The sequence below is a fragment of the Burkholderia sp. Bp9140 genome, from assembly GCF_003853425.1.
GTDB lineage: Bacteria > Pseudomonadota > Gammaproteobacteria > Burkholderiales > Burkholderiaceae > Burkholderia.
Genome location: NZ_QTPQ01000008.1, coordinates 1 through 197,024 on the forward strand (window position 1 = coordinate 1; position 197,024 = coordinate 197,024).

165 protein-coding genes and 3 pseudogenes are annotated in these 197,024 nt (G+C 67.0%); 104 read left to right on the forward strand and 64 right to left on the reverse strand.

Annotation, left to right across the window (positions count from 1 at the left end):
* A partial coding sequence (locus DIE21_RS08710; RefSeq protein ID WP_185642744.1) for a YadA-like family protein occupies positions 1–2,454 on the forward strand: 2,454 nt, incomplete at its 5' end.
* Positions 2,455–2,578: 124 nt separating this feature from the next.
* Positions 2,579–3,241, forward strand: a complete 663-nt coding sequence (locus DIE21_RS08715) for an OmpA family protein (RefSeq protein WP_124497317.1) — start codon at positions 2,579–2,581, stop codon at positions 3,239–3,241.
* A gap of 217 nt (positions 3,242–3,458) precedes the next feature.
* Here DIE21_RS08715 and DIE21_RS08720 read toward each other — a convergent pair whose 3' ends face one another.
* Positions 3,459–3,647, reverse strand: a complete 189-nt coding sequence (locus tag DIE21_RS08720) for a hypothetical protein (protein WP_124497318.1) — start codon at positions 3,645–3,647, stop codon at positions 3,459–3,461.
* A gap of 232 nt (positions 3,648–3,879) precedes the next feature.
* Between DIE21_RS08720 and DIE21_RS08725 the strand changes: the two genes are divergently transcribed.
* From DIE21_RS08725 to DIE21_RS08780, 12 genes are all read left to right on the forward strand, one after another.
* Positions 3,880–4,095, forward strand: coding sequence for a DUF3820 family protein (locus DIE21_RS08725; RefSeq protein WP_124497459.1), 216 nt, complete (start codon positions 3,880–3,882; stop codon positions 4,093–4,095).
* Between the two features lie 232 nt (positions 4,096–4,327).
* On the forward strand, positions 4,328–4,837 hold the full coding sequence (locus DIE21_RS08730; protein ID WP_124497319.1) for a DUF1269 domain-containing protein: 510 nt from the start codon (positions 4,328–4,330) through the stop codon (positions 4,835–4,837).
* Between the two features lie 291 nt (positions 4,838–5,128).
* On the forward strand, positions 5,129–5,644 hold the full coding sequence (locus tag DIE21_RS08735; protein ID WP_124497460.1) for a hypothetical protein: 516 nt from the start codon (positions 5,129–5,131) through the stop codon (positions 5,642–5,644).
* Positions 5,645–5,992: 348 nt separating this feature from the next.
* Positions 5,993–7,141, forward strand: a complete 1,149-nt coding sequence (locus DIE21_RS08740) for a c-type cytochrome (protein WP_124497320.1) — start codon at positions 5,993–5,995, stop codon at positions 7,139–7,141.
* A 13-nt stretch (positions 7,142–7,154) separates the two neighbouring features.
* Positions 7,155–8,915, forward strand: coding sequence for a cytochrome c oxidase subunit I (ctaD, locus tag DIE21_RS08745; RefSeq protein WP_124497321.1), 1,761 nt, complete (start codon positions 7,155–7,157; stop codon positions 8,913–8,915).
* A complete protein-coding gene (locus DIE21_RS08750) occupies positions 8,912–9,523 on the forward strand; it encodes a cytochrome c oxidase subunit 3 (protein ID WP_124497322.1) in 612 nt (203 codons plus the stop codon). The genes ctaD and DIE21_RS08750 overlap by 4 nt, the downstream gene beginning before the upstream one ends.
* Positions 9,520–10,239, forward strand: coding sequence for a heme-copper oxidase subunit III family protein (locus tag DIE21_RS08755; protein ID WP_124497323.1), 720 nt, complete (start codon positions 9,520–9,522; stop codon positions 10,237–10,239). Before DIE21_RS08750 ends, DIE21_RS08755 begins: the two co-directional genes overlap by 4 nt.
* An 8-nt stretch (positions 10,240–10,247) precedes the next feature.
* Positions 10,248–10,589 (forward strand): cytochrome C oxidase subunit IV family protein, encoded by a 342-nt coding sequence (locus DIE21_RS08760; RefSeq protein WP_060324245.1) that lies wholly within the window; start codon positions 10,248–10,250, stop codon positions 10,587–10,589.
* A 158-nt stretch (positions 10,590–10,747) separates the two neighbouring features.
* On the forward strand, positions 10,748–11,062 hold the full coding sequence (locus DIE21_RS08765; RefSeq protein ID WP_124497324.1) for a high-potential iron-sulfur protein: 315 nt from the start codon (positions 10,748–10,750) through the stop codon (positions 11,060–11,062).
* Positions 11,063–11,307: 245 nt separating this feature from the next.
* Positions 11,308–12,222: a LysR substrate-binding domain-containing protein gene (locus tag DIE21_RS08770; RefSeq protein WP_124497325.1), complete on the forward strand. Its 915-nt coding sequence runs from the start codon at positions 11,308–11,310 to the stop codon at positions 12,220–12,222.
* 183 nt (positions 12,223–12,405) lie between these two features.
* The gene (locus DIE21_RS08775; protein ID WP_124497326.1) at positions 12,406–13,680 is read left to right on the forward strand and encodes a dicarboxylate/amino acid:cation symporter; all 1,275 of its coding nucleotides are present in this window, start codon (positions 12,406–12,408) and stop codon (positions 13,678–13,680) included.
* Positions 13,677–15,137 (forward strand): amino acid racemase, encoded by a 1,461-nt coding sequence (locus tag DIE21_RS08780; protein ID WP_409364623.1) that lies wholly within the window; start codon positions 13,677–13,679, stop codon positions 15,135–15,137. Before DIE21_RS08775 ends, DIE21_RS08780 begins: the two co-directional genes overlap by 4 nt.
* An 84-nt stretch (positions 15,138–15,221) precedes the next feature.
* Here the strand turns inward: DIE21_RS08780 and DIE21_RS08785 are convergent, their stop codons facing one another.
* The 3 genes from DIE21_RS08785 to DIE21_RS08795 all read right to left on the reverse strand — a co-directional run bounded on the left by DIE21_RS08785 (position 15,222) and on the right by DIE21_RS08795 (position 17,571).
* Positions 15,222–16,118 (reverse strand): D-alanyl-D-alanine carboxypeptidase family protein, encoded by an 897-nt coding sequence (locus DIE21_RS08785; protein ID WP_260426654.1) that lies wholly within the window; start codon positions 16,116–16,118, stop codon positions 15,222–15,224.
* A gap of 290 nt (positions 16,119–16,408) precedes the next feature.
* Positions 16,409–17,152 carry an SDR family NAD(P)-dependent oxidoreductase gene (locus DIE21_RS08790; RefSeq protein WP_124497327.1) on the reverse strand — a complete coding sequence of 248 codons (744 nt, stop codon included), beginning with the start codon at positions 17,150–17,152 and terminating at the stop codon, positions 16,409–16,411.
* Between the two features lie 11 nt (positions 17,153–17,163).
* Positions 17,164–17,571, reverse strand: coding sequence for a DoxX family protein (locus DIE21_RS08795; RefSeq protein WP_124497328.1), 408 nt, complete (start codon positions 17,569–17,571; stop codon positions 17,164–17,166).
* Positions 17,572–17,676: 105 nt separating this feature from the next.
* Here DIE21_RS08795 and DIE21_RS08800 point away from each other — a divergent pair, with 105 nt between their 5' ends.
* Together DIE21_RS08800 and uvrA are read left to right on the forward strand one after the other, a co-directional pair.
* Positions 17,677–18,063, forward strand: a complete 387-nt coding sequence (locus DIE21_RS08800; RefSeq protein WP_409364624.1) for a winged helix-turn-helix transcriptional regulator — start codon at positions 17,677–17,679, stop codon at positions 18,061–18,063.
* Positions 18,064–18,246: 183 nt separating this feature from the next.
* Complete coding sequence (uvrA, locus tag DIE21_RS08805) at positions 18,247–24,141, forward strand: excinuclease ABC subunit UvrA (protein WP_124497330.1); 5,895 nt, start codon at positions 18,247–18,249, stop codon at positions 24,139–24,141.
* 89 nt (positions 24,142–24,230) lie between these two features.
* Here uvrA and DIE21_RS08810 read toward each other — a convergent pair whose 3' ends face one another.
* The 3 genes from DIE21_RS08810 to DIE21_RS08825 form a co-directional block, all read right to left on the reverse strand.
* Entirely contained in the window at positions 24,231–25,172 is a 942-nt protein-coding gene (locus DIE21_RS08810; RefSeq protein ID WP_124497331.1) for an amino acid ABC transporter substrate-binding protein, read from the reverse strand.
* A gap of 13 nt (positions 25,173–25,185) precedes the next feature.
* Entirely contained in the window at positions 25,186–26,493 is a 1,308-nt protein-coding gene (locus DIE21_RS08815; RefSeq protein ID WP_124497332.1) for a dicarboxylate/amino acid:cation symporter, read from the reverse strand.
* Positions 26,494–26,828: 335 nt separating this feature from the next.
* Entirely contained in the window at positions 26,829–27,746 is a 918-nt protein-coding gene (locus DIE21_RS08825; RefSeq protein ID WP_124497334.1) for a LysR family transcriptional regulator, read from the reverse strand.
* A gap of 174 nt (positions 27,747–27,920) precedes the next feature.
* Between DIE21_RS08825 and gltP the strand changes: the two genes are divergently transcribed.
* The 7 genes from gltP (at position 27,921) to rpsU (DIE21_RS08860) (ending at position 34,460) form a co-directional block, all read left to right on the forward strand.
* A complete protein-coding gene (gene gltP / locus DIE21_RS08830) occupies positions 27,921–29,249 on the forward strand; it encodes a glutamate/aspartate:proton symporter GltP (protein ID WP_124497335.1) in 1,329 nt (442 codons plus the stop codon).
* Between the two features lie 53 nt (positions 29,250–29,302).
* Positions 29,303–30,580 carry an aminotransferase class V-fold PLP-dependent enzyme gene (locus DIE21_RS08835; RefSeq protein ID WP_124497336.1) on the forward strand — a complete coding sequence of 426 codons (1,278 nt, stop codon included), beginning with the start codon at positions 29,303–29,305 and terminating at the stop codon, positions 30,578–30,580.
* Between the two features lie 558 nt (positions 30,581–31,138).
* A complete protein-coding gene (locus DIE21_RS08840) occupies positions 31,139–31,612 on the forward strand; it encodes a cupin domain-containing protein (RefSeq protein ID WP_221622366.1) in 474 nt (157 codons plus the stop codon).
* A gap of 281 nt (positions 31,613–31,893) precedes the next feature.
* Positions 31,894–32,406, forward strand: a complete 513-nt coding sequence (locus tag DIE21_RS08845) for a lipocalin-like domain-containing protein (RefSeq protein WP_124497337.1) — start codon at positions 31,894–31,896, stop codon at positions 32,404–32,406.
* Positions 32,407–33,108: 702 nt separating this feature from the next.
* The gene (locus DIE21_RS08850) at positions 33,109–33,312 is read left to right on the forward strand and encodes a cold-shock protein (RefSeq protein WP_124497338.1); all 204 of its coding nucleotides are present in this window, start codon (positions 33,109–33,111) and stop codon (positions 33,310–33,312) included.
* A 278-nt stretch (positions 33,313–33,590) separates the two neighbouring features.
* The gene (locus DIE21_RS08855; RefSeq protein ID WP_124497339.1) at positions 33,591–33,815 is read left to right on the forward strand and encodes a hypothetical protein; all 225 of its coding nucleotides are present in this window, start codon (positions 33,591–33,593) and stop codon (positions 33,813–33,815) included.
* Between the two features lie 432 nt (positions 33,816–34,247).
* On the forward strand, positions 34,248–34,460 hold the full coding sequence (gene rpsU / locus DIE21_RS08860) for a 30S ribosomal protein S21 (protein ID WP_091997207.1): 213 nt from the start codon (positions 34,248–34,250) through the stop codon (positions 34,458–34,460).
* 102 nt (positions 34,461–34,562) lie between these two features.
* On the opposite strand, the gene DIE21_RS08865 is transcribed toward rpsU (DIE21_RS08860), so the two are convergent.
* From DIE21_RS08865 to DIE21_RS08880, 4 genes and pseudogenes are all read right to left on the reverse strand, one after another.
* Positions 34,563–34,847: a hypothetical protein gene (locus DIE21_RS08865; RefSeq protein WP_124497340.1), complete on the reverse strand. Its 285-nt coding sequence runs from the start codon at positions 34,845–34,847 to the stop codon at positions 34,563–34,565.
* 278 nt (positions 34,848–35,125) lie between these two features.
* Positions 35,126–35,336 (reverse strand): annotated as a pseudogene (rpsU, locus tag DIE21_RS08870) (30S ribosomal protein S21).
* Between the two features lie 88 nt (positions 35,337–35,424).
* Positions 35,425–35,706 (reverse strand): hypothetical protein, encoded by a 282-nt coding sequence (locus DIE21_RS37690; RefSeq protein WP_124497341.1) that lies wholly within the window; start codon positions 35,704–35,706, stop codon positions 35,425–35,427.
* Between the two features lie 316 nt (positions 35,707–36,022).
* Complete coding sequence (locus DIE21_RS08880; protein ID WP_124497342.1) at positions 36,023–36,928, reverse strand: LysR family transcriptional regulator; 906 nt, start codon at positions 36,926–36,928, stop codon at positions 36,023–36,025.
* A 120-nt stretch (positions 36,929–37,048) separates the two neighbouring features.
* On the opposite strand from DIE21_RS08880, the gene DIE21_RS08885 reads away from it, so the two are divergent.
* Positions 37,049–37,639 carry a flavodoxin family protein gene (locus tag DIE21_RS08885; RefSeq protein WP_124497343.1) on the forward strand — a complete coding sequence of 197 codons (591 nt, stop codon included), beginning with the start codon at positions 37,049–37,051 and terminating at the stop codon, positions 37,637–37,639.
* Positions 37,640–37,715: 76 nt separating this feature from the next.
* Positions 37,716–38,771 (forward strand): aldo/keto reductase, encoded by a 1,056-nt coding sequence (locus DIE21_RS08890; protein ID WP_124497344.1) that lies wholly within the window; start codon positions 37,716–37,718, stop codon positions 38,769–38,771.
* Positions 38,772–38,801: 30 nt separating this feature from the next.
* Here DIE21_RS08890 and DIE21_RS08895 read toward each other — a convergent pair whose 3' ends face one another.
* From DIE21_RS08895 to dapA, 8 genes are all read right to left on the reverse strand, one after another.
* Complete coding sequence (locus DIE21_RS08895) at positions 38,802–39,512, reverse strand: SDR family NAD(P)-dependent oxidoreductase (protein WP_185642745.1); 711 nt, start codon at positions 39,510–39,512, stop codon at positions 38,802–38,804.
* 11 nt (positions 39,513–39,523) lie between these two features.
* Positions 39,524–40,330, reverse strand: a complete 807-nt coding sequence (locus DIE21_RS08900) for a DeoR/GlpR family DNA-binding transcription regulator (protein WP_124497345.1) — start codon at positions 40,328–40,330, stop codon at positions 39,524–39,526.
* Positions 40,331–40,434: 104 nt separating this feature from the next.
* The gene (locus DIE21_RS08905) at positions 40,435–41,622 is read right to left on the reverse strand and encodes an exo-alpha-sialidase (protein ID WP_124497346.1); all 1,188 of its coding nucleotides are present in this window, start codon (positions 41,620–41,622) and stop codon (positions 40,435–40,437) included.
* 22 nt (positions 41,623–41,644) lie between these two features.
* Positions 41,645–43,063, reverse strand: a complete 1,419-nt coding sequence (locus tag DIE21_RS08910) for a sodium:solute symporter family protein (protein WP_124497347.1) — start codon at positions 43,061–43,063, stop codon at positions 41,645–41,647.
* A gap of 110 nt (positions 43,064–43,173) precedes the next feature.
* Complete coding sequence (pdxA, locus tag DIE21_RS08915) at positions 43,174–44,199, reverse strand: 4-hydroxythreonine-4-phosphate dehydrogenase PdxA (protein ID WP_124497348.1); 1,026 nt, start codon at positions 44,197–44,199, stop codon at positions 43,174–43,176.
* Positions 44,200–44,210: 11 nt separating this feature from the next.
* The gene (locus DIE21_RS08920) at positions 44,211–45,488 is read right to left on the reverse strand and encodes a four-carbon acid sugar kinase family protein (protein ID WP_124497349.1); all 1,278 of its coding nucleotides are present in this window, start codon (positions 45,486–45,488) and stop codon (positions 44,211–44,213) included.
* A complete protein-coding gene (locus DIE21_RS08925; protein ID WP_124497350.1) occupies positions 45,485–46,651 on the reverse strand; it encodes an iron-containing alcohol dehydrogenase in 1,167 nt (388 codons plus the stop codon). Before DIE21_RS08925 ends, DIE21_RS08920 begins: the two co-directional genes overlap by 4 nt.
* Before the next feature lie 14 nt (positions 46,652–46,665).
* Entirely contained in the window at positions 46,666–47,562 is an 897-nt protein-coding gene (gene dapA / locus DIE21_RS08930) for a 4-hydroxy-tetrahydrodipicolinate synthase (RefSeq protein ID WP_124497351.1), read from the reverse strand.
* Between the two features lie 425 nt (positions 47,563–47,987).
* On the opposite strand from dapA, the gene DIE21_RS08935 reads away from it, so the two are divergent.
* Complete coding sequence (locus DIE21_RS08935) at positions 47,988–49,433, forward strand: DEAD/DEAH box helicase (protein ID WP_185640600.1); 1,446 nt, start codon at positions 47,988–47,990, stop codon at positions 49,431–49,433.
* Between the two features lie 346 nt (positions 49,434–49,779).
* Here DIE21_RS08935 and DIE21_RS08940 read toward each other — a convergent pair whose 3' ends face one another.
* The 6 genes from DIE21_RS08940 to DIE21_RS08970 form a co-directional block, all read right to left on the reverse strand.
* Positions 49,780–50,382, reverse strand: coding sequence for a hypothetical protein (locus DIE21_RS08940; protein ID WP_124497353.1), 603 nt, complete (start codon positions 50,380–50,382; stop codon positions 49,780–49,782).
* 1,043 nt (positions 50,383–51,425) lie between these two features.
* Complete coding sequence (locus DIE21_RS08950) at positions 51,426–52,049, reverse strand: hypothetical protein (protein ID WP_124497354.1); 624 nt, start codon at positions 52,047–52,049, stop codon at positions 51,426–51,428.
* The gene (locus DIE21_RS08955; RefSeq protein ID WP_185640599.1) at positions 52,046–52,723 is read right to left on the reverse strand and encodes an SCO family protein; all 678 of its coding nucleotides are present in this window, start codon (positions 52,721–52,723) and stop codon (positions 52,046–52,048) included. The genes DIE21_RS08950 and DIE21_RS08955 overlap by 4 nt, the downstream gene beginning before the upstream one ends.
* 14 nt (positions 52,724–52,737) lie before the next feature.
* Positions 52,738–53,343: a cytochrome c gene (locus DIE21_RS08960; RefSeq protein WP_124497355.1), complete on the reverse strand. Its 606-nt coding sequence runs from the start codon at positions 53,341–53,343 to the stop codon at positions 52,738–52,740.
* A 52-nt stretch (positions 53,344–53,395) separates the two neighbouring features.
* Positions 53,396–54,004, reverse strand: coding sequence for a cbb3-type cytochrome c oxidase subunit II (locus DIE21_RS08965; RefSeq protein ID WP_124497356.1), 609 nt, complete (start codon positions 54,002–54,004; stop codon positions 53,396–53,398).
* Positions 54,001–55,653 carry a cbb3-type cytochrome c oxidase subunit I gene (locus DIE21_RS08970; RefSeq protein WP_124497357.1) on the reverse strand — a complete coding sequence of 551 codons (1,653 nt, stop codon included), beginning with the start codon at positions 55,651–55,653 and terminating at the stop codon, positions 54,001–54,003. Before DIE21_RS08970 ends, DIE21_RS08965 begins: the two co-directional genes overlap by 4 nt.
* Before the next feature lie 180 nt (positions 55,654–55,833).
* Between DIE21_RS08970 and DIE21_RS38250 the strand changes: the two genes are divergently transcribed.
* Both DIE21_RS38250 and DIE21_RS38125 read left to right on the forward strand, forming a co-directional pair.
* On the forward strand, positions 55,834–55,971 hold the full coding sequence (locus tag DIE21_RS38250) for a hypothetical protein (protein WP_124497358.1): 138 nt from the start codon (positions 55,834–55,836) through the stop codon (positions 55,969–55,971).
* A gap of 91 nt (positions 55,972–56,062) precedes the next feature.
* Positions 56,063–56,479, forward strand: a complete 417-nt coding sequence (locus DIE21_RS38125) for a hypothetical protein (RefSeq protein ID WP_124497359.1) — start codon at positions 56,063–56,065, stop codon at positions 56,477–56,479.
* On the opposite strand, the gene DIE21_RS08985 is transcribed toward DIE21_RS38125, so the two are convergent.
* Together DIE21_RS08985 and DIE21_RS08990 are read right to left on the reverse strand one after the other, a co-directional pair.
* Positions 56,440–56,892, reverse strand: a complete 453-nt coding sequence (locus DIE21_RS08985; protein WP_124497360.1) for a potassium channel family protein — start codon at positions 56,890–56,892, stop codon at positions 56,440–56,442. The two genes, DIE21_RS38125 and DIE21_RS08985, sit on opposite strands and share 40 nt — an antisense overlap.
* A 47-nt stretch (positions 56,893–56,939) precedes the next feature.
* A pseudogene (locus DIE21_RS08990) lies at positions 56,940–57,560 on the reverse strand (DUF2252 family protein).
* Positions 57,561–58,103: 543 nt separating this feature from the next.
* Here DIE21_RS08990 and DIE21_RS09000 point away from each other — a divergent pair.
* The 13 genes from DIE21_RS09000 to DIE21_RS37140 all read left to right on the forward strand — a co-directional run bounded on the left by DIE21_RS09000 (position 58,104) and on the right by DIE21_RS37140 (position 75,618).
* The gene (locus DIE21_RS09000; protein WP_124497361.1) at positions 58,104–59,066 is read left to right on the forward strand and encodes a sigma-54-dependent Fis family transcriptional regulator; all 963 of its coding nucleotides are present in this window, start codon (positions 58,104–58,106) and stop codon (positions 59,064–59,066) included.
* 162 nt (positions 59,067–59,228) lie between these two features.
* A complete protein-coding gene (locus DIE21_RS09005) occupies positions 59,229–59,627 on the forward strand; it encodes a DUF3467 domain-containing protein (protein WP_124497362.1) in 399 nt (132 codons plus the stop codon).
* A 9-nt stretch (positions 59,628–59,636) separates the two neighbouring features.
* Complete coding sequence (locus tag DIE21_RS09010; protein WP_260432360.1) at positions 59,637–63,434, forward strand: N-acetylmuramoyl-L-alanine amidase; 3,798 nt, start codon at positions 59,637–59,639, stop codon at positions 63,432–63,434.
* 151 nt (positions 63,435–63,585) lie between these two features.
* On the forward strand, positions 63,586–64,590 hold the full coding sequence (locus DIE21_RS09015) for a hypothetical protein (RefSeq protein WP_124497363.1): 1,005 nt from the start codon (positions 63,586–63,588) through the stop codon (positions 64,588–64,590).
* Entirely contained in the window at positions 64,587–64,850 is a 264-nt protein-coding gene (locus DIE21_RS09020) for a hypothetical protein (RefSeq protein ID WP_124497364.1), read from the forward strand. The genes DIE21_RS09015 and DIE21_RS09020 overlap by 4 nt, the downstream gene beginning before the upstream one ends.
* Positions 64,847–65,668 carry a hypothetical protein gene (locus DIE21_RS09025; RefSeq protein WP_124497365.1) on the forward strand — a complete coding sequence of 274 codons (822 nt, stop codon included), beginning with the start codon at positions 64,847–64,849 and terminating at the stop codon, positions 65,666–65,668. The genes DIE21_RS09020 and DIE21_RS09025 overlap by 4 nt, the downstream gene beginning before the upstream one ends.
* A complete protein-coding gene (locus tag DIE21_RS09030; protein ID WP_124497366.1) occupies positions 65,665–67,137 on the forward strand; it encodes a S8 family serine peptidase in 1,473 nt (490 codons plus the stop codon). Before DIE21_RS09025 ends, DIE21_RS09030 begins: the two co-directional genes overlap by 4 nt.
* A gap of 58 nt (positions 67,138–67,195) precedes the next feature.
* On the forward strand, positions 67,196–68,989 hold the full coding sequence (locus DIE21_RS09035; RefSeq protein ID WP_124497367.1) for a hypothetical protein: 1,794 nt from the start codon (positions 67,196–67,198) through the stop codon (positions 68,987–68,989).
* A gap of 50 nt (positions 68,990–69,039) precedes the next feature.
* Positions 69,040–70,092: a hypothetical protein gene (locus DIE21_RS09040; RefSeq protein ID WP_124497368.1), complete on the forward strand. Its 1,053-nt coding sequence runs from the start codon at positions 69,040–69,042 to the stop codon at positions 70,090–70,092.
* Between the two features lie 33 nt (positions 70,093–70,125).
* The gene (locus tag DIE21_RS09045; protein ID WP_260432362.1) at positions 70,126–71,505 is read left to right on the forward strand and encodes a hypothetical protein; all 1,380 of its coding nucleotides are present in this window, start codon (positions 70,126–70,128) and stop codon (positions 71,503–71,505) included.
* 3 nt (positions 71,506–71,508) lie between these two features.
* Entirely contained in the window at positions 71,509–72,810 is a 1,302-nt protein-coding gene (locus DIE21_RS09050) for a hypothetical protein (protein ID WP_124497369.1), read from the forward strand.
* Positions 72,811–72,813: 3 nt separating this feature from the next.
* On the forward strand, positions 72,814–73,809 hold the full coding sequence (locus DIE21_RS09055) for a hypothetical protein (RefSeq protein WP_124497370.1): 996 nt from the start codon (positions 72,814–72,816) through the stop codon (positions 73,807–73,809).
* Between the two features lie 138 nt (positions 73,810–73,947).
* Positions 73,948–75,618 (forward strand): hypothetical protein, encoded by a 1,671-nt coding sequence (locus DIE21_RS37140; RefSeq protein WP_185642746.1) that lies wholly within the window; start codon positions 73,948–73,950, stop codon positions 75,616–75,618.
* Positions 75,619–75,759: 141 nt separating this feature from the next.
* Here the strand turns inward: DIE21_RS37140 and DIE21_RS09065 are convergent, their stop codons facing one another.
* On the reverse strand, positions 75,760–76,596 hold the full coding sequence (locus DIE21_RS09065; RefSeq protein ID WP_124497371.1) for an alpha/beta hydrolase: 837 nt from the start codon (positions 76,594–76,596) through the stop codon (positions 75,760–75,762).
* 91 nt (positions 76,597–76,687) lie between these two features.
* Here DIE21_RS09065 and DIE21_RS09070 point away from each other — a divergent pair, with 91 nt between their 5' ends.
* On the forward strand, positions 76,688–77,713 hold the full coding sequence (locus DIE21_RS09070) for an AraC family transcriptional regulator (protein ID WP_124497372.1): 1,026 nt from the start codon (positions 76,688–76,690) through the stop codon (positions 77,711–77,713).
* A gap of 78 nt (positions 77,714–77,791) precedes the next feature.
* Here DIE21_RS09070 and DIE21_RS09075 read toward each other — a convergent pair whose 3' ends face one another.
* Both DIE21_RS09075 and DIE21_RS09080 read right to left on the reverse strand, forming a co-directional pair.
* A complete protein-coding gene (locus DIE21_RS09075) occupies positions 77,792–78,526 on the reverse strand; it encodes an ABC transporter substrate-binding protein (protein ID WP_124497373.1) in 735 nt (244 codons plus the stop codon).
* Positions 78,527–78,786: 260 nt separating this feature from the next.
* Positions 78,787–79,080 (reverse strand): antibiotic biosynthesis monooxygenase, encoded by a 294-nt coding sequence (locus DIE21_RS09080; protein WP_006753336.1) that lies wholly within the window; start codon positions 79,078–79,080, stop codon positions 78,787–78,789.
* A 225-nt stretch (positions 79,081–79,305) separates the two neighbouring features.
* Here DIE21_RS09080 and DIE21_RS09085 point away from each other — a divergent pair, with 225 nt between their 5' ends.
* Positions 79,306–80,715, forward strand: coding sequence for an HD domain-containing phosphohydrolase (locus tag DIE21_RS09085; RefSeq protein WP_124497374.1), 1,410 nt, complete (start codon positions 79,306–79,308; stop codon positions 80,713–80,715).
* 79 nt (positions 80,716–80,794) lie between these two features.
* On the forward strand, positions 80,795–82,567 hold the full coding sequence (locus tag DIE21_RS09090) for a histidine kinase (protein ID WP_124497375.1): 1,773 nt from the start codon (positions 80,795–80,797) through the stop codon (positions 82,565–82,567).
* Positions 82,568–82,584: 17 nt separating this feature from the next.
* Here DIE21_RS09090 and DIE21_RS09095 read toward each other — a convergent pair whose 3' ends face one another.
* Positions 82,585–83,664, reverse strand: coding sequence for a PHB depolymerase family esterase (locus DIE21_RS09095; RefSeq protein WP_124497376.1), 1,080 nt, complete (start codon positions 83,662–83,664; stop codon positions 82,585–82,587).
* 312 nt (positions 83,665–83,976) lie between these two features.
* On the opposite strand from DIE21_RS09095, the gene DIE21_RS09100 reads away from it, so the two are divergent.
* The gene (locus DIE21_RS09100; RefSeq protein WP_124497377.1) at positions 83,977–84,405 is read left to right on the forward strand and encodes an antitoxin Xre/MbcA/ParS toxin-binding domain-containing protein; all 429 of its coding nucleotides are present in this window, start codon (positions 83,977–83,979) and stop codon (positions 84,403–84,405) included.
* Entirely contained in the window at positions 84,402–84,875 is a 474-nt protein-coding gene (locus tag DIE21_RS09105) for an RES family NAD+ phosphorylase (RefSeq protein WP_124497378.1), read from the forward strand. Before DIE21_RS09100 ends, DIE21_RS09105 begins: the two co-directional genes overlap by 4 nt.
* Before the next feature lie 4 nt (positions 84,876–84,879).
* On the opposite strand, the gene DIE21_RS09110 is transcribed toward DIE21_RS09105, so the two are convergent.
* Entirely contained in the window at positions 84,880–85,797 is a 918-nt protein-coding gene (locus tag DIE21_RS09110) for a LysR family transcriptional regulator (RefSeq protein WP_124497379.1), read from the reverse strand.
* A 15-nt stretch (positions 85,798–85,812) separates the two neighbouring features.
* Between DIE21_RS09110 and DIE21_RS09115 the strand changes: the two genes are divergently transcribed.
* From DIE21_RS09115 to DIE21_RS09130, 4 genes are all read left to right on the forward strand, one after another.
* Positions 85,813–86,013, forward strand: coding sequence for a hypothetical protein (locus DIE21_RS09115; protein ID WP_124497380.1), 201 nt, complete (start codon positions 85,813–85,815; stop codon positions 86,011–86,013).
* 96 nt (positions 86,014–86,109) lie between these two features.
* Entirely contained in the window at positions 86,110–87,051 is a 942-nt protein-coding gene (locus tag DIE21_RS09120; protein WP_124497381.1) for a hydroxymethylglutaryl-CoA lyase, read from the forward strand.
* Between the two features lie 7 nt (positions 87,052–87,058).
* The gene (locus tag DIE21_RS09125) at positions 87,059–88,210 is read left to right on the forward strand and encodes a CaiB/BaiF CoA-transferase family protein (protein WP_124497382.1); all 1,152 of its coding nucleotides are present in this window, start codon (positions 87,059–87,061) and stop codon (positions 88,208–88,210) included.
* A gap of 160 nt (positions 88,211–88,370) precedes the next feature.
* Positions 88,371–89,810 carry an MFS transporter gene (locus tag DIE21_RS09130; RefSeq protein WP_124497383.1) on the forward strand — a complete coding sequence of 480 codons (1,440 nt, stop codon included), beginning with the start codon at positions 88,371–88,373 and terminating at the stop codon, positions 89,808–89,810.
* Between the two features lie 104 nt (positions 89,811–89,914).
* Here DIE21_RS09130 and DIE21_RS09135 read toward each other — a convergent pair whose 3' ends face one another.
* Complete coding sequence (locus DIE21_RS09135; protein ID WP_124497384.1) at positions 89,915–90,496, reverse strand: TetR/AcrR family transcriptional regulator; 582 nt, start codon at positions 90,494–90,496, stop codon at positions 89,915–89,917.
* Between the two features lie 234 nt (positions 90,497–90,730).
* Between DIE21_RS09135 and DIE21_RS09140 the strand changes: the two genes are divergently transcribed.
* Both DIE21_RS09140 and DIE21_RS09145 read left to right on the forward strand, forming a co-directional pair.
* A complete protein-coding gene (locus DIE21_RS09140; RefSeq protein WP_124497385.1) occupies positions 90,731–91,393 on the forward strand; it encodes a DUF3313 domain-containing protein in 663 nt (220 codons plus the stop codon).
* A gap of 89 nt (positions 91,394–91,482) precedes the next feature.
* Positions 91,483–91,701 carry a hypothetical protein gene (locus DIE21_RS09145; RefSeq protein ID WP_124497386.1) on the forward strand — a complete coding sequence of 73 codons (219 nt, stop codon included), beginning with the start codon at positions 91,483–91,485 and terminating at the stop codon, positions 91,699–91,701.
* A 202-nt stretch (positions 91,702–91,903) separates the two neighbouring features.
* On the opposite strand, the gene DIE21_RS09150 is transcribed toward DIE21_RS09145, so the two are convergent.
* Positions 91,904–92,611, reverse strand: coding sequence for a DUF2059 domain-containing protein (locus tag DIE21_RS09150; RefSeq protein WP_124497387.1), 708 nt, complete (start codon positions 92,609–92,611; stop codon positions 91,904–91,906).
* 231 nt (positions 92,612–92,842) lie between these two features.
* Here DIE21_RS09150 and DIE21_RS38130 point away from each other — a divergent pair, with 231 nt between their 5' ends.
* Entirely contained in the window at positions 92,843–93,013 is a 171-nt protein-coding gene (locus tag DIE21_RS38130) for a DUF6726 family protein (RefSeq protein ID WP_311767439.1), read from the forward strand.
* A 70-nt stretch (positions 93,014–93,083) separates the two neighbouring features.
* Here DIE21_RS38130 and DIE21_RS09155 read toward each other — a convergent pair whose 3' ends face one another.
* From DIE21_RS09155 to DIE21_RS09170, 4 genes are read right to left on the reverse strand one after another with little or no spacing between them, the layout of a single operon-like run.
* Positions 93,084–93,467, reverse strand: a complete 384-nt coding sequence (locus DIE21_RS09155; protein WP_124497388.1) for a GtrA family protein — start codon at positions 93,465–93,467, stop codon at positions 93,084–93,086.
* Between the two features lie 15 nt (positions 93,468–93,482).
* Positions 93,483–94,541, reverse strand: a complete 1,059-nt coding sequence (locus DIE21_RS09160; protein ID WP_124497389.1) for a glycosyltransferase family 2 protein — start codon at positions 94,539–94,541, stop codon at positions 93,483–93,485.
* A gap of 24 nt (positions 94,542–94,565) precedes the next feature.
* Complete coding sequence (locus DIE21_RS09165; protein WP_124497390.1) at positions 94,566–95,945, reverse strand: glycosyltransferase family 87 protein; 1,380 nt, start codon at positions 95,943–95,945, stop codon at positions 94,566–94,568.
* Positions 95,942–97,180, reverse strand: a complete 1,239-nt coding sequence (locus DIE21_RS09170; protein ID WP_124497468.1) for a glycosyltransferase family 87 protein — start codon at positions 97,178–97,180, stop codon at positions 95,942–95,944. Before DIE21_RS09170 ends, DIE21_RS09165 begins: the two co-directional genes overlap by 4 nt.
* A 711-nt stretch (positions 97,181–97,891) precedes the next feature.
* On the opposite strand from DIE21_RS09170, the gene DIE21_RS09175 reads away from it, so the two are divergent.
* The 18 genes from DIE21_RS09175 to DIE21_RS09260 all read left to right on the forward strand — a co-directional run bounded on the left by DIE21_RS09175 (position 97,892) and on the right by DIE21_RS09260 (position 115,987).
* Positions 97,892–98,119, forward strand: coding sequence for a hypothetical protein (locus tag DIE21_RS09175; protein ID WP_124497391.1), 228 nt, complete (start codon positions 97,892–97,894; stop codon positions 98,117–98,119).
* A gap of 98 nt (positions 98,120–98,217) precedes the next feature.
* Entirely contained in the window at positions 98,218–98,400 is a 183-nt protein-coding gene (locus DIE21_RS09180) for a Flp family type IVb pilin (RefSeq protein ID WP_124497392.1), read from the forward strand.
* Between the two features lie 172 nt (positions 98,401–98,572).
* Positions 98,573–98,779: a Flp family type IVb pilin gene (locus DIE21_RS09185; protein WP_124497393.1), complete on the forward strand. Its 207-nt coding sequence runs from the start codon at positions 98,573–98,575 to the stop codon at positions 98,777–98,779.
* A 31-nt stretch (positions 98,780–98,810) separates the two neighbouring features.
* The gene (locus tag DIE21_RS09190) at positions 98,811–99,350 is read left to right on the forward strand and encodes a prepilin peptidase (protein WP_124497394.1); all 540 of its coding nucleotides are present in this window, start codon (positions 98,811–98,813) and stop codon (positions 99,348–99,350) included.
* Positions 99,351–99,382: 32 nt separating this feature from the next.
* Positions 99,383–100,783 (forward strand): ATP-binding protein, encoded by a 1,401-nt coding sequence (locus DIE21_RS09195; protein ID WP_124497395.1) that lies wholly within the window; start codon positions 99,383–99,385, stop codon positions 100,781–100,783.
* A 35-nt stretch (positions 100,784–100,818) separates the two neighbouring features.
* Positions 100,819–101,661 carry a Flp pilus assembly protein CpaB gene (gene cpaB / locus DIE21_RS09200; protein WP_124497396.1) on the forward strand — a complete coding sequence of 281 codons (843 nt, stop codon included), beginning with the start codon at positions 100,819–100,821 and terminating at the stop codon, positions 101,659–101,661.
* 114 nt (positions 101,662–101,775) lie between these two features.
* Positions 101,776–103,761 carry a type II and III secretion system protein family protein gene (locus DIE21_RS09205; RefSeq protein ID WP_124497397.1) on the forward strand — a complete coding sequence of 662 codons (1,986 nt, stop codon included), beginning with the start codon at positions 101,776–101,778 and terminating at the stop codon, positions 103,759–103,761.
* Between the two features lie 20 nt (positions 103,762–103,781).
* Positions 103,782–104,081, forward strand: coding sequence for a hypothetical protein (locus tag DIE21_RS09210; RefSeq protein WP_124497398.1), 300 nt, complete (start codon positions 103,782–103,784; stop codon positions 104,079–104,081).
* A gap of 25 nt (positions 104,082–104,106) precedes the next feature.
* Positions 104,107–105,378 carry a pilus assembly protein TadG-related protein gene (locus DIE21_RS09215; RefSeq protein ID WP_124497399.1) on the forward strand — a complete coding sequence of 424 codons (1,272 nt, stop codon included), beginning with the start codon at positions 104,107–104,109 and terminating at the stop codon, positions 105,376–105,378.
* 13 nt (positions 105,379–105,391) lie between these two features.
* Positions 105,392–105,925, forward strand: a complete 534-nt coding sequence (locus DIE21_RS09220; RefSeq protein ID WP_124497400.1) for a TadE/TadG family type IV pilus assembly protein — start codon at positions 105,392–105,394, stop codon at positions 105,923–105,925.
* Complete coding sequence (locus tag DIE21_RS09225) at positions 105,922–106,365, forward strand: TadE/TadG family type IV pilus assembly protein (RefSeq protein ID WP_124497401.1); 444 nt, start codon at positions 105,922–105,924, stop codon at positions 106,363–106,365. The genes DIE21_RS09220 and DIE21_RS09225 overlap by 4 nt, the downstream gene beginning before the upstream one ends.
* A 21-nt stretch (positions 106,366–106,386) precedes the next feature.
* Complete coding sequence (locus DIE21_RS09230) at positions 106,387–107,595, forward strand: AAA family ATPase (RefSeq protein ID WP_124497402.1); 1,209 nt, start codon at positions 106,387–106,389, stop codon at positions 107,593–107,595.
* A 19-nt stretch (positions 107,596–107,614) separates the two neighbouring features.
* Positions 107,615–108,982, forward strand: coding sequence for a CpaF family protein (locus DIE21_RS09235; RefSeq protein WP_124497403.1), 1,368 nt, complete (start codon positions 107,615–107,617; stop codon positions 108,980–108,982).
* A 34-nt stretch (positions 108,983–109,016) separates the two neighbouring features.
* Positions 109,017–109,994, forward strand: a complete 978-nt coding sequence (locus tag DIE21_RS09240) for a type II secretion system F family protein (RefSeq protein WP_124497404.1) — start codon at positions 109,017–109,019, stop codon at positions 109,992–109,994.
* A gap of 38 nt (positions 109,995–110,032) precedes the next feature.
* The gene (locus tag DIE21_RS09245; RefSeq protein ID WP_124497405.1) at positions 110,033–111,007 is read left to right on the forward strand and encodes a type II secretion system F family protein; all 975 of its coding nucleotides are present in this window, start codon (positions 110,033–110,035) and stop codon (positions 111,005–111,007) included.
* Between the two features lie 755 nt (positions 111,008–111,762).
* Positions 111,763–114,492 (forward strand): xanthine dehydrogenase family protein molybdopterin-binding subunit, encoded by a 2,730-nt coding sequence (locus DIE21_RS09250; RefSeq protein ID WP_124497406.1) that lies wholly within the window; start codon positions 111,763–111,765, stop codon positions 114,490–114,492.
* Complete coding sequence (locus DIE21_RS09255; protein ID WP_124497407.1) at positions 114,489–115,007, forward strand: (2Fe-2S)-binding protein; 519 nt, start codon at positions 114,489–114,491, stop codon at positions 115,005–115,007. Before DIE21_RS09250 ends, DIE21_RS09255 begins: the two co-directional genes overlap by 4 nt.
* Positions 115,004–115,987, forward strand: coding sequence for a hypothetical protein (locus DIE21_RS09260; RefSeq protein ID WP_124497408.1), 984 nt, complete (start codon positions 115,004–115,006; stop codon positions 115,985–115,987). Before DIE21_RS09255 ends, DIE21_RS09260 begins: the two co-directional genes overlap by 4 nt.
* 222 nt (positions 115,988–116,209) lie before the next feature.
* Here the strand turns inward: DIE21_RS09260 and DIE21_RS09265 are convergent, their stop codons facing one another.
* The 5 genes from DIE21_RS09265 to DIE21_RS09285 all read right to left on the reverse strand — a co-directional run bounded on the left by DIE21_RS09265 (position 116,210) and on the right by DIE21_RS09285 (position 121,125).
* Positions 116,210–117,169: a transporter gene (locus DIE21_RS09265; protein WP_124497409.1), complete on the reverse strand. Its 960-nt coding sequence runs from the start codon at positions 117,167–117,169 to the stop codon at positions 116,210–116,212.
* Between the two features lie 33 nt (positions 117,170–117,202).
* The gene (locus DIE21_RS09270; protein ID WP_124497410.1) at positions 117,203–117,730 is read right to left on the reverse strand and encodes a flavin reductase family protein; all 528 of its coding nucleotides are present in this window, start codon (positions 117,728–117,730) and stop codon (positions 117,203–117,205) included.
* Between the two features lie 5 nt (positions 117,731–117,735).
* Complete coding sequence (locus DIE21_RS09275; RefSeq protein ID WP_124497411.1) at positions 117,736–118,974, reverse strand: styrene monooxygenase/indole monooxygenase family protein; 1,239 nt, start codon at positions 118,972–118,974, stop codon at positions 117,736–117,738.
* Positions 118,975–119,036: 62 nt separating this feature from the next.
* Positions 119,037–119,825: an SDR family oxidoreductase gene (locus tag DIE21_RS09280; RefSeq protein ID WP_124497412.1), complete on the reverse strand. Its 789-nt coding sequence runs from the start codon at positions 119,823–119,825 to the stop codon at positions 119,037–119,039.
* A 70-nt stretch (positions 119,826–119,895) separates the two neighbouring features.
* The gene (locus DIE21_RS09285) at positions 119,896–121,125 is read right to left on the reverse strand and encodes a dienelactone hydrolase family protein (RefSeq protein ID WP_124497413.1); all 1,230 of its coding nucleotides are present in this window, start codon (positions 121,123–121,125) and stop codon (positions 119,896–119,898) included.
* Between the two features lie 353 nt (positions 121,126–121,478).
* Between DIE21_RS09285 and DIE21_RS09290 the strand changes: the two genes are divergently transcribed.
* Positions 121,479–122,504 carry an AraC family transcriptional regulator gene (locus DIE21_RS09290; RefSeq protein WP_124497414.1) on the forward strand — a complete coding sequence of 342 codons (1,026 nt, stop codon included), beginning with the start codon at positions 121,479–121,481 and terminating at the stop codon, positions 122,502–122,504.
* A gap of 173 nt (positions 122,505–122,677) precedes the next feature.
* A complete protein-coding gene (locus DIE21_RS09295; protein ID WP_124497415.1) occupies positions 122,678–123,871 on the forward strand; it encodes an NnrS family protein in 1,194 nt (397 codons plus the stop codon).
* A gap of 223 nt (positions 123,872–124,094) precedes the next feature.
* On the opposite strand, the gene DIE21_RS09300 is transcribed toward DIE21_RS09295, so the two are convergent.
* The 3 genes from DIE21_RS09300 to DIE21_RS09310 form a co-directional block, all read right to left on the reverse strand.
* Complete coding sequence (locus DIE21_RS09300) at positions 124,095–125,204, reverse strand: S-(hydroxymethyl)glutathione dehydrogenase/class III alcohol dehydrogenase (protein ID WP_124497416.1); 1,110 nt, start codon at positions 125,202–125,204, stop codon at positions 124,095–124,097.
* A gap of 56 nt (positions 125,205–125,260) precedes the next feature.
* Positions 125,261–125,536 (reverse strand): formaldehyde-responsive transcriptional repressor FrmR, encoded by a 276-nt coding sequence (gene frmR, locus DIE21_RS09305; protein ID WP_124497469.1) that lies wholly within the window; start codon positions 125,534–125,536, stop codon positions 125,261–125,263.
* Positions 125,537–125,714: 178 nt separating this feature from the next.
* The gene (locus DIE21_RS09310; protein ID WP_124497417.1) at positions 125,715–126,677 is read right to left on the reverse strand and encodes a LysR substrate-binding domain-containing protein; all 963 of its coding nucleotides are present in this window, start codon (positions 126,675–126,677) and stop codon (positions 125,715–125,717) included.
* Positions 126,678–126,823: 146 nt separating this feature from the next.
* On the opposite strand from DIE21_RS09310, the gene DIE21_RS09315 reads away from it, so the two are divergent.
* Genes DIE21_RS09315 through DIE21_RS09325 form a run of 3 tightly spaced genes read left to right on the forward strand, consistent with a single transcriptional unit; the run spans position 126,824 to position 130,081 of the window.
* On the forward strand, positions 126,824–127,993 hold the full coding sequence (locus DIE21_RS09315; RefSeq protein WP_124497418.1) for a M20 aminoacylase family protein: 1,170 nt from the start codon (positions 126,824–126,826) through the stop codon (positions 127,991–127,993).
* A gap of 53 nt (positions 127,994–128,046) precedes the next feature.
* Positions 128,047–128,841, forward strand: coding sequence for an ABC transporter substrate-binding protein (locus DIE21_RS09320; RefSeq protein WP_124497419.1), 795 nt, complete (start codon positions 128,047–128,049; stop codon positions 128,839–128,841).
* Between the two features lie 55 nt (positions 128,842–128,896).
* On the forward strand, positions 128,897–130,081 hold the full coding sequence (locus tag DIE21_RS09325; protein WP_124497420.1) for a porin: 1,185 nt from the start codon (positions 128,897–128,899) through the stop codon (positions 130,079–130,081).
* A gap of 39 nt (positions 130,082–130,120) precedes the next feature.
* Here DIE21_RS09325 and DIE21_RS09330 read toward each other — a convergent pair whose 3' ends face one another.
* Complete coding sequence (locus DIE21_RS09330; protein ID WP_124497421.1) at positions 130,121–131,134, reverse strand: LacI family DNA-binding transcriptional regulator; 1,014 nt, start codon at positions 131,132–131,134, stop codon at positions 130,121–130,123.
* Between the two features lie 235 nt (positions 131,135–131,369).
* On the opposite strand from DIE21_RS09330, the gene DIE21_RS09335 reads away from it, so the two are divergent.
* From DIE21_RS09335 to DIE21_RS09360, 6 genes are all read left to right on the forward strand, one after another.
* Positions 131,370–132,524 (forward strand): ABC transporter ATP-binding protein, encoded by a 1,155-nt coding sequence (locus DIE21_RS09335; RefSeq protein WP_124497422.1) that lies wholly within the window; start codon positions 131,370–131,372, stop codon positions 132,522–132,524.
* Positions 132,525–132,562: 38 nt separating this feature from the next.
* Positions 132,563–133,801, forward strand: coding sequence for an ABC transporter substrate-binding protein (locus tag DIE21_RS09340; RefSeq protein WP_124497423.1), 1,239 nt, complete (start codon positions 132,563–132,565; stop codon positions 133,799–133,801).
* A 96-nt stretch (positions 133,802–133,897) separates the two neighbouring features.
* A complete protein-coding gene (locus DIE21_RS09345) occupies positions 133,898–134,815 on the forward strand; it encodes a carbohydrate ABC transporter permease (RefSeq protein WP_124497424.1) in 918 nt (305 codons plus the stop codon).
* A gap of 11 nt (positions 134,816–134,826) precedes the next feature.
* Positions 134,827–135,678: a carbohydrate ABC transporter permease gene (locus DIE21_RS09350; RefSeq protein ID WP_124497425.1), complete on the forward strand. Its 852-nt coding sequence runs from the start codon at positions 134,827–134,829 to the stop codon at positions 135,676–135,678.
* A gap of 36 nt (positions 135,679–135,714) precedes the next feature.
* On the forward strand, positions 135,715–137,685 hold the full coding sequence (locus DIE21_RS09355; RefSeq protein WP_124497426.1) for a beta-galactosidase: 1,971 nt from the start codon (positions 135,715–135,717) through the stop codon (positions 137,683–137,685).
* 4 nt (positions 137,686–137,689) lie between these two features.
* Complete coding sequence (locus tag DIE21_RS09360) at positions 137,690–138,985, forward strand: sugar efflux transporter (protein WP_124497427.1); 1,296 nt, start codon at positions 137,690–137,692, stop codon at positions 138,983–138,985.
* A 52-nt stretch (positions 138,986–139,037) separates the two neighbouring features.
* Here the strand turns inward: DIE21_RS09360 and DIE21_RS09365 are convergent, their stop codons facing one another.
* The 3 genes from DIE21_RS09365 to DIE21_RS09375 all read right to left on the reverse strand — a co-directional run bounded on the left by DIE21_RS09365 (position 139,038) and on the right by DIE21_RS09375 (position 142,837).
* Positions 139,038–140,198 carry an arabinogalactan endo-1,4-beta-galactosidase gene (locus DIE21_RS09365; protein ID WP_124497428.1) on the reverse strand — a complete coding sequence of 387 codons (1,161 nt, stop codon included), beginning with the start codon at positions 140,196–140,198 and terminating at the stop codon, positions 139,038–139,040.
* A gap of 329 nt (positions 140,199–140,527) precedes the next feature.
* Positions 140,528–141,616, reverse strand: coding sequence for an aldose epimerase family protein (locus DIE21_RS09370; RefSeq protein WP_124497429.1), 1,089 nt, complete (start codon positions 141,614–141,616; stop codon positions 140,528–140,530).
* A 27-nt stretch (positions 141,617–141,643) separates the two neighbouring features.
* Positions 141,644–142,837 (reverse strand): DNA-binding transcriptional regulator, encoded by a 1,194-nt coding sequence (locus DIE21_RS09375; protein ID WP_124497430.1) that lies wholly within the window; start codon positions 142,835–142,837, stop codon positions 141,644–141,646.
* A 269-nt stretch (positions 142,838–143,106) separates the two neighbouring features.
* On the opposite strand from DIE21_RS09375, the gene xylA reads away from it, so the two are divergent.
* The 5 genes from xylA (at position 143,107) to DIE21_RS09400 (ending at position 149,877) form a co-directional block, all read left to right on the forward strand.
* Positions 143,107–144,429 (forward strand): xylose isomerase, encoded by a 1,323-nt coding sequence (xylA, locus tag DIE21_RS09380; protein ID WP_124497431.1) that lies wholly within the window; start codon positions 143,107–143,109, stop codon positions 144,427–144,429.
* 4 nt (positions 144,430–144,433) lie between these two features.
* Positions 144,434–145,912 (forward strand): xylulokinase, encoded by a 1,479-nt coding sequence (xylB, locus tag DIE21_RS09385; RefSeq protein ID WP_124497432.1) that lies wholly within the window; start codon positions 144,434–144,436, stop codon positions 145,910–145,912.
* Positions 145,913–146,022: 110 nt separating this feature from the next.
* A complete protein-coding gene (gene xylF / locus DIE21_RS09390; protein WP_124497433.1) occupies positions 146,023–147,051 on the forward strand; it encodes a D-xylose ABC transporter substrate-binding protein in 1,029 nt (342 codons plus the stop codon).
* A 70-nt stretch (positions 147,052–147,121) separates the two neighbouring features.
* Complete coding sequence (gene xylG, locus DIE21_RS09395; RefSeq protein ID WP_124497434.1) at positions 147,122–148,681, forward strand: D-xylose ABC transporter ATP-binding protein; 1,560 nt, start codon at positions 147,122–147,124, stop codon at positions 148,679–148,681.
* Complete coding sequence (locus DIE21_RS09400) at positions 148,678–149,877, forward strand: sugar ABC transporter permease (protein WP_124497435.1); 1,200 nt, start codon at positions 148,678–148,680, stop codon at positions 149,875–149,877. Before xylG ends, DIE21_RS09400 begins: the two co-directional genes overlap by 4 nt.
* A 55-nt stretch (positions 149,878–149,932) precedes the next feature.
* Here DIE21_RS09400 and DIE21_RS09405 read toward each other — a convergent pair whose 3' ends face one another.
* Positions 149,933–150,835 carry a LysR family transcriptional regulator gene (locus tag DIE21_RS09405; protein WP_124497436.1) on the reverse strand — a complete coding sequence of 301 codons (903 nt, stop codon included), beginning with the start codon at positions 150,833–150,835 and terminating at the stop codon, positions 149,933–149,935.
* A 100-nt stretch (positions 150,836–150,935) separates the two neighbouring features.
* Between DIE21_RS09405 and DIE21_RS09410 the strand changes: the two genes are divergently transcribed.
* The gene (locus DIE21_RS09410) at positions 150,936–151,811 is read left to right on the forward strand and encodes an aldo/keto reductase family oxidoreductase (RefSeq protein WP_124497437.1); all 876 of its coding nucleotides are present in this window, start codon (positions 150,936–150,938) and stop codon (positions 151,809–151,811) included.
* Positions 151,808–152,055: pseudogene (locus tag DIE21_RS37705) on the forward strand (LysR substrate-binding domain-containing protein); the annotation flags it as partial. The gene DIE21_RS09410 and the pseudogene DIE21_RS37705, both read left to right, overlap by 4 nt.
* 52 nt (positions 152,056–152,107) lie before the next feature.
* Here DIE21_RS37705 and DIE21_RS37145 read toward each other — a convergent pair.
* The 8 genes from DIE21_RS37145 to DIE21_RS09450 all read right to left on the reverse strand — a co-directional run bounded on the left by DIE21_RS37145 (position 152,108) and on the right by DIE21_RS09450 (position 161,956).
* Positions 152,108–152,278, reverse strand: a complete 171-nt coding sequence (locus DIE21_RS37145; RefSeq protein WP_185640597.1) for a hypothetical protein — start codon at positions 152,276–152,278, stop codon at positions 152,108–152,110.
* A 335-nt stretch (positions 152,279–152,613) separates the two neighbouring features.
* A complete protein-coding gene (locus DIE21_RS09420; RefSeq protein ID WP_124497438.1) occupies positions 152,614–154,572 on the reverse strand; it encodes a phosphatase PAP2 family protein in 1,959 nt (652 codons plus the stop codon).
* 139 nt (positions 154,573–154,711) lie between these two features.
* Positions 154,712–156,232, reverse strand: a complete 1,521-nt coding sequence (locus tag DIE21_RS09425) for a diguanylate cyclase (RefSeq protein ID WP_124497439.1) — start codon at positions 156,230–156,232, stop codon at positions 154,712–154,714.
* Positions 156,233–156,436: 204 nt separating this feature from the next.
* On the reverse strand, positions 156,437–157,909 hold the full coding sequence (locus tag DIE21_RS09430) for an NAD-dependent succinate-semialdehyde dehydrogenase (RefSeq protein WP_124497440.1): 1,473 nt from the start codon (positions 157,907–157,909) through the stop codon (positions 156,437–156,439).
* Positions 157,910–158,017: 108 nt separating this feature from the next.
* Positions 158,018–158,509 (reverse strand): Lrp/AsnC family transcriptional regulator, encoded by a 492-nt coding sequence (locus DIE21_RS09435; RefSeq protein ID WP_006749694.1) that lies wholly within the window; start codon positions 158,507–158,509, stop codon positions 158,018–158,020.
* A gap of 85 nt (positions 158,510–158,594) precedes the next feature.
* A complete protein-coding gene (locus DIE21_RS09440; RefSeq protein WP_124497441.1) occupies positions 158,595–159,995 on the reverse strand; it encodes an aspartate aminotransferase family protein in 1,401 nt (466 codons plus the stop codon).
* 161 nt (positions 159,996–160,156) lie between these two features.
* On the reverse strand, positions 160,157–161,083 hold the full coding sequence (locus DIE21_RS09445; RefSeq protein WP_124497442.1) for a glyoxylate/hydroxypyruvate reductase A: 927 nt from the start codon (positions 161,081–161,083) through the stop codon (positions 160,157–160,159).
* A 12-nt stretch (positions 161,084–161,095) separates the two neighbouring features.
* Complete coding sequence (locus DIE21_RS09450; RefSeq protein WP_124497443.1) at positions 161,096–161,956, reverse strand: GNAT family N-acetyltransferase; 861 nt, start codon at positions 161,954–161,956, stop codon at positions 161,096–161,098.
* Between the two features lie 479 nt (positions 161,957–162,435).
* Here DIE21_RS09450 and DIE21_RS09455 point away from each other — a divergent pair, with 479 nt between their 5' ends.
* Positions 162,436–163,104, forward strand: a complete 669-nt coding sequence (locus tag DIE21_RS09455; protein WP_124497444.1) for a haloacid dehalogenase type II — start codon at positions 162,436–162,438, stop codon at positions 163,102–163,104.
* A gap of 199 nt (positions 163,105–163,303) precedes the next feature.
* Positions 163,304–164,842, forward strand: a complete 1,539-nt coding sequence (locus DIE21_RS09460; RefSeq protein WP_124497445.1) for a methyl-accepting chemotaxis protein — start codon at positions 163,304–163,306, stop codon at positions 164,840–164,842.
* 118 nt (positions 164,843–164,960) lie between these two features.
* Here DIE21_RS09460 and DIE21_RS09465 read toward each other — a convergent pair whose 3' ends face one another.
* Complete coding sequence (locus tag DIE21_RS09465; protein WP_185642747.1) at positions 164,961–165,173, reverse strand: hypothetical protein; 213 nt, start codon at positions 165,171–165,173, stop codon at positions 164,961–164,963.
* A gap of 322 nt (positions 165,174–165,495) precedes the next feature.
* Here DIE21_RS09465 and DIE21_RS09475 point away from each other — a divergent pair, with 322 nt between their 5' ends.
* The 10 genes from DIE21_RS09475 to DIE21_RS09520 all read left to right on the forward strand — a co-directional run bounded on the left by DIE21_RS09475 (position 165,496) and on the right by DIE21_RS09520 (position 178,146).
* Complete coding sequence (locus DIE21_RS09475) at positions 165,496–167,079, forward strand: ABC transporter substrate-binding protein (protein ID WP_124497447.1); 1,584 nt, start codon at positions 165,496–165,498, stop codon at positions 167,077–167,079.
* A gap of 79 nt (positions 167,080–167,158) precedes the next feature.
* Positions 167,159–168,112 carry an ABC transporter permease gene (locus tag DIE21_RS09480; protein ID WP_124497448.1) on the forward strand — a complete coding sequence of 318 codons (954 nt, stop codon included), beginning with the start codon at positions 167,159–167,161 and terminating at the stop codon, positions 168,110–168,112.
* A gap of 30 nt (positions 168,113–168,142) precedes the next feature.
* A complete protein-coding gene (locus DIE21_RS09485; protein ID WP_124497449.1) occupies positions 168,143–169,102 on the forward strand; it encodes an ABC transporter permease in 960 nt (319 codons plus the stop codon).
* Positions 169,102–170,976, forward strand: a complete 1,875-nt coding sequence (locus DIE21_RS09490) for an ABC transporter ATP-binding protein (protein WP_124497450.1) — start codon at positions 169,102–169,104, stop codon at positions 170,974–170,976. Before DIE21_RS09485 ends, DIE21_RS09490 begins: the two co-directional genes overlap by 1 nt.
* Before the next feature lie 198 nt (positions 170,977–171,174).
* Complete coding sequence (locus DIE21_RS09495; RefSeq protein WP_124497451.1) at positions 171,175–172,452, forward strand: FAD-binding oxidoreductase; 1,278 nt, start codon at positions 171,175–171,177, stop codon at positions 172,450–172,452.
* A gap of 149 nt (positions 172,453–172,601) precedes the next feature.
* Positions 172,602–173,057 (forward strand): helix-turn-helix domain-containing protein, encoded by a 456-nt coding sequence (locus DIE21_RS09500; RefSeq protein ID WP_124497470.1) that lies wholly within the window; start codon positions 172,602–172,604, stop codon positions 173,055–173,057.
* Positions 173,058–173,176: 119 nt separating this feature from the next.
* Positions 173,177–173,911 (forward strand): cupin domain-containing protein, encoded by a 735-nt coding sequence (locus DIE21_RS09505; RefSeq protein ID WP_124497452.1) that lies wholly within the window; start codon positions 173,177–173,179, stop codon positions 173,909–173,911.
* A 2-nt stretch (positions 173,912–173,913) separates the two neighbouring features.
* The gene (locus DIE21_RS09510) at positions 173,914–175,239 is read left to right on the forward strand and encodes an FAD-binding oxidoreductase (RefSeq protein ID WP_124497453.1); all 1,326 of its coding nucleotides are present in this window, start codon (positions 173,914–173,916) and stop codon (positions 175,237–175,239) included.
* Between the two features lie 184 nt (positions 175,240–175,423).
* Entirely contained in the window at positions 175,424–176,893 is a 1,470-nt protein-coding gene (locus tag DIE21_RS09515; RefSeq protein WP_124497454.1) for an aldehyde dehydrogenase family protein, read from the forward strand.
* 65 nt (positions 176,894–176,958) lie between these two features.
* The gene (locus DIE21_RS09520) at positions 176,959–178,146 is read left to right on the forward strand and encodes a M20 aminoacylase family protein (RefSeq protein ID WP_124497471.1); all 1,188 of its coding nucleotides are present in this window, start codon (positions 176,959–176,961) and stop codon (positions 178,144–178,146) included.
* 48 nt (positions 178,147–178,194) lie between these two features.
* Here DIE21_RS09520 and DIE21_RS09525 read toward each other — a convergent pair whose 3' ends face one another.
* Positions 178,195–180,414: a LamG-like jellyroll fold domain-containing protein gene (locus DIE21_RS09525; RefSeq protein WP_124497455.1), complete on the reverse strand. Its 2,220-nt coding sequence runs from the start codon at positions 180,412–180,414 to the stop codon at positions 178,195–178,197.
* A 422-nt stretch (positions 180,415–180,836) separates the two neighbouring features.
* Between DIE21_RS09525 and DIE21_RS09530 the strand changes: the two genes are divergently transcribed.
* Both DIE21_RS09530 and DIE21_RS09535 read left to right on the forward strand, forming a co-directional pair.
* Positions 180,837–182,444, forward strand: coding sequence for a glycoside hydrolase family 28 protein (locus DIE21_RS09530; RefSeq protein ID WP_260432368.1), 1,608 nt, complete (start codon positions 180,837–180,839; stop codon positions 182,442–182,444).
* A 242-nt stretch (positions 182,445–182,686) separates the two neighbouring features.
* A complete protein-coding gene (locus DIE21_RS09535; RefSeq protein ID WP_124497456.1) occupies positions 182,687–184,891 on the forward strand; it encodes a TonB-dependent siderophore receptor in 2,205 nt (734 codons plus the stop codon).
* A gap of 24 nt (positions 184,892–184,915) precedes the next feature.
* Here DIE21_RS09535 and DIE21_RS09540 read toward each other — a convergent pair whose 3' ends face one another.
* The gene (locus tag DIE21_RS09540) at positions 184,916–185,731 is read right to left on the reverse strand and encodes a response regulator (protein WP_124497473.1); all 816 of its coding nucleotides are present in this window, start codon (positions 185,729–185,731) and stop codon (positions 184,916–184,918) included.
* A gap of 1,018 nt (positions 185,732–186,749) precedes the next feature.
* Here DIE21_RS09540 and DIE21_RS09545 point away from each other — a divergent pair.
* Positions 186,750–190,364 carry a YadA family autotransporter adhesin gene (locus DIE21_RS09545; protein WP_124497457.1) on the forward strand — a complete coding sequence of 1,205 codons (3,615 nt, stop codon included), beginning with the start codon at positions 186,750–186,752 and terminating at the stop codon, positions 190,362–190,364.
* A 120-nt stretch (positions 190,365–190,484) separates the two neighbouring features.
* On the opposite strand, the gene DIE21_RS09550 is transcribed toward DIE21_RS09545, so the two are convergent.
* Together DIE21_RS09550 and DIE21_RS09555 are read right to left on the reverse strand one after the other, a co-directional pair.
* Positions 190,485–191,870, reverse strand: coding sequence for a TolC family outer membrane protein (locus tag DIE21_RS09550; RefSeq protein ID WP_124497458.1), 1,386 nt, complete (start codon positions 191,868–191,870; stop codon positions 190,485–190,487).
* A 7-nt stretch (positions 191,871–191,877) separates the two neighbouring features.
* On the reverse strand, positions 191,878–197,013 hold the full coding sequence (locus DIE21_RS09555; RefSeq protein WP_260432371.1) for an Ig-like domain-containing protein: 5,136 nt from the start codon (positions 197,011–197,013) through the stop codon (positions 191,878–191,880).
* Positions 197,014–197,024 lie beyond the last annotated feature (11 nt).

Sequence of the window (197,024 nt, forward strand, 5' to 3'; positions counted from 1 at the left end):
GTGACTTCGTTGTCGACGTCCACGTCGACGGGTTTGTCGTCGGCGAATAGTGCGATCACGTCGCTGTCGACCTCGACATCGACCGGGATCAACTCGCTGTCGACGGGCTTGAGCTCGACGAACAGCACGGTGACTTCGTTGTCGACGTCCACGTCGACGGGTTTGTCGTCGGCGAATAGTGCGATCACGTCGCTGTCGACCTCGACGTCGACCGGGATCAACTCGCTGTCGACTGGCCTGAGCTCGACGAACAGCACGGTCACGTCGCTGTCGACCTCGACGTCGACGGGGATCAACTCGCTGTCGACCGGCTTGAGCTCGACGAACAGCACGGTCACGTCGCTGTCGACTTCGACATCGACCGGCATCAGCTCGCTGTCGACCGGCCTGAGCTCGACGAACAGCACGGTCATGTCGCTGTCGACTTCGACGTCGACGGGGATCAGCTCACTGTCGACCGGCCTGAGCTCGACGAACAGCACGGTCACGTCGCTGTCGACTTCCGCGTCGACGGGAATCAGCTCGCTGTCGACCGGTCTGAGCTCGACGAACAGCACGGTCACGTCGCTGTCGACGTCGACTTCCACGGTGGTGGGCTCGCTGTCCACCGGCCTGAGCGCGACGAACAGCAACCTGACATCGCTGTCGACCGCCACGTCGACGGGCATCAGTTCGCTGTCGACGGGCCTGAGCTCGATCGTGAACAACAACACCAATCTCGGCAACAGCACGGCCGGCGCGATCGGCGGCGGCTCGACCTACGACCCGACGACCGGCACAATTTCGGCGCCGTCGTACGTGACGTACAACAGCGACGGCTCGACCACGATCAACAACAACGTCGGCTCGGCGATCGACAACATCAACGCGCACGGCATCAAGTATTTCCACGCGAACTCGACCGCGCCGGACAGCCAGGCGATCGGCGTCGACAGCGTGGCGATCGGGCCGAACGCGATCTCGCGCGTGGACGGCAGCATCGCGCTCGGTTCGGGCGCGGTGGCCGATCGCGCGACGGCGCCGTCGTCCGGCATCCTCCGCAACGGCACCGCGTCGATCCCGTTCAACACGACGGACCAGACGCTGCTCGGCGCGGTGTCGGTCGGCGACGCGACGAACAGGACGTATCGCCAGATCACCAACGTCGCGGACGGCACCGGCCAGCAGGATGCGGTGACGGTACGGCAGCTGGCAGGTGCATTGCAGTCGTTCGCGGTCACGGGCCAGAAGTACTTCCACGCGAATTCGACGGCGGCGGACTCGCTCGCCGTCGGCGCGGAATCGGTCGCGGTGGGGCCGACGACGGTCGTCAACGGCGACAACGGCGTGGGCATCGGCAACGGCGCGATCGTCGACCAGACCGCGCCCGGCGGCATCGCGATCGGGCAGGCGGCGAGCTCGGCGCAGGCCGACGCGATCGCGCTCGGCAGCGGCGCGACGGCAACCGGTGCGCAGTCCGTCGCGCAAGGCGCGAATGCGGTGGCGGTCAGCGTGGGCAGTGTCGCGCTGGGTTCCGGTGCGCACAGCAACGCGACCGATGCGCTCGCGCTCGGTGCCGGTGCATCGGCGACGTTCGCGAACAGCGTCGCACTGGGCGCGGGCTCGCTGACCACGGTCGGCGCGCTGACGAACTACGTCGCGTACGGCCTGAGCAGCCCGCAGTCGTCGGCCGGCGAAGTGAACGTCGGCAACCGGCAGATCACCGGCCTCGCCGCCGGCAAGAACGGCACGGACGCGGTGAACGTGTCGCAGCTCGACTCGGTCGCGAACCAGCTGACGACGCTGATCGACCAGCGTACGACCAACCTCGGCGGTTCTTACACGTCGAATCCGTCCGGCGGCAACGTGCCGCCGGGGCCGAGCGGTTCGAACTCGTCGGCGGGCGGATCGGGCGCGGTGGCATCCGGCTCGAACAGCACGGCGGTCGGCAACGCGTCGACGGCGTCCGGCAGCGGCTCGACCGCGATCGGCGTCGGGGCGACCTCGTCGGGCAGCAATTCGGCGGCGGTCGGCGCGGGCAGCAACGACGGCGGCCGCTCGAACGTCGTCGCGGTCGGCTCGGCGGATTCGGCGCGGCAGGTCGTCAACGTCGCCGCGGGCACGCAGGGCACGGATGCGGTGAACGTGAACCAGCTGAATGCGGTATCGAACCAGTTCACGCAATCGCTGAACACGGTCAACAACCAGCTCACGCAGATGCAGCAGCAGATCCAGCAGACCGATTCGATGGCACGCGAGGGGATCGCCGCAACCGCCGCGATGGCGTCGATCCCGCACATGGATCGCGACTCGAACTTCGCGATGGGTGTCGGCACGGCGACGTTCCAGGGTCAGAAGGCCATGGCGGTCGGCATGCAGGCGCGCATCACGGAGAACCTGAAGGCGACGCTGAACGGCGGCTTCGCCGGCAGCCAGCGCGTCGTCGGCGCGGGCATGCTGTATCAGTGGAAGTGATCGCGCGCAGCGGTTCGTTCCGGCACGCCGTGCCGGAGCGGACCGCGTCGACCGCAACGCACGCGCCTGCGGCTGCGCCATCGCGCCGCACGTGCGGCGCCCATCGCATTTTCGGAGTAATCAAGTGAAAAACATTCCTATTGCACTGCTGGCGTCCGTCGTTTCCCTCGCTGCCTGTTCCAGCGCGTCGGGGCCGACGTACAACGCATACGAGCTGCAGCCCCGCGACGGCATCCGGACCTTTCGCGTCGACTGCCACGGCATCCTCTCGAGCGCGAAGACCTGCATGAAGGTCGCGACGCGCATGTGCGGCAACGAGGCCGTGCGCGTGGTCGATTCCACGACGCCGTACCGCGACGGCGCCGATCCGCACTCGATGGTGTTCCAGTGTGGTGCGGCACCCGCGCCGGCTGCCGCGGCTGCCGCGGCCGCGCCCGCCCCGGTCGAGAAGGTGAGCCTGACCGGCGATGCCTACTTCGCGACCGACTCCGCCGTGCTGACGTCCGCGGCCACCGCCGCGCTCGATACGCTGCTGAACCAGCAAGGCGACAAGCATTTCGCGCGCGTGGACGTGGACGGCTATACCGACGCGACCGGCTCGGATGCGCACAACCAGGCGCTGTCGAAGCGCCGCGCCGATGCTGTCGCGGGGTATCTGCGCGAACACGGGCTGAAGGCGGAGGCGTTTGCCGCGACGGGGCATGGAGAAGCCAATCCGGCGGCATCGAACGATACCGCCGAGGGGCGGGCGCGCAATCGCCGGGTGGAAATTTCGCTGCGGAAGTGACAAGCAGCGACCGGGTTGCCGCAGGCGTGGCCGTCGAAACCGACCGGACGGCTCGCTTGCGGTAGCGGTGCCGTCCGGGGACGCAGGCCATCGACGCAGGCAACGCGTCACGCGGGGCGGGTGCGGTGTCGCCGTCGCCGTCATCGTCGCACGGACGACGATGCCGCACGGCGACTTGCGTCCGACACGCGGGCCATCATCCGCACCGGGCAGCGGATCAGTGCCTGATCACGCAGACGGCCACGATTTCGTATCCGGGGTCGGCATGCGTGTTTGCCGCTTTTTCCGCTTCCTCATACGAACCGAAGGACGTGGCATCTTCAATTGCCGGTGCCATACCGATGTCGCCGTCCTCGGCGGTGCAGAGGAACTGCTCACCGGTCTTCACGACGTAGATCGACATCATGATTCCCTCCATGGTTTGCAGGGGGAAATTCCAGTCTAGCAGGCAAGAAGGGGAGCGGCGGTTTTGCCGGGTCGTTTCCGTGAGGTCCCGCCGGAAGCATTCGCGTGTCGATTTTCCGTCTGTCATTCCGACCGGCGCGTCGGTATTCGTCAGACTCGATCCGACAGCCGATACGACTCCCCAGGGGGGCCGTGGCGCGCGTGCGGAGCGCAAATCCGTGCACAATACCGGCATGCGCGCCCCAGATCTTGAATGCCTTGTCACCGTCACCATGCCCTTCGGAAAATACAAGGGTCGACTCATTGCCGACCTGCCCGGGCCTTACCTCAACTGGCTGGCTCGCGAAGGGTTCCCGCGCGGCGAAATCGGCCGACAGCTCGCGCTGATGCACGAGATCGACCATAACGGCCTGAGGAGCCTGCTGGAGCCGCTGCGCAACCGCGGATAGCGCGAACCAGCCGCCATTGACGGCGGCGGCCGCTCTTCGAGCGCACATGTCACGCGGGTTGAACGATCGCACCGCACCGGGGCGGGAACCCGACGTTCGACGAAATCCACGCACATTGCGGCGCCAACGCTCGCAACGCTCGTATACGCGCGGGTATCGCACGGCCGATGCTGACATAGAATAGAAAAGGCTCTGTTCCGGATGAGCCGACCGCAAAAAGAGGGGTGCCAACATGAGACGCCTTTATTTTCTCGTACCCGATACGCAGATGGCGAAGGCGATCGTCGATGACTTGCTGCGCGCGCGCATCATCTGGCGCCATATACACGTTCTCGCCGATCACAGCGTCACACTTGATCAGTTACCCGAAGCGTCTCTGCTGCAAAGCAGCGATGTCGTGCACGCGCTCGAGCGCGGCGTCGCACTCGGCGGCGCGACGGGCGCGCTCATCGGTCTCGTCGCGCTGGTCTTCCCCCCTGCGGAGCTCGTGATTGCGGGCGGCGCCGTCGTCGCATTGACGATGGCGGGAGCGGGCTTCGGGGCGTGGACGGCCGCGATGATCGGCATCGCCGAGCCGAATGGGCGACTCGCGCGCTTTCGTGACGCCATCCGGGAAGGCCAGATCCTGATCATGGCCGACGTGCCGGCACTGCGAGAGCAGGAAATCGAGCAGATGGTCGCCCAGCATTTTCCCAAGGCGGACCTTGAGGGTGGCGAGCCCACGACGCCGATCTTCCCCTGACACGCGAAAACCCGCTTGCATGAATACCTGCGCACATCGACGCAATTCGCCGAACGCGGCCCTTTTGCCTCACCCGGTGAGCGAGGAGGGAAACGCCGCGCGCCAACGGCTTGCCTGTGCCGATGTCGGATTGCACGCAAAACGCGCCGTGGCGCAATGCGGCGCACCGGCTCGTGTCTTGCGCCGGCCCCGTGTCCGGCCATTCCGAATCGCACACGGGGCGTACATTTCGACGCGAAGGGCGTGTTCTGAACTTGAGTGCTGAAGCTGAACCGTCAGCAAGGAGGTCATATGGAGCTGCACATGCAATCCCACCATTGGGAACGGCGCACGCCGGACTGGATCTCCGCTGCCGTGGCCGGTCTTGCGGGCGGTGCGCTGGTGATCGTGCTGGAATTCTTCTGGTCGACGCTGGTGCTCGGTGAAAGCCCGTGGCGACCGACGCACAAGATCGCGGCGATGGTGATGGGCCGAGGCGCGCTCAGCCAGATGTCGCAATTCAGCCTCGAAATCGTGGCGATGGCGCTGCTGCTGCACTACGTGCTCGGCGCGATCATGGGGATGATGCTCGCCGCGATCATGGCGCCTTTCCGCTTCGATTCGAGCGTGGGCATGGAGGCCGTGATCGGGCTGGCGTTCGGCATCGTCGCGTATGTGTGGAACTTCCATGTGATGACGGCCGTGTTCCCATGGTTCATCTCGGAGCGCGGTTCCGGCCCCTTGCTGGCAAACCTGCTGTTCGGCGTGGTTGCCGCCGTCGCCTACGGCAGGCTGGAGCGATGGCGCAGGCTGAGCAGGGGGGACTGACGCGTCGCCTTTTTTCCCGCCGCGCCGGCCCTGAATACCCGGCGGCCCCGGGCGACGGCCGCCTCGGCAACCCATGCCGGGGGCGGCCGTTTTGCATGGCATCGCCGCATGCGTCGCCGCCATGCGCGCGGGTACACGGCGCACGCTTCCCCGTGGCGCTGCCTTGCACGTTGCAGGGGAGCGGACTACCTTTGCTTTAGAGCCGTCGTGTGCAATGCGTCGCGAAGCGGTCCCGGCCGCGGTGCCGGCGCAGGCGATACGAACGATACGCAATGCGGCGATGCGGCACGACGACGCCAGCAGCGTCGGGTCGGCGGCTCGAGCGCGTGACACGCAGCGAGGCGGCCTATGGCCCTTGCGATTGCTCTGGTCCTGATCATCGTATTGGCGGTGGGGTTTCACTTTGCCAGTCCATGGTGGATCACGCCGATCGCGTCGAACTGGGTGCGCATGGACGACATGCTGACGATCACGCTCGTCATCACCGGCGCCTTCTTCATCGGGATCAACCTGTTCCTCGTGATCGCACTGGTGCGCTACCGCCACCGCAGCGGTCATCGCGCCGCCTACGAGCCGCACAATAGGCGGCTGGAATGGTGGCTGATCGGCCTGACCTCGGTCGGCGTGGCTGCATTGCTGGCACCGGGGCTGTTCGTCTACGCGGACTACATACGGCCGCCGCCCAAGGTGCTGCAGATGGAAGTGCTCGGCCAGCAATGGCAATGGCGCTTCCGCTTTGCCGGGCCGGGCGGCAAGCTGGGTACGACGGACGTGCGCTACATCAGCAACGACAACCCGTTCGGCCTGAATCCCGCCGACCCCAACGGCCGCGACAACCACCTGATCGACGCGTCGGAGGTGCACTTGCCGCTCAACCGGCCGGTCCAGGTCCTGACACGTTCGCGCGACGTGCTGCACGACTTCTACGTCCCGCCGTTTCGTGCGCGCATGAACATGGTGCCCGGCATGGTGACCACCTTCTGGTTCACGCCGACCAAGGCAGGGCGTTACGACATCCTGTGCGCGCAGCTCTGCGGTATCGGGCACGCCAGCATGCGCGGCGTGGTGGTGGTGGAAGACGAGGCGTCGTTCTCGCGCTGGCTCGCGCGGCAGCCGACGTTCGCGCAGCGCCAGCAGGCCGGCGTGCAGGCCGCACCCGCCGCCGCGGGCGGCAGCGGCCAGGCGCTTGCCGAGCTGGGCAGGACGCTCGCGGCGGCCAAGGGCTGCCTCGCCTGCCATACCGTGGACGGCACGCCGCGCGTGGGCCCCACCTGGAAGGGCCTGTACGGCAAGACCGAAACGATGGCCGACGGCAGCACCGCGAAGGTGGACGACGCCTACCTGCGCGCGTTCATCAGCAACCCGACGGCCCGCGTCGTGAAGGGCTTCTCGCCGATCATGCCGCACTTCGACCTGAGCGATCAGGAACTGACCGCGCTGGTGGCCTATATCAAGGCGCAAGGCGGGCCGGACGCCGGCAGCGCGGCCCAGCGCTAGCGGAGCAGATGCCATGACGTACGCGCACCCCGACCACGCCCCGCGCAGCTTCTGGACCCGCTATGTCTGGAGCCAGGACCACAAGGTCATCGCCGTGCAGTATGCGCTGACGGCCATCGCCATCGGCCTGGTCGGCATGGTGCTGTCGGACCTGATGCGGCTGCAGCTCGGCTTCCCGGGCAAGTTCGCCTTCATCGACGCCAACCACTACTACCAGTTCGTCACCATGCACGGGATGATCATGGTGATCTACCTGCTGACGGCGCTGTTCCTGGGCGGCTTCGGCAACTACCTGATCCCGCTGATGCTGGGCGCGCGCGACATGGTGTTCCCGTTTCTCAACATGCTGAGCTACTGGGTCTACCTGCTGGCCGTGCTGGTGCTGACGGCGAGCTTCTTCGTGCCGGGCGGGCCGACCGGCGCGGGCTGGACGCTGTATCCGCCGCAGGCCATCCTGCCGGGCACGCCGGGCGTGCAATGGGGCATCGTGCTGATGCTGGTGTCGCTGGCGATCTTCATCGTCGCGGCGACGATGGGCGGCCTGAACTACGTGACCACCACGCTGCAGGCGCGCACGCGCGGCATGACGCTCATGCGCATGCCGCTCACGGTGTGGGGTATCTTCATCGCGACCATCATGGCGCTGCTGGCGTTTCCGGCGCTGTTCGTGTCGGCGGTGATGATGCTGCTCGACAGGACGCTCGGCACCAGCTTCTTCGTGCCGGCCGTGGTGTCGATGGGGCAGACGCTCAAGCACGTCGGCGGCAGCCCGCTGCTGTTCCAGCACCTGTTCTGGTTCTTCGGGCATCCCGAGGTCTACATCGTCGCGCTGCCGGCCTTCGGCATCGCGTCGGACCTCATCAGCACGCACGCGCGCAAGAGCATCTTCGGCTACAGGATGATGGTGTGGGCGATCGTCATCATCGGCGCGTTGAGCTTCGTGGTCTGGGCCCACCACATGTTCGTCGCCGGCATGAATCCGTACTTCGGCTTCTTCTTCGCCACCACCACGCTCATCATCGCCGTGCCGACCGCGCTCAAGGTCTACAACTGGGTGCTGACGCTGTGGCGCGGCGATATCCACCTGACCGTGCCGATGCTGTTCGCGATCGGCTTCGTCAGCACCTTCGTGCTGGGCGGGCTGACCGGGCTCTACCTCGGCAACGTGAGCGTGGACATTCCGCTGTCGAACACGTACTTCGTGGTCGCGCACTTCCATATGGTGATGGCCGTGTCGCCGATCCTGGTGGTGTTCGGCGGCCTTTACCACTGGTATCCGAAGGTGACGGGCCGCATGCTCGACGACACGCTCGGGCGCGCGCATTTCTGGATCACCTTCGTCGGCACCTATGCGATCTACTTCCCGATGCACTATCTCGGCGTCCTGGGCATGCCGCGACGGTATTACGCGTACGAGGGCTACAGCTTCATTCCGCATTCGGCGCAGACGCTCAACGCGTTCATCACCGTCGTTGCGCTGATCGTCGCGGCGGCGCAGCTGCTGTTCCTGTTCAACCTGGCGTGGAGCCTCGCGCGCGGCAAGCGTGCCGACGGCAACCCGTGGCGGGCCACCACGCTGGAATGGCAGACGCCGCAAACGCCGCCGGCGCACGGCAACTGGGGCGCCGCGCTGCCGGTGGTCTACCGCTGGGCCTACGAATACAGTCCGCCGGGGCAGGAGGAAGACTTCGTCCCGCAAAACCAGCCGCCCGCAACGGCGCCCGAGCCCGCGCCGACGCAGCCGACCCTTCACCCCGGCGAGGCACGCGAATGACCACGCTGCCGCGCCCCCTCGTTCCCGACGCGCGACCCGTCTCGCCGAATGCGGGCCGCACGGGCCTGATCGTCTTCATGGCGGTGGCCACGACCTTGTTTTCACTGCTGCTGCTCGCCTATGGCATGCGCATGCGCGAGCCCGACTGGCAGCCGATCCCGCATCCGGTGCTGCTCTGGTGGAACACCGGTGCGCTGGTGCTGGCAAGCATGGCCATGCAGCGTGCCCGGCGGATCGGCTTGCACCGCGCGGCGTGGCTGATATCCGGCGGGGTGCTGGCGGCGCTGTTCGTGATCGGGCAACTGACCGCCTGGCGCATGCTGTCCGCGGCCGGGCAGACCATCACCGTCAATCCTTCCAACAGCTTCCTGTACCTGCTCACCGGCCTGCACGGGTTGCACGTGCTGGGCGGGCTGGTGGCCTGGGGCATCACGATCGCGCGTCTGCGGCGCGCTGACCCGTTCCGGGCCCAGCGTGCCATTGCGCTGTGCGCGATCTATTGGCATTTTCTGCTGGCTGTCTGGCTCGCGCTGCTGGCTGCGATGTGGTGGATCACCCCCGCGATCATCGCCGCCCTGTGCGGGCCGCTGTATGGAGCCGCGCCATGACTTCGCCCACGCTCCCCTCCGAACCCGCCGGCGAATCGGCCGACATCGCGCCGACCGGCGCCGGCCCCGACGGCTGGCGCGGCATCGTCACCGACTGGTCGGCCGACCGCGAAGCGTTCAAGGTGCCGTGGGGCAAGGCGATGATGTGGATCTTCCTGCTGTCGGACACCTTCGTCTTCAGCAGCTTCCTGATCGGCTACATGTCGGTGCGCATGTCGACCACGGCGCCGTGGCCCGACACGTCCAAGGTGTTCGGGCTGACCGTGGGCGGCGTGGAAGTGCCGCTGCTGCTGATTGCCATCATGACGTTCATCCTGATCAGCAGCAGCGGCACCATGGCGATGGCCGTCAACTTCGGCTACCGGCGCAACGCAAGGCCCGCCGCGGCGCTGTTGCTGGCGACCGCGCTGCTGGGTGCGACCTTCGTGTCGCTGCAGGCCTTCGAATGGAGCAACCTGATCTTCCGAGAAGGCATCCGTCCGTGGGGCAACCCGATGGGCGCGGCACAGTTTGGCGCGTGCTTTTTCATGATCACCGGGTTTCACGGCTTTCACGTGACCTGCGGCGTGATCTACCTGCTGCTGATCGCACGCAAGATCCTGCAGCCGGGGTTCGCCGACCACGGCAACTTCCAGATCGTCGAGATTGCCGGCTTGTACTGGCACTTCGTCGACCTGGTGTGGGTGTTCATCTTCGCGCTGTTCTATTTGTGGTGAGGCAGGCCATGGACCACACCGATCCCGCCGATCGACCCGACGCCGCGCACGGCCAGCAGCATCCGATCGGCATCTACCTGAAGATCTGGGGCCTGCTGTTCGTCCTGAGCACGTTGTCGTACCTGGTGGACTATTTCCACGTGCAGGGCCTGCTGCGCTGGGTGCTGATCGTCGTGCTCATGATCGCCAAGGCCGGGCTGATCGTGTCGATTTTCATGCACATGATGTGGGAGCGGCTGGCGCTGGTGTACGCGATCCTGGTGCCGCCTCTGTGCCTGCTGGTGCTGATGGTGCTGATGGCCGCCGAAGCGCATCACACGTTCGGCATGCGGGCGCTCTTCTTCCACTGATCCCGTCGCCGGCCGTGCGTCGGCCGACGGGCGTTGCGCATCACGATGGGCACGATACGTGCGCCATCGACGGACGCCGTTTCGGGACGGACGGCGTCACGTCATCGGGGACGACGCTTCCCGGACATCCGTTCACGCAAACCTGAAGGGAGGACCCCATGAGATTTTCACGCCGACGCTTTATTGCAGCCACTACCGTTTTCGCCTCCGCGCTGGCCGTTGGACGTCGCGCGGCCGCGGCGGATGCCGGTGCCGTGCAGGAATCCGATGCAAACGCCCAGGCCCTCGGCTACAAGACGGACGCCAGCCGGGTCGACCATGCGAAGTTCCCGAAATTTCAGGCGGGCGAGGCCTGCGCGAATTGCCAGTTCTTCCAGGGCAAGACCGGCGCCGCGATGGCGCCGTGCACCATTTTCGGCGGCAAGCAGGTCAATGCAAAAGGCTGGTGCAGCGCCTATGCGAAAAAGGCGTAGCGAGCAGGGACGACGTGGCGGCCGTGTTGCCGAAACGTCGTTGTCAACGGGGTTGCCGGCGGCGAATATCGTCCCGTCGACGACGATACCGCACGACGACATTCGGATCGGTGCATGGGCACCGTGGCGAATGCCGACGCGATGCGCCGGATCGAGCACATACAATGTGAGCGTCCGCCGGCCCGTGCGTCACCTTGATCTGGGTGACGCACAGGCCGATCCACCCGCGACCCGCCAAGGCCAACATGGAAATCAAATGGATCGAGGATTTCCTCGCGCTCGCTCAATATCAAAGCTTTTCCCGTGCGGCCGAATTTCGCAACGTCACGCAGTCGGGCTTCAGCCGTCGCATCCAGTCGCTCGAGCAGTGGATCGGCGCCGAACTGATCGACCGCAGCAGTTTTCCGCCGGTGCTGACGCCGGCGGGCCGCCTGTTTCGCGAGACGGCCGAGGACGTGCTCAGCCGCCTGTTCGACACGCGCGCCATCATCCGCACCGAGCAGCGGATCGCCGGCAAGAGCCTGCAGATCGCCGCGGGCCACACGATCGCGCTCAGCTTCCTGCCGGCCTGGCTCAAGGCGCTCGCGCCGCATTTCGGCGAAGTGCGGGCGCGCGTCATTCCAACCAACGTCCATGACTCGATCCTGATGCTCGTGAACGGCAACTGCGAGCTCATGTTCGCCTATCACCATCCGGAGCTGCCGCTCCATCTCGACCCGGCGAAGTACGAGCACCTGACCGTGGGCCTCGACACGTTGATGCCGGCGTGCCGGCCGAACCGGCGCTCGGCGCCCGCGTTTCGCCTGCCCGGCACGAGGCAGAATCCGCTGCCGCTGATCTCCTATACGGAAACCAGCTACTTCGGGCGATGTCTCGCGCTGCTGCTCGGTCGTGCGTCGGACACGCCGGCGTTGCAACTGCACTACGAGTCCGACATGGCCGAAGTGCTGAAAAAGCTCGTGATGGAAGGCGAGGGCATTGCGTGGCTGCCCCGCAGCGCGATCGCCGCCGAACTGGCGGCCGGCGAACTCGTACCGGCCGGGCCGGCGGCGTGGAACCTGGAAGTCGAACTGCGCGTGTATCGCGACGTGTCGAATCGCAGCGAATTCCTCGACACGCTCTGGCAGCATCTGCGCGCGGAGCCTGCCCGGCTCGGGTAAGTCAGGGTTTTCCCGCCTTATGCGAGGCTCGCATACCGCCATGTTGCACCGGCATCACGGTTTTTTCGACCGTCCCTACCATTCGTTCCAACGGCACATGTGACGCGTGACCGGCGTCGCGGGGCCTTCTTCGCAGCGCTCGCCGCGTTCCGGCGGCCGGGTGCCACCCAAGGACGAATGGACATGAAAAATCGCCTTACCCTGAGCATTGCAATCGGCATGACCCTCGGTGTCGTCGCCGGTTATGCGTGCCACACGAACATAGCGAACCCGGCCGCGCTCAAAGCGGTCGCCGGCTACTTCTCGATCGTCACCGACATCTTCCTGCGCCTGATCAAGATGATCATTGCGCCGCTGGTGTTCGTGACGCTCGTGTCCGGCCTGGCCGGCATGGACAGCGGCGAAGACGTCGGCCGCATCGGTGTGCGTTCGATCGGATGGTTCATCTGTGCGTCGCTGATTTCGTTGAGCCTGGGCCTCGTGATGGCCAATGCGCTGCAGCCGGGCGCCGGGCTGAACCTCACGGAAGCCGCCGGCGAGGTCAACACCGGACTCAATACCGCCGCGCTGAACGCACGGGACGTGATCACGCATGCGTTCCCGACCAGCCTGCTCGACGCGATGGCGCGCAACGACATCCTGCAGATCCTGGTGTTCTCGGTCTTTCTCGGCATCGCGCTGAGTGCGCTGAAGCACGACAAGCGGGTCGGCGTCGTGATCCAGTCGATCGACGGCATGGTGCCGGTGATGCTGCGTCTGACGAACTACGTGATGCGCGCGGCGCCGCTCGGCGTATTCGGTGCGATCGCTTCGTCGGTCACGCTGCGCGGGCTCGACGTGATCTACACGTATGGAAAGCTGGTCGGCTCGTTCTATCTCGGGCTGCTGGTCCTGTGGGCGATGCTGATCGGCGCCGGCTACGTGTTTCTCGGGCGGCGAGTCGTCAGCCTGCTGAAGGCCGTGCGCGAACCCGCGCTGATCGCTTTCTCGACCGCGAGCAGCGAGGCGGCCTATCCGCGCCTGACCGAGCAGCTCGAGCAGTTCGGCGTCGACAAGAAAGTGGCGGGCTTCACGCTGCCGCTGGGATACGCGTTCAACCTCGATGGTTCGATGATGTATCAGGCGTTTGCCGCGATCTTCATCGCGCAGGCGTTCGGCGTGCACATGCCGCTGTCGCAGCAGGTCTTCATGCTGCTGGTGCTGATGTTGAGCAGCAAGGGCATGGCGAGCGTGCCGCGCGGCTCGGTGGTCGTGGTCGCGGCGGTCGCGCCGATGTTCCATCTGCCGGCGGCCGGCGTCGCGATGGTCCTGGCGATCGACCAGATCCTCGACATGGGCCGCACGATGACGAACGTGATCGGCAACAGCGTGGCGACGGCGGTGATCGCGAAGTGGGAGAGCCGGCGTGCGGCGAAGCAGGAAGGCGCCGTATTCGACCAGCCGGAGCTGAATGCATGATGCGCACGGATAGCGTGAATGCCCGGCGGAAGTTCGGCGTGATCGGCGGTCTCGGGCCGCTGGGCAGCGCCGACGTGTTCTTCAAGATGGTGAAGGCCACGCCTGCTTCGTCCGACGAGGAGCACGTCGAGATGATTTTCGAGCAATATCCGTTCAAGGGCTCGGGGGCGGGCAGTGCGGCGACCATCGAACGCAAGCTGTACGTGTTCGACATGATCCGGGCGTTCGAGCAGCGTGGCGTGACGACGGTCGTGCTGCCGTGCTTCCTGAGTCATACGTTCATCGACGAGCTGAAGGCGAATACGCGTCTGCCGATCGTGGATATCGTCGAAGCCGTTCGCAGCCACGTGCGGCGCAAGCATCCCGGCGCGACGCGCATCGGCGTGCTGGCTTCGGACTACGTGCGGGACAAGCGGCTCTTCGATGCGTATTTCGCGCCGCCGCAATTCGAAGTCGTCTATCCGCGGTCGCACGAAGGTATCGATCCCGTGACCGAAGCCGTCTACGGAGCCGACGGCATCAAGCGCGGCAATCTTCGCGGCCGGCCGGTCGAGCTGTTGCGCCGCGCATGCGAGGACCTCGCCGATCAGGGCGTGCAGGTCATCGTCCCCGGGCTGACCGAGATCGCGCTGGTCGCGGACGAAATCGGCCCGCAGCGCGTGCCGCTCGTGGATTCGAACCTGGCGTATGCGCAGTACGCGCTGACCGGGCAGCCGGGTTCGCGCGCGGCGACGTTCAAGATCGGCGTGGTCGGCGGCGTGGGCCCGGCCGCGACGGTCGATTTCCTGGACAAGATCGTGCGCAACACGCCGGCGTCGCGCGATCAGGACCATATCAAGCTGCTGGTCGAACAGAATCCGCAGATTCCCGATCGCACCGAGAACCTGGTGGGCACCGGCGCGGATCCGACGATCTCCCTGTACGCGACCTGCAAGAAGCTCGAGGACGGCGATGCCGACGTCATCGCGATTCCGTGCAACACGGCGCATGCGTTCGTCGAGCGGATTCAGCCTTACCTCGGCATTCCGATCGTCAACATGCTGACCGTGACCGCCGCTCATCTGCGCGACACCCGTCCGGCGCTGCGGGAGGTCGGCGTGCTGGCGACGTCGGGCACGATCGAAAGCGGCGTTTACAAGAGGGCGCTCGAGTCGCAAGGACTTCGGCAAGTGGTGCCGGCACCGGCGTTGCAGGCGCGCGTGATGGAAGCGATCTACGGGGAGCGGGGCGTGAAGGCCGGCTTCACGGCCGGGCAGTGCGAGGACGATATCGGCGCTGCCATCGAGGCGCTGATTGCCGAGGGGGTGAGCGTGATCGTGCTCGGATGCACGGAACTGCCGATCCTGCTGCCTGGCGGCGAATATGTCGCGCGGAACGGGGGGCGGGCGACGCTCGTCGATCCGACCGATGTGCTCGCCCGCACGTGCATTGCGTATGCGACGGCGGGTGGCGGTTGAGTCGGTATCTGTTTGGGGCGGGCGTCGATGACCAGGTTGACGCCCGTCGGGTTCGAGGCGCGGTTCAGGCGCCTCGGCATGGCATCAGGTTCTGCCTGCGTCGCCGGCGCCCGGCGCGGCCGGGCGCGTGACGAAATGGCGTCCCGACGAGGGCGCCGCTGCGTCATCCCTGTACGAGGAAAATGCGTAGTTCAGCAACCGGGCCGCCCCCGATATTCTTGCTGCGGCAGTGGGCGCGCCCAGGACCACCGCGAACACGCGTCGCTTGATCGCGGGGGCTTCCTGCGGTCGGCTCGCGGTCGCGACGATGCAATAGCCGGCGGCCGCGGTGTGTCCCGTCTTCAGGCCGTCCACGGACGGATCCATGCCAAGCAGCCAGTTCTTGTTGCGCTTCTCGAATTTTCCGTAGGAAAAGTGCTGTCTGGACGAGTACCCGTAGTATTCCGGGAAGTCCCGCGTGAGACGGAGTGCCAGCGTGGCCAGATCGCGAGCGGTCGAATGGTTGCCTGGCGTCGTGATGCCCGACGGCGTGGTGAAACGCGTGTGCTGCATGCCGATCTGACGCGCCGTGTCGTTCATCAATTGCTCGAAGCCGGACAGCGAGCCGCCGACCCGCTCGGCCAGCACCAGCGCCGCATCGTTCGCCGACGCGACGATCAGGCCCTGGACCAGGCTCCTGATCGTGACGCGCTGTCCGGGGACGAGATACATCCGGGCTTCGTCACTGCCGACTTCCGCCACATCGGACGTGCGGACCGTAACCTTTTCGTCCCAGCCCAGGGTTCCGTCGCGCAGCGCACGAAGAGCGATGTACGCGGTCATGAGCTTGGTGAGCGACGCGGGTTGACGCACCGCGTCCGCGTTGTGCTCGGCCAGAATCTGTTCGGACGCGCCGTCGACGACGAGCCATGACACGGCTTGAATGTTCGGCGGTGCGGGCACGGGCGCGGCTTCGGCCACTGCTGTCAAACAGGTGGTCATGACAGTCAGCAAGAGGGGTAAGCGGCGGAGTGGATGAAATCGTCGTGTCGTATGCCGAGTAACCTGCATGGGAATGTGAGTCGTGACGGGTAGGGCTGATCGGGTGTCGAGCGGATGTGTCGACGGGGAAGCGTCTGGCGTGACGTATCGCGACAGGATTCGCGGACGCCGATCATAAGCGACGACGCGGCGCACGCGATGCCGTGTCGGCATCGCATGATGCGTGTGCGGCATACGACCTCGAACGCGCGGGCCGTACACCGTGGCGACACGCGCCCGCCGAGCGTCGCTTAGCGTGCGCTGTCGATGATCGAGCCGCCGTCCGGCGTGAGGCTGTAACCCGTCAGGAACCGGGCGTCCTTGCTGGCGAGGAACAGGACGACCGGTGCGATGTCGTCGTCGGGTGTACCGAAACGACCCAGCGGGTTGGTCGGTGGCGGCACGTTGGCGTTTTCGTCCCACGTCTGCGCCAACGGCAACACGTTATTGACCGTGATCCGGTCGGCGGCCCATTCGCGCGCGGCGGTTCTCGTCAGCGCACGCACCGCTTCCTTCGCCATGTTGTACGGACCGTACCCCGCGAGACCCATGACGCCGGCCATCGAGCCGAAGTTGATCACGCGGCCTTCGCCGCTCGCTTTCAGGTGCGGATAGGCCGCCTGCATCATCCTCAGGTACGCGATGGGCCCGAGATCGAAGTTGCGTTGCAGTTTGTCCACCGACAATTCGGCGATCGACGAGAACGGCGCGGACGGATCGAATGCATTGTTCACGAGTATGTCGATGCCGCCGCACGTCGTGGCGACCTTGTCGACGGCCGCGTTGATCTGGTCGGCGCTGCCGAGATCGCAAGGGACGCCGAGTGCACGGCCGCCGGCGGCCTCGATGTCGGCGACGACCGCATCGACGTTGGCCGGCGTGAGCGACACGACCGCTACCGTTGCGCCTTCGGCGGCGAACCGTTTCGCGGTGGCGCGTCCGATTCCCCGGCCGGCGCCCGTTACGATGGCAATTTTTCCGCTGAGTCGGGCCATGATGTTCTCCTTTAGCTGACGGTCGCGTGACGCATCGTCGCGACGACGCCGTACGGCGACGGGATGTCGCGCGCTGCGTTCTGCGTGGTGAATGAAACGACGAGACAGACGAGGGCGACCGCTGCAGGCAGTGCGCCTTGTGGCTTGCGAACACCGATGTGCGCCAGTCCGGAAAGCAGCAGGTGATAGAAGATGCCCGCGTACGCGAGATCGCTGAGCGGTACGCCGACACGGGTCAGGATGGCCGCTACGGCGCCGATCTTCGCGACGGTCAGGAGCGGCACGAGATACGCGGGATAGCCGAATCCGACGAGGATTTTGCAGACCCGCTCCCGCTTGACGATGTAGAGCGTCGCGGACGCGAGATAGAGCAGCGACAGCAAGGCGGTGCTGACCCAGTATGCGAAATTTTCGGCCATTTGTTGCGGGTTCCTGAGTTTCGTCGCTATCGACTTGGTGCAAGAATGTCGTCTAAGATGAACGCCCGCAAGTAGGATGATTTTCTGTCTGCTGGTATGGAAAAGATGACTAAAGACGCCGACGAAGTGAACATGCACGACGAAATGCGGCGCGCGTTCGCGCTGCTTTCCGGCAAGTGGAAGCTGGAGATCATGTGGCTGCTCAACCAGCGCGTCTATCGGTTCGGAGAACTACGAAAAGCGATTCCCGGCATCACGCAGCACATGCTGACGGCGCAGTTGCGCGAGCTGGAAGCGGACGGCTTGATTACCCGCACGGTGTTCGCGGAAGTGCCGCCGCGCGTCGAATACGCGATCACCGCGAAGGCGCGTGGCCTCGGGCCGACGATGGAGGCGTTGACGGCGTGGTGGAACGAATACGGGCGAACCGTGCCGGCCAGGCCGCCGGGGCGTGGACGCAGGGCAAGTCCCGCCAAGGCGAAGCCGGAGTGATCTGGCGCGTATTCCCGCATTCGCGCCCGTTCATGGAAAACTGTATGAATATACAGTATAGTATCCGTCGAACTCGAGCGGCGCGGGCATGACCCGTGCGGCACGTGCGCCGCGCCTGCGGGCAACCGCCGCAGCGTTCCGGCACCGTGAATTCCGGCTAACTCATTCAGACGGGCAGGCAAATTGTCATCCAGCAATCTGATCCGCATTCGCGGAGCGCGTCAGCACAACCTCAAGAACCTCGATCTCGACCTGCGCACCGGCGAAATGACGGTCGTCACCGGCCCGTCGGGCTCCGGCAAGTCGAGCCTCGTGTTCGACACGCTGTACGCGGAAGGCCAGCGGCGCTATGTCGAGACGTTCAGCGCGTATGCGCGGCAGTTCCTCGACCGGATGGACCGCCCGCAGGTCGAGCGCGTCGACGGCGTGCCGCCCGCGATCGCGATCGACCAGACCAACCCGGTCCGCAGTTCGCGCTCGACCGTCGGCACGATGACCGAGCTCAACGATCACCTGAAGCTGCTGTACGCGCGCGCGGCCGAGCTGTTCGACCGCCAGACCGCGCGGCAGGTGCGGCATGACACGCCCGAGACGATCTACGCGGAACTCGTCGAGCGCACGCGCGCCGACGATCCGCGCGTCGTCGTCACGTTCCCGGTCGAGCTGCCGGAAAGCGCGTCCGAGGACGAAGTCGCGCAGTGGCTGTCCGCGAGCGGCTACACGCGCGTGCAGGCGCAGCGCGAAGTCGCGTCGCCCACGGGGCCGCGCAAGCTGCTCGACGTGGTGGCCGACCGCTTCCGCGTCCAGCAGGCCGACAAGGTGCGCGTGGTCGAGGCGATCGAGGCGTCGCTGAAGCGCGGCGGCGGGCGCGTGAACGTGTACGTGCTTGCACCGGAGGCAGAAAACGCGCTCGCCGAGCCGCAGGTCTGGCGTTTCTCCACCGGCCTGCACGATCCCGACAGCGACCTGCGCTACGCGGAGCCGCAGGCGGCGCTGTTCTCGTTCAACTCGGCCTACGGCGCATGCGAAACCTGCCGCGGCTTCGGCCGCGTGATCGGCGTCGATCTCGGCCTCGTGATCCCCGACGCGCGCAAGACGCTGCGCGGCGGCGCGATCAAGCCGATGCAGACGCCCGCATGGAAGGAATGCCAGGACGACCTGATGCGCTACGCGGCGAAGGCCGGCATCCCGCGCGACACGCCGTGGTCGGACCTGACGGACGCCGAGCGCGACTGGGTGATCAACGGCTCGCCGGACTGGAACGGCAAGTGGCAGAGCCAGTGGTACGGCGTCAAACGCTTCTTCGGCTACCTCGAATCGAAAGCGTACAAGATGCATATCCGCGTGCTGCTGTCGAAGTACCGCAGCTACACGCCGTGCGACGTCTGCGGCGGCGCGCGCCTGAAGACGGAATCGCTGCAGTGGCGGCTCGGCTCGAAGGCGAACGCCGACGCGGTGCTCGCGCCCGCCGAGCGTTTCATGCCGCGCGGCGTCGACTGGACGCGCACGCAGCTCGAGGCGCTGCCGGGCCTGACGGTGCACGACCTGATGCTGCTGCCGATCGAGCGCATCCGCCGCTTCTTCGACGCAGTCAGCCTGCCGAGCGCGCTGCTCGACGATGCGCTGAAGCTGCTGCTCGCCGAGGTGCGCACGCGCCTGAAATACCTGTGCGACGTGGGGCTCGGCTACCTGACGCTCGACCGGCAGAGCCGCACGCTGTCGGGCGGCGAAGTTCAGCGGATCAACCTGACCACGGCGCTCGGCACGTCGCTCACGAAAACGCTGTTCGTGCTCGACGAGCCCAGCATCGGGCTGCATCCGCGCGACCTCACGCGGATCGTCGAGGCGATGCAGCGGCTGCGCGACGCGGGCAATACGCTGGTGGTCGTCGAGCACGATCCGTCGGTGATGCTCGCGGCCGACCGGCTGATCGACATGGGCCCGGGCCCCGGCGAGCGCGGCGGCACGATCGTCTACGACGGCACGCCGGGCGACATCCGCTCCGCGCCTACGCTGACGGGCGAGTATCTCGGCGGCCGCAAGCACGTCGCGCATGCGTCGAACTGGGCGCGCCGTCCGGTCGACGCGAACACGCCGCGCATCGTGCTCGAAGGCGCGACCGAGCACAACCTGCGCGACGTGACGGTCGAGATTCCGCTGCAGCGGCTCGTGTGCGTGACGGGCGTGTCGGGTTCCGGCAAGTCGACGCTGCTGCAGGACGTGCTCCATCCGGCGATGGCGCGTCACCACGGCAAGGCGACCGAGTCGCCGGGCGCGTTCCGCAACCTCGCGGGCGCCGACCAGGTCGGCGACGTCGTGTTCGTCGACCAGTCGCCGATCGGCAAGACCACGCGTTCGAACCCGGCCAGCTATGTCGGCGCGTTCGACGAGATCCGCAAGCTGTTCGCGAAGGCGCCGCTCGCGCTGCAACGCGGTTACGGCGCCGGCACGTTCAGCTTCAACTCGGGCGACGGCCGTTGCCCGACCTGCGGCGGCTCGGGCTTCGAGCACATCGAGATGCAGTTCCTGAGCGACGTCTACCTGCGTTGCCCGGACTGCGACGGCAGCCGCTACCGCGCCGAGATTCTCGAAGTGCGCATCGAGCGCGACGGCCGCGCGCTGAACATCGCCGACGTGCTCGACCTGACCGTCAGCGAAGCGGCCGCGTTCTTTGCCGCCGACGCCGAGGTGCTGCGCGTGCTGCAGCCGATCGTCGACGTCGGCCTCGAATACGTGAAGCTCGGCCAGCCGGTGCCGACGTTGTCCGGCGGCGAAGCGCAGCGGCTGAAGCTGGCCGGCTTCCTCGCCGAATCGGCGGCGGCCGCCGGCGGGCGCCGGGTCGCCAGCGAAGAGGCGCGCATCGCGCGCGCGAAGCTGTTCATGTTCGACGAGCCGACCACCGGGCTGCACTTCGACGACATCGCGAAGCTGATGCAGGCGTTCGGCAAGCTGCTCGCGGCCGGCCATTCGCTGATCGTGATCGAGCACAACCTCGACGTGATCCGCGCGGCGGACTGGCTGATCGATCTCGGCCCCGAGGGCGGCGACGGCGGCGGCCTCGTGCTGTGCGCGGGCACGCCCGACGACGTGAAGGCCTGCGCGCAATCGCATACCGGCGTCGCGCTGCTGCAGTACGACCGTGCGATGGATGGCGAAACGGCGCTCGCCGACGAAGGCGTGCCGCTGCAGGCCGTGCTGAACGCCGCACGCGAGCGGCGCGCGATCGAGGGCGAGGACGTCGTGCGGATCGTCAATGCACGCGAGCACAACCTGAAGGCGCTCGACGTCGACATTCCGCACGGCAAGTTCAACGTGATCACCGGCGTGTCGGGTTCCGGCAAGTCGACGCTCGCGTTCGACATCCTGTTCCACGAAGGCCAGCGCCGCTACCTCGAATCGCTGAACGCGTATGCGCGCTCGATCGTGCAGCCGGCCGGGCGGCCGGAAGTCGACGCGGTGTACGGCATTCCGCCGACGGTGGCGATCGAGCAGCGCCTGTCGCGCGGCGGCCGCAAGAGCACGGTCGCGACCACCTCCGAGGTCTGGCACTTCCTGCGGCTGCTGTATGTGAAGCTCGGCCTGCAGCATTGCATCCACGACGGCACGCCGGTCACGTCGCAAACCGTCGAGTCGATCGCCGCACAACTGCTGCGCGACCATCGCGGCGAGCACGTCGGGCTGCTCGCGCCGCTCGTGGTCAACCGCAAGGGCGTGTATACCGACCTCGCGAAGTGGGCGAAGGCGCGCGGCAGCACGCATCTGCGCGTCGACGGCGAGTTCGTCACGGTCGATCCGTGGCCGAAGCTCGATCGCTTCCGCGAGCACACGATCGAGCTGCCGGTGGCTGACATCGTCGTGTCACCGGACAACGAGGCCGAGTTGCGGCGGCGGCTCGACGAGACGCTCGAGCTCGGCAAGGGCGTGATGCATCTGCTCGCGCCGCTCGACGGGCTGCACCACGCGATGCAGAACGATCATTCGACCGCACGCGTCGGCGAGGTCAAGGTGCTGTCGGTCAAGCGTGCGTGCCCGGTGTGCGGCACGAGCTATCCGGAACTCGATCCGCGGATGTTCTCGTACAACAGCAAGCACGGCTGGTGCACGACCTGCGTCGGCACCGGCGTCACGCTCACGCGCGAACAGCGCGCGGCGTACGACGACACGGTGCTCGCCGGGGACGATCGCGGCCGCGAGCAGACGCTGCCGTCGGACGAGCAGGAGCCGGAAGGCGTCGGCAACGAGCCGTGCCCGGATTGCGGCGGCACGCGCCTGAACCCGTCCGCGCGTGCGGTCACGTTCGATGCGCATCCGATCGTCGAGGTCGCGCAGTGGACGGTGTCCGATACGCGCCGCTGGATCGATGCGCTGGAACTGACCGGCCGCGACGCGCAGATCGCGCGCGACATCGTCAGCGAGATCGGCAGCCGCCTCGCGTTTCTCGAGGAGGTCGGGCTCGGCTACCTGAGCCTCGATCGCGCGGCGCCGAGCCTGTCGGGCGGCGAAGCGCAACGCATCCGGCTCGCCGCGCAGCTCGGCAGCAACCTGCAGGGCGTGTGCTACGTGCTCGACGAGCCGACGATCGGCCTGCATCCGCGCGACAACCAGATCCTGCTGGACGCGCTGCGCAAGCTCGGCGACAAGGGCAACACGCTCGTCGTCGTCGAGCATGACGAGGACACGATTCGCCGCGCCGATCACATCATCGACGTCGGCCCGGGCGCCGGCAAGCGCGGCGGCACGCTGGTCGCCGAGGGCGCGGTCGCCGATCTGGCCGCGCAGCCGGATTCGGTGACGGGGCGCCTGCTCGCGCAACCGATGACGCACCCGCTGCAACCGCGCCGCGCGGTGAGCCTGCCGGGCAGGAAGGGCGCACCGGCGGTGCCGGAAGCCTGGCTGACCGTGCATGGCGCCAGGCTGCACAACCTGCGCGACGTCACTGTCGGCATTCCGCTTGCGCGGCTCGTCGCGGTGACGGGGGTGAGCGGCTCCGGCAAGTCGACGCTCGCGCGCGACGTGCTGATGACAAACCTGCTCGACGCGGTCGGCCGCTCGGTGCTGTCGTCGCCGGCCACGCGGCGCGCGCGCAAGGCCGCGCAGCAGGACGCGCCGGCCGCCAACCGCCGCTCGAGCGTGCTCGCGCGCAGCGCACCGCGGCCGTCGCTGAACGTCACGCATGCGTGGCAGGGCTGCGAGTTGCTGAGCGGCTGGGAGCGGATCGACCGCGTGCTCGAAGTCGACCAGACGCCGATCGGCAAGACGCCGCGTTCGTGTCCGGCCACCTACATCGGCGTGTGGGACACGATCCGCAAGCTGTTCGCCGATACGCTGGAAGCGCGTGCGCGCGGCTACACGGCGTCGCGCTTCTCGTTCAACACCGGCGACGGGCGCTGCCCCGCGTGCGAAGGGCAAGGCGTGCGCACGATCGGGATGAGCTTCCTGCCCGACGTGAAGGTGCCGTGCGATGTGTGCCACGGGCAGCGCTTCAATCCGGAGACGCTCGCGGTCACGTGGCGCGGCCGGAACATCGGCGACGTGCTGACGATGGAGATCGACGAAGCGGTCGAGTTCTTCGCGCCGATTACGAACATCGCGCATCCGCTGCAGCTGATGAAGGACGTCGGCCTCGGCTACCTGACGCTCGGCCAGCCGTCGCCGACGCTGTCCGGCGGCGAGGCGCAGCGGATCAAGCTCGTCACCGAGCTCACGAAGGTGCGCGACGACATCACGCGGCGCGGCCAGAAGGCGCCGCACACGCTGTACGTGCTCGACGAGCCGACGGTCGGCCTGCACATGGCCGACGTCGCGAAGCTGATCCGCGTGCTGCACCGGCTGGTCGATGGAGGCCATAGCGTCGTCGTGATCGAGCACGATCTCGACGTGATCGCCGAAGCCGACTGGATCATCGATCTCGGCCCGGAAGGCGGCGTGGGCGGTGGCACGATCGTCGCGGCGGCGCCGCCGGAAGGGCTTGTGCAGGTGAGGGCGAGCCATACCGGGCACGCGCTGAAGCCCGTGCTGGCGCGCACGGCCGCGGCGGGCGATGAAGCGGTGAGCCAGGGAGAAGCGCGGGTCGGTTGAACGCGGTGCTTCCGGTGAGCGGCCCCGGTGCCTGGTCAGGCACCGGGGCCGCTTTGACATTCGTCCGTGCGATCAGCCAGCCACCGCACTCATTCGCCCTTGACGCCGATCGTCTCGATGATGGTCTCCAGTTGCGGGCTCATCGGCAGGTTCAGACTCTTGCCCGACGGCAGCGGACGCAGGAACCAGCGCTTGTACTGACGCGTGATCTCGCCGTCGACGGCCAGCTCCTCGAACGTGCTCTTCACGACCTGCGCGAGCTGCGGATCGTCCTTGCGGAACATGATGCCGTACGGGTCGTATGACAGGAAATCGCCAACCACGTCGTACTGCCCGCCCTTGCCCGCATTCTCCGCAATCAGGCCGTACAGCAGCACGTCGTCCGTCGCGAACGCATCGGCGCGGCCGTTCGCGACGAGCGCGAAGCCCTGTGCGTGGTCCGGCACCACCTGCAGCTGGATCCCGAGCCTGAACCGCTGGTCCAGGTCGCGCAGCGCCTTCTCGTTGGTCGTGCCGGCCGTCACCGCGACCTTCCTGCCCGCGAGATCGCGGAACGAGCGGATCGGCGAGCCTCGCTTCACCATCACCTTCGTGCCGGCCACGAAGATGATCGGCGAGAACGCCACGCGCTTCTGGCGCTCCAGGTTGCTCGTCGTGGAGCCGCATTCCAGATCGACCGCGCCGCTGACCACCGCGTCGATGCGGTTGTCGGACGTGACCGGCACCCAGCGGATCGTCAGGCTCTTGTTGACCGCATCCTCGATCGACGACACGAGCGCCTTGCAGAGCTCGATCGAATAACCGATCGGCTGGTTGCGCGCATTCAGGTACGAGAACGGTATCGATGCGTCGCGATAGCCGAGCGCGATCGTGCCGCTGCCGCGCACCTTCGCGAGCGTGCCGGTCAGCTGGGCCGGCGCGAACGGCTCGACGCGCGGCGGCGGTGATGGCGCATCTTCCGCGCGCGCGCTTGCGCCCGCGGCAAGCAGGCCCGCGAGTGCGAGCGTACGCCAGAATCGCTGCATCTTCATCGCAAGCCCCCCGTCAGACATCCGCCGGATGTGCGATCGTCCCTTCCTGCTCCGCGTCGATGCGTGCCAGGTTGGCCTCGGCTTCCGCCTCCGACATGAGCTGGCCTTCCCACTTCGCGACCACCGCGCTGGCGATCGAGTTGCCGACCGCATTGGTGGCCGAACGGCCCATGTCGAGGAACGTGTCGACGCCGAGGATCAGCAGCAGCCCGGCCTCCGGAAGCCCGAACTGGTGCAGCGTGGCGGCGATCACGACGAGCGATGCGCGCGGCACGCCCGCCATCCCCTTCGACGTCAGCATCAGGACCAGCAGCATCGTGACCTGCGTGCCGAGCGACAGGTGGATGTTGTACGCCTGCGCGATGAACAGCGACGCGAACGTGCAGTACATCATCGAGCCGTCGAGGTTGAACGAATAGCCCATCGGCATCACGAAGCTCGAGATTTTGCGGCGCACGCCGAACCGGTCGAGCGCGTCGAGGATCTTCGGGTACGCGGCTTCGGAACTCGCCGTCGCGAACGACAGCATGAACGCTTCCTTGATCAGCACCAGCAGCTTGAACACGCGACGGCCGAGGAACACCAGCCCGGCACATACGAGCAACGTCCAGAGCAGGAACAGGCTGACGTAGAAGTCGCCCATGAACACCGCGAACTTCAGCAGCACCGACAGCCCGTTGACCGCGACGGTCGCGGCCATCGCGGCCAGCACTGCGAGCGGCGCGAGCTTCATCACGTAGCCGGTGATCTTGAGCATCACGTGCGACAGCTGGTCGATCGCGGCCACGAGGATCTTGCCGCGCTCGCCGAGCGCGGCGAGCGCCACGCCGAAGAACATCGAGAACACGACGATCTGCAGGATCTCGTTGTTGCTCATGGCCTCCGCGAACGACTTCGGCACCATGTGGCTGACGAAATCCTTGAGCGTGAACTTGGAGGTCGCGAGGTTCGCCGATGCGCCGATGTCCGGCAGCGGCAAGCCGAGGTTGTCGCCGGGCCGCAGCAGGTTCGCCATCAGCAGCCCGAGCAGCAGCGAGATCAGCGATGCGGTGACGAACCAGCCGAACGCCTTCACGAACACGCGCCCGACCGATGCGGCGTCGCCCATGTGCGCGATCCCGACGACCAGCGTCGAAAATACGAGCGGCCCGATCACCATCTTGATCAACCGCAGGAACACATCGGAGACGAGCGAGATGTATCCGGCGATTTCGGTGGTGGCCTTTTTGTCAGGAAAGCTCGTGAAGATCATGTAGCCGATCACGATGCCTGCCAGCATCGCGATCAGGATCCAGACGGCTGCAGCATTCTTTTTCTGCATCGTGAGCCTCCCATGCACCGGTTCTGCAACCGGGAATGGAAGGACAATACAGGACGCGAACGGCGATGAACAGTGCAACCGGGGGCGGGGTTTGCGCTAGCGCCGCGTCGCGACCGATTGCCCGGCAGCGATTGCGCCGGTGGCGCCTCGTGCCTGGGGCCGGTACAACCCGATCCCCGATTGGTGCGGGGCAGCAGATTGCCGGTTCAGCGGCGCCTTGATTGCGGTGACCGGGTGCAGGGACCTCGCTGCTCGTCGATCTCCTGCGCGAATGTGCCCCGACGATGCTGCGTTGCCGTTCCACCGTGCGGCACCTCCGGTTGCGGGATGTCGCACTAGTCGTGCGCATCGGGGTCCAGCAGGCTCTTGCTGAAATCGCACGCCTGCACCGCCAGCCGGACGATTTCCGCCGTCAGCGAATGGGCGCGCTCGGCGCGATGCAGCGCGACGTAGCGAACCGGCGGCAGCGCCGGCCGCGTGCGCACGATCTCCAGCGCTTCACATGAGACCAGATGCGCGACGCACGCCTTCGGCAGATAGCTGACGCCCAGCCCCGACAGCGTCAGGCCGATCTGCGCGATCAGGCTGTTGCTCGACAGCACGCGCTGCATCGCGACGCCGTGTTCCTGCAGGAAGCGCGTGTACAGGTGCCCGGTGCCCGACAGGTTGCCTTGCAGGATGAGCGGAAACCGGGCGATGTCCGTCAGCGAAAGGGTTGCCGTGCGCTTCGGCATGAGCCCCGCCGCGCACATCCACGCATTGTCGACTTCGCCGACCACCGTCGCCGCGAACGATTCCGTCGCATGAATCTGCGGGACGACGATCAGGTCGATCGTGTCGGCCGCGAGACGCTCGCGTAGCGTCGCGGTCAGGTCCACCTCGGCCTCCACGTGCACCCGCGGATACGCGGCCTGGATCGCCGCGACCAGGCGCGGCAGCCAGGTCAGCGCGGTCAGTTCGGTCACGCCGATCCGGACATGCCGCACCAGCGCTTCCTTCGAACTGATCCGCTCGACGACGCGGTCGCGCTGCGCGAGCAATTCCTTTGCGTGGTCGAACAGTTCGGCGCCCTTGTCGGTGAGTCGCGCGCTGCGATGGGCGCGATCGAACACGGTCAGGTCGAACGCGCGTTCGAGCTCCTGGATTCGCTTCGACACCGCCGATTGCGTCGTGTTGAGACGTGTCGCCGCCGCGTCGAAGGATCCGAGCTGCACGATCCAGTACAGCGCTTCCATCTGCTTGAACGTGAGCATGGCCTCGCACTCGATAGATGAGGAAAAGCGATATTTTCGCATGTCAAAAAATCGCTTTTTTTACCTATTTCGGCTGTTTAAGGTTCTGCCATCGCGTCGCTGAACGAGTGCGTTCACCAGAAAACGCGCCGCATCGCCGCCCGCGCTCAATCGACCCCCTTATTTGGAGACAGCATGGACACCGTCATCGAATCCCCACCCGTCCCCGACGCGGCGCGCAAGCCGCGTATCGGCCTCGCCTGGCAGATCGTCATCGGTCTCGTCATCGGCATCGCCACCGGGTTCGTGTTGACCCGGTTCCCGCAATTGCGCGACACGGCCGTGTCCGGATTGCTGCAGCCGGCCGGCGACATCTTCATCAAGCTGGTGCGGATGATCGTCGTGCCGATCGTGTTCACGAGCATGGTGATCGGCATCGCCGGCGTGGGCGACGGCAAGTCGCTCGGCCGCATCGGCATCAAGACACTGTTGTATTTCGAGGTGATCACGACGATCGCGATCGTCCTCGGGCTCGTGATCGGCAACGTGCTGCAGCCGGGCGTCGGCACCGACATGTCGCAACTCGGGCACACCGACATTTCCCGCTACCAGCAAGCGACGCAACAGGTGCAGCAGGCGCACCACGGGCTGATGGCGCTGGTGCTCGGCATCATCCCGGACAACATCGTCGCGTCGATGGCGAAGGGCGACCTGCTGCCGGTGATCTTCTTCTCGCTGCTGTTCGGGCTCGGGCTGCAATCGGTGCCGGAAGAACACCGCAAGCCGGTGATCGCGATGCTCAAGGGCGTCGCCGATGCGATGTTCAAGGTGACGAACATGGTGATGCGCTACGCGCCGATCGGTGTGTGTGCGCTGATCGCGGTGACGGTCGCGAGCTTCGGCTTCGGGTCGCTGCTGCCGCTGCTGAAGCTGGTCGCCGTGACCTACTTCGCGATCCTGCTGTTCGCGATCGCCGTGTTGGGCCTCACCGCGCGGCTGTTCGGGTTCCGCATCCTGACGCTGCTGCGCGTGATCAAGGACGAGCTGATCATCGCGTTCTCGACCTGCAGCTCGGCGACCGTGCTGCCGCAATTGATGAAAAAGATGGAGGACTACGGCGTGCCGAAGAGCATCACGACGTTCGTGGTGCCGACCGGCTACACGTTCAACCTCGACGGCGCGTCGATCTATCTCGGCATCGGCACGCTGTTCGTCGCGCAGCTCTACGGCGTGCACCTCGACTGGCAGCAGCAGGTCCTGCTGACGCTGACCATGGTCGTCACGTCGAAGGGGGCCGCGGGTGTGCCGGGCTTCATGTTCGTGATCATGCTCGCGACGCTCGCGAGTGCGGGGCTGCCGCTCGAAGGGCTGGCATTCATCGCCGGCGTGGACCGGATCATGGACATGGGCCGCACCGCGCTGAACGTCGTCGGCAACGCACTCGCGCCGCTCGTCATCGCGAAATGGGAAGGCCGGTACGACGCCGAGAAGGGCCGTGCGTATCTGGAATCGCTGCGCGGGTGAACGCCGCCATGCCTGCATCGCACAACATACCGAAGCAAACAGGAGCATCGAAGATGAGCAGTACCCGTGGAGCACTTTTTCCCGACGCATTGATGCAGCAGGTCAACGCGCGCTTTCATCACGTCGATCGTGACCTCGATGGTCGCGAGCGGCTGTTCTTCGACAACGCGGGGGGCTCGTTCCGGCTGAAGGACGCGGTCGACGCGTATGCGCGGATCGATGCGCTGCCCGATTGCCCGGAGCGCATCCATGCGCGCGCGCTCGATCTCCAGGCGATCCAGTCGCGCGGCGAGGACGACGTTCGTACGATCCTGAACGCGCAGGGCGGCACCGTATACGCGTCGCTGACGGCGTCGGGCGCGATGTTCGACATGGTGCGCGCGATCATGGAGAACGTGCCGGGTACCAATGCGGTGACGACAGTGCTCGAGCATCCGTCGTCCTACGACGCGATGACGTACTACGCGGAACGGACGGGCAAGACGCTGCGTATCGCGCCGAGCAATCCGGAGACCGGCGGGGTGGACGTCGATGCGATCGTATCGCTGGTCGACGCCGATACCGCGCTGCTCAGCGTGATGTATGCATCGAACATCTCCGGCGCGAAATTCGACATCGAGACGATCGTCGCGCGTGCGCGGGAGAAGAAACCCGGGCTGTTCATCGTCGTCGACGCGGTCCAGCATGCGCCGCACGGTGTCATCGACCTGGAGCGCACGCCGGTCGACGCGATCAACTTCGCGCCGTACAAGTTCTTCGGGTGCCGCGGCTCGGGCATCTCGTGGCTGTCGCCGCGCGCGGCCGCGTTGCCGCATCACCGGCTCGCTGCGAAGGAGACCGGCGTATGGGAGCTGGGCAGCCCCGCGCCCGCGCAGTTTGCGGTCGTGACGTCGATCGTCGATTACGTCACGTGGATCGGGCGGTATTTCCTTGACTCGGATGATCGGCGCACGCTGTTCGTCGAGGGCATGCAGCGGATCGAACTGCATGAACGCGCACTGCTGGCCGCGTTGCTCGATGGATGCGGCGGCCGTCGCGGGCTGCGGTCGATCGAGGGTGTTGAAGTCTACTGGGATCACGACGACCTGACGAAGCGCGACCTGATCGTCGGGATCGGCTTCGCGAACCTCGAACCGACGCAAGCGGTGCGGGAATACGAGAAGCATGGCGTGATCGTCTATGAACGCGTCGCGTCGAGCCTGTATTCAGGCAGGATGCTGAAGTCGTTCGGGCTCGGCGGCGCGGTGCGGATATCGCCGCTCCATTGTCATGCGCCGGACGATATCGCGCGATTCCTGGCGATTACCGAAGCGCTGGTGGGGAACCGGTGATTGACGGGGCGGGCGGGATCTGCCGGATTCTCGACGTGATGCGCGGTTCAGAATGGCGGCGTGGTGACGGTCTGCGGCAAGATGGTTGATCAGGCGGGGTTGTTGCGCTGCGCGGATTGACGAGTTGGCTGCGGTGGTTCGCCAGGCGCCGAACGGGACGGCCGGCGAGTGATGCGCAATCATGTGTTCGCGCGATACGGTCCGCACTCATCCGAGGAATAGGGTGTCGCGGTCAGCGGCGGACTGGATGACGCGAACGTCTGACGTGCAGCTTCGACGAAGAAGCCGGCCCGGGGATCAATGGCGCTGGCTTCTTTTTCAGTTTGCGAATTTGCGAGGGACGTGATGCCATTTGTCCGCCGCCAGTTTCGGACATTCGCGTATGGAGCGCCAGGGTTCCGGGTTTCCCTCATTTGCACCTCTTTCTGCTTCTTCTATGTTTGAATTTGCTTCGCTGCGAACGGCATCATGCTGATGAGCAACGGCGTCGATACGAGAAGTGGCGAAGCCTGAGATGGCGGTCTACCTGGCCGCTCCAGTCGTCCCAAGGAGAGCACTGTGAAGAACAATCACTTCTCCATTCCCGCCTTGTTGGTCGCGGCCTGCCTGGCCGTCCCCATTGCAGGCTGGGCGCAATCGACAAGCCACATCATTATTGCCACCCCGGATGAGCTCAAATGGTCGGATTTCCCCCTGTTGCCCGGCGCCCAGATTGCGGTCATCGAAGGAAAAATGGATAAAAAGGGGCCCATCATAGCGCGCATTAAACTCCCGGCCGACGCCAAGGTGGCGCCCCACTGGCACCCGGGGATCGAGCGGGTAACCGTGTTATCCGGGACTTTCAACTACGGCATGGGCGACAAGCTCGAGCCGGAAAAGACAAGGTCATTGGGCCCGGGCAGCGTTATCGTGATGCAGCCCAAAATGCACCACTTCGCCTGGACCAAGGAAGAAACCGTCGTCCAGCTCAACGTGGAGGGGCCGTGGGGTATCACCTACGTCAATCCTGCTGACGATCCCAGGAAAAAATGAGCCTTTCAGTCCCGACGTCTGAACGTCTGGGCGCAAGCGCGCGAAGGACCGCTTCGGGTCGACTAGAGCCCACCGTATCTGGCAGCTACGGCCCAACCATGACCGTAGCCAATTGCACCAAATAGCGGCCTTTGACCAGTAGTCCTTATCGCGGTGGCTGCGATCGCCACGCGGGCGCGCTTGTGCGCGGGGCATTCGTCCCGGCGGCGATTACCTCCTGTCTTTACTTGGCTGCATCCTATATTTGTCGTTACGGGTTGCTTTGCGCGAGGAGGCGTTCCGTGAATCACATCCACATCGTCCGCGCCGTTTCGCGACTGGTGCTTCTGGGACTCACGCTTCAATCCGGCGTCGCGTTGAGCCAGCAGTCACTGGACCAGCAACTGGCCGGCGCATGGACGTATGTCTCCGTCGATACCGTCCGTCCGGATGGCAGCCGCACCCCCATGTACGGGCCCAATCCCCACGGTCTGGTGATCTTTGATGGCCATGGCCACTACGCGCTGGTGAATTCGCGCGGCGACTTGCCCAAATACGAATCCAACGATCGAATGAAGGGCAGTGCGGAGGAATACCGCGCCGTGGTGCAAGGTTCGATCGCCCACTTCGGCACTTACGTCGTCAACGAAGCAGATAAAACCATCACCTTTCGCATCGATACGAGCACGTTCCCGAACTGGAACGGGGTCGAGCAGCGCAGGCCGTTCGTCCTCTCGGGCGATGAGCTCAGGTGGACGACGCCTGCAGCCTCCGGGGGCGGCTCGGGAGAGGTCGTGCTGAGGCGAGCCAAATGACTTCGAGCGCGGGCCGGGTAGTCGCCGTCGTGCCCCCGGGGATGACCGAGCCCAAAGTGAACCGCCCCGTCTTGGCGTGCTGCATCGATACCGGCAAGCAAAGCAATCGATCGGAAAGATGGGTACCACGTTGAGGCTAATCCAGCGTTCGGCCGGGTGCCGGCCGACTGTTAATTCGGACGTCTGGTTTTCGTAGGGTCAGTGACGGTAGTGGGTCGGCTACGGCCGGCCGTGTCTGGCAGCTACCGGCCATGAAGCGCCCTTCACTTGGAACGCAGCCCAGTCATTCCGGCGTCGGCTGTGCCTTGGAAACGGCCAGTCAGTCCGCTGATCTGGTACAAATTTAGCGGGTGCGGTGCGCAGCTCCGTCTGTTCGATCTCGTCGTAGTAGGTGCGGTGCCGCCCTAAGCTTGTGCCTGCCCGCCGCCTCTGTCTAACCTGCACGCCATGCCAGGCAAGGGTGCGCAGCCAGGCAGGCCGCATCGCTTCGTCTGCAGAACGGGCCGCCTAGTAAAACAGTTACAAGATAAGTATTGACGCTGGCACCACCCGGCGGGTACCGTCGGCGTCCGAAGTTCAAGAAGTTCGATTGCTGTTCATCAATTGCTCGCTCCTCAGCGGTATTCGTTGTCCTCTCCCTCCTTGAAGCTTCACACACTCTTTAACAGAGTAAATCTTCGTATTTTTCCTCAAGGATTCTTCATGGATACCGGCACCGTTAAGTGGTTCAACGACAGCAAAGGCTTTGGCTTCATTACCCCGGACAAGGGCGGTGACGACCTGTTCGCTCACTTCTCCGAAATCAGGGGCGACGGCTTCAAGACGCTGACTGAAAATCAGAAGGTGAGCTTCGAAACGAAGCAAGGCCCGAAGGGACTGCAAGCTGCTAACATCAAGCCGCTGTAAAGTTGAAGGGCCCGGCCTCCCGCGACGGATGCCGGGTTGCAGCGACACCCTCGCGGAGCTTTGTCTCCCTCAGTTGGCGCGATCGCTCCTGGTTGGCATCTGTTTATTGAGCAGCTTGCCAAGCGCCATACGCCTCGTTGCACCTCATTCTCCCCTCAGGTTTCAACGCCATTTTTCGCTTTTCGACTGCGCCAGAATTCGGCTCGAATGGCTTTGAATCTGCGCACCCGTGTACTTTTCGCACGGCACGCGCGCACTCAAATATCATTAAAATTAAAATGCAAGACAAACAAATTCAACAATACAACGGCTATGCCGTCCAACCTTCGGCGCATTGTTTGCCCGACGGTAGCTTTTCATCCAACCTGCTGCTCGAATGCATCGATAGCGCGCGAGCGGAAGGCCGCTACTGGTTCTATTCGCTCGATTACTTCAAGAGTGAAGATCAGGCGTTGCAGCACTCGACCCACTGGGCACGCAACTGGGTCGACACGCGCGGCTAAAGACGACGCCACGGCTCGAAACACCCAACGCATCTGAGGCACCACGGTAGGTGCAACAAGGCGCGCCCGAACATCACGCGGGATCCCGAACTGCGCATCGTCGGCACGCATGGCTGACAACCCCCTTCCTTCTGGCTCCGCCGATAGTGGCGGGGCAGATGGCGGCCTTCGGTTACAATACGGGGCTAGTTCGCTTCGCACAGCACCGAAAAGACGCGTGTTGGTTAGTCGCGTATCTTCCTTTGATTGGTAGTCCTGTGAAGCCAGCGGTAACAGTGCTCGCTGGACTGCACGCCCCGACTCGCATCGGACCGGTATTGCGCGAGCCGCTGTGCCTGACCAATCCCCTCGCGTACCTATCTGTGCCACGACGCTGCGTGCACATCTACATCACCACTGGCCATTGCTGCCGGATGTCAACAAAGGAAAAAATTGACTACCGTAATTCTGAAACCCGACGAGCCCGTGGAAGTTGCATTACGCCGTTTCCGTCGCGCTATCGAGCGCACCGGCTTAATTCCAGAGCTTCGTGCCCGGACAGCCTATGAAAAACCTACGGCAGAACGCAAACGCAAAAAGGCTGCTGCAGTGGCACGCCTGCGCAAGCAGATCAAACGGTCGTTGCCGCCGAAAAAGCGGTACTGACCGGGAACTGCCGGGCAGCCATGCTGAAGCGGCCGTCTAGTGTCCAGCCGGGCATCTCGCGTAACCTCCCATGGGGAACCGGCAAACAGGGCCCTTACGACGTCACAGAGTAGTTAACAATCTCAGTTGGTGCTCGGTCTCATTTCCTTGAACCAGGGTGTAGAAACACGGGCACTGACGTTCGGTCATTGAGAAGCCTTCGATGTCGGCGAAGCTGTCCCAAAGCACGTCCTCGATGGACGTCAGCTTGCCGCGCGCCTTGGCGAACGCGCACAATTGGCGACTTGCTTCGCGGCGAAGCAACCGGCGATCGGCATTCAAGACGTAGGGCGCGCAACCAGTTCGAATAACCAGATAATGAGGAACGGAATGTCGGTCGATTCTCATTGACTGCTCCGGCTTCGTCCGGCCTTCATCGTATGAGCGGCTTGTTTTGACCGCTTCCGACTGCCGTTCGATCTGATTGGGCCTCCGCCCGAAACGAATCGTCGCGTTGGCGGGGGCGGCGCCGATATCGGGCCGTGCTTGCTGTATCCCCTACTGGGCGTATCGACGCAGCGACGATCCGTGTCTTCCGTGCGTTACGTCATTGCCGACGTGGCCCCGGACCGCAGCCACTTCGCGCTGGCGGCACCTAGCTGCATCGACCGGCAAATCGAACTGCCTCAATACATCTTCTTTGGCAGTTTTGACCGCCGAATGCGCTGGCGCTGCCGCGCAACGGCAGTTGCCTTCTTACGCTTGCGTTCGGCCGTCGGTTTTTCATAAGCCATCCGCGATCGCAGTTCCTTCCGCAAACCGGTATTTTCAATGGCCGCTGCGGAAGTGGCGCAGCGCGACTTCGAGCGGTTCATTTAGCTTGGGAGTTGGAGTCAAATCAAACCTTGAGCTCGCCTCGAACGACGTAGTCGGCCTCACATACGAACGTGTGGAGGATGTTCGTCGCTGTTGGTGCGTGAGCTAGTTACAAGTCGGCAACGGATGCGCCATTCACTTTTCCGTCGATGATATCTCTGCCTCGCTGATAGGCGCTCCTTCTGGCTACTCCGAAGTCGGAGACGGCGTTCTCCAACTGGAGCCGAAACACACGGCTACCGTGTGGCCCGGCCCCGGCTCGACAAATGCGTACCGCAACGTCATAGCCTTCCGCATACCTGGAATGCGCATCAAAACGGGGGAACGGGCGTGAAAATACCAACGGATAAAGTTCGAACCCCTTGTAGATGCTCGGTTGTAGAGTCGACATAACAATTTTCTCAGACAAGGGGATCCCTGACTATACACGCCTTTTGTCGCGCGAAAAGACCGACGGATCGACGACGCCAGGACCCTTGTGCTCAGTCATTTGAACGGCTGATTGTCCCTAGAAGCTGCCCTTGACTGGGCCGCTGAGCGAGTGGCAAAGATGGGTTGAATCCGCAGTCGAAAGCGGCTGCTTCGGCTGGACGCTATAGGCCATTTTTTCCCGCCCGTTTACATTCCAGCGCCGATGTCCTCGCGACAACCATGCTCCGCGCAAGCCAACCACGTCCCCTCCGCCTCCCCCAACCCCCACACCCCCCTCAATCGAAATACGGCGCCAACACCCCCTCGATCCAGTCCATGAACGCCCGCACGCGCGGCGACAGATTGCGCCGATGGGCCACGACGAGCGACGCGGCGAGCGGCTCGGGACGCAGATCCGGCAGCACCTCCACCAGCGCACCGCTTTCGATGTGATTCGCGACCCCTGAATAGCCGGCCTGGATCAACCCGATGCCGGCAAGCCCTGCCGCGTGATACGTCTGCACGCTGTTGACCTGCATCGCGCTCGGCAATGCAAGCGTCGCGTAGCCGTTGCCGTTCGGATATTCCCATCCGGGATGCCGGGCACCGAGTGTCAGCGTGTAGTGGACCATCCGGTGTCCCTGGTCGAGCAGATCGTCGAGCGTGTGCGGGACGCCATACCGCGCCAGATAGCCGGGGCTCGCCGCATTGATCATCCGCAGCCGGCCCAACGGCCGGGCGACCAGCGTCTCGTCCACGATCGGACCCAGACGGATCACGCAATCGAATCCTTCCTGGACGAGATCGACACGCCGATCGGTGCTCGAAAGCTCGAGCTCCAGCTCGGGATGCACCGCCATCAGTTGCGGTAATGCGGGAACCACGACGCTGCGTGCCAGCTCGGTCGGCATGTCGACGCGCAACCTTCCCCGCAGGCGTGTGCCGTTGCCGGAGAACATCGATTGCAATTCCTGTACTTCGGCCAGCAGGTCCCGGGCGCGCGCATAGAAGGCGCGTCCGTCCTCGGTCAGCTGCACGCTTCTCGTGGTCCGATGCAACAGCGCAACGCCCACGTCGCGCTCGAGCCTGCGGATCACCATCGACACACGTCCTTTCTGGATGCCCAGGCTTTCGGCGGCCCGCGTGAAGCTCGTCATCTCGGCGACACGGGCAAAGATCAAAAGCGCGTCAAGGTTTTGCATTGTTCACCCTGGGAGTAACAGAACGTTCAATCGGTCGTCATTTATAACGCAGTTGCGACTCAGTAGAGTGCTTTCCGATGTCGTCATCCCCGACGGCAACCTGAACGAAAGGGCGCAACCATGACGCAACACACCACGCCGGTTAAGGCGGTCGTCGTCTACCACTCCGGCTATGGGCATACCGAACGCATGGCGAGGGCCGCCGCCGAGGGCGCCGGCGCCGTACTCGTCGCCATCGACGCCGACGGAAATATTGCAGAGGACGCGTGGGCTGCGCTTGCCGGCGCCGATGCCATCCTGTTCGGCTCGCCGACCTACATGGGCGGCCCCAGCTGGCAGTTCAAGAAGTTCGCCGACGCATCGTCGAAGGCCTGGTTCGACGGCGCGTGGCGCAACAAGATCTTCGGCGGCTTTACCAACAGCGCAAGCATCAACGGCGACAAGCTCAATACGCTCGAATACTTCGTGCTGCTCGCCGGGCAGCATGGCGGCATCTGGGCGAGCATGGACATCAAGCCGGCCAACCTGAAGGCCTCGATGCGCGACGACCTGAATCGCATGGGTGCCTATCTCGCGCCGATGGCGCAGACGCCGGCCGACGCGTCGCCCGGCGAGATGTCGGCGGGGGACCTCGAGACGGCACGCCGCTATGGCGCACGCGTCGCAACGATCGCCGGACAGTTTCGGGCAGGGCAAGCTCGAATCAGCTGAAATCCGGGTATGCGGGGCGCGCCGGACCGGACGCCGCCGCATTCCTTCCAGCCAATTAATCCAGAAGGAAACGGGCATGAAATACAAGCAACTGGGCCGCACCGGCCTGTATGTCTCCGAGCTGTGTCTCGGCACGATGACGCTGGGCGGCAATGCCGATGCCGGCATGTGGGCGGCGATCGGCGCGGTCGGCCAGGACGACGCGACCCGGCTGATCTCCCGCGCACTGGCCGAGGGAATCAACTTCATCGATACCGCCGACATTTACTCGTTCGGTCAGTCGGAACGCCTCGTCGGACAAGCACTGCGGGATCTCGGCGTGCCGCGCGGCGAGATCGTGCTGGCGACGAAGACGGCCGGCGTGATGGGCCCGAAACCCAACGATCAGGGCGCGTCGCGCGGCCACATCATGGATTCCGTGCAGCGAAGCCTGGAACGACTGCAGGTCGACCATATCGACCTTTACCAGATCCATGCGAACGATTCCGTCACGCCGATCGAAGAGACGCTGCGCGCGCTCGACGATCTGACGCGCCAGGGGCTGGTTCGCCATGTCGGTGTCTCGAACTGGCGCGCCGGAAAGATCGGCAAGGCGCTCGGACTCAGCGAAGCGCTTCGTGCGACGCGCTTCGAGACGCTCCAGGCCTACTACTCGATCGCCGGACGTGACGTGGAGCGCGAACTGGTGCCGCTCGCGATCGAGGAGCGGATGGGGCTGCTCGTCTGGTCGCCGCTCGCCGGCGGATTGCTTTCGGGGAAGTTTGGTCCCGGGGCGCCGACCGAAGAAGGGTCGCGGCGCAGCCATTTCGATTTCCCGCCGGTCGATCTCGAGCGGGCCTGGCCGTGCGTCGCAGCGATGCGCGCGATCGCCGATGAGCGAGGTGTCTCGGTCGCCCGGATCGCGCTCGCATGGCTACTCGCCAAGCCGCATGTCACGAGCGTCATCATCGGTGCCAAACGGGTCGAGCAACTCGACGACAATCTCGGCGCGGTCGATGTCGTCCTGACCGACGACGAGCTTGCGCATCTCGACGCCGTGAGTGCCTTGCCGCCCTGTTATCCCGGCTGGATGATCGATCGTCAGGCGGCGGGCAGGCTCCCCCGGCCGTTCACGCGCACCGCATCGCAATAGGACCGGCAACGCCGGATCCATCCCTGCGCGTCAAAGCGATGCACCGCCGCACATGACGATCTGCTGCCCCGTGATCGCGCTCGCGTCCGGGCTCAGCAGGAAGCCGGTCAGCGCGGCGACTTCCTCGGGCGTGATGAATCGTCCGATCGGCGGAAGGCGGGGAGGCGTTGCCGCGCGCGCCGGATCACGCAGGAACGGCGTGTCCGTCGCGCCGGGCGCGACGACATTGACGGTGATGCCCTTCGGCGCGAGTTCCGCAGCCCAGGACCGCGCCAGGCCCACCAGCGCGGATTTGGTCGCCGCATACTGGCTGCGCGTGGCCGCGCCGCTGGCGGTGCGGCTGCCCAGCAGCACGATGCGTCCGCCGGCGGGCATCCGCGGCACCAGACGATCGGCGAGAAAGGTGGCGGACTCGACGTGCAGGCGCCACATTGCCGTTCCGTCCTCGTGTGACAGCTGACCGAGCGGCGCGGTACGCATGAAACCGGCCGCATGCACCAGCGCGTCCGCCGCACCCAGTTCGTCGCATACGGGCCCGAGGACCGCGAAGTCGGTGACGTCGACCGGCACGATGTTCAGCGCATCGCGGGTCGTTTCAATGTGGGAGCGGCACAGTCCCGTGACGCGCCAGCCGTCGGACAGCAGACGGTCGACGATGGCCCGTCCGATTCCCGACGATGCGCCCGTGACGACTGCATGGCGCGAACCCGAACCCGAACCCGTCTGCTCCAATCGACCCACGATTGCTCCTGCTACGGTTGAACCTGCGTTGACCCGGCGGATGCAGGCGTCGCCTTCGTGCTGACCGCATGAACCGTGATCCGCGCCTGCGAATGGAACGGGTCGAGCTGCTCGGGCAGGGCTGCGTCATCCGTCACGAGCGTCCAGTCGCGCTCGAGCGGCGTCCAGTGCTGCTGGCTCGCGCGCCCGAGCTTGTCCGCGGTCACGAGCACGTAGACCTCGGCGGCCTGCCGCATCACGCACTCCTTCAGATACGATTGCTCGCTGCTCGCCTCGCACAACCCCAGTTCGGCGACCACGCCGTCGGCGCCGAGGAACGCCTTGTCGACGCTCAGGCGGCTCAGCGCGATCTGCGCGAGCGGCCCCATCGTGCTCATGCTGGACGAGCGGACGTCGCCGCCGATCACCGTCACCGGAACACCTGACGACGCGAGCGGGCTCACGACCAGCAGGTTGTTGGTGACGACGTGAACGGCTGTCCGGCCGGCAAGCAGGCGCGCCAGCGCCGCGGTCGTGGTGCCGCCGTCGAGGAACACGGTGTCGCCGTCCTCGACGAACGCGCTCGCCGCGTGCGCGATCGCTTCCTTCTGCTCCTGCGAACTGACGCGCCGCTCCTCGAGCGAGAGCTCCGGCTCATGGCCGCCGACCGCGGCGGCGCCGCCGTACGTGCGCAGAATGCGACGGTCGCTCGCGAGCGCACGCAGATCCCGGCGAACGGTCGCTTCCGACATTCCGAAGTGCTCGCACAACGTCGCAACGTCCGTCATGCCACCGAGCACGGCCTGCAGCATCGCCTCCCGGCGCCTGGTCACTTTCATGTGCGTGAATTCCTGGTCTGATCGCATTGGCGCGCAAGTCCGCGCATCCCGACCGACAAGTTTATCGAATTGCCGCAGTGACGGGCCAGTTGCACCGGCGGGCGTCATCGACCGCGAACCCACGCTTCGTCGACGCGCACGTACTTGATCTTCTGGCGGAACCAGGTGAAGGCGATGTGCAATGCTCCGTCGCGCGACTGCACGATGGACGGATACGAATACTCGCGGTTGCGCTGGTCCGCGGAGTTGTTGGTCATGCAGTACCCGTCGCCGATTTCCAGGTTGCGGCGGCGCCGCCAGGTCCTGCCGCCGTCTTCCGAGATGGCCAGCGACATCGGCGCGCGCGGCGCGCCCCAGAAGGCGGTGCCGCGCGCGGACGCCTTCTGGTCGCGCAGCTCGCCGCTGTCCTCCGAGTCTTCGATGTCGTCGTACAGGGACGCGCGCCGCTCGTTGCCGTGCGACGCATCGCTCTCGTTGAACACGAGTGCGAGGTGACCGTTGTGCAACACCGTGAACTGAACCGACGAGTTGTTGTTCGGCACCCCGGTCGGCTCGGGCCGGCTCCACGCGCGGCCATCCGTCGAGCGGCTCGCGTAGACGAAGTCCGCCCAGCGGCTGCGGTAAAGCGCCAGCAGCGAGCCGTCGTGCAGCACGTGAACGTTCATGTGCACGCACCCGACGCTGTCCGGTACGTCATGCAGCGCCCACGACGCGCCCTGGTCGTCGGAGACCATGACCGCGCTGACGTCGTCGTTGCCGACCCAGCGCTCGCCGGGCTCCGTGCGGCACAGGAAGACGGGGCAAATCCACGTGCCGTCGTCGAGGGCGATGATCGGCTGGCGGACGAACGTCCCCGGGCGATCGAACAGGGTTTCGACGGGGCCCCAGGTGAGCCCGCCGTCCGTCGACACGCGGCGGCGAACGATCGCGGTGTTCTGATGGCCGGACAGTTGCGCGGTGTAGATCAGCCACAGGCGGCCGTCCGGTGCGGTGAACAGCACCGGGTTCTGTTCCGAGCGGGTCGGGTCGTCCGACAGCTTCCGGGGCGGCGACCACGCGTTCGTCCCGGCCGCGAGACGCGACAGGTAGATGGAGACGTCGGGAATGCCTTCCTGGGTACCGCCGAACCAGACGCACAGCAGGTCGCCGTTGTCGAGGCAGTGCAGGTTGGCCGCGTGGTTCTGCACGCAGGCGGTCGGCAGAAACGCTTCTTGCCGTTCCGCGTCGGCATACGCCGTGCGAACGCAGTGGTCCGACGCGGTGCTCGGCGCTTCAACGAGATTCGTGCTCATGAAATGTTCTCGAGTGGCGAGGTTAGTGCGATTCGCGATGCGTGAGCGGCTTGTCGCGAAGGTTCGAGCCCTCGCCATGAAACAACAGCTTGCCGATGATCAGCACGATCGCGGGCGTCACGAGTGCGACGTACATGTTGTCGATGCCGAACGGGTTGCCGAGCAGGTACCAGGCCGTCGTGGCGACCGTCGCGACGATGAGCGCCGAGACGGCGCCGCGCTTGCCGCTGAAGAACGGCAGGTAGATGCCGATCAGCGCGACGACCGATACGGACAGGCGCAGCGCGCGGCTGAAGAACGACAGCGCGAGGATCTGCGGGACGAACAGCACGAAGATCAGCGGGAGGAAGCCGACGACCAGCGAGATCCAGCGCGTCATTCTCAGTTCGACGTCGGGCGTCGGCTTGAAGCGGGGCACATAGAAGTCCTTGACGATCAGCGAAGCGATCGCCAGCGCGACGGTGCAGACGCTCACGAAGATGGAGGCCACGAGCGACGTCGTGACGATGCCGGCCAGGATCGGGTTCATGTGCTGCAGGAACACCGGCAGCGCGTACAGGCTCTTGATGTCCGGATACAGGTACTTGGCCGCGACGCCGATGAAGCCGAGCGCGATCGCGATCGGCACGCACAGGAGCGCGGCGATCAGCGACGACGCGCGCGCACCCTCGGGGCTGCGGGTTGCCGAGATGGCCTGGATGATGAACTGCGTCGAGAAAATGGCGCCGGCCGTGCCGATGATCCATGCGCCGATCGTGCCGCCCGACAGCGACCCTGTCCACGTGAAATAGTGCGCGGGCATGTTCTGCGCCATCGGCTTGATGCCGCCCGACAGCTTCCACGCGACGCCGACCAGGATGGCGATGCCGAGCAGCTTCACGGCGCTGTGGACGATCGTCAGGTACGCGACGCTCTTGAGGCCGCCCCACACGAAGTAGATGGTGCTGACGATGGCGGTGATGACGGCGGCCGTCGGCAGGTTGATGCGCATGACCGTCGAGATCGCCGCCGCACCGCTCACGTAGTTGCCGACGTTCACCACGAACAGCGCGTAGATCATGATCGCCGAGACGGCGAGTTTCGCACCGTGGCCGTAGCGCTGGGCGATGAACCCGGAGATGGTGAATTCACCGGACGCATACAGGCGCTTGGCCATGAACAGCCCGAAGAAGAGGAAGCCGATGGCTGCCGCCAGGACCGACCACGAAGCGGCAATGCCGGCCGAGAAGGCTTCCTGCGAAGTCCCGACCGTCGATTTGGCGCCGATGAATTCCGACATCAGCAGGATGGCGACCACCAGCGCGGGCATCGAGCGCCCGGCCACCATGAACTGTTCGGAATTGCGGCTGCGCAGGCGAATGCTGATCAGGCTCGTAATCACAATGTAGGTGACAACCATGCCGATGATGGTGGCTGTTTCCCAATAACTGAAGGTGGCCATCGTTTGTCTCCACGTTACCTTCGGTTGATATGCGTTCGGGTGCGTCGGGCGATCCGGCATGTTCCTGCCGGTCTCGCCCCTTGGTCGATGCGTGTCGTTACATGTGCGGCTCAGGCGGCGCTCGCCACGGGTGACGGCTCGTTGCGCCGCGTCGCGAGGTCCACGGCCTGGCGGAAGGCCTCCAGCATGCTGCGTTCGTCGGCGATGCCCTTGCCGGCGATGTCGAAGGCGGTGCCGTGGTCGACCGACGTGCGGATGACCGGCAGGCCGACCGTCACGTTCACGCCGGCTTCGAGGCCCATCACCTTCACCGGCCCGTGTCCCTGGTCGTGATACATCGCGACGACCACGTCGAAATCGCCGCGGCCCGCACGGAAGAACAGCGTGTCCGCCGGCAGCGGGCCTTCCACGTCCCAGCCGCGCGCTTGAAGGACCTGGACCGCCGGAACGATCTTCTCCTCCTCTTCGCCGTAGCCGAACAGGCCGTTCTCGCCGGCATGGGGATTGATGCCGCATACGCCGATGCGCGGATTCGCGATGCCGGCGCGAACCAGCGTGTCATGTGCGCGCTCGATCGTGCGCTGCACGAGGCCCGGCTCGATCTTGCGAATCGCGTCGAGCAGGCCGATGTGCGTCGTCACGTGGATCACGCGAAGGTTGGGCGCGACCAGCATCATCGACACCTCGTCGATGCCCGTCAGATGCGCGAGCATTTCCGTGTGTCCGGGGAATATATGGCCGCCGGCATGCAACGCTTCCTTGTTGAGCGGGGCGGTGCAGATCGCATCGAGCTCGCCTTTCGACGTCAGCTCCACGGTGCGCGCGATGTATTGATACGCGGCGTCGCCGGCGATCGCGGAGAGCCTTCCATAAGGCAGGTCGGCCGGAATGAGCGCCATGTCGATGCAATCGACGACCCCCAGGCGGAACGCGCCGTCGGACGGCCTGCCGACGGTGCGAACGTCAAGCTCGATGCCCGCCCGGCGACCGGCGTCCCGCAGGCGCGCGGCGTCGCCGATGACGACGGGGCGGCACTGCTCGTACACGGACGCATGGGCAAGGCTCTTCATGATGATTTCCGGGCCGACGCCGGCCGCGTCGCCCATGGTGATGCCGATGATGGGGCGGTTGTCCATGGCAGTTTCCTTCACAGATTGGTTTGAGCGGTATCGGCCGTCTTGCCTTCATTCGCAAGCCGGCGCCACGCGTGATGGATCGATGCGGGCTGGCCGAAGCCGCCCGCCTTGGTCACGACGGGAAGTGTCCTGCCGTGCAGCCGGCATTCGAGCAGCGGCATGCCGTCCTCGATTTCGTCGACGACCCGCAAGGCGCTCGCGCCAGCCGCGGTGAGCAGTGCGCGCGCCGTTTCGCCGCCCGTCGCGATGATCGCGCCTGCGTAGCGCACGGCGGGCGCTAGCAAGGCTGCAAGACGGTTGCAGAACAGCAGGCCGTCCTGCACGTCGCCGCGCTGCGTCTGGCTCAACGAGACCACCACGTGCCGGCCGCGACGCAGGGCGTCGCATACGACCGTCGTCACGTTGCTGCGCGGGTCGTCCAGCGCGGAGACGGCGACCTCGAGCGCAACGAGGCTGGCGCCGGCGTGGGCCTTGAGGCAGTCCAGCTGCGCATGCGAGATGCTCGACATGCTGCCGACGACCGTGAGCACGGGCCCGTGCGGATCCTCGCTGCCGGCCGCCGGGCGGGTCGTGCTTCGGGTTGGCGCCAGCGTTTCGATGACGGCGGGGGCCAGGCCGGCCGAGCCCACCCAGAACACGTTGTCGAGCCTCGCCGATGCGCGGGCGATGCGTTGCAGGTCTGCATCGGACTCCGCGTCGCACACGACGGCTTGCACGCCATCGGCTTGCAGTTGCCGCATGCGTGCCGCGAGCGCGTCCGGTTCGCCGCGCACCGCGCCGATTGCCGCGTGTGCGACTCGCAGATCCTCGGCCGAAAGCAGCGCAACCAGATCGGCCTTGCCCGGGATGTTCTCGTTGCGCCAGTATTCGCTTGCTTCGACGGGCACGCCGCGAACCCATTGGCGTCCATCCCGCGTGGTGCGTCCGGATGCCGGGTAAGCGGGGCAGACGATCGCCATGCCAAGGTGCGACGTCAGCGCGGCGACCTCCGCCGCGACATTGCCTCGCAGCGTGGAATCCACCTTCTTGTAGAGGCGCGTGCCGGCATGCGACAGCGACTCGACGGCGGCGATGTTGCGTCGGGCGGCCACGTCCCTCGGCGCGCGGCGCGAGTCCACGTCGACCGACAGGATGCCGACGCCGCTCGTCGGCGCCGGTGCGTGCTCCGGGTCGAGCAGGACCATCGCCGTCAGTCCGTGCCGTAGCCCGGCCACCGCGCAATCGGCCGCGCCCGACAGGTCGTCGGCGACGATCAGGAGCCGTGCTGCGTGCTGTGCGAGCGGGCTCATGGCAGCAGGCGGCGGTAGATGGACTTCATGTCGTCGAGCGTCAGCGCCTTCGGATTGTTGCCGAGCAGGCGCTTGACCTTCGATGCCGCGAGCGCGAGCGCGTCGAGATGCGCTTCGGACACGCCGAACTTGCGCAGGTCCTGCGGAATGTCGACGGCAGCCGTCCATTCCACCATCTTGTCGATCAGCTTGCGTGCCGCGACCGCGTCCGGGTCCGTGTTCGACGCCAGGTCGAGTGCGCGCGCAACGTTCGACAGCCGGCCTTCGATCGCATCGAGATTGAAGGCCATCACGTGCGGCAGGAGCATCGCGTTTGCGACGCCGTGCGTGACGTTGAACATCCCGCCGAGCGGGTAGGCCAGTGCATGCACGGCGGCCGTGCCGGCGGCGGTGAGCGCGAGGCCGCCGTACATCGACCCGAGCATCATCGCTTCGCGTGCTTTCAGCGACTGGCCGTTTTCGTACGCGTCGACGATGTTCGCGCCGATCAGGCGCATCGACTCCATCGCATACATGTCGCTGATCGGATTCGCCTTCGTCGAGATGTACGATTCGAGCGCGTGCACGAACGCGTCCATGCCGGTCGCGGCCGTGATCGGCTGCGGCAGGCCGAGCGTCAGTTCGGCATCCAGAATGACGATCTGCGGCAGCAGGTGACGGCTGACGATCCCCACCTTCAACGATTCGTCCGGCAGCGTCACGATCGCGTTGGGGGTGACCTCGGAGCCGGTGCCGGCGGTCGTCGGCACCAGAATCATCGGCACGCCGGGGTGTTTGATGAGGTCGATGCCGAGCCAGTTGCGCAGCGGTTCGTCGTTGGTCAGCCGGACCGCGAACAGCTTCGCCGCATCGAGCACGCTGCCGCCGCCGATGGAAAGAATCGCTTGCGGTGCGAAAGGCTCGATCTGCTCCTTGTACACCGTCTCGACGTTGCCGATGGTCGGCTCCGGCTCGACGCCGCGAATGATGCGCACCTCGACGTCCTTCACCTTGAGCGATTCGATCACGCGATCGGCGACCCCCAGCGCTTCCATCGCGGGTTGCGTGATCAGCGCGATGCGCTCGACCGGCGTATCGAGCAGCGACAGCTTGTCAGGCAGCGTGTCGAGGCTGCCGGCGCCGTGGACGATGTGCTTGACTGTCTGGAAGTGATAAGTCGTCATGCTGTTGACCTGTTTCAGTGGCCGCGCGCGGCATCGTGGTAAAGGGAGAGCGCTTGCGCCAGGCGCTCGCGCGCGCTGTCGTCGAGCGGCTGGGCGGGAGACCGCGCGGGGCCTGCAGGCATCCCGAGCATCTGCGCGGCGGTTTTCAGCACGACGGGCATCGTGCCCAGCGCGAACGCATCGCGCAGCGCACGCAGCGATTCCTGGGCTGCGCGTGCGCCGGCGATATCGCCGGCCTGGAACTTGTTCCAGATGGACATGACGACATGCGGGACGGCATTGGTCGTCGCGGCGACCGCGCCGTCGCCGCCCGCGATCAGCGTCCAGAGAATCATCGAGTCGGTGCCGGTGAAGACCGCGAAGTCGTCGCGCCGCAGGTTGATCAGTTGCAGCAAGCGATCGAAGTCGCCGCCGCTGTCCTTGATGCCGCGGATGTTCGGAATCTCGGCAAGCCGGCGCACGGTATCGACCGTCAGCGTGATGCCTGCCTTCGCGGGAATCGTATAGAGCATGACCGGAAGCGGCGTGGCCTCGGCGATCTTCCTGTAGTGGGTGTAGAGCTCGGGCTGCGTCGCGCCGTTGAAGTACGGCGTGATCACCGAAACGGCATCCACGCCGACCTCGGTCATTTTCCGGTTCAGGTCGATCACGTCACGCGTCGCATAGGCGCCGGTGCCCGCGATGACGGGCACGCGCGAGCGGGCCTGGCTGACGGCGATGCGCGCGATGCGCAGCTTCTCTTCCTCGCTCAGGGCGATGAATTCGCCATTGGTGCCCAGCACGAAGAGCCCATGCACGCCCGACTCGATGAGCCGTTCGACCAGTGCGCGCAGGCCGTCTTCATCGACGTTCTCGTCGGCCGTCATCGGCGTGATCAGCGCGGGAACGATCCCCTTGAACGAAATTGACATGCGTGCTCCATCGCGGGCGGGACGGCGGGCGCATGCGCCGTCTCCATGGGTTAGGCAGAAATCAGCGGGGCTGGGCGCTTGCCGGCACCAGCCAGCGCAACTCGGATGACGGAACGCATCGTCCAGCGCTTCCTTCAGTGGACTTGCTTGTTTCGATCAAAATCGTTGCGCGATGCGTGCATTCTAGCTGATCACGTGACCGAATCAGTCAATGAAAACCCTAATATGATCGAATCGATCATTTTGGCGGCGCCAGAAGAGGGAAATGCGCGAATTGTTCGGCTTGGGCCGGTTGGGCCGCGGCGGGTATCGCCGGCCCGGGCTCGTCAACGACATCCGCGCGCATGCGGGGAGGCTGCGCCGATCCGCGCGATGCGATCAGCGCGGCAACCGCTAGAATTGCGGTTTTAGCCCGGAACACGTCCATGTCTTTTGCCTCGCTAGGCCTGATCGACCCCTTGCTGCGTAATGTGCAGGACCTCAATTACCAGACACCTACGCCGGTGCAGGCCAAGGCGATTCCCGCAGTGCTCGGCGGCAAGGACGTCATGGCCGCGGCACAGACCGGCACGGGCAAAACGGCGGGGTTTGCGCTGCCGTTGCTGCAGCGGCTCGTGCAACACGGCCCGGCGGTGTCCAGCAACCGCGCGCGCGTGCTGGTGCTGGTGCCGACGCGCGAACTGGCTGAGCAGCTGCTGCAAAGCTTTGTCGCTTATGGCAAAGGCCTCGACTTGCGATTTCTGGCCGCCTACGGCGGGGTGAGCATCAACCCGCAGATGATGAAGTTGCGCAAGGGCGTGGATGTGCTGGTGGCCACGCCGGGCCGTCTGCTGGATCTCAATCGCCAGAACGCCGTGCAGTTCGATCAAGTCCAGACGCTGGTGCTGGATGAGGCAGACCGCATGCTCGATCTGGGCTTTGCGCGCGAGCTCGATGCCGTCTTTGCTGCGCTGCCTGTTCAGCGCCAGACGCTGTTGTTCTCCGCCACGTTTACCGACGATATCCGCGCGATGGCGGCGAACATTCTGCGCAGCCCGGTCAATATCAGCGTCAGCCCGCCCAATGCCACGGCCAGCAGGATCAAGCAGTGGGTGGTGCCGGTGGACAAGCGGAACAAGCCGGACCTCTTCATGCACCTGGTGGCCGAGAACAACTGGGAGCACGCGCTGGTGTTCGTCAAGACCCGCAATGGCGTGGATTACCTGGCGGCGATGCTGGATGAAGCGGGCTATGCGGTCGACACCATCCACGGCGACAAGCCGCAACCGGCGCGGTTGCGTGCGCTCGAGCGCTTCAAGACGCGTGAAGTACAGATGCTGGTTGCGACCGATGTGGCGGCGCGCGGGCTGGATATCGACGATCTGCCACTGGTGATCAACGTCGATCTGCCGATCGTCGCGCAGGACTATGTGCACCGGATTGGCCGTACCGGGCGCGCGGGCGCCAGCGGTGTGGCGGTGTCGCTGGTATGTGCCGATGAAGCACCGCAGCTGGCCGCGATCGAGGCGCTGATCGGGAAAACGTTGCGCCGTGAGGAAGAGCCGGGTTTTGAAGCGGAACACCGCGTGCCGGAAACCAGCGCGACGGGGCAGATCATCAAGAAGCCGAAGAAGCCGAAGAAGCCGAAGGTGCCGCAAGGTGGGGCGGGGGCTATGCCGGTGGCCGGGAAAAAGCCGCGGCCGCAAGGTGGCGAAGGCAAACGCAAGCCTGAGGGGCAGCATGCCGGGGCTGCGGGTAAAGGCGCAAGCGTGTTGAACGGTAGCCCGTTCAGCGTGCAAAAGCCGCGCGGCAAACCCGCCGGCAAGGCAGTTGCGGGGGCACGCAAGCCGACTGGCAAACCTGCCGGTGGTCGCGGCAAGCGTCAAGCCTGATTGGCGGGGACGGCTGACGCCAGCCAAGGAGCAGGCTTTCGGCCGTTGGCAGGCCGACGATACATGTTGCATCGTCGGCCATGTACGGACGTTCGGGGAGGCGATTCGTTGAGGCGGCTGCAGATCGCTTTCCGGACATCCGGAGTATCACGACCGTGAATGTCCGCTGTCATCGCCAGTGAATGCGTGTTGTCGACGCGTCGCGGTTCTTCAGGCGTACCCGCTGCGCCGAGGGCTCGCCTGGGCCCGAAAATTCGCGATCCCGCGCCAGCGAGCCGAAGCGCGGATTGTGCGACAACGGGATACACACTGCCGCGAGCAGTGCGCATCCCTCGGGTGCCGACGATCAATAGGCCACGACTTCTTCGGTATTCGGCTGTTCAAGGGGCTTCCTGGATTTCGCCAGTGCCGTGATAAACAACATGGTGGCGATTCCGCCAGCAATCAGGGCAGGGTAAGCGGCCAGGATCTGGAACAACGAATACTTCCAGCTCAACGGGCGCCCGACGCCCAGCATGGCCGCATAGAACCACGAGACTGCGGAAATCACGCCCGCGAAAATGGCAAGCATACGCCGTTCAAAGGAAAGCTCCAGCAGGGACCCCACTTTCTGCAATGCCGGGAGGACCATGGAGTGCAATGCGATACCGTTGAAGGTCAGCAAGGCGACGATGCCAATCTTGGCCTGCAGCTTGGGATTGTGGAGATACGTGAGACCCTGGGTCCGCATATCGAATGCAATGATCGCAATGCCGGTGACCCAAAGCACCGTCAGCGCCAACGTGACGGTGTGCTGCAGACTGGGCAGGTTGACCTGCGAAAGATCGGCGGGCGCGTCAGAATTCAAAAGCCGCTTGACCATCGCGATGTCGCTGGTCAGCACGAGACCAATCGCGACACAGCAGGCGATGAGGTGAATAAAGACGATACCCATTCGTACGAATTCCATTTTCTGTCCTCTTCAATGTTAATTGATACCGTCGAAAACCCGGTTGAATCTCCTCAGTGCATTAGGAGTGCGACGTAAATATAAAAGATCGACAATGACTCCCGCCGTCACGCCAACTTCAGTCCGGCATGACGGGAACAACTCGGCGTGCCAATGACGGCGCGTCGGGGCCTGTCGGGCTGCATGTGGTCGAATCGGTACTCATTGCGAGTTCGACCGCTGGATCAAGTCCGCACGGCGTGCGGGCTTGCAGGGTCGGATGGCGAACCACCCAGGTATCCGGTATGTCTGATATGTCGCATGAAACATCGCCCAACTGCCGGATGTCGCCGGACGACCCGCAAAATTTACGGCATGTGGTCGCAACGAATCAACCCGACTTGTTACCAAATGCAAAGAGGGTTACGAGCGGGAAATGGGCGAGACGAAGGGTTCGACCCGGGCGCGGTTCCTGCAAATCAGGAGTGCGGCGTAATGTCGCTATTTCGACCGGGGCACCGATCGACGAGCCGCTTCCTTTTACATTTCCTTGAGAATCGCTGAAGGGGTCGCAGGCAACAATGCACGTTGCGAAATTTTCATATGCGGAATAGAGGCATTTCGGCAGATCATAATCTCGCTGACGAAGCGGCTCGTGGCATCGAAGACCGGCACTCGTCATTTAAACGTAAGGGTGGACACGCGGATGACGCTTGTTGGCCGATTCCGGTTGGCCGGGAGGGGCGCTTGATCGCCGGGTTGACGAGCGATTTCGCGAAAGGCCGACACCCTGCGCCGATATCATGAGTTGCGCCCAAGTATGCAAGCACCACAACCTGTATCGAGTGGTGGAACACTTTGCCAGTCAGGAACGGCATCAAGGTCAAGCATCGCCGGCGATCAGCCCGAGTGCCGCGACCGGCTTTTCAGTTCGTCATGCAGATTATCTAAGCCGGTGCAGGCCAACGCGATTCGCGCCGTGCTCGGCGGCAAGGACGTCATGGCTGCGGCACCGGACACGGACAGGCACGGGTAAAACGGCGGGTTTTGCGTTGCCGTTACTGTCAATCCGGGGCACTAAAACCATATCCCGGGAGCCGGTGCAGATGCAGGATGAGCACAAAGGTTATCGCTATGGCACAGCCGACCAGGCCAATGCCTGCCAGCCTTTGATCATCCAGGAGAAAGCTGGCGCACAGCCGGGTCTCGGCGTCGTAAAACAGCATGCCTACGGTTGCGAGCATCCAGACCAGATTGCCGGCAAAGAACACGAGTACCGCCGCCGGTGCCCGTTTCAGTCCCTGCTGAAGCGCCGCGCCAGCAACCAGCAGCGAGCCATATTTCGCTGCATTGACGTCCGCATGCAGCCGTGCCAAGTCCAGCGCAAGCGGCACCATCCAGAACATGAGGCAAAGCGAGGTAGACAACAGCGGCACAAGTCCCAAGCGCATCAGCGCATCCATGGCGTGGCTGCCCGCATGGCGGCGTGAGACCAGGGCAGTTGCGGCAAAACCCGAGGCCATTAGGAGCGGAAATTGGGTCAGCATCTGGAGCGTCATGCCTGACTCGATCGCATTACGCACTGGCGCCGCAAGCAAGACAAAAGGCAGGCACAAGAGGCCCCACGCGATCCCCGAACCAAACGGATGGAACGCGTAAGGACTCTTGACGGTGGATACGGGTTTCATCGCCCCGCCTTTTGCGCTGCGCGTTGCGCCACCTGCAACGCCTGGCCAAATTCGGCGTAGTTACACAGACCAAGCACCACGCCGCGTTGGTCGATCACATGGATCTCCCCGTTGTGCACGAAGCCGCCCATCCCGTCAGGAATGGCTATCACATTGAGCGCACGCAGCAACGCGGATTGTCCGGTGGTCGTCAGCGGCGCGGTGACGCGCCAAATGCGGCCATCGGCGCGCTGCCGTGCCTCATAGGCAGCGAGACTCGGAGAATCGTCGCGCCCGGCATCGATGGAGATGGAAAGAAGCCTGACCCGCCGATCCAGGCCCTGCGCTTCGATAGCGCGCTGAAGCTGGAGGAACTCCGGACCGAGCGCGTTGCAGACCGAGTTGCAGCGTGTATAGATGAAATCCACGAGATAGACTACGCCAGACGTCGACGCCACACCCCATGGTATGAATGGATTGCCACGCGCATCGCGCAGGCTCACTGCCGGGGCCATCAGTTGTTCCGTCGCCGCCATCGCGCCGCGACGCGCGTCCAGCGTCCATACCTGCATGCCCCGCGTCAGCCACGAGAGCAGGACAACAAACGCCACGCACAATACCAGGCAGCCAAAGGCCGCCGCGCGCAGGCTCGGCGGCTGGCAGCGTGCCGGAGATTCCATGGCTGTCGATTCCATCGGTCATTTCGTCACTACTTGAGCGCGTTCAACTCCTTGTCGCCATCGAAGGGGCTCGCCTTGTCCTTGGTGGCGGCACGTACCTGGCCGACCAGTTCCGCCGTCAGCGGTGGCGCGCTGTTGCCCCACTGGCTTCGCGCATAGCTGAGCACGGCGGCAATTTCGGCATCGCTGAGCTGGGCCGCGAACGGCGGCATGGCGCCATTGAACGTGTTGCTCTTGACCGTCAGCTGGCCGGTGATGCCATGCAGCACGATCGCCGCCACGGTCTCCGGCTTTCCCTGGACCCACTCCGAGCCCGCCAGCGGCGGAAACACGCCGGGCAGCCCGAGCCCGGTCCCCTGGTGGCAGGCCGCGCAGTTCGCCGAGAACACGGCCGCGCCATCCACTGCGCCGCCGCTCGCGGCTTTCTTGCCGCCCAATGCGCCGACGGTGCGCCCGTCGCCCAGTTCGGCCGGAATGTTGATCGGCGCCCGCGCAATGTAGTAGAAGCCCCAGACGATCAGCAAGGCCACGAGTACCAGAACGGCTCGCGGAATCGGGGTATGGCTTTCATGGGGGTCCGCTAGCTCCCGCTGCTCCTGCCGGGAGGGCTGAATCGGTGGGGGTGTCTCTGGCATGGCGTGGGTTCCCGGCAGTCGGCAGCGCTGGCAGCGCGCTATTGGCAATGCACTACTGGGCCGGCTTGCCCGCGGCGTCGCCGGCCGTGGGAAGCGCGGAGTAGGTGTGATCGAGCGCCTTCAGGTACGCAACCAGGTCGAGCGCTTCAGGCGTTGCCACCACCACCTTGCCCGGCGGCGCGGCGCCGGGCGGCAACGTCAGCGCCTTTTCCCCGGGGTCGACGGCGTCCTTGACGTCGAACAGGAACGGATAGCTCGGCATGATGCTCTGCGGCACATAGGCGCGCGGCTGGTACAGGTGGCCGAGGTGCCAGTCCGCACTGGGCTGGCGGGCGCCGATGTTGAAAAGGTCCGGCCCGGTGCGCATGGTGCCCAGCAGGTGCGGATGATCGTAGTAGTAATCGGCCGCAACCGATGCCCGGCCCCATCCGCGTTTGCCATCGGGGGCGAAGGATGGGTCCCGCGGCTGTTGCGAATGGCAGTAGATGCAGCCGTTGCTGATGTAGACCTGCCGGCCCCGGAGTTCGGCCGACGTATAGGGCTTCAGCCCCGCGGCGGGCTTCACGTCCCGCAACTGCATGTAAGGCATCACCACCAGCGCGCTGGTGGCCAGGGCCAGCATGACCATGCCGGCGCCAATCAGCAAGGTGATATTGCTCATGAATCGGCTCCCGCCTTTTCCAGTCGGGCAAGCGCGAACATCGCGGGCTTGTCGCGATTGGGGCCCAGCCCAAGGATGACGCAGATGAAGTTGGCAATGAAGAACAGATGCCCCAACACCATCAACCCACCGCCCAGCGAGCGCGCCCGAAGGTAAGGCACCGTCAGCGTGACCGAATCGATAAATGGCTTCGACGCGTCGAGCATGGCCAGACCCTGCAGCATTCCCGCAATGGTCAGGCTGATGAAATAGATTGCGATGCCCAGCGCTACACACCAGAAATGCGCCGCGATCAGACCAGGGTAAGGCCACTCGCGCTGCGTGACGCGCGGCACGATGAAATAGATCGAACCGAAGAAGACGAAGCTCACGAACGCGTAGAGCCCAAGGTGAGCATGCGCCACCGTGTAGTGCGTGAAATGGGTGATCGCGTTGACGCTGCGCAGGGCCTCGAACGAACCCTGGAGCGAACTCAGCGTGTACATCATCCCGCCCAGCGTCACGAAACGCAGCGTCGGCGAATGCAGCAGCGCGCGGAAGTGGCCGCGCATGGTTTGGTGGAGGTTCACCGAGAACGCAATGACGGGGATGATCATCATCACGCTCTGCACGATCGACAGCGTGACCATCCAGCCTGGCACCGGCCCGCCGATCAGATGATGGCCGCCCACCTGCCCGTACAGGAATGCAAGCGTCCAGAAGCCGAGCAGCGACAGTCCGTATGACTGGATCGGCCGGCCGATGATCTTCGGCAGGAAGTAATAGATCGACGCCAGCGCGAGCGGCGTGTAGAACAGGCCGAGCACACTGTGCCCGAACCACCAGTTCGTGGTGGCCTGCTCGACTCCGAAATGCACATAGGGGATCTTGGCAACGAGATACAGCACCGGGAACCAGAACAGCGCGCATCCCATGTACCAGACGGACACGTACAGATGGGTGACCCGGCTTGCCAGCAACGTCAGTACCAGCGGCAACCCGATCAACGCTCCACCGACAGCGAAAACGATGCCGATCTGCCAGGGAATCTCGAGCCATTCCATGCCGTCGGTGATCCCCACCGCAATGCTTCCGAGGCCGGCGACCACGCCGGCGTTCCACATCATGGCGCCCAGGATCGCGTAGTTGCCGCCCACCAGGCGCGTCTTCAGCACCCGGGGCAGCACGAACAGCGCAATGCCGAGGCCGGCCATTGGCGCCCAGCCATAGGCCACGGCGTTCAGATGCACGGTGCGGATGCGTCCGAACGACAGCCAAGCCTGCGAGGCCAATGCATCGGGCATATGCAGCTTGAGCGAAGCGGTCAGCCCGCCCAGGGACGCCACCAGCAGCCACACCATCGCGCTGCACAGGAAGAAGAACACCACGAGGGAAGTGGAGCGGTCCGCCTCGGCCCGTGCCACCATTTCCGAATCGGGTATGGCGGATGGCGCCGGCATTTCCGTGGGCGTCGTGACCGCCTGCAATGCCGCTCGCTGCTGGCCGGTGGCCGACGGCTCCTCGGTGCGGCCGATTTCCCCGGAGGCGAATATTACTTCGGCCGACTTCTGCGAACCGTCCAGCCATCCATAGCGAAGGCTGACGATAAACGTGATCAGACCTATCGTGGACACAACGAAGGCCGACAACAGAATCGAGACTGTGCTCATGGAACGCTCCCGAGATTCAATCGTCTTCTGATCGATACAGCCGAACCGTTGCAGACAGAGACCGCAAGCGACTCTGAATCTACCCAATCTAGTTTCAAACACCGAGAAATGCATAGGGCAATTTTCGGGGGCGTAACGTCGATTCGATAACGCGAATCATTCTCGCAATATCCCGACTGGATGTTCGGCATCATCGCCGGTGTCGTGCTTGCCATCGTCTGTCATCTGATACTGCAACGCGTCGCGGCCGGCTACTGGCTGGGCGCGCCGGCCCTTGCGTACCTCGCGCTGGTCGCCATCTTCTCCGTCGTTACCTGACTGCTGATCTGACCACCCTTGGCTGACCATCATGACGACCGCGGGCAACGAAAAGAGCAAGACCTGACTTGCCATCGCGCTAGTCCTTGTCATGCCGGTGCTGCCGGCGCTGGTGATCTGGATGATCGACCGCACGCCGCGCACCGACGATGCCCACGTCCATGCCGATGCGATCGACGTCGTCCAGGAGGTGAACGGTCGCATCGTCAGGATTGCGGTGCGCGACGTCGCCATGACCGGCACGCGTCCGGAGGCGCTCGACAACGAGGCAAGGCTGCAGCAAAGCAAGGTGCAGGCGGTAGCCTCCCCCCGGGACAATGCCGAGGCCCGCTACCAGCGGGGGCTTGCCAGCCGCTATCTGGCCATTGAAGCGCGACAGCCCCTGATCGGCGAACAGATCGCACTACTGAACGTCAATGGCCGGAAGATCAGCGAGGCTATCGCACTGACCAAGGCGCTCGGCGGCGGCTACCGCGCCGGGCCGCCGGTTGCGCCGGGGCCGCGCTGAGCGATACGTGGCGGTCCGCCTGCCTGACGTGGCCGGATGCCTGCGCGGTGCGCCGCCGCCTGAACGCCATAGACCGCTGCCGCCGTCACGAGTCCGGTGATCAGGACACCATGAAACCCGAGCAACACCGCAACGAAGCGGCCCAGATCGGTGGTAGGTATCACGTCGCCGTACCCGATCGTCAACGCGGTGATCGCGCAAAAATAGGCCACCTGGCCCGGGGTGGCCGGTGTTCGCGTGGCGGTATCAACGGCCCCGCCGACGTAGTACATGACGATCGACAACACGATGTATGCGGTCAGCAGAATGAACAGCAGCCCGCGCAGATGTGAAAGCACGCTTGCGAATTCGCCAATCGCATGGCGTGGCTGGATGCGTGCGTAGGTAGTGGAGTCTTCGCCGGAATTGTCCATATGGCCCTCCTCGGAAGATTCTTTTTTTGAGTTTTGGTCAGGAGAGCCTAGACTCTCTTTCCGTAAGGTGCGTGGGTAAATCGCCTTCCCGTGACGCAGGAAAGCATCTTCTCCGATCTCAAGGTCGTTGACCTGGCTTCGTCAAGGCGGTGCAGATGTCTGAACTTGAAGCCGACCCGCATTTTGCGGACGGCAAGCTGCGCATCAAAAGTTCTGAAGGAGACCGCGGCTTTCATGTCGCGCAATTGACGGACATAGAAATTGTTGCCGGCGCAGCGAACTCTGGACCAGCCGAGGAAAATGTTGCTCGCCGACTGTAGCAGGTGCTGTCAGCTGACCACCCGCTCGCCGTGGTCGGGAAATGTGTTCGCCGGCAGGTAGTCCTCCAGAACGAACGCGCGCGCCTCCTTGACCTGCAAAAAGAGCGGGGTCTTCCCATCGGCCATGAAGAGCGCCTCATAACAGCGCGTGCTGACCGACCCAACGCCGATCACGCGCACCGCCATGTCGAGCATCTCGTAACGGACAAGCAGCGCGCGCTGCGCACCGGGCAGCGTCAGGCGATACTCATCCGGTTGCGCAGGTGCCGGCGTCGAATGATGCTCAAAATGGCCACGTCGACCACTCCGAACTTCCGCCCGTTGTGACCGCTTTCCCCTTCGCGTCATTCGTTACCGGCGCGGCTTCCTCCAGCGCCTGCCGCCTCGTTTCGACCCGCGGCAGCCCGGTTGCGACACACGGCACGGCGAGCGTCGCGCTGACCCTCGCGACCACGCCTGACAACCCAGGCGTGGTGATCGTATAGCGCTTCGATGGTCGGATGAGCAGCCGCGCGTCGATCAGCGCAAAAAGTCTCGGTCAAACAGCGCCCGATGCATGCAACGCGCGAGCCTGTTCATCGGCATACCCGAGCTCGCGTGGCCCCCGAGTCGATCGGCTCACCCGCGCGCCAGCGCGCCGGCATGACGTGCGCAAACGTTGGCTGTCGGCAGGTTGTATGAACCGCGATATTGACACTACACTGATTATCGGCCGGTGCCGTGACACGCAGCTGTCCATTCAACACGCATCACAGTACTAATTAAACGCGTGCCAACAATCGCCATCGAGGATGGTTGTCTTGTTCCTCAATATCCAGCGGGGGGGAAGTGGCGATGAAATTCGGGGCTGCGCATCATCCGTCAACGGTTTGCTAGCCGAACGGCGCGCGCATGAGCACGACCGGCGGCATTTACGCGACCTCACTCGGGCTGCACGGCTCGAGCCCGGCGATGACCGACCTGCGCCGCTATCTGGCGAAGGTCGCGCAGACCGATACGACGGTGCTCGTGACCGGCGAGACCGGCACCGGCAAGGAGCGCGTCGCCACCGCCGTCCATCACCTCAGCACCCGGACCGACAAGCCGTTCATCGCGGTGAACTGCGCCGCGGTGCCCGACAGCCTGTTCGAATCCGAGATGTTCGGCCATGAGCGCGGCGCCTTCACCAGCGCCCAGCACGCGTTTCCCGGCCGCTTCGTCGAGGCCGACGGCGGCACGCTGTTCCTCGACGAAGTCAGCGAGATGCCGCCCGCCGTCCAGGCCAAGCTGCTGCGCCTGCTCGAAGACCGCACGGTGATGCCGGTCGGCTCGCTGCGCCGGCGGCCGGTCGATGTCCGGATCGTGGCGGCCAGCAACGAAAGCCTGGAGGAGCTTGTCGCCGAACGCCGTTTCCGCGCCGACCTGTTCTATCGCCTGAACGTCGCGCGCATCGAGATTCCGCCGCTGCGGGAACGGCCGGAGGATATCGCGTCGATCGTCGATCACTTCGTCGCCGAACACAACCAGCGGCGGGCGATGCGGGTGGGGCGGCCCGATCCGGCGCTGCTCGAATGCATGCGGCACTACCGGTGGCCGGGCAACGTGCGCGAGCTGCGCAACCTGGTCGAGGCGTTGTTCATCGACGCGCCGGAAGGGCGCCCGTTCGGGCTGGGCGACCTGCCGCCGGCGTTTCGCCGCCTGTTCCTGCAGGACTTTTCCGCCGGCGAACAGGAGCGCGAACGGCTGGTCTCGGTACTGCGCGAAACCAACTGGAACAAGATGGAAGCGGCGCGCCAGATGAACTGGTCGCGCATGACGCTGTACCGCAAGCTGGCCAAGTACAACCTGGATGCCGGCAACACTGCATCGGTGTAACAGCCCCGGCTGTCACATGGTACAGCCCGGCAGCGTTCGCGCATTCCGCCCCGGCCGGGAAATTCCACGGCAAATCATGCGCTTGCGTCGGCACGCGCAGGTTGGCCCGCTCCTTGCGAAGACGAACGGACAGACCGCCCGTCGCCATGCAAGGAGGCCGTCGTGCACGTCATCGAGCCACTTCAGGACGCCCCGCCGGACCCGGCCCAGCCGGCCGGCCAGCCACGGCCGCTGCTCGCCAGTTACGCGAACTATTTCGAGGTCGGGCATAACGCGTTCGAATTCCTGATCGATGCCGGGCAGGTCGAGCCGCAGTCCGGCAACGTCCAGTTGATGAGCCGCGTCGCGATCAGCCCGGTGCACGCCAAGCTGCTGGCGCAACTGCTGGCGCGCGCGATCGCCCAGTTCGAGGCGACACACCACGCAATCCCCGACATCGGCGACCCGGAACCGGATCTGGCGATTCTTCCCCCGCAGGAATTCGAACGGCGCGCGATCGATGCGCGCAGCAAGCCGATGCTCGGCGGCCGTCGCGACGAGCCCGATCAAAACCAGAGCTGAGGACACGACATGGCAGCGCAACTCCATCCCAACCGCATGGTCCTGACCGACCGTTTCCCGATGCTGGGCTTCACGATTCGCGTCGGCCACGCGCCGTGCGTCGCGGAACTGGTGATCGCCACCGATCCCGCGCTGTTCATGCGCAAGGAAGGGCGCACGTCGTCGACGTTCTATACCAGTCGCGAGGACGGCCTGCTGGCGATCCCGCGCGGCGAAGCGGTGTTCATGGTGCCGCCGGCGGTGCTGGCGCGCTTCGCGGGCCAGGGCCGGCTGTGGTTTGGTCTCGCCACCGCCGCGTCGCCCGATGCCGATGCGTGGACGGTCGACGTCCTGCCGAACGCCGACAGCCCGTACGTGTCGCTGTCGGGGCTCAGCGACCGGGGATTGCGCAGGGTTCGCGTGTTCCCGACGCGAGGCACCGCCGCCGTCAGGAGCCCGCTGTTGAACTGGGCGGGCGACGGCACCCGGCCGGGCGCCACCGCAGTGCCGGCGCCCGCCGCGCCAGGCGCCGGCACCGGCACGCCGCAGCCGGCCGTCGAGCCCGCCGCGCCGCGCCACGACGTCCATTACGACGACGGCTTCGGTCCGCTTCCGCCGCTCAATGCCGCAACGCCGGTCGCAGCACCGCCGGTCGCGGCGACGCCGCCCGCGCTGGCACCGGTGCCGGCCGCGCGCCCGGGGCCCGCCGTCGCACCGGCGCCCGTCTCGCAGGGGATGGGCGACGATGCCGAGTTCCGCATCGCCGGCGAGCGCCGCGGCTTTACCTGGCCGCGGCCGCGCAAGCTGTCGACCGTCGAGCGGGCCGCGCTGCGCGCGATGCTGGGCGCGAATCCGGCCACCGCGTCGCTGCTGCTGCTGCTGCCGGTCGCGATGCGCAACGGCCTGTCGGTGTCGATCGGCGCGGGTGCGGGGGCCGGGCTGGAAACCGGAGGCGCGGGCGCGGTCGGCCTCATCTTCGACGCCAATGGCGACGACATCGGCGTCTTCGTGTCGGGCGAACTCGACTTCGGCTACATCGTGTCGGCAAGCCTCACCGGCCAGATCAGCCTGCTGCGCGGCCATATCGACGATTTCTCGGGCGCCGGCACGACGGCAGGCGTGATGATCGGCGAAAGCCCGGCCGGCGGCATCTCGGCGCTGTTCAACGCCCGCGGCGAATTCGTCGGCGTCACGCTGTCGGCCGGCGTGAGCGTCGGCAGCCCGGTGAGCCTCTTCGTCGGCGTCTCGCGCGCCGCGTCGGGCACGATCGCCACCGCGTCGGCGCTCGCGTGGTCGCGCGGCCTGAGCGACGACCCGGAGGCGTACGGCATCGATACGCCGCCGTACAGCGACGACGATACGGCCGCCGAACCGCCCGCGACCGCCAGCGCGCTGGCGCTGGGGGCGCGCGAGAACAGTCTCGTCACGCGCACCGCGGCCAGCCCGAATTTCGACGAGGGGCGCGGCAGCAAGTCGATCGACCGCATCATCATCCACATCGCCGACGTGCCCACCGTCCAGCAGGTGGTGAATACCTTCACCAATGCCACGTCCAAGGTGAGTTCGCATTACCTGGTCGGGCAGGCGGGCGAAGTCGTCCAGTTCGTTTCCGAGGCCGACACGGCGTGGCATTGCAAGGGCTCGAACCAGCGCAGCATCGGCATCGAACATATCGCGGTGAAGCGTGGCGGCGCCGACTACCCGCGTCGCAACGGCACCGTCCAGCATTTCGACGCGCTGGCGCCGACCCAGCTCCAGTACGAAACCTCGGCGGCGCTGGTCGCGTCGCTGTGCGACAAGTATCAGCTGCCGATCAATCGCACGACGATCATGGGCCATCGCGAGGCCGATACCTCGACCGGCCATACCGCGTGCCCCGACGGCAACTGGGACTGGGACTACTACATGCGGCTCGTCACCAGCCGCACCTGCCAGCCGCAGGCGGCCGGCCAGGCGCTGGGGTTCGCCGCGCGCGGCTTCGGCGACGACATTCCGCTCGATCCCGGCGTCGGCGGCCTGTCGATCGGCACCGACGCACTGGAGATCGGCGACATCATTCTCAGCACCACCGGCAATCCCGGCTCCGGCGTCATTCGCGCCGGCTCCGGCGCCGAGGTCAGCCACGCGATGCTCTACGTCGGCCAGGGCGGGCAGGTGATCGAGGCCATTCCCGGCGGGGTCCAGCTGCGCCCGCTCGCGGATGCGCTGGCCGACGCGCGCCTCGCGGTCGCGTTTCGGGTGCCGGGCCTGACCGATACGCAGCAGCGGCAGGTCGCCGATGCCGCCGCGCGCTACCTCGATCGCGGCTTCAACTATGTCGGGCTGGTCCGCTGCGGCAGCTACCTGATCGACCGCCGCGCGTGCGACCTGCTGTCGGGCGACGCGGCGGAGCGCTGCCGCCGGTTCGTCGGCCGCATCGAGCTCGGCGAGGGCGCGGACACCGACAACTTCTTCTGCTCGCAACTGGTCGTCCAGTCGTTCCAGGATGCGGGCAGGCCGATCGTCAGCGTGCCGCCGCACTGGGTGCCGCCGGGCGATCTCGCCAGCCTGTCGACCGGCACGATGGCCGCGGGAACGCTCGCGTATGTCGGCCATCTGAAGGCGCCGATCCCGAGCCGCGGCTTCTTCGGCATGAGCCAGGCGCTGTCGGTCGCCCCGGGCGCCGCGCGCGCGCTGGGCGCCGACGACTGGACGGTGAACTGGGACGAGGTGCAGATGACCCCGCAGCCGACCGACATGGGCTGCTGGGCGACGGCCGCGTCGATGGTGCTCGGCTGGCGCGACAACCAGAGCGTCGATCCGGCGCTGCTGGCGCGCTGCATCAGCCTCGAGCGCCAGATGCGGGACGGCCTGGCGCCGGCCGAGGTGGCGGGGTTCGCCGGTGCGTCGACCCTCACGGTCGAACCCAATGCGTGCTTCGCGCCCGAAGGCTTCCGGCGGCTGCTGGAGGCGAACGGGCCGGTCTGGGTCGCCGAAGTCGTGCGCGCGCCGGTCAACTTCTTCCACGCGGTGGTGGTGACGGGCATGTATCGCAGCGGCGACGCGTATTTCGTGCGGATCACCGATCCGCTGGACCGCGTGGTCGGCACGCCGGGCCATCCCGGCGCGCGTACGCTGCCGCCGACCCACGCGACCGGCAGCCGCTACATCATGACCTACGAGGATTTCGTGTCGGAATACGAGGCGGCGGCCGGCATCGGCGTGATCCAGCTCATGCATTCGGGCGGCACGTTCGGTCACCTGATCAATCGCGGCAGCGCGGCGGGCGCAGGCTACGCGCTCGGCGCCGAGCCGCCGGCCGCGGGCGACGCATTCGGCTTCGGCGTGAGCCTGACCCGGCGCACCGAGCGCCGCGACGGGCGCAGCTACGATCTCGCGCAGCTGGCCGGGCTGGTCCAGCCCGCCAATGCGCTGGCGGGCGGCGCAGGGCAGCCGCGCATGCCCGGTCAGCACATCACGCTCGACGACTGGCCGTACATCGAAGGGCCGAGCGGCCGCACGTCGGCGCCGGTGTCGATCGACTGGGCGTGGCAGGGCGGCGCGGTCGGCGACGTGACGATCGTCCCCGGCCAGGGGCAGATGCTCGACGGCTGGACCGCGTTCGTCCGTGCGGATATCGGCCGTGGTGCCGGCACGCCCGAACGGGCGAGCATCACGCTGCGCATCACCACCACGTTCCGGCATGCCGGCGAGGAGGATCAGCTCGGCGTGACGGAGGTGACGCTGAACGGCGACGGCCGCTTCCAGACCGTGCACGGCGCCGACGGCGCGCCGCCGCTGCCGGCAAGCGCCACGCAGCCCGCGGCGCGCGAACCGCAACCTGCCTGATCCCCGAGGGACACGCGCGATGGCTCGCCACATTCCCCCTCCGCCACCCCGCGGCGCGATCGCGCCCGCGGTGGCACTGGCTCGCGACGCGTTCGGCCGCGAGATCGTCGACGGCGCCGGATCGGGCGACCCGGCCAGGCAGGACGGCGCGTTGCCGCAAGCGGCGCCGGCCGGCGGCCCGGGTGGATCGGCGCCTCCCAAGGAGAAGGCGACGGACGCCATCGGCCGGCGGGCGGCGGCGCTGGCCGACGCGATCGACTTTCCGACCTTCGTCGCGAGCCTCGTGCATGGCACGTACGACGCGATCGTCGACAGCTCGATCAAGCAGGTGGAGAGTTTCGCCGACCTGGTCGGCGCGGTGGCCAAGCCGCTGGACCAGTTCACGCAGGAGAACGTGACCGACGGGCAGGCGCGCGCGTGGCTGGTCGAGCAGTATCCGCACGACGTGACGCTGGTGCAGGACGGCGGCGAATACCGCCTCGCGCCGGTGGTGCGGCCCGGCGACGACGACGCGGCACCCGCGCCCGCGTGGCTCGCCGATTTCGGTGCCGCCGACGGCGCGTTCGACGCCCAGACGCTCGAATCGGTGGTGCTGCCCCGCGCCCGCGAGCGCGTCGCGCAGCATCGGTTGTCGACGCTGTCGACGATGGTGCTGCTGGGCATGCAGCGGGTCGTGGTCAAGGACGGCACGATCGCCGCCAGCCTCAATTTCCAGGCCAAGGCGCGCGACCGGGCCGCCGTGCAGTATGCGACGTCGAACGATCCGTCGTCGGGACAGACGACCTGGGGCGGACGGGGCACGTCGGGCGACGTGGTCACCACGGTCTCCACCGTCGCGGTCAATGCGCAGACCGACACCGATCTCAAGGCGACGTTGACCGGGAAGGTGAGCATCAATTTCGCGTCGGAGACGCTGCCGCTCGACCGTTTCGTCGACGAGGCGTCGCGCAATCTGCTGGAGCGGCACAGCCGGCCGGCGGCGCGGATCGCGCCACCGGCGGCGGCTGCCCAGCCTGTGGCGCCGGTGGCGGCGTCCGCGCCCACGCCCACGCCAGCCGCGACGCCTGCGCCTGCCACCGTGCCGGCGGCGCCTGCTGCACCGGCCGCGCCCGCCGCTTCGGCGGCGCCCGCATCCTCCCGAGGAGAACCGGCATGATTGCGCCGCGGCCGCTGGGCGAGACGCTGGGCGCGTTCGCCGACATTGCCGAACAGCTGACCGCGGGTGCGGCGCAGGGGCTGCGGGTGCGCTCGGTGGTCATGGAACTGCCGCTCGACCTGCGCATCGCGCGCGGCGCCGGCGGCATCGAACTGGTCGGCGACCTGCCGCAGTTCCTGACGCGCACGGCCTTCGATCCGGAGCCGGCGCGGCTCGCGATCGTCCTCGAAGCCGTGCCGATCGATGGAGCGGGGCAATGAACAGCAACGCCAGCCTGCGTCTCGAGGATTTCATTCAGGCCGTGCAGAGCCAGCTCGACAACGCGCAGGCGGCGATGGCGATCAAGGCGCGCAACCTCAACCTGCCGCTGACCTTCGCGATCAAGGACGTCAACCTCGATCTGCGCGCCCATGTCGAGTTCGTCGAAAGCGAGGTCTGGATTCGTCCGGCCGGCCCGGGCGACACCGACAGCAGCACCTTCCATCTGGTCTTCACGACCATCACGCGGCCGGCGATCGAGGAGAACGCGATCGCGCTGTCCGAGGACAGCAAGGACCAGCCGCTCGACGCGCTGGGCGACGAACTCTCGCCCGAGGACCGCAAGCGGCTGGAATGGGCCGGCGTGCGCACCGTCAGGCAATTTCAGCAGGCCGAGCAGCGCGACATGGTGCATGCGATCGGCCGCGTCACCAATCTGTCCGTGGACCGGCTGCGCCGGGCGCTCGACCGGGCGTCCGCGCCGAGCGTCGAGCGGGTCGAGCCCGTGGCGCCCGCCGCCGATGCGCAGCCCGATGCGGGGCCGCTGCTGCGCGTGATCGGGCGCAACCTCGTCAATGGCGCGCACGCGCCGCTGGTGCGGATCGGCAATCGCCCGGTCGCCGTGCTGCAATCGGCGGACGGCGAGCTGCTGCTCGCGCCCGGCCGCGACCAGTGGGCCGGCGAACTCGCCGTCTCGCCGACGAGCCGGCATGCGGCCGCGATGGCGTTCGACCTGAGCGCATTCGCGCCGCCGGCGGCATCCGCCGCCAGGCCGATGACCCTGGCCGCCATTCCCGGCCAGGAGGAGGCGCGACCATGACGATCTGCGCACTCGGCACGCCCTGGGCATCGCCCGGCGAGCGGCAGTTCAGCCTGCCGACCAGCCTGCTCGTGAAGCTGGCGCTCGGCGAAGCGCCCGAGGACGTGCCGTCGATCCGCGACGTGACGCGCGGCGCGCTGGCCGCCGCGCAACGCATCGACGGCGGTCCGGTCGACCGCATCGTGGTTGCGTTCGCCGGCCGCTTTCTCGCGGTGCGCCCGTTCAGCGCGGTGGCCGGGCGCTGGGTGCCCGGGCACGCGCACCGCGGATACGACGCGATCGAGCAAGCGACGGGCATGGCCCGCACGCTGCTGCTGCGCGTGCCGGCCGGCACGGCGATCGGCGAGCTGTGCGACGCGCTCGCCCAGCTCGCGACCGTGGAAAGCGTGACGCCCAACTACGTCGCGATGGTCCCGATGGACGCGCCGGGCCGGCTGGCGCCCGTGCCGCCGGCCGCGCGGTTCGCGCAGGATGCGCGCGCGCTGGTGCGCATGGCCGACGCGCATGCGATCGAGCGCGGCGACAGCGGTGTCACGGTCGGTCTCATCGACAGCGGCATCGCCCGCCGGCATCCCGAATTCGCCCATGCGTTCCGCACGGGCGCCGACACCGTGCGGCTGGAGCCCGGCGACTTGTCGCCCGGCGTGCAACTGCTGAGCGGGCATGGCCATCGCGGCGATTTTCCCGAGGACCGCTTCGTCGGTCACGGCATGGGCTGCGCGGGCATCATCGCCGCCGAGGGCGTGGCGATGCCGCGCGGACTCGGCGGCGACTGCCGCATCCTGCCGATGCGCGCGCTGGCGGCCGCCCGCTTGCCGGGCAAGGCGCATGCGGTCGGACTCGGCGCGATCGCCGACCTCGATCGCGCGCTCAAGCTCGCGGTCGATCTCGGCGCCAAGATCATCAACATGAGCTTCGGCACCGACGATGCGACGATCGCCGCCAACCGCCCGAAACCGCATGCCGACACGATCGCGTATGCCGCCGCGCGCGGCTGCATCCTGGTTGCCGCGAGCGGCAACAACGGCAGCGTGACCCGCTACTGGCCCGCTGCCTACCCGCAGGTGATCGCGGTCGGCGCCGTGGGCGACGACGAGCGGCCGACCGCGTTCTCGACGCGCGGCCCGCATGTCGCGCTTTGCGCACCGGGCGAACGGGTGCTGACGAGCGCGATCGAGGCCTATCAACTGGCGACCGGCACCAGCTTCGCCGCGCCGTTCGTCGCGGGCGCCGCGGCGCTGCTCGTCGCGTACGCGCAGCGCCGCGCCTATCCGCTCGACGGCGCGACGGTGCGCGATCTGCTCGTCGCCACCGCGCGTCCGTTTGCGCCCGGCGCGGCCGACGGCTGCGGCGCCGGCATGCTCGACGCGGCGGCGGCGCTGCGCGCGCTGGCCGGCCGCATCGATGCCTACGACGCGGCGGGCGACGACGGTTGCACGGGCAAGGAAGGCAGTGCCGACGACGGCTGACTTGCGCGCCGGATCCCGTTCATTCCTCCGAACCGACCGGATTTCAAGGAGAAGTTAAATGTTTCAAGTCAATCATCAAGTCCGCTTCCTCGACCTCGTCGACCTCGAGACCCGGGCACGCGACGGGCTGGTCGATATCGTCAACCGGCTCGAGTCGCTGAAGCGGCCGCCGGTCGCCGCCGAGCGGGAGCAGCTCGCGTTGTGCAAGGCCATCCTCGCAGTCGTCTACGACAAGAAGCCGTCCGACGGCGTCGCGGAGGTTTGCGATCCGCTGTTCGTCGCCACCCGCGAACTGCTCGCCAGCAAGTCGCTGATCGACCCGCCGTTGCTCTCCGAGCTGAACGGCCAGCTGGTGTTCGACGCGGACGACGCGGGCGGCGCCAATGGCGCGAACGGCGCGGACACCGAGGCCGTGTCGATCACGCTCGTCGCGCTGGTGCTGGGCATCCTCGCGGTCGACGGGGCCACGCCGCCCCCCGTGAAGGTCGTGGACGGCAGGACCGTGCCGGACGACGGCAGCGGGCTGATGAACGCCTTTACCCGCCAGTTCTTCGCGGCGGTGGGCGAAGCCAATTCGTACGGGGCGCTCGCGCAGCGGGTGCTGGCGCTGCTGTGCATCGAGGGCGATCCCGACGGCCGCGGCGGCGAGAAGCCGGGCGTGGTCACCATCGAATTCGCGCGCGTGATGCGCGGCCTGCAGGCCCGCAAGATCCAGGCCGACGAGCCGCAGTTGCGCCGCCGCATCAACGAGGAGCTCAACACCGTCCAGAACATCGGCGGCGAGGACGCGATCGCCGATCTCGGCATCGACCTGCCGAACCTCGAGGATCTGGAGGATGCGAACATCGTGGCCGACAACGTGCGCGTGATGGGCCCGATGATCGTCGCCGCGATGTTCGACGAGCTCAAGGTGTTCCAGGTCGTCGACCGCATCGTCGAGCAGTTCCAGCACGGCACGCTGCCGATCGGCCCCGGCAATGCCGGCAAGCTGCTCTATCGCTACTGGCGCGAGACGCCGAACCGCATCTCCGAGCAGGAGCGCAAGAACTTCGCGGCCATCACGCTCGGCGTGCCGGGCGGCGATCCGAATACCGCGGGCAACCGCGAGTTCAACGATCTGTGGATCCGCTTCGTGTCGTCCGTCTCGTCGTTCGTGCGCCAGACCGAAGTCGACTCGCTGCTGCGCGCGAGCGTGCCGAACCCGATCAACCACCAGCAGGTGCGCAAGGCCGCCCGCGATCTCGCCGGCAACCTGTCGTTGCACGGCTACGGGATGGCGCATTACGCCGCGCGCGAGATCCAGTCGCAGGTCAAGTTCATGATCGATCTGCTGCAGGATCCCGAGATCCGCGGCTGCTACGGCGCCAAGGACATGTGGCAGGTGATCGACCAGGTCGCGACCTACGATCTGGGCGGCGCGCGCACCAGCTCGCGCTATCGCACGCTGGCGACCTGCGGCACGATCATCACCGCGTGGCTGGCCAACAACGTCGATCGCGTCAACAAGGCGACCGGCCCGCTGCTCAGCATCGACCAGATCGCCAATCCGGACGTCTCGTCGAACCACAAGTCGACGGTCGACCCCACCGACTACGACCTGGTCAACGCGTGCGAGCTGTGGCTGGCCGATACCGCGACCACTGATACGCAGATCGAGCAGTTCTCGCAGCCGCGCGAGGCGCCGCAGATGACGTCGAAGCCGGTGCCGATCCCGGCGATGGCGCGCGAGATGCTGGACGGCGTCGGCGATATCGGCGCCGGCATCGGCCTCGGCGCGGGCGTGCCGGTGAAGGCGGGCTACGGCGTCGGCACGCACAACGGCGCGAGCTACTACTCGAACCGCCCGCACTGAACCGGCGTTGCGTGCGCTGCGCCATTCCCGAACCCTGCCGGAGCCGAGCCATGCCCCTGACCTCATCCCGCGAGCCGGTCGTCGCCCGGGTCGAACGCCGCCTGAAAAGCGCCGCGAGAAGCCTCGGCACCGCCGATCCCTTCGCGCCGTCGCGCGACCTGTTCCTGCGCACGTTCGGCGACGGCACCGACGATCTGCGGTTTCGCGACAACGCGCTGATGCCGATGGCGGTGCCGTTCGAACCCAGCTTCTCGGAAAGCCAGCCGGGCAAGCTGCGCTTCACGATCGAGCCGTTGCCGCCGGAGGCGTCCGCGATCGACCGGCGCGACGAGTCGACGCGCGAAATGCGCAAGCTGATCCGCGACTTCATCGGCCGCGACGCGCTGCACTGGTTCGACCAGGCGAGCGAGCCGTTCCGGGGCTTCGCGCGGCCGGGCGGCCACCTCGACTACGGCGCGTTCTTCGGCTCCAGCTACGACCGCGACGGGCTCTACGCGTCGAAGGTCTATTACGAGCTGCCCGGCGACGCCGGCACGATCGAGAACCTGCCGCGCGACCTGGCCGGCATCGTCCAGGCCGCGCTGCGGATGGTGCCCGGGCTCAAGCCGTTGTTCACCACGATGGCCGCCCAGCGCGATCTCGGCGGCCAGCGGCTCACGTTCGCGTGCACCCAGGCGCTGCGGCTCGCCGATCTGCAGCCGGTGATGGATGCGCTCGGCATCGGCCATCGCCTGCCCGGCATCATGCAGCTCCTGGGGCTGGTGCTCGGCGGGCGGTTCGACCTGCCGCCGCACGGTGCGCTGCTCGCGTTCGGGCTCGGGCCGGACGGGCCGGATGTCGAGCTCTACGTGCTGCTGTCGGCGATCCCCGACGTGCCGCCGGCGTTCCTCAGCCTGCTGACGATGGGGCTCGCCGAGCGTCCGCGCGGGCTGCAGGCGCTCGAGCGATGGATGGGCGCGTTCACGCCGGAGGACGCGCATTGGCCGGGCCGCTTCTCGATCATCAGCCTGCGCACGGACGCGGCCTGCCCGGCGCGGGTGAGTCTTTACCTGCGTCCCATCGAGTTCGAACTGCCTGCGGACGTGCCCGCCCAGGCCAACTGAACCGCTTCGTCACGCGTTTCCCGCGAGGTCGCCATGTTCCCGCAAGCTGCCCGTTCCACGCCGATCGCGCCGCCGCCGCGCGCCGCCGCGGCCGCTCCGCGTCCTACGCCGCCGGTGCCGGCCGACGAAGTGCGCCACGGCGTCGCGCGGATGCTGACCCGGTCGCAGGCCTTCAACGCGATGCCCGACGCCGATCGCCGCGACATCGCCCGCAATACCGCGTTGATCGCCGATTACCTGGCGCGGCCCGAGGGGTTCGCCGGCCACGAGATTCCGGGCGGCCTCGGCACCGCGCCGGCGCGCGCGCTGGACGACACCGATCATGCGGCGCACGAGGCGGATTTCAACACGCACAACCAGGCCGTCGACAGCATCGGCAAGTCCAAGTTCACCGCGGCGGCCGCGCACGAGGGCGCCGCGGTCGCGGGCGAGCTGCTGAACCAGGTCAAGTTTCCGACCTTCGTGGCCAGCCTGATCAGCGGCGTGTTCCAGTCGATCACGCACAGCTCGATCGAGCAGATGAAGGCGTATCAGGAAATGATCGCGCAGGTCGCGAAATCGCTCGGCCAGTTCGCCGACGAACATGTGACGGAGAACCAGGCGCGCGATCACATGGTCGGCCAGTTTCCCGACCTGTTCGAGATCGGCATGGACGACAGCGGCGATGCGCCGAGCCCGCGCGTGCAGGTGCGCGACGGAGTCGATCCGGACGAAGCGTCGAAGACCGTGCGCGCGCGCCTGCAGATGGGCGACGGCGACACCTTCGACCTGTCGGACGAGGCCTCCGAACTGGCCATCGTCAACCGCTTCAAGATGCAGCTCGCCAAGCAGCGCCAGCAGATGCTGGCCTCGATCGTGCTGATGGGCATCAACCGCATCGTCGTCACCGACGGCAAGATCTCCGCGAAGATCATCTACGACGTGCGCGCGCAGGACACGCTGTCCAAGCAGCGCAGCGCCACCGCGGTCGACCTCGCCCGCGACAAGGACGGCAACGTGCAGACGACCTACGCCGGCAAGGGCACCTACGATCGCGGCGGCAAGTACGACTCCAGCAACGACAAGGACAACGGCCGCCAGTACAGCGCCGACTACTACGCGAAGGGCGACTACGAGTACGAGAACAAGCCGATCATCACCGCGTCGACCGCCGCGTCCGAAACCAGCAACGCGGCGATGCAGACCAAGATCCAGCTGTCCGGCGCGGTCGACGTCAATTTCAAGAGCGACTACCTGCCGCTCGACAAGATGGCGACCCCGCAGATGATCGCCACCATCACCGGCAACGCGACGCCCGCCGATCCCAACGTGCTGCCCAGTCCGAAAACGCCGCCGGCCGCCGCCGCACCCGCCGCGGCCCCGGCTTCGGCCTCGGCTCCGGCCGCCGCGCCGGCGCCGGCCAAGGGAAACTGAGCCATGCGCCTGCCCGCTCCCCCCGACGCGCTTCACCCGGTGCGGCCACCCACGAGCGCCGCCGCGTTCGACGCGACGCGGCCCGAGGTGCGCCGCCTGCTGACCGCGATTCCGTCGTTCCTCGACCTGCCCGACGACGAGCGCCGCCGCATCGCCGCCGATACGGTGCGGGTGCTCGCCTACCTGGCCGATCCCAACGGCGTGCATGCCGAGATCGCCGAGCGCGAGGCGAACGGCGAACTGCCGCCCACCGGGCTCGCGCGCCCGATCGCGCAGCCGCGTCCGGCGCCGGCCGCCGCGGCGCTGGCCGACGATCCCGTCACCGCGACCAAGCGGCAGCTTTCGCAGGATCCCGGCTTCGCCGGCAAGGACTTCCAGGCCGGCGCGGTGAAGCAGGGCGTCGAACAGTTCGGCCAGATGGTGCAGAAGGTCGATTTCCCGAAATTCGTAGGAGGCCTGATCAAGAACGTGTTCCAGGCGATCGTCGAAAGCTCGATCGAGCAGATGCGCGCGTATGGCGAGCTGATCGCCAATGTCGCCAAGACCACCGCCCAGTTCATGAGCGACAACATCAGCGAGGGGGCCGGCCGCGACTATCTCGCCGATTCGTTCCCGGACGTGCTGTCGGTGCAGGCGCAGGACGGCGCCGACGCGTTCGACGCGGACAGCGCCGGCGCGGCCGCCGCCGCGGCCCCGACGCGGCTGGTGGCGCAGGGCGACAACGCGCAGCAGCGGCTTGCCGAGATCAGCCGGAACTACAACCTCGATCCGCCCGTGACCGACCTGTCCGACGACAAGTCCGAGCTGCGCCTCGTCACCGCGGCGCGCCTGCAGATGGCGAAGCAGCGCCAGCAGCTGCTGTCGTCGATGGTCATGCTCGGCATCAATCGCATCGTCGTCACCGACGGCTCGATCAACGCCAAGGTGGTGTTCGACATGCGCGCCAGCGACACCGCGAAACGCACCTACACCGCGTCGATGCATGACCGCGAGAGCCAGAAGTACAAGGAATCGCTCAACGCGCATTACGGCAGCTGGTACACGCCGTATTCGGCCGACGCCTCGTTCGAGGGGCAGCAGGAACACGTGGCCACCGTCGGGTCGGCACTCGACGACACCAGCGAGTCCAAGGCGGAGGTGAAAGCGAAGCTGTCGGGCGAGGTCCGCGTCAACTTCAAGAGCGACTACCTGCCGCTCGACAAGATGGCGACGCCCGAGATGATGTCGGTGATCCAGGGCAACTCGACGCCGTACAACCCCAACAAGCCGGCGCCCGCCGCGGGCTTGCCTGCCGGGCAGCACTGAATCATGGCGCGCGCGCTCATCGCCCCGCCGGCGGATGCCGGGCTCGCGGCCGCGATCCGGTCGGGGGAGCGGCTCGTCGAGCGCGCGACCGCGCACGGCCTGGCCTTCGCGCTCGACGAGCTCGGCGACATCGCGATCCCCGACGCCGTTGCCGCGCGCATCGACAAGGCGCAGCTGCGGGCGCTCGCGTCGCTCTATCTGGCGGCCGATCTCGAGCCCGCGGGCGTGATCCCCGCGGTCGAGGCGCTCGCCGGCCTGTCGGCGAGCGGCGCCGTCGGCGTCGATCTTGGCGGCGCGCAGCCGCTGGTCGCCAACTGGTGGCGCCACCGCGCCGAGAAGCTGGCGGCCGGCGAGCGCGCGGCGTTCTATTCGCGGTTGTTCGGCACCGCGTACGGCCCGGCGGCGGCGGATGCCGAGCGCAACGTCCAATTCGAGGAATGCATGCTCGTGCTGTGCGAGGCGCTCTACAAGCTCGACGAGACGCCCGGCGCCGACCCGCGCGGGGCGCTCGGGCAGCAGGCGCGGGTCCGCAACGGCGCGCGCGCGCTCGCGCAGAACCTCGGCGCCGCGTGTACCGGCGTGACCGCGTTCATGGCCGGCGAGATCGTCGGCATGCTCAGGGACGCGTTCGCGATCCTCGGCCATGCCGACCTGCGTCAAGGCTTCGCCGCGCGCGACATCTGGGGCGTGGTCGCCGCCATCGGCCGGCTCTCGCGGCAGCCGCCGCGCCAGCCGGCCGCCTATGTCCGGCGCGGCAAAGCCGGGATGACCGTGATCGCGTGGCTGGCGGACGTCGCGGATGCGCTGGGCGGCGCGTCGCCGCTGATCACCACCGACAACCCGGTGATCGCCTCCGCCGCCGACTGGATCGAGGCAACGCTCAGCCTCGGCGAGAAACCCGACGACCCGGCAGCTTCCGTTGCGGATGCCGGCCGCACCGGGCCGCCGGCTTCGCGGCCGGCAGCGCCGGAGAGCGCCTGGGCGGCACTGGGGCACTGAAATGAAACCGTGTCGCTCAGGCCGTCGCGATACGGGCGGCACAACCCGGGTGGCGACGGCGGATGCGCCGTCGCCACCCCGGCAGCGCGTCACGTGTCACGCCTCGCGGGAAGCGCGTCGCGCGGCGGAGCCGCTGACATGATGGCAACCGCGCACCTTGCGCGTTCGCCGGTGCCGCGGCCCGACGTTCGTCACCGTGTCCGCGAACTGCTGTCCGCGCAGCAGGGCTTCGGCGCGCTAGATCCGGCCACGCGCCGCGATCTCGCGTCCGGACTGGTGCGGATCGGCTCGCTCGCGCTCGACCACGACGAACGCGCGGCGCGTCCCGGCACGGCGCTGGCGGTCGCGCAGAACGCGGGCTCGGAGTATTCGGGCACCGCCATCGACCGGATGGCCGGCACCACCCGGGCGGTGCTCGACGCGGTGTCGTTCCCGCGCTTCGTGACCGAGCTGATCACGGGTGTCTTCAAGGCCATGAACGATTCGAATCAGCAGCAACTGACCGCGTTCGTCGACCTGATCCGCAATGTCGCGCAGACCACCGAAGGCTTCGCGGACAGCAACGTCGGCATCGCCGGTGCGCGGCAGTGGCTGGCCGAGCATTTCCCGACCGCCTACCAGGTCACCGGCGACGACGAGGCCGCGGACGACGCAGACGAACTGGCGGGCCTGCCGCCGGACGAGCGCCGCCAGCGCCAGCAGGAACTGCAGGCCGAGCGCGATGCCGCGACCCGGCTGGCATTGCGCCCGGGCGCGACCCCGCCGGCCGAAGCGGCGCTGCGCAGTGCGCTGGGGGTGGGGCCGGGCGAGGCGGTGCCGGCCTCCGATCCCGAGCGGCTGGTGCCGCTCGCGCAACAGGTGCTGGCCCGCAACCGCCAGCAGCTGCTCGCGACGATGGTGCAGATGGGTTTGCAGCGCATCGTCATCGAGAGCGGGCGCCTCAACGCCGCGATGAATTTCCATATCGACGCGAGCAGCGCCGCCGCCAACGACCGTGGCTCGCAATTCGACACGCGCAACACGGTGGGGGTGAGCGGGGGCGCCCGCTTCGGGCCCTGGGGCGCGGAAGCGAATGTGCAGAGCACGATCGGCTACGTGTCGACCGACCGGACCCAGACGACCGAGAGTTCGCACGCCGACGTCAACCTGAGCAGCGGCGTCGAACTGGTATTTCGTACGGACTACGTACCGTTGAACCGGCTCGCGGGCGTGGGCGACATCGAACGCATCCGCGTCAACACGATCAATCCGGATGCCGAAGCGGCGCGCCTGTCCGCCGATCGCGCCGCCCAGCGCGGCGCCGAACAGGCCGACATGACCGCTCGCCGGAGCTCGCTGGACGGCGCGCTGCGCGCGCCGCCGGCCGTTGGTCCCGCGGCTTCGGGTTCCGCTGCGCCGGGCTCGGCAGGGGGCGCACACGCCGCCAGCCAACCCGCGTCGTCGTCGCCGAATCCGGCATCTACACCCGGAGCCGCACCCGCACACGCACCCGGAGCTGGAACTGGAACTGGAGCTGGAACTGGAACTGGAACTGGAACTGGAACTGGAACTGGAACTGGAACTGGAACTGGAGCTGGAGCTGGAGCTGGAGCCGGAGCCGGAGCCGGAGCTGGAGCTGGAGCTGGAGCCGGAGCTGGAGCCGGAGCTGGAGCCGGAGCCGGAGCCGCACCTGGAGCCGGAGCCTCGCCCGCGTCGCAGCCGCCGTCCGGGCCGGGCGCCGCGGCGTCCCCGTCGCCCGCGCATTCCGCGACGGCCGCACCTCGACCGCCAGCCGGCGCAACGACAGCGGGACACCGCGCGGCGTCATGAACGCGTGCGTGCCCCGGCGGCCGGTTTGCGGGCCGGGACATCGCAACCGCGCAGTGCACGGCGGCTTCGCGCATCCATCCGGGGCTGGCGTCGGAGCAGAGCCTGTACGACTCGACTGCGCGACGCGCGCCCCCGCGCCGCTCAACCGTGACCGAGATCGCCCGCCACCGGCGCCCGCGCCCAGTCGAGCGCGAAGTCGGCGACCGCCTCCCAGCCTGGCTCGCCGCAGGTGTAATGACTGCGGCCGGGGAACAGCCTGTATGCCGAAATCGCCCGCGAGCGCTTCGCGTTCTTCTCGTAGTTCTCGCGCTGGACGGCCGGCGGCAGGATATGGTCGTTGCCGCCGGCGATGAAGAGCAGCGGTGCGCGATTGTCGTTCGCGAAGTTGTAGGTGGTCGCGGCATTCGGCGTGACGTTCGCGAATCCGCCCTGAAACAGGATGCGCCCCGACACCGGGACCGCGTAGCGGTCATAGACCGGCTTCGATTCCGCGAGGCTCAGGTTGTTGGTGAACGCGTAGTGGAATTCCGTTTCGGTGATGGGCACGGCGCGGTGCAGGTTGGCCGGATTGCGCAGGACCGGGAAGGTCGCCTTGATCTCGCTGAACGGCAGTGCCCACACGCCCTTCACCGCTGCCCCGTCGATCGATACGCCGGCCGTGCCGAAGCCCGCGTCGAGCAGGAGCTGCACGAACGCGCCGCCGAACGAATGCCCCATGATGATCGGCTTCGTGTCGAGTGCCGCGATCGTCGCGGCCAGGTGCTCGAAGATCTCGCGCGCGCCGAGGTTCACGAGCGGCGACGGATCGCGGCGCAGTGCCGCGACGCCGGCCGTGCCCGGCTCGATGCCCGGATAGCCCGGCGTGATGACCCGCATGCCGCGCTGCGCGTAGCGGGCGACCCAATGCTCCCACGACAGCGGCGTCATCCACAGGCCGTGAATCAATACAACCGTGTCGGTACGCGTTTCCGGATTCATATGCCTGCTCCTGTGGTCGCTGGATGACGCCCGTCACGCCCGCGAGTGCCGGGCGCCCCGTCGAATCTCTTTGACATCGGCACCGCCCGGCGTGAATGATGTGTCCATGATAAAGACCATTCGAATACGCGACATGGCTGAAAAACCGGAATTCTTTGCTGAAACGCCGACCCGGCTGGACGATGACGCAGATCCGTTCGCGTTCAGGCGCGACGCCTTTTCCGACGTGCTGGAACTGATCCGCATCCGTGGCAATACCGTGTTCACGTGCGCGGCGTCGGCGCCTTTCGGGTTGCGCTTTCCCGCCGGGAAGTACCGTCTGCACATCATCCGGAGCGGCAGCGTGACGATCGAGGTGGAGGGGCTCGACGAGCGCTATCACGCATCGCAAGGCGACCTGGTCATGCTGATGCATGGCCACGGCCATGTCATCGCTGACCGGCCGGGCCGTTCCGCCCGTCTCGTCACGGATCTCGCGCCACAGTATTACGACCGTGAACGCCTGACGATAGGGAGCGGCGACACCACGTGGCTGTGCGGCGATTTCGGCTTCGACGGCGTGCTGTCGCAGCGCCTGCTGTCCGTGCTGCCGCCGGTGCTGGTGCTGAAGGGTTTGCGGGAACGGCCGTTCGAGTGGCTGGAACTGAGCTGCCATTTCATACTCGACGAGGCATTGAGCCCGCGCGCGGGCGCCGCCGCGATGATTTCGCGCTTGCTGGACGTCATCTTCGTCCAGTTGCTGCGCACCTGGGCGACGGAGGGGGCGACGGGTCACGGCTGGTTGTCCGGTGCGATCGACAGCCGGATCAATCCGGCGATGTCCGCCATTCACGCGGATCCCGGCCGCGCCTGGACCGTCAACGACCTTGCCGAGCTGTCGAACCTGTCCCGCTCGGCGTTCGCGGATCGATTCCAGCGTGTCGTGGGGCAGGCGCCGTTGAGCTATCTGACGACCTGGCGTCTGGATCGGGCGGCCGAGCTGTTGCGCTACAGCCGCGCACCGGTAGCGGATATCGCGAACCGCGTCGGCTATACGTCCGAAGCGGCGTTCAGCCGCGCGTTTCGCGGACGCTACGAGATGTCGCCGATGCAGTGGCGGCGCGCCAATAGCGAGTAGGCCCGCGCGATGCTTGCGGTGTGCGGCGCCGAGGTCGAGCGAGACACCGGCGCCGTTGTTGCGTCAGCCGATGTCCGATCACGCCAGCGGCGCAACCGACGCGCCCGTGATGCCATGGCGCCGCAGCGCATCCGCGACGAAGCCCGACGCCTTCATCTCTTCGACGAACTGGCCGAGCAACGCGGCGGCCGCTTCGCCGCGGCTCTTCGGCACGCCCATCGCCTGGCGGATCACCATGAAGCGCTCGTCGAGCAGGCGCAGGCCCGGCGTCTTCGCCGCATCGGCTTCGAGCTGCTGCTTCACGCCGGCCGCGACTTCGAGCTGCTGTTCGACGAAGGTCGGCACGACGGCCGGCGACGTCGGCGCGCGCACGATCTGCGCGGCCTTCAGTTCGCGCGTGAGGAACAGGTCGTACGCGCTGCCCTTGCCGACCGCCACGCGGTTGTGCGGCTGGTCGACGTCCGCATTGCCGCGGATCGGCGAATCGTCGCGCACGAGATAGAAGCCTTCGATCAGCACGTACGGTTCGGTGAACGCGACCGTTTCGCCGCGCAGCGGATCGACCGCGAAGAAGCCGAAATCGGCGCGCTCTTCGGTGAGCGCCTGCACCGACTTGCCGGCCGCATCGAACACGACGAGTTCCAGCTCGGCCGACAGCCGCTCGGCGAACGCGCGCGCGAGGTCGATCGATACGCCGAACGGCTCGCCGGTGGCCGGGTCGCGGTTCGCGAGGATCGGGTTGCCGAGATTGATCGACGCGCGCAGCTTGCCGGTCGGGGTGAACGCGGAGAGGATGGAAGGGTCGATGGTCATGGCGGACTCTTGATGATCGGATGCGCCGGCATGGCGGGCGCTCAGGGGGTCAGGATGGCGCTGATGCGCGACAGCGCGTCGAGCGTGTGCAGCAGGCGCCGATTTTGCACGGGCACCGTGCAGCGCGTCGGCTCGGAGCGTCACCCGGCTTCAGGTCGAGCGTGCAGAGGGGCGACCGGAGCGGCGCTCGCAAAGCCGGCTTTCCACGGAGCGCAGGTGGCACGGTCGGGCGTCTGCCCGACCGGCCTTGACTGCGGCGATTACTTGACCGCGACTTCCGTATGCACGACTTGCGGCGGGCTCTTGAAGAACGGGCCCGCCAGCTGCCGCCACGCCTGGAAGTCGTCCGATTGCCGGAAATGGACCATGTGATCGTCCACGGTGTCCCACTTGACGACGAGCAGGTAGCCGCCGCTGCGCTCGATCACGCGGTGCAGCTCGGCGCCGCCGCAGCCGCGCGCGCGGGCGAACAGCGGGAGTGCCTGGCGAACCGCCGCTTCGAATGGCTCGGCCTGCGACGGATCGATTTCGAGCGATGCCATTTCCAGAATCATGAAGGCTCCATACGGGTTGGTTGATGCGATCGGGATCGCGCCGCGACGGCGTGTGCCGTGGCGGCGCATGCGGCAACGATACCGGAAGTCGGCGCGGCGGTGCGCGTGAGCAGCGCCCATGATGCCGGCGGATACGTCGTCCTTGTCAGCGTTTTTCCCAATATGGAATGCGCGCCACATGCCGATGTCACAGAGGTGGTGAAGACAAACAATCCGAGGCCAGTCATGACGATATCCGCGATGAACGGAACGAACATTGCACCACCCGAAACGATCGTCGACGCCGCATCCGACCACGCCGCAGCGACCCCGTCGATCCTGCTGGTCGACGATGAACCGAGCGTACTTTCCGCGCTCAAGCGCGTGTTGCGGCCCGCGCGCTACGCGATCCTGACAGCCGAAAGCGGGGAAGCGGCACTCGAGATCCTGGCGTCGACCGAAGTCGACCTGATCGTGTCCGACATGCGCATGCCGAACATGAGCGGCGCGGCGTTTCTCGCACGCGCCCGCTCGCTGTACCCGGACACGATGCGTATCCTGCTGACCGGCTATTCCGACATCGCATCGATCGTGGAGGCCGTCAACGAAGGCGGTGTGTATCGCTATCTGAACAAGCCTTGGGACGACCACGACCTGCTGATGACCATCGAGCAGGCGCTCGAGCAGCGGCGCTTGCGCGGTGAAGCCGCGCGGCTCGCCGCATTGACCGAAGCGCAGAACGAAGCGCTGCGCCGTTTCAACACGGAACTGGAAACACAGGTGCGTGCGCGCACCGAGGAACTCGCGCAGACCGTGATGTTCCTCGAAGCGGCACAGCACGACCTGAAGAGCAGCTTCACCGCGATGGTCCAGGTGTGCGCGAGCATGATCGAGCTGCGCTGCGGGAGTGCGAGCGGTCATGCGATGCGCGTCGGCGAGATCGCACGGCGTCTCGCGCTGTCGGCCGGGATGAGCAGCCTGCACGCGCAGGATGTCTATTTCGCCGGTCTGCTGCATGGCATCGGCAAGCTGTCGCTGCCCGACGAACTGTTGCACAAGCCGCTCGTCAAGATGACGACGGACGAACACAGCCTGTTCCAGCAGCACCCGCTGCGTGCGCAGATGGTGCTCACGCCGGTCGCGCAATTGCACAAGGTCGCATCGATCGTGCTGCACCAGTACGAGCGCTTCAACGGGCGCGGCACCCCGGAGGGGCTGACCGGTGACGCGATCCCGCTCGGCTCGCGGATCGTCGCGATCGCGCGCGACTTCGAAGGGCTGCGCAACGGCGAGATCGGTTCGCCGCATTCTGTCGAGCAGGCGATCGACGTGCTGCACTCGCAGGCCGGCGTGCGCTACGATCCGCAGCTCGTCGCGCGCTTCATCGAGCTGATGCGGGATCCGGCGAGCCTCGGCATCGCGGCGTCCGTCGCGGAGATCCAGTCCGCGCAGCTGCGCGAGGGCATGCGGCTCGCCGACGACCTGCGCACGCATCGCGGGGTGCTGCTGATGACGAAGGGCAGCGTGATGTCGGCGCACCAGATCGAGCTGGTGCGCCGCTTCGAGGCACGCGAGGGGACACCGTTCGACATCCTGGTGCTGACCGGTGCCGCCGCGTCGACGCAGGCGCCGGACGCTGCCGCGCCACCGGCCTGACGCCGCGTACCGCACGGCCGCGGCGTGCGATCGACCGTACGCCGCGGCAACGCGTTCATCTCGACCGGGGCGCTCGATCATGCATGGCACCTACAACCTGCTGCTTGTCCTGCTGTCGCTCGTCATCGCGACGCTGGCCTCCTATACGGCGCTCGACCTGGCCGCGTTCATTTCGCTGCTCGACGACCCGAAGCTCAAGCGTGCGTGGCTGGGCGGCGGCGCGGCCGCGATGGGCACCGGAATCTGGTCGATGCATTTCGTCGGGATGCTGGCGCTGTCGCTGCCGATCCCGCTCGGCTATGCGCTTGCGGATACCGGCGCGTCGCTGGCGATTGCCGTGCTCGTGTCGTATTTCGCGCTGAATGTCGTCACGCGCGCCCGGTTGAGCCGCCGTCGCCTGCTTGTGGGCGGTGTGCTGATGGGCGCCGGGATCGTCGGGATGCATTACACGGGCATGGCCGCGATGCGCATGGCGCCCGGCATTCGCTACGATCCCGTGCTGTTCGCGGCATCGATCGCCGTCGCGGTGATCGCATCGACGGCCGCGCTCTGGATGGCCCAGGCGCTGCGCGCGCGACAGGCGCGCCATGCGACCAGGCAACGCATCGGCGCGGCGCTGATCATGGGTATCGCCATCACGGGCATGCACTACACGGCGATGGCGGCCGCGCACTTCGCGCCGGATGCGCGCTGCGGCGCCGCGAACGGCATCGATGCGCCGTGGCTCGCGACGACGATCGCGCTGTTCACGACGGCGACGCTGATCGTCACGCTGCTGGTCTGCCGTTTCGATGCACGCACAACCTTTCTGCGCGGCATGACGGACACGCTCGAGCGACTGGTGCGATTGCGGACCGCGGAACTCGAAACGGCATTGCGGCGCTATGAGCAGACGACGGCGATGCTGCAGCGCACACGCGAGAACATGGCGACCGAGATCGACGAGCGCCGGGCGGCGCAGATCCGGCTCGAGCAGGAGAAGGACGAACAGCGGCGCCTGCTGCGGGCGCTCGAGGACACCCACGTGCAGCTGTTGCAATCGGAAAAGCTCGCCTCGATCGGCCAGCTCGCGGCGGGCGTCGCGCACGAGATCAACAACCCGGTCGGCTTCATCAGCGCGAACCTCAACACGTTGAAGACGTGGGTGCGCAGCCTGCTCGACGTGATCGCCGCGCACGAGGCCGCGCTGCCGCAGCTGGACCCGGCGGCGCGCGACGCGCTGACTGCGATGGGGCGCACCGCCGATCTGGACTACGTGCGCGACGAGATCGTGACGCTGATCGACGAATCGATCGATGGCGCGGTGCGGGTGCGGCGCATCGTGCAGGATCTGCGCGATTTCTCGCGGCCGGGCAGCGGCGAGTGGAGCGTGGTCGACATCCACTCGGGTCTCGAAAGCACGCTCAACGTCGTCCATAACGAACTCAAGTACAAGGCCGACATCGTGCGCGCGTACGGCGACGTGCCGCACGTCGAATGTATCCCGTCGCAGTTGAACCAGGTATTCATGAACCTGCTCGTCAACGCCGCGCACGCGATTCCCGAGCGCGGCGTGATCACGATCCGCACCTCGAGCGACGGCGAACAGGTGTCGATCGCGATCAGCGACACCGGCACCGGCATGACGCCCGACATCGTGCGGCGAATCTTCGATCCGTTCTTCACGACGAAGCCGGTCGGGCAGGGAACCGGGCTCGGCTTGTCGGTGTCGCACGGCATCATCGAACGGCATCGCGGCGCAATCGACGTGACGAGTGCGCCGGGGCGCGGCACGACCTTCCGCATTCGAGTGCCGATCCGGCGTGCAGGCGGGAGAGTGGGCGAGGTGGCGTCGGTCGAGCAACGTGCGTGAGTGCGACGCGGGACGCGTCACCGCACTCGCTTGCGCCGCCGCCTTCGAAAGAAATGCCAGAACATCGCCGTTGCGTCCGGCCCGGTCGCGGCGTGGAACGCTTCACGCGGATCGCCGCCGCTCCATGCGTGCGCCAGGCGGCGAACGATGCAGACCCGGACGATCAGCCGGCCGCCGCGCAGATAATCCGTGTAATCCGTATCGTCATGCGTGTAGGCATGCTGCTCGCCGACGCGCAGTTCACCCTGTTCGTTCACGAGCCGATTGAGCCGCGCGAACGCGACGCCGAGCTGTCGCGCGTTTTGCTCGGCGACGACCGTATCGAGCCCGCCATGCACGACGAGCGCGGGCATGCCCGGATACGCATGAACGTCGACGCATGCATCGACGACGCGGATCGGGTCGTCGTGCAGGCCGCGGCGCATCACGCTCATCGCGGCCATGGTCGACAGCGGCGGCGCGATGGCCGGACCGGAATGCAGGCCGACGGCCGTGAACAGGTCGGGATACCCGAGCGCCAGCCGCGCGGCCAGCCCCGCACCGGCCGACATGCCGGCCAGATAGATCCGGTCGCGATCGAACCCGCGTTCCCGCACGATCGCGTCGACCAGCGACGCGATTGCGGGGGCCTCCGACTGAGACGCATCGCCATGCCAGTTCCAGCAGCGATGCGCGTGGGCGGTGTTCGCCTGTTCGGGAAACAGCACGGCAAACCCGGCACGCTCCGCGACGCGGCACATGCGCGTGCCCGCGGCGAACGACTCGGCCGTCTGCTTGCAACCGTGCAGCATGACGACGACGGGCATGTCCCGGGTCGTCGCCGGTGCGGCGGGCAGGTACAGCGCGTAGGCAAGATGATTGACGAGGCGGCCGGGGGCCGGGCGCGCGGCATGAAACGAGCGAAACCATGTGCCGGGCACGTGGCGCGGCGTTGCACGCGCGGCGGGCGCCGGCGCCGTGCGACGCGGGGTCCGGGTGCTGGCGGGGCGCTTGGCCGACGCCGGCGGTTGGGTTGCTTTCCTGTTCGGCCGCGGGCTCGCCGCGGCGGAAAGCAGATCGAAAGGCCGTAGCCAGAGGCTGGTTTTTTTCCTGGGCATGGACGAATCTCGTGCCGGCGGTTCGCGCGACAGCATGCGGCGCAGCCGGTCGTCGGATGGGAGTCGAATGCGGGCAGAGCACGATGCGTGCTGCGGCAAGCGTCCGCGTCGAAGCGCGCCGGCATGACCGGCACGGAGGCGGCCGGCCGCACAACACCGTGGCACGCGACATCTTTACAGCCGTCGTCGCGATTCGGACAGGCCACGCGCCATGCTAGCAGGCACCGCTCGCCTCAAGTGCGATGGTTTCGTGACGTTCGGTATCATTTGGTCTATGATGTGGTATCAGTTGATACTCAATCGGGAGTCGCCATGTCGCTCGTCACCCCTGAAGCCGTGGCTGCGGTCATGGAGCTTCGGCCGGTCCCGCATACGCTCGCGGAGCTTGAGGCGCGCGTGCGCGACGGCCTTCCGAAGTCAGCGTTGCGCGCGGGGGTCGAGCACGCGACGCAGGGCGCCGACGCGCGGCGGGCACTGCTCGCGCGCATCATTCCCGAGGCGACCTACAAACGCCGCCGCGACCGTCTGACACAAGATGAATCCGAAAAGACCGAGCGCCTGGCACGGATCGTCGCGACGACCACCTACGTCTGGAGCGATGAAGAGGATGCGCGGGCGTTTCTGGCGATGCCTCACCCCGAGCTCGAGGGGCGTCCGCCGCTGGATGTCGCACTGACCGAACTCGGCGCGCGCCGCGTCGAAGAACTGCTCTGGAAACTGTTCTATGGGCTGCCGGCATGAAGTTGTTTCGCATCGCCGACACGCGACACACGATCTGGAGCGGCACCGGCGCAATGCCGGTCGGTGGTCGTTTCAACAGCCCGGGCCGGCCGGTCATCCATGCGGCGCTGACCTTCGCGGGCGCAATGCTCGAAGTGCTCGTGCATGCCCGCATCGGCAAGGTACCCAAAACACACGGATGGGTCGAAGCGACCGTTCCCGACGACCTTCCGGTCGAACGCCACTCGGCAGACACGCTGCCGGCAGGGTGGGACACGGCGGCACTGCATCCGGCACGGCAGTTCGGCGACGCCTGGCTCACGGAGTCGCGCACCGCGATACTCGTCGTTCCGTCGGTCGTCGCGCGCGCGGAATTCAATGTACTGGTCAATCCGGCGCATCCGGACGCCGCGCGCATTGTCGTGGCGGACCCGAAACCGGTAGTGTGGGACGAGCGACTCTTTGGAATGCCGCCTGCCGGGCGGTCGTGATCCGTTACTGACCGGTGTGATCCCGTGCCGCGCGGTTCGCGAGATGTTCGACCATCCGCTGTGCGGCGGGCTGCAGCGTGTCGAAGCGCTGGAAACATACGATGAAGCGACGCTTCGCCCATGCATCGGTGAGCGGGATCATCCGCACGCCGAGCGACTGCCGGTAGGCCGCCGCGACTTCGACGGGAATGACGCTGATCCCCAGGCCGGCGGCCACGACGCGAAACGCCGCGTCGAAACTCGACACGATCACGCGATACGACACGGTCCGGCCCCGGTCGGCGGCTGCGCGCTTGAGCATCGTATGAACGGCCGTGGCCGGCGGCAATCCGACGTGCTCGAATTCAAGCGTGTCGTCGAAGCCGACCGACTGACGGCCGGCGAGCGGATGCTCGGGATGCACGGCGAGCGCCAGCTGGTCGTGGCGATAGGACCGCTCCTGCAGCCCTTGCAAGTCGACGTTGTCCCAGCACACGCCGACCGCGGAAGCCCCTTCGCGCACCTGCCGGACAAGATCGCGCGACAGCCGCTCCTCGACGTCGACCTTGATGTTCCGGTTGGCGGGATCGCGCATGAACGACGCGATGTCGTCCAGCAACACTTCCGCGATCGCCGATGCCGACGCGCAGACGCTCACGCGACCCTGCAGCCCGTCGCCGATCGCGGTGACGTCGGCCGCGATCCGGTCCATCGTAAACAGCATGCTGCGCGCATGCTCGAGCAGCGCGATGCCCGCCGGCGTGGGCGCGACGCCGCGCCGTGACCGCGTCAGCGCCGGCACGCCGAGATCGCTTTCGAGCTGCGCAATGCGCTTGCTGATCGCGGAAGGCTCGATGTGCGCTTCTTTCGCGGCACGCGCGATATTGCCGTGATCGCACACGGCCACGAACAGCCGCAGTGTCTTGAGGTCGATGTCGCGCATCAGTGCAGTCTCCGCATGTCGAAACGTTCCGGACCGGAAGTTTTCGGCTCGATTCCGTCGATTTCCGGGTTCTCCGGGAATGTCCGAAATTACCACGCCAACGTCATCGCGTCGGTTCGCGCGTGTGGCTTTCGAAATGCCTTCATGACGATGGCCAATGCCGTCACGGCAGGGCGGCCGTCCGATTTATGGAATTCCGTTTCGGAACGCTTTTGATTCCAAACCGATGCTTTACGTTTTTTCGGGAATCTCTAAAGTAGGGCTATCGCCGGCACGCAATGACCGGCCACAGATTGCGGAGACAGCAACGCCATGCCTTCATTTCCCACACACGTCGTGATTCGCGAGGTCGGATTGCGCGACGGCCTGCAAAGCATCCAGACCATTGTGCCGACCGAGCGCAAGATCGAATGGATCGCCGGCGCATACGCAGCCGGCCAGCGCGAGATCGAAGTCGGCTCCTTCGTGCCGGCGCGACTCCTGCCGCAACTGGCGGACACCGCGGAACTCGTCGCGTACGCCAAGACGCTGCCGGGCCTCGCCGTATCCGTTCTGGTGCCGAACCTGAAAGGCGCACAGCGCGCCATCGACACCGGGGCCGACCTGCTGCTCGTGCCGTTGTCCGCGAGTCGCGAACACTGCCTCGCGAACCTGCGCAAGACACCCGACGAAGTCGTCGCCGAGGTTGCGCGCATCCGCGCCGAGCGCGATGCCGCCGGGTCGAGGACGCTGATCGAAGGCGGCATCGGCACGGCATTCGGCTGCACGATCCAGGGGCGCGTCGAACCGGACGAGGTCCTGCGCTGCATGCAGGCGTTGCTCGATGCGGGCGCGGATCGCGTCAGCCTCGCCGATACGGTCGGCTATGCGGGGCCGGCGGCCGTGCGCGAGTTGTTCGAGCGTGCGCGTCGCATCGCCGGCGATCGCTTCTTTTGCGGACATTTTCACGACACGCGCGGCCTCGCGCTCGCCAACGTTCATGCCGCGCTCGAAACCGGCGTCGCACGTTTCGACGCGACGCTCGCCGGCATCGGCGGATGTCCGCACGCGCCGGGCGCAAGCGGCAATGCGTCGAGCGAAGACCTGGCGTTCATGCTCGCCGAGATGGGCATCGATACGGGCATCGACCTGACGGCGCTGCTGGCGCTGCGTGCGAAAGTCGCGCGCTGGCTCGACGGCGAATCGCTGCACGGCGCGCTGTGGCGGGCCGGCCTGCCGAATACATATCGCGCGTCGACCGCGCTCAATGCCTGAGGACAGCATGGAAACCAACGCAAGACTCCCGCTCGACGGCGTGCGCGTGATCGAGTTCACGCACATGGTCATGGGGCCGACGTGCGGGATGATCCTCGCGGATCTCGGCGCGGAGGTCATCAAGATCGAACCGCCCGGCGGCGACAAGACCCGCACGCTGCCGGGCCTCGGCATCGGCTTCTTCCGGACCTTCAACCGCAACAAGAAGAGCGTCGTCCTGGACATCGGCACGCCGGAAGGCAAGGACGCCGCGATCGAACTGATCGGCACCTGCGACGTGATGCTCGAGAATTTCCGACCGGGCCTGATGACGAAGCTGGGCCTGGACTACGACACGCTGTCGAAGGTGTTCCCGCGGCTCGTCTATGTGTCGCACAAGGGCTTCCTGCCCGGACCGTACGACAAGCGTCTCGCGCTCGACGAAGTCGTGCAGATGATGGGCGGGTTGTCGTACATGACGGGGCCGGTGGGCCGGCCGTTGCGCGCGGGAACGTCGGTCAACGACATCATGGGCGGCATGTTCGGTGCGATCGGGGTGCTCGCGGCGCTGCGCGAACGGGATGTCACCGGACGCGGCCAGGAAGTGCAAAGCGCGCTCTTCGAGAACTGCGTGTTCCTCTGCGCACAGCACATGCAGCAGTATGCAATGACGCACGAAGCGCCGCCGCCGATGCCCGCGCGCGTGTCCGCATGGAGCGTCTATGACGTGTTCACGCTTGCCGACGACGAGCAGCTGTTCATCGGCGCCGTCAGCGACAAGCAGTTCGTCACGCTGTGCGACGTGCTCGGCCGGCCGGATCTGCCCGCCGAGCCGCGGTTTGCCAGCAACGCGCTGCGGGTGGCGGTCCGGCCGGCGTTGCTCGACGTCCTCGGCGACATCCTGAAGGACCACCGTGTCGACGAACTGACGCCGAAGCTCGAAGCCGCGGGCATTCCGTACGCACCGATCGTGCGGCCGGAGCAATTGCTCGACGATCCGCATCTCAAGGCCAGCGGCGGCCTCGTGCCGATGGAGGCCGACGACGGCACGACGACCGACGTCGTGCTGCTGCCGCTGACCATGGGCGGCCGCCGGCCGGGCGTCCGCCAGGCGCTGGCCCGCGTCGGCGAGCACACGCACGAGATTCTTTCGCGGCTGACCGGCCGCGCGGCCGCATGACCCTCGAGCGCATCGGCAGCGATCCGATCCGCCGAGGTGTTGCAGCACAAACCCGTTGAGAACCGCGCGCCGTGCATGACGTGCGCGGCTCGAAACACCGGCAGACGGACCACGATCCAACAACAAGGCCGTCGACATTCGCCGTATCCAGGAGACATTCATGCAACCCACAGTCACCGCGGATTCCCGTCCGCACGATTCGCCCTTCATCGATGTCGACGTCATGCCGGGCGCGGCGATCGCCGCGCGCATGGATCGTCTGCCGATCACCCGCCATCTATGGATGCTGGTGCTGCTGATTTCGCTGGGCGGCTTTTTCGAAGTCTACGACCTGATCTTCACCGGCTATATCGCGCCGGGCATGGCGAAGAGCGGGGTGCTGCAAACGACCACGCACGCGTTTTTCGGCTTCACCGGGATCGCCGGCTTCATCGCCGCGACGTTTGCCGGCCTGTTCGTCGGGACGTTCGGGCTCGGCTGGATGCCCGATCGCTACGGCCGGCGCGCGGTGTTCACGGTGTCGCTGCTCTGGTATTCGATCGGTTCGGTGATCATGGCATTCCAGACGACCGCCGAAGGCATGATCCTGTGGCGCTTCATCACGGGGATCGGCGTCGGGGTCGAGATCATCACGATCGACAGCTACGTGACGGAACTCGTCCCGCAGCAGATGCGCGGCCGCGCGATGGCGTTCAACCAGAGCGTGATGTTCGCGGCCGCGCCGGTCGCCGCGATCCTGTCGTACTGGCTCGTGCCGACCACGGTGTTCGGGTTCGACGGATGGCGCGTCGTGGTGCTCGCGGGCGCGCTCGGTGCGCTGCTGGTGTGGTTCATCCGGCGCGGTGTGCCGGAGAGTCCGCGGTGGCTCGCGATGCATGGGCGGGTCGACAGGAGCGACGCGATCGTGCGCAACATCGAGGCGATCGTCGAACGTCAGTCGGGGCAGCGGCTGCCGCCGCCGGCGCCGGTCGTCGAACAGCCGCGCCATCGACGCGCATCGCTCGCGGAGCTGTGGCAGCCGCCGTATCGATCGCGCCTCGTGATGCTGATCGTCTTCAACTTCTGCCAGGCGATCGGCTATTACGGTTTTGCGAACTGGGTGCCGACGCTGTTGATCAGCCAGGGCATCACGGTCACGAAAAGCCTGCTCTATTCGTTCATCATCGCGTTCGCGTTGCCGGTCGGGCCGCTGCTCGCGATGGCCGTCGCCGACCGGATCCAGCGCAAATACCTGATCGTCGGCGGCGCGCTGGTCGTGATCGTGTGCGGGACGGCGTTCGCGCAGGTCAAGGCGGTGGTGCCGCTCATCCTGCTCGGCGTGTCGATCAGCTTCGCCGGCCAGATCATCTCGGTCTGCTACCACGCATACCAGGCGGAACTGTTTCCGACGGCCGTGCGGTGCCGGGCCAACGGCATCGTGTACTCGGCCAGCCGGGTCGGCGCGATGATGTCGGGCTTTTCGATCGCGTTCCTGCTCCGGGATTTCGGGTTGCCCGGGGTGTTTGCCGGCATCACGGCGTGCATGCTGGCGGTCGCGGTATCGATCGGGTTCTTCGGGCCGAAGACCAACGGCGTGCGCCTCGAGGAACTGAACCGTTGACGCTCTGTTGAAGGAGCGACGACGTGCGCACGCAGGCCGGTGCGCAGGATCGCCGGGTTGCCGTCGCATTTGCCAGGGCGCGTGGGTGGCGACGGATCAACCGATCACTTCCGTTTCGGTTTGACCGTCCCGGCTGGCCAGCTTTCCTCGTCCAGCAGGCGGGCGAACAGTCGATTCCGCATGGCGCCGGATAGTGGCGTCAAACCGAGCAGCACGTTGAACGCTATGCCGCTTGCCGCGAAGTAACGCAGCAGCGAGAGCTCGAAATCATCCGACTCCTTGTCCATGGTCTTCAGCTTGTCGGCATCGGCATTGTCCCGGCCCGCGAGCAGTTCCGGGCTTTCGATGATTGCCGCCAGTACCGCGCGTGCGACCGAGTTCGGTTGATTGATCGCTTCCCGAAAAATCGCGATCTGGGCCGCGAGGGTCGGCTCCGCCTTTGACGCACCTTCCTTCACGAGGTAATCGCGTCCGTACTGTTCGAATTGCTGCTGCTGGAATTCGAGCAGCGCCTGGAGCACGCCCTGCTTGGTACGAAACTGATGCAGCAAGCCGCCCTTGCTGATGCCGCTTTCACGCGAGAGCGCGTCAAACGTCAAGCCACCGACGCCATCGCGCGTGAGGATGCCGAGTGCTGCATCGATGGCCTTCTTGCGGGAAATTTCCGAGCGGGTCTGGTTGTCCATTGAGTCGTCGTGATGGCGTCGCGCTTGCGCGCGGTGATGGGGCGGCAGGGCGAGGCGGGCATCAAGATGATGCGCTCGGCCGCAAGCCCGGCATTGTACCTTGGTGATGGTCTGTCATAAAACAAACCGGGTAGACGGTTTACACATGAGGGAGGCGGTGCTACGCTTGCCTCGCGTCAATCTATTGGCAATTTCACCTCTGGTGCCGGCCGAGCGCCTTCCACGGAATCCGACATGCTCACATCCAAATTTGGCTCTTTCATTTTTTCCGGCGTCACGGTGCTGACGCTGGCCGCATGCGCCGGTGTGCAGCCCGTTGCCTATTCGGGTATTGCCTCCGCGCCACAGTTGACACAGAACCGCGGCGGTGACGCTGAAAAGGTGCCGTACCGATATGCGGCGCGCGTGGACTGGTCGCAATACCGGCAGGTGATCGTGGATCCGGTCGTCGTGTATGCCGGTCAGGACAATCAGTTCGGCGACTTGAAGACCGACGACAAGACCGCGCTTGCCGATTACATGGGGAAGGTGTTCGCCGACAAACTCACGAAGCGCTTCCAGGCCGCGTCGAAGCCATCCCCTGCGACACTGCGCGTCCGGCTCACGCTCACCGGCGCGGAAAAGACCACGGCGGTTGTCGGACAAGCGATGCACTTCGATATCGCCGGCAATCTCTACAACGGCGTGCAGGCGATTCGGGGCGGCAAGGGGGCGTTCAGCGGCTCGATTTCATACGCCGTCGAAGTCTACGACAGCACGAGCGGTCAACTGCTGACCGCCTATGTGACGAAGCAATATCCGAACGCCATGAATCTGCCGGCTGCATTCGGTTCGCTGAGTGCCGCCCGGACCGGTATCGACAAGGGCGCGGATGCGCTCGTTGCCCAACTCCGCTGACGGCAGCGATGTCACGCCCGCTGCGAAGCGGCGGGTCGATGTCGGGACATCCGGAATGAGCCAACCGAAATTGACGAGGAGCCGGGAATATGCGCGAAATCGCCTCTCTCATTCTTGATACACCGCCACCACTCATGGTTTCGATCGTGTTCCTGGTCGCTTACATGGCGATCGGGATTCCTGCTCAGTTGATCCGCGGCGCGCTTGCACGGGACATTTTCGGGACGATGGCCGGTGTCTTTGCGTCGCTGTTCTATCTGACAGTCGTGCTGGGCTTCCAGACCGACATCCAGGACCTGTCTCGATGATCGCGCGCGGGACTGCGTCGACTGCGGGCGACGCAGTGAACCCGCTGGAGTCACATTGATTGCTTAACTGTCGCGCAGCACCGAGCATTGGCAGAAAGCACGCGTCGTTTCCCGAAGGGATGCGGGGGTTGCCGGCGAAGCACCTACCTCGTGCGGGCACGAACGCCAGTCGATAACACGAGCGGCGTTCAACGACGTTTTCTCAGTTTTCATTGATCCGAGGTTGAATGCCGGAGATCGCTCTGTCCATCTCCGGCAGGATCGTGGTTCGACCTTTGCGAAGCCATGCTTGTCCAGCCGAACTCATGTAGAAATCGTTGACGCTCCGGAGTTCGCTTACCGTGAAATTCCTTGCGCAGCTATCCGTCAACTGCTTGAGTACCGGATCCCTGAGATCGTTGACGGAATCTTCGACCCTCTCGCGATGGGTGCTGGCATCCGCCGATCCGGCTGGCCCGCGCTTGCGGTCGACGGCATCGTACGATTTTCTGACGAGATCGCGGATACGTTGGTCCATATCATCTTCGATGCCTGAAGACCTGAGCGCCTGACGGCAAAGGGTGCGTTTCTCGCCGAAGCGATTCAGATCGTCGAGGCCGCGAAACTGAGCGTGTGCCGTAGAAATGAAACTGATCGCTGCCATGCACGACACGATCGGTGTGAAGTATGAAATTTTCATCTGGCACCGTTCTGGAAGCCGTTCGTCAGGTAAGGAACGTCGGTTGAAAATATCGTCACGATGATGAGGACGCTCACGAGCGCTGCAACAAGCGGGGCTGCAAGATAAAGCAGCTTGATGATTGAAGATCCGGGGCTCGCGGTGGGTGTGGTCGGGTGGCGCATGATCGGTGTTCGATGGGTGAAAGAAGGGATTCGGGTCTGCCGCGCTCGCATCGATGGATACCGTCATTTGAGCGTTGGTTGACGCTGGGGCAACGGCACATCGGGCTTCAGCATGTTCGTTACGCGTTGAGCGATCGATCGAACAGGGCAGGCCGTCGCGTGTACGCGATTCGACGTGCGAGCCATGCTAACATACAAACCGTCTAGACGGTTTGTATGTTAGCATGGTCTTACCGGGTGCAGGTTCCGTCAGTCAGGTCTGCTCGGAAGATGCGCCGATCGTTACCAGGAGGTGTTTATGAAATGGTTCGTCCGTGCCGTTTGCGTTGCCGGCTGTATCGTGCTTGGCGGATGCGGCCTCGCTGCAGCGCCGTGTCGTATCGCGTCTGCGGGGATCAAGATCGTGCCGGTCGTCGGGCACGTGGCCGCGGCGCCGACCGACGCGTGCGCGACCGTGATCGATCCTTGAGTCAGGATCAGGATTTCCGGTCAGGTGCTGGATATTGCGGCTGTCTGCTGTCCGTCGGCGCCGCAAGGCTTCACCGATACGTCCAAGACCGGTGCATCACGAACATCGTCGGCGGGATCAGCAGCGCGATCGCGACGATGGCCCAGCCGCGCGGCACGTCGAGCAGCTCGGCGGCGCGTGCGAGCAGCATCGTTTCGGCGAAGCCGGCCAGCGCGACGGTCAGATAGCGCAGCAGGTTGCGCGAATGCACCGTCGACGAGAAGCTCCACAGCGTATTCGCGAGATACGAGAACGCCGTCGCACAGACGAACGCGACGGCGTTCGCGAGCACCTGCGTCGCATCGAACAGCGCGTACATCGCGGATGCGACCAGCACGTGCAGCGCGGTCGAGCACAGTCCGGACAGGCCGAAGCGCGCCAGCCGCACGCGCTCGGCATAGAGCAGTTCGAACATCGCGGCCTCCGCCGGTCAGCGCTCGCCGACCCGCACGCGGGCCGGCTGGACGCGGGCCGGTTGCAAGCGGCGGCGTGCGTTCGCGCGCCGCGCATCGCGCGCGACCGGCAACTCGATCACCTTGCCGTGGGCCTGGTAGCGGCGGCGAATCAGATAGACGGGACGTTGCTTCGACTCGTCGTAGATGCGCCCGATATACTCGCCGACGACGCCGATGCCGATGAGCTCGATCCCGCCGATGAACAGCGTGACCGACAGCAGCGACGCATAGCCGAGCACCGGATTGCCGAACAGCAGCGTGCGGCCCACGATGAACGCGCCGTACAGGAACGCGAGCGCGGCAATGCTGAGGCCGATGTAGGTCCAGCTGCGCAGCGGCACGGTGCTGAAGCTCGTGATCCCCTCGAGCGCGAAGTTCCACAGCTTCCATCCTGAGAACTTCGAGTGTCCGGCGCTGCGCGGATCGCGCTGGTATTCGACGATCACGGTCCGGTAGCCGACCCACGCGAACAGCCCCTTCATGAAGCGGTGCCGCTCGGGCAGGCTGCGCAGTGCGTTCACGACCTTGCGGTCCATCAGCCGGAAGTCGCCGACGTTCTCCGGCAGCTTCACGTCCGACAGCAGATTGTGCACGCGGTAGTAGATCGCGGCGGCGGTGCGCTTCGCGAACGAATCGCACGCGCGGCTGCTGCGCTTCGCGGCGACGACTTCCGCGCCGTCGCGCCAGTGCTCGAGCATCACCGGAATCAGGCTCGGCGGATCCTGCAGGTCGGCGTCGAGCGGGATCACTGCGTCGCCGGCGGCTTCGTCGAGGCCGGCCGTCAGCGCCGCTTCCTTGCCGAAGTTGCGCGTGAGATCGATGACGCGCACGCGGCGGTCGCTCATGCTGACCCGGATCAGGCGTTCGAGCGTATCGTCGCGGCTGCCGTCGTTCACACAGACGATCTCGAAGCGGATCGCGTCAAGGCCGGCCATCAGCGGAATCACGACGTCGAAGAAGCGTTCGACGGCTTCGCCTTCGTTGTAGAACGGCACGACCAGCGAGACGAGCGGCGTGTAGAGTGGTTCGCGCATGATGGGTTCCCCTGTAATCGCGTGTCAGCGGCCGATGCCGAAGGTCGGGCGGCCGATGCGGCGCAATCCGTGCGCCGGGCGGTGGTGTGATCGGACCGGATGCGTGAAGCCGGTCTCGGTCGAGTTGTCGTGTGCGTCGGGCATCGACGGCACGTCGTGCCTTTCTTGTGCAATCCTGCTGACGAGCAGCGCCAGCGACGCCAGCGTGACGAGCGGCATGAACTGGAACGACAGATGCGGCACCAGCACGAGGCCGGCGAGCGGCATCACCCACAACAGCAGCAGCCATTCGCGATCGAAGCGCCGCCACCCGTGCGTCCATGCATAGCGTGCGTACCAGGCGATCACGAGCCCGTACCAGGTCAGGTCGTAGTCGTACAGGTAGGGGCCGACGATCAGGGACGCGCACGCGAGGGTCGCGGCGCGCAGCGCATACGAACACGCGCCGCGCCACGAGTACACGACGACGATTGCGGCGGTTGCGGCCGACAGCAGCTGCAGGCCGAGCGCGACGGAAGCGGGCCAGCCGGCGCTCGTGGCAAGCACGAACACGGTCGGCATGCGTGCGAGCCGCGCATGGCCAGCGCCGATGATCTGGTATGCGTCGTGCAAGCCGTGCGCGAATGCGATCCATGCGTCTACGCCGAACACGAGCGTCGACAGTGCGATGCCGACGGCGATCGTCGCGGCCCACGCGGTCATCGCGCGCCATTGTCCGGCGCACAGCAGCGCGAGCGGAAACAGAACCGCCATCTGCGGCTTCATAGTCAGCATGCCGAAGCAGATGCCGGCGATGACGGGACGGCGATTCAGCATGAGCAGACCGCAGCCGGCGAGCGTCGCGGTCAGGAGGCTCGTCTGCCCGACAATCACCGCGAGAAACGCGCCGGGGAACGCGAGCGCGCAGAGCAGGGCTGCATTGCGCTGTACGGTTGCCCGGATCGTCGCCGCGAACAGCGCGTATGTGAGGCCGAGCCACAGCACCTGCGCGAGCAGGTACGGCAGCCAGCCGAGCGGCAACACGAACAGCAGCATCGTGGGCGGATAGAGCCACGGCAGCGAACCGTCCGCGGCGCTCATCGTCGGAATCGCGAGCTTCTCGACCAGGAACAGCGAGGGGAAATGCCACGCGCTGATCCCATGGCCGTGCACGCCGAGACGCGCGGCGGCCCAGAGCGGCGCGATATCCTGCGCCAGCGGTTCAGGCACGGAGGTATGCGACAAATGCACGCGTGCGAGGTAGACGCAGAGGAACAGTAACTCCGTCAGCAGTACCGCTGCCGCATAGAGGTGCACCCGATCACGATTGAGCCAATGCGGGAAACGGCGCGGGCCGGCGATCGGCAGTTCCGGATGTGCGTCGATAGCCGAATCGACGTGCAGAAGGGCGCGCGGCGATTTCATCGTGCATTCTCCGACGCAAGGGTCGAGCGACGCACGACCACGAACAGGACGGCGAGCAGTACGACCGGCCCGATCTGCGGCAGCTTCGTTATCCGGTTGAACACCTCGAATATCGGCAGCAGCCACGCGATCACGATCACGATCTGGTCTCCCGGCAGCCAGCCTTCGTCGAGTCCATGGGCGATCACGCAGAAGATCGCGATGCCGAGCCAGGCCAGTTCGTAATGCCACAGATAGGGTGTCGTCAACAGCGTGGCGACCGCCAGCGCCGCGCCGCGCAGCCGCATGTCGGCCGTGCGACGCCAGACATGAACGGCGGCGGCGATCGCGAGCAGCCCCACGGTGGCTTGGGCAGCGAGCGAGACCGGAATCGATGCACCCGCGAGCCGCAGCGCCGCGAACGGCGTCGGCGAAACGAACCAGTAGGCAGGAAGGGTGAAATGCATGCCGCGCACGATCGACATCGCCTGAGCCAGGCCTGTCAGGGAGCTGGTGCCGGTCAGCGCGATGCCGGCCGCCGTGAACAGCATGGTCGTGACCGCTGCCGACGCGAAGGTGCGCCACGAGCGCGTCGCGACCAGCACGAACGGAAACACCATCGCCATCTGCGGCTTGACGGCGAGCAGCCCGATCAGCACGCCGGCTGCGACCGGGCGCCGGCCGAGGAAATGCAGCGCGAGTGCGGCGATGCCGGCGGTCAGGATGCTGTTCTGCCCGTACAGGACGGACGCGAACACGCCCGAGAAGGCGAGCACGACGAGCGCGGCGGCGCGCGGAACGGGCAGGTGCGCACGCAGGCCCGACAGTCGCAGGACGGCGTACGCATAGCATAAAAGGCTGCCCGCAAAAAAGAGGAAATACGCGGGCAGGAAAGGCACGAGGGCAACCGGCGCGATGAACAGCAGCATCGTCGGCGGATAGAGCCAGGGCAGCGATTGGTGACCGATATAGGCACCGAACCGCGCTACCTCGGCATGGGAGAAGAAGACCGGATCGTAGATCGCTGCGGCATGGCCTTGCAGCACGAGATGTGATGCGGTCCAGAAGACGGAGAAGTCGACGCCCGGCCGTGCGGAGGCCTGTGACGTGAAGGCGTCCGTCACGACGCCCCAGGTGACCAGGAATGCAACACACAGCATCAGCATGATGCAGCTGTATGGAATGATTCTGTCCGCTGTCAGCCATTGAGCACAGCGTTTGGCGCGATAGCGCACTCCACGATTGGCTGTGTACATGATGCCCCGTCTGCAGTGAAGGCTGCCTGGTCTGCCGCAGCCCTTTTGTGTTGTCGTGTATCCGGATCGAATCGCATTCGATGGCGCTGTCCGGTGAATGCATTGTTGGAGAAAAAATCGTGTGACGCAAACCGCAGGCTGAATCGCGAGACGTCGATTCGGCAGCGATATGGCCGAAAACCGGGTTTTCACGTCTGAGAAAACCGCGCCAGCGCAAATGATGTTTCTCGCTTGAAACATTTCGTGTTTTTCGCCGCTTCGGCGGCGCGTGGAATTTGCGTCGGCCGAGCGGCCTTGCGGATTCGGGAAAGTCCCGAGAAAATTTTTTTGTGCCCTTGCACAGCACAACCGCGCCCCGTCGTCACGCGGCACCGGCCTGCATGCGTATATCAAATCTGAAACATTTCGTGCCTCGCGCCGCGACCCGACAGACGGGTGAATCGCCGAAACCCTTGCTGCGCCTGAATTTCTCCCCGGCTGGCCTGCTCTTTGCGTCAAGGTCCGCACGACAGTCGACGACGTGATGAACGACCGGTTGAAGCAACAGACTGACAAAACCGGACTCAATCACCTGCGGAAAGCAACGGATCAAGGGCGCGTCGGGGAATACGCCGCCCAGGCCTTGAAAACCGCCGGAAACGTCGACCGAGCGAATAGGCGACGGCATCGTCCGCGCAACAAGAATCACATGACAGCATTTGGGGAATAAAAATGAAAGACCAGAGCACGTCGCGGCTTGCATGCCGCGAAGAAAACCTGCAGCAACCTCGACGCGTCAGCGTCGTCCTCTCGATCCGTATTCATGCCCGGGACGGTCGTTTCGCCGTTCTGCTCGATCGCGCCATTCGCCTGATCGCAGCGCGCATGCACATCACACGCATCAGCTCACCGACGATCGTTCCCGCGGCCAGGCTCGTACCCTGCCGCGTGCGTCGCTGAGCGCCGCACCCGAATTCATTTGTTGTGCCGGTGGTACCTGCTCCCCGCGTCGATCCCCGACAAAGGGGTTTTTATAGTAGTGCGAAAGGAGAATAGCCATGTCCACGTTCATCCAGAAAGTCCGCGGTTTCGTCCAAGACGAGCAAGGCGTGACGGCCATCGAATACGGCCTGATTGCCGCGCTGATCGCAGTCGGCCTCGTTGCAGCACTGACGCTGGTCGGAAACGATCTCAAGGACGTCTTCAACACGATTGCAGACGACCTCAACGCGGCGATCTGAATGGCGGGGCGGCGAACGGCGGGTCCGGCCCGTTCGTCGCCATCCCGTCGCTCGAGCAGGGCCGGACACCCACACACCCAACAGATGTCGAATGGACCGAACGGCGGATGACTCGGCCGGTGCACTGCTCGAGTCTCCCCCGCTCTCTTGATCAACCGAATCGGAGGCCGTCATGCGGGCCAGGGGACATGCGGTAGCGGTATCGCGATGGATCGACGACGAGCAGGGGGTGACGTCGATCGAATATGCGCTGATCGCGGCAGTGTTCGCCACCGTCGTGCTGGGAAGCGTGGTCGTGCTGAAAGGGTCGGTTGAAGATGTGTACAACATGATCGCGTCGATCGTGACCGAGGCGGTCAATACCGCACTGGGTCAGTGATCCTGACTATTCCGTTGAATCGAGGTTCGCCATGTTGCCTGCCGCGCTGCCTTATCCGGTTCCGTTGTGCGTGACGCTGCTCGTCGTCGTCGCGGCCAGCACGGATATCACGAGCCGCCGCATCCCGAACCGGCTCGTCGTGATCGCGCTGGCCGGTGCGCTGATTGCCCAGTGCGCGCTGCACGGCGTCCAGGCTGGCGCACTCGCATGGCTTGCCGGCGCCGCGACCGGCTTCGGCCTGCTGCTGCCGTTCTATCTGCTGCGCGGGATGGCCGCGGGCGACGTGAAGCTGATGCTCGCGATCGGCGCATGGGTTGGCGCGCAGATGACGTTCTACATCGTGCTGGCCACCTTTCTGGCCGGCGGGATCGGCGCGATCGGCCTTGTACTGCTGCGCGGACGCATGCGCCAGATGTGCGCGAACGTCCGGGCGCTGATCGCGCGTGGTTCGACCCGCACGTATGCAGGGGCAACCGACGGCCCCGTGGAAGTCTCGTCGGTCGGCGCGTTGCCGTATGGCGTGGCGATTGCCGCCGGCACGCTGGGCATGCTGTTCGTTTCGTGCGTATAGCGCGACGAACCCGCAACGAGGATGACACGCACATGAACACGATCACCACCGAACCGAGGCGCGACGCCCAGGTTGCACACCTGCCGCAGCCGTCGCCGTCGCGGGAGGCGCATGCGAAGCCGGGCACGCAATTGCCTGCGGCGCCGCGCTCGCTCGAGGAAACCGGACTGAGCCAGGCGTTCGTCGCAGGGCTCGTGCTGAAGTCGACGCTGGTGCTCGGCCGCCCGTCCTACGGCGACCTGATCGAGCGCCACTGCCTGCCGCTCGCGGTGCTCGACGACATCTTTGCGTTCCTGGTACGCGAGCATCTGGTCGAACTGACCCATCGCGGCAAGACGGACCTCGACGTGACGTTCCGCCTGACCGACGCGGGCCGCGTGGCCGCGCTCGAAGAGCGTGCGCGCAGCAGTTACAGCGGGCCCGCGCCGGTGACGCTCGACGCGTATCTCGACTGCGTGTCCGTCCATTCGGTGCGCAAGTTGCGCGTGGCCCAGAACGACGTGTGGGCCATATTCGAAGGCGTCGTCATGGATACGGCGATCCTCGATTCGGCGGCCGCCGCGCTGAACTCCGGCCGTCCGCTTCTGATCTACGGCCCTGCCGGCAGCGGCAAGACCTTCCTCGCGGAGCGGCTCGGCGCGCTGATGGGCGGCCACGTGCCGGTGCCGCACGCAATTTATGCCGCGGGCGAAGTGATCCAGATCTACGACCCGCTCGTGCATGTCGACGCGGCGTCGCAAACGGACGGCCAATCGATCGATCGCCGCTGGCGCCTCTGCGAGCGGCCGGTCGTGATGTCCGGCGGCGAGCTGACGCTCGACGAGCTCGACCTGCGCCGCGATGAAGCGGCGGGCTTCTACCAGGCGCCGCCGCACATGAAGGCGAACATGGGCATGTACATCGTCGACGATCTGGGCCGCCAGCGTGTCGCGCCGCGCGACCTGCTCAACCGCTGGCTGCGTCCGCTCGATCGCGGCGTCGATTTCCTGACGCTCGAGTCCGGCAATCGCTTCGTGCTGCCGTTCGACGTCTGGCCGGTGTTCTCGAGCAACCTGGCGCCGGAGCAGTTCGCCGACGACGCGTTCCTGCGCCGGCTCGGTTCCAAGCTTCACGTCGGCGCGTTGTCGATCGACCACTACCGCGCGGTGTTCGACGCCGCATGCGAGTCGCTCGGCCTGGTATCGACGCAGGACGCATTCGACTATCTGCTGCACCGGCTGCACCTGCCGACCGGCAAGGCCTATCTCGCATGCTTCCCGATGGATCTGCTGCGTCTCGTTGCCGCCGGCGCGCGGTATCGCGGCGATCCGCCAGAAGTGACGCACGACGCGCTGCACGACGCATGGGCCAGTTATTTCGGCACGGCGCCCGAGCGTGACGGCGGGTATCTGCCGCCTGCCGAGCACGGCGGTCGCACGCACGTAAACGGTTGAGCCGTTTCTTTCACGATTCGTTGAGGAGCATTGCCATGAAAAACAGTCGAGCGGTCATGATGCTGATCGTCGCGATGGTCGCGGGGCTTGCCGCGGTCGTGTTCGCGTCCCGCTGGTTGATGAATACCTCCAGCAGCTCGGTCACGACGGTCGCGGTGGCGACCACCGACCTGAACCTGGGCGAGCCGCTGGGGCCGAACCAGATCCGCATGGTGAGCTGGCCGTCGGGCAGCGTGCCGACCGGCGCGTTCACCGACACGAAGGAACTCGAAGGGCGCGTCGTGCGCACGAGCCTCGCCCGCGGCGAGCCGGTGATCGAGTCGAAGCTCGCGCCGGTCGGCACGAAGGGCGGGTTGTCCGCGGTGATCGCCGACGGCAGCCGCGCGATCACCGTGCGCGTGAACGACGTGGTCGGCGTCGCGGGCTTCGCGCTGCCGGGCAACTACGTCGACGTGATCGTCAACACGCAGGAACAGCAGGGCAAGACCGACGGGCAGAGCATCTCCAAGATCGTGCTCGAGCACATCCTCGTGCTGGCCGTCGCGCAGCAGGTCAGCCGCGACGACACCGCACCGAAGGTCGTCAACGCGGTGACGCTCGAAGTCACGCCCGACCAGGCCGAACGCCTCGACCTCGCGCGCAGCGTCGGCACGCTGTCGCTCGTGCTGCGCAACCAGGTTGACCAGAAGACCCTGACCACCGACGGCGCGACCAAGCTCACGCTGCTCGGCAAGGCTCCGGTACCCGACACGCCGGCACCCGCACCCGTGCGCGTGAAGACCGTGCGCGTGCACGTCGCTTCGCACGCGGCACCGGAAGCGCGCCGCGATTGTGTCGGCGTGCTGACCGGGGTGCGGGGCAGCGTCGAATGTTTCTGAAACATAGAACACACATCCAGATAAACAGATTCACCAGATCGGCCGCCGTCAGGGCACGGCGGCCTTGAAAGTCGACAACCGGCATCTCGCCGGTCACTCGGGGGATCAGACGAAATGAAGATCAATCCGCAATATTCAGGTACCGGCCCGGTGCGCACGCGCATCGCACGGGGCACGATGATGGTCGCGATCCTCTGTATGGGAACGCTGACCGTGTACAGCGCACTGGCCCAGGAAGGCGCCGAATCGGCCGCGCTGATGAAGGGCGGTGCCGCCGCGCCGGCTGCCGTCGCCAAGGGACCGATGCAGATGACGATCAGCATGGCGCCGGCACCGGCGGCCGCGCCTGCCGCGTCGGCGGGGCCGCTGCGCGGGCCGAACTGCGTGGGCGTGATACGCGAGTCGACCAGCGTCAGCGTGCCGCTCGGCAAGTCGCTGCTGGTGCCGATGCCGGAGCCCGTCCGCAACCGGACCATCGGCAACCCGGCCGTCGCGCAGGCGACGATGGTGTCGCCGCAGACGCTGTACATCCTCGGGTTGACCGTCGGCACGACCAACATGATCGTGCAGGGCAAAAGCGGCGCATGCCGCGTGATCGACGTGGCGGTCGGCGCCGACGCCGGCGGCCTGCAGGCGTCGCTGATGCAACTGATGCCGAACGAGCGCGACATTCACGTGTCGACCGCCGCCGGCACGATCGTGCTGGCAGGCAACGTGTCGAACTCGCAGGCCGCGCAGCAGGCCGTGCAGATCGCCCGTGCGTACAGCGATAGCGCCAGTGACGGCGGCGGCAAGGGCGGCGGCGTGCTGAACATGCTGGCCGTCACGTCGCCGCAGCAGGTGATGCTCGAGGTGAAGGTCGCCGAAGTCTCGAAGACGCTGATCAACCAGATGGGCAGCGCGTTCAACATCCAGGGCGGTTTCGGCTCGTGGAGCGGCGCGCTCGTCAGCAACCTGCTCGCGGGCGTCGCAAGCGGCGCGATCTTCAACAAGGCGAACAACAAGCCGTTCAGCATCGCGGCCGATGCGCAGAACACCGACAACCTCGTCAAGATCCTCGCGGAGCCGAATCTCGTGACGATCAGCGGCCAGGAAGCGACCTTCCTCGCCGGCGGCAAGATCTTCATCCCGATCCCGCAGAGCAGCGGCAACGGCACATCGTCGATCACGCTGCAGGAAGAGGAGTTCGGTGTCGCGCTGAAGTTCACGCCGACCGTGCTCGGGAACGGCCGGATCAGCCTGAAGGTCGCGCCGGAAGTGTCGGAACTGTCGCAGACGGGCGTCACGCTCAGCGCGACCAATATCGGCGGCACGTCGATCCTGCCGCTGATCACGACGCGGCGCGCGTCCACGACGGTCCAGATGAGCGACGGCGAATCGTTCGCGATCGGCGGGCTGATCAAGGACAACGCGAGCGGCGCGCTGAAGGCGATCCCCGGCGTCGGCGAGGTGCCGGTGCTCGGCGCGCTGTTCCGCAGCACGTCGTTCCAGCAGGACCGCACCGAGCTGATCTTCGTGATCACGCCGCACCTGGTGAGGCCGCTGCAGACCGCCGACGTGCCGCTGCCGACCGACAGCTTCTCGAAGCCGCACGAAATCGACGTGTATGCGACCGGCAACATGGAAGGCCGCAAGGGTGTCCGCAAGACGGGCGCGCAACCGGCGAACGGCGCGATGGATGCACCGCAGACGCCGGCTCCGGCACCGGCTCCCGCACCGCAATCGGCTGCGCCGGCCGTACCGGCCGCCGCACTGCCCGCGCCGCGTGCGCCGCAGCCTGCCGATGCACCGGCGCCGGTGCCGGCACAGCCGGAGAAGGCCGCGGCTGCGGCGGCCGACGCGGCAGGGGCGGTGAGCGTCGAGGCGGCGCCTGCCGCGCAGCCGCAGCCGCAGCCGCAGCCGCAGCCGCAACAGCAACCGCAGGCCGATGCGGCCAGTGCGGCGCGGATCGCGCGCATCGAAGCGGCTGCCGCGCGTCTCGCGGCCGCTGGTTCCGCCACGCCGGCAAAACCCGAGCCGCGTTCGAAGCACAGCTTGCAGGCCGCCGCCCATGCGCAGATCGCGCGGGCGAATGCGGAACCCGCGTCCACCGATCGTTGAAGCCATCCAAGGGGAAGCTCATGAAATCCGCCTACCTCGTATTCGCGCGCCGCGCGGCGCTCGCAGTCCCGCTCGCGTTCGCGCTCGCCGGCTGCATGTCGTCGACCCCGGTGTGGGACAGCCGCTTCGGCGACTCGGTCCGCGCCGTCATGCAAGCCCAGATCATCGATCCGCATGCCGCCGAACACGCGGCATCGCGCCCGGGGGTCGACGGCAGTGCCGCCGCGAACGCGCTCGACAACTACGACAAGTCGTTCAAGCAGCCCGAGCCGAAAGCCAATGCATTCGTGATCGGGATCGGCAAGTCGTCGGGGCAATAACACAGGCATGCTCAGGGAGAACGCCATGTCCAGCGCAGCTCGTCATCCGAAACTCACGCGTCGCAGTCTCCGTCGTCAGCAAGGCGCCGTCGCGATCATCGTCGGTCTCGCACTGGCGGTGATGATCGGATTCGTCGGTCTCGCGCTGGACCTCGGCAAGCTGTACGTCACGCGCAGCGAACTGCAGAACAGCGCCGATGCGTGCGCGCTGTCCGCTGCGCGCGACCTTACGTCGGCCATCAGCCTGCAGGTCGCGGAAGCGGATGGCATCGCCGCCGGCCACTCGAATTTCGCGTTCTTTCAGCAGAACGCGGTACTGATGCAGACGGATTCGAACGTCACGTTCAGCGATTCGCTGACCAATCCGTTCCTGACGAAGACGGCGGTCGCCACGCCGGCGAACATCAAGTACGTGAAGTGCACGGCGGAGTTGAGCAACATCGCGCACTGGTTCATCGAGATACTCAACACGATCCCGGGCGTGCAGGTCGCGAACGCGGCGCAGGTCGCGGCGAGCGCGATCGCGACGGTCGGCTCCGGGCAGACCACCTGTGCGATCCCGGTATTCGTGTGCCGTGCGTCGGCCGCCGCGCCGTACAAGGTCGGCGACTGGATCTCGTCGCCGTCCGGCTCGTCGTCGACATACGGACCCGGCAACTTCGGCTGGGCGGCGCTCGACGGTTCGACGAGCGAGACGACCATCGCCAGCGAACTGTCCGGCAATAGCTGCAACATCACGTCGCCGCCCGACCTCGGTTCGACGGGCCTGAAGTCCGCGGCACTGCGTGCCTGGAATACCCGCTTCGGCATCTACACGAACGGCGCCAACGGCTCGAGCGGCCAGCCCGACTTCACCGGCTACGCGTATGTCGGCCCCAACTACGGGCCGCCGGGAACCGCGGGCATCGTCGGCGACGCATACGCGCAGTTCGTGCTCGATCGCGCGAGCTTCAAGTCCTATCAGGGCGACGGCGCGCCGCCCACCGGCAGCGGCATCTCGACCAACGGGACGGCGACGGCAAGCAACTACCAGACGTTCGGCGGCGACCGCCGGCTCGCGCTGGCCCCCGAGGGCGACTGCTCGACGCTGAGCGGGGCAAGCAGCAAGCTGCACGTCACGCAGTGGGACTGTGTATTGATGCTCGATCCGTTGCCGTTCAGCTCGGGAAGCGGCGCGGTCACGGCGCACCTCGAATACCTCGGCTCGACAGCGTCGGGCACGACGCCCTGCGCGACGCACGGCTTGCCGGGCAGCGGCAGTTCGGCCGGCATCAAGGTCCCGATGCTCGTTCAATAGAGGAGACGCGATCATGAAAAGGCTCCCGATTCGCCGGTCACGCATGCGCGGTGTCGCCGCGGTCGAGTTCGCGCTCGTGCTGATGCCGATGATCGTGCTCGCGACCGGCGTGGCCGAGTTCGGCCGCGCGATCTACCAGTACGAGACCATCACCAAGGCGACGCGCAACGCGGCGCGCTACCTGTCGGTCTTTCTGCCGACCGACAGCGCGTATCCGCTCGCGCAGGCGCAGTGCCTCGTCGTGTACGGCAGCACCACGTGCGGCTCCGCCGGCACCGAACTGGTGCCGGGGCTCACGACGTCGATGGTGATCGTCTGCGACGCCGCGCATTCGACCGATTGCGCCGACGCGTCCGACCCGCCGCAGTTCGCGAACCTGCCGACGTACGACTCGACCAACAACGCGGCAAGCGGCACGGCGACCGGCAGCATCAACGTCGTCGAGGTGAAGGTGAAGGGCTACCAGTACCAGCCGATTCCGGCCTACCCGGGGCTGTCCTCGATCACCTTCGGCAACATCATCACCGTGATGAGGCAAGTGTCATGAACGCGCGCCCCTTTCCGCTGTCGCGCCGCCGCGTCCAACGTGGCGCGACGATCGTCGAGTTCGCGCTGATCGCGTCGATCCTGATCATGCTGCTGATCGGCATCTTCGAGTTCGGGCGCGTGCTGTTTTACTGGAACACCGCGACCGAAGCCATCCGGCTCGGCGCACGCACGGCGATCGTCTGCGACGTGAACGCCGCCGGCGTCGTGAAGCGCGTGAAGTCGATGCTGCCGATCCTGTCGAACGCGAACGTGTCGGTGGCCTACACGCCATCGGGCTGCGACGTGAGCTCCTGCTCGTTCGTGACGGTCAGCATCACCAACGTGACGGTCAGGACGATGATTCCGATCGCGAATGTCGCGATCACGATGCCGCCATTCACCACGACGTTGTCGCGGGAAAGCCTGAATTCATCGACGGGCGGCACCGCCTGTCAATAATCGAACCGACGAGGCACAGCCATGATCAATATCCTCGTAGCTGCCGAAGATACCGCCCGGCTCACGCAGATCGCGCGCCTGGTCACCGACAGCGGACACTATCGCGTGACGCGCGCGCATGGACGGCCGTCCCAGATCGAGCATCGCACCGACGGGCTCGATTCATTCGACATCCTGCTGATCGACGGCGCGACGACCGATGGGGCCGAGCTGTCGGCGATCGAGCGGATTTGCCGGCTGCACCCGGGCCTGACCGGCATCCTGGTGACCGCGGATGCGGCGCCGCACGTGCTGCTGGACGCGATGCGCGCCGGCGCGCGCGACGTGCTGCAGTGGCCGATCGACCCCGCGGCGCTCGCCCGTGCGCTCGAACGCGCCGCCGCGCAAAGCACGCGGCGCGACAGCGACGATACGCGCTTCGTGTCGTTCATGTCGTGCAAGGGGGGCGCAGGCACGAGCTTCGTCGCGAGCAACGTCGCGTACGAGATCGCCGAAGGCTTCAAGCGCCGCGTGCTGCTGGTCGATCTCAACCAGCAGTTCGCGGATGCCGCGTTCCTCGTCAGCGACGAGACGCCGCCGTCGACGCTGCCGCAGCTGTGCACGCAGATCGAACGGCTCGACGGCGCGTTTCTCGACGCGAGCGTCGCGCACGTGACGCCGACGTTCCACGTGCTCGCGGGCGCGGGCGACCCGGTCAAGGCCGCCGAGATGCGCGAGGACGCGCTCGAATGGATCCTCGGCGTCGCGGCGCCGCGCTACGACTTCGTGATCTTCGACATCGGCGTCAGCATCAATCCGCTGTCGATGATCGCGCTGGATCGCAGCGACCAGATCCAGCTCGTGCTGCAGCCCGCGATGCCGCACGTGCGCGCGGGCCGCCGGCTGCTGGAGATTCTCGTGTCGCTCGGCTACCCGACCGACCAGTTGCGGCTGGTGGTGAATCGAATGACGCGCGCGAGCGAACGGTCCCGCGCCGCGCTCGAGGAAGTGCTCGGCCTGCACGCCAGCAGCACGATACCGGACGACGTCGACACCGTGCGCGAAGCGCTCGACCAGGGGCATCCGGCCTCGCGCGTCGCACGCGGCGCCGCGGTGACGCGTGCGTTGCAGGCCTGCGCGAAGCAGATCGTCGAAGGGGACGTGCGCACGAAGCGCGGCACGTCCAGCAGCGAACCGTTGATGTCCCGGCTGTTCGGCCGCAAGGCCACGCCGAAGCTCAAGTCCATGTGAATCTTTCGGGGAAACCATCATGTCATTGCGCGAACAGATGTCCTTGTACCGGACGCAGCCGCAGGCGGCGGGCACCGAACCGGCAGGTGCGACGCATTCGTCGGTACGCAACGCATACCAGAAGCTGCGCCGTGAAATTCACCTGGCGGTGCTCGAACGCGTCGAGCTGGAGCGTCTGTCACGCCTGCCGCAGGAACAGGTCCGGCAGGAAATCGCGGCGCTGATCTCGCGCATTCTCGACGAGGGGCGCCTGCCCGCGAACGACATCGAGCGGCGCCAGCTCGCGATCGACGTGTACGACGAAATGTTCGGTTTCGGCCCGCTGGAGGCGCTGCTGCGCGACCCCGGCATTTCCGACATCCTCGTGAATACCTATCGGCAGGTTTATGTCGAGCGCAGCGGTCAGCTCGAACTGACCGACGTGACGTTCTACGACGACGCGCACCTGATGAAGGTGATCGAGAAGATCGTGTCGCGCGTCGGGCGCCGCATCGACGAATCGACGCCGATGGTCGACGCGCGTCTGCCGGACGGCTCGCGTGTGAACGCGATCATTCCGCCGTCGGCGATCGACGGGCCGCTGATGTCGATCCGGCGCTTCGCGGTGAACCCGCTGAAGATGGACGACCTCGTGAGTTACCAGAGTCTCACGCCGCCGATGGCGGAATTGCTCGATGCGCTGGCCCAGGCGAAAGTGAACGTGCTCGTGTCGGGTGGCACCGGCAGCGGCAAGACGACGCTGCTCAACATCCTGTCGGGCTTCATTCCGAGAACGGAGCGGATCGTGACGATCGAGGACGCGGCCGAACTGCAACTGCAGCAACCGCACGTGCTGCGGCTCGAAACGCGGCCGCCGAACATCGAGGGCAAGGGCGAGATCACGCAACGCACGCTCGTGCGCAACGCGCTGCGGATGCGGCCGGACCGGATCATTCTCGGCGAAGTGCGCGGCGCGGAAGCGCTCGACATGCTCAATGCGATGAACACCGGCCACGAAGGCTCGCTCGCGACGATCCACGCGAACACGCCGCGCGATGCGCTCACGCGGCTCGAGAACATGATCAGCGTCGGCGGCCTGACGCTGCCGCCGAAGACGATGCGCCAGCAGATCGCGTCGGCGATCTCGGTGGTGGTCCAGGCGACGCGGCTCACCGACGGCAAGCGCAAGATCGTCAGCATCCAGGAGCTGACCGGGATGGAAGGCGACATCATCAACATGCAGGAGATCTTCACCTTCAAGCGCACCGGCATGGATCGCGACGGCACGGTGCGCGGACACTTCTGCGCGACCGGCGTGCGGCCGAAGTTCGCCGATCGGCTGCAGGCGTTCGGCATCAACCTGCCGGATTCGCTGTACGACCCGGCGCAGCGCTACGAGACGAAGTGACGACGCGCGGTCGTCTGAATCCGGGGAGGGTCTCATGGACTCGATCTTTTACGGTTTTGTGATTCTCACCTTCGTCGCGGTCGTGCTCGCGATCGAAGGCGTCTATCAATGGTGGAACACGCGCCACGGTGCCGCGGCGCGCCGGATCGAGTCGCGCCTGCGCGCGATGTCGGCCGGCGGCAGCGTGCAGCAGGAGCGGCTGTCGATTCTCAAGAAGCGGATGCTCGACGAGTCGAAACCGTTCGACCGGCTGTTGCTGCGCGTGCCGCGCGTGCAGTCGCTGGACCTGCTGCTGCAGCAATCGGGGCTCGACTGGACAGTTGCGAAACTGGCCGTGCTCAGCGCCGCATTTCCGGTGGTCGCGACGCTGGGCCTGATCGTCACCGCGTTGCCGCTGATCGCCGTGGTGCCGATTGCGCTCGTGACCGCGTGCCTGCCGACAATGTACGTGATGCGGCACCGCAACCGGCGGATGCTCAAGCTCGAGCGCCAACTGCCGGACGTCTGCGACATGATCGCGCGCGCGCTACGCTCCGGCCACTCGTTTACGAGCGCGCTCGGGATGGTCGGCGAGGAGTTTCCCGATCCGATGGGAGGCGAATTCCGGATCACGTTCGACGAGATCAATTACGGCGTATCGCTGCACGATGCGCTGGTGAACCTCGCGACGCGCGTGCCGGCCCACGACCTGCGCTACTTCGTGATCGCGGTGCTGATCCAGCGCGAGACCGGCGGCAACCTGGCCGAACTGCTCGACAGCATCGCAGCGCTGGTTCGCGAGCGCTTCAAGCTGTTCGACAAGGTCCGCGTGCTGTCGGCGGAAGGGCGGCTGTCGGCCTGGATCCTCGGGCTGCTGCCGTTCGGCACCGCGGGCATGATGGCGGTGTTGAACCGGGAGTTTCTGTCGGTGCTCTGGCAGGATCCGGCCGGCATCAAGATGGTTGGCGTGATGCTCGGGTCGATGGCATTCGGCCTGCTGTGGATTCGCCGCATCATCCGGATTCGCGTCTGACGCGTGTCTCAGGCTTCACGAACCGATTCGAGGCTGTCATGCAAAACCTGAGCGTAATACATACCGTGATGCTGGCCGGCTTGTTCATTTTCGTCGCCGGCGGCGTGCTGGTTGCGTTGCTGCTGTTTGCGCCGCGCAACATGGAGCGCCGAATCCAGCAGGCGAGCGGGGCAAGTGTGGGCGTCGGCGCCGGCGCGGACGACGGCGGCGGGCAAACATCGCGCTGGGTCGCGAAACTCGTCGAGCTGTCGCAACCGATTTCCCGGCTGTCGCTGCCGCAGGAGGGCTGGGAGAATTCGCCGCTGCGGATCCGGCTGATGAATGCCGGCTGGCGCGATCCGAACGCGGGCGCGCTTTACTTCGCGGCGAAGACGGTGCTCGCGCTCGCGCTGCCGGGCGCTGCGCTGCTGGCGCTCGCCACGACCCGGCTCGCGGATCAACGCATGCTGCTGTCGATCATCCTCGTCGCGCTTGCCGGGCTCGGTTACTACGTGCCGAACGTGATCCTCTCGAGGCGGATCGCGACGCGTCAGCGGGTGATCTTCGAGGACTTCCCGGATGCGCTGGACTTGCTGACCGTATGCGTCGAGGCAGGGCTCGGGCTCGATGCGGCGCTGATGAGGGTGAGCGAGGAACTGCGCTTTCGCAGCGAAGTGGTCGCGGGCGAGCTCGACTTGCTGCTGCTCGAGATGCGTTCCGGGTTCACGAAGGAAACCGCGCTGCGCAATTTCGCACTGCGGACCGGCGTCGAGGACATCGAATCGTTCTGCGCGATGCTGATCCAGGCCGATCGCTTCGGCACGAGCATCGCCGAATCGCTGCGCGTGCTCTCGGACATGCTGCGCACGCGGCGGCGGATGCGGGCCGAGGAGCGCGCCGCGAAGATTGCGCTGAAGCTGCTGTTCCCGCTGATCTTCTGCATCTTCCCGGCGCTGATGTGCGTGTTGCTGGGGCCGGCCATGATTCACGTGTATCGCGTGCTGCTGCCGACCTTCACTGGCGTCGGGCACTGAGCGCGGCGCGGAACGCCGCGCGAAACGGATTTGCGTGCCGGCACGGCATCACCCGTCGACCGGCACGCTCACCGTCTTCATGGGAGGCTCCTTCTCCCCCCCGGGCTGCGTCGCGAGACAGGTCGATCATAGCGGCGTCAACGCAACCCGGACCCATGGTCGACCCTGGATACAGCCGTAGTCCACTGCCCGCGCGGGTGGCCCCCTACGGCTGACCTCGAACGCAGCCGCGGCCGCGCGCCGGCCGGACTGAAAGCCGATCCGAAGCGATCGGTCCGCACGGCGCATGCTGCCCGAAATTCCCCTTGAAATCCCCGGTTCGAATTCCTAGGATTATTCAAAATCAGGCTTGAATGACGGTGCGAACGGGACGATTGACCTGCATCCCGGATAGATCGAACACAACACCCGAAAATCAAGCGACTGCCCGACGATACGGAAAACAGGCCAGTCATCCACGATCAAGGCCGGGGGAATCATGACCGAACATACTGCGCGACGCACGCGGCCTGACGCTTCATCGAGCCGGCACACACCCGTGTGGAGCGAACCCGCGAAGCCGCCGGGCATCGTTGCGCATCCCCTACCTCCCGATTCCTGACAGCCGGCGCGCCCCCAGGCGCGCCCTGAACGCCGCTTTCTCACCGATACCCTGCGCATCGGCGCCCGCGCGCCCAGGCCCGCATGCGGCCGGCGTGGCGACGCGCGTCGCGCAGTCGACGGACCGACATAACAATTCGAACGAGGGACGCAGCATGGCCATCCATGTGCCTGTGACACGCCGGACGTTTCTGAAGCTCGCGGGTAGCGGCGCCGTCGTCGCCGTTTCGGTCACCCATTTGCCGGCCGTCGTGCTCGCCGCCGGCGAGACGCAGGCCGATGCGAACGGTCCGAACTGGGCGCCCGTGCCCGGCAAGGCGCGCTGGCGCATCGACGGCATGCCGAAGGTAACGGGCCAGAAGATTTACGCGCGCGACTTCAAGTCCCGCGACTTCGTCGGCTGGCCGCAGCAGGAAAACTGGCTCTATGCGCTGCGCTGCGACCGCGTCGACGCCGTGTACCAAGGCTACGACCTCGGCGTGCTGCCGCCGGAACTGCGACCCATCGCCGTCGTCGACAACGCATTGCTGAGCGCGCGCCGGATTCCGCTGGCACCGGAACCCGATCCGATCGCGAACCAGGACATCTACTGGCTCGCGCGGGCCGGCTATCCGGCGGACTGCTACGGGCAACCGGCCGCGCTGCTGATCTTCGAGAACTTCGACGTCTATCGCCGCGCGAAGAAACTGCTCGACTTCAATCGCGGCGTGATCCGCTACGGCGCGCCGGTCGGCCCGGGCCAGGCCGCACCGGTCGTGCCGTATGCGCCCGTGACCCTCTACGTGCGCGACGACGAACGACGGTTCAGCTACGTCGACAACTACCAGACCGACAGCAACGGCAAGCCGACCGCGAAGTACCTGGAGGAACGCGAGGCGGCGGTCGCCAACATCGACGCGACGATTGCCCGCAATGTGGCCGCCGGCACGTGGATCGGCGTTCGGGCGACCGGCGACGACGGCTTCGAGACGCCGGCGATGGACCCGATGTTCATGGAGCCCGAGGCGGGACTCGCATGGTACGACGCGTCGGCCGCGACAATCAGCCTCGTGCTCGGCACGCAGTCGGCGAACGACGATGCGACCGGCGCGTGCGCGCTGTTCGACGGCAGCGACGTCGCGGTCAAGGCGGCGCATGTGATCGCGTGCTATCCGGGCGGCGGCTTCGGCGGACGCGACAAGTCCTATTTCCCGCTGTATCTGGCGCTGGCGGCACCGTTCGCGAAGGGTGCGCTGCGCTGGCAGCAGTCGCGCTACGAACAATTCCAGGTCGGCCTGAAACGCTGCGAGACGCAGTTTTCCGAATCGCTGTGGTTCGACCGTCGCGGCAAGCTCGAAGCGATCACCTGCGATTTCCTGATGAATGGCGGCGGGAAGAAGAACCTGTCGCCGTACGTTGCGCAGCTTGCCGCATTGAGCGCGATGAGCTGCTACGAGATCCCGCGCGCACGCGCGCAGGCCGCATCGACCTACACGCGGGAAGTCTTCGGTGGGTCGCAGCGCGGCTTCGGCGGGCCGCAGGCGTTCATGGCGATCGAGACGCTGATGGACGAGGCCGCGCGCCAGCTCGGCCTCTCGCCGTTCGAGATCCGGCGCGCCAATCTGCTCGGCAAGGCGCCCGGTCCCGGCAAGGGACGCGCGATCACGGGTGCACCGATCCTGTTCGACCTGCAGCTCGACGCGCTGCTCGACCGGCTCGAGCGTCATCCGCTATGGCTCGAGCGCGAGCAGGCGCGCGCCGAGCGCAACGCACGCAACCTCCGCTACGGCGTCGGTCTCGCGATGGCGAACGAGGCGTACGGCACCTCCGGCGACGGGATGTTCGGGATGGTGCAGATCCTGCCCGACAGCAGCCTGCGCGTGGTCACGCCGTATACCGACATGGGCAACGGCGCGGCCACGACGCTCGGTCTCGCGCCGGCCGAGTTTCTCGGGCAAAACGCGCAAACGATTGCGATGAGCGAGATCGGACCGTTCAACGCGCTCGGGCTCAACCCGAAGGCCAAGCCGAGCGATTCGAAGTGGGTGCGCTACAACTATGGTTCGTCGAGCGCGTGCCTCGGCGCATTCCATCAGTACCACGCGGTGAAGGGCGCCGCGCAGGCGCTGTTTCTGCAAAGCGTGCTGCCGGCCGCGCGTGCGTGGTGGGGCGTGCCCGTACGGGCCGAGGACGTGCGCTGGGTCGATCGTGCGCTTGTCGCGAACGGCCTCGCGCCGATTGCGTGGCCGGCGCTGCTCGGCACGATCAGGAAGCTGGGCCTGCAGACGGTCGCGGCCGTGCATGCGAGCTATGCCGGGTACTTCTGGAAGGGCACCTATCCGTTCGCGTCCGGCAGTGCGCAGATCGACTACGACTACGTGGCGGTCGGCCTCGACCCGTATCGCCTGGCGCCGCTGCAGCGCGTGCTGCAGCCGCCACCGGTCAATACGACACTCTATGGGCGCACGACCTACGCGCCGTCGGCGACGCTCGTCGCGGTGGCCGTCGATTCGGCGACCGGGCGCGTGAAGGTCGAACGCGTGGTGACGGCCGTGAGCGTCGGCCGGCAGTTGTCGCCGGAACTCGTCGAAGGGCAGTCGCAGGGCGCGGTCGCGATGGGGATCGGCAACGTGCTGACCGAAACCTGTCCGCTGGGGCCCGACGGACCGGGCGGCGGCCGATGGAATCTCGATCGCTACGAGGTCACGCGGCTGCCGGACATCCCCGTGCAGGAACTGATCGCCTTGCCGCCGCCGGCCGGCGATCCGGCGAATGCACGCGGCATTGCGGAAGCGGTGATGTGTCCGATCGCGCCGGCGCTGCTCAATGCGCTCGCGATGGCGACGGGGCGGCGGTTCCGGGTGACGCCCGTGACGCCGGAGAAGATTCGGGAGGCACTGCAATGAGCAATCCGGTCCGGATGACCATCAACGGCAAGCGCGTCGAAGCAGACGCCGCCGACGGCGACATGAACCTCATCGACTTCCTGCACGAGCGGCGGGACCTGACGGGCACGAAGCTGTGCTGCGGCATCGGCGTGTGCCGCGCGTGCACGGTCGGCGTGCGCAACGCGCCCGATGCGCCGATGGAAAAGACACTGTCGTGCTCGACGCCGGTCAGCGCGATGGCGGACATGCACGTGTACACGATCGAAGGGCTCGCGCAGGGCGGTGCGCTGTCGCCGCTGCAGCAGAGCTTTCTCGAATCGTTCGCGTTCCAGTGCGGCTACTGCGCGTCGGGCTTCCTGATGGCCGCGACCGCGATGCTCGACCATCTGCGCGCGCAGCCGGTGCACGAGCGCGATCTGGACGCGATGATCGAAACCTGGGTCGGCGGCAACATCTGCCGGTGCACCGGCTACGTCAAGTACATCGAGGCCATTCGCAAGGTGGCGCTGCGCTACACCAAGGGGGCGGCATGACGACGAGAACCTGCGTCGCCGCGCTGGCGATATTGCTGGCCGTGCAGGTTGCGCCGGTCGCGCTCGCGGCGGACGACGGCGATACTTCGCTGCATGCGTATGCGCAGCAGTGCACCGACGAAATCGGCGAGATTCCCGCGTTCGACTGCAACGCCGGCACCGATGTGCCGATCACCGTCAACGGCCGCGTGCCCGTGCGCTATGCGGCGCACATGACGTGCGATCGCCCGGCGCTGCTGCCGTATGACGCGCCGACGTCCGGGCAGTGCACGCCGTATTCGAAGATCCTCGACCTGTCCCACGGCGACACGCAGATCTCGGCGTTTTGCCGTCGCAAGCAGATCCGCGCGAACCGCAGTCCGTACTACGACGAAGTCGACATCGTGCTGCACCATGCGGGCAACGGCAAGACCTGCTGGTTCCATGCGGAGAAGGGCGGCACGGCCGGCATGAACGCAGCGCGCGTGCCGCCGCCGAACGAGACGACGCCGCCGCCCGGCCATCCGTCCGCGGCCGAGTTCTGGTGGAAGCCGGCCGCGACCGCGACGAAGCGCTGCGTATCCTGTCACGATGCGAGCCCGGTCATGTACAGCCCGTGGATCGGGCAGGTATGGAACAAGGTGCCGACCGATCCGTGGGGCAAGTACGTGAATCTCGGCGCCGACTTCGCGTCGTGGACATCGCATGCGATCAGCACGCCCGGCAATACCTGCATCGGCTGTCACCGGATCGGCGACCAGAACAGCTGCAAGATCTACGTGCCGCTCGCCGCCGGGCTGCTGCCGCCGCCGAAAGGCAGCAACGCGCGCGCGAGCCGGTATCCGCTGACGCACTGGATGCCGATCGACAACAACAAGAGCCTCTACGAATGGAATGCGGCCAACGCGAAGTCGGTGAGCGACCTGCTCGAATGCTGTTCGGCGCGCGGCAAGAACGATCCGAAGTGCAGCTTCACGCCGGCCGCGCAGGCGGCGAAATAGGCCGCGCGCGATTCGCCGTACCGGCGTGTCACGACCGCCCCTCGCCCGGTGCGTCCGCTGCCTTGCCGAGTTCGCCCACGATGATCCGCGCGGCCACGTTGGCCGGTGCGCGGCCGTCGGGGCCGGCCATTCCGAGAGCCAACGGACACGCGTCTGCGCGCCGAACGCGTGTCTCTCGTTCGTGATGCGAGATCGGCCGGCGTCGCCGGCCGGGATTGCGCGTCACTGAAAATGATGCACGTACCGCAGCACCATCCGCGTGCCCTGCGGCCGGTTGCGCGCATAGACTTCGAAATACGCGTTGAACATCAGGTGATCCTGCGGCGAGAAGCTGACCATCGCGCCCGGCCCGATCGCGAGCACGGCTTCGCGCGTGCCGGAAACGTCCTGCCCGTTCGCCTTCATGTCGGTGGTCTGCCGCAGCCAGTAGCCGTTCAGTCCCAGTCGCAACCCGGGGCGCACTTCATACTCGGTCGCGAAGTTCGCGTGCACGGCCTGACCGGCCTGCGTCGAGCTCACGTCGGGCCCGAGCGCGCTCGCCGGCGCGTGATTGGTCGCATTCCACAGATAGTGCAGCCGCCATGACACGGTCCACTTCGGCGTGACCCAGAACGTCGCGGCCCAGTACGGATCGAACGACCAGAAATGGCTGCCCGGATTGATCGCGCGCGCCGGATCGTATGCACCTGTCGGCGCGATGAACTGGAATTCCACCCGCTGTGCGAAGCGCGGGCCCCGCGCGCCCATCACCGGATCGAACTGGATGAACGGGCCGACCAGCAGGTCGCCGAACCCGGCACGGGAATTCAGCGCGACGTTGCCGATCCCGTCGTTCGCATGCACGGCCGCCACCCACGGCAGGATCACGTCGAGCCCGGGATGCATGCCGCCGAACGTCAGCGGCGACTGGTAGACGAGCTGGCTCAGCCCTGCGAACAGGTCGATGTCCTGCTTCGGCAGCCCGACCTTGTTGCCGGCATTGTCGTTGATGCGGCCGGCCGTGTAGTACTCGAGATACTGCGTGCCGTACCAGCCGGAGCCTGCCGGCGGCATCCCGTCGAGGAAACTGGTCATCCCGAGATTGACCGACGGCAGGTCGGTCGCATGGGCCGGCGCGTGTCCGGTCAGGCCGGCGAACACGAGGCCCGCGATTGCAAGCAGGCGAGAGCCGCATTTCATCATCACCACCTCCTGAATATTTATATGTATGACTAATCAAATGGTGCGAGAAAGATCGGGATGTGCCGAGATCGCGCGATACTGGCCTGCATGGAACACGAGCGGCGCATGGCCGTTCGTATCGAATGCCTCGATCTGACCGATGAACAGCAGGTGGTCGCCGCCTTCGTAATGGCCGACGTTGCGGCACACGAAACGTGCGCTCGAGCCGTCGAGGCAGGGCACGCCGCCTGCAGCGGCGTCCACGTGCGGCACGCCGTCGAACTTGTCGGCGCACGGCGTCGCGAAACGGCGCGACAGCTCGATCTGGTCGTGCGCGAGGATGTTGATCGCGAAGTGCGTGGCCGCGACGAAATCGGGGCGGCTCGGTGCGACCTTGCGCAGGCTCCACAGCACGAGCGGCGGGTCGAGCGACAGCGACGAGAACGAATTGGCGGTGAGGCCGACCTTGCGCCCGTCCGGCGAGCGCGTGGTGATCACGGTGACGCCGGTCGGAAACTGCCCGAATGCGGCGCGCAATTGCAGCGGGTCAAGGGCCGGACTGCAGGAAGCGGTGGTGTCCATGTCGCTTACTCCGAACGTGCGGCGTGTTCGCGGATCAGCGCCGCGCAGGCCGACGGCTCGAACCACCACGGCGCGAACTGGCGCGGGTCGTCGAAGCCGTCGACGATCGTTGCGGCCAGCGTCGGCCGCTGGCCGGCGGCGCCGAGCAGTTCGAGAATGTGCGGCGGCGGCGGGGTGAGCAGCGAGTTGGTCCAGCGCACGACGTGCTGCGCATAGGCCCAGTAGCGTTCGAACGTGTCGTGCATCCAGCCTTCGTCGAACGGCGCGGCTTCGCGCGCGAGGATCGCGTCGCCGTACACCTTCGCGCATTTCGCCGCATTGTTCGAGCCCTGGCCGGTGATCGGATCGTTGACGACCACCGCATCGGCCATGCCGAACACGGTGCGGCCCGACGGCAGGCGGAAGAACGGCTTGCGCACGGTCGGCGTGAAGCGCCCGGACAGCGTGCCGTTCGGATCGGTGAGCTCGACGTCGCGGCAGCGTTCGAACTCCCACGGCACATACTGCTGCAGGAACGACAGGCTGCGGTCGAGATGCTGCTCGGGTGTCTTCACGTCGGCCCAGCAGTCGAGCGGGCCGCCGGGGATCCCTTCGAACACCATGATTTCGCACGGGCCCGTCGTGGTCAGCGCGGGGAACACGAAGTATTCGCCGATGCCGGGCAGCAGGTTGAAGCGCACGCGCGAATACGGCTGGCTCGGCGTCATGCCTTTTACGTAGGTGAGGGCCAGCGCGCGTTGCGGGCGCTCGAACGCGCTGCGCGCGTCGTCGCGGCCCAGCAGGTTGACGATGTCGCCCTTGCCGGCCGCGAGCAGCACGAGGTCGTGGGTGCGCGCGAGGTCCTCGAGTTCGGGCACGCCGACGTCGCAGATGCGCACGTCGGCGCCACGGCGCCGGATCGCGTCGAGCCAGTCGGCCATTTTCACGCGCTGGTCGACCGATTGCGCATAGCGGGTCAGCCGCGACGACCAGTCGATCGCCTTGCGGCCGTTGCCGCCCGGATGCGGCACCGCGATACCGATGCCTTCGACGGACGGGCACGCTTCTTCCCAGTGGTTCAGGCCGAGATCGCGCTCGATCTGCAGCGCGGTATGGAACATGCACTGGCTCGACATGACCTTGCCGGCGCGGATCTGTTCCGCGTCGCGGTTGGTCGCGAGCGTGACGTGATAGCCCTGGTCGAGCAGCGTGAAGGCGAGTTGCAGGCCGGACTGGCCGGCACCGACGATGGCGATGCGTTTCATGATGAAATCCTTGGTAGAACGAATTACGTGAGTCGTGACGTGGACGAAGGAAGCGGCGCGGGTTATTCCGCCAGTCGCGGAATCGCCGGCACTGCCTGCTCGGGGCCCATCGCTGAATAGCCGCCGTCCACCGCGTAGTCGGCGCCTGTCACGAAGCTCGCCGCGTCGCTGCACAGGAACGTGACGACCTGCGCGACTTCCGACGGATCGCCGACGCGGCCGAGCAGATGAAACGGCGCGGCCACGCGGTCGGTCTTCGCGCGGTCGCCGTGCGTCAGCTCGTCCATCACGCGCGACCACGTCCATCCCGGCGACACCGAGTTGACACGAATCCGGTCGGCGGCGAGATCCATCGCCATGCTGCGCGTGAGCTGGCGCATCGCGGCCTTCGAGGTCGGGTAGAGCCAGCGGCCGGTCTGCGCGCACTGCGCGGAGATCGAACTGAAGTTCACGATCGCGCCGCCGCCGCGCCGCGTCAGGTACGGATGAACGGCCTTGACCAGCATCGCGGCCGACACGACGTTGACGTCCATCGCCGCGAGCCAGTCGCGGCGCGTGGCCTGGATGCCGTTGTCGACGTAGCTGCACGCCAGGTTGATCAGCAGGTCGATCGAGCCGAAGCGTTCGGCGACGGCCGACACCGCGCGTTCGATCGCGCGGTCGTCGGTGATGTCGGTCGCGATGAACATCCCGCGTTCGCCGAGCGTATCGGCGACGCGCGCGCCGTTTTCCGCGTCGAGGTCGAGGATCGCGACGCACGCGCCGGCGCGGCTCAGGTCCTGCGCGACGGCGGCGCCAATCAGCGTGGCGCCGCCGGTGACGATCGCGACTTTGCCAGCAAGGGCAGTCATGGGGTGTCTCCTGGAATGATTGAATGAAGGCGACGCGCGTCCGACGCGTCACCTGCGTATCCGCCGGCAATCACGCGCTGTCGTGCCAGCGCTGCATCAGCCCGTTCGACGGCACGGTTTCGTCGAGCAGCTTGCGCGCCGTTTCGATACCGGCGACGGGCAGCCCGGCCGCGTCCAGCAGGCCGATCTGCACGAGCACGCTCGCCTGGTCCCAATAGATGTGTTCGTGATACAGCTTGTCGCCGCGGAACTTGACGATCGCGACGAGCGGGATCTCGACGCGCTTGCCGGTCGGCGCGACGCCGGGCAGCATCCAGTCGATCTCGGTCGTATGCGTGAAGCAGAACAGCAGTTCGTCGACGATCTGGCTCGCGCCGATCGTGCGCGAGATCGGCGTGATCGTCGTGTCGGGCGGGTTCGCATGCACGAAGTGATGCGTGTAGAAGCGCCTGAGCTCGTCGTAGCCGACGCCGCCCGTCAGCGTCGGGATATGGTTCACGTAAGGTTGCGCGACCATCGTGTCCATCGTCGCGTCGACGTTGCGCGTGTCGAATTCGTGCCGCAGATGTTCTTCCCACAGTGTGGACAGGTCGTAGTGCGGGCCGAGCGCCGCGCGGAACGCGGCGATCGCGCGCTGGTGCGCCATGACCGCGGCCGCCTTGTCGAAATGATCGCCGCCGATGCGCGCGAAGGCATGATCGACGCCCGGGTACACGTACACTTCGACGCCGTCGCGCCCCGCCAGCGCCGCGGCGATGCGCTGCTGCGCGTCGGGCGGGCAGAAGCGGTCCTGCGCGGCGATCTGCAGCACGAGCCGGCCGTGCAGATGAGCGGCCTCGTCGAGCGCCTGCTCGATCCCCACGCCGTAATAGCTGACGGCGGCGGCCACGTCCGGCAGCCGGCACGCGGCGAGATACGCGAGCTTGCCGCCGAGGCAGTAGCCGAGCACGCCGGCCTTGCCGGTGCATTCCGGCCGTTGTGTCAGCACGGCCAGTGCGGCGGCGACGTCCTCGACGCCCTTGTTTTCGTCGTACTCGCGGTACAGCGCCATCGCGCGCTCGAAGTCGGCCGCGGTGTAACCGAGTTCGATGCCGGGGGCCTGACGCCAGAACAGGTCGGGCACGAGCACCGTATAGCCTTCCTCGGCGTAATAGTCGGCCACGTCGCGCATCGTCGCGTTCGCGCCGAAGATTTCGTGACACAGCACGATGCCCGGCCCGGTGCCGCCGGCCGGCGTGCTCAGGTATGCGCGAAACGCCCCGCCGTCCGGCGACGGGATCTCGATATGTTGTCCTTGCATGGGTCCCTCCATCCTGTTCGTGGCTTGCATGGATCCAGTATTGGCGGACGAAACGCGCGCTTCTATCCGCTTTCTTCGGCCGGTATCCGCGAATTCCGGAAACCTGCGGATCGGCCCGTCGCGCCGGGGCCGGAACGCGGTGCACTGCGGGTATGTGCGGATGCGGAAGTCCCGCGCAGTTTTCTACGATGCGCGAACGGTCCGCTTCTTGCGTCAGGTGCGCAGGGCTTGCGTAGGGTGACGACGCGGACTGTCCGGATACGCCGGATGCTATCCGGATCGTGCGACGGGAATCCCGGGATCGGGAATGCGTGCACCGCGCAAGTGCGATCGAGCACGACGGGAGAACTTCGATGGGGCAAATTTCCGGAACGGGCTGGCTGGGCGACGCCGCCTGTTTCAATCACGACACGCTGCTGCTGCAGTCGAACGATCTCGACGAGGTGCGCGCGCGCGTGGCAGACGTGTTCAAGCCGCATCGGCTCACGCTGACCGGCGATTCGCGTGCGCTGCACAGCTGCATGCACCATGCGCGCTGGGGCAACCTGTCGCTGAATCTGCTCGATTACGGCGGCGAGGTGTCGATCGAACCGGGGCCGCTCGAACACTTCTACCTGTTGCAGATTCCGCTGCGCGGCGACGCCGAGATCGAATGCGGCGCGACGCGTTTCGTGTCGTCGCCCGATACCGCGTCGCTGCTGTCGCCGACGCTGCCGCTCAGGATGCGGTGGGGCGAGGCGTGCCCGCAAGCGATCCTGCGCATCGAGCGCGAGGTGATGGAGCGGCATGCGCAGCGGCATTTCGGCGACCACCGGCGTGTGCCGGTGGAGTTCGAGCCGGAATTCAGCCTGTCGTCGCAGCAGGGCGCGTGTCTCGCGCAAATGCTGCCGATGCTCGCCGACGCGATCGCGACGGACGGGCATCCGCTGCGCCATCCGCTCGCGTTCGAGCAACTCGAATCGACGCTGCTCAATCTGTTGCTGTACGGCCACCCGAACAGCGCACGCAACGGCACACGGCCCGCGCCGGCACCGCTCGCGCCGTTCTATGTGCGGCGCGTCGAGGAATACATCCGCGCGCATCTCGACGAGCCGCTGACGATCGAACGGCTCGCCGAACTCGCGGGTGTCAGCCCGAGCACGCTGTTCGCCGGATTCCGCAATCGGCACGGCATCACGCCGATGGCATTCGTGCGCCAGTTGCGGCTGCAACATGTGCGCGACGAACTGCTCGACGAAGCGACACCGGGGCTCGCGTCGGTGACGGACATCGCGCTGAAATGGGGCTTCGCGCACCTCGGGCGGTTCGCGATCGACTATAAGCGCGCGTTCGGGGAATCGCCGTCGGCCACGCTCCGGATGCGGCGCGTGCGGTGCTGACGGTTGCACCGGCAACGCAGGCTCGAGGTAGAAAGTCTGGCACATGCGTGAAGCGCGGGCTTGACGCATGTCATGAACGCGGACGATGCCACTGCGCCGCGTAGGGGCACGCCCCATCGCTGGCGTCACGGGTCTAGGATGAACGACGTCATCCTGGATTGCCGGAGGCGCACATGAAAATCAGCGAACCGATGCGGGCCCCGTCGGCGCCCGATACGCTGCCGTTGCTGCAGCTTGGCCTGCGGCCCTTCTATCTGACCGGCGCGCTGTTCGCGAGCCTTGCCGTCGCGGTGTGGCTCGCGGCCTGGCACGGCGTGCCCGCCGCCGGGCGCGGCGGTGCGATGACGGGGCTCATGTGGCATGTGCACGAGATGATCTTCGGCTTCGTCGCCGCGATCGTCGTCGGCTTCCTGCTGACCGCCACGCGGGCCTGGACGTCGCGCGAAACGTTGCGCGGCCCCGCGCTCGCCGCGCTGTGGCTGCTTTGGCTGGCGGGGCGCGTGCTCGTCTGGTCGGGGCCGGCGATGCTCGCGGCCGTCGTCGACGCGCTGTTCCTGCCGGTGACGGCCGTCGTGCTGTTGCGCGTGCTGATTTCGGCGAGGAACCGGCACAACGTGTTCCTGCCGGTCGCGCTGCTGCTGTTCGGCGCGTTGAACGCGCTGTTCCATGCCTGCGTGATGACGGGGCGGGCCGATCTCGCGCTGCGTGCCGCGTACGCGGCGACGGGGCTCGTCGTGTTCTTCGTCGCGGTGATCACCGGCCGCATTGTGCCGATGTTCACGATGAACGCGATTCCCGGCTTCACGATTCGCCGGTTCAGGATCGTGGACGCGCTCGCGGCCCCCGCCGTCGCGCTGACGCTGTTCGCGGACGCGCTCGGTGCGCCCGCTACGCTGCTGATCGTCGCTGCGCTCGCCACCGCCGTGCTGCATGCATGGCGCCTCGCGGGATGGCATTCATGGCGCGTCGGCAAGCGGCCGATCGTGTGGATCCTGCACGTGTCCTGTCTGTGGATTCCGGCCGGCTTCGTGCTGCTCGCGCTGTCGTGCGCCGGCGTGGTCGCGCATTCGCTCGCCGTGCATGCGTTGACCGTCGGCGCGATCGGCGGGGCGATCATCGCGATGATCACGCGCACGGCGCTCGGCCACACGGGGCGCATGCTCGTCGCGGGCCCGTGGGAGCAGCTGTGTTACTGGCTGGTGATCGGTGCGGCCGTGATCCGCGTGTTCGGGCCGCTCATTCCCGGCGTGCCGTACGCGGTCTGGCTCGATGTGTCGGGTGCGTGCTGGATCGTCGCGTTCTTGGCATACACGGTGCATTACGCGCCGGTGCTGATGTCGCCGCGCGCCGACGGTCGCCAGGATTGACGCTCGCGCGTCGTCGGATTGGCGGCGCGAGGGCGTGCGGCACAGCCGCGGAAGCCGCGGACCCGCATTGCGCGCCGGACAGGAGATGGCGTGACGATGACCGTTGCCGGTCCGATTGCGGAGGGGGCGGAGAATGCGTCGCGCCGGCAAGCATCGCGGCTTGCCGGCGGTATCGCGCGAGGAGACCGGTTGCGGCGGCCGCAATGGCCTCCTTGCGCGTGTTTCAGAAATGCACGACGGTCCGGATGGACTTGCCTTCGTGCATCAGGTCGAACGCTTCGTTGATGCCGGTGAGCGGCTTCGTGTGCGTGACGAACGGTGCCAGCTGGATCGTGCCGGCCATCGCTTCCTCGACCATGCCCGGCAGTTCGGAGCGGCCCTTGACGCCGCCGAATGCCGTGCCCAGCCAGCGGCGGCCGGTGACGAGCTGGAACGGGCGCGTCGAGATTTCCTGGCCGGCGCCCGCGACACCGATGACGACGGACTGGCCCCAGCCGCGGTGCGCGCATTCGAGCGCGGCGCGCATCACGTTGACGTTGCCGATGCACTCGAAGCTGTGGTCGACGCCCCAGCCGGTCATTTCGACGATCACCTGCTGGATGGGCTTGGCGTGATCTTTCGGGTTGACGCAATCGGTGGCGCCGAACACGCGCGCGAGGTCGAACTTGCCGGGGTTGGTGTCGATCGCGATGATGCGGCCGGCCTTCGCGAGCTTGGCGCCCTGGATCACCGCGAGACCGATGCCGCCGAGGCCGAACACGGCCACGGTGTCGCCTTCCTGCACCTTGGCCGTGTTCTTCACCGCGCCCAGGCCGGTCGTGACGCCGCAGCCCAGCAGGCAGACCTGCTCCGGATTCGCCTGCGGGTTGATCTTCGCGAGCGACACTTCGGCGACGACCGTGTATTCGCTGAACGTCGAGCAGCCCATGTAGTGGTAGATCGGCTGGCCGTTGTAGCTGAAACGCGTGGTGCCGTCGGGCATCACGCCCTTGCCCTGGGTGGCGCGCACCGACACGCACAGATTGGTCTTGCCGCTCTTGCAGAACAGGCACTCGCCGCATTCGGCGGTGTACAGCGGAATGACGTGGTCGCCGGGCTTGACGCTCGTCACGCCTTCGCCGACTTCCACCACGATGCCGGCGCCTTCATGGCCCAGCACGGCGGGAAAGATGCCTTCCGGATCGTCGCCCGACAGCGTGAAGGCGTCGGTGTGACACACGCCGGTATGCGTGATCTTGACGAGCACTTCGCCTTTGCGGGGCGGTTCGACGTCGATTTCGACGATCTGCAGCGGCTTACCCGCCTCGAATGCAACTGCGGCACGTGATTTCATGGCAATCCTGATAAAAAAATCAACGAATGGATCGGACGTCGACGATCCCGCATCGGTCAGCGCAAGTAGGACCGAACGAGGGTCACGATATCGTCGATCGATCCGGACGCGGGCCGCGGGGCGTCCGCGAGCTGGGTGAATTCCTCGCGCAAATGGCTTTCGAGCACGCCGGCCATCACGCCGTTGATCGCGCCGCGGATGGCAGCCAGTTGCTGAAGTATCGGACCACAGTCCGCTCCCTCCTCGAGCGCCTGCTCGAGCGCGTTCAGTTGCCCGCGAACACGGCGCACGCGGGTCAGGACGCGTTTCTTTTCTTCGGGGGAATGCGGCATGGGATAGGTGGATTCCTGATACTGGGGGGCAGTATAGAACATTGCGGCGCGGAGGTATACGAGATCATTCCCGGGGGGGCGACACGGCGGGCGTCGAGCGGGAATGGAAAGCGCAGTCAGCCGGCTGGATGAGTCGCGGTTGCGGCGCCGCCGCGGTTCCCGCTGGCGCCGTTCGCCGTCAGATCAACAGCGCAAGCGTGCGGAACAGCGCGAGATCCTCTTTGCGTGCCGACCGCGCATGCCGCCGGATCGTGTGCAGCAGGCAGTCGATGAAGCAGCGCGCGGCATCGCTCAGCGTGCTGCTGCGACGCGTGACGATGCCAAGTTCGCTCGGCTCGAAGGTCTCCTGCAGCGACAGCACGCGCATCCGCTCGCCGAACGGCGGCACCGCCGCGAGGATCGTCGGGCACCACGTGCACATGCCGGCCTGTTCGAGCATGGTCTGCAGCATCGCGACCGACTGCGCGCGCACGATGCGCCGTTCGTCGATCCGCGCGCCGTGCCGCGTGAACAGATAGTCGACGAGCGCGGCCTGGCCGTCGGCCGACGAATTCAGCACCCAGTCGCATTCGAGCAGGTCGTGCACCGACTTCGCGCGCTCATGCGGATGCCCGGCGCGCACCATGACCGATGTGTCGTAGCGCAGCAGCGGCTCGAATGCGAATTCCTGCGCGCCGCTACCGGGCTGCACGTGGCCGAGCGCGAAATCCATGCTGCCGTCGCGCAGCAGCGGTTGCGCGACGGCCATCAGCGCCTCGTAGAGCTCGAGGCGCACGTCGGGCATCCGTTCGCGAAACTGCAGCACGGTTTCCGCGAGGAACGTCATCGTCAGCCACGGCGTGACGCCGACGCTCAGCCGCCCCTCGACGCGCCCGCGCAGCCGTTCGAGATCGCTTTGCGCATGCTCGAGCTGCTTGAGCACGAGTTTCGCGTGCGTGAGCAGGGTCTTCCCGTATTCGGTGAAGCCGATGCCTTCCGGCGCGCGCACCAGCAGCGGCAGGCGCTCGCTGGCCTCCAGCTCGCGCAGCGCGCGCGTGACGGCCGCCTGCGACAGGCCGAGCGTGCGCGCCGCGCCGCGGATGCTCCCGGCCTCCGCGCTCGCGACGAGCGCCTGCAGTTGATGCAGCTTGATCGTGCTCATGGTGCCGAGGGGTGCGATACCTGACAACGAAAGGTTGTCATCATAACGAAACTGCGGCTGTTCGCCGGTTTTTTCGCTGCCTACGATCTCGCCACGATCTGCCGTTCCGGCGATCGGCAACCGGCACGCATCGAGGAGTAACGGGGTTGGATCGAACACGCATTCCGCCTGAAATGGCGGCCATCGAGACGGAGATGATCGCGCTGCGCCGGCGGCTGCACGCGCATCCGGAGCTCGGTTTCGAGGAACACGCGACGAGCGAGCTCGTCGCCGACTACCTGACAACATGGGGTTATCGGGTCACGCGCGGCCTCGGCGGCACCGGCGTGGTCGGCACGCTCATGCACGGCGCCGGGAAGCGGCTCGGGCTGCGCGCGGACATGGATGCACTGCCGATCCGCGAGACGACCGGACTGCCGCATGCGAGTCGGCACGACGGCGTGATGCACGCGTGCGGCCACGACGGCCACACGGCGATGCTGCTCGCGGCGGCCCGCTGCCTGGCCGAGCGCGGACGCTTCAGCGGCACGCTGAACCTGATTTTCCAGCCGGCGGAGGAAGGGCTCGGCGGCGCGAAACGGATGCTCGACGACGGGCTGTTCACCCGGTTCCCGTGCGATGCCGTGTTCGCGATGCATAACGTGCCGGGCCTGCCGGCCGGCGTGCTCGGCTTCTGCGACGGCCCGGCGATGGCGTCGGCCGACGAGGTGCGCGTGCGCGTGACCGGGCGCGGCGGCCATGGCGCCGCGCCGCATACGACGATCGATCCGGTGGTCGTGTGCGCGTCGATCGTGATGGCGCTGCAGACGGTCGTGTCACGCAACGTGAATCCGCAGGAACTGGCGATCGTCACGACCGGCTCGATCCACGCGGGCACCGCATCGAACGTGATTCCGCCCCATGCGGATCTCGAACTGAGCGTGCGTGCGCTGTCGCCGGACGTGCGCGCGCTGCTCGAACGGCGCATTCGCGCGATCGTGCACGGCCAGGCCGACAGCTATGGCGCGACGGCCGAGATCGACTATCGCCACGGCTATCCGGTGCTCGTCAATCGCGCGGCGGAAACGGCGTTCGCCCGTGACGTGGCGCGCGAATGGGGCGGCGACGACGCACTGATTTCGCATCTGCGGCCGATCGCGGCGAGCGAGGATTTCGCGTTCATGCTCGACGCGTGCCCGGGCAGCTACCTGTCGATCGGCAACGGCGACGGCGCGGCCGGCTGCGGGCTGCACAACCCCGGCTACGACTTCAACGACGCGTGCCTCGCGACGGGCGCGAGCTACTGGATCGCGCTCGCCGAGCGCTACCTCGCGTGAAGCGGGCGGACGGATTCGCTTCACCTTCAACGATGGAAACTAGGAGACTGGCAATGAAACAGTGGATGGCGGCGCTCGCGGTGGCGCTGACGGCAACGACGGTGGCAGCCGGCGCGCATGCCGGCGACTGGACGGGCAAGGAGATCCGCCTCGCGGTCGATCCCACGTACCCGCCGCTCGAATACAAGCAGCCCGACGGCTCGCTGACCGGCTTCGGGATCGACATCACGAACGCGTTGTGCGCGGAGTTGCATGCGCGCTGCGTGTGGGTCGAGTCGAGTTTCGACGGGATGATTCCGGGGCTGCTCGCACGCAAGTTCGACGTGATCGCGTCGTCGATGACGATCACGCCGAAGCGGATGCAGCAGATCGCGTTCACGAACCGGATCTCGAATGCGCCGGCGCGGCTGATCGCGCGCAAGGGTTCGCCGCTGCTGCCGACGGCTGCGTCGCTGAAGGGCAAGCGGATCGGCGTCGAGCAGGGCTCCGCGCAGGCCGACTATGCGATCGCGAACTGGCAGCCGGCCGGCGTGCAGATCGAGTCGTACCAGAACCAGGACCAGGTCTATGCCGATCTCGTGACGGGGCGGCTCGACGCGGCGTTCCAGGCATCGATCGCGGCCAGCGACGGCTTCCTGAAGAAGCCGCAGGGCAAGGACTTCATGTTCGTCGGCGCGGCGATCGACGACGCGAAATATTTCGGGCAGGGCGACGGCCTCGGGCTGCGCAAGCAGGACACCGACCTGCGCGACGCGTTCAACCGCGCGCTGGCGACGATCCTCGCGAACGGCACGTATCAGCGGATCAACCGCAAGTACTTCGACTTCGACATCTACGGCACGAAGTAAGCAGCACCGACCCGTATCGAGCGGGTAGGGATCATCATATCAATAAGGAAAACGAATGAACTGGAGATTGTTTTTCGTCGCGATGCCGGCACTCTGTGCGGCGCCGGCCTTCGCACAAGGCAGCGTCACGCTGTACGGGCTGATCGATGCGGGCATCGACTATACGAACAACGTCGGCGGCCACGCTGCGTGGCAGATGGCGAGCGGCTTCGCGCAGGGCAGCCGCTGGGGGCTGAAGGGTACCGAGGATCTCGGCGGCGGCTACAGCGCGCTGTTCCAGATCGAGAACGGTTTCAACGTGAACAGCGGCACGCTCGCGCAGGGCGGCCGCATGTTCGGGCGGCAGGCTTACGTCGGGCTCGGCAGTGCGCGCTTCGGCACGCTGACGCTCGGCCGGCAATATGACTCGGTCGTCGACTATCTCGCGCCGACGACCGCGAACGGCAGCTGGGGCGTCTATCCGTTCTCGCATCCGCTCGACAACGACAACACCGGCAACACGTTCCGCGTGAACAACACGGTCAAGTACGCGAGCCCGGATTTTGCCGGCTTCTCGTTCGGCGGCACGTACAGCTTCAGCAACGACACCGGGTTCGCGAACAACCGGCAGTGGAGCGTCGGCGCGCAGTACGAGCAGGGCGGCCTGCTCGTCGGCGCGGTGTTCCTGAATGCGGACAACCCGGGCGCGACCGCCGGCGGCGCGATCGCGGGCTCGGGGTCGGTCGGAGCGGATGCGAACTTCGCATCCGCGCGGTTGCGGATCTTCGGGGCCGGGATCAACTACACGGCAGGGCCCGCGACGATCGGGTTCGCGTACACGAACAGCAACGTGACGCGGCCGACCGCGAACGTCGGCTACCTGTTCGGCGACGAGACGATCGAACCCGTCACGGGGCCGCTTTCGGGCGGCACGGTTACGGCGATCAAGTACCAGAACTTCGAAGTGAACGGCAAGTACCAGTTCACGCCGGCGTTCTTTGTCGGCGCGCAGTATGTGTATACGACCGTGCGCTATGACGCGACCACGGGGAGCGCGAAACCGAAGATCCATTCGATCGGGCTGATGGCCGACTACAACCTGTCGAAGCGCACCGACGTCTACCTGATGGGCGCGTACCAGCGGGTGGCGGGCGATGCGACCGGCTCGTCGCTCGATCAGGCGGTTATCCCGGGGGCGGCCGATCTGTCGTCGACGTCGAAGCAGTTGATGGTGCATGCGGGGATCCGTCACAAGTTCTGATGGAACCGGGCGGGAGGGGGGCGGCGGCGTGCCGGCGCGTCAGCCCGGCGCCGCCCCCGTCGATTCCCGCACGACGAGTTCCGGCGCCCCGATCGTATGCACGGCCGCGGCCGGCTCGATCCCGTCGATCATGTCGAGCGTCAGCGCGATCGCCCGCGCGGCGATCTGCGACGTCGGGAACCGCACCGTCGTCAGCGCGGGGCGGAACTGATGGGCGAGCTGGATATCGGTCATGCCGACCACCGACAGATCGGCCGGCACGCGCAGGCCGAGATCGGCGGCCGCCTGCATCGCGCCGATCGCCATCAGGTCGTTGGTCGCGAACAGCGCGGTGAGGCCGGGCTTCGCGCGCAGCAGCGCGGCGGCCGCTTCGTAGCCGCCTTCGATCGAGTCGTGTGCCGACACGGTCGTCAGCGCCTCCGCCGGATGCCCGCGCGCCGCGAGTTCGTCGGCGAAGCCGCGCAGCCGCACCGACTGCGGGCCGCCCGAGCCCTTGCCGACGAGCGCGCCGAACGCGCGATGCCGCAGCCCGGACAGGTGCGCGGCCGCAATCGCGCCCGCCGCCGCGAAATCGACGGTCACGCACGGCAGCGTGCGCGACGCATGCACGTGCTCCCACATGCACAGCACGATCGATGCGCCATGACGTGCGATGTCGGCGAGTTCGGCTTCGGCGAGATCGGTGTTCATCACGATCGCGCCGGCCGCGAGCGTCCCCGCGATCCGCTCGAGGTAGTTGCGCGTGATCGCCGGATCGTCGTCGGTATTGGACACCAGCAGGTAATGGCCGCGCTTGCGCGCCTCGCGCTCGGCGGCGAGCACGAACTCCGGATAGAACGGGTTCGTGATGTTCGACAGCATCAGCGCGAGCGTCGACGTGCGGCCCTCGGCCAGCGCCCGCGCGGTCAGGTTCGGCCGATAGCCGAGTTCGCGGATCGCCGCCATCACGCGTTCGACGGTCGCCGGTTTCACCTTCTGCGGATTGCGCAGCACGTTCGAGACGGTTGCCGCGGTGACGTTCGCGCGCCGTGCGACTTGCGCGAGCGTCACCATGCGCGGCCTCCGGCCGGTCGGTCAACGCTGCACGACGGAAGTGAAGCGGGGGAATGTCTGCTCATATTCTGGGAGTGCGTCCCACACGTTGCACAGGGACAGGCGATACGCTAATTTCTCGACACATCAGATGAAGGAGACGACATGGTAAGGCGAACCGGGCGAACTGCGCCACTGGAATTTAAGCGGTTAAATTTTTCGACCCGAAGCGCCTGACCCAGGAGAGGAGAGCGCGATGACCGCCATTACATTGAAGGACGTCTCGAAGCGCTACGGCGACCATGCGCCGGTGCTGCGCGACGTGAACCTGGAGATCGCGTCGCACGAGTTCTGCGTGTTTCTCGGCCCGTCGGGTTGCGGCAAATCCACGCTGTTGCGGATGATCGCCGGGCTCGAGGACGTGACCGAAGGCGAACTGCGGATCGGCGGCGCGCGCATGAACGACACACCGCCCGCCGAGCGCGGTGTCGCGATGGTGTTCCAGAGCTATGCGCTGTTTCCGCACATGACCGTGTTCGACAACATCGGTTTCGGCCTGCGCATCGCCGGCACGCCGAAGGATGAGATCCGGCGCCGCGTGACCGAGGCCGCGCGCGTGCTGCAGCTCGAGACACTGCTCGATCGCAAGCCGAAGGCGCTGTCGGGCGGCCAGCGGCAGCGCGTCGCGATCGGCCGTGCGATCGTGCGCGAGCCGCGCGTGTTCCTGTTCGACGAGCCGCTGTCGAATCTGGATGCGACGCTGCGCGGCCAGACGCGCGTCGAGATCGCCCGCCTGCACGCACGCTTTACGCAGTCGAGCTCCGTGTACGTGACGCACGACCAGATCGAGGCGATGACGCTGGCCGACCGGATCGTGCTGCTGCACGCGGGCGACGACGTCGCGCGCTTCGGCAGCATCGCGCAGGCCGGTGCGCCGCTCGAGCTGTATCACCGGCCGGCCAACCGCTTCGTCGCGGGCTTCATCGGCTCGCCGCGGATGAACTTCCTGCCGGCGGTCGTCGAAGCAGGCGATGCGCACGGCTGCCGGCTGCGCCTGGACGGGACCGGCGAAACGCTGACGTTGCGCGATCGCCCGTTGCCGCGCCACGTCGGCACCGGCGCGCGCGTGACGCTCGGGATTCGTCCCGAGCATCTGACGGTCGCGGCGTCCGGCGATGCGGAGTGGCCGGCGATCGTGCGCGACGTCGCGCTCGTCGAGCAGCTCGGCGAAGCCGCGTACGTGCATCTCGACCAGCCCGGCGGCGTGCCGCTGCTCGCGAAACTGCCGGGCCAGGCCGCGCTGCGGCGCGGCGAGCGTCATGCGTTCCGCGTGCCGCCATCGTGCTGCCACTTGTTCGACGAAGCCGGCATCGCATTGCCGGCCATCCACGCCGAAGCGGCGTTCGCATAGCGGCGCGGCACCCATTACATCCATACCAGGAGACAACGATGAGACTTCGTGCGAGCCGACTGCTGCTTGCCCTGACGACTGCCGCGGCGTTCGCCGCGGGAACGGCCGACGCGGGCACGCTCAAGGTGAACGTCGCCGCGCGCGGCAACCAGCGCGCGACGTGGCAAGCGGTGTTCGACCAGTTCCACAAGGCGAATCCGGACATCGACCTGAAGGTCAGCTACGTCGGCGAGGAGGCGTACAAGGTGCAGATGTCCGGCTGGCTCGCGACGGATCCGCCCGATGTGCTGAGCTGGAACAACGGCGAGCGGCTCGCGTATTTCGCGAAGCGCGGGCTGATCGAGGACCTGAGCGCGGACTGGCAGAAGAACGGCTGGAACGACACGTATGCGGCCGTGAAGCAGTCGTCGACCTATGGCGGCAAGCTCTACAGCCTGCCGCTCGGTTATGACGCGTATGGGTTGTTCTACCGCAAGGACCTGTTCGAGAAGGCCGGCGTTCATGGCGAGCCCGCGGACTGGGCGCAGTTTCTCGATGCGTGCCGCAAGCTGAAGGCGGCCGGCATCGCGCCGATCGCGGTGGCCGCGCGCGATGCGTGGACGCTGGCCGCGTGGTTCGACTATTTGGACCTGCGGATCAACGGCTACGCGTTCCACCAGAAGCTGATGGCCGGCGACGTCGCGTATACCGACCCGCGTGTGCGGGCCGTGTACGCGGCCTGGAAGAAGCTGATCGACGACAAGTGTTTCATCGACAACGCGCTGTCGTACGACGTCGATTCGCTCAGCCCGCTGATCGTCAACGGTCAGGCCGCGATGACGCTGATGGGCACCTGGTATTCGGCGGGCCTGCTGAGCGCGACGCGCAACCCGATCAGCTTCTTCCGCTTCCCGGTGATCGACGCGTCGGTGCCGCTTGCGGAGGACGGCCCGGTCAACGTGATGATCGTCCCGGCGAAGGCACACAACAAGACGGATGCGCGTCGCCTGCTCGCGTTCATGGGGCAACCGGCGATCAACGGCGAGTTCGCGAAGGGGATGGGGCAGCTGCCGTCGAACAACAAGGCGCCCGAGCCGCAGGACCCGATCTCGAGGATCGGTTTCCGCACGCTCGCGACGACGCCCGGCGGCATTGCGCAGTTCTACGATCGCGACATGACGAAGGAAATGGCCGACGAGGGGATGAAGGCGATGCAGCAGTTCCTGTCCGACCCGGCGCAGCTCGATGCGATCCTGCAGCGCCTCGAGCAGACCCGCAAGCGCATCTACCGTAAGTAACGCGCCGCGGCCGGGCCGGCCACGCCGGTCCGGTGCTGCGTAGCCACCGTCACGCCCTTTTTTGTCCGCTTCGTCCGCTTCGTCGAAGGTCACCTCATGTCAACCAGCCTGTCCGAAAGCGCCGTGCGCCGCGAAGCCGGCCAGCAGCGGCATGCGCGCGCGTTGCTCGCGCGCCGGCGCAACCGCGCGGCCCTGCTGTTCGTGCTGCCGGGATTCGCGCTCTTCACCGTGTTCGTCTTGTATCCGATCGTCAGCAGCATCTGGCTGAGCGTCCATCACTGGGACGGGATGACGCCGATGACGTATGCCGGGCTCGACAATTATCGCGAGCTGCTGCAGTCCGATACGTTCTACGTCGCGCTGAAGAACAACGTGCTGTGGCTCGCGCTGTTCCTCGCCGCGCCGCCGCTCGGCCTCGCGCTTGCGCTGTACCTGAACCAGAACGTGTTCGGGATCCGGCTCGTGAAGTCGCTGTTCTTCGCGCCGTTCGTGCTGCCGGGCGTCGTGGTCGGCCTGGTGTTCTCGTGGTTCTACGACCCGACGTTCGGGCTGCTGAAGCTGATCGTCGGGCACGGGATCCCGGTGCTCGGCGATCCGCGCTACGCGACCTATGGCGTGATCGTCGCCGCGCTGTGGCCGCAGATTCCGTTCTGCATGATCCTCTACCTGACCGGACTCACCGGCATCAATGGCGAGATCGTCGAGGCGGCGCGGATGGAAGGCGCGCGCGGCTTCACGCTGCTGTGGCACGTGATCCTGCCGCAGTTGCGGCCCGCGACCTTCATGGCGGTGGTGCTGACCGTGATCGGCGCGCTGCGCAGCTTCGACCTGATCTCGGTGATGACGGGCGGCGGCCCGTTCGACAGCTCGACCGTGCTCGCGTACTTCATGGTCGACCAGGCGATCAAGTACTACCGCGAAGGCTATTCGGCCGCGATCGCGGTCGTGCTGTTCGCGATCATGCTCGTCTATATCGTGTGGCAACTGCGCAAGCTGGTGCGCGTCGAATCGTAAGGATCGCCAACATGTATCCGATGCCCGTGTCCCGCTGGGGACGTTCCGCCCGCCTGCTGTACCGGCTGTCGCTGCCGTGCGCGCTCGCGCTGTGGCTCGTGCCGCTGCTCGCGGTGCTCGTCACGTCGATCCGCTCGACCGACGAGATCATGGCCGGTCGTTACTGGGACTGGCCGAAGCAGTTCGCGCTGCTCGAGAACTACGGCGCCGCGCTCACGCAGACACCGATGCTGCATTACTTCGCGAACAGCATCCTGATCACGGTGCCGTCGGTGGCCGCGTCGATCCTGCTCGCGTCGCTCGCGGGGCACGCGCTCGCGAACTACCGGTTCCGCGGCAATCTCGTGCTGCTCGGGCTGTTCGTCGCCGGCAATTTCGTGCCGATCCAGATCCTGATGATCCCGGTGCGGCAGATCATGCTCGGCGTCGGCCTCTACAACACCGTGTGGGCACTCGTGCTGTTCCATACCGCGTTCCAGACCGGCTTCTGCACGCTGTTCCTGCGCAACTTCATCCGCGAGCTGCCGTTCGAGCTGATCGAGGCCGCGCGCGTCGAAGGCGCGTCCGAGTGGGCGATCTACTGGCGCGTCGTGCTGCCGCTCGTGCGGCCGGCACTCGCCGCGCTCGCGATCCTCGTGTTCACGTTCGTGTGGAACGACTACTTCTGGGCGCTATGCCTCACGCAAGGCGACGACGCGGCGCCGATCACCGTCGGCGTCGCCGCGCTCAAGGGGCAGTGGACGACCGCCTGGAACATCGTGTCGGCCGGCTCGGTGCTCGCCGCGCTGCCGTCGGTGCTGATGTTCTTCGCGATGCAGAAGCACTTCGTCGCCGGGCTCACGTTCGGCGCGACCAAGGGCTGATCCGTCCCATCCTCTTTCTTCTGCAAGGAATCCACGATGCACCTCGGCGTTTGCTACTACCCCGAACACTGGCCGCGCGAACAATGGGACCGCGATGCGCGGCGGATGGCCGAACTGGGCCTGACCCGCGTGCGGATCGCCGAATTCGCGTGGAGCCGGATGGAGCCGGAGCCCGGCCGCTACGACTGGGCGTGGCTCGACGAAGCGATCGATACGCTCGCCGGCTGGCAGTTGAAGATCGTGCTCGGCACGCCGACCGCCGCACCGCCGAAGTGGCTCGTCGATCGCCATCCGGACATCCTGCCGGTCGGCGCGGACGGCGCCGTGTGGCAATTCGGCTCGCGGCGCCATTACGACATCGCGAACCCCGTGTATCGCGAGCACTGCGTGCGCATCGCGGACGCAATGGCGCGGCGCTACGGCGCGCATCCGGCGGTGATCGCATGGCAGACCGACAACGAGCTCGGCTGTCACAACACGCTGCCGAGCTACACGCGTGCGGCGCGCGACGGCTTTCGCGCGTGGCTCGCGGTGCGCTACGGCGATATCGGCGCGCTGAACCGCGCGTGGGGCAACGTGTTCTGGAGCATGGAATATCGCGGTTTCGACGAAATCGAACTGCCGCGCCATACGCCGACCGATGCGAATCCCGCGCACCTGCTCGACTTCCGGCGCTATCAGTCCGACGAGGTCGCGCGGTTTCATGCGGCGCAGGTCGAGGCGATCCGTCCGCACGCGCCGGGGCGCGACGTGCTGCACAACTTCATGGGTTTTTTCACCGAGTTCGATCACTACGCGTTCGCGCGCGGCGGCCTCGACGTTGCCGCGTGGGACAGCTACCCGGTGCCGCGCACCGAAGTGCTGCCGCTCGACGAAGCCGACAAGCGGCGCTGGGCCCGCACCGGGCATCCCGACGTGTCCGCGTTCTCGCACGACCTGTATCGCGGTGTCGGCAACGGCCGGATGTGGGTGATGGAGCAACAGGCGGGACCCGTCAACTGGGGGCCGTACAACCCGGTGCCGCACGCCGGCGCGGTGCGGCTGTGGACGTGGGAAGCGTTCGCGCATGGCGCGGAGCTCGTGTCGTACTTCCGCTGGCGGCAGTATCCGCATGCGCAGGAGCAGCTGCACTCGGGGCTCAATGCACCGGACGACCGGCTGTCGCCGGGCGGCCACGAAGTGGCGCGCGTCGCGCGCGAGCTGGCCGCGCTGGATCCCGCGCTCGTCGCCGGCGCGCGCGAGCCGGCCCGCGTCGCGCTGCTGTTCGATTACACGGCCGACTGGATGATCCGGATTCAGCCGCACGGCGCCGACTTCGACTATCAACAGCACGCGTTCGACTGGTATCGCGCGCTGCGCGAACTGGGGCTCGACGTCGATATCGTCGCGGCCGATGCCGACGTGTCGCGTTATGCGCTCGTCGTCGCGCCGACGCTGCCGGTCGTGCCGGATCGCGTCGTCGCGCAGGCCGCGCGCGGGAACGCACACTGGCTGTTCGGGCCGCGCACGGGGTCCCGCACCGCGGACTTCGCGATCGTGCCGGGCCTCGCACCGGGCAAGCTGCGCGACGTGCTGCCGGTGCGGATCGGGCAGGTCGAGTCGCTGCGGCCGTCGCTCGCGCCGCGCGTCATGTTCGACGGCGTCGACGGCCATGCGCTGACATGGCGCGATCACGTCGATACGGAATCGGCGGCCGGTATCGACGTGCTCGCCGCATGCGACGACGGCGTGCCCGCGCTCGTGCGGCGCGGCCGGGTGACGATGGCGACCGCCTGCTTCGATCGCCCGCTGTTGCGCGCGATCATCGGCCGCTGCGCGCGCGAGGCCGGACTGCCGGTGCGCGCGCTGCCGGACGGCGTGCGCTTGCGCCGGCGCGGGCGCGTCGTGTTCGCGTTCAACTACGGCGACGCACCGTGCCCGCTGCCCGCGCCGGACGGTGCGCGCTTCGTGCTCGGCGGTCCCGGACTCGGCGCGGTCGACGTCGCCGCATGGGTCGAGCCGGACTGACGCGATGCGGTCATTGCAGTCGCCGCGGTTGCATTTCGCGCGCCTCGCGGGGATCGCGCATTTCGTGCCGCTGTCCGCGGCGGCGCTGATGCTCGGCATCGCGATGTCGTTTACCGCGCCATACCTGTCGCTGTTCGGCGTGGAGGCGGCGGGGATGTCGCCGTTTCTCGCGGGCATCTTCATGACGCTGATCGCGGCGAGCGGTGTCGTCGCGAGCACCTGGGCCGGGCGTTGGTCGGATCGCCGCGACCGCCACCGGCCGCTGCTCGTCGTATCGCTCGCGGCCGCCGCGCTCGGCTTCGCGCTGCTGTGCGTGCTGCGCGCGCACTGGCCGGTGATCGCGGCCGGCACGATCCTGCTCGGTGCGGGCGCCGTGTCGCTGTCGCAGATCTTTGCGTTCGCCCGCGCGGTGCTGCCGGTCGACGACGATGCGCAGCGCGAGCTCGCGTCGGCCGCGCTGCGCACGATGCTGTCGGTCGCGTGGGTGTTCGGTCCCGCGCTCGGCGCGCTGATCCTCGCGCAGAGCGGCTTTACGGGGCTCTTTCTAGCGGCGTCCGCCGGCTTTGTCGGGTGCGCGGCGATCGTCGCGCGGATTCCGGAGCCTGCACAAAGGCCGGCGGCGGTTCATGTGAGTGCGGTCGAGCGCGCTGCGGCGCTGCCGGCCGATGCGGCGGCTGTCGTCGTCGCGTCGCGCGCGACCGTGCGGCGAACCCTCGTCGCGCTCACGCTGATGGGGCTTGCCGCGAACGCGACGATGATCGTGCTGCCGCTGTTCATCGTGCGCGGACTCGGCGGCACACCGACGAATGTCTCGGCCGCGCTGGGCCTTGCCGCGCTGCTCGAGATTCCGATGATGCTGTGGCTCGGCATCCGTTCGACGCGACTCGACAAGGCACGCTGGCTGACGGCGTGCGCGGCCGTGCATGCCGCGTATTTCATCGGGCTCGCGGCGGTGACACAGGTGGGCATGATCCTGCCGCTGCAACTGCTGAGCGCCTGCGTGGTCGCGATCACGTCGTGCCTCGGGTTGACGCGCGTCTGCGACCTGATGCCCACGCGCCCCGGCACCGCGACTGCGATGTTCTTCAGCACCGCGCGTGTCGGCTCGATCGCGTCGGGCGTGCTGTCGGGCGCGTGCGTCGACCTGTTCGGCTATCGCGCGACGTTCGCGGGGTGCTGCGGGCTTGCGCTCGTCGCATTCGCGCTGCTCGCCCGGGACGCGCGCGGCGAGCGGGGCGGTGCGCGTGATGCAAGCGGCACGACGGCGTCTGCCCGACGCCGCTTCGATACACCGCACTGACGCGGGATGCGCCGGTGCGGTGATGCCGTGATGGCGTGATGCCGGGAATGCGTCAGCGCCGGCGGTACGCGTCGAGCGACGACAGCGCATTGCCGTGGAAGTCGAACAGCGTGTTGTTGTCCCACTGATCGCCTGCGCCGACCTTCCAGCCGACACCCGGCGTCGGGATCCATTCCGGCTCCCACCAGAACACGCCCTTGCCGCGCTTGCCGGGCACACCCTTCACGATATCGACGACCGCCGCGAGGAACTGCGCCTGGCCGGCAGGCGACGGCGGGAACGGGGTCGAGCCGGTGTTCGTCATCGCGTTCGGTTCCGAGTCGCCGTCGCTGGTGGTCCACGGATACGCGGTCTCGACGACGATCAGCTCCTTGTCGTAACGCACCGCGAGGTCGTTCGCGTTGTTGCGCAGGTCGTCGAGCGAGCCTTGCCACTGCGGGTAATACGACAGGCCGATCACGTCGAACGCGACGCCGCGCTGCGTCGCGCTGTCGAACCACCAGCGGCTTTTCGCGTTGTCGCCGCCGCTGTCGATATGCAGCATCACCTTGATGCGCGGATCGACGGCCTTCACCGCGTCGCGGCCCGTCTTCAGCAGCTGCGCGAGGTTGTCCCACTGGTCGTAGCGGCCGAGCGGCCACAGCATGCCGCCCGTGATCTCGTTGCCGATCTGCACCCACTCGGGCCGCACGCCGGCGCGCTGCAGCTGGCGCAGCACGTCGGTCGTATAGGCCGACAACAGCGCGCAGGTGTCGGCGAGATTCTTGCCGGCCCACGCGTGCGGCGGGTATTGCTTGCCGGGATCGGCCCACCAGTCGCTGTAGTGGAAGTCGATCAGGATGCGCATGCCGAGCGCGGCCGCGCGTTTCGCGAGTGCAACGACATGGGCCGCATCGTTGTAGCCGGTCGCGGCGCTCTGGTTCGCGGGGAAGAAGTCCGGATTGCCGGGATCGTTCCAGACCTTGATGCGGATCGAGTCGACGCCATGCGCGTGCAGGATCTTCAGGCAGTCGCGCGGCTGCCCGCGCTCGAAGTACCGCGCGCCGTGCGCCTCGAGCTCCGGCAGCGTCGACACGTCGGCGCCCATCGCGAACGGCGCGCCGCCCGCGGTGCGCGCGACGCCTTGCGCGACGGCCGGCAGCGCACCGGCCAGGTCGACGCATGCGAGCGCCGCGGTCGAGACACTCCAGCGCAACATCGATCGTCTGTTCATTGTCATCCTCCATCCAGTGTCGGGCCCGGTCGATCGATCGCGAGATCGCGGGCCTCGGTAGTTTAAGCGCTTAAATTTTCGGCCTCGACATGAGGCCGGAACGAGCGTAGCGCAGCCGCCGATGCCTGCGCAAAGATCGCGTGCGTTGCCTACTATCTGGCGATGGGGCGTGCGGATGACGGGACGTCGAGGGGACCGGATTCGCTCGCGGTTCATGCGCCGAAGCCCGGCGCGAGGCGGCAATGATCGTGTGCGGCGGATGCGTGACGACGGCCTGCCGGAACGGCCGCGTGCAGGGCCCGCGGCGCCCCGAGCCGAAGGGGGGGCCGCTACCCGCGCACGCCGACCCGATACCGCGTCGTCTGGCGATAGGTGTCGCCCGGGCCGAGGATCGTTTCGTCGCGCAACGTGTCCATGTTGACCTGGTTCGGAAAGAACCCGGCTTCGACGCACAGCGCCGCATGCTGCACGCACGACACACCGCCGCTGGCACGCACGCCGTCCAGGTAGTTGCCCGTATAGAGCTGCAGCCCGCGCTGATCCGTCGACACGGCGAGCTCCCGACCGCTTTCCGGGTCGTAGATCGATGCGACGGGCCGCACGCCGCGCCCAGGGTCGCGCAGCACATAGCAATGATCGAAGCCGCGCCCGCGCGCGAGCTGGGCATGCGGCCAGTCGAGGCGGGCGCCGATCGGCGCGCTCTGCCGGAAATCGAACGCGGTGCCCGTCACGTCGGCCGTGCCGGTCGGGATCAGCGCGTCGTCCACTTCGACGAATGCGTCGGCATCGATGTGCAGCAGATGGCCGCGCACGTCGCTGCCCGCGCGTCCGCTCAGGTTGAAGTAGCTGTGATTCGTCAGGTTCAGCGGAGTCGGCGCATCGGTCCGCGCCGCATAGTCGATCGTCAGCGTGCCGTCGTCGTCGAGCGTGTAGCGTACCTGGACGCTCACGTTGCCCGGGAATCCCGCATCGCCTTCCGGCGAATCGAGCCGCAGCGTCAGCCCGCCGCGCTCGTCGATCACGTCCCAGCGCGCGCGATGAAAGCCGCTCGCGCCGCCGTGCAGAAGGTTGCCGTTCTCGTTGCGGTCGAGCGGGTAGTCGATCCCGTCGAGCGTGAAGCGCGCCCCCGCGATCCGGTTCGCCCAGCGGCCGACCGTGGCGCCGAGGTAGGCACCCGATTCGACGTACTCTGCCGGCGTGTCGTGGGCCAGCACGATATCGGCGAAGCGCCCGGTGCGATCGGGGGCGAGCCATGAGACGACGGTCGCGCCGAGATCGCTGACGACGACGCGCATCCCGTGCGCGTTGCGCAGCGTGTAGCGCCGCACCGGATCGCCGCCGGGCAGCACGCCCCACGGCTCGGAGGCGATTCGGGCGACGTCGGCTGCCGGGCGGGAAGAGTCGGTATCGATATGCATGAGTGGGTTCGCTCGTGGGCGGTGAATTCAGTGGGCGGGCGTGGTGCGTTCCTGGTATTCGCGCGGGGTGCAGCCGAGCTCGCGGCGGAACACCGCATACATGTACTGCAGCGACGTGAAGCCGCAGCGGATCGCGACTTCCGCGCTCGACGCATTGCGGCTCGCAAGCAGCGCCTGGGCGGCCTCGAGCTTGTGACGCAGGATTTCCTGGTGCACGGTGCGCTGCAGTTCGCGCCGGAAGTGCTCTTCGAGCAGCGAGCGCGACACGCCGACATAGTCGGCGACCTGTTCGGTCTTGATCCCCTGGCACGCGTACTGGCGGATGAAATGCCGGGCGCGCATCACGTGCGGGCTCGCGAGCGGCTGGTGGCGGGTCGATTCGAGGACGTTGATGCCGACCGGCGGCACGAGGATGCGCTGCCCGGGAAAGCGCGCGCCGCGCAGCATCCGGTGCAGCAGGTGCGCGGCGGTGCGGCCCATTTCCTCGGTGCCCTGGATCACCGACGACAGCGGAATGCGCGTCAGCGTGCGCGTGAGCGGATCGTTGTCGATGCCGATGATGGCGACCTGTTCCGGCACCGCGATGCCGGCGATCAGGCACGCCTGCAGCAAGTGGCGCGCGCGCGCATCGGTGACCGCGATCACGCCGACGGGTTTCGGCAGCGCATGCAGCCAGCCGATCAGTTGCTCGATCGCGTGATTCCAGCCCGACGCGCTCGTCGACAGCCCGCGATAGATCGGCGCATCGAGCCCGTCCGCGCGTGCGAGCCGGTCGAACGCGCGCTCGCGCTGCTGCGCCCAGCGGTTCTCCTGCGCGACCGGCAGGCTGTACATCGCGAAATGCGCGAGCCCCGCGCCGATCAGGTGCGTGTACGCGAGCGACACGAGCTTCGGGTTGTCGGTCGCGATATAGGGGACGTCGTCAGGATACTGTGCGGGATCCTCGTACGACGAACCGACCGCGACGATCGGCAGCCGCGAACCGGCGAGCGCGTCGGCGACGGCCGGATCGTCGAAGTCCGCGATGATGCCGTCGCCGTCGAAGCGCTCGATGCCGGCGAGCCGGCAGCGGAAGTCGTCTTCGAGAAACAGGTCCCACACGACGCGCGTCGTGTGCAGGTACTGGCCGATGCCGCTGATGATCTCGCGGTCATAGACCTTGTTCGCGTTGAACAGCAGCGCGATGCGGTGCGGTGTCTGGGCGGAAGGGGCGCGGGTCATGTCGGTCTCGGGGCAAGCGCCGCCAGGGCGCCGTGCCGTTGTCTCCGGGCGCGCGCCCGGGGCGGCGGCGCGCGATCGTCTGGTGTCCGGCGATTGTAGGACGGAACGCGCGCCGCGCGAGCGCGGCTGGCAAGAAACATTAAGCGTGCTGCGCAATTTCGCAATTGCCGGCCGGCGGGCGCGCGGGCACGATCCAGCCAGATCGAATTCGGCCGCGTGCGTCGTCACGACGCGCGTTGCGCCGCAACAAGACCCCGCACGGAGACGCCATGTCGTATTTCGAACACATTCCCGCGATTCGCTACGAAGGTCCGCAGTCGGACAACCCGCTGGCTTACCACCATTACGATCCCGAGAAGCGCGTGCTTGGCAAGACGCTCGCCGAGCATCTTCGGATCGCCGTGTGCTACTGGCACACGTTCGTATGGCCGGGCCACGACATCTTCGGGCAGGGCGCGTTCCGGCGGCCGTGGCAGCAGCCGGGCGACGCGCTCGAGCGCGCGCGGATGAAGGCCGACGCGGCGTTCGAGTTCTTCACGAAGCTCGGCACGCCGTTCTATACGTTCCATGACACCGACGTCGCGCCGGAGGGCGACAGCCTGCGCGAGTACGCGGCCAATTTCGCACGGATGGTCGACTATCTCGGCGAACGCCAGCAGGCGAGCGGCGTGCGGCTGCTGTGGGGCACCGCGAACCTGTTCTCGCACCCGCGCTTCGCGGCCGGTGCCGCGACGAACCCGAACCCCGACGTGTTCGCGTGGGCCGCGACCCAGGTGTGCCATGCGCTCGACGCGACGCACCGGCTCGGCGGCGAGAACTACGTGCTGTGGGGCGGCCGCGAAGGGTACGAGACGCTGCTCAATACGGACCTGAAGCGCGAGCGCGAGCAGTTCGCGCGCTTCCTGTCGATGGTCGTCGAGCACAAGCACCGGATCGGCTTTAACGGCGCGCTGCTGATCGAGCCGAAGCCGCAGGAGCCGACCAAGCACCAGTACGACTATGACGTCGCGACCGTGCATGGCTTCCTCGTGCAGTACGGACTGCAGAACGAGATCCGCGTGAACATCGAGGCGAACCACGCGACGCTTGCCGGTCACTCGTTCCATCACGAGATCGCGAACGCGTTCGCGCTCGGCGTGTTCGGCAGTGTCGACGCGAACCGCGGCGACGCGCAGAACGGCTGGGACACCGACCAGTTCCCGAACAGCGTCGAGGAGCTGACGCTCGCGTTCTACGAGATCCTGCGCCACGGCGGCTTCACGACCGGCGGGATGAACTTCGACGCGAAGGTGCGGCGCCAGAGCGTCGATCCGGAAGACCTGTTCCATGGCCACGTCGGCGCGATCGACGTGCTCGCGCTCGCGCTCGAACGCGCGGCGGTGCTGGTCGAGAACGACCGGCTCGACGCGCTGCGCCGGCAGCGTTATGCGCAGTGGGACGACGCATTTGGCCGCAAGATCCTGTCGGGCGGCTATACGCTGCAGTCGCTTGCGGACGATGCGCTCGCGCGCGGCGTGGACCCGCGGCATGCGAGCGGCGCGCAGGAGCGGCTCGAGAATATCGTGAACCAGGCGATCTACGGGCTGCGCTGACGCCATGTATATCGGACTCGATCTCGGCACGTCGGGCGTGAAGGCGGTGCTGCTTGACCGCGACGGCGCGGTGCGGGCGAGCGCGAGCCGCCCGTTGACGGTGAGCCGGCCGCGGCCGCGCTGGTCCGAACAGGCGCCGCGCGACTGGTGGGATGCCGCCTGCGGCGCGCTCGCCGCGCTCGTCGCTGAAGCCCGCGCGGCCGGCATCGATCCGCGCGACATCCAGGCGCTGGGGCTGACCGGGCAGATGCACGGCGCGACGCTCATCGACGCGCATGGCGACGTGCTGCGTCCCGCGATCCTGTGGAACGACGGCCGCGCGGATGCGGAGTGCGTGGAATTAGAGCGGCTCGCGCCTGCGCTGCGTACCGTGGCCGGCAACGTCGCGATGCCGGGCTTCACGGCACCGAAGCTGCTTTGGGTGCGCCGTCACGAGCCCGACGTGTTCGCACGCATCGCGCACGTGCTGCTGCCGAAGGATTATCTGCGCTACCGGCTGACCGGTGCGTTCGCAACCGATCCGTCGGATGCCGCCGGCACGCTGTGGCTCGACGTCGCGAAGCGCGACTACGACGACACGCTGCTCGCCGCGTGCGGGCTGTCGCGCGCGCAGATGCCGACCGTGTTCGAGGGCAATCGCGTGACCGGCACGCTGCTGCCGGCCGTCGCGCGCGCGCTCGGACTGCGCGAGATTCCAGTGGTGGCCGGCGGCGGCGACAACGCGGCCGGCGCGGTGGGCGTCGGCATCGTGCGGCCCGGCGATGCGCTGCTGTCGCTCGGTACGTCGGGCGTGTATTTCGCGGTGTCGGACGGATTTCGCGCGAACCCGGAATCGGCGGTGCACAGCTTCTGTCATGCGTTGCCCGATACGTGGCACCTGATGTCGGTGATGCTGAACGCGGCCGGCTGCATCGATTTCACCGCGCAACTGACCGGTTACGACGGCGTCGCGGCGCTGCTCGCGGATGCCGACGCGAACGCGCGCGACAGCCGCCCGTGGTTCCTGCCGTACCTGAGCGGCGAGCGCACGCCGCACAACGATGTGAATGCGAAGGGCGTGTTCTACGGACTCACGCCCGACACGCAGCGCGCGGATCTCGCGAACGCGACGCTCGAAGGCGTCGGCTTCGCGCTGCTCGACGGCATCGACGCGCTGCATGCGGCCGGGCTCGCGCCCGACGACATCACGGTGATCGGTGGCGGTTCGCGCAGCGCGTACTGGACGCAGATGCTCGCCGACCTGAGCGGCCGCGCGCTGACGCTGCGCGCGGGCGGCGAGGTCGGCCCGGCGCTGGGCGCCGCGCGCCTTGCGCGTCTCGCGCTCGAACCGGATGCATCGCTCGACGACGTGTGCCCGCAGCCGCCGGTCGTCGCGGTGCGCGAGCCCGACTTCGCGCGGCACGCGTGGTATCGCGACGCGCGGCGTCCGACGTTTCGCGCGCTTTACCGCGCACTCGAACCGGTATTTGCAGCGGGTGCGTGACCGGCCGTGCGCCGGTGCGGTCCCGTGTTTTGCAGTGACTCGATGCGGGCGGCCCCTTCCGGCGGCCGCCCGGCGTTCGTGAGGTGGTTCCATAACAAGGAGTGGAGACGATGAATTCCGTGACGCGTCGTACCGTATTGAGTTCCCTTGCCGGCGCCGCCGCGCTGGCGATCCTCGCGCTGGGCGCACCGCTCGCGCATGCGAGCAAGGACAAGCCCGAGATCGGCTTCTGCATCGACGACCTGCGCGTCGAGCGCTGGTCGCGCGATCGCGACTATTTCGTCGCGGCGGCGACGAAGCTCGGCGCGAAGGTGTCCGTGCAGTCGGCCGACGCGAGCGAGGCGCGGCAGATCTCGCAGATCGAGAACCTGATCTCGCGCGGCGTCGACGTGATCGTGATCGTGCCGTTCAATTCGAAGACGCTCGGCAACGTCGTCGCCGAAGCGCGGAAGGCCGGCATCAAGGTCGTGTCGTACGACCGCCTGATCCTCGACGCGGACGTCGACGCGTACATCTCGTTCGACAACGAGAAGGTCGGCGAACTGCAGGCGCAGGGCGTGGTCGACGCGAAGCCGAAGGGCAACTTCTTCCTGCTCGGCGGCGCGCCGACCGACAACAACGCGAAGATGCTGCGCGAGGGCCAGCTGAAGGTGCTGAAGCCGGCCATCGACCGCGGCGACATCAAGGTCGTCGGCCAGCAATGGGTGCCCGAGTGGAGCGCGTCGACCGCGCTGCGGATCGTCGAGGACGCGCTGACCGCGAACAACAACCGGATCGACGCGATCGTCGCGTCGAACGACGGCACCGCGGGCGGCGCGATCCAGGCGCTCGCCGCGCAGCACCTGGCCGGCAAGGTGCCGGTGTCGGGGCAGGATGCGGATCTCGCGGCGGTCAAGCGCGTGATCGCCGGCACGCAGACGATGACCGTCTACAAGCCGCTGAAGCTGATCGCGAGCGAAGCCGCGAAGCTCGCGGTCGATCTCGCGAAGGGCACGAAGCCGGCGTTCAACGCGCAATACGACAACGGCAGGAAGAAGGTCGATACGGTGCTGCTGCAGCCGACGCTGCTGACCAAGCGCAACGTCGACGTCGTCGTCAAGGACGGCTTCTACACCCAGGCCCAGCTCGCAAGCCAGTAACGGCACGACGGGAACGACGCACGCGGCCGGCCCTGCGGCGGCCGCGTGCTCACTGCGAGGCGATGAACGTATGACCGAACCCTTGCTGACGATGCGCGGCATCGTCAAGGCATTCGACGGCGTGAAGGCGCTCGACGGAATCGACCTGAGCGTGCGCCCCGGCGAGTGCGTCGGCCTGTGCGGCGAGAACGGCGCCGGCAAGTCGACGTTGATGAAGGTGCTGTCGGGGGTCTACCCGCACGGCACGTGGGATGGCGAAATCCGCTGGGAAGGCGCGCCGCTCGTCGCGTCCGGCGTGCGCGACACCGAGCGTGCGGGCATCGTGATCATCCACCAGGAGCTGATGCTCGTGCCCGAGCTGTCGGTGGCCGAGAACATTTTTCTCGGCAACGAGATCACGTTGCCCGGCGGGCGCATGCACTACGCGGAGATGGTGCGGCGTTCGAAAGCGCTGCTGCGCGAGCTGCGCATCGACGCGATCAACGTCGCGCAGCCGGTGATGAACTACGGCGGCGGCCACCAGCAGCTGATCGAGATCGCGAAGGCGCTGAACAAGCAGGCGAAGCTGCTGATTCTCGACGAGCCGTCGTCGTCGCTGAGTGCGGCCGAGACACGCATCCTGCTCGACATCGTGCGCGACCTGAAGCGTCGCGGCGTCGCATGCGTGTACATCTCGCACAAGCTCGACGAAGTCGACGCGGTGTGCGACACCGTGACCGTGATCCGCGACGGCCGCCATGTCGCGACCGAGCCGATGCGCACGTTGAGCACCGACCGGATCATCGCGATGATGGTCGGGCGCGAGATCCGCAATCTGTATCCGCGCGAGCCGCACGAGATCGGCGACGTCGTGCTGGAGGCGCGCAACGTGACCTGCCACGACGTGGCGAACCCGCGCCGCAAGCGCGTCGACGACGTGTCGTTCAGCGTGCGGCGCGGCGAGATCCTCGGTGTCGCCGGGCTCGTCGGCGCGGGCCGCACCGAGCTGATGCAGGCGATCTTCGGCGCGTATCCGGGCGCGAGCACGGCGACCGTGCGGATGAACGGCCGGCCGCTCGCGATCCGCTCGCCGGCCGATGCGATTCGCGCCGGCATCGCGATGGTGCCGGAGGATCGCAAGCGCCACGGGATCGTGCCGCAGCTCGGCGTCGGCCACAACATCACGCTGTCGGTGCTGCGCCGTTTCGCCGCGCGCGGGCGGATCGACGCGGCCGCCGAACTCGACGCGATCCGCACCGAGATGCAGCGGCTGTCGGTGCGTGCCGCGCATCCGTTCCTGCCGATCGCGAGCCTGTCCGGCGGCAACCAGCAGAAGGCGGTGCTCGCCAGGATGCTGCTGGCCGACCCGCAGGTGCTGATCCTCGACGAGCCGACCCGCGGCGTCGACGTCGGCGCGAAAGCGGAAATCTACCGCCTGATCTTTGCGCTCGCGAAGCGCGGCGTCGCGCTGATCGTCGTGTCGTCGGAGTTGCCGGAAGTGCTCGGGCTGGCCGATCGCGTGCTCGTGATCGGCGAAGGCGAGCTGCGCGGCGATTTCGTCAACGACGGTCTCACGCAGGAACAGATCCTCGGCGCCGCGCTGAAGCCCGCGCGGCGTCCGGCCGAACCCATTGCAGCGAGTGCGTCATGAATACCGAACTGTCTTCCTCTTCCGCCGTGCCGCCGGACGCCGACGCGCGCCGCGCGCACGGCCATCCGCTGCGCCAGGTCTTCGTGCGCTACAAGGTGCTCGCGCTGCTGTTCGCGGTCGCGGCGATCTGGGTGTTCTTCTCGGTGCTGACCGACGGGGCGTTCGTCACGCCGCGCAACGTGTCGAACCTGCTGCGGCAGATGTCGATTACCGGGATGCTCGCCTGCGGGATGGTGTTCGTGATCATCGCGGGCGAGATCGACCTGTCGGTCGGCTCGCTGCTCGGGCTGCTCGGCGGCGTCGCGGCGATCCTCGACGTCAATCGTCACTGGCCGGTCGCCGCGACGGTGCCGGCCGTGCTTGCGCTCGGCGTGCTGGTCGGGCTGTTCAACGGCTGGTGGTCGACTTACCGGCGCGTGCCGTCGTTCATCGTCGGGCTGGGCGGGATGCTCGCGTTCCGCGGCATCCTGCTCGGCGTGACGGGCGGCTCGACGATCGCGCCGGTGTCCGAGGGCTTCGTGTTCATCGGGCAGGGCTATCTGCCGCGCGCGGCCGGCGACGGTCTCGCGCTGCTGCTGTTCGCGCTCGTCGCGCTGCTGGTCATCCGGCAGCGCCGGACGCGGCACCGCTACCGGCTCGCGGTCGCGCCGCGGTGGCAGGACGTCGCGAAGGTCGTCGGCACCGGTGCCGTGCTGTTCGCGTTCGTCGCGACGCTCGATCGTTACGGCGGGATTCCCGTGCCCGTGCTGCTGCTGCTCGTGATGCTCGGCGCGTTCTCGTGGGTCGCGACACAGACCGTGTTCGGCCGGCGCATCTATGCAGTGGGTTCGAACCTGGAGGCGACGCGGCTGTCGGGCGTCGACACCGATCGCGTGAAGCTCGCGATCTTCGCGCTGATGGGGCTGATGTGCGCGTTCGCGGGCATCGTCAACACCGCGCGGCTCGCGGCCGGCTCGCCGTCGGCCGGCACGATGGGCGAGCTCGATGCGATCGCCGCGTGCTTCATCGGCGGCACGTCGATGCGCGGCGGGTCGGGCACCGTCTATGGCGCGCTGATCGGCGCGCTCGTGATGGCGAGCCTCGACAACGGGATGTCGATGCTCGACGTCGACGCGTACTGGCAGATGATCGTCAAGGGCGCGGTGCTGGTGCTGGCGGTGTGGATCGACGTGGTGTCGCGTTCGAACCGGCGGTGAGGGGCCGCGCGGGCGTGATCGCCGCTGGTCGAGGGGACGGACGGCTCATGCCGTTCTACCCCGCCTCCGCCCTGATGAAATCGACGAACGCCCGGAGCGGAGCCGGGACGAAACGCCGCCCCGGATAGTACAGGTACGGGCCGGAGAACGGCCGCCACCATTCGTCGAGCACGGGTTCGAGCGCGCCGCTCGCCAGATGCGGACGCAGCCAGTCTTCGTAAAGATGCACGATGCCGAGCCCCGCACAGGCGGCATCCACGACGAGATCGACGGCGCCGCCGATCTGCACGACGAGCGGGCCCGACGGCTCCACGCGGACCACTTCGCCATTGCGCTCATACTCCCACGCCGGCATCGCGCCGCTCGCGAACCGGCCGCGCAGGCACGCGTGATCGAGCAGGTCGCGCGGATGGGCCGGCCGGCCGCGCCGCTCGAGATAGGCGGGCGCCGCGGCAGTGGCGAAGCGTTGCGAGCGCGGGCCGATGGGCACGGCGATCATGTCCTGTTCGAGGCGCTCGTCGTAACGGATGCCCGCGTCGCAGCCGGCCGCGAGGATATCGACGAAGCTTTCGTCGGCCACGACCTCGAGCCGTATCTCCGGATACGCGTCGAGAAAGCGCGGGACGATGGACGGCAGCACGAGCCGCGCCGCGCTCATCGGTACATTGAGCTTCAGCGTGCCGACCGGTCTCTCGCGAAACGTGTTCACCACGTCGAGCGCTGCCTCCACTTCGCCCAGCGCCGGCGCGAGCCGCGCGAGCAGACGCTCGCCGGCCTCGGTCGGCGACACGCTGCGCGTCGTGCGGTGCAGCAGCCGCACGCCGAGTTGCGCCTCCAGCCGGCGCACCGCTTCGCTCAGACCGGACGCGCTAGCGCCGATCGTTCGCGCACCTTCGCGAAAGCCCTTCGCCCGCGCCACTGCCACGAACGCGTTCAGATCGCCGAGATCGACTTGCATTGTTCGCCTTTTCGTACAGGTTGTGCGCATTATGACCGGTTATCGCGCAGCACAACGCGGCGTAACCTGCGATTCACTCGTTCGCTACAGGAGCAGGAGCATGTCCCCCATCGTTCAATCCGGCACGTATTCCGTCGCGGGCCGCCGCGTGCACCGCCTCGGCTATGGCGCGATGCAGCTGGCCGGCCCCGGCGTGTTCGGCCCGCCGAAGGATCGCGACGCGGCGCTCGCCGTGCTTCGCGAAGCCGTCGCATCGGGCGTCGACCACATCGACACCAGCGACTTTTACGGCCCGCACGTGACGAACCAGCTGATTCGCGACGCGTTGCATCCGTATCGTGACGATCTGCTGATCGTGACCAAGGTTGGCGCGACGCGTGGCCACGACGGTTCATGGCTGCCCGCATTCTCCGCCGGCGCGCTGGCGACCGCCGTGCACGACAACCTGCGCAACCTGGGTCTCGACGTGCTCGACGTGGTCAACCTGCGGGTCATGTTCGACACGCACGGCACGGCCGAAGGCTCGATCGAGGCGCCGCTGTCCGCGCTGGCGGAACTGCAGCGGCAGGGCCTCGTGCGGCACATCGGGCTGAGCAACGTGACGGCCGCGCAGATCGCCGAAGGGCGCCGGATTTGCGACATCGTCTGCGTGCAGAATCATTACAACCTCGCGTACCGCGACGACGATGACCTGATCGATGCGCTTGCACGTGACGGCATCGCCTACGTGCCGTACTTTCCGCTGGGCGGCTTCAGTCCGTTGCAGTCTGCCACGCTGGACGCGGTCGCCGCGCGGCTCGGCGCGACGCCGATGCAGACCGCGCTCGCGTGGCTGCTGAGGCGCGCGCCGAACATCCTGCTGATACCGGGGACGTCGTCGGTCGCGCATCTGCGCGAGAATCTGGCCGCGGGTGGGTTGGTGTTGGCGGAAGACGCCGTGCGTGAGCTCGACGGTGTCGCGTCCGCTCGCGGCTGAGGCCAGACGTCCGGCTCGGCCTGGGCGCCGCTTGTCTGCCGGTGTCGCTCGTGAGCCGCGACCGGGCCGCCGGCACACTCGTCAGCGGGGGCGCGCGCCGGGGCCCGACATCGCGCTATGGGCGCTGTATCCTTCCCGGCGTTTGTCGAGTGCGCGCGTTTCCGCGTTTCCCGATCACCTCGAGGGCGCCTTTCCGTCCGGCACGCCGGAAGAACGGGCCGCCTATATCGACACGCAGCAGTGAAGCGGCGTCGCTCGCGGTGTCTGTCCCGGATACCGCGGCCGGCGCGATCGCGCTACGACCGGTCGCGGTTGCGCGCGCGCGTCGCGCCCGTGATCACCGCGATGCCGAACAGGATGACGGCCACGATCTCGATGATGTGCTGCGACACGTGCAGCGTCGTCAATCCCCAGGCCACGCCGCCGATGAAAATGATCCATCCGACCAGGTAGATAAGCAGGGTCATCGTTCCTCTCCTTGCGGTTCGGGTTCATCGCGCGGACTGCGGTCGCGCGGCGGGCGGCGTTTCGTCGTACCCGTGCCGCCAGGTGCCGTGCCAGCCGTCATGGCGCCAACCTGCGATGCCGATGTGGATGTCGCCTGATTGGCCCGTCACGTCGATGCCCGAATACCTGTAGGTCCACAGGTATTCGATGCGGCGAGCAAGGCATGTGCCACCGCGCGGCACGAACCTTGCTCCGCCGGCGCATCAAGTGACGCACCGGACATGCCGCGATGCGTCCGGGCTTCCGGTGCGACAGGCGGGTCGCGCGCAGCCCGCGCGACCCGCAACACGCGAGATCACGACGCCGACAACCTCACCGACATCCCCGTCGCCGTATAAACCGGCGTCGCCTTGAACCCGTCGACCGTCACCGTCGAGAACTTCGCCGCGGCCGCCGCGCCGTCGATCAGCGCGATGGTGTCGCCGGCCTTCGGCGCATAGCCGTTCACGAACTTCACGTGCAGCGTGCCGCCGGCGACGGTGAGCGGGCCGCCGACGCGCAGGCGTCCGCCGCCGTTGCCGTCGATGTCGAGTTCGAGCGTCGTGTTGTCGAGCTGCGTGTAGCGGGTTGCGATCGTGACGGGTGCGCCTGCCGCAATCCTCACGCTACCACCCGAACCGACATACACGTCGCCGTTGCCGAACGCCGTCGCGGATGCCGCCGCGAGCGTGCCGCCGCTGACCTGCGTGCCGCCCGCATAGCTGTTGTTGCCCGCGAGCGTCAGCGTGCCGGTGCCTTGCAGCGTCAGCTTGCCGGCGCCGGCGATATCGTTGCGCCACTGGTCGGCCGCGTTGAGCCCACCCTGCGACGCGTTCATCGATACGACCACGTTGCCGTTGAACGCACCGTAGCCGTCGGCCGCGGCGAACAGGTTCAGGCGGCCCCAGCCTTCCGCATCGTCCATCACCGGGTAGCCGGACGAAATTTCGGTGGTCTTCAGCACGACGCGCCGCTGATCCGCGCTCAGGTACGGGAAGCGCGTCTGCAGCAGGATCTCGGCGCCCTTCGGCACGACGGGCGGTGCGTCGGTCGACTCGATCGCGCCGAAGCCGAACGTCAGGCGTCGCATGAAGGCCGTCTTGTTGGCCGTGTAATCCGCGAACCGGTCGGTGGCCGTCGTGCCCGAGTGCGCGAAGGCGGCGAACGTCGTGTCGGTCGTCCCCGTGAGCTGCTGCAGCGCCTGGTGGGCCTGGCCGTACGCGGCCTGCGCGTCGCTCGCATAGGCGGTCAGGTTCGCCGCGCTGACGGCCAGCGCGAGCATGCGGCCGCCGATCACGTCGAGCGGCGAGTGCATGCCGGCGACGATCCGGTTCTCGCCCAGTTCGAGGCCGCGGCTGACCATCTCCTGGAAGCGCTCCGGCACGAGCCACGCCATCGTCATCGCATCGCGGAACGCTTCGGCCGAGTGGCCGCTGATGAAGCCGCCGTCGGTCGCCGGCGTCGTGCTTTCCGCCGGAACGAGCGTCGGCGCGACGACGACGCTCGCGCTCCAGCGATAGGGCCGCGCGTACTTGTAGAAGCGCTTCGCGGGCTCGGTCGACGCGTTGTTGCCCATTTCGTTGAGCAGGTCGACGACCTTGCCGAAATTCGTGTTCGTGCTGCTGCCGACGCCGGTGTTGTTGCCGGAATCGTTGTACAGCACCGTCGTCGCGTCGGCGGGCACGCTGGTGATGCTGGTCGTCTGCTGCGCGGCCGTGCGCCACGCGTCGGTGAGCGGGCCCATGCCGTCGGTCACGCTGTAGCCCTTGCCGCGCCGGTCGTCGAAGTAGGCGGCGTCAGCCTGCTGCTGCGTGCGCGCGGTCGTTGCGTTGACCACATATTGGACATTGGCCGCCAGCACCGTGTCGTTCAGGATCGTGCCGCACGGCGTGCCGCTGCCGGGCAGGCCCGAGCAGGTCGACGCCGTGATCGCCGGAAAGGCGCCGTTGGCCGGCGCGTTCACGCCCGCATCGACGAGCATCGTCGACGGCTGCCACAGGTCGAGAAAGCGGCTCACCACGCGCACCGCGGCGTTGGTCGACAACGTCGCATAGCGCGCATCGCCGCGCTGGTTGGTCGCGACGTTGTCGACGAAGGCCGGCACGCTCGGCACGGGCGCGCTGTCGACGAAGCCCGGGTCGGCCGGCGGCGCCGGAACGGCCGCGAGGGTCGTCGGGGTCGACGCTGCATCGTCGCCGCCGCCGCACGCGGCGAGGACGATCGCACTCGAGAGCGCTGCGACGTGCAGCGGGAAACGGCTTCGTGACGCGAACATGCAAGACTCCATCCTGAGTATCGAAGATGGCGGATTGTCGTGGGTGATCGTGACGCAGCCGTTAAGGATTTGTTTCGGGTCGTGCTCGATGGGCCCGAATGCTCACTATCGGGTGAATTCGTGATGCTGAACGTAACGGTCACGCCGGCTCGGCGAACGATTCCGCGCCGGCGCGGCACACGCGGTTTCTGCCGTGGCGCTTGGCCTCATAGAGCGCGAGGTCGGCCTGATGCGACAGCGCCTGCACGGACGCCGGCCGGGCGCGATGGCCGGTCGCGCAGCCGATGCTGACCGTAAACGCGGGCACCGTCTCGGCGACCCCGTCGAGCCGGTTGCATTCCACCGCGCGGCGAATCGCTTCCGCGACCTTCGCGGCGCCGCTTTCGTCGGTATCGGGCAACAGCACGACGAATTCCTCGCCGCCGTAACGTGCGGCGAGATCGCCGCGCCGCCGCGTATGCGTGCGGATGCATTCGGCGAGAAACCGCAGCGCGGTGTCGCCTTGCGCGTGGCCGTACCGGTCGTTGTACTGCTTGAAGTGATCGGCGTCGATGAACAGCACCGACAGGCTGCCGTCGCTGCCGCGCTGCAGCCGTTCCCATTCGTCGGCGAGCGCGGCATCGAGCGCGCGACGGTTGTGCAGGCCCGTCAACGGATCGGTGCGCGTCATGTCGGTGAGCAGCGTCTGCTTGCGCAGGTTGTCCCGCAGCGCGAATGCGAGCAGCCACACCACCGCGCAGAACAGCGCGCCGATGACGGACGCCGATACCCCGACCGTCCACGTCAGGCGCGTGATGCCGGCCAGCACGTCGTCCTCGGCCGGCGCGACGACGGCGATCAGCGGCGTCCCCGGCACCCGCTGGTACGTGTACAGCCGCACCGTGCCGTCGATGCTCGAGCGCGCGGCATAGAAGCCCGATTCCTGGCTCACCATCCGGTCGAACGACTTCGACCGGCGCAGATGGACCATCTGGTGATCGCTCAACGGCGGGTTTCGCGCGAGGATCGTGCCGTCCGCGCGCAGGATCGCGCTGACGCCGTGCGGCCCGACGTTCAGGCGGGAAAGAAGCCGATCGAAGTAGGCGAGGTCGATGGCGACGACCGCGATGCCGTTGAACGTGTGATCCGGCCGTTCGATGCGCCGCGACAAGGCGATCGATTCCTTGCCGGCGCGTGAACGCGCGCGGTACGCCTCGGATACGTAGAGGCCGACGTTGTCCGCGTCGCGATGGACCTTGAAGTAGTCGCGATCGCTGAAGTCCCAGTTGTGGGTCGGGCCGCAACAGCCGTCGATCAGCCGGCCGTACCGGTCCGTCACGCCCATGCCGGTCACGTATTGCGCGGCCGTGCGCTCGAACAGCACGTCGTGACGCAGGCCGGCGTCCATGCGCGCGACGGCGGGGTTGACGAGATCGGCGGCAAGTGCGACGAGCGCATTGTTGGACGTCTCGACGGTGCGCGCGATCTCGCTGACCAGGACGGCCGCGACGTTGCGCGACGTCTCGTGCGCATGTTCGACGACTTCGTTTCGCGCGGCCCACAGCGTCGCCGCGCTGATGCCGAGCGCCGCGAGCGACATCAGCGTGCCCAGCACGCCGACGATCAGGTGGTGGCGGCCGGCCCAGTCGGCAATTTTCTCGATCGAAGTGGATGCAGGCATTGCTCGCGCTCGTGCGGGAAGCCGGCTGCGGGTGCAGCGGCGCTGATCAAATCCGGGTTAACGGCAGGGTTGCCCGGAAATCGAGGCCGGCATGCGAACAGAGGGCAGCACGAATGGCGCAAACGTGTGCGGGCGGAGCGCACCGGCAGCGACGCGCCCCGCGACGACTGCGCAACAGCGGCCGATGAGGGCCGCCGCGCGGCTTCAGTCGAGCCCGCCCTGGCACAGGTACTTGATCGACAGGTAGTCGTCGAGGCCGTAGCGCGAGCCTTCGCGGCCGTAGCCCGATTCCTTCACGCCGCCGAACGGCGCGGCCTCGCTCGCGAGCGCGCCCTCGTTGATGCCGACGATGCCCGTTTCGAGCCGCGCCGACACGCGCGCGATGCGGCGGATGTCCTGCGTGTAGAAATACGCGGCGAGCCCGAACGGCGTGTCGTTCGCGGCGTCGACGGCTTCGTCTTCCGTGTCGAACGGAAACAGTGCGGCGACCGGGCCGAAGGTTTCCTCGCAGGTCAGCTGCATGTCGGCAGTGGCGCCGGCGAGCACCGTCGGCGCGTAGTAGTTCGGCCCGAGTTCGGGCAGGCGCTTGCCGCCCGCGAGCACGCGTGCGCCGCGCTCGATTGCGTCGCCGACGTGGCGCGCGATCTTGTCGACCGCGCGCGCGTTGATCATCGGGCCGATCTGCGCGGCCGGGTCGGTCGCCGGCGCGACCTTCAGCGCGGCAACGCGCGCCGCGAGCTTCGCGGCGAATGCGTCATAGACGCCGGCCTGTACGTACACGCGATTCGGCGACACGCAGGTCTGGCCGCCGTTGCGGAACTTGGCGGCCATCAGCCCGTCGACCGCGGCGTCGAGCTCGGCATCGTCGAACACGATGAACGGCGCATTGCCGCCGAGTTCCAGCGACAGCTTCTTCAGCGTCGCCGCCGATTCGCGTGCGAGCAGCTTGCCGACGGGCGTCGATCCGGTGAACGTGATCTTGCGCACGCGGCCGTCGGCGAGCCAGTCGGCCACCGCGTCGATGCCGCGTTCGCGCGACGCGGCGATCAGGTTCAGCACGCCGGGCGGCACGCCGGCCTCCTGGGCGAGGAACGCGAGCGCGAGCGCGGTGAGCGGCGTGTCCTCCGCCGGCTTCGCGACGACGGTGCAGCCGGCCGCGAGTGCGGGCGCGATCTTGCGCGCGATCATCGCGAGCGGGAAATTCCACGGCGTGACCGCGGCGACGATGCCGATGGGCTCCTTGACCGCGCTCAGCCGCTTGCCGCGCTGCTGCTGCGGAATCAGGTCGCCGTAGGTGCGCGTCGCTTCCTCGGCGAACCACAGCACGTACGACGCGCCGTAGGCGACTTCGCCGCGCGCTTCCGCGAGCGGCTTGCCCTGTTCGCGCGCCATCAGCTTCGCGAGATCGTCGGTGTGCGCGACGATCGCCGCGTGCCACGCACGCAGGATCGCGGCGCGTTCGCGAGCGGGCATCGCGCGCCATGCGGGCAGCGCGCGTGCTGCCGCGTCGGTCGCGGCGCGCGCGTCGGCGGCGCCGCTGTCGGGTGCATGGGCAACGATCTCGAGCGTCGCCGGATCGGTGACGTCGAAGCGACGGCCGTCGAGCGCATCGCGCCACGTGCCGTCGATCAGGTTGGCGGTGCGCATGAGTTCGGTGCGGGACAGCGTAAGCGGCATGACAGGTCCTTGGATGAATGGGTTCGGTGACGTGCGCGGCGGCGCGGGCGCGCGACTACCCCGTGCGGACAGCGTGCTGCCGCGTTCGCGGGTGCCGCGCGCCGGCCGTCAGTGACGTTCGCCGAACAGCGATTCGAGCGGGTAGTGCCGTTTGACGAACGGCGACTTGATGATCACGTAACTGAAATACTTCTCGATGCCGATGTTCTGCTCGAGCAGCCCTTCGACGATCGTCTGGTAATGGCTCACGCTGCGCGTGATGAACTTCAGCAGATAGTCGTAGCCGCCGCTCGCGAGGTGGCACTCGACGATCTCGTCGACATTGCGGATCGCCGCGACGAAACGGTCGAAATCTTCACGACGGTGGTCGGCCAGCGTGACCTCGGTAAACACGACCTGCACGTCGCCGAGTTTCTCGAGCTGGATGTGCGCGCCGTAGCCGCCGATGTAGCCGGCCTTCTCGAGCCGCTTCACGCGGATCAGGCAGGGGCTGGGCGACAGCCCGACCGCATCGGCCAGCTCGACGTTGGTCATGCGGCCGCGCTTCTGCAACTGGGAGAGGATGCGCAGGTCGATGCGATCCAGCTTGCTGTCCGTCATGTTCACGTGAGAGGGAAAAAATGGAATGTCCGGTTACTTTAGAGTCGAACGATGGCCGCCACAAGCCCGGCTTTCCCTTGGCCCGTCATGCCGGCTGCGCGTGCGCGGCGTCGAGCGCGCGCTGCACGCCCGCGTCGGCCAGCACGTCGTCGAGCGTCTTGCGCACGCGTTCGAACATCAGGTCGAACTCGCCCGCGGTGAAGCTCAGCGCCGGCGCGAAGCCGAGCACGCCGTCGCCGAATGCGCGGAACACCACGCCGTTCGCGTACGCGGCGGCGGCAATCTTGTCGGGCACGTTCAGCGCCGGGTCGAAGCGCGTCTTGTGCACCTTGTCGGCAACCAGTTCGAGCGCGCCGAGCAGGCCGGCCGAGCGCGCATCGCCCACGAGCGGATGCGCGCGCAGCGCGTCGAGCCCGGCCGCGAAGCGCGGCGCCAGCGCCTGGCCGTTCGCGAGCAGCCCGCCTTCGTGGTACAGCTTCAGCACCTCGAGACCGATCGCCGCGCTGACGGGGTGCGCGGAATACGTATAACCGTGTCCGACCGCGGCCGACTCGGTGCGGCTGCCCGCGATCCCTTCGTAGACTTCGTCGGACATCAGCACCGCACCCATCGGCGCATAGCCGGCGGTCAAACCCTTCGCGACGGTCATCAGGTCCGGATCGACCTGCTCGGTCTCGCACGCGAACAGCGGGCCCGTGCGGCCGAAGCCGGTGATCACCTCGTCGGCGACGAACAGGATGCCGAGGCGCCGGCAAGCGTCGCGCATCGCCTTCAGCCAGCCGGCCGGCGGCACGATCACGCCGCCCGAGCCCTGCACGGGCTCGCAGAAGAACGCCGCGACGTTGTCCGCGCCGAGCTCGGCGACTTTCGCCTCGAGTGCGGCGACCGACGTGGCGATCAGCGCCTGCGGATCGTCGCCGAGCGGATGGCGATACGGGTAGGGCGACGGAATATGGTGCTGGTCCGCGCGCGGCAGGTCGAAATGGCGGTGGAACGCGGGCAGCGCGGTGAGCCCGGCACCGATCGACGACGAGCCGTGATAGCCGCGCTCGAGCGCGATCATCTGCTTCTTCGACGGGCGGCCGGTCGCGTTGAAATAGTGCGTGATGAAGCGCACCGCGGAGTCGACGGCGTCCGAGCCGCCGAGCGTGAAGTACACGCGGTTCAGCGACGGCGGGGCGAGCGCCGCGAGCCGTTCGGCGAGCTCGATCGCGGGCTGCGAGCCGAAATGGAAATAGCCGGTCGCGTAGGGCAGCTTCGTCATCTGCTCGGCGGCGGCCTTCACGATGCTGTCGCGGCCGTAGCCGACGTTGACGCACCACAGGCCCGAGAACGCATCGAGCAGCGTGTGGCCGTCGGCGTCGCGCAGGAACACGCCGTCCGCGGATTCGAGCACGGTGACGCCGCGCGCCTCGTGCACGCGGTAGTTGACGACGGGGTGGATCAGGTGTTGACGATCGGCTTCGATCAGCGCGGCTTGGTTCATGGCAGTGCGGGACTCTCGTCGGGTGTCAGCGGTGAGTTCATGCTAACGGGCGAGAAATCCGCGCGCGCCTTCAATTTTCCGCCTGAAACGTATGGCCGCGGCGTTTGCACGGGGCGCTTCGGCATTTTCTGCTGCGTGCCCCGCGGGGCCGGGCGCGCGCGTCAGTAGCCGCGCGCGCGATCGACGATGCCGATCATCGGCTGTCCCGCGCGATGGCGCGCGAGGTTCTCGAGCACGGCGTCGACCGCGGTGTCGGGCCGCGTCGCGCTCGCGATGTGCGGCGTGATGCGAATGCGCGGATGCGTCCAGAACGGGTGGCCGGCCGGTAGCGGTTCAGGGTCCGTCACGTCGAGGATCGCGCTGTCGAGCCGCCCGCTGTCGAGCGCGGCGAGCAGCGCGGCCGCATCGAGCTGCGGGCCGCGCCCGACCTGCACGAGCGCTGCGCCGGCCGGCAGTGCGTCGAACACGCGCGCGCCGAGCAGCCCGCGGGTGCTGTCGGTGAGCGGCAGCAGGCAGATCAGGATGTCGGTGCGGGCCAGGAACGCATCGAGCGCCGCGTCGCCCGCGTAGCAGTCGACGCCGTCGAGCGTGCGCGGCGTGCGGCTCCAGCCGGCGCACGGGAAGCCGAAGCGCCGCAGCGTGTCGAGCACGGCCTGGCCGAGCGTGCCGAGCCCGAGCACGCCGACGCGCCGCGACGCGGCCGCGCGCACCGGCTTCTCGCGCCACACCTGCGCGCGCTGTTGCGCCGCATAGTCGAACAGGTCGCGGTGGATCGTCAGCACGGCCTGCGTCACATACTCGACCATGCCTTCGACGATGCCGCGCTCGATCATCCGCACGACCGGAATGTGCGCGGGCACGCGCGACAGGTCGAACTGATCGATGCCGGCGCCCACCGAAAACACGATCTCGAGGTTCGGCAGCAGCGTGGCCGGATCGTCCGGCGGCTGCCACGCGGCGAGGTAGCGCACCGCGCGCGGATCGCCGATGTCCGGCCAGATCCGGAACGTGAGGTCGGGCGCCTGTTGCGCGAAGCGCTGCGCCCATTGCGCGCCGCGCACGGGATCGGCCTTGTACAGGAAGCTCATCGTGCGTGCCGTTCAGCCCAGCGCCTGGTTGACGATCGCGAACGCACGCAGCGCGGGGTCGCGCGCGGGCGCCGCACCGCGTGCCATCGCGACGACGGTATCGACGCGCGGCAGGCCGAGCCCCTGCAGCCAGTCCGACAGCCCGCTGTCGCCTGGCACGTCGAGCCGCACGAACATGCCTTCGTGCAGCGCGAGCCAGTGGCTGATGAGTGCCTGCGCGCGCAGCGCGTCCGGTGCGATCACGGGGCCGATCGCATGACCGCGGCCGAAGCGGCGGAACAGCGCGAAGCCGAGCAGTTCGCCGTCGCGGTCGAGCGCGATCCCGTTCGCGACGTCGAGCAGCGCATCGATCACCGCGCCGCGCGCGTAGCCTGCCGCGCGCGACGCCAGCGCCGCGAGGCGCGGCCCGTCGTTCGTGCCGAGCGGGCGCAGGCGCTCGCCCGGCGGCAGCGAGATCAGCGGCGGCTGGAACGCGGCGCCCTGGTGCTGGTCGATCGTGCCGATCGCCTGGAAGCCGAATTTCACATAGAGCGGTTCGCCGGACGGCGTTGCATGGAGGAATATCGTGCGCGCGCCGAAGCTGTCGACGACGCGTGCGAGCAGTTCGCGGCCGATGCCGCGGCCCTGGCGCTCGGGCGACACGATCACCATGCCGAGCGATGCGTGCGAGTCGTCGAAGCGCCAGCCGAGCGCGGTGCCGACGATGCCGGCTTCGTCTTCGGCGACGAAGCCGCCGCCGAGCTGGAGCGCGAAGCGCCAGTCGTCGAGGCGGTGCGGCCACTTGACCGCTTCCGACAGCCGGTGTGCGGCGGGCAGGTCGGTTTCGGCGAACGGGCGATAGATAAGCGTGCTGGAAGAGTTGAGGTCGGCCACGCCGGACTCCGGATGGGTAGGAATGACGTATCGACTCTGCCAGCGACACCGCGGCGCGGATAGGACGATTCGCCTGTTTTCCGGCGGCGGCGACCGCGCGCGAGAGATCGACGCAAACCCGCTCGATCGGCGCGCACGAACGCGCGCATCGTGCCGGCGCGGCCGGTCATCGCGGCAGCTTCTGCCGCATGAACGACAGTACGATGGAAGCAGGGTGGCGCGCCGCTCGCTGCCACGTTGCACCGCGTGGCGGCCGTGCCGGGCACGCGCGTCGCGGTGTCGCGAGACCCGTCGGCCGGTCGGAGCGCACCGCACGGAATCGCACCGCAGATCGTGCCGTGCAGCGCGCCCAACACGCGGTGATTCTGCGTTTTGACCGGCGCCGAACGATGTGCGAAGGACTTTTTGCCCTGATTCAATTTCGTACAACCCAGCCCGTCCCCGGCCCTGCCGGGGCTTCACACCGACAGGACGTCACCATGATCCAGTTTGAACCGAAGTTCATCACGTTCGATTGCTACGGCACGCTGACCCGCTTCCGGATGGCGGAAATGGCGCGCGAGGTCTACGCGGACCGGCTGTCGCCGGTCGCGCTCGAGGAATTTGTGCGCGCGTTCGCCGCCTATCGGCTCGACGAGGTGCTTGGCGCATGGAAGCCGTACCGCGACGTCGTCGTCAACGCGATCCGGCGCACCTGTGCGCGAATCGGCGTGAAGTTCGACGAAGCCGAGGCCGAGCGCTTCTATCTGGCCGTGCCGACCTGGGGCCCGCACCCGGACGTGCCGGCGGGACTGTCGCGGCTGGCCAGCAAATACAAGCTCGTGATCCTGTCGAACGCGTCGGACGACCAGATCATGAGCAACGTCGACAAGCTCGGCGCGCCGTTCCATGCGGTGTTCACCGCGCAGCAGGCGCAGTCGTACAAGCCGCGCATGCAGGGCTTCGAATACATGTTCGGTAAGCTCGGCTGCAAGCCGGAGGACGTGCTGCACGTGTCGTCCAGCCTGCGCTACGACCTGATGACGGCCGAGGACCTCGGCATCAAGCACAAGGCGTTCGTGAACCGCGGTCACGAGCCGGGCACGCCGTTCTACAACTACTACGAGGTGTCCGACATCGGCCATCTCGCGACGCAGCTCGGGCTGTAGGCGCCGCTCGCGGGCATGTGCCGCGCGCCGTGCGGGCATGCCCGGCGGAATCCACGGAGGGCGACTGCGATGGCCGCTTTCCCGTCGCGCGTTCGATCAGCGCACGAACCGAGGGTAATTACCGAGACTGAGCCGTTCAAGGCGGGGCCGCTCCAGGTCGATATATGTACCGAATGGTTAATATCGAGAGGCCCTCCGCATGAAGTTGTCCACGAAACTGCTGATGCTTGTCGCCGCGGCGCTGCTCGGCGTCGTATTGCTTGCCGTGATGTCGCTGCACACGCTGCGCGATGCGTTGATCGACAGCCGTCGCGAAGAGATCGTCATTCTTCTGACGAAGGCCGAGCACCTGGTCGATTCGTACCGCGCGTTGCAGGCAAACGGCACGCTCACCCGGGATCAGGCGCAGCAGCAGGCCAAGGCCGCGCTGTCGGCGCTCAATGCGAACTCGACGAGCTACTACTGGGTCACGACGGCCGACGGCGTCAACCTCGTGCATCCGAACGCGAAGTTCGTCGGCACCCGCGCCAAGGGCAACCGCACGACCAGCGGCATGACCGACAGCGAGGCGTACCGCGCCGGGATGGCGGCGGCGCATTTCGCGCTCGTCGACGTGCTGGTCAAGCGCAGCCCGGACGCGGACGTGGAGCCGAAGCTTCAGGGCGTGGTCGCCATTCCGGATTGGGACTGGTGGATCGGCACCGGATTCTTCTACGACGACATCAACGCGGCGTTTACCCGGCTCGCACTGGTGCTCGGCGCTATCACGCTCGTCATCGCCGCGGCGCTCGCGGCGATCGCGTGGGGTGTGCTGCGCAGCGTCCGGCTCACGCTCGGCGGCGAGCCCGCGCATGCGACCGAGATGGCGGCCCGCATCGCAGCCGGCGAACTCGACGTGCAGTTCGATACGACGAACGCCGCGCCGGGAAGCCTGCTCGTCGCGCTCGGCGACATGAAGGCACGGCTGACCGAGACCATCGCCGAGATCCAGACCACGACCCACTCGATTGCCGTCGGCACCGGCGAGATCGCGCAAGGCAATCTGGACCTGTCGCAGCGCACCGAGGAGCAGGCCGCGTCGCTGCAGGAAACGGCCGCCAGCATGGAGCAGATCACGTCGACGGTCAAACAGAATGCCGACAATGCGCGTCAGGCGAATGCGCTCGTGACCCACGCCAAGGAGGCGACCGAACTCGGCGGTGCCGCCGTGCAGGAGGTCGTCGAAACGATGCGGCAGATTTCGGACGGGTCGGTGCGGATCGCCGACATTACCGTCGTGATCGAAAGCATCGCGTTCCAGACGAACATTCTCGCGCTCAACGCCGCGGTCGAAGCGGCGCGCGCGGGCGAGGAAGGGCGCGGGTTCGCCGTCGTCGCGTCGGAGGTCCGCTCGCTCGCGCAACGCAGCGCGGCGGCGGCGAAGGACATCAAGGGATTGATCGCGACATCGGTCGAGCGAGTGGGCAGCGGCGGCCGGCTCGTCGAGGCAGCGGGGGCGCGCATGACGGAGATCGTCCGGTCGATCGACCGGGTGGCCGACATCATGGGCGAGATTTCCGCGGCATCCGCCGAGCAAAGCACCGGCATCGAACAGATCGGCCTGGCGGTCGCGCAAATGGACGAAGTCACCCAGCAGAACGCCGCGCTCGTGGAGCAGGCTGCCGCTGCCGCGTCGTCGCTCGACGAGCAGGCGGCGCGGTTGCGGGCCGCCGTATCGGTGTTCCGGCTGGGCGCCTGACGGCCGGCGGCACGAAACGATCACGCAGCGCAAGCGCTGCGTCTCGCACGCCTGCTGCGGCTCTTTGTCATTCGCGGCGACGCATGGTGTATCGCCCGCGCCGAATTCGGTCGCGTCTTCACCGTCCGGCACCAACGTGCCGGCGCCGGCCACGGACATGCATCACCTCCGCCACCACCTCCTTCACCTTGCGCCGGCAAGTGCCCGGCGCGCATTCGGACGCGCCGGTATCGACCGCCTCACGGCCGCGGATCCCGGCGTCGCGGCCCGCGGTGCGCCAGCCTTCGGGTAAGTCGACGTCGACGGCGCGGACAATCTTCTGAACTTTCATGCGGCAGTCCTGGATGGCGTGCGGCGGCGTGCGCGGCACCGGACGGCGGCGCCCTGTCGCCCGCCCGCGCCGCATTCGATCGGGACATTCCGCTCGTTTCGACCGCCGCCGGGGCACGCAGCAAATCATGCTGCGCAGGCTACCCAAAACGGTCGAATCGTATCGTGCAGCCGCCCCGAATCGCGACAACCCGCATTTTGGCGATGCTTAAATGAACTCCATGTGCACGACGTCGAATTCGCCACCAGCAGGCGGGCGCGGCGGGTTTCTCGAACCACGCTGGATTCCACGACCCCACTTTCCACAGTCAGGAGCAGTTCGGATGAGCGACGATATCGACAACGGCGGCAAGGGCGGCATCACGCGCCGCGACATGATGCGGGTCATGGCGGCGAGCGGCATGATGGCCGTCGGTGGCGGCGGCCTGCTGACCGGCATGCAATCCGCGTTCGCCGCGCCCGCGCCGAAGCGCGGCGGCAAGATCCGGGTCGCGAACGAATCGAGTTCGACGGCCGATACACTCGATCCGGCCAAGGGCTCGACGGGTGCGGACTACATCCGCTTCTTCATGTTCTACAGCGGTCTCACGCAGCTGGATCAGAGCCTCACGCCGCAGATGAATCTGGCCGAGTCGCTGCAGACGACCGACGCGAAGACGTGGATCATCAAGTTGCGCAAGGGCGTCACGTTCCACGACGGGAAACCGGTCGGCCCGGCCGACGTGGTGTATTCGCTGATGCGCCACAAGAACCCGGCCACCGCATCGAAGGTCAAGACGCTCGCCGACCAGTTCGCCGATGCGAAGGCGAGCGGCCCGGACGAAGTCACGCTCACGCTCGCCAGCGCGAACGCCGACCTGCCGGTGATTCTCGCGACGCCGCAGCTCGTGATCGTCAAGGACGGCACGACCGACTTCGCGACCGGCATCGGCTGCGGCCCGTACAAGCTGAAGTCGTTCAAGCCGGGCGTGTCGACCGTCGGCGTGCGCAACGACAGCTACTTCAAGCCGGGGATGCCGTATCTCGACGAGATCGAGCTGATCGGCATCAGCGACAGCGCCGCGCGCCTGAACGCGCTGCTGTCCGGCGACGTGCACCTGATCAACGCGATCGATCCGCGCTCGACGCAGCGGGTCGCATCCACGCCGGGCTACGCGCTGAAGGAAACCAAGTCGGGGCTCTATACCGACCTGATCATGCGCAGCGACAACCCGATCACCGCGAACCCGGATTTCGTCGAAGGCATGAAGTACCTGTTCGATCGCGAGCAGATCCGCTCGGCGGTGTTCCGCGGCTACGCGGTGATCGGCAACGACCAGCCGATCCCGCCCGGACATCGCTACTTCAACGCATCGCTGCCGCAGCGGCCGCACGATCCGGACAAGGCGAAGTTCCTGTTCCAGAAGGCGGGCGCACTGGGCGCCGCGCTGCCGCCGATCTATGCGACGTCGGATGCGAACGGCTCGATCGAGATGGCCGTGCTGATGCAGCAGGCCGGCCAGAAAATCGGACTGAACCTGCAGGTAAACCGCGTGTCGGCCGACGGCTACTGGTCGAACCACTGGATGAAGCACCCGCTCGGGTTCGGCAACATCAACCCGCGCTCGAGCGCCGACGTGCTGTTCACGCAGTTCTTCAAGTCGGATGCGCCGTGGAATGAATCGGGCTGGAAGAACGCGAAGTTCGACCAGCTGCTGCTCGCCGCGCGTTCGGAGACCGACGACGCGAAGCGCAAGCAGATGTATGGCGAGATGCAGGTGCTCGTCGCGCAGCAGTGCAGGATCGGCATCCCGGCCTTCATCAGCTTCCTCGACGGATACGACAAGCGGCTCGCGGGCCTCGGTTCGATCCCGACCGGCGGGATGATGGGCTTCATGTTCGCCGAGCACGTGTGGTGGAACGCCTGACGCCGTTACGTGCCGATGCCGCGCGGCCGGGGCGGGCAGCCGCTCCGGTCGCGCGCGACCTTTCCCGGAGTGCCGCGTCATGAATCGAATCCTGCTCGGGCTGGTCGGCCGGCGCATCGCGGTCACCGCGCTGACGCTGCTGATCGTGTCCGCGATCATCTTCACCATCACGAACCTGCTGCCGGGCGACGCCGCGCAGGCCGCGCTCGGCCAGTCGGCGACGCCGGAGACGGTTGCCGCGCTGCGCCAGCAGTTCGGTCTCGACATGCCGGCGCACGTGCGCTACCTGCACTGGCTCGCAGGGTTGCTGCACGGCGATTTCGGCCGCTCGCTGTCCGGCGACATGCCGGTATCCGAAATGATCGGCGGACGCCTGCCGAAATCGCTCGCGCTCGCGGCGATCACGACCGCCGTGTCGGTGCCGATCGCGCTGCTGCTCGGCATACTCGCGGCCGTCAAGCGCGAGTCGGTGGTCGACCGCGTGATCAGCCTCGGCACGCTGTCGCTCGTCGCGACGCCGGAATTCCTGATCGCGACGGTCGCCGTGCTCGTGCTGGCCGTGAAGCTGCACTGGCTGTCCGCGCTGTCGTACAGCGGCCCGATCGAAAGCCTGCACGATTTCCTGCGTGCGTATGCGATGCCGGTGCTGACGCTGTGCGCGGTCGTGATCGCGCAGATGGCACGGATGACCCGGGCCGCGGTGATCGAGCAGCTGAGCGCATCGTATGTCGAGATGGCCGTGCTCAAGGGCGCGAGCCCCGCGCGCGTCGTGCTGCGCCATGCGCTGCCGAACGCGATCGGGCCGATCGCCAATGCGGTCGCGTTGAGCCTGTCGTATCTGCTCGGCGGCGTGATCGTCGTCGAGACGATCTTCAACTATCCGGGGCTCGCGAGCCTGATGGTCGATGCCGTCGGCAACCGCGATTTCCCGCTGGTCCAGGCGTGCACGCTGATCTTCTGCGTCGCCTACCTGACGCTCGTGCTGTTCGCCGACCTGTGCTCGATCGTGTCGAACCCGCGACTGCGGACCTGAACGTCCCGTCCTTCTTCCGAGATGCCGCCCATGCACCCGACCGAACCCGTACAACGCAGCAGTGCGTTGCCGCCGTCAGGCGATCAGCAACCACCGTGGGGCGGCGCGCCGCCGCCCGCCGCGCCGGCCCCCGACCAGCCGCGCAAGCGCCGCGCCGCGCGCGTGCAACTGACGACGGGCGGCCGCGTCGGCCTGTCGATGGTCGCCCTGATGCTGTTCATCGCCGTGTTCGCGCCGCTGCTCGCGCCGCACGACGTCGGCGCGATCGTGACGCCGGACGTGTTCGCGCCGTTCAGCGCGAAGCTGCCGTTCGGCTCGGACTTCCTCGGCCGCGACATGCTGAGCCGGATCCTGTACGGCACGCGGCTGACCGTGCTGCTCGCGCTCGCGGCGGTGCTGCTCGCCGCGCTGACCGGCACGACGCTCGGGCTGCTCGCGACCGTGTCGGGCCGCGCGGTCGACGAGACGATGAGCCGGCTGCTCGATGCGCTCACGTCGATTCCGTCGAAGATGTTCGCGCTGATGTTCGTCGCCGCGTTCGGCTCGTCGCTGCCGCTCCTGGTCCTCACCGCCGCGGTGAGCTACATGCCGGGCTCGTACCGGATCGCGCGCGCGCTGGCGGTCAACATCAGCACGCTCGAATTCGTGCAGGTCGCGCGCGCACGCGGCGAGAGCGCGCTGTACATCGCCTGCGTCGAGATGCTGCCGAACATGATCCACCCGATGCTCGCCGACACCGGGCTGCGCTTCACGTTCGTCGTGCTGCTGCTGAGCGGCCTGAGCTTTCTCGGGCTCGGCGTGCAGCCGCCGTATGCGGACCTCGGCTCGCTGGTGCGCGAGAACATTGCCAGCCTCGGCGACGGCTCGGCCGTCGCGATCATGCCCGCGGTCGCGATCGCGATCCTGACGGTGGGCGTCAACCTGTTGATCGACGGCCTGCCGCATCGCGGCCGCCGCAAGGGCGCGGCCGCGGCCGCGGGAGAACACTGATGCGAGATGAATCGACTCCGCTCGTCGAGGTGCGCGGGCTGCGCGTGGTCGGCGGCCGGCCGGGCGGCGCGGAAACGACGATCGTCCACGGCGTCGACTTCGACATCCGGCGCGGCGAGGTGCTCGCGCTGATCGGCGAGTCCGGCTCCGGCAAGACGACGATCGCGCTGTCGCTGATGGGCCATGCGCGCACCGGCTGCCGGATCGCCGGCGGCTCGGTGAAGCTCGGCGGCACGGACGTGTGCACGCTGTCGGCGCAGGCGCTGACCGCATTGCGCGGCCGCCGCGTCGCGTATATCGCGCAGAGCGCGGCCGCCGCGTTCAACCCGTCGCGCACGATCCTCGACCAGGTGATCGAGAGCGCGCTGATCCACAAGACGCTGACGAAGCGCGACGCGCAGGCGAAGGCGGTCGAGCTGTTCCGCGCGCTCGCGCTGCCCGAGCCGGAAACGATCGGCAAGCGCTATCCGCACCAGGTGTCGGGCGGCCAGCTGCAGCGGCTGATGGCCGCGATGGCGCTGATCACCGATCCGGAGCTGGTGATCCTCGACGAGCCGACCACCGCGCTCGACGTGACCACGCAGATCGACGTGCTGCAGGCGTTCAAGAGTGTGATCCGGCGCTACGGGATGAGTGCGGTGTACGTATCGCACGATCTGGCGGTGGTCGCGCAGATGGCCGACCGGATCGTCGTGCTGAGCGACGGCGTGATCCGCGAGGCGGGCGATACCGAACAGATCCTGCATGCGCCGGCGCACCCGTACACGCAAAGCCTGATCGCGGCCGTCACGCCGGCCGATGCCGAACGCGATGCAAAGGCGGCGAGCGCCGCACCGGCGCCGTTGCTCGACGTGCGCGGCGCGATCGCCGGCTATGGCGGCCGGACCGCGAAGGGCTGGCCCGCGAAGGTGATCCTGCACGAAGTGGACCTGCGCATCGGGCGCGGGCAGACGGTCGGCGTGATCGGTGAATCCGGCTCCGGCAAGACGACGCTCGCGAAGGTGATCGCGGGCCTCGTGCCCGCGACGGGCGGGCAGATCCTGCTCGACGGCGAGCCGCTCGCGCTCGACATCGGCAAGCGCACCAAGGAGCAGCACCGCCGCGTGCAGATCGTGTTCCAGAACGCCGATACCGCGCTCAATCCGGTGCATACCGTCGAGCGCACGCTGGCGCGGCCGCTCGCGTTCTATCACGGGATCAAGGGCGCGCGTGCGCGGCAGCGCGTCGCGGAACTGCTCGAACTCGTGCGGCTGCCGCAGGCGGTGGCCGCGCGGCGCACCGGCGAGCTGTCCGGCGGGCAGAAGCAGCGCGTGAACCTCGCGCGCGCGCTCGCGGCCGAGCCCGACCTGATCCTGTGCGACGAGGTGACGTCGGCGCTCGACACCGTGGTCGGCGCCGCGATCATGGATTTGCTGCGCGACCTGCAGGCGAAGCTCGGCGTGTCGTACGTGTTCATTACGCACGACATCGCGAAGGTGCGCGCGATCAGCGACGACATCGTCGTGCTGTATGCGGGCCGTCGCGTCGAGACGGGCAGCCGCGATGCGCTGTGCGCGCCGCCTTACCACCCGTATTCGCACCTGCTCGTGTCGTCCGCGCCGGAGCTGCGCGCGGGCTGGCTCGACGATGCGGCCGAGCGCTGCCACCGGCCGCTGGTGCCGATCGGCGCGAGCGCCGACGATGCCGGGCTGTGTCCGTTCCTGTCGCGCTGCGCGATGCGGGTGGACGGCGTGTGCAACCGGACGGCGCCCGCGCTGCGCACGCTCGAGAACGGCGCGCAGGTGCTGTGCCATCGCAGCGAGGAAGACCTCGCACGCTTCCAGGCGGAGCCGGTGCAGGCCGGCGTCGCGCCGGTGCAGCCGGTACGTCTGTAGCGCGCGGCACGCGACGCGTGCATCGCGCGTGCCGCGGCAGCGGAGGTCCCGCATAGTCTGCTGCGGCGGTCGCGCAAAACGGCGATTTGTGCGCGCGCAGCGCGTGAATACGCGGCAACTGCGCTTTTTGACGGTGATTAAATGATTTGCAATGGACGGCCGCTGCGCGCCGTCGCCGGAATGCACAAGAAGGATCCGATGAAACTGGAATCGTACTGGCTGGATACCCGCCCCGCGTTTCGCGCTGGCAGCGAAGGGCCCGTCGAAGGGCGCGCGGACGTGGTCGTGATCGGCGGCGGCTTCACCGGGTTGTCGGCGGCGCTCGCGCTCGCGCAACGCGGCGTATCGGTGGTCGTGCTCGAAGCCGCGCAGGTCGCGGGAGAAGCGTCGGGCCGCAACGGCGGCCAGTGCAATACCGGCGTCGCGCAGGACTATGCGTCGCTTGCCGCGCGAATCGGTGTCGAGCAGGCGAAACGGTTCTATCGCGCGTACGAAAGCGCGGTGAAGAGCGTCGAGACGATCGTCGCCGAGCACGCGATCGACTGCGACTTCCGGCGTGCGGGCAAGCTGAAGCTCGCCGCGAAGCCGCAGCATTTCGCGGGGCTCGCCAGGACGTTCGACGCGTTGCGGCACGACGTCGATCCGGACATCGAATTGATCGAGCCATCGCGGATCCGCGACGAAGTCGCGTCCGACGGTTTCCACGGCGGCCTGTTGCAGCGCAATGGCGCGCAGATGCACATGGGCAAGTTTGGCGTCGGGCTCGCGCACGCAGCCGTGCGGGCGGGCGCCCGCGTCTACGAACACGCGGCGGTCACGCAGCTCGAGCGGCTCGACGGCGAGCGCCACACGATCACCTGCACGCGCGGCACGATCGTCGCCGACCGCGTGCTGGTCGCGACCGGCGCATCGCAGCAGGGGCCGTTCGCGTGGTTCCGGCGGCGCATCGCGCCGGTCGGCAGCTTCATCGTCGTTACCGAGCCGCTGCCCGACGCGCAGTTGAACCGGCTGTTCCCGCACCGCCGTGCCTACGTGACGTCGCGCCAGATCGGCAACTACTTCCGGGTGACGCCCGACAACCGGCTGCTGTTCGGCGGCCGCGCGCGCTTCGCGATGTCGAGCCCGAACTCCGATGCGAAAAGCGGCGACATCCTGCGCGCCGGCATGGCCGGCTATTTCCCGGAGCTGGCCAACGTGCGGCTCGATTACTGCTGGGGCGGGCTGGTCGACATCACCGCCGACCGGCTGCCGCGCGCGGGCCAGCACGACGGACTGTATTACTCGATGGGCTACAGCGGCCACGGCGTGCAGATGTCCGTGCACATGGGCCGCGTGATGGCCGACGTGCTGTACGGCGCGGCCGCGTCGAATCCGTGGCGCGAGCTCGACTGGCCGGCCATGCCCGGCCATTTCGGGCACGCGTGGTTCTTGCCGATCGTCGGCGCGTATTACCGGGTGCAGGATTTCCTGCACTGAAGCCAGCGCCCCGGAGGATTCGCTATGAAAGTGCATGGTGTTGGGCCGCTCGCCGTCCGCGCGACCGATACGTCGATCGAGCCGTTCCCGATCGCGGGCTTCGCCGCGCCGGCCGTTATCGTGCAGGCGGCGGCATGAGGGCGGAGATCATGGCCGTCCCGTTCCACGACCCGCTCGAGGGCGCGACGCCCCGCACGCCTCGTGTCGCGCGGCCCGTATCGACGGCGATCGGCGACGTGCTGCGCACGATCGACGCGTCGTTCGCGCAGCCGCTGAACCTCGACACGCTCGCGGCGGTGGCCGGGTTGAGCGTGTCGCGCTTCACCGCGCGCTTTCGCAGCGAAACCGGGTTGTCGCCGCACCGGTATCTATGCCTCGTGCGTGTGCGGCGTGCGCAGGACTTGCTGCGTGCCGGTCTCGCGCCGTCGGTTGTCGCGACCGACGTCGGCTTTTTCGATCAGAGCCATCTGTGCCGGCATTTCCGGCGGGTGCTCGGGATCACGCCGCGCGACTACGTGGACACCCGGTCGGGCGGCGCGCCGGCGCGAAGGTCGTCGGCGCGCACGCGCGGTGAACGCCGCGAAGTGTCGTGTCACGCCGCGTAGGCGACAAGCGCGGGCGGGGTGCCCGCCCGTGGGTTTCCGGCTCGACGCCGGCGAACGACGCTTTCCGATATCGCGCGACGGTTTTTGACCGGGCCGCCGCGCACTGTACAGGAGCAGGAATGACTGCAGCTTTCGTGTTGCACCGTGCCGACGGCACACTTTCTTCAACCGCGTTCCGCAAGCGGGCGTTCGGCGAGCGCGATCCTTTCGCGCGACATCGGGAGATGGCGTGGGAAGGGCCCGACGCGATGGCCGCGGGGCGTATCGGCTTCGTCGGCGAACTCGACGTGGCGAGCTTTCCGCATATCGAAACCATCGTGGTCGTCGAAGGCGAGCTGACGCTCGAAGCGGCCGGGGCCGCGCCGCTCGTGCTCGGCCCGCGCGAGGGGGCGGTGATCGGCGGCGGCACCGCGCTTCGCATCACCGCGCAAGCGCCCGTGCTGTTGACATTCTGCGCCGCCGCGTGCACGAAACCGACGAAGCCGGGTCTCTTTCCGCTGCGTGCCGACGCGGACTTCAAGCCGTCGTCGTCGCTGCCCGCAGAGGTGCTGCTCGGGCCCGCGCCGCAATGCCGCAGCGACAACGTGTTCATCGACGACGGCGCCGAGTGCTGCGCGGGCACGTGGGATTCGACACCCTATCACCGCATCATTCGCCCGCATCGCGTGAACGAGTTCATGCTGCTGCTGGCCGGCAGCGTACGGTTTGCCGCACCCGACGGCAGCGTGCTGTCGCTCGGCGCCGGCGACGCGCTGTTCGTGCCGCGCGGCGCATCGATCGGGTGGGAAAGCAGCGAACGCGTGGCGAAGTTCTACGTCGTGCAAAACGTCCAAGCATCCACCGACCGAGACTGAACATGTCCCCTCCGCTGCGCCATATAGAAACTTCGCCCACGCCGCCGGCTTCGGCCGACGTCGTCGTGATCGGCGGCGGCATCATCGGCGTCTTCACCGCCTACTATCTCGCCCGGCGCGGGATGTCGGTGGCGCTGGTCGAGAAGGGCCGAATCGGCGCCGAGCAGTCGAGCCGCAACTGGGGCTGGTGCCGGCAGCAGAACCGCGACGCGCGCGAGCTGCCGATGGCGAGCAAGAGCATCGATCTGTGGGAACGATTCGCCGCCGAAACCGGCGAGGACACGGGCTTTCATCGCTGCGGGCTGCTTTATCTGAGCAATGACGAGGCCGAGCTGTCGCGCTGGGCCAGTTGGGGCGACTTCGCGAAGACCGCCGGCGTGACGACGACCATGCTCGACAGCAAGCAGGCCGGCGAGCGCGGGCACGCCACCGGGCGGTCGTGGAAAGGCGGCGTGTTCTCGCCGAGCGACGGCACGGCCGATCCGGGCAAGGCCGCGCCGGCCGTGGCCGCCGCACTGATGAAGCTCGGCGGCAGCGTCCACCAGCACTGCGCCGCGCGCGGGATCGAACTCGAGGGCGGGCGCGTCGGCGGCGTCGTCACGGAGGCGGGCGTCATCAAGACCAGGACGGTCGTGCTCGCGGGCGGCGCGTGGGCGTCATCGTTCTGCCGCCAGCTCGGCATCCGTTTTCCGCAGGCGTCGATCCGTCAGTCGATCCTGAGCGTGTCGCCCGTCGAGCATCCGCTGCCGGATGCGCTGTATACGTCCGGCGTGTCCGTTACGCGCCGTTGCGACGGCCGCTACGCACTGGCGATCAGCGGCCGCGCGCGCGTGGACCTGACGCCGCAGTTCCTGCGCTTCGCGCCGCAATTCGTGCCGATGTTCGCGAAGCGCTGGCGCAATCTTCTGCCGGGCGGCCTCGAAGGGGTGCGCGGCGGCCATGAAACGCTGAAGCGCTGGCGCCTCGATGCGCCGACGCCGATGGAGGCGGTACGCATTCTGGACCCGAAGCCCGACATGCCGACGGTCGCCGAAACGTACCGCCGTGCGGTCGAACTGCTGCCCGAACTTCGCGAAGCGACGATCACGCACGCATGGGCCGGGTACGTCGACAGCACGCCGGACGGCGTGCCGGGCATCGGCGAAGTGCCGGGCGTGCCGGGATTGATCCTGGCGGCAGGCTTTTCCGGGCACGGCTTCGGCATCGGCCCCGGTGCCGGTCACCTGATCGCGGATCTCGCCACGGGCGCGCAGCCGATCGTGGACCCGGTACCGTATCGGCCGGGCCGGTTCGTCGATTCCGCATGGGGCAAGGTTGCCGATTTCTAGTTTGAGGCCGTCTCGTGCACGACGGTGGCGGCCTCTGGGCGACGCGCTTCGGTCCGGAACATCGGACGAACGGAGCGGGCCGAACCCGTGACGGCAGAAGGCCGCCGTGCTTTCCCGGCCACGTCGGCAAACGATGGTTTCCGCCGTCCGTCGGCGCATGGTATCGAATCAAGGACACCTTACAATGCATTCACCCGTCAATTCGCCGGTGCGCCACCTGCTGGAAGCCGGAAGGCTGGATCGCTTCTTCATCGACGGCGACTGGGTCTTGCCCGACGGCGGCGACCGGTTCGCGGTCGTCTGCCCGTCCACTGAAGACACGCTGTGCGACATCCCGCTCGGCAATGCACGCGACGCCGACCGCGCGGTGCAGGCCGCGCGCCATGCTTTCGAGCGCTGGGCCGCGACTTCGCCGCAGCAACGCGCCGCGCTGCTCGACCGCGTGCATGCGTTGATGCTGGAGCGCGCCGAGCGGTTCGCCATGGCGCTCGCGCTGGAAATGGGCGCGCCGATCAGCTATGCACGCGGCGCCCATGTGCCGCTCGCGGCCGAACATATCCGGGTCGCGCGCGACAACCTGGCCGGCTATCCGTTCCGGACGCAGCGCGGGACGACCGCGATCGTGCGCGAGCCGATCGGCGTATGCGCGCTGATCACGCCGTGGAACTGGCCGATCTATCAGATCACGGCGAAGGTCGGACCGGCGCTCGCCGCAGGCTGCACGGTGGTGCTGAAGCCGAGCGAGCTGTCGCCGCTCAGCGCGTTGCTGTTCGCGGAAGTGATCGCGGAGGCCGGCGTACCCGCGGGCGTATTCAACCTGGTGAGCGGCAGCGGAACGGAAGTGGGCGCGGCGCTTGCCTCCCACCCGCAGGTCGACATGGTGTCGATCACCGGGTCGACACGTGCCGGCGTGCTGGTTGCGCAAGCGGCGGCGCCGACCGTCAAGCGCGTCGCGCAGGAGCTTGGCGGCAAGTCGCCGAACCTGGTGTTGCCCGATGCCGACCTGCCGCGCGCCATCGGGCCGGGCGTTGCCGCCGCGTTCCGGAACATGGGCCAGTCGTGCAGCGCGCCGACCCGTCTGATCGTGCCGCGCAGCGTGCTCGGCGCGGTCGAGGAACTCGCCGTCGCGGCAGCACAACGCCTGGTCGTGGGCGATCCGTTCGACGATGCGACGACGCACGGCCCACTGGCCAATCGCGCGCAGTTCGGTCGGGTCGCGCAGATGATCGATGCGGGCATCGACGAACGCGCGAAGCTGATCGCCGGCGGCCCCGGGCGGCCCGCCGGATTCGACCGTGGCTTTTATGCGCGGCCGACCGTCTTTTCCGACGTCCGCACCGACATGACGATCGCGCAGCAGGAGATCTTCGGTCCGGTCCTCGCGATCCTGCCTTACGACACCGTCGACGAAGCCGTCGCGATCGCGAACGACACGGTCTACGGGCTTGGCGCGCATGTGCAGGGCACCGACAAGGAGCGCGTGCGCGCGGTGGCCGCGCGTATCCGGTCGGGGCAGGTGCATCTGAACTACCCGGCGTGGGATCCCCAGGCGCCGTTCGGCGGGTACAAGCAGTCGGGCAACGGTCGCGAGTACGGGATCGAGGGGATGGAAGAGTACATGGAGGTCAAGTCGATCGTGGGGTTTTATGATTGACGCAGTCGCTGCGCGAGATGCAGCAGTCCTGGTCTGAACCGGTTTGCCTTGTAAGGGTGTCGAACGTGGAAAACCCCATCATCCCCGAGACGTCGTTGGAAACGCATCGCGCCCACTGGGCGGCATTGCGCCGCGACCTGCATGCGCATCCCGAGTTGCGGTTCGAGGAACACCGCACGGCCGACGTCGTCGCCCGCGAGCTCGAGGCGCTCGGCTATGCGGTGTCGCGCGGGCTGGGCGGCACGGGCGTCGTCGCGAGCCTGCCCGGTGCGGATCCGGGCCGGGGAATCGTGCTGCGCGCCGATCTGGATGCGTTGCCGATCCACGAAGCCAACGACTTCGCGCATGCATCGTGCGCGCAAGGGGTCATGCATGCGTGCGGGCATGACGGGCATACCGTCATGTTGCTCGGGGCCGCGCGCATCCTGAAGGCATTGCCGCGGTTGCCGGGCACGGTTCATTTCGTGTTTCAGCCCGGAGAAGAGGGCGGCGCGGGGGCGCGCAAGATGATCGACGACGGGCTGTTCGAGCAATGCCCGACGGAAGCGGTATTCGGCATGCACAACTGGCCCGGCTTGCCTGCCGGGCATTTCGGGTTGCGCACCGGCCCGATCATGGCTGCGGGCTCCCGGTTCAGGATCACGGTAACCGGCAAGGGCGCGCATGCGGCGCAGCCGCATCTGGGCATCGATCCCGTCCCGCTCGCATGCTCGATGGTGCTGCAATGCCAGACCATCGCCGCGCGGCACAAGGACCCCGTGGATCCCGCCGTCATTTCCGTCTGCATGTTCCATGCGGGAACGACGGACAACGTCATTCCGGACAGCGCCGAGCTGCGCGGGACGATTCGTACGCTGTCGTCGGCCTTGCAGCAACAGCTGCAGCGCGACGTCCGGCTCATGTGCGAGGGGCTGGCCCGCGCCCATGGCGCGCAAGTCGACGTCGAGTTCTTCCAGTACTACCCGGCGACGGTCAACACGCCGGCCGAGACGGCGCTCTGCGAAGCGGTGATTCGCGAGACGTTCGGCGACGAACACCTGTACCGCGATGTGCCGCCGAACATGACGTCCGAAGACTTCGGCTTCATGCTGGAGGAGCGCCCCGGGGCGTACGTGCTGATCGGCAACGCACCGGCCGGCGTGGCCGCGCAGGCCCTGCATCACCCGAAATACGATTTCAACGACGACATCATTCCGGCAGGGGTCCGCTATTGGGTCGCCCTGGCACAGCATTACTTCAGGGGTGCGCCGTGATCTTGCCGGTGCGGCGGGCGGGCCGCCGCACCGCACACCCGGCAAGCATCACGCCCCCTGCGCGAGCGCCTTCACCTGTTCGGCCGACATCGCGCCGCGATGGATGCGGAACTCGTCGATCGTGCCGTTGAAGAACGGATCGCCCGGATACTGCGAACGTCCGAGCCAGTTCTGCGCGGTGTTCCCGATCCGCCAGGGCGCGAAGATGACGTCGTTGGCCGAGCCGATCGCGTTGCCGTTCAGATAGAGCGTCGCGGTCTCGGCCGCGAGCGTGACGGCGACGTGCGCCCATTGTCCCGCCGGCAGTGCCGCGTTGCCGTCGATCGTGCGCTCGCCATGTCCGCCGTTGGTCGTGATCGCGAAGCGCATCGTCCCGCGTGGGCTTGTCGGCGTGACGAACAGATAGCGTCCGGTGCCCGAGCCGAAATCGAAGATGCGCGCCCATGTCTGGCCGCCGCGCCAGTTCACCCACGCCGCGATCGTGATATCCGACACGTCGGCGACGATGTCGTTCGGCAGTGCGACGTAGCCGCTGGAGCCGTCGAGCGACACGGCGTTGCCGATCTTTCCCGTGACGCGCGATGCGCCGCCGGCGAGCGTGCCCGCATGCCCGTTGCCGCTGGTGTCCGCCGCAGTCGCGCCGTCCGTCTCGTCGAAGGTGAGCAGCGTATGCAGTTGCAGTGCCGTTGACGCGGCGGCTTCCGCCGAATTCGCGGATTCGCCGGATGCGGTCTGCGCACTGATCGTGTAGTACCAGACGCCCGCCGTGGGGCTGTCCGTGCAGGTCAGCGAATCGGCGATGCCGCTTGCAACGGTCGTGTACGGGCCGCCCGGAACGGACGCACGCTTGACGTTGTAGCTTGTCGCATTGGCGACGCCCCACCAGGACAGCACGACCTGTCCGGCCGCCGGCCACGCGGTCAGTCCGCTCGGCGCCGTGGCGGGCGCAACGGGGTCGCGTGTGCACGTCAGCGTGCCGTAGCCGAGCTGGTCGTAACCGCCGCTCGCTTCGCCATAGTTGCCGCCGCCGCCCTCGGGCTGGATCGCGCGGGCGAACTTCGCGGACCACGGCGCGGCCAGCCCCTTGCGGTTCACGTAGTGGTTGTAGACGAGCGCCCAGCACGGACGGATCGTCCCCTGGCTGGCGGTCGAGAACTGTGTTTGCGTCACGTCGACGTTCGCGTAGGGCACATACGGCACCGGGAGGAACGTGCCGTCCGGCTGCACGAGGTTCGCCTTCGCGACGTATTCGGCGCCCGCGAGAAAACGGTTGTTGTCGTGGCCGTACAGGTCGATGCCCTGGTTCCACGCCATTTCGCAGATCGCGCCGCCGAGCGCGATGCCGAGCGTGTTGTGCCCCTGGTCGCGGCCCGACTCCTGCCATTGGCCGAGATGGCCGGGATGCAGGTAGTAGACGGCCTGCGCGATCGCGCCGTTGCCGGGCCCGTCGATGAAGTAGTTGACGGCTGCGTCGAACTTCGCGTGGTCGTCGCACAGCACGCCGATCGCCATCATCGATGCGATGTTGCACAGATCCCAATTGGCCCAGTAGTGCGTGATGTCCGTGCCGTTGTGCTGACTCAGGAAGGCTGCGTTGATCGGGTAGAACTTGTCGGCCATCATCGCCTGGAACGCGGCGAAGTCGGCCGCGGCCCAGCCGGGATAGGTGCGCATGATTTCGCCCGCGTTCGCGAATTCGTAGCCGTAGATGCCGGCCGCGAGATCGACGTTCGAGTCGCCCGCGAGGCTCTGCAGCGTCGACGACCACGCGTTCATGATCTCCACGGCCTTGTTCGCATACGCATACGCGGTATTGCCCGAGATCTTCCAGCGCAGCGCGCATGCATAGGCGGCCGCGATGTCCTTGTACAGCACCGGATAGTTCTGCGTGCCGGTACCGCCGCGCGTGACGACGGCCTGCGGGCGCGGCGACCACGACAGCTGCGCATGACTGTTCGCGATCAGCGTGTTCCAGCCCTCGAGCCACGGCGACGCGGCGGCCGCGACCTTCTGCGCCATCCGCTCGAAATCCGCTTGTGTATGCAGCAGGCCCGGATGCGCGAACGCCGCGTTCGTGGCAATGGCCGGGGTGCCTGTCGCCACGCGCGCGAGCGCACGGTTGCCGGCTGCGGCGACAGCGGTGCCGGTCGCGCTCTCGCTTGCCCCCGTCCCGCCGCATGCGGAAAGCGCGAGCGCGCCCATGCTGTAAAGGAACGTGCGCCGGGAAATGCGCGCGCCGGATTCAAGCCGAAGCTGCGAGTCGTTCATGTTGCGTTCGTTCCTTCCGTGACGGGACCCAGCTGAAAAGAGGCAGCGCCCATGCGAAATCAGTCATCGCATGACGACGCGGATTGTACTGGAAGGATCGGCGTTTTTCGATGACAGGTTCGTACCGGTGCGACATATTTTTCGGATAACGATTGTAATGATTTTGTTGATTAACATGATAATAAAGAGGAAAGAAATGGCGATTGATACGTTTGCGAGATATGATCGTCCCCGGCGGGCGGGTTGGGAACTTTTAAGGGGTGCAAAGCGATAGATTCCCACTATTTAATAGTGTTGTCATACGACCGATGACATGAAAAGGGTTTCAAATCGCGTTGCCCGCCCGCGGGCCGCAGCAGCCTCATGCCGGTGAAGCCACACCGGTATCGCTCGACGAACGAAAAGAACCGGAGAACAACACGATGACGCGCAGGATCGCAGGTCTGGACAAACGGTTGGCACGACACGCGGCGTGGGTCGCGTCGCTCTCGACGCTTGCTTGCGCGGGCGTGGCGACGATGCCGGCCGCTGTCGCGGCGACGACGGTCGGCACGCAGTGGGGCACTGTCAGCGAACCGTCGCTGCCGGCGAGCATCTGCGGCACGGTTGCCGCGCAACTCACGCCGGTCGGCGGTTCGGTCGACACGCTCGACGCGACGGCGTCGACTGCCGAGCACGATACGACACGCATCCAGAACGCGATCGCGCAATGCGCGGCCGGCTCCGCCGTGCACCTGACGGCCGGCGCGAACGGCGAGACCGCGTTCATCAGCGGGCCGCTGACGCTCAAATCGGGCGTGACGCTGTGGATCGACAAGGGCGTCACGCTGTTCGCGTCGCGCAATCCCGCGCTATACGACAACGGCGTCGGCACGTGCGGCACCGCCACCTCCAGCAGCAAGAAATCGTGCAACCCGTTCATCAGCGTATCCGGCACCGCGAACGCGGCGATCGTCGGCGATGGCGTGATCGACGGGCGCGGCGGCAGCGTGCTGACGAGCGGGCCGAATGCGGGCCTGCGCACCTGGTGGGACGTCGCGTACCAGAACAAGACGCAAGGCCTGAACCAGCAGAACCCGCGGCTGCTGGAAGTGAAAGGCGGCAGCCACTTCACGCTGTACCGCATCACGCTGCAGAACTCGCCGAACTTCCACGTCGTGACGAACGGCGTGACCGGCGTCACCGTATGGGGGCTCAAGATCGTCACGCCGAGCGCGGTGTATGCGAGGAGCGGCTACGCGTGCCCGACCGGCACGCAGCCGAACGAGACGACGCCCGCCACCTGCTTCACGCCCGATACGGTCAAGAATACCGACGGCTTCGATCCCGGGCAGTCGAGCCAGGTGCTGCTCGCCTACTCGTACATCAGCACCGGCGACGATCACGTCGCGGTGAAGTCGAGCGCGTCGCCCGGCGTGAAGCAGGTCACGATCGCGCACAACCATTTCTACTATGGCCACGGCATGTCGATCGGCAGCGAAACGAATGCCGGCGTGTCGGACGTCGACGTGCGCGACCTGACGATGGACGGCTTCGACAGCCCGAACGGCAACGGCCTGCGGATCAAGTCGGATGCATCGCGCGGCGGCCTCGTCGACAACGTGCGTTTCCGCCAGGTGTGCATGCGAAACGTTGCGCGACCGCTCGTGTTCGATCCGTTCTACAGTTCGTCGACCGGCACGCTTTATCCGGATTTCACGAACATCACGGTGCAGGACTTCCATTTCACCGGCAGCGCGAAGTTCGGCGGCGGCAAGGTCACGTTCTCGGGCTATGAAGCGAACGGGCAACACTTTCCGCTCGGCATCGCGCTGAACGGCGTCGTGTTCGACGGCACGCAGCCGACGTTCGAGAAGGACACCGCGACGCATTACACGCTCGGGCCGGGCGCGGTGAGTTTCTCCGGCTCGATCGTCACGTCGACGTCGAGCGACGTGACGGTGACGGGCACGCCGGGCACGTCCACGCCATACGACTGCAGCGCCGCGTTCACGACGCTGAAGTCCGTCGCGCCGACCTCGCCGATCTGATCGGGCAGGCCCGCGCGCCATGCGGGCGGATCGCGTGGCGCGCGGCGAACGATCTTGCGCCCGCGCGCATTTTTCCAGAGACCGCGCGACCGTCGGCCGATATCATTCAGGCGCTCGAACACGACACGATCGATCGACGCGCACCGACTCGTGCGCGGCGGGCCCGCCAGGCCGCCAGGCCTCACGACGAAACATGACCGGGCGCGCAGCGCCGGCGCAGCACGACGGAGAGTAGCGAAACGATGGGAACGGCAACAGGTTCGGTGCGACGCGCAATCGCGATCGCGGCCGGGGGAGCGTTGTGCGCGGCGGCCGCTGGCGGCGCGCACGCGCAGGCATCGAAGGCGCAGGCATCGAATGCGACAGCCACGCCGCCGGCCGATGCGGCGGCGATGCTGCCGAAGATCGACGTGACGGGCCAGGCCGGCCGCGCGTCGCTCGGGCTGGTCGGGTTGCGCACCGCGACCGCGACCAGGACCGACACGCCGGTCGCCGAGATTCCGCAGACGACCAACGTCGTGACCGCGCAGCAGATCGAGATGACCGGGGCGACCGACCTGAACCAGGCGTTGCGCTACGTGCCGGGATTTGCGACGTTCGGCGCCGATACCCGCACCGACTGGTATGCAGCGCTGCGCGGCTTCACGCCGACGCTGTACGTCGACGGCGTGCCGGCGCCGAACACGGCGGTCATCGCGAACTGGCGCGTCGATCCTTACACGATCGACTCGATCGCCGTGCTGCGCGGGCCGACGTCGGTGCTGTACGGCGCGGGCGAGCCGGGCGCGCTCGTCGACGCGCACACGAAGCTCGCCGACGGCGAGCGCATCCGTGAAGCCGGCGTGCAGATCGGCGACCATGCGCGCAAGCAAACCATGCTCGACATCGGCGACACGCTCGATCCGGACGGCAGGTATGCGTATCGCTTCGTCGGCGTCGCGCGCGACGGCAATGCCGTGACCGGCCCGAACGCCGATCGGCGCGTCGCGGTGGCGCCGTCGTTTCGCTGGCGGCCGACGGCCGACACGTCGCTGACGGTGTCCGCTTCGTTCCTGCAGGATCACGGCGACATCTCGTCGAACTTCCTCCCGGCCTCGGGCACGGTATTGCCGAACCCGAACGGGCGCCTGTCGCAGGACATTTATATGGGCGACCCGGCGTTCAACGACTACCGGAAGAAACAATGGTCGCTCGGCTATGCGCTCGAGCATCGCGTGAATTCGATCTGGACGCTGCATCAGGACGTGCGCTGGTCGCGGCTGTCGCTCGACGACGCGACGGTGTTCGGCAACGGCCTCGTGCCCGGCAGCACGACGAACATGATGCGCTTCGCCGGGCTGTTCCAGTTGAACTACAGCCGGCTCGACATCGACAATCGCGCGCAGGCGCGCTTCGCCACCGGCCCGCTCGAGCACACGCTGCTGCTCGGCCTGCAGTTCGACCGGCAGACGACGACCAACAGCGTGTGGCTTGCGCTCGCGCCGTCGCTCAACCTGTACCACCCGGTCTATCGCCCCGTGACGGCCGCGATCTTCTCCGGGCGGACGTCGCTCGGGCATGTCGATCAATACACTGCGATGAATGCGTTCGGTGCGTACGCGCAGGACCAGATCCGCTGGAACCGCTGGACGCTGACGCTCGGTGGCCGCGAGGACCGCGTGAACGCGCGCTTCGACGACCGGGCGGCCCGCACGGGCACGCAGCAGGACGTCAGTGCATTTTCCGGGCGCGTCGGGCTCACCTATCAGGGCGACGCGGGACTCTCGCCCTACGTGAGCCATTCGACGTCGTTCGACCCGGTGATCGGCGTGCGGATGGCCGGCGGCGGCCTGCCGAAACCGACGCGCGGCACGCAGACCGAAGCCGGGCTGCGCTGGCAGCCGCCCGGCCGGAACCTGATGCTCACCGCGGCCGTGTACCAGATCGACCAGACCAACGTCGTGACCCCTGCGCCGCCGAATCTCGACCCGACCGGTACGTCGTCCGTGCAGACCGGCAAGGTGCGTTCGCGCGGCATCGAACTGAGCGCGCTCGGGAAGGTGACGCGCGAGTTGTCGATCGTCGCGTCGTACGTCTATCAGGACGTCAAGAACGTGCAGGCGAACGATGCAGCGCTGAACAACTGGCCGGTGTCCGTGCCGCTGCCGCGGCAGATGGCGTCGCTGTGGACGGACTGGACCTGGCACACCGGCGCGCTGTCGGGCCTCGGGATCGGCGCCGGGGTGCGCTACCAGAGCGCGTCGGCCGGTGCGCCGGACAACTCGCTGACGGTGCCGAGCACCACGCTGTACGATCTGGCGATGCACTACGAACTGCGTCACTGGCGATTCGCGCTGAATGTCGCGAACCTGTTCGACCGGCGCTACGTCAGCGGCTGCACGTCGTACGCGGTGTGCGTGTTCGGCAACGAGCGGACGGTGCTGGCGAGCGCGAAATACAACTGGTAGCCGCAGCCGCCATGCCGGTCGCGACTACGCATCGCGCTGCGGTTCCCGGGCGCCATCACGCCCGGCCGCATGGCGCTGTCGCCGCCATTCGGTCGGCGTGATGCCGAACCGTTCGCGAAACGCGGTGGCGAAATTCGCCGGCGTGGAAAAGCCGATCTCCTTCGCGATGCTCGCAATGCTGAGCGACGTCGTATCCAGCAGATCCTGCGCGATCCGCAGGCGCTCGTGCCGCAGATATTCGAACACCGTTTGCCCGAGTCTGTCGCGAAACGCGCGTGAGAGCCGCTTCTCGTGCGTGCCGACCGCGCGAGCCAGTTGCTCGACCGTCGGCGGGTCGTTCAGCGTGCGCGACAGATGGCGAATGGCCGCGCGCACGATGATGTCGTCGTCCTTGCCGGTCGCGAACGGATCGTGCGCGGCCGGCACATCCTTCGGCAATGGCCGTTTCGTCCGCGCGAGCTGCACGCGTATTCGCGCGAGGACTTCGGCTGGTTCGAACGGCTTCACCACATAATCGACGCCGCCGATTTCGAGCCCTTCGACGCGCTCGTGCAACTCGCCGGCCACCGTCAGGAAAATGACGGGGATCGCGCTCGTCAGCGGATCGGCCGCAAGCCGCCGGCACGCGGTGAAACCGTCCATGCGCGGCATCCGGACATCCATCAGGACCAGATCGGGCACGAGTGCCTGCGCGCGCTGGCACGCCTGCACGCCGTCGAATGCGATGCTGATCCGGCATCCGGTGCTGCGCAGGATGTCGATCAGCAAACGGAGCTGGTCGGGCTGATCGTCGACGATCAGGATATGGGCATTGTTCAATGCGGCGATCGATGGCGACATCGGGTACCTGTTCAGGGAAGGCTGCGGGCAGCGTTCCTGCGCGGGGGCGATTCCGGTTCGGGAAAATCGTCGGAAGCCGCGACATGACTTCACGAAAACGCATGGCACGCTCGCATCGACAAGCGGACTTCGCCGGACTGCACGGCAGGCAGTATGTCGGCGCATGACTCGGCGTTGTTTCTTTTGATCACTGAGCCGATAAAGGGGCGGATGATTGCCGCTGCCGGAATCGATGCGAGCGGAATTGTAGGGGGATATTCCGATTCTCGCTAGAGTGGCGATCTCTATTATTTGGATGCAAGTCGGGGCTGGTGTTGAATCGATTTTGGTTTCTTTGAGATTTTTTGCGAAATTGCTTTTAATCCCGGTGCGCTCCAGCAAAGTGTTCGTCCGTCCGGGAAAACATTTTTATTAAGTGTGGCAATACGAAATCGTTTGCGCGATGGGTGTTTTTAATCTAACTCATTGAAAATACGGGATTTTGCAATCTATAAACAATGCCGCCTTCTCTAATGCCGGGGCGTGTCCCATAATTCGTCCGAACTTTGGATGGCGGATGGATTCGACGGGTTGGGCATCCGGAAAACCATGGCGGACGTTGCAGGATTCGAGTCCGGCGCATCAATTGACGTGTGCGCGGACGAGTATTCGGCACGACGTTCCTCGCATCCGCATTATCGACGCGAACGAAACCGCGTTCGTTGAAAAGCGATCGCGACGCAATTCGTTCGCGTGCGGCAGATGAAATAAAAGAGACGGGGTTGGTCGCGCCTCGCGCGACATCCAGTTCGGAATGTCAATGACAGCGGGTTGACGCGCGAGAATCAGCCGGGGGTGCGCTCGCCCATGGCTATAACTTCGCATTCCTCATGTTCTGATCGATTGAACGGCGCGCGCCGTTGATGGAGCGCTGCGCCTGGGGCAGCACGTTCCGCACCGAAGTCGCATTTGAAGTCGAAGCCGTGAGTAAACGTAAGTAGTCCGTATTCAAACCAGAAGCCACAAAACGGAGCAAAAAATGCAGAGGAACCAGATTTCGGCGCTCGTCGCCGCGATGTTCGCAAGCGCAGGTGTGCTGGTCGCGGGGGCCGCGCACGCGGACAACTTCGTCGATCGAGGCAACCCGGACAACGCGCTGAACGGGCAATGCATCGACGGCACGAACCCGTTGTGTGTCGCGACGAAGAGCGGGACATACGTCGCGACGAGCAGCACCAACTTCACGTCCGGCACGAATGCGAAGGCCGGCTCCAGCGGCATCGCGATCGGCGACCAGTCGAATGCGGGCAGCCAGGGCGGCTCCGGCAGCGGCGGCGGAATTGCGATCGGCGTCGGCGCGCAGGCGCTCGCGAACTCGGCCACGGCGATCGGCACGGTAGCCGTCGCGCAAGGCAATACGGCGCTCGCGATGGGGCGTCAGTCTGCCGCGATCGGCGATTACTCGATGGCACTCGGCAACGTTGCCGATGCGCATGGCACGAGCTCGATCGCACTCGGCCACTCGGCGCTGGCCAGCGGTGATCGCTCGATTGCGATCGGCGGCGCGAATCCGACCACGAGCGACGGCGTGTCGAACGGCGCATCCTACGATGCCGCGACGCAGACGCGGGCGGGCGGCACGCAGTCCGTCGCGATCGGTGCCGGCGCACAAACGAACGACAACAACCAGGTTGCGATCGGCTCGGGCAGCGTCGGCGCGAACAACGGCGGCACGCCGGTATTCGGCGGCACGGCTGCACCGGTCGGCGGTGCGGTCTCGTTCGGTTCGCTCGGCCACGAGCGCCAGATCAGGAACGTCGCGGCGGGCGCGGCCGATACGGACGCCGTGAACGTCCAGCAGCTGAAGAACGTGAACAGCACGCTCAGCACGGGCATCGCCAACGTCGACGCACGTGTGACGTCGGTCGGCGATACGCTGTCGACGTCGATCGCGAACGTCGACCAGCGCGTGACCAGCGTCGGCAACAGCCTCAGCACGAGCATCGTGACGGCGACGCAGAACGTCGTCAAATACACCGACGATTCGCATGCCGCGATCGCGCTCGACGGCGGCAACGGCACGACGATCAGCGGTGTCGCGGCCGGTGTCGCCGATACGGACGCGGTCAACGTCGGCCAGCTGAAGGGCAGCGTCGCACCGCTGCAGACGTCGCTGTCGACGGCCGCCGCGAACATCACGAACCTGCGGAATGACGTGACCGGCCTTGGCGCGTCGCTGAGCACGGCCGCGTCGAACATCGGCGGCCTGCAGGCGGCCGATGCGCGCAATGTGAAGTACGATGGCCCGAGCGGCTTCGACTCGGTCACGTTCGCCGGTCCGAACGGCACGACGCTGCACAACGTCGCGGACGGCAAGGAGGCGCACGACGCGGTCAACGTCGGGCAATTGGGCAGCGGCTTCGCGTCGCTCAGCACGAGCGTGACCAACAGCGTCAGCACGACGATCGGCAACCTGAGCACGTCGATCACGAACCAGATCGGCAACGCGACGAAGAACGCGGTGCAGTACGACGACGATGCGCATGGCGGCGTCACGCTCGGCGGCCAGGGCGCGCCGGCACCCGTCGGCCTGCACAACGTCGCGGACGGCGTCGCCGCGAGCGACGCGGTGAACGTCGGCCAGCTCGGCAAGGCGACCGACACGCTGAACCAGTCGATCGCCAACGTCGGCAACAGCGTGACGAAGCTCGGCGACCAGGTGACGACGAACACCGGCAATATCGCGGCGCTGCAGCAGGATGCGCTGCAATGGAACGCGAGCCTCGGCACCTACGACGCGAGCCACGGCGGCAACGGCCCGCAACGCATCGGCAACCTCGCTGCCGGCCAGAACGGCACCGACGCGGTCAACGTCGACCAGCTGAAAGCGGCGGTTCACGACGGCACGAGCCAGCTCGACGCGCTCGCCGTGAAGTACGACGACGCCAGCAAGCGGCAGGTCTCGCTAGGCGCGGGCAACGGCGGGACGCCGGTGCGCGTGACCAACGTCGCGGAAGGCGGCGTGTCGCCCGGCAGCACGGATGCGGTAAACGGCGCGCAGTTGCGCCGTACGATCGACGGTACGGCAGCCGCGCTCGGCGGCGGTGCGACCGCGAATACGGATGGCTCGATCACGGCGCCGTCCTACAAGGTCGGTGGCGGCTCGTTCAACAACGTCGGCGACGCGCTGACGAACCTCGATGGCCGCGTCGGCAGCAATACGACGACGCTCGAGAACCACGAAACGCGGATCGGCAACGCCGAAACCAACATTGCAGGCAATACCACCGCGATCACCGGGTTGCAGAAGGATGCGCTGCAGTTCGACCCGACGCTCGGCGCCTACAGCGCCGCACGCGGCGGCGCGCCGACGAAGCTGACCAGCGTCGCCGACGGCAACGTCGCCGCCGCCAGCACGGACGCGGTGAACGGCGGCCAGTTGTACGGCGTGAAGTCCGACCTCGAGCAGCAGATCACGCAGGTGTCGAACCAGACGGGCGAGGCCGTGAAGAACGTCGTCAAGTACGACGTCGACGGCAACGGCAATCGGCTGAATTCGGTGTCGCTGATCGGCGGCAACCCGAACGCGTCGGTCGTGCTGAAGAACGTCGCGGCCGGTACCGACGATACGGATGCGGTGAACGTGAAGCAGCTGAAGTCGGTGCAGTCGAACCTCGACCAGCTCGGCGCGCTCGCGGTGCAGTACGACGACGCGTCGAAGGGCTCGATCACGCTCGGCGGCGCGGGCGGCACGCGCATCACCAACGTGAAGGCCGGCACGCTCGGCTCAACCAGCACGGATGCGGTGAACGGCTCGCAGCTCTATGCGACCAACCAGCAGGTGTCGAAGAACACGACCGATATCGCGAACCTGCAGGACAACGTGACCAACATCGCGAACGGCAAGGCCGGGCTCGTGCAGCAGCAGGACCCGAACGGCACGATCACGGTCGGCAAGGACTCGGGCGGCACCCGCGTGGACTTCTCCGGCACGGTGGGCGACCGCGTGCTGACCGGTGTCGCGGCGGGTGTGAACGCCAACGACGCGGTCAACATGGCGCAGTTCAACGACGCGCTGAAGACCGCGGCGGCGAACGACAAGGTCCGCGCGGCGGCAACCGACGCGAACTCGACGTGGATCGCGCGTGCCGATGCGGGTTCGATCGGCTCGACGGCGACGGCAACCGGCAAGAATGCGGTGGCGGTCGGCCAGGGTTCGGTTGCGGATCGCGACAATTCGTTCTCGGTCGGCGCGAAGGGCAGCGAGCGTCAGATTACGAATGTGGCGGCCGGCACGGCGCCGACCGACGCGGTGAACGTGCAGCAGCTGAACGACAACCTCAATGCCGCGTCGACGCAGGCGAAAGGCTACACCGACCAGCGGATCGGGCAGGTGTACAACGCGTTCAACGACCTGAAGAAGGACATGTACGGCGGCGTGGCGTCGGCGATGGCGGTGGCCGGCTTGCCGCAGCCGACGGGGGCCGGGCGCTCGATGGTGTCGGCGGCGACCTCGAACTATCACGGGCAGCAAGGGTTCGCGGCCGGGTATTCGTACGTGACGGAGAGCAATCGCTGGGTCGTCAAGGCATCGGTGACGGGCAATGCGCGGTCGGATTTCGGCGCGGTGGTCGGGGCGGGTTATCAGTTCTGACGCAGCGCGAAGCCGGTTGAACGTCGGGGGGCGGGGCATGCGGACGAGGCGCGACGCGTCCCGCACCTTCGACGACTACGGGGCCCCGCGGACGGCATGCCGACCGCGGGGCCCTGTCATTCATTTGCCGGGACCGGTTGCGCGCCGGTCGAAGGCCACCGCCGGCTGCACGACGCCGGCGCCCCACGCCTGCGCCGGCCGTGCGACGTGAAGCGTGTCGAGCAACTGCCCCATCCCGGCGAACACGCGGTATGCGCTCGCCACTTCCGCATACTGGCCGCTGATGTAATCGATGCGCGCGCTGTAATACTCGTTCTCCGCGTTGAGCAGGTCGAGCAGCGAACGTTGACCGATGCCGAACTGCAACAGGTACGCTTCGCGCGTCGACGCGCTGGAATCGACGTACTGCTTGAGCACGACCAGCCGGTCGCGTGCGGTGACGTACGCGTTGTAGGCGTGCGATTCGCTTTCCGCGATCTCGAGGCGCGTGCGGTTCCGGTCTTCCTCTGCTTCCCGGATCTGCGCATGCGCTTCGCCGATTCGAGCCTTGTCGGCGCCGCCCTGGAACAGGTTGTAGCGCAGCCGCAGCATCACGCGGCGGTCGTTCGTCGGACCGAGCACGCCGTCACGGTCATGGCTCGCGCTGAGTTCCAGGTCGACGCGCGGCCATAGTGCGGCCTTCGCCACGTCATATTGCGCATTGGCCTGGGCGACGTCCGCATCGGCGGCTCCGAGGGACGGGTGGTTCGCCAGCGCCGTATCCAGGGCGAATCGTTCCGTCTGCGGCAGCGCGGCTTCCGGCGCGACCGGCTTGACGAGCACATCCGGTGGCACGCCCACCAGCCGGGCGTAGGCCACTTCGGCGTCTTTCAGGTTGCTTTGCTCGGACCGCAAGTTGTCCTGGGCGAGCGCCAGCCGGCTTTCCGCCTGGTAAAGATCGGCGCGCCGGCCGACGCCGCGGTCGCTGCGCAGCTGGATCTGATCGTGGATCCGGCGGTGGGACTCCAGGTTATCGGCGGCGGCGCCGACGGTTTCCCGGCGTCGCAGGACTTCCAGGTACGCGCCCACCACGCGTAGTGCCACATCCTCCGACGTGGACGCGACGCGATTCGCGGACGAGTCGATGCGTGCCCGCTGCCGGGCCACTTCGCTCCGGACCGCGAAACCGTCGAACAGCATTTGCGACAACGTGACGCTGGCCGTCCGGTGCGTGAATGTCGTCCGGTTCAGACCGAGCAGACGCGTTTCGACATCGTCGCGCTGCTCCTTGCCGATCGCCGCGTCGACGTCCACGCGAGGCAGGTAGCCGGCCCGCGCGTGCTTCAGGCCCTGATCCGCCGCTTCGCGGTTGTATGTCGTGGCAAGGACCTCGGGGTTGGTCCGGATCGCCTGCTCGACCGCTTCCTGCAGGCTTTGCGCGGCGGCGGGCGCGGCGGCGGGCGCGGCGGTGCCCGCGAGCGCCGACGCGAATGCGAGCACGGCAAGCAGAGGACGCATTTTGTTCATGATCGGCTCAAACCTCCTGCACGTGGGGCAGCGGCGGCGGGACGTAAGTGATTACGGTGCCGCTGCCCTGATCGTGTGCGAGCTGGAAGCTGCCGCCCGACAGATTGACCTGAAGCGCGACCTGCGCGGTGTGGGTGCCGTCGCTGACCGTGAGCGTGCCGCCCGTTCCCGCGTCGTTGGCCGTGAAGCTCAGCGTCGTGTGATCGCCGAACAGCACGTCGGTCAGGTCGAGCGCGTCGCCGGCGCCGAAACCGCTGACCGTACCGGTGAAGCCGGCGGACTGATCCAGCTTGAGCGTCCCCGCGGCGCCGTCGGCGAACGTCGTGTTTTCCGCGGACGCGCCGCCGAACTCGAGCGTCGCGGCGCCGCTGATCGTCGCGCTGCCGGCGCCCGTCACGTCGCCGTGGATCGTCAGGTTGCCGTTGTTGGCCCACAGGTTGCCCGTATTGGTCACCGCGCTTTCGATCACGAGGCCGCCGCTGCCCGTGGCTTCGAGCGTGCCGGCATTGGCGACGGCGTGCGTGCCCGTGTCGATGACGAGCGCGTTGGCGCCGTCGGCGACGATCGTTCCTTCGTTGACGACCGTCAGTTGGCCGGCGCCGAGCTGGCCGGCACCCGCGATCGTGTTGTCGACGTTCACGAGCGTTGCATCAGGCGTGCTGCCGAACACGACATTGTGGCTGTCGTCGGACAGCGTCACGTGTCCGCCGCCTTCCAGCGTCGCGCTCTTCGCGAGGATTTCGAAGCGGGTGATGTCGCCGGTCGAACCGAGTGCGATCGTGCCCGTGTTCTCCACGGTCCCGCCGATCGGCAGCATCGCACCGTCGTTCACCGTCATGATGCCGGCGTTCTGCACGACCGGTTCCTGGTCGAACACGAAGTTGTTGCTGGTGAGGTCGGCCGAATGAATGCCCGTCACCGTGATGGTCGCGCCGTCGCCCAGTGTGAGCACCGCATTGCCGTTGGCGTCGTCTGCCAAATGCGCCTGGACGTCGCTGAAGTTTGCGATGCCCGTGAAGCCCACGAGATCGATCTTGTCGGCGGCGAGGTCGAACGTGTGCAGCGTGTCGTTGCCGATCGGCTGCGAGAGGACGAACAGGTCGTGGCCGGCGGATCCCGTCAGCTGGTCGTCGCCCGACCACGCGAAGATCGGTGCGTTGGCCGCGTACGCTTCGACGTTGTCCGCGATCGTGGCGGCTGCGTGACTGCCGTCCGCGGCCGTCCAGGTTTCGGTCACCGTGAGCACGGTGGCGCCGGTGAAGGAGGTGGGCGGCGTGACGGTGAGCGCGCCGAGGTCGTTCGTCGGCACGAGCCATGCACCGTTGCCGAGGTCGGTGCCGGCATTCAGCGTCCAGCCGGACGGGATGCCGGCGATCGTCACCGCGAGATCGGACGCGTGGCCGGACGGATCGGCGAGCGCCAGGTTGATTTCCGATCCGGCGAACCCGGCGGGCGCCACGTGGGTGGACGAGCGCGAGTTGCCCGCCGTGTCCCACTCGGTCACGGTGACGGAGTCCTTGTTGAGATTGAGGCTCTGTTGCGAGAGGGTCCAGGTTCCGGCGGTTTGCTGCGTGGCGGTGTAATCGGCATTGGTCGTGTTGTCGTGGACCAGGACCTTCCACACGTCGGACGTGTCGGTGGTGGTGGTCAGCGTGTGGCCGGCGAATTGCCATGACAGCGTCGACGGCGCGGTGGTGTCGAGCGTGAAGCTGAAGCTCGTGGCGTTCGAGATATTGCCCGCGATGTCGATCTGACGGACTTGCACGTTGTTCACGCCTTCGACGGCGCTGAAGCTGGTGTTCCAATGCGAGCCGTTGTCGACGCTGTACTGCACGGTGGCGCCGGTTTCGATGCCTGAGACGTTCAGCGTGCCGATGTTGGTGATGTGGTCGGTGGTGCTGCTGCCGGAGTCGGTGGTCAGCGCAACGCCGGGTGCAGCGGCTGACGTATCGAGCGTGAAGCTGAAGGACGTGGGTGACGATGTATTGCCTGCGACATCGATCTGCCGAACCTGCACATTGTTCAACCCTTCGACGGCGCTGAAGCTGGTGTTCCAATGCGAACCGTTGTCGACGCTGTACTGCACGGTGGCGCCGGTTTCGATGCCTGAGACGTTCAGTGTGCCGACGTTGGTGATGTGGTCGGTGGTGCTGCTGCCGGAATCGGTGGTCAGCGCAATGCCGGGTGCAGCGGCTAAGGTATCGAGTGTGAAACCGAAAGACGTGGCCGACGAGGTGTTGCCCGCGACGTCGATCTGTCGGACTTGCACGTTGTTCACGCCTTCGACGGCGCTGAAGCTGGTGTTCCAATGTGAACCGTTGTCGATGCTGTATTGCACGGTGGCGCCGGTTTCGATGCCAGTGACGTTGAGCGTACCGACGTTGGTGATGTGGTCGGTGGCGCTGCTACCGGAATCGGTGGTCAGTGCAACGCCGGGTGCAGCGGCCGAAGTATCGAGCGTGAAGCTGAAGGACGTGGGCGCCGATGTGTTGCCCGCAATATCGGTTTGCCGGACCTGTACGTCATTCGTGCCATCGACGGCGTTGAAACTGGTGTTCCAGGTATGGCCGCCGTCCGTCGAGTATTCGACGATGGCGCCGGTTTCGACACTAGTGAGATTCAGCGTACCAACATTGGTGATGTGATCTGTGGCGCTGCTACCGGAATCGGTGGTCAGCGCAACGCCGGGTGCAGCAGCCGAGGTATCGAGTGTGAAACCGAAAGACGTGGCCGACGATATGTTGCCCGCGACGTCGATCTGTCGGACTTGCACGTTGTTCACGCCTTCGACGGCGCTGAAGCTGGTGCTCCAATGCGAACCGTTGTCGACGCTGTACTGCACGATGGCGCCGGTTTCGATGCCAGTGACGTTGAGCGTGCCGACGTTAGAGATGTGGTCGGTGGCGCTGCTGCCGGAATCGGTCGTCAGCGCGACGCTGGGCGCAGCCGCCGAGGTGTCGAGCGTGAAGCTGAGCGAAGTCGGGTCCGACGTGTTGCCTGCGATATCGGTCTGCCGGACCTGTACGTCGTTCACGCCTTCGACGGCGTTGAAGCTGGTGTTCCAGGTATGGCCGCCGTCGGTCGAGTATTCGACAACTGCGCCAGTTTCGACACCGGTGAGATTCAACGTGCCGACGTTGGTGATGTGGTCGGTGGAACTGCTGCCGGAATCGGTGGTCAACGCGATACCGGGCGCAGTGGCCGAGGTATCGAGCGTGAAGCTGAACGAGGTCGGATTCGACGTGTTGCCTGCGACGTCGGTTTGCCGAACCTGTACGTCGTTCGTGCCTTCGACGGCGTTGAAGCTGGTGTTCCAGGTATGGCCGCCGTCGGTCGAGTATTCGATAACTGCGCCAGTTTCAACGCCGGATACGTTGAGTGTGCCGACATTGGTGACGTGGTCGGTGGCGCTGCTGCCGGAATCGGTGGTCAACGCAACGCCGGGTGCAGCGGCCGAGGTGTCGAGCGTGAAGCTGAGCGAAGTCGGGTTCGACGTGTTGCCTGCGACGTCGGTTTGCCGAACCTGTATATCGTTCGTGCCTTCGACGGCGTTGAAGCTGGTGTTCCAAGTATGGCCGCCGTCGGTCGAGTATTCGATAACTGCGCCAGTCTCAACTCCGGATACGTTGAGTGTGCCGACATTGGTGATGTGGTCAGCGGCGCTGCTGCCGGAGTCGGTCGTCAACGCAACACCGGGCGCGGCGGACGAGGTGTCGAGCGTGAAGCTGAGCGAAGTCGGGTTCGACGTGTTGCCTGCGACATCGGTCTGCCGAACCTGTACGTCATTCACGCCTTCGACGGCGTTGAAGCTGGTGTTCCAGGTATGGCCGCCGTCGGTCGAGTATTCGACAACTGCACCAGTTTCAACGCCGGATACGTTGAGTGTGCCGACATTGGTGATGTGGTCGGCGGCGCTGCTGCCGGAGTCGGTGGTCAACGCAACGCCGGGCGCAGCAGCCGAGGTATCGAGCGTGAAGCTGAGCGAAGTCGGATCGGACGTGTTGCCTGCGACATCGGTCTGCCGAACCTGTACGTCATTCACGCCTTCGACGGCGTTGAAGCTGGTGTTCCAGGTATGGCCGCCGTCGATCGAGTATTCGACAACTGCGCCGGTTTCGACACTGGTGAGATTCAACGTGCCGACGTTGGTGACGTGGTCGGTGGTGCTGCTGCCGGAGTCGGTCGTCAACGCAACACCGGGTGCAGCGGCCGAGGTGTCGAGCGTGAAGCTGAGCGAAGTCGGGTCCGATGTATTGCCCGCAATATCGGTCTGCCGGACCTGTACGTCGTTCACGCCCTCGATGGCGCTGAAGCTGGTGTTCCAGGTATGACCGCCATCGATCGAGTATTCGACGGTGGCGCCGGTTTCGACACCGGCGAGATTCAACGTGCCGACATTGGTGATGTGGTCGGTGGGGCTGCTACCGGAATCGGTGGTGAGCGCGATGCTGGGCGCAGCGGCCGAGGTGTCGAGCATGAAGCTGAACGAAGTCGGATTCGACGTGTTGCCCGCGATATCGGTTTGCCGGACCTGTACGTCGTTCGTGCCTTCAACGGCGCTGAAGCTGGTGTTCCAGGTATGGCCGCCATCGGTCGAGTATTCGACGGTGGCGCCGGCTTCGACACCGCTGAGATTCAACGTGCCGACATTGGTGACGTGGTCGGTGGCGCTGTTGCCGGAATCGGTCGTCAACGCGACACTGGGCGCGGCGGCCGACGTATCGAGCGTGAAGTTGAAGGACGTGGCCGACGAGGTGTTGCCCGCGATATCGGTCTGCCGGACCTGTACGTCGTTCATGCCTTCGACGGCACTGAAGCTGGTGTTCCACGTATGACCGCCATCGATCGAATATTCGACCGTGGCGCCGGTTTCGACACCGGTGAGATTCAACGTGCCGACGTTGGTGACGTGATCGGTGGTGCTGCTGCCGGAGTCGATCGTCAACGCAACGCCGGGTGCGGCGGCTGAGGTGTCGAGCGTGAAGCTGAGCGAAGTCGGGTCCGATGTATTGCCCGCAATATCGGTCTGCCGGACCTGTACGTCGTTCACGCCCTCGATGGCGCTGAAGCTGGTGTTCCAGGTATGACCGCCATCGATCGAGTATTCGACGGTGGCGCCGGTTTCGACACCGGCGAGATTCAACGTGCCGACAT

Excerpts from the sequence above, each read along its gene's own strand:
- DIE21_RS09185 (WP_124497393.1), top strand. The coding sequence starts at position 98,573 with ATGCGGGCCAGGGGACATGCGGTAGCGGTATCGCGATGGATCGACGAC.
- DIE21_RS08790 (WP_124497327.1), bottom strand. The coding sequence starts at position 17,152 with ATGGCCCGACTCAGCGGAAAAATTGCCATCGTAACGGGCGCCGGCCGG.
- DIE21_RS08855 (WP_124497339.1), top strand. The coding sequence starts at position 33,591 with ATGCAAGACAAACAAATTCAACAATACAACGGCTATGCCGTCCAACCT.
- DIE21_RS37690 (WP_124497341.1), bottom strand. The coding sequence starts at position 35,706 with ATGTCGACTCTACAACCGAGCATCTACAAGGGGTTCGAACTTTATCCG.
- DIE21_RS09040 (WP_124497368.1), top strand. The coding sequence starts at position 69,040 with ATGCCCCTGACCTCATCCCGCGAGCCGGTCGTCGCCCGGGTCGAACGC.
- DIE21_RS09215 (WP_124497399.1), top strand. The coding sequence starts at position 104,107 with ATGTCCAGCGCAGCTCGTCATCCGAAACTCACGCGTCGCAGTCTCCGT.
- DIE21_RS08800 (WP_409364624.1), top strand. The coding sequence starts at position 17,677 with ATGACTAAAGACGCCGACGAAGTGAACATGCACGACGAAATGCGGCGC.
- DIE21_RS08725 (WP_124497459.1), top strand. The coding sequence starts at position 3,880 with ATGCGCGCCCCAGATCTTGAATGCCTTGTCACCGTCACCATGCCCTTC.
- DIE21_RS09325 (WP_124497420.1), top strand. The coding sequence starts at position 128,897 with ATGAACTGGAGATTGTTTTTCGTCGCGATGCCGGCACTCTGTGCGGCG.
- DIE21_RS09430 (WP_124497440.1), bottom strand. The coding sequence starts at position 157,909 with ATGCCGCTTACGCTGTCCCGCACCGAACTCATGCGCACCGCCAACCTG.
- xylF (WP_124497433.1), top strand. The coding sequence starts at position 146,023 with ATGAATTCCGTGACGCGTCGTACCGTATTGAGTTCCCTTGCCGGCGCC.
- DIE21_RS08775 (WP_124497326.1), top strand. The coding sequence starts at position 12,406 with ATGAAAAATCGCCTTACCCTGAGCATTGCAATCGGCATGACCCTCGGT.
- DIE21_RS09250 (WP_124497406.1), top strand. The coding sequence starts at position 111,763 with ATGGCCATCCATGTGCCTGTGACACGCCGGACGTTTCTGAAGCTCGCG.
- DIE21_RS09505 (WP_124497452.1), top strand. The coding sequence starts at position 173,177 with ATGACTGCAGCTTTCGTGTTGCACCGTGCCGACGGCACACTTTCTTCA.
- DIE21_RS09290 (WP_124497414.1), top strand. The coding sequence starts at position 121,479 with ATGGGGCAAATTTCCGGAACGGGCTGGCTGGGCGACGCCGCCTGTTTC.
- DIE21_RS09065 (WP_124497371.1), bottom strand. The coding sequence starts at position 76,596 with ATGAATCCGGAAACGCGTACCGACACGGTTGTATTGATTCACGGCCTG.
- DIE21_RS08795 (WP_124497328.1), bottom strand. The coding sequence starts at position 17,571 with ATGGCCGAAAATTTCGCATACTGGGTCAGCACCGCCTTGCTGTCGCTG.
- DIE21_RS08850 (WP_124497338.1), top strand. The coding sequence starts at position 33,109 with ATGGATACCGGCACCGTTAAGTGGTTCAACGACAGCAAAGGCTTTGGC.
- DIE21_RS09210 (WP_124497398.1), top strand. The coding sequence starts at position 103,782 with ATGAAATCCGCCTACCTCGTATTCGCGCGCCGCGCGGCGCTCGCAGTC.
- DIE21_RS09500 (WP_124497470.1), top strand. The coding sequence starts at position 172,602 with ATGGCCGTCCCGTTCCACGACCCGCTCGAGGGCGCGACGCCCCGCACG.
- DIE21_RS09510 (WP_124497453.1), top strand. The coding sequence starts at position 173,914 with ATGTCCCCTCCGCTGCGCCATATAGAAACTTCGCCCACGCCGCCGGCT.
- DIE21_RS09145 (WP_124497386.1), top strand. The coding sequence starts at position 91,483 with ATGCGCGAAATCGCCTCTCTCATTCTTGATACACCGCCACCACTCATG.
- DIE21_RS08810 (WP_124497331.1), bottom strand. The coding sequence starts at position 25,172 with ATGAAGATGCAGCGATTCTGGCGTACGCTCGCACTCGCGGGCCTGCTT.
- DIE21_RS09150 (WP_124497387.1), bottom strand. The coding sequence starts at position 92,611 with ATGACGGTATCCATCGATGCGAGCGCGGCAGACCCGAATCCCTTCTTT.
- DIE21_RS09420 (WP_124497438.1), bottom strand. The coding sequence starts at position 154,572 with ATGTTCGCGTCACGAAGCCGTTTCCCGCTGCACGTCGCAGCGCTCTCG.
- DIE21_RS08835 (WP_124497336.1), top strand. The coding sequence starts at position 29,303 with ATGAGCAGTACCCGTGGAGCACTTTTTCCCGACGCATTGATGCAGCAG.
- DIE21_RS38125 (WP_124497359.1), top strand. The coding sequence starts at position 56,063 with ATGCCGGTGCTGCCGGCGCTGGTGATCTGGATGATCGACCGCACGCCG.
- DIE21_RS08880 (WP_124497342.1), bottom strand. The coding sequence starts at position 36,928 with ATGCAAAACCTTGACGCGCTTTTGATCTTTGCCCGTGTCGCCGAGATG.
- DIE21_RS09030 (WP_124497366.1), top strand. The coding sequence starts at position 65,665 with ATGACGATCTGCGCACTCGGCACGCCCTGGGCATCGCCCGGCGAGCGG.
- DIE21_RS09455 (WP_124497444.1), top strand. The coding sequence starts at position 162,436 with ATGATCCAGTTTGAACCGAAGTTCATCACGTTCGATTGCTACGGCACG.
- DIE21_RS08935 (WP_185640600.1), top strand. The coding sequence starts at position 47,988 with ATGTCTTTTGCCTCGCTAGGCCTGATCGACCCCTTGCTGCGTAATGTG.
- DIE21_RS09400 (WP_124497435.1), top strand. The coding sequence starts at position 148,678 with ATGAATACCGAACTGTCTTCCTCTTCCGCCGTGCCGCCGGACGCCGAC.
- DIE21_RS09230 (WP_124497402.1), top strand. The coding sequence starts at position 106,387 with ATGATCAATATCCTCGTAGCTGCCGAAGATACCGCCCGGCTCACGCAG.
- DIE21_RS09540 (WP_124497473.1), bottom strand. The coding sequence starts at position 185,731 with ATGTCGCCATCGATCGCCGCATTGAACAATGCCCATATCCTGATCGTC.
- cpaB (WP_124497396.1), top strand. The coding sequence starts at position 100,819 with ATGAAAAACAGTCGAGCGGTCATGATGCTGATCGTCGCGATGGTCGCG.
- DIE21_RS09545 (WP_124497457.1), top strand. The coding sequence starts at position 186,750 with ATGCAGAGGAACCAGATTTCGGCGCTCGTCGCCGCGATGTTCGCAAGC.
- dapA (WP_124497351.1), bottom strand. The coding sequence starts at position 47,562 with ATGTCAATTTCGTTCAAGGGGATCGTTCCCGCGCTGATCACGCCGATG.
- pdxA (WP_124497348.1), bottom strand. The coding sequence starts at position 44,199 with ATGGACAACCGCCCCATCATCGGCATCACCATGGGCGACGCGGCCGGC.
- DIE21_RS09085 (WP_124497374.1), top strand. The coding sequence starts at position 79,306 with ATGACGATATCCGCGATGAACGGAACGAACATTGCACCACCCGAAACG.
- DIE21_RS09350 (WP_124497425.1), top strand. The coding sequence starts at position 134,827 with ATGTATCCGATGCCCGTGTCCCGCTGGGGACGTTCCGCCCGCCTGCTG.
- DIE21_RS09460 (WP_124497445.1), top strand. The coding sequence starts at position 163,304 with ATGAAGTTGTCCACGAAACTGCTGATGCTTGTCGCCGCGGCGCTGCTC.
- DIE21_RS09405 (WP_124497436.1), bottom strand. The coding sequence starts at position 150,835 with ATGCAAGTCGATCTCGGCGATCTGAACGCGTTCGTGGCAGTGGCGCGG.
- DIE21_RS09125 (WP_124497382.1), top strand. The coding sequence starts at position 87,059 with ATGGAAACCAACGCAAGACTCCCGCTCGACGGCGTGCGCGTGATCGAG.
- DIE21_RS08950 (WP_124497354.1), bottom strand. The coding sequence starts at position 52,049 with ATGAAACCCGTATCCACCGTCAAGAGTCCTTACGCGTTCCATCCGTTT.
- DIE21_RS08750 (WP_124497322.1), top strand. The coding sequence starts at position 8,912 with ATGACCACGCTGCCGCGCCCCCTCGTTCCCGACGCGCGACCCGTCTCG.
- DIE21_RS09550 (WP_124497458.1), bottom strand. The coding sequence starts at position 191,870 with ATGAACAAAATGCGTCCTCTGCTTGCCGTGCTCGCATTCGCGTCGGCG.
- DIE21_RS09045 (WP_260432362.1), top strand. The coding sequence starts at position 70,126 with ATGTTCCCGCAAGCTGCCCGTTCCACGCCGATCGCGCCGCCGCCGCGC.
- DIE21_RS08925 (WP_124497350.1), bottom strand. The coding sequence starts at position 46,651 with ATGACGACTTATCACTTCCAGACAGTCAAGCACATCGTCCACGGCGCC.
- DIE21_RS09330 (WP_124497421.1), bottom strand. The coding sequence starts at position 131,134 with ATGGTGACGCTCGCGCAAGTCGCACGGCGCGCGAACGTCACCGCGGCA.
- frmR (WP_124497469.1), bottom strand. The coding sequence starts at position 125,536 with ATGCCGCATTCCCCCGAAGAAAAGAAACGCGTCCTGACCCGCGTGCGC.
- xylB (WP_124497432.1), top strand. The coding sequence starts at position 144,434 with ATGTATATCGGACTCGATCTCGGCACGTCGGGCGTGAAGGCGGTGCTG.
- ctaD (WP_124497321.1), top strand. The coding sequence starts at position 7,155 with ATGACGTACGCGCACCCCGACCACGCCCCGCGCAGCTTCTGGACCCGC.
- DIE21_RS38250 (WP_124497358.1), top strand. The coding sequence starts at position 55,834 with ATGTTCGGCATCATCGCCGGTGTCGTGCTTGCCATCGTCTGTCATCTG.
- DIE21_RS09175 (WP_124497391.1), top strand. The coding sequence starts at position 97,892 with ATGAAAGACCAGAGCACGTCGCGGCTTGCATGCCGCGAAGAAAACCTG.
- DIE21_RS08770 (WP_124497325.1), top strand. The coding sequence starts at position 11,308 with ATGGAAATCAAATGGATCGAGGATTTCCTCGCGCTCGCTCAATATCAA.
- DIE21_RS09170 (WP_124497468.1), bottom strand. The coding sequence starts at position 97,180 with ATGTACACAGCCAATCGTGGAGTGCGCTATCGCGCCAAACGCTGTGCT.
- DIE21_RS09115 (WP_124497380.1), top strand. The coding sequence starts at position 85,813 with ATGTCGAAACGTTCCGGACCGGAAGTTTTCGGCTCGATTCCGTCGATT.
- DIE21_RS09445 (WP_124497442.1), bottom strand. The coding sequence starts at position 161,083 with ATGAGCTTCCTGTACAAGGCCGATCCCGTGCGCGGCGCGCAATGGGCG.
- DIE21_RS09220 (WP_124497400.1), top strand. The coding sequence starts at position 105,392 with ATGAAAAGGCTCCCGATTCGCCGGTCACGCATGCGCGGTGTCGCCGCG.
- DIE21_RS08920 (WP_124497349.1), bottom strand. The coding sequence starts at position 45,488 with ATGAGCCCGCTCGCACAGCACGCAGCACGGCTCCTGATCGTCGCCGAC.
- DIE21_RS09255 (WP_124497407.1), top strand. The coding sequence starts at position 114,489 with ATGAGCAATCCGGTCCGGATGACCATCAACGGCAAGCGCGTCGAAGCA.
- DIE21_RS08720 (WP_124497318.1), bottom strand. The coding sequence starts at position 3,647 with ATGATGTCGATCTACGTCGTGAAGACCGGTGAGCAGTTCCTCTGCACC.
- DIE21_RS09475 (WP_124497447.1), top strand. The coding sequence starts at position 165,496 with ATGAGCGACGATATCGACAACGGCGGCAAGGGCGGCATCACGCGCCGC.
- DIE21_RS09245 (WP_124497405.1), top strand. The coding sequence starts at position 110,033 with ATGCAAAACCTGAGCGTAATACATACCGTGATGCTGGCCGGCTTGTTC.
- DIE21_RS08815 (WP_124497332.1), bottom strand. The coding sequence starts at position 26,493 with ATGCAGAAAAAGAATGCTGCAGCCGTCTGGATCCTGATCGCGATGCTG.
- DIE21_RS09300 (WP_124497416.1), bottom strand. The coding sequence starts at position 125,204 with ATGAAATCACGTGCCGCAGTTGCATTCGAGGCGGGTAAGCCGCTGCAG.
- DIE21_RS08905 (WP_124497346.1), bottom strand. The coding sequence starts at position 41,622 with ATGAGCACGAATCTCGTTGAAGCGCCGAGCACCGCGTCGGACCACTGC.
- DIE21_RS08730 (WP_124497319.1), top strand. The coding sequence starts at position 4,328 with ATGAGACGCCTTTATTTTCTCGTACCCGATACGCAGATGGCGAAGGCG.
- DIE21_RS09025 (WP_124497365.1), top strand. The coding sequence starts at position 64,847 with ATGAACAGCAACGCCAGCCTGCGTCTCGAGGATTTCATTCAGGCCGTG.
- DIE21_RS09265 (WP_124497409.1), bottom strand. The coding sequence starts at position 117,169 with ATGATGAAATGCGGCTCTCGCCTGCTTGCAATCGCGGGCCTCGTGTTC.
- DIE21_RS09120 (WP_124497381.1), top strand. The coding sequence starts at position 86,110 with ATGCCTTCATTTCCCACACACGTCGTGATTCGCGAGGTCGGATTGCGC.
- DIE21_RS09020 (WP_124497364.1), top strand. The coding sequence starts at position 64,587 with ATGATTGCGCCGCGGCCGCTGGGCGAGACGCTGGGCGCGTTCGCCGAC.
- DIE21_RS08970 (WP_124497357.1), bottom strand. The coding sequence starts at position 55,653 with ATGAGCACAGTCTCGATTCTGTTGTCGGCCTTCGTTGTGTCCACGATA.
- DIE21_RS09525 (WP_124497455.1), bottom strand. The coding sequence starts at position 180,414 with ATGAACGACTCGCAGCTTCGGCTTGAATCCGGCGCGCGCATTTCCCGG.
- DIE21_RS08740 (WP_124497320.1), top strand. The coding sequence starts at position 5,993 with ATGGCCCTTGCGATTGCTCTGGTCCTGATCATCGTATTGGCGGTGGGG.
- DIE21_RS08985 (WP_124497360.1), bottom strand. The coding sequence starts at position 56,892 with ATGGACAATTCCGGCGAAGACTCCACTACCTACGCACGCATCCAGCCA.
- DIE21_RS08910 (WP_124497347.1), bottom strand. The coding sequence starts at position 43,063 with ATGGCCACCTTCAGTTATTGGGAAACAGCCACCATCATCGGCATGGTT.
- DIE21_RS09275 (WP_124497411.1), bottom strand. The coding sequence starts at position 118,974 with ATGAAACGCATCGCCATCGTCGGTGCCGGCCAGTCCGGCCTGCAACTC.
- DIE21_RS09425 (WP_124497439.1), bottom strand. The coding sequence starts at position 156,232 with ATGCCTGCATCCACTTCGATCGAGAAAATTGCCGACTGGGCCGGCCGC.
- DIE21_RS09285 (WP_124497413.1), bottom strand. The coding sequence starts at position 121,125 with ATGCAAGGACAACATATCGAGATCCCGTCGCCGGACGGCGGGGCGTTT.
- DIE21_RS09240 (WP_124497404.1), top strand. The coding sequence starts at position 109,017 with ATGGACTCGATCTTTTACGGTTTTGTGATTCTCACCTTCGTCGCGGTC.
- DIE21_RS09110 (WP_124497379.1), bottom strand. The coding sequence starts at position 85,797 with ATGCGCGACATCGACCTCAAGACACTGCGGCTGTTCGTGGCCGTGTGC.
- DIE21_RS08735 (WP_124497460.1), top strand. The coding sequence starts at position 5,129 with ATGGAGCTGCACATGCAATCCCACCATTGGGAACGGCGCACGCCGGAC.
- DIE21_RS08825 (WP_124497334.1), bottom strand. The coding sequence starts at position 27,746 with ATGCTCACGTTCAAGCAGATGGAAGCGCTGTACTGGATCGTGCAGCTC.
- DIE21_RS09440 (WP_124497441.1), bottom strand. The coding sequence starts at position 159,995 with ATGAACCAAGCCGCGCTGATCGAAGCCGATCGTCAACACCTGATCCAC.
- DIE21_RS08785 (WP_260426654.1), bottom strand. The coding sequence starts at position 16,118 with ATGACCACCTGTTTGACAGCAGTGGCCGAAGCCGCGCCCGTGCCCGCA.
- DIE21_RS08955 (WP_185640599.1), bottom strand. The coding sequence starts at position 52,723 with ATGGAATCGACAGCCATGGAATCTCCGGCACGCTGCCAGCCGCCGAGC.
- DIE21_RS09295 (WP_124497415.1), top strand. The coding sequence starts at position 122,678 with ATGAAAATCAGCGAACCGATGCGGGCCCCGTCGGCGCCCGATACGCTG.
- DIE21_RS38130 (WP_311767439.1), top strand. The coding sequence starts at position 92,843 with ATGAAATGGTTCGTCCGTGCCGTTTGCGTTGCCGGCTGTATCGTGCTT.
- DIE21_RS08765 (WP_124497324.1), top strand. The coding sequence starts at position 10,748 with ATGAGATTTTCACGCCGACGCTTTATTGCAGCCACTACCGTTTTCGCC.
- DIE21_RS09435 (WP_006749694.1), bottom strand. The coding sequence starts at position 158,509 with ATGACGGACAGCAAGCTGGATCGCATCGACCTGCGCATCCTCTCCCAG.
- DIE21_RS09195 (WP_124497395.1), top strand. The coding sequence starts at position 99,383 with ATGAACACGATCACCACCGAACCGAGGCGCGACGCCCAGGTTGCACAC.
- DIE21_RS09335 (WP_124497422.1), top strand. The coding sequence starts at position 131,370 with ATGACCGCCATTACATTGAAGGACGTCTCGAAGCGCTACGGCGACCAT.
- DIE21_RS09050 (WP_124497369.1), top strand. The coding sequence starts at position 71,509 with ATGCGCCTGCCCGCTCCCCCCGACGCGCTTCACCCGGTGCGGCCACCC.
- DIE21_RS09270 (WP_124497410.1), bottom strand. The coding sequence starts at position 117,730 with ATGGACACCACCGCTTCCTGCAGTCCGGCCCTTGACCCGCTGCAATTG.
- DIE21_RS09190 (WP_124497394.1), top strand. The coding sequence starts at position 98,811 with ATGTTGCCTGCCGCGCTGCCTTATCCGGTTCCGTTGTGCGTGACGCTG.
- DIE21_RS08890 (WP_124497344.1), top strand. The coding sequence starts at position 37,716 with ATGAAATACAAGCAACTGGGCCGCACCGGCCTGTATGTCTCCGAGCTG.
- DIE21_RS08780 (WP_409364623.1), top strand. The coding sequence starts at position 13,677 with ATGATGCGCACGGATAGCGTGAATGCCCGGCGGAAGTTCGGCGTGATC.
- DIE21_RS09485 (WP_124497449.1), top strand. The coding sequence starts at position 168,143 with ATGCACCCGACCGAACCCGTACAACGCAGCAGTGCGTTGCCGCCGTCA.
- DIE21_RS09355 (WP_124497426.1), top strand. The coding sequence starts at position 135,715 with ATGCACCTCGGCGTTTGCTACTACCCCGAACACTGGCCGCGCGAACAA.
- DIE21_RS09360 (WP_124497427.1), top strand. The coding sequence starts at position 137,690 with ATGCGGTCATTGCAGTCGCCGCGGTTGCATTTCGCGCGCCTCGCGGGG.
- DIE21_RS09080 (WP_006753336.1), bottom strand. The coding sequence starts at position 79,080 with ATGATTCTGGAAATGGCATCGCTCGAAATCGATCCGTCGCAGGCCGAG.
- DIE21_RS09515 (WP_124497454.1), top strand. The coding sequence starts at position 175,424 with ATGCATTCACCCGTCAATTCGCCGGTGCGCCACCTGCTGGAAGCCGGA.
- DIE21_RS09205 (WP_124497397.1), top strand. The coding sequence starts at position 101,776 with ATGAAGATCAATCCGCAATATTCAGGTACCGGCCCGGTGCGCACGCGC.
- DIE21_RS09010 (WP_260432360.1), top strand. The coding sequence starts at position 59,637 with ATGGCAGCGCAACTCCATCCCAACCGCATGGTCCTGACCGACCGTTTC.
- DIE21_RS09495 (WP_124497451.1), top strand. The coding sequence starts at position 171,175 with ATGAAACTGGAATCGTACTGGCTGGATACCCGCCCCGCGTTTCGCGCT.
- DIE21_RS09165 (WP_124497390.1), bottom strand. The coding sequence starts at position 95,945 with ATGAAATCGCCGCGCGCCCTTCTGCACGTCGATTCGGCTATCGACGCA.
- DIE21_RS08960 (WP_124497355.1), bottom strand. The coding sequence starts at position 53,343 with ATGCCAGAGACACCCCCACCGATTCAGCCCTCCCGGCAGGAGCAGCGG.
- DIE21_RS09180 (WP_124497392.1), top strand. The coding sequence starts at position 98,218 with ATGTCCACGTTCATCCAGAAAGTCCGCGGTTTCGTCCAAGACGAGCAA.
- DIE21_RS09225 (WP_124497401.1), top strand. The coding sequence starts at position 105,922 with ATGAACGCGCGCCCCTTTCCGCTGTCGCGCCGCCGCGTCCAACGTGGC.
- DIE21_RS09135 (WP_124497384.1), bottom strand. The coding sequence starts at position 90,496 with ATGGACAACCAGACCCGCTCGGAAATTTCCCGCAAGAAGGCCATCGAT.
- DIE21_RS09000 (WP_124497361.1), top strand. The coding sequence starts at position 58,104 with ATGAGCACGACCGGCGGCATTTACGCGACCTCACTCGGGCTGCACGGC.
- DIE21_RS37140 (WP_185642746.1), top strand. The coding sequence starts at position 73,948 with ATGATGGCAACCGCGCACCTTGCGCGTTCGCCGGTGCCGCGGCCCGAC.
- DIE21_RS09530 (WP_260432368.1), top strand. The coding sequence starts at position 180,837 with ATGACGCGCAGGATCGCAGGTCTGGACAAACGGTTGGCACGACACGCG.
- DIE21_RS09340 (WP_124497423.1), top strand. The coding sequence starts at position 132,563 with ATGAGACTTCGTGCGAGCCGACTGCTGCTTGCCCTGACGACTGCCGCG.
- DIE21_RS09035 (WP_124497367.1), top strand. The coding sequence starts at position 67,196 with ATGTTTCAAGTCAATCATCAAGTCCGCTTCCTCGACCTCGTCGACCTC.
- DIE21_RS09280 (WP_124497412.1), bottom strand. The coding sequence starts at position 119,825 with ATGACTGCCCTTGCTGGCAAAGTCGCGATCGTCACCGGCGGCGCCACG.
- DIE21_RS09480 (WP_124497448.1), top strand. The coding sequence starts at position 167,159 with ATGAATCGAATCCTGCTCGGGCTGGTCGGCCGGCGCATCGCGGTCACC.
- xylG (WP_124497434.1), top strand. The coding sequence starts at position 147,122 with ATGACCGAACCCTTGCTGACGATGCGCGGCATCGTCAAGGCATTCGAC.
- DIE21_RS09105 (WP_124497378.1), top strand. The coding sequence starts at position 84,402 with ATGAAGTTGTTTCGCATCGCCGACACGCGACACACGATCTGGAGCGGC.
- DIE21_RS09100 (WP_124497377.1), top strand. The coding sequence starts at position 83,977 with ATGTCGCTCGTCACCCCTGAAGCCGTGGCTGCGGTCATGGAGCTTCGG.
- DIE21_RS09365 (WP_124497428.1), bottom strand. The coding sequence starts at position 140,198 with ATGAACAGACGATCGATGTTGCGCTGGAGTGTCTCGACCGCGGCGCTC.
- xylA (WP_124497431.1), top strand. The coding sequence starts at position 143,107 with ATGTCGTATTTCGAACACATTCCCGCGATTCGCTACGAAGGTCCGCAG.
- DIE21_RS09260 (WP_124497408.1), top strand. The coding sequence starts at position 115,004 with ATGACGACGAGAACCTGCGTCGCCGCGCTGGCGATATTGCTGGCCGTG.
- DIE21_RS08755 (WP_124497323.1), top strand. The coding sequence starts at position 9,520 with ATGACTTCGCCCACGCTCCCCTCCGAACCCGCCGGCGAATCGGCCGAC.
- DIE21_RS09155 (WP_124497388.1), bottom strand. The coding sequence starts at position 93,467 with ATGTTCGAACTGCTCTATGCCGAGCGCGTGCGGCTGGCGCGCTTCGGC.
- gltP (WP_124497335.1), top strand. The coding sequence starts at position 27,921 with ATGGACACCGTCATCGAATCCCCACCCGTCCCCGACGCGGCGCGCAAG.
- DIE21_RS08940 (WP_124497353.1), bottom strand. The coding sequence starts at position 50,382 with ATGGAATTCGTACGAATGGGTATCGTCTTTATTCACCTCATCGCCTGC.
- DIE21_RS09320 (WP_124497419.1), top strand. The coding sequence starts at position 128,047 with ATGAAACAGTGGATGGCGGCGCTCGCGGTGGCGCTGACGGCAACGACG.
- DIE21_RS09370 (WP_124497429.1), bottom strand. The coding sequence starts at position 141,616 with ATGCATATCGATACCGACTCTTCCCGCCCGGCAGCCGACGTCGCCCGA.
- DIE21_RS37145 (WP_185640597.1), bottom strand. The coding sequence starts at position 152,278 with ATGACCCTGCTTATCTACCTGGTCGGATGGATCATTTTCATCGGCGGC.
- DIE21_RS09130 (WP_124497383.1), top strand. The coding sequence starts at position 88,371 with ATGCAACCCACAGTCACCGCGGATTCCCGTCCGCACGATTCGCCCTTC.
- DIE21_RS09235 (WP_124497403.1), top strand. The coding sequence starts at position 107,615 with ATGTCATTGCGCGAACAGATGTCCTTGTACCGGACGCAGCCGCAGGCG.
- DIE21_RS09055 (WP_124497370.1), top strand. The coding sequence starts at position 72,814 with ATGGCGCGCGCGCTCATCGCCCCGCCGGCGGATGCCGGGCTCGCGGCC.
- DIE21_RS09535 (WP_124497456.1), top strand. The coding sequence starts at position 182,687 with ATGGGAACGGCAACAGGTTCGGTGCGACGCGCAATCGCGATCGCGGCC.
- DIE21_RS09090 (WP_124497375.1), top strand. The coding sequence starts at position 80,795 with ATGCATGGCACCTACAACCTGCTGCTTGTCCTGCTGTCGCTCGTCATC.
- DIE21_RS08900 (WP_124497345.1), bottom strand. The coding sequence starts at position 40,330 with ATGAAAGTGACCAGGCGCCGGGAGGCGATGCTGCAGGCCGTGCTCGGT.
- DIE21_RS09490 (WP_124497450.1), top strand. The coding sequence starts at position 169,102 with ATGCGAGATGAATCGACTCCGCTCGTCGAGGTGCGCGGGCTGCGCGTG.
- DIE21_RS09160 (WP_124497389.1), bottom strand. The coding sequence starts at position 94,541 with ATGCGCGAACCACTCTACACGCCGCTCGTCTCGCTGGTCGTGCCGTTC.
- DIE21_RS09075 (WP_124497373.1), bottom strand. The coding sequence starts at position 78,526 with ATGACCATCGACCCTTCCATCCTCTCCGCGTTCACCCCGACCGGCAAG.
- DIE21_RS08760 (WP_060324245.1), top strand. The coding sequence starts at position 10,248 with ATGGACCACACCGATCCCGCCGATCGACCCGACGCCGCGCACGGCCAG.
- DIE21_RS09140 (WP_124497385.1), top strand. The coding sequence starts at position 90,731 with ATGCTCACATCCAAATTTGGCTCTTTCATTTTTTCCGGCGTCACGGTG.
- DIE21_RS09410 (WP_124497437.1), top strand. The coding sequence starts at position 150,936 with ATGTCCCCCATCGTTCAATCCGGCACGTATTCCGTCGCGGGCCGCCGC.
- DIE21_RS09345 (WP_124497424.1), top strand. The coding sequence starts at position 133,898 with ATGTCAACCAGCCTGTCCGAAAGCGCCGTGCGCCGCGAAGCCGGCCAG.
- DIE21_RS08865 (WP_124497340.1), bottom strand. The coding sequence starts at position 34,847 with ATGAGAATCGACCGACATTCCGTTCCTCATTATCTGGTTATTCGAACT.
- DIE21_RS09375 (WP_124497430.1), bottom strand. The coding sequence starts at position 142,837 with ATGACCCGCGCCCCTTCCGCCCAGACACCGCACCGCATCGCGCTGCTG.
- DIE21_RS09095 (WP_124497376.1), bottom strand. The coding sequence starts at position 83,664 with ATGCCCAGGAAAAAAACCAGCCTCTGGCTACGGCCTTTCGATCTGCTT.
- DIE21_RS09310 (WP_124497417.1), bottom strand. The coding sequence starts at position 126,677 with ATGAGCACGATCAAGCTGCATCAACTGCAGGCGCTCGTCGCGAGCGCG.
- DIE21_RS08965 (WP_124497356.1), bottom strand. The coding sequence starts at position 54,004 with ATGAGCAATATCACCTTGCTGATTGGCGCCGGCATGGTCATGCTGGCC.
- DIE21_RS09465 (WP_185642747.1), bottom strand. The coding sequence starts at position 165,173 with ATGAAAGTTCAGAAGATTGTCCGCGCCGTCGACGTCGACTTACCCGAA.
- DIE21_RS08885 (WP_124497343.1), top strand. The coding sequence starts at position 37,049 with ATGACGCAACACACCACGCCGGTTAAGGCGGTCGTCGTCTACCACTCC.